Origin of the sequence: Polyangium spumosum (assembly GCF_009649845.1) — a bacterium.
Classification (GTDB): Bacteria; Myxococcota_A; Polyangia; order Polyangiales; family Polyangiaceae; genus Polyangium; species Polyangium spumosum.
On the sequence record NZ_WJIE01000008.1, the window covers coordinates 115,344 to 346,029 of the forward strand.

Below are 230,686 nucleotides of genomic sequence, written 5' to 3' on the forward strand. Positions count from 1 at the left end.
CGACGCGGCGCAGGAGAAGCCGCGGAGGAGAGGGAACATGTTCGGATTTTTGATCGGGACCGCTTGCCTCATCGGCCTCATCAAGGTGCTGCGCCACGGCGGTTGTCACCGCGGCTACGGCTACCGGAGCTTCGGGTACGCGGGCGGTTGTGGCTCGTACGGCGGCGACGGTTGCGGGCACGGGTATGGCCATGGCGGATGGGAGGGCGGCGGCCACGGGCGCGAGCAGGGAGGGCCCTTCCGGACGCACGGCCGCGCGGGCTTCCGGCCTCGCGGGTACGGCATGCCGCACTTCGTGCTCCGCAGGCTCTTCGAGGCGCTCGACACCACGCCGGGCCAGGAGAAGGCGATCGCGGCGGCGATGGAGGAGATGCGCGAGGTGATGGCCAAGCACCGCGGCGAGCTGCGCAAGAGCCGCGAGGATCTGGCCCGCGTGATGCGCAGCCCGAGCTTCGACGAGACCGTGATGGGCGAGCTCTTCGCGCGGCACGACGCGGCGCTCGAGGTGATGCGCAAGGCGACGGTGGGCTCGATGGCGAAGGTGCACGAGGTGCTCGACGAGCGCCAGCGGGCGCGCCTCGCGGACTTGATCGAGCAGGGGCCGGGGTTCTGGGGCGGCTTCGGCGGCTGAGGCCTTCAAGAAAACAACGGACGAGGTGAGACCATGAAGCGGAGACTGTTGATCGTGCTCTTGAGCCTGGGGACTCTCGGCGGATATGCCGCCGGCTTCGCGAGCCTGCGTTGCCACGGCGGGCAGAAGCGGCAGCACTTCGAGCAACACGTCGCGAAGATTTGCGTGGACGCCGCGAGGAACGCCGAGGCGCCCCCGCCCCCGCCGCCGCGTTAACGCGTCTCGGGCTGCGGTTCGGTCGGGGCAGGGCGCGCCTGCTCCGGCCCGGGCCAGAGCTCGGGCGGATAACTCAGCTCCACGAGCAGCTTCTCGAAATCCGCGATGGGCATCGTGCAGCGGCCGTACCGGTCGACGATACGCGTGCGGATCCCCTCGAACCACGACTGCTGCGGATCCATCGGGTCGTCGTACGTGACGATCCCGTTCGGACGATCGATCTCGAGGATCCGCACCTTGTGGGCCGCGTGCTCGGCGCTGCCCGCGGCCCTGCGGACGGGGCTGCGCACCTTGGGCAGCTCCAGCGTCGCGAAGACGGTCTCGCCCGCGCTCGTCACGCGTTCGATGATCGAGAGCGCGTCGCGGTGCAGATCCGCCACCTTGCTCGTGTCCACGCCGAACCGCGCGAAGAGCGCGGCGAAACGCGCGTGCGCGTCGGAGAGCGTCTCCCAGTGTTTGCCCGTGATCCCGTCGAGCAGCCGATCGAAGGCGCCGAGGGAGAGGCCCGTGCCGGTGTTCTTCACGCCCTCGAACTGGCCGTCCTCCGCGTTGCGGTAATCGAGCTCGGGGTAGGCGTACTCCATGCACGCGACCTGAAAGAGCCGGCTCACCGGGCTCCTGCGGAACTCGTATTCGTCGGGCTCGAGCACGTCCTCGTCGCGCGCGAGCTCGCGGCCGCTCCGGAGTTTTACCTTTCCCTCCGGGCTCACGAGCCCGGCGACGATTCGCGCGTATTCGGCGGGATCTCGCTCGGCGACGTAGATCTCGATACACGTCGCGGCGCACGTGCCCTTCAGGCCCTGCGTGATGCGGCCCGGCTGGACGATGTTGCGGATGAGCTCTCCGAGCAGGATGGTTCGCCCCGGCGCCTCCTCGAACGTGGAGGCCATGGGCCCGTCGGCCACGGCGAACAGGCTCTCGTGCAGCGGCCGACCGAGCGCGTCCTTGCGCTCGAAGAAGCCTCCTTTCCAGAGCCCCTGGAGCGCCTCGACGCTCCGCTTGCGCCAGATGCCCACGATCTCCTTGTCCCGCAGCGGGTACGTCGGATGGACCGGGAGGTCGAGCCGCTCCTCGAGCCGATCGACGATCTCCTGAGGGTCCTGCAAATCCAGCATGGTTTGTCTCCCGAGTTTCCCCACCCCGGGCCTCTTGCCCCCGACGTCAGGGCCCGATCCTGACGTGTTTCCTCGCCCGGAGCAAGGTTCCGCGCCTTGCCTCCCGCCTCGATCCTGCTATCGCGCGCCGCCGCCACGCCGAGGCGTTTTCGAGTAGCATCCGCGCCGTGCTCCGTGCCCGCGTGTCGCTGCTCGCCCCCGCCTTCGTGGCGCTCGCGCCGGCCCTCGCAGAGGCCCACACCACCCCGGGCGGACTCACGTTGCACCAGATGGCGAGCGCCGCCGACGTCATCGCGGCCGCGCGGATCGAGCGTATCGGCCCCGAGCCCCGCGGCACCGGGCCCCTCCCGCCCGTCGAGGCGCGGATCCTCGAGCTGCTCCGCGAAGGCGACGCGAAGATCGGCCCCATCCGTTTTGTCCCGCACCGCCACGCCGACGAAGCCTACGTGGTCGGCGAGGAGGTGCTCCTCTTCCTCGAACGCAGGCGCGAAGGCGCGAAGGACGCCGACGTGGCGCCCTACGAGTCCGTGGAGGCCATCGCGGATCGTATCGTCCTCGTGCCCGCCTCCCGGGCGACGTGGATCGACGCGACGCGCGCTTATGCCGCGCTCGGAAAGGGCAAGCGGGCGAGCGACGATCCCGCCGCGCTGGGGCGCGTCACCGTCACGATGCTCGCGTCGAGCGAGCCTCGGATCACGAACTTCGCGCTGCGGGATCTCACCCTCGCCGGCGCTGTGCCCCTCGTCGGCGAGGCCGACCGCCCCGCGCTCCTTGCGCTGCTCGGCGACGCCTCGCGGTCCGCCACCTCGCGGGTCGGCCTGCTCATGGAGCTCGAGCGCCGCAAGCTCGTCGAGGTGGGCCCGCTCTGGATCCCGCTGCTCCGCAGCGCGCGTCCGATCGAGCGCGCGCAGGTCATCCGCGCGGCGGGGGCGCGCGCCTTCGTCCCCGCCGTGACGGCCGAGCTCGTCTCGATCCTGGAGAAGGGCGAGCGGGACGCGGCCGTCGCGGCGGCGCGCGCGCTCGGCATCGAGGGCAACGAGGCGGCCGTCGAGCCGCTCGGGCGCGCCGTGGATCACGAGCCCGCCGAGCTCCGCTTCGCCGCGCTCGGCAGCTTGCGGCGCGTCGGCTCGCCGAGGGCGCGTGATGTCCTCGCCCGCGTGGCGAGCTCGCACCCGGATCCCGAGACGAAGCGCGTGGCCGCCACCGAGCAGAACCTCCTCGCGGCTCGCCCGGCCGCGCCTCCGGCGGCCCCGCCTGCGGGGGACGACGCCGGTGTTCGTGGCATGAAGGGTCTCCTCGCGGCGGTGGTCGTCGTGGTCCTCGGGGCGATTGCCTTCTTTCTGTACGGAAAAAGGAAAGGAAAGGCGGAATGAGTTTGCAGGGACGAACCGCGCTCCTCGCGGGCGCCACGGGCCTCGTCGGTCGGAGCTGCCTCGAGCGCTTGCTCGCGCACCCGGCGTATACACGTGTCGTCGCGCTCGTGCGCAGGCCGACGGGAATGAACCATGACAAACTGCAGGAGCTCCGCGCCGACTTCGACGCGCTGGCGGAGCTCTCGTCGTTGCCGGCGGTCGACGACGTCTTCATCGCGCTCGGCACGACCATCAAGGCGGCGGGATCCAGGCCGGCGTTTTACAAGGTCGACCACGATTACGTGGTCGCGGTCGCCGAGCTTGGAAGACGTGCGGGGGCTCGCAAGCTCGCGCTCGTGTCGAGCATCGGGGCGGACGCTGCGTCGAGGAACTTCTACCTGCGGGTCAAAGGTGAGGCCGAGCGGGACGTCAGCGGGCTCGGATACGAATACGTCGAGATCCTGCGCCCGAGCTTGCTCGTGGGCGAGCGCAGCGAGGCCAGGACGGGCGAGGCGGTGGGTATCGCCGTGATGAGCGTGGTGAGCGGGCTCATGGTGGGGCCCATGCGAGTGTATCGCCCCGTTGATGCGCGCGACGTCGCCGCGGCGATGATTGCTTCCTTGGTGTCCGATGGCACGACTGGCGTGCATGTCCGCACCTTCGACGACATTCGTCGTCTCGCGTCGTAGCGGCAAAAGCCAGCCTGGTTGTCTGGACCGACGTTTGCAGCACCAAGGAATTTCGTAGATCGTTTGACCGCATACGAACGATCGCTACGGATCCCATCTGGGCATAAGGGCATACCCGACACCCGAACCGGTGAGCGCCGGATTTCGCAAAGAGAGTCGCCGCGTAGGATGCAATCTGTTGCGGGCGGCGCGTCGTCGTCCCAGGGGGTACCATGCCCAAACGTGCGCTGGATGAAGCGCCTCGCGGTATGCGGGCGTCTTCCGCTCGTGAGAAGAGGGTGAACGGCGGAAAACCGGTCGGGGCCACGAAGGTCTCCGCCGAGGCGAAGAAGACGCGTGGTTCGACGGTTTCCGAGCGCCAGACGCGCGAGACCTCCGCGCGCGCCGGGGGCTACCTCGATCGCAGACTCTTGCTCGAGGCGCTCACCGCGCTCAAAAAGGGCAATTTTTCGGTCCGCCTGCCCATCGATTGGGAGGGCCTCGACGGCAAGATCGCCGATACCTTCAACGACGTCGTCGAGCTGAACAGCCGGGTGGCGACGGAGCTCGAGCGCGTGAGCCGCGTCGTCGGCAAGGAGGGCCGCATCGGGGATCGCGCCGCGATCGCGGGGCTCACCGGCGCCTGGGCGCACGAGGTCGGCAGCGTGAATGCGCTGATCAGCGACCTCGTGCACCCGACGAGCGAGATGGCGCGCGTCATCGGCGCCGTCGCCAAGGGGGATCTCTCGCAGGCGATGGCCCTCGAGGTCGACGGCCGCCCCCTCGAAGGCGAGTTCCTCCGCACCGCGAAGACGGTGAACACGATGGTCGACCAGCTCGGCTCGTTCGCGTCCGAGGTGACGCGCGTGGCCCGCGAGGTCGGCACGGAGGGCAAGCTCGGCGGTCAGGCCGAGGTGCAAGGCGTCGCCGGCACGTGGAAGGACCTGACCGACTCCGTGAACTTCATGGCCGGCAATCTGACGGCCCAGGTCCGCAACATCGCGGCCGTGACGACGGCGGTCGCGAATGGCGACCTCTCGAAGAAGATCACCGTCGACGTGCGGGGCGAGATCCTCGAGCTGAAGAACACGATCAACACGATGGTTGATCAGCTCCGCTCGTTCGCGTCGGAAGTGACGCGCGTGGCCCGCGAGGTCGGCACGGAGGGCAAGCTCGGCGGTCAGGCCGACGTGAAGGGTGTCGCCGGGACGTGGAAGGATCTGACGGACTCGGTCAATTCGATGGCCGGCAACCTGACGAGCCAGGTGCGTAACATCGCGGCGGTGACGACGGCCGTCGCGAATGGTGATCTTTCGAAGAAGATCACCGTCGACGTGCGGGGCGAGATCCTCGAGCTGAAGAACACCATCAATACGATGGTCGATCAGCTCAACTCGTTCGCGTCCGAGGTGACACGCGTGGCGCGTGAGGTCGGCACGGAGGGCAAGCTCGGCGGGCAGGCCGAGGTGAAGGGCGTCGCCGGCACGTGGAAGGATCTGACGGACTCGGTCAATTCGATGGCCGGCAACCTGACGAGCCAGGTGCGTAACATCGCGGCGGTGACGACGGCCGTCGCGAATGGTGATCTTTCGAAGAAGATCACCGTCGACGTGAAGGGCGAGATCCTCGAGCTGAAGAACACCATCAATACGATGGTCGATCAGCTCAACTCGTTCGCGTCCGAGGTGACGCGCGTGGCGCGCGAGGTCGGCACGGAGGGCAAGCTCGGCGGTCAGGCCGAGGTGAAGGGCGTCGCCGGCACGTGGAAGGACCTCACCGACAACGTCAACTCGATGGCCGGCAACCTGACGGTCCAGCTCCGCGACGTTTCGAAGGTCGCGACGGCCATCGCGAACGGCGATCTGACGCAGAAGATCACCGTCGATGCGCGCGGCGAGATCCTCCAGATCAAGAACGTCATCAACACGATGGTCGATCAGCTCAGCTCGTTCGCGGCCGAGGTGACGCGCGTGGCGCGCGAGGTCGGCACGGAGGGCAAGCTCGGCGGGCAGGCGGACGTGAAGGGCGTCGCCGGGACGTGGAAGGATCTGACGGACTCGGTCAATTCGATGGCCGGGAACCTGACGGTCCAGCTCCGCGACGTTTCGAAGGTCGCGACGGCCATCGCGAACGGCGATCTGACGCAGAAGATCACCGTCGATGCGCGCGGCGAGATCCTCCAGATCAAGAACGTCACGAATACGATGGTCGATCAGTTGAGCTCGTTCGCGGCCGAGGTGACGCGCGTGGCGCGCGAGGTCGGCACGGAGGGCAAGCTCGGCGGTCAGGCGGACGTGAAGGGCGTCGCCGGGACGTGGAAGGATCTGACGGACAGCGTGAATTCGATGGCCGGCAATCTGACGGCCCAGGTCCGCAACATCGCGGCGGTGACGACGGCCGTCGCGAATGGTGATCTCTCGAAGAAGATCACCGTCGACGTGAAGGGCGAGATCCTCGAACTGAAGAACACCATCAACACGATGGTTGATCAGCTCAACTCGTTCGCGTCCGAGGTGACGCGCGTGGCGCGCGAGGTCGGCACGGAGGGCAAGCTCGGCGGTCAGGCGGACGTGAAGGGCGTCGCCGGCACGTGGAAGGATCTGACGGACAGCGTGAATTCGATGGCCGGCAATCTGACGGCCCAGGTCCGCAACATCGCGGCGGTGACGACGGCCGTCGCGAATGGTGACCTCTCGAAGAAGATCACCGTCGACGTGAAGGGCGAGATCCTCGAGCTGAAGAACACGATCAACACGATGGTCGATCAGCTCTCCGGGTTCGCCTCGGAAGTGACGCGCGTGGCGCGCGAGGTCGGCACCGAAGGCAAGCTCGGCGGCCAGGCCGAGGTGAAGGGCGTCGCCGGCACGTGGAAGGACCTGACGGACAGCGTGAATTCGATGGCCGGCAATCTGACGGCCCAGGTCCGCAACATCGCGGCGGTGACGACGGCCGTCGCGAATGGTGATCTTTCGAAGAAGATCACCGTCGACGTGCGGGGCGAGATCCTCGAGCTGAAGAACACCATCAACACGATGGTCGATCAGCTCCGCTCGTTCGCGTCGGAAGTGACGCGCGTGGCGCGCGAGGTCGGCACCGAAGGCAAGCTCGGCGGTCAGGCGGACGTGAAGGGCGTCGCCGGCACGTGGAAGGACCTGACGGACAGCGTGAATTCGATGGCCGGCAATCTGACGGCCCAGGTCCGCAACATCGCGGCGGTGACGACGGCCGTCGCGAATGGTGATCTCTCGAAGAAGATCACCGTCGACGTGAAGGGCGAGATCCTCGAGCTGAAGAACACGATCAACACGATGGTCGATCAGCTCAACTCGTTCGCGTCCGAGGTGACGCGCGTGGCGCGCGAGGTCGGCACGGAGGGCAAGCTCGGCGGTCAGGCCGAGGTGAAGGGCGTCGCCGGCACGTGGAAGGACCTCACCGACAACGTCAACTCGATGGCCGGCAACCTGACGAACCAGGTCCGCGGCATCGCGAAGGTCGTGACCGCGGTCGCGAACGGCGACCTCAAGCGCAAGCTCTCCGTCGACGCGAAGGGCGAGATCGCGGAGCTCGCGGACACGATCAACGGCATGATCGACACGCTCGCGACCTTCGCCGATCAGGTGACGACCGTCGCGCGCGAGGTCGGCGTCGAGGGCAAGCTCGGCGGCCAGGCGAGCGTCCCGGGCGCCGCGGGCACGTGGCGCGATCTGACGGTCAACGTCAACCAGCTCGCCGCGAACCTGACGACGCAGGTCCGCGCGATCGCCGAGGTCGCGACGGCCGTCACGAAGGGTGACCTCACGCGGAGCATCAAGGTCGAGGCCCAGGGCGAGCTCGCCGCCCTGAAGGACACGATCAACGAGATGATCCGCAACCTGCGCGACACGACGCTGAAGAACAGCGAGCAGGACTGGCTGAAGACGAACCTCGCCAAGTTCTCGCGCATGCTCCAGGGCCAGAAGGATCTGCTCACCGTCGGCAGGCTGATCCTCTCGGAGCTCGCGCCCGTCGTCTCCGCGCAGCAGGGCGTCTTCTACACGATGGACGTCTCGAAGGAGGAGCCGATCCTGAAGCTGCTCGCGAGCTACGCGTACAAGCAGCGGAAGCACTCGGACAACCAGTTCCGCCTCGGCGAGGGGCTCGTCGGCCAGTGCGCGCTCGAGAAGGAGCGCATCCTGCTCGTCAACGCGCCGCCCGACTACATCACGATCACGAGCGGCCTCGGGGAGGCGGCGCCCGTGAACATCGTCGTCCTGCCCGTGCTCTTCGAGGGCCAGGTCAAGGCGATCCTGGAGCTCGCCTCGTTCGAGCGGTACAGCCCGACGCACCTCGCGTTCCTCGATCAGCTCACGGAGTCGATCGGCATCGTGCTCAACACGATCGAGGCGAACATGCGCACCGAGGATCTGCTCAAGCAGTCGCAGTCCCTCGCGCGCGAGCTGCAGAGCCAGCAGGAGGAGCTGCGCCAGACGAACGCGGAGCTCGGCGAGAAGGCGCGCCTGCTCGCCCAGCAGAACGTCGAGGTCGAGCGCAAGAACCGCGAGGTCGAGCAGGCCCGCCAGGCCCTCGAGGAGAAGGCCAAGCAGCTCGCGCTCACCTCGAAGTACAAGTCCGAGTTCCTCGCGAACATGTCGCACGAGCTCAGGACGCCGCTGAACAGCCTCCTGATCCTCTCCGAGCAGCTCTCGAAGAACACGGAAGGCAACCTCTTCCCGAAGCAGGTCGATTTCGCGAAGACGATCCACTCCTCGGGCAACGAGTTGCTCGGCCTGATCAACGACATCCTCGACCTGTCGAAGATCGAGTCGGGCACCGTCGTCGTCGACGTCGGGGAGGTCTGGTTCCGCGACCTCGCCGACTACGTGGAGCGCACATTCCGGCACGTCGCGGAGGCGAAGAAGCTCGAGTTCGAGCTCGACTTCTCGCCCACGCTGCCGCGCTCGATCCACACCGACGCCAAGCGCCTGCAGCAGGTGCTCAAGAACCTGCTCTCGAACGCCTTCAAGTTCACCGAGCGCGGCAAGGTGCGCCTCGAGGTCCGCACGGTCTCGGACGGCTACAGCCCCGAGAACGAGCACATCGGCCGCGCGGGATGGGCGATCGCGTTCAGCGTGCACGACACCGGCATCGGCATCTCGCCCGACAAGCAGCAGATCATCTTCGAGGCCTTCCAGCAGGCGGACGGCTCGACGAGCCGCAAGTACGGCGGCACGGGCCTCGGCCTCGCCATCAGCCGCGGCATCGCGAACCTGCTCGGCGGCGAGCTGCGCCTGTCGAGCCAACCAGGTCGCGGCAGCACGTTCACGCTCTTCGTGCCGCACGTGTACGCGGCGCCGCAGCGCGTGTCCCGGGCGCGCCCGGCCGTGATCCACGACCCGAGCCAGGTGATCGCGGCCTTCGAGGTGCCCGAGCCGCTCCTCATCGACGCGCCGCCGCTCATGCCGGTCAGCATCGACGACGATCGCACGTCCATCCGGCCCGGCGAGCGCTCGTTGCTCGTCGTCGAGAACGACCTCGCCTTCGCGCGGCTCATCGTGGAGGTCGCGCGCGAGCGCGGGATCAAGGCCGTGGTCGCGCATCGCGGGGCCGACGCGCTCTCCATGGCGCGCGAGCTCAAGCCCGCCGCGGTCTCGCTCGATCTGCACCTGCCCGACATCGACGGCCTGCGTGTCCTCGATCGGCTGAAGCACGACCTCGGCATGCGGCACGTGCCCGTGCAGGTGATCACGACGGACGTCGACGAGCGCGAGCGAGCCTTGCGGATGGGCGCGCGGGACGTGCTGCCGAAGCCGGTGCGCACGCGCGAAGCGCTCTCGGAGGCGATCGAGCGTATCGTCCAGTTCCTCGACGCGCCGCGGCGCACGCTGCTCGTCGTCGAGCCGGACGGGCCGGACCGCGCGGCCAAGATGAACCTGCTCGAGCACGGCCTCGTCGACGTCCTCGTCGCGAGCTCGATCGACGAGGCCATCGAGGTGCTCTCCGTGGAGCGGCCGGACGCCGTCGTCACGGCGGTCGATCTGCCCGACGGACACGGGCTCGATCTCGTGCGGCGCGCCTCGGGGATCGAGGCGATCGAGAACGTCCCCTTCATCGTGCACGTGCCCGGCGCGATGTCCTCGGCCGACGAGGAGCGGATCGAGCGCCTCGGCCACATCGGGGTCCTCAAGCACAGCCGCTCGGAGGAGCGCCTGATCGACGAGGTCGCGCTCTTCCTGCACCTTCCGGTCGAGAGGTTGTCGCCTGCGCAACGGCAGGCGCTCGAGCGGCTTCACAGCTCGCAGGAGGTGCTCGCTGGCAAGCGCGTGCTCATCGTCGACGACGACATCCGCAACATCTTCGCCATGACGACCATCCTCGAAGAGCAGGGGATGGTGACGCAGGCGGCGGAGACGGGGCGGGACGCGATCAAGGTGCTCGAGGAGCGCACGGATTTCGACGTCGTCCTCATGGACATCATGATGCCGGAGATGGATGGATACGATACGATCCGAGCGATTCGCGGGCGCGAGGAGTGGCGCGCGCTCCCGATCGTCGCGGTGACCGCCAAGGCCATGAAGGGCGATCGCGAGAAATGCTTCGAGGCGGGGGCGACCGACTACATCGCGAAGCCCGTGGACCCCGAGCAGCTCTTCGCGAGGCTCCGGTTCTGGCTGCACCGATGAGCGGAATGCCCCCCAGCAGAGGAGCCTTCGCATGAAGCACGCTCGCGACAAGGTCGGCATTCTCGTCGTGGACGACCGCAGGGACAGGCTCCTGGCCGTGGAGACCATGCTGGCCGAGCTCGGCGAGCGGGTCGTCCTCGCGCAGAGCGGGCGGGACGCGCTGCGTTACCTCCTGCAGGAGGACTTCGCGGTCATCCTGCTCGACGTCGACATGCCGATCATGGACGGCTTCGAGACGGCGCGGCTCATCCGGCAACGCAAGCGTTCGAAGCAGACGCCGATCATCTTCCTGACGGCGTTCGGGGACGCGATCCAGGCGGAGCAGGGCTACGCGCTCGGCGCCGTCGACTACATGCTCGTCCCCGTCGATCCGGACATCCTGCGCGCGAAGGTCTCGGTCTTCGTGGAGCTCTACCGCAAGACCGAGGAGGCGAACCTCGCGGCGCAGGCGATCGCCAGGAAGGCCGGCCAGCTCGCGGCGCTCGCGCGTGCGTCGCTCACGATCAACGCCGCGCGCTCGATCGAGGCGACGCTCGACGCCATCGCCGCGGGCACGCGCGCGGCGCTCGGGGCGCGGGCGTCGTTCGTGGCGCTCGTCAGCGGATCGAAGCACGGGACGGCCTCGTCCACGGCCGACGGGACCTCTGTGGCGCGGGTGATCCCTCAGGATCCCACGACGGACTGGATCTACACGCGTGTCGTCACCGCGGGGGGCGTGGTCACGCTCTCCGCGTCGGAGCGCGCGCAGAGGGATCCCGGGCCCGCGGACGAGGTCGGCCCGCTCATGGCTGCGCCGCTCTTCGGATCGGACGGCGCGTGTGTCGGCTGGATCGAGGTGACGAACGGCGAGGCCGACGGCTTCGGCGAGGACGACGAGTCGCTGCTGCTCCTCTCCTCGCAGCTCGCCTCGGTCGCGCTGCAGAACCTCCTCCACGCGGAGGAGCGCGAGGTGAGCCGCCTCAAGGACGAGTTCCTCGCGACGCTCTCGCACGAGCTGCGCACCCCGCTGACGGCGATCATCGGCTGGACGCGGATCCTGCGCGAGACGCAGCCCGACGCGGCCAAGCTCGCGCGCGGGCTCGAGGTGATCGATCGCAACGCGGGGGCGCAGAACAAGCTCATCGAGGACCTGCTCGACGTCTCGCGCATCGTCACGGGCAAGATGAGCATGGAGCAGCGGCAGGTGCGGATCGCGCCGCTCGTCGAGGCCTCCGTCGACGCGGTGCGCCCCGCTGCGCAGGCGAAGGACATCACGCTCGTCGTGAGCTCGACCGCGGGCAAGGACGCGGCCCTGGGTGATCCGGAGCGGCTGCGGCAGGTCGCGACGAACCTGCTCTCGAACGCCATCAAGTTCACCCCACGCGGCGGTCGCATCGAGGTCCGGCTCAGACGGGTCGGCGACGAGCTCGAGCTCGTCGTCGCGGACAACGGTGAGGGTATCCGCCCCGACTTCCTCCCTTACGTCTTCGATCGTTTCCGTCAGGGCGACAGCTCGAGCCGCCGCATGCACGGCGGGCTCGGCATCGGCCTCGCGGTCGTGCGGCACATCGTGGTCTCGCACGGCGGGACGGTGACGGCGCACAGCGACGGGCCGCGCCAGGGCTCGACGTTCACCGTGCGCCTCCCCTCGGCGTTCGTGCTTCGCGAGGGCGACGGTCCCACGCCTCCGCCCTACGGCAAGTCGCGCCTCCCGCTGCCCGATCTGAGCGGGCTCCGCGTGCTCGTGGTCGACGATGACCAGGACACGCGCGAGATCCTTCGCCAGGTCCTCGCCGCGCATCGCGCCGACGTGCGGATCGCGGGCACGGTGCGTGAGGCCATCGCGGAGCTCGACGCCGCGCGGCCGCACGTGCTCGTGAGTGACATCGCGATGCCGGGCGAGGACGGATACGATTTCATCGATTTCGTGCGGCGTCGCGCGCCGGAGCGTGGGGGTGCCGTCCCTGCGCTCGCTCTCACGGCGCACGCGCGCGCGGAGGATCAGGCCCGAGCGCTCGCGGCTGGCTTCCAGCGCCACGCCGCCAAACCCATCGACCCTGCCGAGCTCGTGCGCGCCGTCGCCGGGCTCGTCGGAGCTCCCTGCTCGCGCGTGGAGACCGTGGAGGCCGTGGCGGCCCTCCGCGAGGTCCCCTGACGCGCCGACCCTGACGAGGTGCAATGGGTGGTGACCAGCACGATCGTGGCTCGAAACCGGATGGGGGGATCAAAGGATTCTCGGGGCCCATTCCGACGGAGCTCGCGCGCTTCATCACGGAGCACGTCTCCTCGCTCGAGCAGCTCGAGGTGATGTGCCTCCTGCGCGACACCGCGCCGCGGGAGTGGCGCGCCGACGAGGTGAGCCGCGAGCTCGGATCGAGCTTGATGTCGATCGGGAATCGCCTCGCCCACCTCGCGAGCAAGCATTTCATCAAGGTTCGCCACGCCGAGCGCGGGCCCGTGTATCAGCACGGCCCTGCATCCGAGGAAATTGCGGTGCTCATCGACGCCGCGGCGCGGCTCTACAAGGAGAGACGGCTCGCCGTGATCGATCTCGTGTATGGGCGCCCCGAGAGTGACATCCGCGCGTTCGCGGATGCCTTCATGCTCAAGAAGAAGTGAGAGGGAACATGATACCGGCCATCGTGTACGTCCTCTGCTCGCTCACCAGCCTCGTCGCGATGACGTTGCTCCTGCGTGCTTATGCCGCGCGCCGGGTCCGCCTCCTGCTCTGGAGCGGCCTCTGCTTCGCCGGGCTCGCGCTGAACAACGTCCTCCTGTTCGTGGATCTGAGCGTCATCCCTCGTTACGACCTCTCCACGCTCCGGCAGGTCCCAGCGCTGATGGGCGTCTCGTTTCTCATCTATGGCCTGGTTTATGACTTGCGCGACTGAGGCGCGCCGACGCGGGTGAGGCGGAGGAGATGAACGAATTGATCAGCGGAGCGCTCGTCCTGGGATTCGCGGTGATCGCCCTGTTTTTCCTGCGCTTCTGGCGCAGCACGCGGGATCGGATCTTCGCCATCTTCGCACTCTCGTTTTCGCTCATGGCCGTGAACCGGCTCGTCCTGGCGGCCGCGAATCTGCCCGAGGACAACTACCCTTACGTGTACCTCATGCGCCTCCTCGCGAACGCGCTCATCATCTACGCGGTCGTCGACAAGAACCGCGCCCACAAGAGCGCCGCGTCGACGCCGCTGCCGCGCCCCTGACGGCGATCTAGCGCGCGCGGCGCCGCTCGAGGCGCGCGCGTTCGCCCCAGGGGCACGCGAAATCGCCCGGCTTCGTGAGGATCCAGAGCGTCGGCACGGGCGGCGGCTCCTCGGGGAACGGGCCCTCGCCGTCCGTGAAATACACGATTCCGTCGGGCACGTGCGCCCGCCAGAAGCTCTCGGCGAACACCTTCCGCAGATCCGTACCGCCGCGCCCCTGCACGTCCGCGAGCTTGCCCGCGAACGGGTAGACGCGCTGGATCTCGCAGTCGCATTCGACCACCGTGATCCGCGCCTCCTCCGCGAGCTCTGCGAGCTGCTTCGAGATCTCCGCGAGCTCGGCGTCCGTCATGCTCATCGACGTATCGATCGTCACGAGCACCCGCGGCTTCGTCATGGCCCGCGGCGACCACGCGCGCCCCGGCACCTCGCCGATTCGCGAGGGGAAACGCCGGCTCGGGCGCGCGAACGTGCCCACGGGCGTGCGCCTCCGCGACGTGAACATCCGCAGCGCCGTCTTCCAGTCGACGAAACATTCGGGCGGGCCGAGCACGCCGTCGAGCTCCGCGAGCAGCCGGCCCGGCTCCTTTCCTGCGAGCAGCCTGCGCTCGGGTGGCCCCTCCGGCCCGACGTCTCCGGCGGCGTCCACGGCGCGCGCCACGAGCATCCGGGCTTGCTCCACCGCGCCGGGCGCCCCCGCCGCGCGCCGCAGCAGCCTGTGCTCGTCGACGCTCTCGCCGCCCGGCGCGTGTTTGGCCGTGAATCGCCCGGCCCGCGCCGCTTCGAGCAGCTTCTCGTAGCGCTCCAGGCTGCTTTGCCCTGCGCGGATCCCGAACGCCGTGTATTTCTGCCACGTGATCGGGTCGGGCAAGGGCTCCTCGATGAACTCGTTTGCGCTCATCTCGAGGGCGAGCTCGAGCAGCTCCGGCTCGGTCGGCTCCGCGAATTTGGGGTGCGAGAGGTGGCCGAGCACCACGTGGTGCACCTCGTGCAGGAGCACGCCGCGCAGCCATTGCGGCTCGCGCAGGAACGAGTCCACGTTCACGTGCAGGAAGAACCGCCCCTCGTGCAGCGAGACGGCCATCCGCTTCACCGATGGATCGGCGACGGGCGTCATCTTCGCGAGCACGGCCGCGTAATACGGGTACCGCCGCGCGAAATCGCTCGTCTGCACGAAATCGTCGAGGAAGGCGCGGACGGGATCGACCACCGTTCTCCTCGTCGCCTCAACCGGGGCGGATGGGGGTGATGCCGAGGCGCTTGCACGTCGCCACGAGATCGAGCGCCCAGCGCTCGGGCAGCTCGGCGAGGAGCACGCCGAGGCTCGCGCGCACCACGTTGCTGCGCTTCACCTCCGCGAGCTTCGTTTGCCGTTCGAGGTGCGACGAGAGCGCCGTCACCGCGAGCCCCACGCGGTGCTGCTTGAAGGGATCGGCGGCCCACGTCTTCAGTTTCCGCTGCGCGGGGCTGTTCGCGTATCGCTCGCAGAGCTCCTCGGGGCGCACGTCGACGAGCGAGGTCGTCGTGGGGTTGCGCCCGAGCGCCTCCACGAGTTTGTCGCGTTGATCCCCGGGCAGATCCGCGAGCAAGGCCTCGAACGAGGCGAGCGTGATTTGCCGCTCGGCCGCGAGCACGCCGGCCTCGGGCCCTTCGAGCAGGCGCACGAGGCGCGTCGTGATCTCGTCGATACGATCGGTCTGCCCCGACTCGGTGAAACCTCGCACCGTGCGCGAGAGCTCCGAGCGGTGATCGTAGTCGGCGAGCAGCGCGCGCACGTCGAAGGGCAGGCGGCTCGACCATACGCCGCGGCTCGAGACGACGAGCTCGATCCACGACGAGGGCAAATACCCCGAGAGCGCGTCGCGCAAGAGGCCCACGTTCTCGATTTCGTCGGGCCTGAGCGTCTTCAGCAGGTGCGAGACGTACGTCCACGTCCGCGGGGGCACGTCGTCGAGCACGCGCTCGTGCGCCTGGGCGATCGTGATGATCCCCGGGTGCACGTCGTTCACCTGCGCCCACGCGAGCCAGCTCGGCCGGTCGGCGCGCACGGGCAGGCTCAAAAAGCGGGCCCTTAGCGCCTTGTCGAGGGGCGTGACGTGATACCCCTCGCTCTCGGGGTTGACGGCGGCGAAGCAGGCCCAGCCCGCCGGCAGCTCGTATCCGTGCAGCCGGCGCGCGCCGAGGAGCTGCAGGGCCGGCTGCTGGATGTATCGCTCGGCGCGGTTCAGCTCCTCGAGCATGAGGATGCCTGCGCCGTCCTGCGGCAGGATGTCGGGCACGGCGTACCGCGTGCGGCCGTCTTGAATGACGGGCAGGCCCACGAGGTCCGGCGGCTCGAGCAGCGACAGGTCGAGCACCACGTGGGCGATACCGAGCCGATGGGCGAGCTTCTTGACGATCTCGCTCTTGCCGATCCCGGTCGGACCTTCGAGCAACACGGGGCGGCGCGCTCGATAGGCGAGCTCGAGCACGGCCTCGAGGCGAGGGCCGACGGGGATGTGCGCGGTGCGGCTTTCCAGGACGGGAGTGGGGGGAGACTTGGCCACGGGAAACATTCGGCTAGCACGTACGCGGGCCGCTGCCACGGGCCTTCTCGGGCCTTGCGCCCCGATACCACGTTCCTTATCCTCTCGGGCTCGCGTACGTGGGGGCGCGCGAGCCGCCCCGTCCGCGCCGGAGACCGCCATGACGATGTCTTTGACTTCGAGCGCAGAGAGCCCCGCGACGCCGCCGTATCTTTCCGGCAACTACGCGCCGGTCGATCACGAGATCACGGCGCATGATCTCCCCGTCGTCGGTGAGGTCCCGCGTGACCTCGCGGGCGTGTTCGTGCGCAACGGCTCGAACCCGCGGTTCCGGCAGAAGGGCCGTTATCACTGGTTCGACGGTGACGGCATGATCCACGCGCTCCGGTTCGAGGACGGCCGCGCGAGTTATGCGAATCGGTGGGTGCGCACGTGGGCGTTCCAGGAGGAGGAGAAGGCCGGCGCGTCCCTCTGGACGGGCGTGACGGAGCGGCCGGATTTCACGAATCCGCGTGGCGCCTTCAAGGACACCTCGAATACCGATCTCTGCTTCCACGGGGGCCGGCTCTATTCGCTCTGGTGGCTCGGCGGCGCGGCGTACGTCGTCAATCCGATCTCGCTCGAGACCTCGGGCACCGAGACGTTCGGCGGCAAGATGCCCACGATCTCGGCGCACCCCAAGGTCGACATGGTCACGGGCGAGCTCATGCTCTTCGATTACAAGCCCTTCCCGCCGTACCTCACGTACGCCGTCGTCTCGCCCGGGGGCGAGCTCGTGCACAAGACCGAGATCGACCTGCCCGGCCCGCGGCTCCAGCACGACCTCGCGATCACCGAGCGCTTCACGCTCTTCTTCGACATGTCGATGCAATGGGATCCGAAGCTGCTCGAGGTGGGCAAGACGCGCGTCACGTACCTCCGGGACCGGCCCGCGCGTATCGGCGTCCTGCCGCGCCACGCGCCGGGCTCGGCCATTCGCTGGTTCGAGACCGAGCCGTTTTACATGTACCACACCATCAATGCGTGGGAGGAGGGGGACCGCATCGTGCTCGTCGGCTGCAAGATCGACGCGCCCGTCGCCTTTGACCCGCAGAACCCCGCGCGCGAGGTGCCCACGATCGGGTTCTTGCGGCTCGAGCCGAACCTCTATCGCTGGGAGCTCGACACGAAGACGGGGAGCGTGAAGGAGACGCGCCTCGACGACGTGCTCACCGAGTTCCCCCGCATGGACAACCGCGCCCTCGGCCGCAAGACGCGGTACAGCTACAACCCGCGTATCCCGGCGTCGGCGCCGACGCTGCTCTTCGACGGCGTGGTCAAGTACGATTACGAGGCGGGGACGAGCGCGGCCCATTCGTATCCCGCGGGCCGCTTCGGAAGCGAGGTCGTGTTCGCGCCGCGCGTGGGCGCGTCGGGCGAGGACGACGGGTATCTCGTGTCGTTCGTCGTCTGCGAGGCGACCGGCGAGAGCGAGGTCTACGTGCTCGACGCGAAGGACGTCACGCGGGCGCCCCTCGCCCGGGTGAAGCTCCCGCAACGCGTGCCCACCGGATACCACGCGTGGTGGATACCGGCGGAGCAGATCCCCGCCACGGCGTAGCGCCCACCTTCGCGTGTCGGGTTGCCTCCGGGGCCACGAGCGCCATAGAGTCGCGAACCATGACCGCATCCCCCCGCGTCGCGCCGCGTGAACGCTCGCTCCCCCCGGTCTTCGTCCTCGGCGGCGACCAGACGGATTTCGCCAGAAATGTCACCCGCGAGGGCAAAGGGCTCTTCGACCTCCTCGGCGAGGCTGCGGTCTGCGCCCTCGAATACACGGGCGTCCCGGCGCGCGATATCGACGTGGGGCACGTGGGCAGCTTCCTCCCCGAGCTCTATACGGGCCAGAGCCACCTCGGCGGCCTGCTCGCCGAGGTGCACCCGGACCTCGCCGGTATCCCCGTCACGCGGCACGAGGCCGCCTGCGCCTCGGGCGGCGTCGCCGTGCTCGCGGCGATGGCCGATCTCCAGGCGGGGCGATACGACGTCGCCCTCGTCGCGGGCGTGGAGCTCATGCGCGTGTTGCCCGGCTTCGAGTCGCAGCAGAAGCTCGGCGCCGCCGCGTGGGTGCCGCGCGAGACGGAGGGCATCGCTTATCCATGGCCGGAGCTCTTCAGCCACGTGGCCGAGGAATACGAGCGGCGTCACGGCCTCCGGCGCGAGCACCTCGCCGCGCTCGCGCGGAACAACTATGACAATGCGCGGAGGAACCCGCGCGCGCAGACCCGCAAATGGACGTTGCCCGAGGGCGCGCTCGGCGAGGACGACAAGGAAAACCCGGTGATCGCAGGCCGCACGCGCCGCTACGACGCGAGCCCCGTGACCGACGGATCCGCCTGCGTGGTCCTCGCCTCGGCGGACTACGCGGCCGGCTGGGCGCAGCGGCGCGGCGTGCCCGTCGCGGGCCTCGCGCGGATCGAGGGGTACGGCCATCGGACGGCGCGAATGGGCATGAAGGACAAACTCACGGCGAGCCGGGGCGAGCCGTACGTGTTCCCGCACGTCCGCGGCGCGGTGCTCGACGCCTTCTCGCGGGCGAGGATCGAGGGGCCGAGCGCGCTCTCCGCCGTCGAGCTCCACGATTGTTTCACGATCTCCCATTACATGGGCATCGACCACCTCGGCCTGGCCCCGCCGGGCGAGCCGTTCCGGGTCATCGAGGACGGCACGGTCCTCCGCGGCGGGAAGCTGCCCGTGAACCCCGGCGGCGGGCTCATGGGAATCGGCCACCCGGTGGGCGCGACGGGGGTGCGGATGCTGCTCGACGCGCAAAAACAAGTGACGGGCGAGGCGGGAGAGAACCAGGTGCCAGGGGCGAGGCGGGTCGCGACGCTGAACATCGGCGGGAGCGCGACGACGGCGGTGGTGCTCGTCGTGGGCCGAGCCGATTCCTGAGCTCCGAGCAGCCCGAGCCGCTTCCGTCCCCGCTCCCGTTCCCGATAGCGTGTATTCGTGTCGACCGTTTTTCCCGCTTGAATGGGCGTGGCCCAGACGACTGGACATCGAACCGGGTGGCCCGAAGGAATGGGCACCTGGTGGGACTCCGGAGCGGCCGAGCATGGTGACTCGGCCGCCCGGGAGACATCCAGGGGGCAAAGAGAAAAACGGGAGGTCACCCGCTATGCATTCCATGTCGAAGCTCGGGACGCTGCTCGCGCTGTCTGCATCGATGGTCATGCTCTGTACGGGGTGTGTTACGGAGGCTTCCGCGGCCGACACCGAGGACGATCTCGTGAACGCCGAGGCGGAGGCCGTCGCGGACGAGAGCGACGTGTCCCTGGACGATAGCCTCGCCGTGGCGGACGAGGACGCCGACGTCGAGGACGCAGATGAAGAAGCCACGGCGGAAGACGCCGCGGCCCTGTCGAGTTACGGGTGGGGCCCCGGCCGATTCGGCGGCCCCGGCCGGTTCCTCGGCCCCGGCCGATTCTTCGGCGGCGGTGCTTGCGGCGTGGGTTGTGGCGGCGCGATCGGCGGCTGGGGCGGTTATGCCGGCTTCGGCGGCTGCCTGGGCGCCGGCATCGGCGGCATCGGCGGCTGCGGCGTCGGCGTCGGCTGCGGCGTCGGGTGGGGCGGCATCGCGGCCGCCCCCTGCGTCCCGCCTGTCGGAATCGGCGGCTGCGGCCCTTGCGACGGGCTGTACTGGTGATGCGCTAGCGATCTCCGACGCGCGCTCCGTCCCCCCCGCGCGCGCGGCCCCGTCATTCGGTCGAGCCCGATTTCTTCGGCTTGCTCGGCCGGTCGGGGATCACCGTGTGAATCTCGGCCTCGGTGAATCCCTCGACCTTGTAAAGCCGCTTCAGATTGGCGAGGTCCGCGTGGACGACCTTGGCGAGCGAGGTGCGCACGCGGCCGAGGATCTTCACCTGCGCGGCGGGCTTGCGGGCGGCCTCGACGGCGGTGCGCAGGGCCTCCCCCTCCAATTTGATCTCGTTCGCGGCGGCCTGGGCCGTCTGCGGCGAGAGCTTGGGGTGGATGCCCGCGTCCAGGAGCTCCACGAGGATATCCATCCGGTCGGGTTGTCCATCCGTGTCGCCTTCCGCGTAATAGGCGATTCCGTCGGGGAAGAGGACCGAGAGGGCGGCGTCGTGCGCGGGGCGGCCGACCTCGTTCCAGATGATATCGTGGTTCTTGCCGAGGACGGCGTCGGCGCTCCGGTTTCGGGCGTCGATCTTCGCGGCGAGCGGCCCGAGCGCCTCCTTCGCGAATTTGAGCTTCGTCTCGACGTTGTGCACGAGCGCGAGCGAGGGGCCGAGGCGCTGCTCGGCGAGCTCTTGCCAGCGCCCACCGCGGGCCTTCGCATTCGTGAGCGTATCCCCCGCGTCCCCGAGAATGATGTCGCTGGCCGCGTCCCTCCGGACGATCTCTCCCATGACTCCTCCATTGCTGCGCTGGAGACGTGTCCCCAGCACCGGAGCGGGCACACTACAACGTGGGCGGGAGGGGTGAGAAGGGCGAAAACGCCGGAAGTGTGCGCCGGGAGGGGTTCACGGCGGCGTGAGATCGGAGCGGCGCCCTCGGGGGGGCACGTCGGGGCGCCGTGAAGCGGGGAAGGGAGGGTGGAGACGCGGATCCACGGCGGTGTGGATCGAGGTCGGCCGGGTGGGATCGGCGATCCACGGCGGTGTGGATCGAGGTCGGCCGGGTGGGATCGGCGATCCACGGCACCGTGGGACGCGGGAAGGAGGCCGCGGAGGCTGGTTCGCGGGGAGGGGGAGCGGGAGGCGGCGGCGGGGAGGCAGGTTCGGGGCGGGGTGGGAGGAGGGGGGCCGAGGGGGGAGGTGGTTTCGGGGCGCTTGGAGGTGGGGGAAGCGCGGATCCGGGGCGGAGCGCATGCGGTGGCGGGCGTGGCGGTCGGCGTGGCACCCCGGATGTCCCAGGAAAAGGCCGCTCCCCGCCGGCTCCCGCGGCGGCGCGCGGCGATCCGGGCGCTGTGGCGCTGTGGCGCCGCGTGTTCGGCGGCTCTTCGCTGCAGGCGGCGGGCGCTCGATCCATGACGCCGCGCTTCGACGAGCTCGCGCGCGGCGCGGCGCGCGTCGATCGCCGCGCGCGCCGCGTGGCATGTCCATTGCTGATGGCCCCCGCGTGATCGCGCGGCACGGGGGACGCTTGCTTCACGCGTCCGAGCACGCCGTACCGGCGACGTGAAACCACTTCTTCCATTTCGGAGCGATGCAATGAAGAGCCTCACCTACCGGAGCGCCCTCGGGGGCGCGCTTGCTCTCGTGTTCTCGTGCGCGGTCGGCTGTGCCGTGGATGCGGAGACCGCCGCCGAAGACCCCGCGCCGCGCGGGATCGAGGAGGTCGACGATCCCGCGGAGGACGTGGCGGAGGCGCAGCAAGAGATCACCGCTTGTTATCAGGAGTATCCCCACGGCGGCAGCTTGGTGCCGCAATATTTCGAGGAGACGTTGGGCTGCTACTGCGGGGCGGGATATATCCGTGACTCCGCGCAGGTGTGGAACGTCGGAAACGGGGACTGCTTCTCCCTCGGCTGGGCGTCCGCCGACCCGAAGGATTGCCGTGTTCGTGTGGGCGTCCAGAACTCCGGCGGCTTCGCGAATGGTACCTGCTACGTGAACGTCCAGCAGAAGGACAGCCGGTGTCCCCACGACAAGTGCACGGTCGGAGAGGCGCTCGCCAGCGTGTGCAGCCCGGAGGTCGCGAGCATCTGCGCCGCGGATCCCTTCTGCTGCACGAATAGCTGGGACAGCCAGTGTGTCGCGCAGTCGCGTACGGTCGCCAATAGCCTGGTCTGCCCCGAGGCCGCGGGGTCCTGCGCGCATACGCTCTGCGCCACGGGCGCGAAGCTCACGTCGGGCTGCGACGTGGCCCAGGCCAACTGCGTCGCGAGCATCTGCGCGGCCGATCCATTCTGCTGCAACAACCAATGGGACAGCATCTGCGTCGGCCAGGTCGCCAGCGTCTGCGGCAAGAGCTGCAACTGAGCAGGGTCATCGCCGGAAGCGCTCGGCGTCGATGCCGTGACGCTTCAGCCAGCGCTGGATCTGCGTCCGCGCCTTGCCCATCTCGTTCGCCACGGCGGTGATGTTCCCCTTGTGCTTGCGGAGCAGCCTCTCGAGCTCCTCTCGCAGCGCGGCGTCCGGCCCTTCGAGCGCGCGTTGCACCGCCGGGGGGAGGTGATCGAGCTCCACGTGCCCTTGTTCTCCGGCGAGCACGACCGCCGTCCCGAGGCATTTCTCCAGCTCCCGCACGTTGCCCGGCCAATCATGGCGGAGCATCGCCCGCGCCGCGCGGGGGTGGATCTGGATCCGCGCGGCCTGCTCCGGGGGGAGGCGGGCGAGGAGCGCGCCGATGAGCAGGCCGAGATCCTCGCGGCGCGCGCGGAGCGGAGGGAGCTCGACCTTGTGGCCGGCCAGGCGGTTCCAGAGGTCCGCGCGGAACACGCCCGTGGCGACCATCTGCTCCAGGGGCCGATGCGTCGCCGCGATCACCCGGAGATCGACGGCGACCGAGCGCGCGCCGCCGATGGGGCGGACCTCGCGCTCCTGCAGGGTCCGCAGCAAGGCCGCCTGCGCCGGGGGCGGAAGGTCGCCGATTTCATCGAGGAACAACGTGCCACGATCGGCGCTGCGGACGAGGCCGAGGCGGTCCTCCGTCGCGCCCGAAAAAGCGCCCTTCTTGTGGCCGAAGAGCTCGGCCTCGACGAGATCCTTGGGGAGCGCGCCGCAATTGACAGCGACGAAATCGCCGGTCCGCCCGGAGAGCCCGTGGAAGGCGCGCGCCATCACCTCCTTGCCGGTGCCGGTCTCCCCCTGGAGGATCACCGAGACGGTCGAGCGCGCAATGGGAACGAGCCTCTCGAAGGCGCGATGGAGCTCGGGGAGCACGGTGGCGAGGCCCGGGGCCGGCGGGCGCAGGGCGGTCCGGTCGAGGACGGGAGGATCGTCCGGGTCGCAGGGGAGGGCCTCCCGGTAGAGGAAAAAGGTCTGTCCGAGCTCGATCAGGTCGCCGTCTTCGAGCTCGGCGCGTGTCGTTCGAACGTTGTCGACCAGCGTGCCGTTCTTGGATCCGAGGTCGTCGAGGACCCAGCGCTGGAGCAGCTTGCCGAGGCGCGCGTGGGTCGAGGACATGCGGCGATCATCGACACGAATCGCGAGGCGGCGGGCGCCCGGGGCGGTCGTCGATTCGATCTGTCGGGCGGATCCGCGGCCGATGTCGAGCTCGTCGATCTTCGCGAGCGAGAAACGCGCCGGGCATGCGAGCGGGTGGTGAGCTTCGAGGACGAGGAAGAGGTGGGGGCGATGGTGGGTGTCGCCGATCTCCTTGGGCTCCTCGGTGGAGGAGAGCGTGCTCTCCGGAGCGTCGTTCATCGCGTTTGCTGCATACACCATCCCGAGGCGCGCGGGCACGGGTCTTGTAAAGGCGCGGGGCATGAGCTTTCGATACCTCCTCGCCACGTTCGCCCTCGTTCCCGTCGCCGTCGTCATGGGGTGCGGGTCCGGAGAGATGATGGAAGAAGTCGCCACGGCCTCGACGCGGCAGGCCCTGGGCGACCCGAACTTCGAGATGCCGCAGAATGGACTCGACCCGGACACGGTCCTGGTGAACCTCGAACTCCTGGCGGCATGGAAGGACCACCCGCTCAGCAGCGCGGGGTTCAGCGCCATGCTCGCGCAAGACCCGTCGTTCGCCGATCGCTTCGACACGGGGACGAGCACGAGCGCCGAGGAGATCATGGCGGACATCGTCTCCTGCGCGCTCGATTCGACGCGGGTGGTCACGGCCTCCACGCCTTCGGAGATTCATAGCTGGAGGGGCCAGTTCGGCCTTTGCGGCAGCACGGCGTCGGCGGGGAGCTGGTGGGACGCCCCGCCCACGAAGGCGTGTCTCGAGCTCGTCTCGGGTTGTGTCCTCGCGCGGATGAACAAGCTCGGCAGGCAGGTGCCCATTTCGATCCACGTACCGAGCGCCGACGACCAGCGCCTGCACAGGGTCCGAGCCCAGCGGACGCGCCGTGACAGAACGAGCATCGGGAGCTTCCAAGCATGCCCATTCGGCGTGTTCGGCCCGACGGATACGTGCGGCTGGCGAGCGGAATTCGTGGGGATCTGCCAGCGGGGCGCCCAGGTGACCCTGCAGCGCAATGGAGCGAGCCAGGTGCGTGTGTGCAAAGGCATTCACGGCTGCGAAAAGGGCGAGCAGGCCTCCGGTTACCCTGGTTTCCTGCCTCATGCGGGCTTCGTGGCGCAGTTCCACGGGAGCGAGCCCATCACGTTCACGTGCCCCACGGACGTGGGCGTCGGACCGAGCGGCCGGCCCGACCACACGTACTTCAGCATCATGGCCGCGCGTGTCCCTTTGTCGTCGCCCCTGGAATCGGATCCCGTCACGGGCTCGGGCAGCACCTTCACCTATCCCGCGAAGGAGCGGGAGGTGTTCACCTATCCCGAGGGCGCGTTTTACGGGGATGTCTTCTCCGGATCGAAGGAGAATTACGGGTACGTCTGCCACAGCGAGCTCTGGCGTTCGGGCAAGGCGCACCTCGCCGATCGGCTCTGCGCCGATCCGGACGATGACGATTGCGACGCGCTCCTCGGACACGCCGCCTGCCTCGACGTCTGTGAAAAGGGGCTCGTGTCCCCGGAGGAGGCCTACGCCGCGTGCGAGGGCGGCGCTCGTGACTGGGACGGGGCCACCGTGTTCCTCAACGATCCCCACGACCTCTCCAGCGACCCGGCGGCCTCCGCGACCCAGTGCACCCCGCATGACGAGTGCACCACCGGCGCGCCGCTCCCCCATGGATGCAGCCCCGTCGTGAAGAGCGTCTGCGCCGTCGATCCCTATTGCTGCACCACGGCCTGGGACGCCATCTGCGTCAGCGAGGCCCAGAGCGTGTCCGGGAAGGTTTGCGACTGAATCCTTCGTCGATTCTTGCTCACCGCGCCTGCGCCTCGACGAGCCGGCGCATCTCCGCCACCACGGGCACGGTCTCGTCCGCGACCGACCACGCGTCGAGGACCTGCTGCGCGAGCTGCCGCGCCCGGTCGTTTTCCCCTCGCCGGGCCGCGCGGCGCGCGGCGCGCACCCGCGCGAGGCTCGCGCCGTTGAGCTCCGACGAACGATCGGCGATCGCCGCCTCCAGGCGGGCGACGAGCTCATTCTCGCCCATTCGCTCGAACGTCTCCACCATCGGCTCCGCGAGCACCTCGACGAACGGGCCCGGCGTCCGGAGCAAGGGCCGGAAGGCGCGGGCGGCGCCGGCGAAGTCGCCGTTCGCGTGACGCTCCGCCCCGTCGGTGAAGGCGTCCGCGTCCGGGAGGGCGCTGTACGAGAGGCGCGGCCGGAGCTCACGGATCCGGGCAAAGCAGCGGCGAGACACGGCAGGCGAGGCGTGCGCGCAAATGGCCGGGAGCCGGAGCGGGACATCGAGGTACGCGCCGTCGAGCGGCGGAGGTTCGGGATCGAGGAAATGTCCCACGAGGAAATCGGCCATCTCCCGCGCGCGGCCGAGGACGAGCGCGATCTGGAGGGCGCGCCAGCCGATGTCGAAGCGCTGCACGCGTAGCCATCCAGCGTCGTCCGGGGAGACGAGCATGGCTCGCCTCGCGCGCGCGAGGGCCGCGCCGAAGCGCGCCTCGCTCGCCTCGATACGCACGAGGAGCAAATCGCTGCCCACGCGGTGGACGGGATGACCCCCGGTCGCGAGCGCGAGCGCAATGCCGCGCGCCTCCTCCCGCGCGCCCGAGGCGAGCAATTTGTCCGCGAGCGTGCCCGCCACGGACGTGTCGAGGGGGGAAAGGGTATAGGCGCGTCGCGCATACCCGAGCGTGGTGGCCTCATCGCCCGGCCTCTTCGCCTGGAACAACCAGCCGTAGCTGTTCCAGGGCACCCACGCCTGCATCGCCCGCAACGTCGCGTCCGCGCTCGCGGTTCCATAGACCACCGAGAGGAGCTGGAGCCAGGGCGCGCACCCCTCGCCGATCGGGTTTCTCGGCTCCGCCTGGACCGCGAGCAGCGCCATGTCGGCGGCGCGCTTCGGGTCGGACGATTGAAGCAGGCAGGAGAGCGTCGCCGCGAGCGTCGAGCGCCCGAGCGGCGCGAGCTCGCGCGCGAAATGCCGCTCGAGCTCGGCGATCGTGGCCGGATCGTCGACGCGAAGCGCGACGTGCTCGACGCGCGCGCGCGCGGCGAGCTCGCCCGGCGAGGCGAGGGGGCCGCGCGGAGGCAGCGCCACGCGCGGGAGCGGGAGGCCGAGCGTGTAGGCGCAATGGCGAGCCTCGGCGGGACCCATCTCCGCGAGGTCGGCGCTTTTCGCCGCGACGCGGGCGCATTCGTCCGGGAGCCCGCCCGCATTGTTGCTCATGGCCGCGGAGAGGTCGAAGAGCGCGAGGGCCCCGTCGACGTCACGAGCGCGCGAGTAGTCCGCGAATGCGGGATCGAGGGCGGACGAGACCGGGAGCGCGCCCCGCTCGGCGAGAGGATTCATCACGCGCCGCACGGCTTCGTGGAGCGCACGGCCGGCGCCCGCGGAGCGGTCCATTTCGGTCCCGTCGGGCCGACGGAGGGTGACGGTGATCCGGAAGCCCGCGCCCTCGCGGACGACCTCTCCGTCGACGTAGGCGGATGCCCGCCGGCGGGCCTCCTCGACCGCCCTCGCGCGCGCGTCGGCGGCGGCGTAGGGATCCTCGGGGAACCGGTCCACGGGCTGCGCCGGGAGGGCGAGGAGCTCGGCGGGGAGGAGCGTCTGGCCAGAAGAACCGCCGCGCAGGATACGCGCTCGTTCGCAGAAGAGAGACGCCGCCGCGGCGCCGAGCCATCCTGCCGGCGCGTCGACGCCCGCTACGTCGAAGGGCGGGCACGCCAGCACGGAGGTCGGAGGTGCCGCGGGCGCGACAGCAGGGGGGCCGGCCTGCGCGGGCGCGCGCCGATCGATGACGGACGCGCCGCCGATCGCGACGAGAATGCCGCCGGCGATCACGAGCAGCGCGATACCCTGCTTTCGTGATCGGACGGGCGCAGGTGATGCCCTCTGCGGGGGCGATTCCCCGGGGGACGCCGGCCCGCCCTCGGCCATGGACGTGGACGCGCCGAGATCGAACGTCGAATGCGTGGCCGTCGCGTCCTCGGGCGGCAAGGATTCGGTTCGTCCGGGGATCGATGGCGAGCCCTCGTCCTCGGCCGCGCAGGCTTTCGGCGCGGCCGCAGCGCTCTCCGCCGGCGGCGGCGCCGCGTCGTCGAATGCAGGGCGGGGCAGGGGGAGGTGATCCATCTCGACGATGCCGAGCACGTCGCCGAGCGCGCGCACCGCCGCGGTCGCCGTGGGGAACCGCCGGTCCGGATCGACGGCGGTCGCCTTGGCGAACCAGGCATCGAAGCCCGCGGGCAAAAGGACGCCGTTCCTGTTCCTGGCCGCGCGCGCGCTCGCCGGCTCGACCGGACCGTACGCCGCGCTGAGCGCGAAGGCGACGAGGTTGTCGTCCTCTTTCCTCTCATCGGCCCAGTACGCTTCGCCGACGAGGAACGTATAGGCCATCATCCCGAGCGCGTGGATGTCCGTCGCCGCCGAGACGCGCTGGCCACGGAATTGCTCGGGCGCCATGTAGAGCGGCGTCCCGACGGTCTGGGTCGCGCCTCCACCGGCGGTGCTCTCGGCGATGATCTTTGCCACGCCGAAATCGAGGATCTTGATGCGCCGCTCGCCATCCTCGCGCACGCTGAGGAAGAGATTCGCGGGCTTGAGGTCGCGATGAACGATGCCCGCCCGGTGCGTCGCGTCGAGCGCGAGCGCCGTCTGCTGGAGGCACGAAAGGGCCTCCTCGGGCGAGAATCGCCCCACGCGCTGGAGACATCGTCCGAGCTCCTCGCCGCGGAGCAGCTCCATGACGAGGAACGGCGCGCCGGTCGCGTCGTCGACCCCCGCGTCGAAGACCTCCACGAGGTACGGGCTCTCGACGCGCGCCGTCACCCGCGCCTCGAGCTCGAACCGCCGCCGCAGCTCGGGGCGCTCGATGATGTGGGAGAGCATCACCTTGAGCGCGCACCGGCGATCCGTGCCGAGGTGGCGAGCCTCGTACACCGCGCCCATGGCGCCCGCAGCGAGGCGGCAGAGCAGCCGGTAACGACCGGCGAAGGTTGCTCCTTCCACCACCTCGAAGGACATCGCGACCTCGACGGGAGGATGACTCGGCGCTCTTGGGGGCGCCTACGCTTTCCGCTTCACTCCGCGTACATCTTCACGAACTCTTGCGTGATGATCGGCCCCGCCTGGTACCCCGACGAGTTCTCCTCGCCATACTGATCATCATCGGCCACGTAATCATACGGCGGCACCTGATCCCACTGCGGCAAGGGGATGACGTACCCGATCGCGTCATTCGCGTTGTTCACCATCACCTTGATCGAGCCCTCCGGCAGCACCGATTGCACCGGCACCTCGGCGAGCGCGTCGGGGTAATCGGCGCCGTCGGGGCTCTCGATGTACGAGCTCCCGCCCGGCGTGAGCAGCCATAGCTCCGTGTAGAGCTCGCCCGGCGCCGTCGCGATCGCCACCGGCCCGATGTGGATCCCGTTCACCTCGGAGGCGATGACCACGTCGCCACTCAACAAGAGCCCCGCTCCGAGCCCCGGCCGCTCCGCCTCGGTCACCCGCTTCCCGTCCCACCAGTACACCTCCCGCGGCATGAGGCCCGAGAGCACCGCGATGCCGAGGGATATATTCGTGGCCGGCAGCAGGAACGAGCGCCGCCGGAACGCGAGCGACGGCGCGTCGTCCTTCACCGTGCTGCCACCTTCGAGCGCCGCGATCGCCGCCTCCGCCGCGCCCTTGCCGACGTACTCCGCCCGCTCCCACGTCCCCTGCTCGCACGTCTCCATGCCCGCGAAATCGGGGCAACCGACGATACCGATCGTCGTCGTGAGGCCCCCGAGCAGGCCGCTGAAGAAGACCGTGGGCGCCCCGGGCCACTTCGCCTCCATCGTCTCGCGCAGGTAATGCGGGTAGTCCGAGGTCAAGAGGGTGTTCTTCGATCCGAGCGCCTCGGGGTGGTTGCCCCAGAAGACCATGTTCGTCATCACCGCGCCGCTCTCGTCCTGGAATTGCAGCGTCGTGATGTTCTGATCGATCACGAACGGCCTGCGCGTGTCGTTCACGAGCTCCGGCGCCTGCGCCTGCGCGACCACGAGTTTGGCCTTCTTCTGCGCCGCCTTCGCCTCCTTCAGCGCGAGGACCGTCTGCTTGACGATATGGTCCATGTAGGCCGGATCGATGCCCGAGGTGCTCGGGTCACGGCCCCACATGCCCATCGTGTCGCGCGCCTCGTGCACGTGCGTCGAGGCCACGAGGACGTGATCGAAATCGAGGCCCTCGGCCGCCGCGGCCTGCCGGATGTCGAGCACGTACTCCTGGAAATACCCCACGAGGTCGAGCGAGACCATACCCACCGAGACGTCGCCCTGCTCCAGCACGACCACCCGCGCCCAGACGTCGTCGTGCACCCCCGTCGCCGCCCGGCCATTGCCGAAACCAGCGAGCCAGACGCCGTCCCACCGCCCATTGCCGTTTTTATCCTCGTACGCCTCGCCCTCGTCCCACTCGCCATTCTGGTTCGTGTCCGTCCAGGTCTCGATCGTGGGCGTGATTTTTTGCGCCGAGGCGCCGACGCGTAGATCCCCCTCGGCCTTTTCGCAGCCGACGGCCCCCGGGCAGTTGAGGTTCGTCGCCCGGCCCTGCGCGTCGACGATCGGCGTGGGCGTGGCGGCCGGGGGCTCTTTCGTTTCTCCGCCTCCACAACCCGCGAGCGCGGGGGCGAGGATAGACGCGACGAGGAGCGAGAAGGGGGAGCGGAGCGAGCGCATGCCAATGTTGGTACAGCGAATCCGCCGCGCTTGGCAAGCGGCGCGCGCCGCTCCGCGAGGGAGCTTCAATCGTGCGGCAAATTGCTCGACCAGCGGTGCAGGTGCGCGGTCGGATCCATGAGGTCCGCGCGGCGCTGGTAGGACGCGCCGCTCTCCGTCTTCGCCCCGCCCGAGCGTTGCGTGAGGGGGCCGGAGACGTCGCCCTTGTACATCTCGAGGTGGAGCATGTCGCTCGGGACCTTGATGCCCACGAGGTGGCCGACCTTGGCGATGCGTTGCCCCGCCTTGACCTTGTCACCTTGCTTCACGGTCGTGAACTTCTGGATCTCGCCGTACCGGATGACGAACGAGCCGTGGTGCACCTCGAGCGCGTACGTCTCGCAGTAGAACGGATACGGCCCGAGGATCACCTCGCCGTCGGCGATGGCGTGCACCCACGTGCCGAGCGAGGCGTAGAGGTCACAGCCGGCGTGCGCGCGCGCGCCGCCGCTCCTGCGTGAGCCGAACGATCGCGGCGGGCTCGTCCAGTTCGACGTGGGCAGCTTGCTCAAGGGAAAACACTCGCTGCCCGTGATGATGGGCGTGTCGCGCACCGACGTGCCGACGGGCGTGCTCTTTTTCTGCATCAGCGCCGCCCACGTCTTCGGTCCGACGATGCCGTCGTCGGGGACGAGCCCCTGGCGCCGCTGAAAGCTCCGCACGGCCCTCTCCGTGCCGGGGCCGAACTGGCCGTCGGGCTTCACGTCGAACCCCCAGCCCACGAGCGCGCGCTGGAGGACCTTCACCTCGTCCCGCAGGTGCGGGGACTTGTCGGCGTAACCTGCCGAGAGCCGGAGCGTCGGGTACATGGGCGCATTCTAAACGAATCACCCCTCGGTGCGGCAAGACGTCGTGTTGCCGTCCTGTCGGCGCAAGCTGTGCCAGGCGCGGCGTCAGGGCCAGACGCGGCGCGGCGCGGGTGCGTCGCGAATCGATTTTTCCGCTGGCATGGCGCGTGCTGCAGCGTAGGGGCATGATGCGGAAACAGATTCGTTCGCTTGTTATGGTTCTTTCGCTCGCCGTGACCGCCGCGTTCCTCCAGGGCTGCGAGAACGAGGACGAGTGCAACTGCGGCGCGCCGCCGCCGGACAACACCGGCGGCTTCGGCGGGGAAGGCGGCGCCGGAGGAGAAGGCGGCGCAGGTGGCCCAGGCGGCGCGGGTGGGCAAGGCGGCGTCGGAGGAGAAGGCGGCGCAGGAGGTCAGGGCGGCGAGGGCGGAGGTGGCAGCGCGCTCTGCGAGGATCGGACGGGCGGCGCGCTCGTGACGTTCGACGTCGTGGGGTACTCGTTCACGGTCTGGATCACGAACCAGGTGTTCATCGACGAGGCGATCCAGTTGAAGGAGTCGGGCATGACGCGCGTGCCGAACTTCGAGGTGGTCGTCGACGGGCGGGACTGCGATCCGCAGTGGACCTTCCACGTGGACCCGGAGAAGGTGGGCTTCGCGGACTTCACGATCGAGCTCTGCGACGGCACGCCGCAGTACGTCGAGGAGAACACGGCGGAGTGGCTCGAGCAGGTCGGCAACTACTGTCCGTGGAGCGCGAAGGTCACGAACGTGGAGGTGCGTCCGGCGACGCCGTGACCTCGCGCGCGGCCCCGGACCCCGCGGGGGGCTGTCCGCCCCCTCGACCCCCGACCAGGCACGGCCTGGACCGAAGGTCGAAGAACTGCGCGATGCGCAGTTCTTCGAACAGCCGGTGGCAAGACCTCCCACGACCTTGCCTACCGAGACCGCCGCGCTGCCGGTTCCGCAGGCAACGCGGCCTCTTCGTCGGCCTGCTGGGAAAACTGCGCGGAGCGCAGTTTTCCCACCTGAGGTCCAGGGCTTGCCCTGGTCCGGGGGTGCAGGGGGGCGGACAGCCCTCCTGCTGGGGCCTGGGGCAACGCCCCAGCGAGTGGGCGCGCGGGAGATGCAGAAAAACGGGGAGGCGTGCTCGGCCGCATTGACGCGAGGTGCGGCGCGCTCGACGAACATGGCAGCGCGCTCGTGCGGCAGACGGCCGGAGCGCGGGAGGGGGGCACATGAGGAAATCGAGGATCGGGGCCGCGTGGGCGCTCGGGCTCATCGCCACGTCGTTTGTCGCGGAGGGCGCGTCGGCCGAGGAGCTCGCGTTGCGGCGGGTGATGCTCTCGACGGGCGGCGTCGGGTACTTCGAGCACGAGGCGCGGGTGACGGGCAACGCCGAGCTCACGCTCGACGTCCGGCTCGATCAGGTGAGCGACGTGCTGAAGAGCCTCCTCGCGGTCGACGAGCAAGGCAGGCTGGGACAAGCGAGCCTTCCGGGGCGGGCGCCGCTGTCCGAGTTCTTCCGGGATCTGCCGTTCTCCCAGGAGGACCTCTCGTCCACGGCGTCGCTCTTGCGCGCGCTGCGCGGGCAGATGCTGCGGGTCTCGGCGCACGGCGCGACGATGGAGGGGCGGCTCGTCGCGGTGACGGAGGAGAAGGTCTCGCTCGGCGAGGGGCAAGGCACGATCGTGCGGCACCGGCTGTCGCTCTTGACGGCGACGGGCATGCGGCAGGTCGTGCTCGAGCAGGCGGACCAGATCGAGATCGTGGACGCGCGGCTGCGCGCGCAGGTGGAGGGAGCGCTGGCCGCGATCGCGGAGCATGCGGCGCAGGATCGGCGGACGATCTCGATCGACGTCGCGGGGCAAGGGGAGCGGGTCGTGCGCGTCGGCTACGTGGTCGCGGCGCCGCTGTGGAAGGCGACGTATCGGCTGGTGGTGCCGGAGGCGGAGGAAGGCGAGGCGCGGATCGAAGGCTGGGCCTTGCTGGAGAACATGAGCGGGCAGGACTGGAACGACGTCGAGCTGTCGGTGGCGTCGGGCAACCCCGTGACCCTGCGGCAGGCGATCTACGAAGCATATTTCGTGAATCGACCGGAGGTGCCGGTGGAGGTGCTCGGGCGCAGGTTGCCGCCGGTCGACGTGGGGGTCGTGCCGGACGCCGAGGAGAAGTCGGAGGAGGACGCGCGCCGCGTGATGCGTGGTTACATGGCCGCGCCCTCGGCGGCCGACAGCGTGATGCTCGAGGCGCAGCCGGTCGGGGGGGCGATGGCCGAGGTGCCGTCGATCGCCACGCCGGCGGAGGGCGCGACGCAGGTCGTGTTCCGCTTCCCGGAGCCGGTGGATCTGGCGCGTGGTCAATCGCTGCTCGTGCCGATCGTGAGCGATACGATCCCGGTCGAGCGGGTCTCGTGGTACCGGCACGACGTGGACGCGCGGAACCCGCTCGCGTCGGTGCGGCTCGTGAACGAGAGCGGGACGGGCCTGCCGCCGGGCGTGCTCGCGATCTACGAGGACGCGGAGGAGGCGGGTGAGCCGCTCTCGTTCGTCGGCGACGCGCGGCTCGGCGCGCTGCCGGAGGGGGAGGACCGGCTCGTGAGTTACGCGGTGGACCTCGACGTGCGCGTGGACCGCGAGGAGAAGTTCGCGCAGTTCGTCGCGGGCGCGCGGATCGCGAGAGGCGTGCTCGAGGTGCGTCGCGTGGAGAGGCGCACGACGACGTACGAGATCAAGGGCGCGACGGACGAGCCGCGGGTCCTCGTCGTGGAGCACCCGCGTATCCCTGGCTTCACGCTGACGTCGCCCACGGAGGGCGTGCTCGGGACGACGGAGACACACGTGCGGATCCGTCGAGAGGTCCCGGCAGGACAAACGGTGGCGATGGACGTGGTGCTCGAGCGGCCGATCGAGCAAAGCATCGTGATCGGGTCGATCACGCCGCAGGAGCTCGGGGTGGTGCTCTCGTCCACGGAGCTGTCGGCGAACATGCGGAGCGCGCTCGAGCAGGTGGCGGAGCTGCAGAAGACGCTCGCGTCGAGGGAGCAGGCGCTCGCGCTCCTGCGGAGCGAGCGGCAGAGGCTGGTGAGTGATCAGGATCGGCTGCGGCGCAACCTCGCGGCCTCGCCGCAGGGGAGCGAGCTGCACACGCGTTACCTGACGGCGCTCGCGGCGACGGAGGATCGGATCGGCGAGATCGATCGGTCGATCGACGCGGCAGAGGCAGCCGTGCGTGTCGCGAAGGAGGAGCTCGCCGACTACATCGGGAGCTTGACGATCCTCTGAGGCCTCACCCACCCAACCCCCCTCTCCACTGCGTGGCGAGGGGGGTGAGGCTGGGCTTGAAAGTGGCGCGGATCCTGGCGAACATGGCGTCCATGTTCGATGCGCAGAGGATCCTGGGCGCGCTGGTCTCGGATGGAGTCGACGGCGGGGGTTTCCGCGATTCCCGCCGTCGTCGGCGTCATCGCGAGGACGACGGAATCGGCGCGGGGACGTTGCTCGCGGGAGCGGCCGGGGTCGCGGCGGCGGGCGGGCTCGCGTACATGGCGTATCAGCATTTCAAGCAGCCGGCGGCGCCGCAGATGCCGGGCGCGCCGGGGATGCACGGGATGCACGGCGCGCCGGGGATGCACGGGATGCACGGCGCGCCGGGGATGCAGGCCATGCCCGGAGCGCCGGCGCAACAAGGGTTCTTCGGGCAATTGATGGGATCGTCGTCCGGGCCGATCGCGCCGGGGGCGCCTCCGGGGGGCGGGACGAATTTCGGCGTGCCGGTCTACCACAACGACCCGTCCACGTGGGGGACGAGCGCGCCCGCGGCGCCCGCGCAGGGACACGCGCCCTGGGGCGGCCCGCCGGCCGGCGCGCCGCAGCCGGCACCTCAATGGGGGGCTCCGCCAAACCCGGGCCCGCAGCCGGGCTGGGGTGGGCCTCCGCCGGGGCCACCTGCGGCGCCGCCCGCGCCGCCAGCACAATGGGGAGCTCCGCCGAACGTGGCGCCGCCCGCGCCGCCCGCGCAATGGGGAGCTCCGCCAAACCCGGTCGCCGCCGCGCCCGCGCCCGCGCCCGCACCCGCGCCCGCCGCGCCCGCGCCCGCTGCCGATATGCAGGCCGACGCCATGCTCCTCATCCGCGCCATGATCACCGCCGCCTTCATCGACGGCCAGATCGACCCGGACGAGCGGGCACGTATCCTCGACCGCGTCGCGCGCGCCGGCCTCGGCCCCGAGGATCAAGCCGCGCTCGCCCGCGAGCTCGAAGCCCCGCAGCCGCCGTTCGCGCTCGTCGGGCAGATTCGTTCTCCCCAGATGGCCGAGCAATTCTACGTCGTCTCCCTCCTCTCCGCGGGCACCGAATCCGAGGCCGAGCGCTCGTACCTCAAAGGGCTGCCCTCCATGCTCGGGCTCCGGCCCGACGACGTCGCCCGCTTGCACAGCGGCCTCGGCATTCCGCCCCTCCCGTGACGATGGTCCCTCCGGGACGATATTCCCCTGCGTCATGACGCCCGGCCCGAATGGCCCACGCCACTCTTTCGAGGACCACACGGCCGAGGTCCGGCTCGTCCTCTGCGCGCCCACGCTCCCCGAGCTCTTCGCCGAGGCCGGCCGCGCCCTCGCCGAGCTCGCCGTCGGGGAGGGGACGCCGCTGCCCGAGCCCACCGGCGAGCCCGTTTCCATCTCGCTCACCTCGGTCGACCGCGACGCGTTGCTCGTCGATTGGCTGAACGAGCTCGTCTATCACACCGAGGTTGATGCCCGGGCGTACGTGACCTTCCGCTTCGACGAGCTCGACCAGGATCACCTCGTGGCCCAGGTTCGTGGCGCCGAGGTCCCGGGGCTCCGGCCCCTCGTCAAAGCCGCCACCCTGCACGACGTCCACATCACGGAGGATTCGAATGGCTACTCGGTCCGCGTCGTCCTCGATATCTGAATCCGAACGGGCGGCGCCGCCTCCTCCCTTCGTCGAGGTCGCCCCCTCCGTGTACGAGATTCCGACTTCGTATCGCAGCGACATGCGCGTGCCGGCCCGTATCTTCGCGAGCCCGGAGACGCTGCCCGGCTTGCTCTCCGACCATTCGGTCGAGCAGCTCGTGAACGTCACGACGCTGCCCGGCATCGTGGGCGCCGCCTGCGGAATGCCCGACATGCACGAGGGGTACGGTTTTCCCGTGGGAGGCGTGGCCGCGACGGAGCTGCCGGACGGCGTGATCTCGCCCGGCGGGATCGGGTTCGACATCAACTGCGGCGTGCGGCTGCTCGTGTCGAATCTCGACCGCGCGAGGATCTCCGGTCGCGTGGAGGGCCTCGTGCACGAGCTCTCGCGCAGCGTGCCCTCGGGCGCCGGGCGCGGGGGGCGGTGGTCGTTTTCGGGCAAGAAGCTCGAGCACATCCTCGAAGGTGGCGCCGCCGCGCTCGTCCGCGAGCACGAGGTCGGGACGGAGACCGACCTCGCGGCCATCGAGTCCGGCGGCGTGCTCGAAGGCGCCGACGCGTCGGCCGTCTCGGAGCGCGCCCGGGAGCGCGGGGCCGATCAGCTCGGCACGCTGGGGAGCGGGAACCATTTCCTCGAGGTGCAGGTCGTCGACGAGGTGTTCGACGAGGCCGCGGCCGGGCGCCTCGGGCTCTCGGTCGGGCGGGTGACGGTGCTCGTGCATTCGGGATCCCGCGGGCTCGGGCATCAGGTGTGCACGGACCACGTGCGCCTCATGGACGCAGTGATGCAGAGGTACGGCATTCACGTGCCGGACAGGCAGCTCGCCTGCGCGCCGCTCTCCTCGCCCGAGGGGCAGAGGTATTTCGCGGCCATGTGCGCCGCCGCCAATTTCGGGTTCGCCAATCGCCACCTCATCGCGCACATCGTCCGCGAGGTGTTCCGGCGGATGTTCGGCGAGCGGGACGGTTTTTTGCGCTTGATCTACGACGTCGGGCACAACACGGCGAAGATCGAGAAATACCAGGGGAAGAAGGTCTGCGTGCACCGCAAGGGCGCGACGCGCGCGTTCGGGCCCGGGAGCCGGGACGTGCCGCTGGCCTATCGCGACCTCGGTCAGCCCGTGTTCATCCCGGGCAGCATGGGGACCTCGTCCTTCGTCTGCGTGGGGACCGCGCACGCGAGCGAGGTTTCATTCGGGAGCACCTGCCACGGCGCCGGGCGGCAAATGAGCCGCGCCGCCGCGAAAAAGAAGGTGACGGGCCACGTGCTGCGCAAGGAGCTCGAGGCCCGCGGGATCGTCATTCGTTGCGCGTCGAACGCCGAACTCGCCGAGGAGGCGCCCGCGGCGTACAAGGACGTCGATCGGGTGGTCGACGTCGTGGCCGCCGCAGGGATCGCCAGGAAGGTCGCGCGGCTGCGGCCGATCGGCGTGGTCAAAGGTTAGTCCGCGCGGAGCTTGCCGGCCGAGAGCCGGACCCGCGTCGCGCCGATCGCCTCGGCGAACGCGGGATCGTGTGTCGCGACGAGGATCGTCGTGCCCGCCTCGCGGCGCTCTTTCATCAGCGCGGTGAGCTCGCGGACGCCCGCTGCGTCGAGGCCGTTCGTCGGCTCGTCCAGCAAAAGCAGCCGCACGTCGCCGAGGAGCGCCGCGCACAAGCAGCTCCGGCGCCGCTGGCCGAGGGAGAGCCCGCCGAAGGGCCGGTCCCAGTACGCGTGGAGCCCGAGCCGCTCGAGCCGCGCCTCGTCCGGGGCCGGGACACGCTTCAATGCAGCGACGAGCGCGGCGAGCTCGCGCGGCGAGAGGTGGGCGGGGGCGTCCGCGGCCTCGGGCACGTAACCGACGTGCCCGCGCGCGGCGGCGGCCGAGCCGAGGATCGAGGCGCCGCCCAGCGTCGCGCGGCCCCGATCGGCGTCGAGCACGCCGGCGAGGATGCGGAGCAGCGTGGACTTGCCGGCGCCATTGTCGCCGAAGAGGGCCACGGCCTCGCCAGGATCGGCCACGAGGTCCACGCCGTCGAGGACGAGCCGCCCGCCGAGCCGCTTTTTCAATTCCACGATCGAGAGCGTCAAGCCGCACCTCGGAGCCTGCGTAGCACTTCGGCGCGCCGCGCGGATCGGTGAAGCAGGAGGAGCGCGACAGCGGAGGAGAGGGCGAGCGAGCCTTCACCCGCGAGCGACGCCGCGGTCGCGCCAAACGCGGCCCAGACGAGCGCCTGGACCATGCCGCGATCGCCGCGCCGGGGAGAGGCCTCGGCCTCCCGCGCGCCCCCGACGAGGACCGCGCCCGTGGCGAGCCCAAACACGACGGAGAGCGCGACGAGGCGCGCCGTGAGCAGGAGCGGCGCGTGAAGGCCAAATGCGGCCACGAGGGCGAGCACGAGCCCGCTCGCCGCCCCGAGGAGGCCGCCGGCGAGGGCGGCGGCGAGCGCGCGGGCCGCGGGGGCCGTGCCCGTGGCGTCGCAGAGCCACGACGCAGCGCGCTCGGACCGCACCACGGCCGCGGCCGCCCCCGAGAGGCCCGGGGAGAGCGCGACAGCCGCGAGGCCGAGGGCGAGCGCGCCGATCGACGCGTCCGCCTCGAGATCGTGCCCGCGGGCCGCGAGCGGGAGCACGAGCCCGGCGAGCGCCGCGAGCGAGAGCGCGCGCCCGAGCACCGCAGGTTCGCCGCGCAGGACGCCGAGGAGGAACGTCGAGGCGAGCGCGCCGAGCGGAGAGCGACCAAAGAAGCCACGGTTCGCGCGGGCCGAAGCCTCGGGCGCGCGGCGGAAGGCCTCCGGAATGGAGAGGCACGCCGCGACGAGGGCGAGCGCGAGCGCGAGCGGCGAGGCCGAGGCGAACACGGCGCCGCCCACGAAGGCCGCGGCGAGGGCCGAAAGCGCGCCCCACGGCCGCGTGGCGCAGAGCGCGTGCCCAGCGAGGGCCGCGAGCCCGGCCGTGGCGGCCGAGACGAGCCCTTCGCCGCAGCCGAAGAGCAGCATCCACGGCGCCTCCACGACGAGCGCACACGCCGCACCAGCGAGGTGAAACACGAGGCGCGGGGCGGGCAACCAGCGGAGGTAGGTGCCCGAAGGAGGAACGAGCGCGGCGCGGGCGGCGGGCAGGCCGAGGACGAGCCATCCGGCCCAGAGGACGGCCAGGAGGGTGGGGGAGGCGCGCATCACGGCGAGCGCCTCGGGGGGGCTCATCCCGTTCGGGCCGAAGAGGACCGACGCGACGATGAAGATGCCGAGGAGGAGCGGCGCCGCGAGCGGATAAGCCGCGCGGGCGCCGAGGACGACGAGGATCTTCGCGAGAGCGAGGTTTCGCATCGCACGCCCCTCCCGTGTGCGCGCGGAGGGCAGGATAGCGGGGAGCGTCGGGCAGGAAAAGGCGGGGAAGGAGGCCGGCCGCGTGGAGGGCGGCCGGCCCGGGAGGGGAGCCGGATCAGGGCGTGGTGCAGAAGATGGCGGCCCAGTTGTTCAGGGTGCCCGTATCCGAGCCGGTGTCGTCCGCGACGCGGAGCCTCCAGCGGCCCTGGGCGAGGGTGCCGTTGTACGACGTGAACGCCGTCTCGGGCTTGAAGCAGCCCGAGAAGGGCCCGGAGCCGGCGGTGACCGCCGTGGCGCAGGTCGTGTCGAGGATCGTGGCCGTGTAGTTGTCGAACGAGCCGCCGTTGTCCGACGAGACGTCGATCTCGGCGCCGATCGGCGGCATCAGCCATATCCGGAGGTCCGAGTCCCAGGTGTGGGTGATGTTCAGGAGCAGGGCCACGCGGTTGATCGTCCCCACGCTCGCCACGCCGGCGAAGCTGTTGATGCCCGTCAGGTTGTTGTCCGGGATCGGGATCGGCGTGTCGTACGACCGGACGACGACGAGCCGCTGGCCCGCCGCGCAGGCCGGGAAGTAGGCCGGGAGCGTGCAGTCCGAGTCGGCGGCGTCGATGATCGCGTCGCCGTCGTTGTCGATGCCGTCGTTGCAGTACTGCTCGACCGGCGTGCACACGCTCGGGGCCCCGAGGCACTTGAAGTTCGGCTCGTTCAAGCACGTGGCCGAGCAGCCGTCGCCGCTCGTCAGGTTGCCGTCGTCGCAGGCGTCGTTGCCGTCGAGGACGCCGTTGCCGCAGCTCAAGGTGCAGACGCTGGGCTCGCCCGTGCAGATGAAGCCCTGCTCGATGTTGCAGATCGAGGAGCAGCCGTCGCCGTTCGTCAGGTTGCCGTCGTCGCAGACGTCGTCGCCGTTGATCACGCCGTCGCCGCAGCTCAGGGCGCAGACGCTCGGCGAGCCCGTGCACTGGTAGTCGGGCTCGACGGTGCAGGTCGAGGTGCAGCCGTCGCCGTTCGTCAGGTTGCCGTCGTCGCAGACCTCGGTGCCCGTGACCGCGCCGTCACCGCAGAGCGCGTTGAACGTCACCTGGAGCTGATAGCCGGCGATCACCGCGTTGTTGCCGAGCTCCTCCACGCGCACGTAATACGTGCCCGGGGCGAGCTTGCGCGCCGCCGTGTCGGCCGAGGCCGTCGAGTCGATCAACGAGCAGGTGTTGATGCCGTCGTCGTCGTCCGACATGATGATCGTGTTGCAGTCCGGGCCGCGGAGCTCGATCTTCGTGTCGTTGCCCGTGGTGCAGGAGCCGACCGACGGGACGAAGGTCTCGATCTTCACGTCCGCCTGGGCGGGCACGGTGAACGAGTAGAAGTCCAGATCGCCGGCGGGCGTGATCTTCGCGGTGATCGCGAAGGGCGGCAGGAGCGGGCCGCTCGCGGTCGCGCACGTGCCGTTCGGCTCGGCCTCGATCAGGACGCAGGTGCTGGGCGCGCCATAACACGCATGAAGAGGCTCGGCCTGGCAGTTCGGCGCGCAGCCGTCGCCGGCCGTCGCGTTGGCGTCGTCGCAGGTCTCGACGCCCAGGTTGACGTAGCCGTCGCCGCAGGTCGCGACGACGCAGCCGGCGACGCAGCCGTCGTCGTCGCTCATGTTGCCGTCGTCGCACGCCTCGGCGCCGGCCTGGATGCCGTCGCCGCAGACGGTGCCGCAGACGCTCGGCTCGCCGTTACAAGCATAACCGAGCTCGGCCTGGCAGTTCGGCGCGCAGCCGTCGCCGGACATCATGTTCGTGTCGTCGCAGGTCTCGGTGCCCTTCACGAGGCCATCGCCGCAGATCGCGCTGCAGACGCTCGGCGTGCCGGTGCAGAGCCAGCCCGGCTCGACCCCGCACGCGGCGTCGCAGCCGTCGCCGGCCGTCGCATTGCCGTCGTCGCAGGCCTCGGCGCCCGTCATGACGCCGTCGCCGCAGAGCGAGATGGCGCAGACGTTGCCCGAGCAGATGTCGCTCGCGCAGTCGGCGTTCACGAGGCAAGCCTTGTCGAGGTCGCAGGGCGGGCAGGCGCCGCCGCCGCAATCCGCGTCCGTCTCGGCGCCGTTCTTCGTGGCGTCCGTGCACGTCGGCATCTGGCAAACGTTGCCCGTGCAGACGCCGCTCTGGCAGTCGGTCGGCGCATTGCAGGTGATGCCGTCGGCGCAGGGCGCGCAGTCCGGGCCGCCGCAATCGACGCCCGACTCGCCGCCGTTCTGGATCGTGTCCATGCACGTCGCGGCCTCGCAGGTGCCGCCCGCGCAGATCTTGCTCGCGCAATCCGAGTCGACCGAGCAAATCAGGCCGGCGTCGCAGGGCGCGCAGTTCGGTCCGCCGCAGTCGACGTCCGTCTCGTTGCGGTTCTTGACCTGGTCGGTGCAGGTCGGCAGGCAGATCGAGCCGGAGCAGGAGCCGCCCACGCAATCGGAGTCCACGACGCAGCCGAGGCCGGGGTCGCAGGGGTCGCAGGTGGTGCCGCCGCAATCGACGTCCGTCTCCTCGCCATTCTCGATCGTATCCGTGCAGGTGGGCGCCAGGCAGATGCCGGCGTCACACACGCCGCTCTCGCAATCGGACGCCACCCCGCAGACGAGGCCGTCGGCGCAGGGGGCGCAGGCGCCGCCGCCGCAGTCCACGTCGGTCTCGGCGCCGTTCTTCACGGTATCGCCGCACCCGGCGGGGACGCAGACGTTGCCCGCGCATACGTTCTCGGGGCAGTCCGAGGGCGCGAGGCACTCGACGCACTGGCCCGCGCCGTCGCAGAGCTTGCCGTCGTTCGTGGCGCACGCTTCGCCGGCCGCGAGCGGGTTGTTCTCCGGCGTCCCCGCATTGCAGACGTCCTCGGTGCAATCGTTCTGGTCGTCGAGGATGTCGGTGTCGTCGTTCTCGAGCGTGAGCTCGCCCTGGCCGTCGCAGATCTCGCGGGCGCAGTCACCGGGCATCTGCGTGTCGCTCGGCGTGCCCATGGGCGCGAGCACTTCGCCGCAGACGCCCGCCGTGCAGGTGCGCGTCCGGCAGACGGTGTCGGCCCCGGGGCAATCGTCGGCCGTCATGCACCCGGTCATGCCGCCGGCCCCGCCCATGCCGCCCGCGCCGCCCATCCCGCCGGCGCCGCCGGTCGGCTCGATTTGCGACCGATCCGGCTTCGAGACGACCTCGCAGCCCGTCGTCGCGCTCATGCTCACCGCGAGGAGCGCGAAGGTCGCCGTGGCGTACCTCGTGATTCCCAAGCTTCTCCATCGACTCATGGGCGACATGCCCTTTCTCCCCATCGGCGCCATGAAAGCGCGAGGGACCACACGGTCCGCCGGCCCAGGGGACGCCGGCCTTTCCGGTTTGCCAAAGCGAGACCTCATCACAGCCGAAAAACCCGGTCAAGGGGTAGATCGGCCCGGAAGCACCCCCGTCCCCGCGATTTCGGGGCTATGGGGCAGCTCCTTCCGCCGCATGCTCCCGCTTCCCCGCGGCTCTGCGGTCTGCCCCACGCAACCGCTCGGCATGCCGGAGGGGCAGGGTTTGGGATTCAGCCGGGCGCGTCAGGGGGCGCCGGCGCTGCGGCTCGCTTCTGCTTGAGGTAGAAAAAATCCCGGGGGGCGGGCTTCGTGACGTAGCCGCTCTTCGTGTATTCGACTTTCTCGATCAGCGTCGAGACGACCGCGGGCGGGGTCGAACGGTCGTACAGGAGGAACCGCGTATACGACCAGTTGATGTCGAGCTCCGCGGCGGACACGGCGCCCGCCGATTTCATCGCCGCTGCGAGGTCACGCGCCCATACCCACTCGCCGATCGCGAAGAGGAGCGTCGTCCCGTCCGCGTGGAGCCCGAGCGCCGTGCGGCGAATCTCGCGATTTCCGCCCTCGGCCGCGCCCCAGAGCCGCGCGGTGTCCTCGTTCGGCAGCCGCGGGTGGAGCGCGCCGTCCTCGATGAGGCAGGGCGGCGTCTGCCGGTAGGCGCGGATCTCCGCCGCGAGGGGCGCGAGCGCCGGGAAGCTCGCGATACGCACCGACCCGTCGCCGAGGATCGCCGCCGTGCAGCCCTCCTCCCGCGGCGGCAGGAAGACGTCGCCGTCGACCATCATCCCCCATTTGCCGTGCCTCGCCATGAACCCGCCATTGAACACCGCAATCAGCGAGGGCAGATCGGCCGCAGGGACGAGGCCGGGGCGTCGATCTTTTGACACCCCGCTCGACGTGGGCTCCTCCGTGCCGGCGACGAGGTGCAGCTCGACCTTGCGCAGATCGACGGCCACGACGACGACGTACGGGTGGGGTTTGACCGGGTGCGGGTGGACGACCGCGCGCGCGAGCGCCCCCGTGCCTTGCGCCGCGCCCTCCTCGAGGAGCGTGAAGGCGCCGTCGCCGGGTTTGGCGGTGCGGGTGTGGGGCGGCGTGAACGCGGGGGGCGGAAAGGGAGGACCTGAATTCGTGGGAGCAGGAACCTTTGGTGCAGCAGCGATCGCCGGGGCGCTCGTTTCCGCAGGCTCCGGCGGAGGTGTCGTGACGGCGGGCGCCGCGGGGCTCGCCGCGGCGCGGGGCGGCGGCGGCGCCGAATGGTCGAGGGGCGGAGGCGCCGCGGAGCACGCCGAGGCGAGGATCGAAAGGAAGCACGGGAAGAACCGGCGGACCATGCTGCGTCGCCATTAGCACAAGTCGCGCGCCGAGCACCTGGATTGCGAAAGAAAAGCAGCGCGGCAGGAATTTCCAGGCTGCGGACGGCGGAATCTTGCATCATCGTGCGAATGCGTGCGTTGGCGCGCGCCGCGACGCGGAGAGACCATAACGTTTCCGCCGGAATCCGCTTCCCTCGCGCGCTACAAACGAGTACGCCTGTCTCTTGATCGTCTCCCCGCCCGCTTCACATTGAAGGGTCGGGAGCGTCTCCTTTGTTGGAGGATTTCGATGAAGCGCTCCGTTCGTTGTCTCACCATGCTCACGGCGCTGGTCGGGGCTTCCTTTGCGCATGCGAAGGAGCTGCCGAACTTTGATGCTTCGTATCGCGCGCAGCCCATTCCCGCCGGGGCCTCGCGCGTCGTGTCTCCCGTCGGCATCCACGTCACGTCGGTGCAGCCGCGCACCGGCGCTCCGGCTTTTTTCTGGGCGTCGCGTGATCAGGGCGGGACGAAGGCGCTCGTCGCCTCGACCAAGCCCGACATCGCCGCGCGCAAGGCGCTCGTGAACGTGGCTCCGATGCTGCGGCTCCCCGAGGCCGCCATCCAGGCCACGGTCGTGCGCGAAATTCATCATCGCGACGAGGGAGGTGTCGTCGTCCGCCTCGCGCAGGAGATCGACGGCATCGAGGTCCATCGCGGCGGGGCGAACGTGCTGCTCGATCGCAGCCACCGCCTCGTGGCGGCCTCGAACCACCTCCACCCGTCCGGGTTTGCCGGGAACAAGCGGGTCTCGCGCACCTTCGTCGTGACGCCCCAGGGCGCGCTCGCCAGCGCGTTCCGGGATTTCCACGGCGCGGACCTCCCCGTCGCGAACCTCGTCCCCCGCGGCGAAAAAGGTCGATACCAGACCTTCGATCTCCTGCCCACCGAGGGCCACGAGCTCGGCGGCCCCGCGCGCGTGAAGAAGGTGTATTTCCCGCTGCCGGATCGCCTCGTCCCCGCTTACTACCTCGAAATCCGTCCGCGCGAGGTGGGCCAGAAAGAATCGGGGCTCTATGGCTACGTGATCGCGGCCGACGACGGGCGCGTCCTCTATCGACAGAATCTGTCACACGACGCGGCGTTCAATTACAGGGTCTGGGCCGATTCCACCGGCGACAAACGCCCCCTCGACGGCCCGCAGGCCGATTTCACCCCGCACCCGACGGGCGTGCCCGACGGCACCGCGCCTCCGTTCATCGCGCCGTCGCTCGTCTCGATGGACGGGTTCAACAAGAACCCCCAGGGCACGTTCGATCCGTGGCTGCCCTCCGGGGCGACCTCGACGTCGGGCAACAACGTCGACGCCTACGCCGATCACAACACGCCGGACGGCTTCGGCAGTGGCGACGTGCGCCCGCTCGTGACCTCGCCCGGGGTGTTCGATCGGACGTACGACGTCAACGCGGCGCCGACGTCGAGCCAGAACCAGATCATGGCGGCCGCCACGCAGCTCTTTTACGTGAACAACTGGCTGCACGATTACTGGTACGACTCGGGCTTCAACGAGGCCGCCGGCAACGCGCAGAAGAGCAACTTCGGCCGCGGCGGCGAGGAGGGCGACCCGCTGCTCGCGGAGGCGCAGGACAGCGCGTTCAACAGCCAGGCCCGCAACAACGCGAACATGCAGACGCCCGCTGACGGCGACTCGCCGATCATGCAGATGTACCTCTGGTCGGGCGCGGCCACGCGGAGCCTCACGACGAACCCCGGCGGCAAGGCCTACGGCACGGAGGTCGCGGAGTTCGGGCCGCAGACCTTCAACCAGATGGGCGCCCTCTCGCTCGTCGACGACCAGTCCACGGCCACGACGAACGAGACGCCCGGCACCTTCGGCGACGGCTGCCAGGCCATCCAGAACAACGTGAGCGGCAAGATCGTCGTCATCGATCGCGGCTCGTGCACGTTCAAGCAGAAGGCCGTCAACGCGCAGGCCGCGGGCGCCATCGGCATGATCCTCGCCAACAACCAGAACGAGGCGAGCCCGCCGTACATGCCGAACGGCCAGCCGAACGGGAACGTGTCGATCCCGGTCATGTCCGTCACGCTCGCCTCGGGCACCGCGATCAAGCAGGCCATGGTGGGCGGTGATCTGACGGCCACGATGGTCCGCTCGGCCGCGGGCGTCGAGCGCGACGGCACCATCGACAACCACATCGTCGCGCACGAGTGGGGCCACTACCTGCACAACCGGCTCGCGTACTGCGGCGCCCAGCAATGCGCCGGCATGGGCGAGGGCTGGGGTGATTTCGTCGCGCTCCACATGAGCCTGCGCGAGGGCGACGATCTCGACGGCGTCTTTGGCATGAGCGTCTACGCCACCGCGACGCTCGGCGACAGCGGCTACTACGGCATTCGGCGCGTCCCGTACTCGACCGACATGACGAAAAACGGCCTGTCGTTCCGCCACATCATGGACGGCGTGGCGCTGCCGGATCACCCGATGGCCACGATCCCGGCGCCGAACTCCGAGGTGCACAACGCGGGCGAGATCTGGGCGACGATGATGTTCGAGGCCACGATCGCGCTCCTCAAGCGGAGCCAGGAGGCGGGATCGCCCTACGACTTCGAAGGGGGCCGCAGGCGCATGGCCGACTATGTGGTCACGGCGCTGAAGATGGTCCCGCCGGACGCGACGTTCCTCGAGCAGCGCGACGCGCTCCTCGCGGCCGCCGCCGCGGTCGACGTGAAGGACATGGAGGCCATCGCTCAGGCCTTCGCCAAGCGCGGCGCGGGCTCGTGCGCGGTCTCGCCGCCGCGCGACTCGCAGGACAACGCGGGCGTGGTCGAGAGCTTCGAGGTCAAAGCGACGGTCTCGGACCTCGCGGGCGACCTCGACGACGCCATCCAGTCCTGCGACTCCGACGGTCGCCTCGACGCCCAGGAGCAGGGCCGCGTCACGATCGAGGTCAAGAACACGGGCGTCGCTCCGCTCACCGACGCGGTCGCGACCGTCGCGGCGCAACAAGCGGGCATCTCGTTCCCGAACGGCGCTTCGGTGCAGCTCCCGACGATCCCGCCCTTCGGCTCGGCCAAGGCGACGATCGACGTCGCCCTCGACGGCTCGATCGCGGGCATCGGCTCCGTGTCGCTCGACATCGGCGTGACGAGCGCCCAGACGTGCAACGCGAAGACCACGCTCGTCCAGGTGCCGTACATCAACTACGACAACGTGCCGACCTCGGCGACGATCGAGACCGCCGAGAGCGACATCGAGACGTGGACGAAGTCGGGCGACGGCGCGGACAAGGTCTGGAGCCGCATCCAGAACGGGCCGCCGAACCACGTCTTCCACGGCGTGGACTCCGGCTCCATCAGCGACACCTCGCTCGAGTCGCCGCCCATCGTCGCGGGCCCGGGGCCGCTCACGATCACCGTGAAGCACCGCCACGAGTTCGAGGTCGGTCCGGCGCCGCAGGGCGGCGGGCAGGTCAACTACGACGGCGCGGTGATCGAGATCTCGACGGACGGCGGTCAGAGCTGGCAGGACGCGAGCCAGTTCGGGAACGTGCCTTATAACGGCACGATCACGGACATCTCCGACAACCCGCTCGGCAACCGCCAGGGCATCGTCAACCGCAACGGCGCCTGGCCGGGCTTCAGCACGATGAACCTGAACTTCGGCTCCGCGCTCGTGGGCCAGACGTTCAAGCTGCGCTTCCGGATCGGCACCGATCCGGCGGCCGGCGCGTACGGCTGGGAGATCGACGACGTCGACGTGCAGGGCGCGGTGAACAAGCCGTTCGCGTCGATCGTCGAGGACAGCACGAACTGCGTGGGCCTGCCCGTGGCGAACGCCGGCGAGGACCTCGTGGTGTCGAGCGGGGATCAGGTCGAGCTCGACGGCTCGGGCAGCAGCGATCCGGACGGCGACGCGCTCACGTACAAGTGGACGCAGACGGCCGGGCTCGAGGTCGCGCTCATGACCGGCGACGGCCCGAAGCCCACGTTCGTCGCGCCCACCGTGGACGTCGACGCGACCCTCACGTTCCAGCTCACCGTCTCCGACGGCAAGGGCATGGCGAGCGACCTCGTGAACGTGGTCGTGAAGCCGGGCGCGGGGAACGGCGGCGCGGGCGTCGGCGGCAACGGCGGCGGCGGCCCGGTCCTGAACGACGATGCCGGCTGCAGCTGCTCGGTCGTCGGTGACGAGCAGAAGAGCCCCGTCCTGCCCGCGGCGGCCGCCCTCGGCCTGCTCGGCGCCGTGGCCGCCCGGCTGCGTCGTCGGACCCGCAAGTAACCGTCAAGGACTCGAGGCGGCGGCCCTCTGCGCCGCTGCCTCGAGCGCCTTCTGCCAATCCTGCCGCATCGCTCCCGTCACCGTGTGCCCCACCCCGGGGTAGGTGCGGAGCTCCGCCGAAAACCCCACCGCCACGAGCGCACGCACGGTCTGCTCGGCGCCCTCGAGCGGCACGATCGTGTCCGCGTCGCCGTGGAACGCGAGGACCTTCGGGGCCACCTTGCCCATCGGCCACGAGGTCGGGTAGAGCGGCGGCGCGAGCAGGCCGGCGATGGGCAGCGCCTCGCCGACGCGCTCGGGGTGCCGCGCCGCGAGCGTGAAGCTCAGCATCCCTCCCTGGGAAAACCCCGTCACGATGGGCCTGCCGCGCGTGGGCCGCGTCCGTTCGAGCTCCTCGAGCAGCGCCGCGAGCCCGTCGGCCGCGCGCCCGGTGCCCTCCGCGAGCTTCGTGGGTTCGAAGCGCGCGAGCGGGAACCAGGAGAAGCCTTGCCCCTGCGGGGTCGTGCCGTACGGGATCACGACCCGCATGCGCGCTTGGAAGCCGTCGAAGAGCCGAACGAACGACTCCGGACGATCGCCGAGCCCGTGGATCGCCACGATGAGCGGCAACCGCTCGTTTGCGTCGGCGCCGCCCGTCACGCGCTCGATGTAGCGGATCTTCTGCGCCGGCTCCGCGCCGGCCTTCGCGGGCCCGCTGCCGGGGGAAGGCTCCGGGGGCGTGTCCCTCCCGCACGCAGGGGCGAGGAGCACGAAGGTGAGGAGGAGGGCGCGATGTGTGAGGTTCATGCGGACGCTCGGCGCGCGGCGCGCTCTCGTTCGAGCCGCGGGGGCGGGAGGATCGACGCGCCGAAGAGCACACGCCGCGGCGCCTCGCCCGCGGTCTCTTCGCGCCAGGACAGGGCCCACTCGGCCCACGGGATGTGTTGATCGCGGAAGAGGATCTTCCGAAGGTCGAGCGGCTTGGGCTCGATCTGCGGCCGCTCGCCGCGCACGATCGGCGGCACGAGGGGGCCGCTGAAGCCGGCGTCGAGCGTGTAGACGAGCTCGGTCCGGTATCCCTCGCCCGGCCAGAGCACGAGGCCCTCGTCGGCGACGTCGTAGGGCACGTCCTCGCCGAGCGCCGCGCGGATCTGCTCGCGCACGAGATCTACCCCGGCGATGCGGTAAAACCCGGCGATCGCGTTCTCGAACAGGATCCGATCCGAGGCGTCGAGCGCGTCCACGAACCCTGGCTCGGCCACGCTCGCGACGACGAGCCCGCTCTGCTCCTCGATCGCGATCACCGCCTTCGCCTTGGAGATCGCGTCGCAGCCGAGCTCGAGCAGCAGTCGGTTCGATCCGAGCTCCACGTTCTGCACGGTGATCACGCCCGCGCGGAAGCGAGGGCAGGCCGCGAGCAGGCCGCTCACCTCGCGCTCGGCGGTGCGCCGCACGGTCTCGCGTAGATCGTCGAGCTCCTCCTGCAGGCCCCGCAGCGCGCCGTGTCCACGCTCGATCCCGCGCGACGCGTCGAGATCGGCGCGACGCGCGGCGCGCCGCAGCTTCCCGTGGAGCTTGGGCACGGTGCCCGAGTGGAACCCCGGCCGCATGAGCGTGCCCACGGTCTCGCCGTGATGGCCGATCGGCACGGGCGCGAGGTTCTTCGCGCGGTTCTCGCGGTAGAGGCGGAAGTTCTCCTTGAACTCCCAGACGAGGAAGCCGAACACGCTCGGGAAGAGGAAGACCGTCGTGCCCGCGATCGTCCCGCCGATCACGGGGCCGAGCGGGGCGAGCGCGTGGTTCATGACCGTCAGCATCTCCGCGAGCTGCTGCAGCAACATCTTCTGCGCGACCGTGACCACCGGGAAGTGCTTCACCGGGTTGATCTCGGGCTCGATCAGCAGCGTGACGTAGAGGCGGATCACGTACGCCACGAAGAACCACACGAGCCCGAGCGCGGCCTTGAGCGGGATCGTGGCGCGTTTGTCGCCCTCGCGGAACCGCAAGAACTCGTCGACGCGGTAGAGCGTGCGCTCCGAGAGCTCCAGCATCGCGCGGAAGACGCCCATCACCAGCCGGAAGAGCCCCGGCAGCGCGCGGCCCTTCACGGCCTCCCAGCCGAGCGCGATCTGATCGAACACGATCTCCTGCGCGACGAGGCCCGCGCGCGTGTTCAAAAGGACGCTCGCCGCCACGAACACGCCGGCCGCGCCGAGGGGACCGAGCACGCCGGGCACGTCGCGCAAGGGCGTGGCGAAGTAGAGGATCGTCGCGACGACGAGCGGCAGGATCACGTACCGCGCGAGCGCGCGGGCGAGGCCACTCTCCAGCACGGCGCGGATCGGCGCGAGGGAGAAGACCCAGCGCGGCAGGCGCACGAAGACGGCGGCGAGCGCGTGGCCGAGCACCGAGAGGAGCCGCATCGCGCCCGAGCGCAGGGCCTCGCTGTGGATGAGCCCGAAGAGCATGGCGCTCATCACGAGCAAGGACGCCTCGTTCACGAGCTTCGGCGCCGCCAGGCCGAGCTTCTGCGCGGCCGGCCCGACCATGTGCTGCAGGCCCTCCAGCACCACGAACGCGCCGCCCGCCGGCAGGATCACGAAGAGCGTGACGAACCTGCCGACCTTCGTCCCGAAGAACACGCTGGAGGCCTTCTGCAGGCCCCGCAGGTACACCTCGCCGCGGCGGTAGACGCCGTCGAGCGAGACGTCGAGCGCCTTGTCGGCGAGCAGCAGCGGATCCCCGCGGAAGAGCTCACCCGGGCCTGCGACGTCGCCCATCTTGAGCTGGCTGCGCGACATCGCGTCGCGGAGCTGGCCGATGCTCAAGAACCCACGCGCCACCACCTGATCGCAGAGCTCCTCGACGAGCTTCTTCCGCGCCACGCGCTCGGGCACGCTCGCGGGCCTTAGCCCCACGCCGTCGAGCGTCCCCTCGAGGACCGGCCGCAGCGTCTTGCGCACGTTCTCCTCGGCGCGCCGAACCGCCATCCTGAGGAGGCGCGCCACGAGGCGCCGATCCGCCGAGGGCATCTCCACGTGCCGGAGCTTCGCGAGCGCGCTCCGCAGGTGCCGCGCGACCTTGAGCGGCCGCGTCGCCGGGAGCTTGCGCACGATCGGGCGATCGCCGAGCGAGAGCGCCCACGTCACGAGGTCGACCGCCGACGCCCCGCGCTCGTGCGCCACGCAGGCCCGCTGCAGGTCGTAGAGCAGCCGCGCCTCGACCGGGTACCGCAGCGCCTGCCGCTCGCTCGCCGTCACCACGAGCGGCATGAGCGACGAGCTCCACGGCACCCGCGGCGCGCTCTCGGCGCTCTCGCCGGGGCCCACGAGCGCCGCGTCGAGCCGCGCGCCGAGCGCCTCGAGATCCCGCTGCACCTGCGCGCGTAACTTGACCTGCTGGTCCTCGCCCGCCGCGGGCATCGCCGCGAGCAGCGAGAGCGCGGCGCGCACGTGGTTGCCCTCGGCGCGCGCCTCCTCGGCCTGGACCACGAGCTTCTGCGCCGCCGCCACCGTCGTCGCCCGCCGCGACAGGAACGCCGGCAGGACGTCGAGCACGGGCAGGGCCGAGTACGTGGGCGTCGTCGACTCCTTGCCGGACGGCGAATCGACCGGCTCCTTCGCTCCCTCGGGCCGGCACGCGGCGAGCAGCGCGCGCGCGTCGACGTCGCCGCCGATCACGGCGAGCGCCCGCGACGTGTCCCGCAGCGTGGGGAACGTCCTCGCCACGAGGCGCGGCGCGAAGTGGTGGAGCTCCAGGAGCAGCGCCGCGAACTCCGTGTAGACCTCGGCGTCGTCGGCCGGCGGCAAGAGCAGGTCGTCGGCGCGCAACACCCTGCGGATCTCGTCGAACTCGGTCTGCCCGATCCGATCGATCCGCGCCCGGATGCCCGCCTCGTCGAGCGCGCCGCGGCGCCGCGTGGCCTCCAGCGCGAGGTGCACGCGCCCGTGGAACGCCCCGCGCCAGAGCCTCGTCAGCACCTCGGCCGGCGTCGCCTCGAGGACCTCCGAGCCCTTCGGCCTGGGCAGGAGCACCACGTGCTCGGGCAGGTTTTTTCCGGCGTCCCCGAGCTCCGCGGCGGGCACGAGCGCGAAGAGCTCGTCGCGGCCGAGCGCGTAACACGACGCGTGCGGCACCTGCAGCCCGATGCCCACGATCCGCCGGTGGCGCTTGATCACGCGGGCGACGAGGCGGCCGTCCACCACGAGCGTCCCGGTCTCCGCGCTTCGCAGGCTTCGCTCGAGGGGGGTCGTGTCCATGCGGAGGAGCGTGGCAGCGGGGACGCCTCCGCCGCGCGCTGCACCCACGCCCATTACACCACGGAGCGCGGAGGCACAACGACCCGGGCGGAAGGCATCCTGCCCTGCGGGGCTGCCCGACCTCGGGAGACGGCATGCCCGAATCTCGCGGCGCGCCGCGGAGCCGCATGGGCATGGGGGCGCTGGCGCGTGGCTCTCGGCTATGTCCGAAGCGGGCGTGCGGCGCCGTGGAGAGGAGACGACGCATGCCGCACGGAATCCATCGGTCCCTGGGCCGCGCCTTCGCGCTTTTTGTGCTCGCGTTCGCGGGCGCCGCTGGTTGCGGCACGGACGCGGGGGAGCGCCCCGGTCAGGCCGCCGAGGAGCCCTCGGAGCCGCTCACGCACGGGCAGATCCTCGCCGTCGTGTCGACCCTCGACCAGGGCGAGATCGCGGCCGCCGACAACGCGCGGATCCGGGCGAGCGACAACGCCGTCCGCACCTACGCGCAGCGCATCCTCGCCGATCACAAGGAAGCGGAGACCCGCATCCAGGTGCTCCAGGCGATGCTCCGCGTGCAGCAAGAGGGGAGCGAGCTCCAGGCCGACGTCCGGCGGCAGAGCGAGCAGGCGGCCGAGCTTCTGCGGCAGACGCCGGACGCCCAGTTCAACGCCACCTACCTGGACACGCAGATCGGCATGCACCAGCGGACGATCACCCTCTTCGACGCGCAGCTCATCCCGCAAGCCGAGTCGCTGGAGCTCCAGACCTTCCTGCGCGACCTGCGGGAGGAGCTCACCAAGCACCTCGCCCTGGCGCGTTACCTTCGCAAGCGGTACCCGACGCCTCCGGGCGGCGGGATCTGACGCGAGCGCCCCGGACATCACGAAGGGCCTCCCGAGCGCCAAGATCGGACAGGGAACGTCCGATCTTGGTGTCGATTTCGGGAGGCCCCCTCCCATTGCATGATAATCTCGCGACCACGGCTTCCGTCATGGCCGGCGAGCCTCGCATTTTCGGGCTCGCCGCGGCCTGCGGGCCATTCTTTTCTTTATCGACCGGCCTCCCGCGGGAAGGATACGGATCCCATGCTTGTCTTGAAAAACTCTAGCCCCGGCCTCCCGGCCGCGCCGTGGACGCGCCATGCCGCCGCTCGGTGATCGCCGGATGTACCTGCCGCGTATCGCGGCCCCGCGCTGGGTGGTCTTCGCCGATTTCGACGAGACGTACCTCGCGCACGACGGCTCGCCCGAGCGCCGCCGCGATCGGCGCTCGCTCGAGCAGCTCCTCCTCGAGGAGGCCGCCTCGCTCGGCCTCGTCTTCGGCTGGGTCGCCGACGGGCCCATCGACCTCGTCGCCGCCACCGTCGGCACCCACGGCCTGCGCGTCGTGCCCCATTTCATCGCGAGCTCCTGGGGCGCCGAGCTCGATTTTTTCTCCCGCGAGGAGGGCCGCCGCCCCGTCGCCGAGTGGGACGCGCGCGTCGCGCAGAGCGGCTTCTCCCGCGCCCGCGTCGAAGGCGCGATCGACGACCTCCTCCGCCGCGGCATTCCCCTCGTCCGCCGCGAGCAGGCGGGCCGGCGCATCGATAGTTACATGTTCCAGCCGAACGGGCGCGGCCCGCGGCCGGAGATCACCTCGACCGTGCACAAGGTCGCCGAGCGCCACGGGATCGGCGTCCACGTCTACCCTTGCCACCCCGCGCTCGGCGAGCCCAGCGGCGCGCATGACGTGGATTTCGTGCCGCGTGGCGTCGGAAAACGCCAGGTCGTCGATTTCATCCTCGATCGCCTCGGCGTCCCGCGCTCACGGGCCTTCGGCTTCGGCGACGACGTGGGCGACGTCGACATGCTCTCCGCCGTCGAGCACGGCTACCTCGTCGACAACGCCACCGACGACGCCAGGCGCCGCTTCTCCCGCACCGCCGGCGCCAGTTATGCCCGCGGGATCCTCGACGTGATCGAGCGCCGCGTTGCTCCCGAGGGGGACGCCTCGCGTCCCCCTCTTGGCCAGGCAAAGCCTGGCCAATTCACCCCCTAGAGGCGAGCTCGCTACGCGACCTCGTAGAGCGCATCCGCGTTTGAACAGGGCCCCCGCGACACCGCTGTCAGGCCCGCGCCCGGGGTCTCCGAGCACGATCCCTTCTCGAATCCATGGAATACGCGGATGGCACATGCCTTGCTGGCCGTGCCGAGCCTTCCTCATTTCCGCATGAAGGAGACGAAATGCCGATGGAACGACCTTTCGCGGCGCGTCGCGCGCTGCTGCACCCCCTTTGGCTTGGATCTTTGGCCCTGCTCGCCCTGAACGACCACGTCCTCAAGGGCGCGGGCATTCTCCCCGGCGCGATCACGGGCAAATTGAGCGATTTCGCCGGGCTCGTCGTCGCGCCGGCCCTGCTCGCGGCGCTGCTCCGCCTCTCGAGCCGCCGCGGCCTCTTCCTCGCGCACCTCGCGACGGGCGCCGTCTTCGCCGCCATCAACCTCTCGCCCGCCGTGGCGCGCGCCTTCGAGGCCCTCGCGGCGCTCACACCCTTCCCCTGGCAGATCACCGTCGATCCCACGGATCTCGTGGCGCTGCCCGCGCTCGCCCTCGCGTGGCAGGTCCTGCTCCCGGCCATGCAGCGACCGCTGCCCGAGCGCCCCGTCGCCCAGCGCGCCGCCGTCGTCCTCGGCTCGCTCGCCTGCGCGGCGACCAGCGAGCCCGTCGACCCTCCGCCGCCCTGCGGCCCCGATTTCTGCGGCGGCGTCGTCCCCACCGAGCCCGGCGCGCTCGCCCTGCTCAACACCACGACCGGCGAGCGCCTCGTGCGCGTGCGCCCGCTCAAGGACACGGTCGAGGTCGATTGCCCGACCTTACTCGCGGACCCCGAATCCGCCCTCTCGCGCGAGCTCTTCGCCCCCGCCGACGCCTGGCTCCTCCAGGCGGGTCGGGGTTTGCCTCTCCAGAACAATGAAACCGCCGGGTGTGTCGCTTACCTCATCGACGCCGACGGCCTCTCGCCCACGCTGCTCGCCTGGTCCTCCTCCACGTTCCCCACCCAGCAGATCGCCACGGCGACGAATGGGGAGGATGGCCGCGGGATCCCGCTCACCCTCGATTCCAACGGGAAACTCTCGGTGGGCCCTCACGCCGCGGTCTTCAAGGCCCCCGCGCTCGAAGATCCTCCGGTCGCCCCCGGCTGCGCCTCGCCCGACGAGACCGTCGGCATCGAGTGGTCCACGCCGCTGCCCGTCGGCGGGCCCTGGCTCGTCGAAGGCGTCACCTCGTCGCCCGACGATTGCCACGCCATCGAGCTCCAGAACAAGGCGACGATGTACATCTGCGTCCCCGGATCGGCCATGCCCTTCCAGGCCGGCGACAGCATCGAGGTGAACGAGCTCGAGATCGCCGGCGGCTCCTACACCGAGGCGGTCGGCGAGGCGCCTTCCGGCAAGGGCCTCCTGATTCGCAGCGCCACGCATACGCTCCTCGCCGTGCGCGGCAACGTGCTCGCGCGGTACGAGCTCACGGGTTCGTCCGAGCCGCTCAGCGAGCCCACCATCGAATCCGAGCTCGCCAAGGGCTGCGCCGGCACGCACGACGCATGCGGCAGCCTGCTCGTCCCGCTCGAGGTCGGCTACCTCGGCGATCACGTCCCCTCGATCACCTTCCTGCGCGCGGGCAAGAGCCTCACGCTCGCGGACGGTTATGGCACGGTGCACCTCGTGCGCGCCGAGGCCATGCCCATCCGCGACACCGACTGCCCGCCCTTCGCGCGCGCCAGCCGCCATTACGAATCCGTCCTCGTGATCAACGCGGGGCCTTGATTTCAGGAGGAAACCACCATGGACCATCGACTCGGTACAGCGCTCCTCTCGACCCTCCTCGCTTCGCTCGTGCTCACCGGCTGCGCGGACGCGGGCTCGGATCAATCCTTCGGCTCCGGCGGCAACCCCACGGAGCCCGGCGGCGGCGCGACGGGCGTCTCGCAGGGCGGCGCCCAGGATTTTGGCCTCTTCCGGAAGATCCTCGAGGCGGGCGAGATTCCCGGCCCCGGCACGCTCGACGACCTCGGCTTCTTCGCCGAGCACAAGCTCGATTACGCCCCGCCGAGCTGCGGCAACGACGTCTGCATGCACGGCCTGCTCGGCGTGATGGGGAACATGATCACCGGCTCGAATTGCACCCTCGTCCAGATCGGCATGAACTCGCCGATCGACGTGGGCAATTTGCAGCGCCCGCCCCTGCACCTCGTCATCGCCGTCGACGTGAGCGGCTCCATGTCCGGCGAGCCCATGGATTACGTGAAGGCGGGCCTCGTCGAGATGATCCCGTCCCTGAAGTCCACGGATCGCGTCTCCCTCGTCACGTACTCGACGAGCGCGAACCTCGTCCTCGATCACGTGAGCGCCTCCGATACCCAGGCGCTCCAGAGCGCGTTCCAGGGCCTCTTCGCGGCTGGCTCGACGAACCTCTACGACGGCCTGTTCACCGCGTTCTCCGTCGCGGATCAGCATTTTGATCCGACGTTCCAGAACCGCGTCCTCTACCTCTCGGACGGCGTGGCCACCGCGGGCCTGCAGAACCCGAGCAAGCTCACCTCGCTCGCCGAGGCGTACGCGAAGAAGGGCATCGGCGTCACGACGATCGGCGTCGGCGCGGATTTCGACGTGGAGGTCATGCGTGATCTCAGCGAGGTCGGCGCGGGCAATTTTTACTTCCTCGAAGATCCGAAGGCCGTCGTCGAGGTCTTCACCGACGAGGTCAATACCTTCCTCGTGCCCGTCGCGCTCGACGTGAACATCGACGTGAGCGTCGGCGGCGGTTATGTCGTCCGGGGTGTGTACGGGACGAACGGCTGGCAGACGGCCGAGGGCGGCGGGAACATCAACATCCCGAGCCTCTTCCTCGCTGGCCGCACGAGCTCGGACGAGCCCATCTCCGAGGGCCGGCGCGGCGGCGGCGGCGCCATGATCCTCGAGCTCGTCCCGCGCTCGGGCGCGATCAGCGTGCCCGATCCCTACGAGGTCGGCTCGCTCGGTTTGTCGTACAAGGACCCGCTCACGGGCCAGACGAAGACCCAGTTCACGAACATCAAGGCGCCGCACCTCTACGACGAGCCCGAGACGCATTTCAGTGACGACACCGTCGAGAAGGGGTTCGTCATGCTGAACATCTATGCTGGCTTCAAGCTCGCCGCCGAGCTCACGGCCGACAGCGATCCGCGCACCGCGCGCCGCACGCTCGAGGCGCTCCGCCCGAATGTCGACGGGTGGCTCGCGGAGAACCCCGATCCGGACATCCAGGACGACCTCAAGTACATCGACATGTTCATCAACAACCTGAAGGTCGTCGAGGCAACCACCACGCCCTACGAGCCCGCCGATCCGCCGCCGCCCTGGCCCGCGGATTGACGTCGCCCGCCGTCGTCCGGGGCGCGTGCAAGGCGCCCCGGAATCCCTTATCCTCGCCTTCATGAAGCACAGGCACATGTTCGTCGCGCTCGCGGCCGCCTTGCTCTTCGCCCTGCCCGGGTGCAAGAAGCCCGGCGACGCCGCGGGCGAGCACGGCGCCGAGGCCGAGGCGTTTGGTCGGCTCTCGATCGACGAGGTCGAGGCCAAGATGAAGGAGGCGAAGGAGGGCAAGCTCGCCTTCCACGTCATCGACAACAACGCGAAGTCGACCTACGACAAGGGCCACCTGCCCGGCGCGAAATGGGTCGATCACGAGAACGTGCGGGCCGAGGACCTCCCCGCGGACAAGGAGGCCACGCTCGTCTTCTATTGCTCGAACGAACGGTGAACGGCTTGCCATGAGGGCGCGGTCGGCGCCCTGAAGCTCGGTTACAAGAAGGTCTTCATCATGCCCGCCGGGATCGCCGGCTGGAGGAGGGCCGGCAAGCCCGTCGAGAGACTTTAGCTCCGAAGAGGGCGGCGGCGGCAGGCGACATCGAAGCGATGGTGATTCACCCAACCGCGCCCCCTGTCGCATCGGTCACATCGGGGGGGATCGTCGCATCGTTTGTCCAAGGGGTTTGTCTTGATGCTGGGGCTGTGGTAGGGACCTCTCGACGCACTCGTGCGCGAGTAGGAGGAACCTGTGCCCCGACGAACCGTAGCAAAACCATTCTGCCTGAAGGTTGGCGCTCGTATCCGCGAGCTACGAAAGGAGCACGGCAAGTCCTTGCAGGACCTCGCCGATGCCTCCGCGATCTCGAAAGGTCACCTGTCGAGCATCGAGCAGGGCCTCGCGGCGATCACCATCGAGACGGTCGAGCGCATCGCACGCGCGCTCGACATACCCCCTTATTGCGTCATGACGTTCCCGGCGGACGACGAGGTGAACCGTATCGCGGATCTCGCCCGCAAGGTGCCGAAGGGCGAGCGCCGAAAGCTCCGGAAAGACCTCGAGGCGCGCACGGCGCGCGAGCCCTCGAAGTAAATTTCCGGCTGCTCATGCCGCGCGCTTGCGCGCGAACACTTCCACGGTGATGTTGAACGCGGCGCGGTGCAGTGCATCCGCCGCGCGTGTGGCTTCTTCCGCGGTCGCGGCATGGCCACGGAACACGTCCCGGCCTTCCGCGTCGATCACCCCCGCCTCCACGTAGACGCGGCCATCACTCCCAAGCGCGAGTTTGTGGAGCAGCGCCCACACGAGCAAGTCCGCCGCGGTCAACTTCATGGCTTCCTCGGCATGTAATGCGTAGCCGACGAACACCGGGCGATCCGGAGGCGGCGGTTCGTCCTCCAGCTGGAAATAAAGCGTGCCGTCGCTGGCGAGCGCGAACTCCGTGGCCACCTCCAGAGGTTCGGGCCGCTCGGGAGCGGGGGGAACCCTTCTCTCGCTGGGCTTCCTGGGCATGGTTCTGTCTCCTTTGCATGAACTCGTGAGGGAGCGAGATGCTCGCCCCCTCGAGGACAAACAATGCGCCAGCGAGCACGAGGTAACGCGACCGCCGACGATTGGCAGGAGAGTGTCCGAACCCGAGGCGGGGATCAGTCGATGAGGTAAAACGGGTGGAGGCAGCAGAAGGTGACGGCTCTGGTCACGTCCTTCTTGGCCTCGCCCTTCGGCGCTCCCCCTGTCGCACTGCACGTACCCGGCACGTAGTCAAGGTCGGTGATCGCCTTGCCAGCGATGGCATGCCCCGGCGGGAGGATCGGCACACACTGGTCGTGGGGGGACAACAAGCCGAGCTGCTCCGACTGGGAGGAGCAGGAGGGCCCCTCATACAGGCGAACCGATGCCGCGCATGCGCTCCCTTCGGGCGGCCCGCATGCGCACGCCTCGCAGTCGCGATCGTCGAACACCGCGTCCTCGGGGTACATCTCGTACCGGTCCCAGTTGTAGTTGTCCGGGCAGGGCGCGTCCGCCCCTTCACGAACGACACACTGGAGCCACCCAGGCCCGGGATCACTGGCGCAATACCGCGTGCCAGCGTCGTTCGGCGCGCAGGCGTCGTCGTCCGTGTTGTTCATGCACGCGAGGCCCGCGAGCTTCCACTCGGTCTTCTTGGTGAAAGCGGGCTTCTCGCTCTTGGGGCTGCACCCCTCCTCGTTGGTCGGTCCGGGGAGCGGTGAGGCCCACACGGACTGGGCGCACGGCTCCCCGCCGCACTGGGCACCGGCCGGAAGGGCGTTTTCGCTCGTGCAGGAGCCATCCCAACCGGCCGGACCATCAAAAGGGAGGCTTACGGCCCCACTTTCCCCGCACGCCCCCGCGCGGATCTCGAACGTCTCCGGCAGTCCTGTGCACGCGCCTGTCGAGGGGCCGCATTCGCAAGGCTCGCACGCGGCAGGGGCATCGAGGTCCGCGAAGAGGCGGAATTTCTCGCTCGTGGCGCCTTCGGGGCACTTGGCCGGAAGCGTGCCGGGCGCCCCGACGAACAACGAGACCGCGACCTCCGACCAGTACCCGGCGTTTCCGCTGGGTACCGGGACGCACCGGCCTGGGCACGCGGATTGCCCAGCGTCGGGCTCGCCGGGGCCTGCCTCCGTGTTGGTCCCGGCGTCCCCCGCGTCGCTTCCGGCGTCCGGAAGACACTCGGGGTCGGGGAACAGGGCGTCGGGATCACACTCCCCCACCGCGAAGGAGGGTGGCGTCGTGCACGACGCAAGGAGGAGCCCCAAGCTGAAAACGAGCAAAAAAACAAGAGGTGTTCGCATGTTCAAAACTCCCATCCCGCGCCCAGTTGCGCGCCGAGCATGACCGGCGGGTGATCCGACAGGACCGTTGTACCAACCACCACCTTCACCCCGCTCGACAAGCCGAGGACATCGGCCGCCGCCTGGAGCGTGAAGGACTGCGTGACTCGAACCTTGGCGCCGACACGTCCACCCACGCCGGGCTTGACAAACGAAAAACTCGCGGGTTTGTAGCTCTGCCCGGAGTACTCGACGTTGAGCACGCCGAGGTGCGCGAGCGCGCAGCCGTAGAACCACCTGTAGTGTCCGCACACGCTGGCGAGCCCGCCAGCCGTCATGGCCGTGATTTGCCGACTCGCGACGCCCGACGTCAGCCACGCGGCGCGGGCTTCGAGCCCGATCGACACGTTTTCGTTCGGCTGCAAGCTGCCACCGATCATCGCGCCCACGGCAGGCGACCACGACGCCACGCCAAACACCACCACCGGCCCCGCCCCGATGAAGCCACGTAGCCCCTTTTTTTCGCCCGTCGCCTTCGATGGATCGTCGTAGCCGAACGGGTCTTCCTGCTTCGTGAACTCCGGCCCGGCCACCACCGCCGGCAACGTCGCAGTCGGGTCCTTCTCCGGCACGTGGACCGCCGGCTCCTGCTCCACCGTGCGCGCCGTCAGGGGAACGGGAACCTTCATGTTCTTCCCCTTCACGCCCGTGAACTTCACGACGGCCTCTTCGAAGCCGTCGAGGGTCGCGCGGATCTCGTGTTCTCCTCCGGCGACGAACGTCCAGAAGGCCGAACGCCCAAGCGCATTCCGATCGACGCCGTCCACCATCACACGCGCGCCAGCGTGCGAGACGATCACCTCGACCCACGTGCCGTGCGCGCGCGCCACCTCGTGCGCCTCGAAAAAACGCCTGCGCTCTGCACGCTCCGCGGGTGTCGCGGCGGGAGCCTGATGGAGCGCGTGGAGCAGGAGCTCGGCCGCGTCCTCGGGCCTGCCGCCCTCGACCAGCACGAGCCCGAGGCGCCCCGAGACGAGCGGATCGGACCGCACGTTGAGCGCCTGCCGGTACGCCCTTCCGGCTTCACGCAGCCGCCCCGCGGCGCGCTCGTGGTCTCCGAGCTGCGCGAACGCCTGGAACCGCAGCTCCGTGTCCGCCTCGGGGCTCTCGTCGGTGGCGCTGGGGAGGCTCTGCGCCCACGCCGCGGGTGACGCGAAAAGCAAGATCGAACCGAACACGATCGCGCGCATGAACCGGATCCTTAACACAATCGACGGCTCGGCTCCTAGAAGGACGAGTCCGCGGACGAACCCGTCTGGTCTGCGGACAAACCCACCGCCGGGGCGCCTTGCTTGTCGCTGTCGACCAGGGGACGCCGCGGTTTCGTCTGCTTTTGCTTCTTCGGCGTGGGCGGCGCGATGACGGGCACCGATGCACCAGCGTGCTCGAACGAGGGCACCGGCTTGGCAGCGTGCGCGACCTCCGCGGCGGACGCTGCCACGACGCGCGCCGCACCCGTGGCCACGGCGTGAAGCTCGCCGTCAGGCTCGCGCGGCGAGGAGAGCGCGAGCGACGCGAACACCATGGCCATGAGGAACGCCCAGACATGCCCGAGCCGGTGAACCCAGACGAAGAACAGCACGAGTACGGGATGCGGGACGGAAAACAGGTCATTGCCCAGCCGAGCCCGAAGGAACCTTCGGGCCCGAGAGAGCGCCACCTTCGACGCGTCCGCGGAGATCCCGAGCTTCGCCCCAGCCTCCGCGTGTGACCGCTCCTCGACGACGACCATCCACAGCACGGCGGCCTGCGCGGGAGGCATCTCTTGCACAGCGACGATCAATCGATCCATTGCCTGCTTGAGCTGCGCCGCGCGCTCCGGCGAGGGATCCGGCGACGCTGCCCTCTCGGCGTGTCCATCGTCGGGTTCGAAGACCTCCTGATGACGCCTGGTCGCGCGGCGCGACTCACCCATCACGTTCCGCGTGATCGTCACGAGCCACGGCTTCATCCCGTCCGGGTGCGGCGTGTAGTCCGGGAGCTTGCGGACGGCGTTCGTGTACACCCGCTGCACCTTGTCGTCCGCGGACTCACGCGTGTACGTCTCGTCGCTCTCGACGATGCGCTTGATCTCGAGCCGCAGGCCAAGGAGTTCGGCGAGCCAGCGGAGGGGCGGCGGCTTGGAAGAGGGGCCCATGACCAGATCAATGTGGGGCGGGGCAGGAGGTAACAGGAAATCGACACGCCGACATCGTTGCTTCCCCCGGCGCGGCCGGGCCGGTATAAACGCGCCTGCCGTTTCGTAGGGGCAAACCGAGAGGAGCACGTCCGTGGGCGACGAACGGAACGAGGAGGCAGGGATCCGCGGCGAAGATGCGCTGCCCGACCTCGATCCCGAGCCGCACTCGGTCGCGCCGCAGAGCAGCATCCCGCTCTCGTGTGGCACCGTCGTCGCGGACAAGTTCGCCCTCCAGCGCGTGATCGCCTCGGGTGGCATGGGCACGGTCTTCGAGGCGTGGGACACGCTCATCGAGCGCAAGGTCGCGCTCAAGCTCATGCACCCGCACTACGCGACCGACCCCTCCATGGTCGCGCGCTTCCGCCGCGAGGCGCAGGCCGCGGCGCGCGTGCAGCACCCGAACATCGTCAACGTGCTCGAGGTCGGCCGCCGCCGCGACGGGGCGTTTTACCTCGTCCAGGAGCTGCTCGTCGGGCAGACGCTGCGCGAGCACCTCGACGCGCGTGGGCCCCTCGAGCCGGACGAGGCGCTCGCGATCCTCGTGCCCGTCATGAGCGGCATCGCCGCCGCGCACGCCTCCGGCATCATCCACCGCGATCTCAAGCCCGAGAACGTGATCCTCGCGCGCTCACCCTCGGGCGAGATCATCCCCAAGATCATCGACTTCGGCCTCGCCAAGCTCCACGACCCCGGCAAGCAGAGCCTCACGCGCCTCGGCATGTTGCTCGGCACGCCGCAGTACATGGCGCCCGAGCAGGTCCTCGCCGAGAAGGTCGACATGCGCGCGGACGTGTGGGCGATGGGCGTGGTCACGTTCGAGATGCTCTCGGGCGTGCAGCCCTTCGGGGCCGAGGGCCTCGCCAGGTTGCTCGCGAAGATCGTCTCGAACGAGCCTCCTCCCACGCTCGACTTCTGCGCGCCCAAGGCCGCGTGGCCCTTCGCGTCCGCCGTCGCGCGCGCGCTCGAGCGGGACCTCACACGGCGGTACGCCTCGATCCTCGATTTTCGCGACGCGCTCTGCGAGGCCCACGGCGGCACGCGTGTGCTCGGGGCGAACGCCGCCGGGCGGGCGGGGCCGCTCGGCGGATCGGCGTTCGTGGACGTCGTCCCCATCGAGGATCCGGTGCTCGACGCGCCCGCGGCCGAGCTCGCCGAGGGCTTCGCGCAGTGGCACGACGACGGCGGAGGTGGCGGGTACGTCCGGGTGAACCGTCCTCCGTCGCCCGTCGCGCCGCGGCCTGCGCCGGCGCCTGGGCGGCCCCGCGTGCCCGTCTTGACCCCGCTCCCGGCGTCGCGCACCGAGTGGGGCGGCCCCGACTCCCGGAGCCAGCCGGAGGAGGACCCCGTCAAGCTCGCCGAGGAGGCGCTCGACGTGAACGCGCTCGCCGACGCCATTCGCTGGGCCGAGATCGCGCTGGAGGTCCCCGGCGAGAGCGAGGACGTGCGCGGCAAGGCCTGGCTCGTGCTCACGATCGCGCGCCGCTGGCTCGGCCATTACAGCGAGGCGGCGCGCGCGGCGCAGGAGGCGATGGCGCGGATGGCGCGTGGTTCGAATGGCTGGCACGCGGCGTTCGGGCACCTCGTCATTGCGTACGGCTACCTCGGCCGCAAGGATCGGCTGCTCGCGCGGGTGGACGAGCTCGTGCAGCTCGAAGAGGAGGAGGGCGTCACGACGGAGGCGCACCTCGTCAGCGCGAGCCGCCTGGCGATCTTCGTCGTGCGGGCGGGGGTGCCGCAGCTCGGCCGCAAGCTCGCGCGGGACGCGCACGGCCGCGTGGCGCGGGCGGGGGCCGTGGGGCCATTCTTGCGGGCGTGGCTCGCGGCGGCGCGGGCCGAGATCGCGATCTTCGAGGGGGATCCGGCGGCGTATTTGCGCCGCGTCGAGGCCGCGGTGGACGGCTTCACGGAGGCGACCGACGTGCGTAATGCGTGTTTGCAGCGCACGAACGTGGGGCTCGCGTACATGCACCTCGGCGCCTTTGATCGGGCCTGCTTCGGCTTGCGTCGTGCGGTGGCGGTGGCCGAGCCGATGCAGCTCGATTTCGTGCCATTCGCGCAGGGGGCGCTCGGGTATTGCCTCGCGCACCTCGGCCGCGACGCCGAGGGGCTCCCGATCATCGAGGCGGCGCTCGCGACGTCCCGCGCGCGCGGCGATCGGCGCCGCGAGGCGGGGCTGCTCGTGCATGCGGCGCGCGTGCAGGCAATGCGTGGGGATCACGGGGCGGCGGTGACGCTGGCGCGGACGGCGGCGGAGGAGGCCGAGGATCTCCCGGGTAAGCGGGCGTATGCGCTCGCGGTGCTGGCGGACGCGCTCCTCGCGGAGGGCCACGCGCTCGCGGCCCTGGCGCCCGCGAGCGAGGCGGCGCTGCTGCTCGACCGGATGGGCGGGATGGAGGAGGGCGACGCGCTCACGCGGCTCGTGCAGGCGCTCGCCTTGCGGGCGACGGGGCAGGAGGCCGAGGGCAAGAAGCGCCTCGGCGAGGCGCGGCGGCGGCTGCTGGAGAAGGCGGACAAGATCGGGGATCGACGCTTCCGGCGGAGTTTTCTGGAGCAGGTGCCGGATCATCGGCGGCTGCTGGAGGCGGCGACGTTGTGGATTGGGGCGGGGTGAGGGGCGCCCTTCGGGTCGTGTGCGCGTGACCTTCGAGGTTCGTGCGCTCACCTTCGAGACGTGCGCGCGAGACTTTGAGACGCGTGGGCGAGACTTGGAGACGCGTGCGCGAGACCTTCGAGGTTCGTGCGCTGGTAGTGGCCGGATATCCGTGAAAGTGGCTGGATGACGATCCGGCGAGCGCGTCTCGATCTACGCTTGTGCAAGACGCCGCCCCGATGGCGCAGACACACCACCGGGGCGACTTGACGCAACTTCGCAGACACGAGGTCACGCCCATGCACGATCTGTCATGGCCCGGTAGCTACGGCCAAGAGAACGATCCGCCCTGCCCGCCCGATCCCCCCGAGACGCCGCGACGCCGCAAGTCGGGCGCGCTCATGCTCTCCGAGGACGAGGCGCGCCACGTGCGCGTCGCGATCCGCAAGCTGCGCCGCGCCTTCGGGAGCTTCCGCGCGCTCTCCGCCATGACCGGGATCCCGGCGAGCACGTTGCGCCGCGCGGCGAACCCGAAAAGCTCGCCCACGGGCACGCTCGCGATCCGCATCGCCGCCGCCGCGGGCGTCGCGGTCGAGGTCCTTCTCGGCGGCAAGCTCGTCGTGACCACGCCGGTCATCGGGAGGGCAGCATGAAGCGCTCGCGTGTCAGGGAACGCGAGCGCATCCGCGCCGCCGTGCAGACCACCGATCCGGCCGCGCTGGCCGTCTACGCGGGCGAGCTACGTCCCGTCGTGGCGAGCCTTCGGGCCCTCGCCGAAGATGCGACCGCAGAGCCCAGTAAGCGCGTCCACGCTCGCTCGTTCCTGCGTCGGGAGCTACTTCGCGGCATCCGCGAGTTGGAAGCGCGCATCGACGCTGCATCGCCCGTCCTGTAGCCTCTGCCTGCCAATCCACTAATCCCTTGCTCGCGTCAGTTATTGCGGCGTCGTTTGCGCGCCTGCGCGGCTTCTACCTCCGCTGCCTCTACCTCCAATTCAGCTTGCGCCTCATCCGCCTCTGCACTTGTTCGCGTCGTCGCAGCGGCACGAACCCCAGATGGCGTGGACAATGCGCTTGCAGGCGGCGCTGTCGTCGCTTCAGGCTTCGCGGAAGTAGAGCCATTTTCGTCTGCGGATCCGTCGTTGCCATACTTGTCGATCCACGTACCTATACGGAAAACGGAAAAAGCCGCAGCGGCACTGAGTGTCATTGAATACGTGAAGATCAAAAAGCCAATACCCCACAGCGCAATCGCCACTTGTCCAAGCGCAGCATCGGAAACGTGAAGAATAGATGAGATAACAGCGAGCAACGAGTGCTTAGGTGTTCCGTGGCATGCCTTGGCCAGGGAAGCGGAGAGCAGGGCGAGCATCTGCACGATAATATAATGAACAAATGCCGAATTTACTTTAATAAACGGTGACTCCTCCGTCGTGCCGTCCGGCAACGTCTTTGGCCCTGAAATGGCGCTTCTAAAACCCTCGCTAAGGAATCCGACGAGCAACGCGTACCCGCCGAGTGTGAATCCAAGCAAGCTCGGGACAACCGAAATCACGAGATCCCACCACTCGGGCACAGTCCAGAATCCGTACGATAATGCACAGATAACGAACGCGACATGGAAGTAGACCGAAGCGAATACATCGCCCCAGCCGCCATATGCGTGCCAATATCTCGCAATGATGCTGCCCACATTGCTGTAGGATTTTGCGAGCTTGGTCTTAACGAACCAAGTTCGCAACTTGCTGAACACGGTGCTCATTTTCTGACTTTCGTAAACACCGAGGTGAGAACCTCTTTCGCCGCTTGCACAAAGGCCACGTCCTTTAATGTCGTCACGGCATTGTAGAGTGTAGTTCCGATGAGCGGGTGATTCTCGGTTGATATTTTCTGCGGGCCTTTAGGCCCGACCCCTTCGGCAAACACGCGTCCGTTTGACATGGCCAAGCGTGCAAGCTTCCTTGTCTCATCGTCAGGCGTTAGCCCTTGCCCTTTCTCACTGTCAAGAGTGAGCGTTAGTTTGCGCGCCCTTTGGCGCTCCAACCTCCTCTCGATTTCTTCGTCTTCGTCGCCGAAGTCATCCGGATTTGGTCGTGTGACCATGATTCGCAGATGTTTGAGAGTCTGCATTTCGAAGATGCGCTCCAGCGTTTCTCGCTCTTGTTCAATCGTAACGGTAACCTCCGGCAATTCGCCACGAACCTTCTTATTGTTGAGAATCAATCGCATAGCTCGGCACACACTGTGCGCGCCAAGTCCGCTATCCAGCTCGAACACGAATCGGTGCGATTGTGGCGCAAATGCAAAAAAAGCCTGCTTCATGGACGGCTTGAGGTCTTCGGGCAGTTGGACCGACGCCACCTCATTCGGTGCCGCAGCTTCGCCTCGTTCGACGTTTAGCCAAGGCGCTTTGGGATCGAAATCGACAAAGCTGTTGAGGTGTCCTGTCCAAAGCTCAATATCATTGCTGGTAGACTTGCTGAACGAAGAGACGATCGCATGTCGATCGCCATGTGCGAGGCCCACAACGCGCTCTTGTTTCGCACGAAGGAATAACTCGATGTACTGCGCGGGAGTGTGTGGGTGGGTCGTGATATTGAGCACAGCTACCTGCATTCGCTTCGGGCGCATGCGCGCGACTCTACCACCGCCGCCATCTCGCGCATACTTTTTTGTATCTTCACGGCTTCGGGTGAGAACCGGCTCCTTGTCTAACCTCGCGTGAACACCGTCTTTCGGTCGCTATCGCACCCTCTTGGATAGGACATTACGTGTCCGATCTGTACGCCGATTCCCTGCGTTTTCGGCGCGTTTCGTGGTACCTTCTACCCATCGAACGGCGACGCGGTGAGGGCGCAGATGGGCGCCCGGTAGACCGTCGCCGTGGCGAGGAAGCCATGGGAGCGTCCTTGGATGGATCGAAGCGCCTGCGTGTCCTCTCCGCGCTCGTGGACGGCAACTCTGAGCGCGCCACGGCCCGGATCGCGGGCGTCGACCGGGAGACGGTCGGGCGCCTGTCCTTGCAGTTCGGCACCGGCGCGGTGCACCTCCACAACGGCCTCGCGCGTCACCTCGCGGCGTCGCTGATTCAGGTCGACGAGATTTGGAGCTACGTCGGGAAGAAGCAGAAGCGCGTCACGCCCGAAGACCCGCCCTACGTAGGCGAGGCGTACACGTTCGTCGCCATGTCGGCCACGAGCCGTTTCGTCATCGGCTGGCACGTCGGGAAGCGAAACGAGGAGAGCGCGCGGGCCTTCATGGAGGATGTTCGCGCGCGGCTCTGCGTCATGCCCTCGATCGTGTCCGACGGGTTCGCCCCCTACATCGCCGCCGTGGGCGCGTCCTTCGGGCCCGGCGTGGACTACGCGCAGACGGTCAAGAACTACAGCCGCAAGGGGCGCCGCGACGATGACCACCGGTACGAGCCCGCGCGCGAGGCGCACTTCATCACGAAGCGGGCGATCTTCGGCGCGCCCGATCTCGAAACGGCGAGCACCGCCTACATGGAGCGCCAGAACGGCACGATGCGCCACCATATCGGACGCATGCGGCGCCTCTCGTACGCCTTCAGCAAGCGCCCCGAGAATCACCGCGCCGCCGTCTCGTTGGCCTACGTGCATTACAACATGTGCCATATCGTGAGCACGCTCCGCACGACGCCGGGAATGGCCGCACACGTGACCGATCATCTGTGGGAGATGGAGGAGCTTCTGGACGCGCTCATGACGGCCAAGCCGTGCGACCCGCCGGCCAAGGAAGCGCTGCGCCATCGGGAGCCGGAAAGTCCGGCGCGCGAGCTGCCCGGCGGGCGTGGGTTCCTGCGCCTGGTCGGCGGGGGCAAGGGGGCGGAGCCGCGTCCTCATGTCGAGCCGCCTCCGGTCGCGCCCGTGCCGGTCGCCGCCCCCGTCGAGCCCGTCGCCGATCCGACCGGGCAGCTTGACCTCTTCGCGTGGCGCCCGAAGCCTCCCCCGAAGGGCCAGCTCTCCCTCTTCCCAAACGACGAGCCCCGGTGAAAGTGGCCGGGCGGATGTCCCGCCACTTTCACCTCGTGGCCGGATCCAGCCACTACCCGTGCGCTCACCTTCGAGACGTGTGCGCGAGACTTTGAGACGCGTGGGCGAGACTTGAAGACGCGTGCGCGAGACCTTCGAGGTTCGTGCGCTCACCTTCGAGACGTGTGCGCGAGACCTGGAGACGCGTGGGCGGGACCTCGAGACGTGTGCGCGGGACTTCGAGACGTGTGCGCGAGACCCTCGAGACGCGTGCGGGTGGATGGCATGACACATCCGACCCGTGAACGGGTACAGAGAACCGATGCATCACGGCACGTCTCCCTCCGGCAGCGGCGAAGGCGCTGCGGCAGCGGACTGGGCTCGCCTCTCGGAGGCTCTCTCCGCCTTCAAGCAGCGCCTCGCAGACATCGAATTCGGCGCTTTGCGCGCGGGGAGAGAGGTTGATGAGGCGACCGTTCGAGCTGTCGTCGTTCTGTTCCTGGAGCTGATCCGGTTGCTCAATGAATCGACGGGGGACGGGTCGAGCCATCCGAGAGCCGTCCGGAAGGATCTCGGCCGGCGCGTACAGGTCGAGCTCTTGCCCTACATCCTGCTCGGCAAGTTGTTCGAGCGTATGCATACGAAGCCGCGGGGTTACGCCGGCGATTACCTCACCATCCATCAAATGTACGAGAACCGTCCCCAGGGTGTCGGCCGCCTCGGTCCCCTCATGGATCGCTGTATCCTCGAGGTTCCGACCATCGTGGCGGTGCGGAACCGCCGGGGGCTTCTTGCGCGCGAGGTCCGCCGGGAGCTGCAAGCCCATCCCGATCGACCCGTTCGAGTGACGAGCCTCGCCTGCGGCCCGGCCCAGGAGTTATTCGACATTTACGAGGAGCTCGAGGATCCGTCGCGTCTGCGCAGCACGGGGATCGACATCGATTTCCAGGCGCTCGCGTTCGTCGCGGAGCGGCGCGACGACGCCGGCCTGCGAAAGTACATGGGGCTCGAACAGAGCAACCTCGTCTATCTCGCGCAGGGGCGGTCGACGCTCACGCTGCCCCCGCAGGATCTGATCTACAGCATTGGATTGATCGACTACTTCGACGACGAGCTCGTGGTGCAATTGATGAATTATGCCTATCAGCTCCTCGCGCCCGGAGGACGTCTCATCCTCGGCAACTTCCATCCACGAAACATCGGCAAGGCCCTCGCCGATCACGTGCTCGACTGGGAGCTCGTCCACCGCACCGAGGCGGACATGGATAGGCTGTATGGCGCCTCGGCGTTCGGCAGGCCGTGTTCGAGGGTCGTGTTCGAAGAGCTCGGGATCAACCTGTTCGCCGAGTGCATCAAGGAAAGAACGGGAGGGGGATGAGATCGTCGCGTCCACCTCCACGCGGCGTGGTCACCTCCGGTCACCTCCAGGGGCCGTGGAGCCAGTTGCCGGGGGCCTCGGGGTCCTGGCTGGTGAAGAACTCCACCACGCCTTCCTTCAGGTCGGCCTTCGACATCACCCCGGCGCCCCTGCGATCGAGGCGGCGGAACGATTCGACCGCGTTTGGCCGATCGACGCCGTGGCCGCACAGCCAATTGGCGAACTCCTCCGCCGAGATATTCCCGTCCCCGTCGGTGTCGACGCAATCGAACAGGATCGAGGTGGCCTGGCCGATCGTGAGGGCGAAGCTGTCGCCGCTCGACATCTGCCTGAAGCCTTGATCCCACTCCGCCCGGGTGATCCGCCCGTCCTTGTCCGCGTCCACGGGGATCAGGTGGGACCACATCTTCTCATAGGCGCCCTGGAGCTGGAGATGCATCTCCGACCGGATGGGGTGCCCGAGCCGGCCGGCGATCCAGGCGGCAGGACGGAAGAAATCCGCCTCGTCGATGTACCCGTTGCGGTTGGTGTCGAAGTTATCGAACATGCGCGTCATTTTTTGCGCAACGACGTCGATGGCCATGTCGTGGGCTCCTTTGTTGTCGTCCGGATTCGTTACAGGTCGAGAAGGATTCGCGTGGTGGGTCGGACCGTGCTCGTCATCGGCGGGAGCGGGGTGCCATCGTCCCCCCTCGTTGGTGGATGTGCGATGGTAACGAGAGAAACCTGACTTCTGTCAATAACGAAATTCGTGCCGCGGTCGGGAGCTTGGTACCCGAGGTCGGATCGGGAAGGCGAGGAGCTGGATCAGGAGGTCGGGATGGTGGCATCCCGCCTGCGCCGGGAAAGCGGTTGACCGCGCGCTCGCCGTCGCCGTAGGCTTCGCCACCTGCGTCACGGGTCGCGCACCGGGACGGGGAGGGGCGGGGCATGAGGAAGCGGCGACGGGCGGGGGTGACCTTGGCCGCGATGTGCATGGCGGCGTCGATGGTGCCGCTGGGATGCGGGGCGACGGACGAATACGTCGCCGTGCCCGACCGCCGGGCGAATGGTTCGCTCCCTTCGAGCACGGTGCGCGCGCTGCAAGCGTGCGTCGAGGCGGGGGGCCAGCGGCTTCGGCGCAACGGTTACGAGGTCGAATTCGCGGTCGAGGTCCGGGGCGATCGCGTCACGGAGGTGAAGCCGAAGGGCGCACGGCTCGACGATACCGGCCTCGAACGGTGCATGATCGACGCGCTGCGAGGGATGGCGGACGCGGGGTTCTCGCCGGATCCGGACGAGCTGACCTCGCGCGGCGGCCTCTTGCCTGCACGAGGCGTGCTGGCGAACACGTCGGTGTTGCCCCAGGTGTACCGGTTGATTCCGGTGGTCGTTGGGTCGTCCGGGACCATGATCGTCGTCGCGGTCGTGCTCCTCGTGGTGGTCGCGGTCGTGGCGTCGAGGGATGATACCGATGAGGAGGCCGAGAAGGAGCGGTGCAGGAAGGCGACCTATACCCCACTCGAGGCATGTTACAATGCGTGCGAAGCTATCTGGAACATGGACAACGCGCGCTGCCGCAAGTTGTCAAATGCGAGGGACAGGGCCATTTGCTGGGCGCAATCGAACGAAGACCGGGCGAACTGTCGGCGGGCCTGCGAACGAGAGGCGATGAAGGACAAATGCGCACGATGAAACGGATCGTCGCCGAGAGGATACTCGAGTTTCGTCACTCCCCGGAGTCCGAGCCTAAACGTGTCAGGGTGCGAATCGGCTCACCTCGAAGAGAAGGAAACGATTGGTCCGTCGTGTACGAGATACGCGGGCCCGGTAGGCGGCGAGAGAAGCGGAAGGTTTGGGGGGTCGATTCCTTGCAAGCGCTTCACATGGCCATGGGAAGCGTGCCCGTCGACGTGCGAGGAATCGAGATGTCGACGGGCGGCAAGGTGACATTCCTCGGAGGCGAGGACCTCATGTTTCCAGGCTTCAAATGACACGGCCGCTCGGGCCCCGTGGCGGGCCCGCGCCCTCCTCCCCCTTCTGTCATACCGTCCGCCTCGAAGTCCCCCACCTTGCCAGCTTGTCAGCGCCCCCGTTGACCCCGCCGACATTTTGGCCGGGAATAAAGCATCTACCCCTGCAAATCGCGGGGATTTTGTGATCCTCCAGGCTGGCCCGCGGCTTGCGATGGACGCCTGGCATGAGCCGAGAAGCCCTTGCCAGAGAGGTCGAGAAGGATTCGCGTGGTGGTCGGACCGTGCTCGTCATCGGCGGGAGCGGGGGGATGTCGGATCGGTATCGCGACGTCGCCGAGAAACACGGCTTGACGCTCAAGCACTACGAGACCCGCGTGCCGAAAGGCGTGCGTCGCGACGTGGGGAAGGTGGCCCTCGTCATCATCATGGTGACCATGGTCTCGCACGCGCTGCGCGATCAGGTGCACAACCTCGGGATCAACGACGCGCCCGTGGTGTATCTGCGGAGCGCGTCCGTCTCGGCGCTTCGTGGCGCGCTCGAGCAGTGGGAGGCGTGATAGGCTCGCGCGCCAGCATGACAACGAGACGGAACCCGGTTGACGCTCGGGGCTTCGGGTCGCCTTCGGCGCCCTTCGCCCCGAACCCCTACGAAGAGCTGCCCCGCACGCAGGCGAACTACGCCCCGCTCACGCCGATCACGTTCCTCGAGCGCGCGGCGGCCGTCTTCCCGGATCGAATCGCCGTCGTGCACGGGCGACAGCGGTTCACGTGGGCGAACGCTTTCGAAAGGGCGCGGCGGCTCGGTTCGGCGCTCACGCGGCGTGGGATCGGCGTGGGGGACACGGTGGCGGTGCTCTTGCCGAACATCCCGGCCATGCTCGACGCCCATTTCGGCGTGCCCATGACGGGCGCGGTGCTGAACACGCTGAACACGCGCCTCGACGCGGCCACGATCGCCTTCATGCTCGATCACGCGGAGGCGAAGGTCTTGCTCGTCGATCGCGAGCTCGCGGGGACGGCGCGGCAGGCGCTCGCCCTCGCAGCGGCAAAGCCGCTCGTCGTCGACGTCGACGATCCGATGTACGAGGGGCCGGGCGAGCGGATCGGCGCGCTCGATTACGAGGATCTGCTCGCCGAGGGGGATCCCGCCTTTTTGCCGCGCGTGCCCGGGGACGAGTGGGAGGCGATCTCGCTCAACTACACCTCGGGGACGACCGGCGATCCCAAAGGCGTCGTGTATCACCACCGCGGCGCGTACCTCAATGCGATCGGCAACATCGTCACCTGGAGCATGCCGAAGCACGCCACGTACCTGTGGACGTTGCCCATGTTCCACTGCAATGGCTGGTGCTTCACCTGGACGATGGCCGCGAACGCCGGGACGAACGTCTGTCTACGCAAGGTCGACGCGAAGAGCGTGTTCGAGGCGATGCGCGAGCACCGGGTGACGCATTATTGTGGCGCGCCGATCGTACACGCGATGCTGGTGAACGCCGATCCCGCGCTCCGGGAGGGCATTTCCCATCGCGTGCACGCCATGGTGGCCGCGGCGGCCCCGCCGGCGGCGATGATCGAGGGGATGGAGCGGATGGGCTTCGAGCTCACGCACGTCTATGGTCTGACCGAGACCTACGGGCCCGCGGCCGTCTGCGAGAGGCACGAGGACTGGGCGGCGCTCGACATCTCGCGCCGGACGGAGCGCATGGGCCGTCAGGGCGTGCGATACCTCGTCGAGGAGGGGCTCACCGTGATGGATCCCGAGTCCATGCAGACCGTGCCCGCCAATGCCGAGGTGATGGGCGAGGTGGTGTTCCGCGGGAACATCGTCATGAAAGGGTACCTGAAGAACCCGCGCGCCACCGAGGAGGCCTTCCGGGGCGGCTGGTTCCACTCCGGGGATCTCGCGGTCCTCCAGCCGGACGGGTACGTGAAGATCAAGGATCGCTCGAAGGACGTCATCATTTCAGGCGGTGAAAACATCTCCTCGCTGGAGGTGGAGGACACGCTCTATCGCCACCCCGCCGTCCTCGCCGCGGCCGTCGTGGCGGCCCCGGATCCGAAATGGGGCGAGACCCCGCTCGCGTTCGTCGAGGTGAAGGAGGGCTCTCCGGTCACCGAGGTCGAGCTCATCACGTTTTGCAGGACGCACCTCGCCCATTTCAAGGCCCCGCGCAAGGTCGTCTTCGGCCCGCTGCCCAAGACGTCCACGGGCAAGATCCAGAAGTTTTTGCTGCGCGAGCGCGCGCGGTCGAGAGACGCGATCGAGTGACGCCGTCAGCCGGCTTCTTCGGGGGAGGAGAGAATCCCGCGGAGCGTGGCCTCCGCGACGTTGCGGCCCGTGACGACGTTGACCACCTTCGGCCGCGCGACGCCGGTGCGTGAGAGGTCGATCTTCCCCGCCAGCAGCGCGGCCGCGCCCACGGCGGCCGAGCCCTCCACGACGAGCCGCTCTTCCCGTAGGAAATGGCGCATGGCCTCGGCGATCTCGGCCTCCGTGACGAGGACCATGTCGTCGAGGAAGCGGCGGCAGAGGTCGAACGTGATCGAGCCGGCCTCGATATTCCCTGCCAATCCGTCCGCGAGGCTCGCGAGCTCCGGGGCGTCGGTGATTTTCCCCGCGGCGAGGCTCGAATGCATGGCGGGCGAGGCCTCGCTTTGCACGCCGACGACGCGGGTGCGGGGCGCGACCGATTTCACATAGAGCGCGATGCCCGCCGCGAGCCCGCCGCCGCCGACGGGGACGACGACGAGATCCACGTCGGGCAGGTCCGCGAGGATCTCGACCGCGACCGTACCCGCGCCGGCCACGACGTCGGCGTCGTTGTAAGGCGAGACGAACGTGAGCCCGCGCTCTCGCTCGATGCGCCGGCCGTCGGCCTCGGCGACGTCGTAATTGCCCACGGAGACGATGAGCTCGACGGGGTATCGCCAGAGGGATTCGAGCTTGGCCGGTGAAACCGTGCGGGGCACGACGAGCGTGGAGCGCGCCCCGAGCGCGGCCGTGGCGTGGGCGAGCCCGAGGCCGTGGTTGCCGGCCGAGGCGGCGACGAAGCCGCGCCGGAAGACGTCCTGCTCCTCGTCGCGCAATCGGAGCAGCTTGTTCGCCGCGCCCCGCACCTTGAACGAGCCCGTGGGCTGGAAGAGCTCGAGCTTGTGAAAGACGTCGGCCGGGATCGTGGCCGAGAGCGGCAGGCTCCGATCGAGCGGCGTCTGCCTCACGAGGCCGCCACTCGCGGCGAGCCGCTTTTGCGCCGCGAGCACGTGCCGCGGCGAGATCGAGGGGAGGGAGTCGTTCATGTTCGAATCGTTTTCATCAAGGCGTGGTGACGCCGAAGGAGCCGGGGGAGGGGCCCATCTCGAAGCGGAGCGCGCCGCCCTGCGCGAGATCCCCGTGGAGGATCTCGCTTTTGTCGAGGGTTTTGCCGTTCCAGGTGACCGATTGCACGTAGATGTTCTCGTCCGAGACCGCGGGGGCCTCGACGACGAGCGTCGCGCCACGGATGAGGATCTCCATGCGGGGGAAGAAGGGCGCGCCGAGGATGTACCGATCGGTGCCGGGGATCGGATAAAAGCCGGCGGCGGTGAACAGGTACCAGGAGGAGAGGGTGCCGCCGTCGTCGTTGCCGGCGAGGCCGCCGGGGCCGTCGTTGTAATGGGCCTTCGCCACCCAGCGGATGTATTTCTGCGTCAGATCCGCCCGGCCGACCTGCGCGAAACCATACGCCGCGTGGATGTCCGGCTCGTTGCCGTGCCAGTAGGCGTTTCGCGGCGCCCCGGAGGCGAAGGTGTCCTCGATCGGGCGCTCTTCGAGGTCCGCGACGGATTCGTCGAAGAAGCGCTGGAGCTTCTCGACGAACGGCTCCTGTCCGCCGAGGAGCTCGGCGATCCCGGGGATGTCGTGCTGCGCCCACAGGCTGTGCCAGCCGTTCGCCTCGGCGTAATGGTCGGAGATGGAGTACGGGTTGTACGGGTCCTCGACGAAGGCCCCGCTCTCGTCCCTGGCGCGGATGAAGCCCGTGGCCGGGTCGAAGAGGTTCCTGTGGCTCTTCGCGCGTTCGGTGAACATGGCCGCGTCGTCCGCCTTGCCGAGCGCCTTGGCGAGGAGGCCGAGCGCGAGGTCGTTGTGCGCGTATTCGAGCGTATGCGAGGCGGATCGGCCGATATTCGCGGGCACGTAGCCATGTTGCATGTACGGCACGGCGTGGTTCCGGCCGCCGCGCCCGCCGGGCGGATCGGCCGTGTCGGCGGCCGCGCGCCGGGCGATCTCGTACGCGCCCTCCGCGTCGAAATCGGTGACGCCCTTGATGTAGCTGTCCGCGAGCACCACGTCGGCGCTCGCCCCGATCATCGTGCCCGCCTCGCCCGTGGCGATGGGCCATTTCGGATAGAAGCCCGAGATATCGGCCATCGCGTGGAGCGATCGTACGGTGTCGAGCGCGGCCTCGGGCGCGACGAGCGAATAGAGGGGGGTCACCGTGCGGTAGGTGTCCCAGAGGGATTGATCGGTCAGGAAGGAAAAACCTTCCGCGATGCGCTCCTCCCCGCCGTAGAGGTACCGGCCGTCGACGTCGCTCGACGCGGTGGGCATGAGGAACGCGCGGTAGAGCGACGAATAAAACATGCGCCGCTCGGCCTCCGTGCCGCCCCAGATCGTCATGCGGCCGAGGAGATCGCCCCACGCCGCCGCCGTTTTCGCCCGCGTGCCGTCGAAATCCCAGCCCGGGAGCTCGGCCTCGAGGTTCTCCGTGGCGTTCTCCAGCGAGACGAACGAGAGCCCGATCGCGAGCTCGACCGCCGCGTCCGCGCCGAGATCAAACGAGAGCGCGAAGCCGACCTTCGTGCCGCTGCCGGAGACGCCCTCGGCGGGGGCGTCGCCGTTCGACCAGACCCGCGCGGCCTTCCACGGCGCGCGTGTTCGAGCATCAAAAAAGACGTCGTAGCCCCCGAAGCCCTTCGACATGCCGCCGACGTGGTGGAGCTTGCCGCGGATCCGCTGCGCCTCGGGCTCGAGCGTGAACTCGGCCTGCGTGACCTCGCCCCCGCTCAGGTGATGGTCGAGATCAAAGACGACGTGCCCCTCCTTCGTGCCCGCCGGATACCCGTGCCGGTGCTGCGCCGCGTGGCGCGTCGCCGTGAGCTCGCTGCGGATCGAGCCCCGATCGAGGGTGACCGCGTAATACCCCGGCGAGGCCGTCTCGGTCGCCTTGTCGAAGGGCGACTCGTAGCCGGGGGCGGAGAAGCGCGAATCCTCGAAGGCGTCGACCGCCATCACGCCGAGGACGCCATAATCGGTCGCGCCCGTGCCGTGCAGGTGCAGGTGCGAAAACATCCGGACCTGATCGTCGCCGGCCCAGTAGCCCGAGTAATGCAAAAAATTGATGGTGTCGTAGGGGCCGCGGGTATCGGGCCCGACCTTCGCCAGGCCGAACGGCGCGGCCGCGCCGGGGAACGCGCTGCCATTCGCGAAGCCGAACCCGCCGCTGCCGATCCGCGGATCAGCGTACGCGAGCGGATCCTCGACGCGCGTGGGCTTCGCCGTGGGCACCTCCTGGGGTTCGAGCGTGCACCCCGTTCCGCCGAGGACGTTCGTCAGAGCGAGCGCGAGGAGGGGCGCGAAGGATCGGTCGAGGCGAGGGCGCATACAAGGTGATGCGAGCACGAAGGAGCCCGAGCCGTCAACCCGAGCCTTGCGACGACGCGCGAGATCCCTTAGCGTGGATTTGGCGCTCGGTATGAATGACCTCATCGGCGGCCGATACCGGATCGAACGCAGGCTCGGCGCAGGCGGAATGGGTGCCGTCTACGAGGCCACCGATACGCAGGGCGGCGCGCGGGTCGCGGTGAAGGTCGTGACCGCGGAGGTCGCGAAGAACGAGGTGCTGCTCGGGCGCTTCGAACGCGAGGTGCGCGCGGCGCGTGGGCTCGACACGCCACACGTGGTGCGCGCGATCGACGCGGGGCGCGACGGCTACTCGGGCCTGCCGTTCCTCGTGATGGAGGTGCTCGAGGGCGAGGACGTGCGGGCGCTCCTGAAGCGCCTCGGCCCGGTGCGCCCGGATCTCGCGGTGCGGATCGTGGCGCAGGCGTGCCGCGGGCTCGAGGTCGCGCACGCGCAGCGCATCGTGCACCGCGACGTGAAGCCGGCGAACCTGTTCCTCGCGAGGAGCCAGGTGCCCGGCGAGCGCGTGGTCAAGATCCTCGACTTCGGCATCGCGAAGCTCGCGCCGGATCCGGAGAGCATGGCCGAGGCGGGTGAGCTGACGAGCCTGACGCAGACCGGCAGCATGCTCGGCTCGCCGCTCTACATGGCGCCGGAGCAGGCGCGCGGGCACAAGCACATCGACGGGCGCGCCGATCTCTGGTCGCTCGGCGTGGTGCTCTACCAGGCCCTCACGGGCGTGACGCCGCACCAGGACAGCGGCGCGCTCGGGGACCTGATCATCGCGATATGCACCGAGCCCGCCGAGCGCGTGGACAAACTCGCGCCGTGGGTCCCGCCCGAGGTGGCGGCGGTGGTGCACCGCGCGCTCGACCTCGATCCGACGGCGCGTTTCCAGAGCGCCTCGGAGATGCTCGCGGCGCTCGTCCCGCTCCTGCCCGCCGGCGAGGCGAACGCCGCGATCCACGAGGGGATGCTGATCCCGCTGCCGGGGCCGGAGCGCGCGCGGCTCTCAGTCCCGCCGCGCCCGCCGAGCGGAGCACCGACGCTCTCGGAACCGCCGCCTGCCCATCCGCGAGCTCCGGCCGCGGAGGCGGGTTCGCACACGCTCGCGGATCCCCCGACGACGCGCTGGTCGAGCGCAGGGCTCGGGATCTCGGCCGAGACGCCCGCGGCCATGCAGATCGGCGGGCCCGCGTCCGTGCCCGTCGCCATCACGCAGGCGACGCCGCCGAAGCGCCGCGCGGGCGCGCTGGCCGTCGTGGCCATGGCGGCGCTCGCCCTCGTCGTGGGAGGCAGCGTCGCCTTCGTGGGCCTGCGGGCGCCGGCGGCGGGGTCCGGGCAGGCCGCGGCAGGACAAACCAATCCAGGACAAACGCCGACCGGGATCACGAACACGACGTCGCCCGTCGAACCGACGGCCGCGGAGCCCGCGGCGACGGCGCCGGTCGAGGCGACAGCCGCGCCCAGCGCGGCGCCCGTGGCCCCGAGCGGCAGCGCATCCGGGCGCCTCGCGCCCTGGCCCAAGGCGACTTCGCGCGGAACCGCCGCGCCGAAGCCCACGGGCAAGAGCGACATTTACCTGGGTCGGTGACGCGTGTCCCTCGCACGTTGCTTTCGCGCCGCCCTCGGACCCGTCCTCGCCGCCTTGCTCGTGCTCTCGGGCGCGGGCCGCGCCTCGGCCGATGGGCTCGCGGACGAGGCCGAGCTCCATTTCCAGCTCGGCGCCGCCGATTACCAGAGGGGCGAGTACACGAGCGCGCTCGAGCATTTCCTGCTGTCGAACCGCCTCGTCCCGAACCGGCGCGTCGTCTTCAACATCGCGCGCTCGTTCGAGCAATTGAACAAATGGCCCGACGCGCACCGCTACTACGTCGACGCCCTCGCCGGGGAGACGGATCCCAACGCGATCGAGGCCTCGAAGGCGGCCATCACTCGCCTCGCGCCGTACGTGGCGATCCTCGACGTCGTGACGGATCCGCCGGGCGCGACCATTTACATCGACCGCAAGGATCTCGGCTCGCGCGGCCACGCGCCGCGCCCGCTCGCCGTGGCCGAGGGCAAATACCGCGTGATCGCCGAGCTCGCCGGGTACGAGCCCGCCACGAGCGAGGAGCTCGTGGCGAAGCGGGGGAGCGCGACGCGTGTCTCGCTTTCGCTCGCGCGGATCGTCGGCAAGGTGAAGGTCACGGTGACGGGAGCGCCGCGGGCGGCGGTGCGGGTCGACGCGGAGACGGGACCGCCCGCGTGTTTCGCGCCGTGCGAGCTCGCGCTGCCCCCGGGCAAACACGATCTGTACGCGACGGCCGAGGGCGCGACCGCGCCGGCGCGGCCGGTGAACGTCGTGGCCCGCGAGACGACCGCGGTGAGCCTGACGGTGCGGCCGCCGGTGGGCACGGTCGTCGTGGGGACGACGGAGCCGGGCGCGCTCGTGACCGTCGACGGGCGCGCGGCCGGTTTTTCACCCGCGGTCCTCCGCGAGGTGCCCGCGGGGCCACGCAAGGTGCGCGTGAGCATGCCCGGACACGCGCCCGTGGAGCGCGAGGTCGTGGTGCGGCAGGGCGAGCAGGTGGATCTCGGCACGCTCGACCTCGTCCCGCTGCGCGAGGTGACGGCGGCGTCGCGCTTCGCCGAGCGGATCGAGGACGCGCCGAGCTCGGTGACCGTGATCGACAGGCGCGAGCTCGCGGCGTTCGGATACCCGACGATCGCGGAGGCGCTGCGAGGCGTGCGGGGGATCGCGATCTCGAACGACCGGGCGTATGCGTCGGCCTCGATCCGGGCGATTGGCCAGCCAAACGATTATGGCAGCCGCGTGCTCGTGCTCTCGGACGGGCAGGCGCTCAACGACAACCTCCTGAACAGCTCGTACATCGGCTCCGACGCGCGGGGCGATCTGCACGATATCGATCGGATCGAGATCGTGCGTGGCCCGGGCTCGCTCCTGTATGGCGCGGGCGCATTCTCGGGCATCGTGAACCTCGTGACGCGCTCGCGGGAGGAGCCGACGGGCGTGCACGTGGGGGTCGGGAGCTACGACGGCGGGGTCTTGCGCGGTCGCGGCGGGTTTCACCTGCGGAAGGGGCAGGACAAGGGGATCTGGGCGAGCGGGTGGGGGGCCCATTCGGACGGGTTCGAGCTGGAGGTGCCGGTCACGGGCGCGCCCCAGCCGTTCCGAGCGCGCGGGGTCGAGGCCTTTCGAGCGGGCGGCACGGCCGGTCGCGCCTACTGGGGCCCGGCCACGTTGCAATGGTTCGTGCACCACCGGACGCAGGCGAGCCCGGTGGGCGGTTATGCCACCGAGCTAGGTAACCCGCGGACCTCGTTCGGCGATACGCGCATGATGGTGGAGGCGCGCTTCGAGCCGCGCCTCACGCAATCCTTGCAATTGCTCGTGCGGGCGCACGCGAACCGCTACACGTACGACGGGCTTTATGCCTTCGAGGGGGAGGTCGACAACATCGAGACCTTCGCCGGGACGTGGATGGGCGGCGAGGCGCGGCTCGTGTATTCGCCGAGCCCGCGGCTCCGGGTCACGGTGGGCGGCGAGGGGCAATGGCACCCGGAGGCGACGCTGCTCGGGCGCGAGGACGTGAATCGCGCGACCACGGAGCAATACCTCGAAGAGCGGCGCCCGTACAGGTTTGGCGCGGCGTACGCGCTCGCGGAGGGCGCGCCGCTCTCGTGGCTCCGGCTCTCGGGCGGCCTGCGCATCGACGTCTACAGCACGTTCGGCGCGGTCTTCGTGCCGCGTATGGCCATCATCACCCGGCCCGCGAAGGGCGGGACGTTGAAGCTCATGGGCGGCCGCGCGTTCCGGGCCCCGAGTATCTACGAGCAGCTCTACAACGACAATGGCCAGTCCCACCTGAAGCCCAGGCAAGACCTCGACGCCGAGAAGATCTGGTCGGGCGAGCTCGAATACACGCAGCGGTTCTTCGAGGATTGGGCGGCGCTCGCGGCCGTGCACGGCAGCCATATCGACGGGCTGATTTTCACGCGGCCCATCGACGGGGGACCGACGGTGGAATACGCGAACAGCAGCACGGGGATGCTCGTGCTCGGCGCGGACGCCGAGATCCGGCGGGAATGGCGCAAGGGGTGGATGCTCGCGGCGACGTACGGGTATCAGCGCGCGACGTACCTCGATCCCGCGCTCTCGGATCCGCGGGTGCCGAACGTGCCCGAGCACCTGGCGGGCTTTCGCGGGGTGGTGCCGATCGTGCCCTCGATCGCGTCGCTCGGGCTCCGCGCGACGCTGGAAGCCCCGCGCCTCGTCGCTGGCGGCGGCGCGACGCCGACCCAGGTCGTCGCGGATATCACGGTGTCGGGCGAGGTGAAATCGTACGGCCTGCGGTACGTCATCGGGGTCTACAACCTCGCCGATCGCCGCGTGCTCGTGCCCGTGACGGACACGTTCCGGAGCCGGACGATGCCGCAGAATGGTCGGACGTTCCTCGTCGACCTGATGGGGACGTATTAGCCTCCGATATCAGGTTCGCGCGTCGAGCAGGACCTTGCCGAACGACACGTTCGACGCGACGTACCGATGCGCCTCCGCCGCCTCCGCGAGCGGAAACACGCGATCGACCACGGGCTTGACGATCCCCCGCGCGAGCCACGGCCCCACCGTACGCTCGAGCAGCCGCGCCGCCTCGATCTTCTCCTCGATCGGCCGCGAGCGCAGCACCGTGCCGATGACCTCCAGCCGTTTTCGCAAGAGCACGCCGAGCGGGACCTCCGCGCTCGCACCCGCCGTCAGCCCCACGACCACGACGCGGGCCCGCGGCGCGGCCGCGGCGATCGTCTCCGGCAGGTACGCGCCGCCCACGAGGTCGAGCACGACGTCCACGCCAACCCCGCCGGTGCGCGCGAGGACCTCGGCGGCGAAGACGTGGCCCGAGGGAACGATGCCCTCGTCGAGGCCGAGCTCGCGGCACCGGTCGAGTTTGTCCGCGGTGCGGCTCGTGCCGATCACGAAGCAGCCGAGCGCGCGGGCGATCTGCACGCCCGCCGTGCCCACGCCGCTGCCCGCCGCATGCACGAGGACACGCTCGCCCGGGACGAGGCGGCCCCGGACGGCGAGGGCGTCGAGCGCGGTGACGAAGGCCTCGGGCACGGCCGCGGCGGCCTCGTCGGTGAGGTCCGCGGGCGCGAGGACGACCTCACGCTCGTGCGCGACGATCCGCTCGGCATACGCGCCGCCCGCGACGATGCCGTAGACACGCTCGCCGCCCGAGAAGCGGGTGACGCCGGGGCCCACGGCGTCAACCGTGCCGACGTACTCGAGGCCGGGGATGTCGGCCGGTACGCCGGGCGGGGCGGGGTAGTGGCCGGCGCGCTGGAGGAGGTCGGCGCGGTTGACGCCGGCGAGCTGGACGCGGACGCGGACGTGGCCGAAGGCCGGCTCGGGATCGGGCAGGTCGCGGAGCTCGAGGACCTCGGGTCCGCCGGGAGAACGGATGACGACGGCGCGCATGGGCCGCGTGTAAGCGGCGCGCGGCGCGGACGCAAGCCGCGCGGCGGGATCAGGGGGGATTGATGACGGTGCTCGTCACGAAGGTGTCGTTCTGCACGGCCCAGATCTCGATGCGGCCCGGGGCCTCGCCGGTCGCGGGGTCGAAGGTGAGCGGGCCGGACGTGCCCTCGATGTTGATGGAACCGCCCCCGGCGAGCGCGTTTTTCCCCTTGGGCCACTCGGTGGCGGTGATCTTGACGAGGTCACCCGTGGACAGGCGCCCCATGCCCTCGGCCACCTGCCGGCCGTCGTAGTTCGTCCCGTCGCGTGAGGCCCAGATGACGCCGAACGCGCCGACGTACGTGGCGTCGTACGCCTGCGCGGTGAACGAGAAATCGGCCGCGTCCGTCTGGAACTGCGAGTCCATGTTGGCGCGGAAGAGCTCGTACGTCTCGCCCGTGGGGCTCGCGGGCGCCGTGCCCTTCGCGCCCGCGATCATCTGCTTCACCTCGGCGGGCAGGTTCGGGTTGAGCAGGCTCGACGCGTCCTTCGCCCCGTCCGTGAAGAAGAAGCTACGCGCCGCGACCGGCTTGCCCACCATCGCCTTGAGGATCTCGATCGTCGGGTCGGCGCGGACCGTGATCACGAGGACGCCGGCGGGGTTGTACATGTCGATGTCGGAGGCGAGCTTGGCGAGCGCGCCGGGGTCGGTGAGCTTCGACTCGTCGATGGGGAAGAGCTCGGAGCGCCCGAGCCCGTACACCTGACGGAACACGGTCGCGAGGCCCTGGCCGTAAGCGTCGCTCACGTACGCCACGGCGATGTTCCCGCCCGCCACGACGGGGTCCACGTCGATCACGTCGTTCGCCATCACGGCGCCCTGGCCCGTGTCGCTCGGGCAGGTGCGCCAGAAGAGCCCCGGCTCGCCCATCGCGAGGCGATCGTCGGTGTCGGTGAGCGCCGGGCTCGTCGACGAGGGCGAGATGATCACGGTGGGGTAGTTTTTCTCCTTGACGCGCGCGACGAGCCGGAGCGAGTCCGCGGAGGAGAGGGGGCCGACGATGTACGGGACGCCGAGCGTGCCCGCGAGGTAGTCGAGCGCGGCGTGGTTCAGCGCGTCACGCGCGGGGCCGGTCGCCGCGTTTTTTTCGCCGCCGTTGTCGCAGACGACCACGGCCATCCGCTGCCCGCGGTTGAGTTTGTCGCTGCCGTTGATCTCGCGCACGGCGACGCGGACCGACTGCGTGAGGATCTCGTCCTTCGTCTCGGCGAGCGAGAAGATGCTGCCGATGACGAGCGGAGCGTCGGGGCCGGCGAGGGGCAGCTCCGCGAGCTCCGCCGGTTCGAAGATCGTGCTGCATTGCGGGTGCTTCGGGAACGTGGAGACGCAGACCCCGTCGACGCAGGCGCCCCCGCCGCCGATCTTGCGGCAATCGTGGCCCGTGGAGCACGCGGGAGGATCGGTGCAGTACCCCTCGACGCACATGCTGTTCGGGCCAATCGTGACGACACACTCGTCGTTGCTCTTGCAGTCGTCACGCTCGACGTTGCCGAACGAGCACGCGCCCGAGCCGACGAGGGTCCCGCCGGCCACGAGCAAACCAAGGAGGATTCCGGTTCCCCGGAGGAGTCGCGCAAGCATGGGAGGGCCGGATCGTACCCCAGAAGCCGGCCGAGCGGGGCGGTCCTAATGCAGGACGGCGTCCTCGCCCTCGTGCATCTCGATGGCGGCGGCGCCCGGCAGGCGGCGCAGGGCGATGATCTCGCCGGGGGCGCAGCCGAGGGCCACGTCGGGGGAGCTCGACGTGAGGATCCACTGCACACGCGGCAAGGCGCGGCGCAGGCGCGGGACGAGGGTGCGCAGGCGATGGGCGGGCTGCTCGATCTCGACGTCGTCGATGAGCACGACGCCCTCGGCCTCGCGGGGGTCGCGGTCGGGGAACGCGGCGGCCAGCGACCGGACGGCGTGCGCGCCGAAGGCGACGAGGTGGCGCAAGCTCCGGGGCAGGTCGTCGAACTCGACGAGGCGATCGTCCACGTCGCGGAAGACAGGCTCGAGCCGCACGGGATCCACGCCGACGAAGGTCACGCCGTCCTCATCGAGGAGCGCGCCGAGTACGCCGACGAGGGCCGTCTCCAGCCGGCAAGCCGACGCCGGCGCGTCGTCCGACCTGCGGGAGAGGGCGGCCGTGATGCAAGCGAAGGAGAGGACCTGCTTGGTCTCGCGGGCGATGTCGGTGCGGCTCGCGTCGTCGAAGCTCGCGGAGGCGCGGACGTCGTACCGGAGCAAAGTGCGCTCGGGCGTCGTGAGCAGGACGGGCGTGCGCGAGAACCAGCGGGCGCCCGAGAGGGAGACCAGGACGAACCCACGCTCGCCGGCGCGGCGATCGAAGAGGGCCTGCTCGCGGCGGCGGAGAAGGGCCTCGTCGTCACGCTCGTCGAGGCGCGCGTTGGGGCTCGCGACGCAGAGCGGGTGCGGGCGGGCAGGGTCGTCGTCGCCGAGCAGCCACTCGGCCACGACGAAAGGAGGCGCCTCGAGGCGCGGGTCGGGGCGGAGGGCGCCGGAGAGCGACGCCGGCGCGCCGGGGGCCCGCGCGCTCACGAGCTGCGCGACGGCGTGGCCCGGGCGGGTCGTCGCGATGGCGGAGAGCACCGCCGTCTTGCCCACGCCCTCGCCGCCGAAGATCACGCAGAGGCGCCGGGGCGAGCCGTCCGCTTCGCAGAGGGGCAGCGTGATGTCGCCGAAGGGGCCGAGGCCGACGAGGCGGATACGAGCAAGCAGCACGGTGGCGTCGGTTCTACCACAACGACGCGGCCGAGGCGCGGCGCGCGCGGCCTTTCATGCAGGACGCATCCACGCGTGCGCGACGGATGAAGGCTTGCTCGCCGCGCGGATCAGAAATGGCCAAACGCCGAAGCGCCGACGCCGGAGGGGCCGATCCACGGGACGAACCCGGCCTTCGGCGCGGCCTCGCCCTTCTTCGGCGCCGTCACGATCCCGTAGATGGCCGCGCCGATCCCCGCGGCGCCGACGACGCTGCCGGCCACGGTGAGCCCGAGCGTGCGGTTCCACCTCGCCTGCAGGGCTTGCGCTTCTTGTTGCGTGTAGCTCTCGTTGCAGGCGTTGTTCGGGCAGTCGCGGCTCACGGTCTCCTGCGCGTCGGCGAAGCTGAGCCCGAAGCCCACGGCCACGCCGGCCCCGACGAGCCCGACGCCGCCCGCGATCCAGGCCCACACCGGGATCTGCCGGCCGCCGCCTTCGGTGCCTGCCGTCGAGGAGAGATCGTCCGGCTCGCCGAACGGATCCACGACGTCCGCGCCGTCCCCCGTCGCCGGGCGCAACGTGACGTCGACGGCGCGGGTTTGTCCTGCCGTGACGCTCACCTTTTGTTGCGCCTGACCGAAGCCCGGGGTCGAGACCATGACCGTGTGTTCGCCCGGGTTGACCTTGTAGGGCAACGAGATGGCCGCTTGTGGGATGGTCTCGGCGTCGACCTTGACGGTGATCTTGGCGCCCTCGGGCGGGCCGCTCACGTTGATCACGAGCGAGGGGATCTTCGGCTCGAGGGCCTTCGCGAGGGCCTCGGCCTCGGTCATGGCCGTGGCGAAGGCGTCGTTGCCGGCGGCGTTGTCGAAGCGCGTCACCTCGAGGGCGATCTCGCGCGCCTCGACGAGGCGGCCCATGGCCTCGTGCACCCGCGCGAGATCGAGCCCCGTCGAGGGCACGCCCATGATCGCGTGCGCGCCCTGGCAATCCTTGAGCGCCTCCGGGAGCTTGTTCGCGGCGAGCTTGGCCCGACAGTCGACGAGCAGCTGCCGCGCCGTCTGCTTGGCGGCGGCCGAGGGTTGTTTTCCCTGGGCGTTCGCCGCCCCGGAGAGGGAGAGGCCGAGCGCGACGATCGTCGCTGCGGCACCGAGTCGAGAGGGCGTTTGGCGCATGGAACCGTTGCTCAGAAGCCGATCGTGTCCTTGCCGCCCTTGCTGGGCGGCTTGATCGCCGCCTTCGGGGTCGTCGCGGGCGGAGGGGGAGAGGGCGGTGGGGGAGAGGCCTGGGCCTGTGCAGGCTTGTGGATCGGGGGTTTGTCCGCGGTCGCCGCCGTCGCTGTTGTCGCGGCGGTGGCGCTGACGCTCGGCGTGGGCGCCGGGGCGACGACGGGCGTGGGCGCGGGGGTCGGGGACGGCGCGGGCGCGGGCGTGGCCTCGGCGGGCGCGGCGGTGACGGTCGCGGTTTCGTCGCCCCCCGGGCCGACGGCGAGGACGATGCCGATCGCGCCCACGATCAGCACGACCACGCCGGCCGCGATGAGGGTGGATTTTTTGCTCCCGCCCGCGCGCGCGGCGGTCGTCGAGGTGCCGATCAGCGTCTGCGGCGCGCTCATGGGGCCTTGCGGCGCGCTCATCGGGGGCGCGAACGGCGAGGAGACGTAGCCGTGCGGGGAGCTCGGGGCGGGCGTGGGCCCGCCCATCGGCCCGCCGGAGAGCGGCGCGGGCGTCGGCTCGGGGTGCGAGTGCAGGAGCGGGCGGGGCAGGCTCGTGCCCGTCGTGGCATAGGACGAGGGCGCGCCGAGGATGGCCACCTCGAGCGCCTCGGCCATCTCCCTGGCTGCGCCGAACCGCTCGTTTGGATCACGCCGGAGCATCCGGTGGAACCACGCGTCGACGGCGGGCGGGACGCCGGGCCGGAGCGCGCTCGGGGGCTGGAAGGCGCCCATGTGGACGGCGACCGAGAGCGAGCCGACGGTCTCGCCGTGGAAGGGGACGCGGCCGGTGATCGCGTGGTAGGCGACGACGGCGATCGACCAGAGATCCGCGCGGTGATCGACGCGGCGGGCGCTGAGGAGCTGCTCGGGGCTCATGTAGAGCGGCGTGCCCATCATCGAGCCCGTGGTCGTCGCGCCGAGCGCGCTGTCCGGGCCCATCTTGGCGATGCCGAAGTCGAGCAGCTTGACGAAGGTCTCGCCGTCGATGTTGCAGAGGAAGATGTTGTCCGGCTTGATGTCGCGGTGGACGATGCCGAGCGCGTGGGCGCGCGAGAGCGCCTTCGACGCCTGCGTGACGACGAGCGCCACGTCCCGGAGCGGCAGCGGCCCTTCGCGGCGGATGCGGCGCTTCAGGTCCTCGCCTTCGAGCAGCTCCATCACGATGTACGGCGTGCCGTCGGCGGTGAAGCCGTGATCGAAGACCTGCGCGACGTGGGGGCTCTTGATCTGCGCCGCGGCCATCGCCTCGGTGCGGAACCTCTGCACGAGCGCCTCGTTCTCGACGTAGGCCGGCGACATGAACTTCACGGCGACCTGCGTGCCGAGCGCGAGGTGGTCGGCGACCCACACGCTGCCCATGCCTCCCTTGCCGAGGAGGCGCTGGAGCCGAAGCGTCGGCGTGATTTGCTGACCTTCCCGCATCCACCCGAGCCTTTCCGCGCGGCCGCCCCGGCCCCGGGAGGCGAGGGCGGCTCGGTCGGAACGTACACGATTTCGGGATGGGATCGTAGCTTCCTGCCAGAACCCGACGGCGCGGAGAGGCTGCTGCGTCAGCGCCCCTTTTCGCTGACCGGCCGCAGCGGCCCGGGTTCGCCCTCGGCGAGGGTCTCGCGCTCGCGCTCCTGCGTGAGGCCGCGGCTCGACGAAAGTTTCGTGTCCTCGTGAGGGTTCTCCGCGCGGACGACCGACTCCGCGTGAGCTCGTTCGGGCGCGGCCTCGCTGACCGGCTTCTGGCTGCCGGGGCGGCCCGTGGCGAGCGTGTGGCCCTCGCCGAGCGCGGGCTCGGGGGGCTTTCGCAGGTGCGCGGGAGGCGCGGGCAGCGGCGCGCGGGGCGCGAGCAGGGCGGCGAGCTCGGGCCCGAGGTGGCGGCGCAGGCGGACGCGGGTGGTCTCGGGCAAGCGGTCGCCGAGGACGCCGAGGACGAGGCGGCTGTGCTCGATGGCGAAGCCGATGAGCGTGCCCTCGCGGTCGGCGACGCGGCGGTAGAGCGCGTCCTCGGCGAGGTTCCCGGCGTGTGGCCCCGCGAGGACCCAGGCGGCGAGCGGCGCGGGCAGCGCGTGCGCGAGGGCGCGGGCCTCGTCCAGCACGAGCGCCTCGGCGAACGCCGCGAGGACCACCTCCACGATCCTCCGCGCGCTCGCAGCATCCCCGAGGCCTCCGCGCCACGCGACCTCGTCCAGGAACGTCGCTTCATCCATGCCCGCGCCTCCGCGCGTGGCGCATGCGAGGCCCGCGCCACGCGCGTGTGGCGCTAGCCCATCAGGATCTGCCGCGCGAACTCGACCATCGACACCGCCGCGCTGAAGAACAGGCTCGCGCGCGCGGCGCGGGGGACCACGCCGGGCCGCGCCCAGAAGGGCAGCGGCGCGGGGAGGGCCTCGAAGTGCTCGCCCCAGAGCACACGCGCCACGGGCGGCGCGCTCCGGTAGTTCACCTCGGACGCCTGCGGCGAAGCCTCACGTGTCGCGCGCACCGTCACGAGCACCGCGGGCGAACCGGCCGCGCGCGTGGCCTCTTCGAGGGAAGCGCGGCCTGGGCCCGTCAGCGTGAGCTCGGCGTGGAGCGCCTCCTCCGTGTCCTCCTGGATCCTCACGCCCCCCTCCGTCACCCCGACGATCCGCGCGCGGACGACCCCTGCGTCGCGCGCGCCCGACGTGATCGCGACGAGCGGCGCCGTGGCAGGCGCCTCCGCGAGCGCGGGTGGCGCCTTGGGCTTCACGCGGAGCGCGGCGGCGATCTGCAGCCCGCACATGAGCAGCGCGACGACCGCGCTCTCTCCGACGTTGACGTACGCGAACGCCTGCGCGCCGATCCCGTTCACCCCGGCGAACGTGAACAGCCCGAGCCCGTTGATCGCCGCGAGCGCGGCCGTGCCGATCACGTTCAACCCGAGCCCGAGCAGGATGCCCACGGCGTTGATGCCGATCGCGATGGGCCCGATGGCCACGCTCATGCCGATGGCCACGACGCCGACCGCGACGTTCCCGATCGCGATGAACCCGACCGCGACGTTGCCAAAAGCGACCAGCCGAGGGCGCGCGCCGTGCAAGGCGCCCAGCCGCGGATCGGGGACCATCGCGAGAGGCTAGGCGAGCGAGCGCCGGACCGTCAACGTATCCCCTCGACGCGGCGAAAAAGGAATCTCCAGAGCCCGAGATCCTCCTCGAACGCAGCCGTCCGCCCGCGGCCCCCTGCGCAATTGCCGCGCACCCCCCTGCGGATCCCGTGCCGCATGTGGAGCACGTGTCGCACGCCTGCGTACCGTCCGACGCACCTCTTGGCCGTGTCGCCCCCGCTCCGGGCCGCCGCGATGCGCGCGCGAGCCCCCCGTTTGGCCATCTTCTCGATCGAGTCCAGGTTCCCCCGTGTCGGGGCACCGCGAAAAACCATTTGCGCGCGCCGCGTCATTTTGCGGCGAAATCGCGTCGAGGGTGTTTGTCCCCGCGCTCGGTACGAGGTTTGCCCTTGGCGCCGAGCATGCCCGCCCGTGTGATCCTCCGCCGACTCCTCACGTTACCGGTTCTCGCGACGCTCGCCCTCGGGACGTCCGGTTGTGCCCTCTTCGACCTGCTCGAGCCTGACACGACCCTCGCCGACCTCGCCCCGGCTCGCGCGCGTGTCGAGGTGGAGCTCGGCGACGAACCTCGTGTCTCGCTGGCGCTCGTGGCCAAGGAGGGCACGTGTGAGGCGATCACCGACGACGTCGAGGCCAGGGTCGACGATCGGCCGATGGATCTCTTCATCCGCGGGGGCGAGACGCCCACGAAGGACGGCTGGGTCTGCGGCGCGCCGACCTTCCGCAAGGCCCTCGCCGAGAAGGACCTCGGCGGCGCCTCCACGCGCTTCGAGGTCTCGGACGACACGGCCCGGATCACGCTCGCCTTCGACGGACTGCTCGCGGCGCGGACGATCACCCCGGACCACCCGCAGAGCAAGGTCGATCCCGGCGCCGAGCTCTCGCTCGCCTGGTCCGCGCCGGCCGACGAGCTCGAAGAGGAGAAGCTCCAGGTGACGTTCACCTACGACGACGAATCCCTCGAGCTCCCGGCCCCGCCGCAGGTGCGCCTCACCGACGGCGAGATCGTCGTGAAGATCCCCCAGGGATCACCGCCCGGCCCGGGGACGTTACGCGTGGAGGCCGAGGTCTCCGTGCCCGCCACGTCCTGCGAGGGCACGCCGAAGTGCGACGCCATCGTGAAAGCCTCGCCCGAGCTGGCGCTCGAGGTGACGGACACGACGGCGCCCTGAGAAGGGGGTTCTCGGACCCCCCTCAACCAGACGACGCCATCAAGGCCCGCAGGCGCGGGAACGCCGCCTGGATGTCGTCCATCGACACCGCGCCCACGCTCAGCCGGAACCAGCCGTTCTCCTCCCGCAGGCCAAACGCCTGGAACGGCACGATGGCCAGGCCTGCCTCCTCCAGCAGCACCTTGCGGATCTCGTCGTTCGTCTGGATCGAACGGCCCCGGATGGTCTTGCCGATCCAGTCGAAGCGCGCCGACAGGTAGATCGCTCCTTGTGGCGCGATGGCGTCGACGGGCAGCCCCTCGGCTTTCATCGCCGAGAAGCCGGCGAAGAGGGCGTCGAGCCGCTCCTTGACCTTCGCTTTTACGCCCGAGAGGAACGTGTGCATCACGTCGGGGGCGTCGAGCAGCGCGGCCGTCGCGACTTGCTCGGCCTTCGGCGCCCACGCGCCCACGTGCCCGAGGATGTCGGCCATGCGCCGCCGCACCGCGGGCGGCATGAAGCCCCAGCCGACGCGCATGCCCGTCGCGCAGAACGATTTTGACAACGCGTCGAGCAGCAGCGTGTACGGCGCGACCTCGGGCACGAGCGAGACGGGCGTCTCGTGCCGCGCCTCGCCGTGCGTGAGCATCCAGTAGACCTGGTCGTACACGAGGAACACGGGCCGCTGCCCCGCGGCGCGGCGCTTGTGGTTCTCCTCGAGCACGAGCTCGGCGATACGCCGCAGCTCGTTTCTGTCGATGACGGTGCCGGTCGGGTTCAGCGGGGAGTTGATGAGGAGGAGCCGGGCCGCGCCGATGTGAGGGCGGAAGTCGTCGGCGGTCGGGAAGAAGTTCGACGCGGCCGAGACGGGGATCTCGACGGCCTTCGCGCCTGACAGGTAGGCGTAGTGGTTGTTGTTCCAGGACGGCACGGGGTAGACGGCGACGTCGCCGGGATCGATGAGCGTGCGATAGGCGCCGTAGAGCAGCGGGCGGGCGCCGCCGGCGACGAGCACGGACTCGATGGGGTAGCGCAGGCCGAGCTCGCGCTCGTAGAAGCGGACGAGGGCCTCGCGCAGCACGAGCACGCCGTCGGACGGCGGGTAGTTCGTGTGGCCCTCGGCGAGCGCGGCGCGTGTGCCCTCGTTGAGCTCGGCGGGGATGGGGAAGTAGGCGGGGTCGAAGTCGCCGACCGTGAGGTTGCAGATCTGGGCGCCCTTGGCCTTCATCGCCCGGATCTCGCCGGCGATCTTCAGGATCTCGGAGCCGATGACGCCACGCGCGAGCGCGGAGAGGCCGGCGTCACCGACCTCGAGCGGAGGAAATTCGAGGGCCGTTACCATGGGGGACGCGGAGCATACCCCCGGAGCCGAGGGCAGGGAATGGACGTTCGTGGCCGTCGCGCTCGGCCTCTTCCAGGCCAAGCGCGTGCTCACGCCGGGGCCGGCCGTGTCGGCCGGAAGGAGACGAGGCGAGCCGCGCCTCTTCCATTCGGGAAACGGGGTCTCCAGATCCCAAGAACCACGCTCGCGCGGCGCATCGGCGCTCCGCCGCGAGACCGGAAGGCCGTTTGCGCGGCGAGCAAGTGCCTTTCCACGGGTCGGGAGAGGCGCTTGCTCGTGAGGGCGCGCACGTGCCGCGAGACCGGAAGGCTGTTTGCGCGGCGAGCAAGTGCCTCTCCACGGGTCGGGAGAGGCGATTTCCTGGCGCGCGCGTGACGCGCCGAGGAGGTGGAGAGGCCATTTCCCGTCGTGCAGACGGGATGCGTGTCGGATCGATCGGCTGATCCACGTCGATCGATCGATCGATCCACCGCTCCGACACGCGAAGAGAGGGGAAAGGCCGCGTTTTTCGAGCGAGATACGCGGTTCGGTCCGTGGCACGGGGATTGATGTGGCTCCTCGGCGAACCCCTGCAATGAAAAAGGCGGTCGCCATGAAGAGCATGCACCTCGTACGTCTCGCCCTCGCCTCTTGCCTCGTCGTCCTCCCCGTCGCCTGCGCCATGCCGGAGGCTGAAGAGATGGCCATGTACGAGGGCGAATTCGAGGCCCCGACCGCGGAGGCGGCGCAGGCCATCGCGAATCCGTGCTTCCCGACCCACCAATCTTTCGAGACCCAGGGCTTCACGACCGGATATACCCTCGACACGACGGCCCCCATCGCGCCCGGCACATTCAACCTCGTGTCCGACGCGAAGGACTGTAATGCCGGGTTCCGTGGCAAGGCGTCGGGCGGCGGCAAGTTCGGGTGTTTCGATGGCGCCACGGTCCCGAACGTGAACGCGGTCTGCGTGAACGTGCCCGTCTCGGCCGGCACCACGTACCGGGCGTTCGTCCGGGCGCGGAGCCTCGTCAAGGATCTGCCCGCGTCGCTCCAGTTCTTCGTCGACGGCGCGGCCTGCGGCAGCCCGAAGTCGCTCACGTGGAACACGAACGAATATGCCTGGGAGTCGCTCACCTGCGATTTCACGGGCGCGACGACCGGCTCCGTCTCGCTTTGCGTCCGGGACCTCGTGACGTATGCCTGGGGCAACGATTTCGGCCTCGACGAGCTGCGCGTCCTGACGCACACAGGCGAGGAGCCGATCGGCTGCCAGTCCGAGAGCTGCGTCGATCGCTCCTGCGACGGCATCGGGCACTGCATGGAGTACGACAACGTCCAATGCGACGAGAAGTGACGTGAGCGCGGCGCCGCCCGCGCGAGGGCCGCCCTGTGGTTTCCACCCACAGCGCGATCGGGTAGAATCGCCCGATCCATGACGAGCCCCGCGAGCAACCCGACGGCGGACGAAGCCCCGGAGGTCATCCCGGTGCCCGCGAAGGAGACGCTCCCCATCGGCCGGGTCCTCGCGGGGCGTTACGAGATCCGCGCGCGGCTCGGCGCGGGCGGGATGGGGGCCGTGTATCGCGCCCACGATCACGAGCTCGACGAGGACGTCGCCCTCAAGGTCGTGTTGCCCGAGCGGCTCGATGAGCCGAAGACGCTCGAGCGGCTACGCGCCGAGGTGAAGATCGCCCGCAAGATCACGCACCCGAACGTCTGCCGCGTCTTCGATCTCGCCGAGGACGCTGGGCTCTTTTTCCTCACGATGGAGCTCATCGAAGGCTCGACCCTGCGCGAGCTCATCGCCGCGGGCGCCATCGCGCCGGCGCGCGCGCTCGACCTCTTGCAGCAAGTGACGGACGGCGTGGCCGCCGCGCACGAAGCGGGGATCGTGCACCACGATCTCAAGCCCGAGAACGTGCTGCTGCGGCGCGACGATCGTTGCGTCGTGGCCGATTTTGGCCTCGCGCGGGGGCCCGAGAACAGCCAGTCGGTGGCCGGATCCGGATTCGCGGGCACGCCCGCGTACATGTCGCCCGAGCAGGTCCGCGCCGAGCCGATCGACGTGCGCTCGGACGTCTTTACCCTCGGGATCCTCGGCTTCGAGCTCTTGACGGGCAAATCACCGTTCGCGGCGCCGTCGATGAGCGCCGTGACCACGGCGATCGTCGGCACGAGCCCGCCGCCGCTCGTGGTGCCCGGGCTGCCGGAGGGGACACGAAAGCCGATCGAGGCCGTGCTCCGGAAGGCGCTCGAAAAGCAGCGGGAGGACCGGTTCGCGCACGCGGGCGAGCTCGCCGCGGCGCTCTCGCGGGCGCGGGCGTCCGGATCGCGGTGGTGGAGGCTCGCGCGCGTCGTGCTGGGCCTCGTCGGGCTTCTTTTCGTGCTGACGCTGCTCCCGCGGGGCGATATCCGCGAATGGAGACCTTTCTCGAGCGACGAGCCGGAGGCCGATGCGAAGGACTCCGCGCCCGAGGACGCGCGGCCTGCCATTGCGGTCCTGCCTTTCGAGAACCTCACGGGAGATCCTGCGTGGGACGGGCTCGCGAAGAGCGCGCCCGAGGCGCTCCGGGGCGGGATGCGGGCCATGCGGGGCGCGCGGCTCGTCGACGAGGCCGACCTGGATCGTGAAGAGGCGCGGGACGCGGGGGTCACGTTCTGGGTGCGGGGCAGCGTGCAGCGGGTCGGGGCGCGGATCCGGCTCTCGGCGCAGCTCGAGCCGCTCGACGCGGACGCAGGCGCGGCGCCGGGGCAGCCCATCGAGATCGACGGCGTCGAGGCCGATACGACGGGCGCCCTCGAAGCGCTGCGCGTGCGCGCGCTCGACGAGGCGAGGTTTTTCGTGCGCGCGCTCGAGCGGAGGCGTCGCGCTCTGCGCGGGACGAGCGTCGCCGCGGCGCGGGAGAAGCTCCTCGTGTACGAAGCGATGAGCGGGCCGGCGCCGAGGCCAGGGACGTTCGATACAGGCCTCGCGCTGCTCGACGAGGCGCTCGCCGCCGATCCGGCGTACGTGCCGGCGATCGTGGCCCGCGCGCACCTTCAATGGCAAGGCGCAGGGAAGGGGACGGACGCGGAGCGAATGGCGCGGGCGCTCGATGCGCTCGATCGGGCCGTCCAGCTCGCGCCCTCGGACGGCCTCGCCCACGAGACCCGATGCCGCGTGGCGCGTGGCGCGGTAGAGCTCGTGGATCGGCCGACGGATCACGAGTTCGACAGGGCCGTCGAGGCCTGCAACCTCGCGCTGCGCGCCGACCCGGCGAGCGCGGAGGCGCGGATCGCGCTCGCCAAGCTCGAAGATCGGCGCTGCCGGGACGAGGAGGCGATGCGATGGCTCGAGGAGAGCGTCGAGCTCGATCGGACGGTGTCCGGCAAGGCGCTCGAGCACCTCGTATCGCTGGCCTTGCAAAACGACAGGCTCGCGATCGCCGATCGCACGAGCGCGCAGCTCGTGGCGTTCCAGGAGGAGGAGCGGAGGCTCGGCCCCGCCGCGCTCGGTCGGCGCGCCGGCCAGCCTGCGGTGCGAGGCGCGTATTTCTTCCGCGGGGTCACGCTGCTGCGGCTCGGAGAGGCGAGCGAGGCGGCGGAGGCATTTCGGCGGGAAATGGCCGACGTGACCGCCAGCCGGAGCGATACGTGGGCCGAGGCCGCGTCGATCCGCGGGCTCTTGCGGATCGCCGAGCAAAAACACGAGGCCCCGGCCGCGGAGCTCGTGCGGCGGCTCGATCGAATCGAGGCGGGCTTTCGAGGCAAGGGCGACGGGGCCGCGCGGATCCTGGTGAGCGCGTATTCGTTCGTGGATCCCGCGGCGGCATTGCCCTGGATCGAGTCGTCGATCGTGGGGGAGGGGTGCGAGGCGGCGGTGGATCGGGCGACGGCGTATCAAGCCGCGAAGAAGCTCGACGAAGCCCGGCGGAGCCTCTCGGCTTGCAAGGACGGCTTCGCCTGGGAGCGATCCTGCGTGGAGGCCTTGCGCCCCATGCTCGGGCCTTGAAGCGCCGCCCGATCAATCCTCGTCCTTGCCCGCGCCGCCCATCAGCCGATCCACGCGCCGCTTCATCATGATACGCGTGATCCCGAGCAGCCGCGCCGCCTCGCTCACGTTGCCCTTCGCCCGGCTCATGGCCTCCTCCACGAGGTTTTTCTCCGTCGGCTCGAGCTCGGCGAATGACTCGGCCAGGCTCTTGCCACGCGGCTGACCGGGCCTCGGCCGCGCCGCGCCGAGCCGCGGGGAGAGGTCGTGCGCGTCCACGAGCGGCCCGTCCGCGTGGATCACCGCGCGCTCCACCTCGTTGCGGAGCTCGCGCACGTTGCCCGGCCAATCGTGCCCGAGCAGCGCCGCCTGCGCCGCCTCGGTGAAACCCTCGATTCGTTTGCCCATGGTCGACGCCGATCTGCGCGAGAGCGCCATGGCGATCAGCAAGACGTCCTTCTCGCGCTCCCGGAGCGGCGGGACCTCGATCTCGACGACCGCGAGCCGATAGTAGAGATCCTCGCGGAAGCGCTTCTCCGCGATCTCGTGCCGCAGATCCTTGTGCGTCGCGCAGAGGACGCGCACGTCGACCTTCTGCGTCCGCTCCGCGCCGAGCGGCTGGATCTCGCCCTCCTGGAGGGCGCGCAGGAGCTTCGCCTGCGCCGGCAGCGCGAGATCGCCGATCTCGTCGAGGAACAACGTCCCTCCGTCCGCGAGCGCGAATTTGCCGCGCTTTTTGGCGACCGCGCCCGTGAAGGCGCCCTTCTCGTGGCCGAAGAGCTCGCTCTCCAGCATCGTCTCGGGGATCGCCGCGCAGTTCAGGGGCACGAAGGGCCGCGCCGCCCGCGGGCTCGCCTCGTGCAGCGCCCGCGCCACGAGCTCCTTGCCCGAGCCGCTCTCGCCCCGCACGAGCACGCTCACGTGCCCCGCCGCCGCGTATTTCGTGATCTGCGCCCGGAGTCGCGTCATCACCTCGCTCTTGCCGAGGATCTCGTCCGTCACGCCCGCGAGCGCCTCCGCGCGGGCCTCCGCCGCCTGATAGCGCTCGGCGCTCTCCAGGGCCGCGCTGACGAGGTGCCCGAGCGCCGTGAGGTAGGCGAGATCGTCGGGCCCGAAGCGCTCCGCCGCTTGCCGATCGTCGACGTAGAGCAGGCCCACCGGGCGCGCGGAGAGGCCCAGCGGCACGGCCATGGCCGAGAGGATGCGCTCGCGGTGCATCGTCTCGAGCCGCGCGTCGCGCTGGGCGTCGCGCACGATGACGGCCTCGCGCCGGCCGAGCGTCGCCTCGAGCACGGCGCGGGAGAGGACCACGTCCGGCGAGGACCCGCGCCGCGCCCGGCAGAAGCGCCGCACGAGCCCGCGCGACGCGTCGCCGAGCCCCACGAGCGCGCGCTCGCCGCCGAGCACGTCCACGATCGCAGAGAGCATCTCGCCGAGCATCACCTCGGTGTCGCCCATCGCCCCGATCGCGCGGCTCACGTCGAAGAGGAGCGAGAGGCGCCGATCCGCCCCGGCCTCGCGGGGCGGCGGGCCCGCGGCCGTGACCTGGTGGTGGACGATCGTCCGCTCGTCCTCCTCGTGCAGCTCGAGCAGCACGTTGCCGATCTGGATCCGGTCGCCGGCCTCGACCACGCGCGTGGTGACGGGCTCGCCATTCACCCGCGTGCCGTGCCGCGAGCCGAGGTCGCGCACCTCGAAGCCCCTTTCGAAGCGCGTGATCGTGGCGTGCTGGCGCGAGACCTGGTTGTCGTCGAGGATGAGCTCGTTTTGCTCGTGCCGCCCGATCCGCAGGACGTCCGGGAGCGGCATGGAGTAGGCCATCTGGCCCGGCTTGCGCACGACGAGGTGGGGCATGGCGTCTCGCGTGCATGGTAGAACATCGTCCTATTTCGCAGAACGACGTTCTCCAGGTGTGCCGTGGCGGAAGCTCAGGCGTGCTCGGGCGGGCTCGGCACGGGATACGGCGCGGGTGGCTCGGGGACGGGGTAGGCGGCCGGCGGCTCGGGCGTGGCGTAGGCGGCCGGCGGGTCCGGCACGGGGTAGGTGTCGGGGGGAAGGGGCGCTTCGTACGGCGCGGCGGCGGGCGGCGAAGCGGCGGCGGCGACCTGGCGCGGCGCGAGCGGGGAGGCCGGGATCACGGGCGCGGGCGGGAGCACGGGCGGCGGGGGGACGGCCGGCGCCTCCGGGATGGCCGGGCCCTCTCCGGCGCCGGCGGGCGGATCGAGCTTCGGCACCGTCACCTCGGGGAGGGCCGGCATGGGCGGCACCGTCACCTCGGGGATCGCGGGGAGGGGGGCCTCTTTCGTCGAAGTCTCCGGCGTGCGGGTCTCGCTCATGGCCCTTTTCACTTTGTCACGAGGCCTGCCCGGGGGCGAGCGGGGCCTTGGGGCTCCCGCGCCTTTTTATCGGTCGGCGTCCGCGCGCCCCGCGCCTGGGCGAGGGGCCGCGCTGCTCGCACGAGCGCGCCTCGTAGCCACCGCGCCCCGGGATCCTCGTGTGTCCTCTCGTGCCACATCATGGTCATCCCGATTGGCTCGAGGTCGAGCTCGGGGGGAAGCTCGAAGGTCGTGAGCGGCAGGAGCGCGGTGAACGTCGCGGCCACGTGCGCGAGCATCGTGGTCACGTGGTCCGAGCTCGCCACGACGTGCGGCACGACCAGGAAATGCGGCACGGTGAGGGCCACGCGCCGCGCGAGCCCCATCTGCGCGAGCGCGCCGTCCACGATCCCGCCCGGCGTCCCGCGCGGGGAGACGAGCACGTGCGAGAGCTCGGCGTACGTCGACAGATCGAGCCTGCCGCGCGCCGTCGGGTGGCCCGCGCGCGCCACGCCGACGAACGTGTCCCGGAACAGCGCCACGCGGCGCACGTCGAGCGCCGGCGCCTCGTGATCGAAGCGCCCGATCGCCACGTCCGCCTCCCCGTCGCGTAACCTCTCGGCGGCGAGCTGGTCCGTGATCGGCAGTACATGCAGGGTGATCCCCGGCGCCTCGCGGGAGACGATCTCCTCGAGCGTGGGCAAGAGGACGAGCTGCACGTAATCCGTGGCCGAGAGCTTGAGCGTGCGCCGGCTCGTCTTCGGGTCGAACGAGGGCAGCGGCGCGAGCAGCGCCTCGAGCTCCTCCACGACGGCCTGGGCGCGCGGCGCGAGGGCCTCGGCGCGGGGCGTGAGCGTCATCGCGCGGCCGACGCGGACGAGCAGCGGATCGCCGAGCGTCTCGCGCAGCCGAGCGAGCGCGTGGCTCATCGCCGGCTGGCTGATGCCGACGCGCTTGGCGGCCTCCGTGACGCTGCGCTCCTGGAGCAGGGCGGCGAGGGCGACGACGAGGTTCACGTCGATGCCTGCAAGGTTCATCGCCCGAGAGAGCGCTACACCAACCTCAGGCGGGCGAAAAGCCCTGACACTTATGGAAGTGCATCTGTAAAATCAAGCGCTCCACCTGCCCTCGCGGCGGAGGCCGTAACGTGTGTTACGTCGGGTTCGGCCTGTAAAACTTCAGCGTGGCCTCGGCGCTCTTGCGCGCCTGGTCGGCGGGCGCGCCCGAGGCCTCGTGGGCGACGCGCCACGCCTCGCTGCACCCGGCCATGAACTGGCCGCCCTCCGGCGTCTGTCCAAACGCGTCCTTTTCGTGGTCCTCCAGGTACGTGCCGCCGAGGCCCAGGCCGAGGCCGAGGAGCGCGAGATCCCAGCCGAGGCCGACGGCGCCCGGCCCGTATTCGTCCCACATGCCCGGGGGGACGATCGCGGTGTGGTCGAGCTCGAGGACCGTCTCTTCTTTTTCGCCCGCCGAGAGCTGCACGTGGACCTTGCTGGACTCGTCGTCCTTGTTCGGGCCCATCGTCCACGTCACTTCGAGCAAGCGCGGCGGCTCGCAGCGCAAGATCTTGCCGCCGGCGTTGCCTTTGAGCTGGTAAAAACCGCCGAGGCGCAGGTCGCCCTCGAGGGGGAGAAACCAGCGCCGGACGCGCTCGGGATTCGTGATCGCGTCCCAGACGTCCTCGATGGCCGCGTCGTAGCTCCGCTTCAGCCGGACGGTGTGGCCTTCCCCGCCGGGCAGGTTCGCTGGGCGGGTCATCCGGTGGACGGCGTTGATCTCCTTCACGATATCGATCATGGTTTGTCCTTCTCCTCCTTCAGGCGGCGTTCGCGTTTGCCACGCGCGAGCTCGGTGGCCAGCGCGTCGAGGCGCTGCTCCCAGAATCGACGGAAGCGATCGAGCCACAGGTCGACCTCCTTCAAAGGCGTCGGGTCGACGGCATACAACCGGCGCGTGCCTTCGGCCCGGACCGTGGCAAACCCGCTGTCCCGGAGCACCTTGAGGTGCAACGAGACCGCCGGCTGCGAAATCCCGAACTCCCTCTGAATGACCTCGCTGATCGAGCCAGCGGTCTGCTCACCTTCGGCGAGCAGCTCGAGGATCCGGCGGCGAACCGGGTCCCCGAGCACGTCGAACGCTTCCACGACGGATGGGTATCACCGTCCGCTTATATCAGTCAAGGCTAAAGTTCGGGGAGGCGGCGCAGAGGTCCGTCATGTCGAACCGCTGCCCGCGCGGCAGGCCCGCCGCGTCGGCGTGGGCCGCGTCGAGGGCCACGAGCACGGTGGAGAGCGTCGCTTGATCGAGCACGCTCGTGGGCTCGAGCGCCTCGAGATCCCGCCCGACGAAGTTCTTCGGGCAGGCGTCGACGACCGGCAACGAGCGCCCCGCCTTTTGCTCCGCGAAACGGATGGGCAGGCCGTGCGTGCGGCAGATCGTGGGGCGCGCCTCGTACACGGCGCAGCGCCCGTCCTCGCCCAGCGCCGGACAAACCGTCCCCTCGGGATCGGCCGCCCGCGCCGCGACGCGCCGCCGCTCCTCGGCGGGCAGGCGATCGAGCGCCTCCTCGATCGCCGCCGCTTCGATCGTCGTCACCGAAAATCGACGCCGGCAGCAGTCGTCGCAGCCCGCGCGGCAGGTGATCGCCTCGCCATATTTGCCCTGCGCGCGCGCGAAAAACGTATCCACCTTCAGGAAGAGCTCGTTCAACCGCTCGCGGGGCGTGGTCATCGCGGGCCTTCTAGCACGCCAAACGCCCGAACGACCCCCGTTTGCCTCACACGAGCCCGCTCGGGTATGTTCGCCCCATGTCCATGACGCCGCCGCCCGGGCCCAACGAGCCGATCGACATCACCGTGATCCTGCACGATCGCTCGCGCGCCGAGCTCCAGGACTTCGTGATCGAGTCGTCCGATCCCGAGAGCCCCCGGTTCGGCCGCCACCTCTCGCGCGACGCGCTCGCGGGCCTCGTGGCCCTGCACGACGTCCAGATCGACGCCGTACACACCTGGCTCCGGCGCGCCGGCCTCGAACCTCTGCCTTCCGGGCCCGTCGGCCGGCAGCTCATCGTCGTGCGCGCGCCCGAGGAGCCCATCCGCCGCGCCTTCGGCCGCCACCTCGCCGATTGGCTGCGCGAGCCCGCCGGGCACCGCTCGCCGCGCGTCGACACCGCCGTGCCCCGCGATCTCGCCGGCTACATCCAGGCCGTCCACGGCCTGCGCAACGCCCCCGAGGCCCGCAGCTCCATGGTCTCCCGCGCCCGGCAGGAGGAGGTCCCCGAAGGGCTCCGCGAGGGGTTTCCCTTTTCGGTCCGCAGCGAGCCCGGAAAACCGCCGCCGCACCTCGCCGGCGTATCACCCGCCGACATCCGTCGCATTTATTCGTTCCCGGACGACCTCACGGGCGAGGGCGAGACCATCGCGCTCCTCATGCTCGGCGGCTCGATCGACATCGGCGATCTGCACCTCTTCTGGCGCGCCCACGGCATCACGCCGCCCGCGGTGGAGATGATCGATCTCGGGCCCACGCGGGGCGGCAGGCTCGTCGATCCGCTCCACCGGCTGGAGGCCACGATGACCGTCGCCTGGGCCGGCGCGATGGCGCCCGGGGCCCGGATCGTCGTGTATTTCGTGGACCCGGAGGTCGTCGCCGACCCGTGGTCGATGTTCCTGCTCGCGGTCATCGGCGACGAGGACCGCGACGTCACGGTGGCCTCGACGAGCTGGATCACCCCGGAGCGGCGTTATTATCGGATCTTCGGCTCGAGCGTGGTCACGGGCCTGCTCGATCAAGCCGCGGCGCTCGGGATCACGGTGATCAGCGCGGCGGGGGATTGGGGCGCGCTCGACGGTATCCCGCGCCGCATGGTCGACGGGTATGCCGTGAGCGACGCGCCCTGGCCGCACGGCGTCTTTCCCGCCGTGGAGGAGCGCGTGCTCGGCGTCGGCGGGACGATGATCACGTGCATGGATCCGCTCACCGAGCTCGCCTGGAGCGGCCCGCCGCCCGTCGCCGTCGCCAGGATGGTGCAATTCACGCAGATCGCGTCGAGCGGCGGTTTCTCCGAGGACGTGCCCATTCCCGCCTGGCAACGCGAGAGCCTCCGGAAATGGTATGCGCGCGGCGCGAACTTGCCGGCCGTCGTGCCGTATGGCCGGGGTTTCCCCGACGTGGCCCTGATGGCCTCGGGCCCCTCGGTGCAGCGGGGCGAGGTGCTCACGGCGCTCGGGTATCAGGCGGTGATCGGGCGGAACTGGATCGATTACGCGGGGGGCACGAGCATGGCCGCGCCGATCTGGGCCTCCATCATCGCGCTCGCGAACGAGGCGCGGCGCAGGGCGGGCAAGGGCCGGGTCGGCTTCGTGAACCCGGCGCTGTATTCGCTGCGCAAGGCCGAGCCGCCGGCGTTCCGCGACATCACGATCGGACAAACCGACGTCTGCGTCCGCGTGGTGAACAGCGTGGGCAAGGCCGTCGTGCAGCGCGTCGACGGCTACAGCGCGTGCTCCGATTGGGATCCGGTGACGGGCCTCGGCGTGCCGCACGTGACGAACCTGATCGGGCACCTCGTCCGGCTGGGCCAGCCGAGCGAAGCGGCGGAGACCTGACGCGTCGATCCCCGCCCGGGCTACCTGTCCCGGCTGGCACGTGTCATGATCCCCGCATGAGCAAGTCCCGGCAGGATGTCCTCGATGAGTCGAAGAAAAAAGCCGTCAAGGCCGGCGTCGTGACGGCCGGAACGGTGGTGCTGGCCGCGGCGGGCCTGCCCGTCCTCGCGACGGTCGCCGCGGTCCCGGCGGCCGTGCTCGGCTGGAAGTGGTGGAAGCACCGCGCCGAGAACGGAATCCGCTTCTGAAATCGGTCGGGCGCCTCTTCGCGCCCGGTCCATGGGGGAGCTGTGCCGCGCTCGATCGAACACCTGTCTTCCCTGGGATCCGCGCTGGCGCCCATCGCGGATGGGGTGCTGGTGGTCGACGCCGAGGGGCGCCTCGTGTTCGCGAGCGAGTCCATGCGAGCGATCGCGCGGTGCCCTCTCCCGCCAGGCCTGGATGTTCGGCAAGCGGTGACGACGGCGGTCGTGCGCCACCGGGACGGTCGGACCATGCCCTGGGGCGAGATGCCCCTCGCGCGGGCCCTCGGCGGCGCGACCGTCGTTGACGAGGTCCTCTGGTTCGATGCGCTGGGAGCCCCCGATCGTATGGTCGCGGTGACGGCGAGCCCCGTCCTCGACGACGCGGGCGTGGTCTCCGGCGCGTACGTCCTCCTGCGCGACATCAGCAGCCAGCTACGCGCCGAGGAGGCGCTGCGGCGAAGCGAAGCCCGGTTCCGCCACCTCGTGGAGACGATGCCGGACGTCATCTTCTGTCAGGACCTCGACCTCCGTTATACCGAAATTCGCCTCCCGTACCCCGCGCTCAGCCCGGAGGCGGTGGTCGGTCGGACCGATATCGATATTTTTCCGCCGGAGTCCGCCGCGGAGCTCACGGCCATCAAGAAGGCCGTCCTCGCGACGGGGAAGGGCGTGCGCACCGAGACGTGGCTGCCGATCGGCGAAGAGCGCCGGTGCTTCGACGCCTTCTACGAGCCGCAGCGCGACGCGAGCGGGCGGCTCGTCGGGGTCGCGGCCTTCGCGCGGGACATCACGGAGCGCAAGAAGGTCGAGGAGGCGCTCGCGCAGAAGACGCGGGAGCTCGAGGCGGTCCTCTCGGCGCTGCCCGATCTCTATTTCCGGCTGGACGCCGAGGGCACGTACCTCGATTGCAGGGCCGGGCGCATGGCCGACCTCTATCGCCCCGCGGAGGAGATGCTCGGCAAACGAATCCGCGACGTGTTGCCGCCGGAGCTCGCCCACCGCATCGAATCGGCCCTCGCGGAGGTGCTCACCACCCAGCGCCTCGTCACGCTGGAGTACGACCTCGTATGGGCCGAGCGCACGCAGACCTTCGAGGCGCGCCTATTGCCGCTCGTCGAGGACCAGGTCGTCGCGGTCGTCCGCAACATCACGCCCGAACGGCGGGCCGCGGCGGAGCGCGAGCGGCTCCTCGCGCGAATCCAGACCGAACGCGGGCTGCTCGAGGCCGTGCTGCGCCAGATGCCCTCCGGCGTGAACATCGTCGACGCGCAGGGGACGTTCCTCTTCATGAACAACCAGAGCAGGGGCATCTTCGGGCCGCAGCCGGCGAGGGCGACCATCGCCGATTTCGCGAAGATCGTCCTGTTTCGCGAGGGCGAACGGTGCGCCGTCGACGATTTCCCGCTCTCGCGCGCGCTCCGCGGCGAGACCGTGCGGGACGAAGAGTACGTGTACGAGCGCCAGGACGGCGTCGTCATCGAGATCAGCATCAGCGCGGCGCCGGTCGTGGATCGCGAGGGGCGCATCGTCGCCGCCGTGACCGTATTCTCCGACATCACCGAGCGAAAACGAATGGAGCACGCGCTCGCCTCCGCGCGCGCCGAGGCGGAGCACAAGGCGGCCGAGCTCCACGCGCTCCTCCGGAGCATGGCCGAGGCGGTGACGGTCATCGACGGCCAGGGCAACGTGGTCCTGCAAAACCAGGCGAGCCGCGTGCTCGAAGGTGATTCGATCTCCCACGTCCGCGAGGTCAATGGACGGACGCGCTTGTTCTCGACGAGCGGCGCCCGCGTGCCCTGGGAGGAATATCCTTCCCAGCGGCTCTTGCGCGGCGAATCCATCACGGAGGCCGAATACGTGGTCGAGTCCCCCGATGGAACACGCCGCAACGTGCTCGTGAGCGCGAGCGCCGTCCAGGACGGGGTCGTCCCGATATCGCTCGGCGTGATCGTCTCGCGGGACATCACCGAGATCCGGCGGCTCGAGGCGGCGAGGGAGGACGTCCTGCACGCCATTTCGCACGACCTGCGCCAGCCCATCACCGTCATGATGTCCGCCGCGCAGATGCTCCGGCGCGCGCTCGCGCGGGCCCAGATGGAGCGCGAGGTGTTCATCGTCGACCGCGTCGTCACCGGCGCCCGGCGGATGGCCTCGATGATCGACGACCTCGTCGACTCGGCGCGGCTCGACTCTGGCCAGCTCCCGCTCCACGTCGAGCGTTGTGAGCTCCTGCCCGTGGTCATGGACATCGTCTCTCGCGCGTGGACGGCGCAGGACCAGGCGCGCCTGCGGATCGAGCACCCGCCCGAGGGCCTGCCCCCGGTGACGCTCGATCCGGCGCGCTTCGAGCGGATCTTCGTGAACCTCGTCGGCAATGCGCTCAAATACTCCCCGCCCGACGAGCTCGTGACGATCGGTATCGAAAAATGCGACGCGGAGATCGTGATCGTGGTGCGAGATCGCGGCTGCGGCGTGCCGGCCGAGGAGATCCCCCACCTCTTCGAGCGGTATTACCGCGCGAGGACGGGCAAGAAGATCGAGGGGATCGGGCTCGGTTTGTTCATCGCCCGCCAGCTCGTCGAGGCGCACGGCGGGCGAATCTGGGCGGAGAGCGAGGTCGGCAAGGGCAGCACGTTCGTCTTCACGCTGCCGCTCTCGCGCGACCCTCGAGGCTGACCGGGCTTCGGTTCACTTCGCCGCCGTCTTCTCCGCCTGCTTCCGCCAGACCTCCTCCAGCCCCACGTCCAGAAAAACATCGTAATCGAGCCCCGGGTACGCATTCATCATGCGCTCCTTGACCCGATCGATCGCCCCTGCGGGCGGCGGCATCGTGGGTTTTTCCTTCGCCACCTCCTCGATCAGCCGGCGCAGATACCCGGCGCGTCCGGATCTCGTGCACCTCCGGGATCTTCGCGAGCACCTCGGCCGACGTGACCACCCGGATGCCCCGCGCCTGGGCCGGCTCGACGTGGCCTCGTTCGGCGCCTGGGCCCCCCCCGCAGGCGGGCAGGGCCGCGCTCAGGAGCAGCAGGCAAAACAAGCGCGAGATGGTGCGGTAGAGGCGCATGGCCCGGAGGGTAATCGATTTGGGGGGCCGACGTGCAAGACGGAAGCGGGATCTGCAATCGTATTTCGTGAAGGTAACGTTTACGTTTCCGTTGACCTCGGGCCGGCTCCGGCATTTCATGGCCACCGGGGCGAACGGGGGGAGGTGGCTCATGGATGGGGCCGAGATCGCTGCGCGATCGGACGTTTCACGGCTCGAATCACGCGTCGCGGAGCTCGAGCGCGCGCTCGCGGCGTCGAGGGAGAGCGAGCGGCGCTGGCGCTTCATGGTGGATGGAAGCGACGACGGCGGCTGGGACTGGGATCTGCGGACGAACGAGGCCTTCATGAGCCCGAGCTGGTTCGAGATGCTCGGCCTCGCGCCCGGGGAGATGCCCTCGAGCGCCGAGACATGGACCTCGCTCATGCACCCGGACGACGCCGCCGAGGTGTGGAAGACGCTGCAGAGCTTCCTCGAAGGCCGCATCCCGACCTACCACCTCGAGTATCGCATGCGCCACAAGACGAACGGGTGGGTGTGGGTGATGAGCCGCGCGAAGGTGTTCGAGCGCGACGAGAGCGGCCGGCCCATCCGCATGACGGGCACGCTCCGCGACATCACCGAGCGCAAGCAAATGGAGGAGGAGCGCGCGAGCTTCGCGCAGAGCCTCATCGAGGCCCAGAAGCAGGCCTTGCTCGAGCTCGGGACGCCGCTCATCCCCATCGCGGAGCACGTGGTGCTCGTGCCGCTCATCGGCGTCGTCGACCCCGCGCGCGCCGAGCACCTCTTGCAGACGTTGCTCGCCGGCGTGGGAAACCACAACGCCCACACGGTGATCCTCGACATGACCGGCGTCCGCATCGTCGACGCCGTCGTGGCCGACGCGCTCGCCCGCGCCGCCCGCGCGGTCGCGCTGCTCGGCGCGAAGGTGGTCATCACCGGCATGCGGCCCGAGGTCGCGCGGACGCTCGTGGAGATCGGCGCAGACCTCGGCTCGATCGTGCTGCTCGGCAACCTGTGGAGCGGCGTCGAGTACGCGCTCCGCCCGAGCGCCAGACGAGAGCGGCCGCCGGCCCCGCGGGTGAGCGCCGCGTCCGGTTTTCACCGGCGGGCGAAGGTCATGCCTTGAAGTCGGCGCCGGAGAGGCCGTGCTTGCGCAAGAGGTCGTGGAAATCCGTGCGGTTGCGTCCGGCGAGTTTCGCCGCGGCGCTGACGTTGCCGCCCGCGCGCCGGAGCGCCTCCACGAGGTAGGCGCGCTCGAACGAGTCCCGCGCGGCGCGCAGCGGCGGCAGCGGGGCGCTCGGCTCGGCGAGGCTCGGGAGCACGATCGGCGGCTCCACCTCGGAGAGCTCCGCCGCCTCTTCGCCCGGCGTCGACGCGGCCTGCGCGCGCGCGGGTGTCGCCAGCGTCGCCAGGATGTGCTGCGGGCGAATACGCTCGTCCTGGCAGAGCAGGATCGCGCCCTCCATGACGTTCGCGAGCTCGCGGACGTTGCCCGGCCAGGCGTGGGCGAGCAGCACGCGCAGCGCCTCGGGGGAGATGTGCGGCTCGGGCAGGTTGTACCGCGCGGCCGAGCGGCGCAGGAAGAGCTCGGCGAGCAGCGGGATGTCGTCCTTCCGCTCGCGGAGCGGCGGCATGACGATCGGCACCACGTGCAGCCGGTAGAAGAGGTCCTCCCGGAAGCGGCCGGCCGAGACCTCGGCGCGGAGATCACGGTTCGTCGCGGCCACGATCCGCACGTCGGCGTCCTCCTCGGCCGGCGATCCGACCTTCGAGAAGCGCTTCTCTTGCAGCACGCGCAGGAGCTTGACCTGCACGGGGGGCGGGGCCTCGCCGATCTCGTCGAGCAGGAGCGTGCCTCCACGCGCCGCCGCGAAGAGGCCGTCCTTGTCGCGGCTCGCGCCCGTGAAGGCGCCGCGGACGTGACCGAAGAGCTCGCTCTCGAGGAGCTCCGCCGGCAGCGCCCCGCAGTTGACCGCGATGAACGGCCGCGCCTTCCGCGCCGAGAGCGCGTGGATCGATCGCGCCGCGAGCTCCTTGCCCGTGCCCGACTCGCCGAGCAGGAGCACCGTCGCGTCCGCGGGCGCCACGCGCGTGATCCGCTCGCGCACGGCTGCGATGCTGTCGCTCGTCCCGAGCAGCCGGATGTCGCCGCTCGTATCACCCACGATGCGCCGCAGGCCCGCGACCTCGCGCTTGAGCCTCCCGCTCTCGATGGCGTGCGCGAGCTTCTGGAGGAGCTCGTAGTCCTGGAAAGGTTTGGTCAAAAAGCCGTAGGCGCCGCGCTGGATCGCGAGCACCGCGGTCTCGATCGTCCCGTGCGCCGTCAGGATGATGACCGGCAGATCGGGCGTGCGCTTCTGCAGCTCGGCGAGCACCTCGATGCCGTCGGCGTCTTCGAGCCGCAGGTCGAGGATGATCGCGTCGACGCTCCCTTGCTCGATCGCCTCGAGCCCTCCACGCGCGGAGAACTCCGTGCTGACGCGGTAGCCGTGGTGCTCCAGGCGGTACGAGAGCAGCTCGCAGAGGTGGGGCTCGTCGTCGATGACGAGGATGTGCGGGCGCGGGGCGTCGAGCTCGTCCTTCCTCATGGGCTGCCTGGACAATTTATCACACGCGCGCGGGGAGGGCCTGCGTCGTGGGCGCCTCGGCGTCGATGGGCAACCAAATGCGGAAAACCGCGCCTCCTGTGGGGGCGTCCGAGGCTTCGATGTCGCCGCCGTGCGCCCGGGCGATCTCCCGGGCGAGGGCCAGGCCGAGGCCGATGCCCACGCGCTTCGGGGAGGTCTCCACGCTGTGGGTCACGAATGCGTCGAAGAGGACCGCGCGGATCTCGGGCGGGATGCCCGGCCCCTCGTCGGCGACGCTGATGCGCGCCCAGGCTCCGGCCGTCCCGCCGGGGCCTTCGGGCACGCTGTCCCGGCGGACCATCACGCGCTGGCCGTTCTTGGAGACGGAGACGGCGTTGCGCAGGACGTTCGCGATGGCGCGCTCGACGAGCACCGGGTCGAGGCAAGCCTTGGCGATCTCGCCGGGCGTCTCGACCTCGACGCGTACGCCTCGCTCGTGGGCGTCGAGGTCCTCGTCGCGGACCGCGCTCCAGAGGACCTCGTCCACGGAGGCGCCGGGCTTGCGCTGGATGGGCACGCCGGCGCGCAGCCGCGACAGATCGAGAAGCGTGGTCACGGTGCGGATCTCGCGCTCGCAGGCCACCTGCGCGATCTGCACGATGCGCCCTTGCCGCTCGTTCAGCTTGCCGCCTGCGCCGTCGGACAGGAGCGCGAGCGCCTCGCGGATCTTCGTGAGCGGCGTGCGCATCTCGTGCGAGACCGAGGCGAGGAAGCCTTGCTTGAGCGACTCGAGCTCCGCCAGGCGGCGGCGCATGGCCTCCATCTCCTGGCCGAGCTCGACCACCTCGCGTGGCCCCTTCGCCGCGATGGTGACGGTGAAGTCGCCCCGGCCCACGCTGCGGACGCTCGAGGACAACGAGGCGAGGGGCTGCGTCACCGTGCGGGCGATCCGCTGCGCGAGCAGCACCGACACGATACACGCCACGAGCGCGAGCACGATGCCGCCTTGCAGCGCCGAGGCCGCGGCGCGGCCGGACTCCTCGTCCTTGCGGAGGAGCGCGGAGTGCAGCTCGAACATGCGGGAGATCCAGGCGTCCGTGAGCTTCTCGTCGAGCCGCTCGCGCTCGAGCCGCGTGGAGTTGGTGGTGAGGTCGGCGCAGGTGTCGACCGCGGAGACGCGGGCGGCGAGCTGCTGGTAGCCGCGGACCGCCTCCAGCATCGAGTCGCGCACGGGTTTGTCGGCGCTCGCGAGCACGGTGTTCAGGTCCCGCAGGCGCTCCTGGATGGTGGCCGCGACCTCCGCGGAGACGTGCTCTTTCTCGCATCTCATGGCGCCGCGGCGGATGGCGACCTCGACGGACCACGCGGCGCGGTGGACGGCCTCCTCGGTGTTCAGCGAGCCCAGCTCGGCGTCGCGCACCTCCTTCAGCGACGAGCTGATCCGCGCGAGGGATGCGAGCATGACGAGCAGCGCGCAGAGCATGACGCCGACGGGGAGCGCGTGCGAGAGGACGAGCCGCGAGACGAGCCGCATCGAGGACTCCGTGAGGACCTGGAAAACGCCGCCTGGACGGCGAGCTTACTTCGTGGACGTTAGCTGACACGGCGCCTGGGCGGGCGCCATTGTCTCTGATTGCCGACACTGTCGGAAAGCGCCGTCGAATTCGCGTCGGAGGTCGCCGACGGGATCGGGGCCTCGCCCAGGCGCGTCGTGTGTTCCCCGGGGATCTGCGGGCGGCGCGGCTGGCACGATACGTGAACATACGACACCGGGTCGAATGAGGGACCACACGCTCGAGGTGTCGATTCCGCCGGCGTGTCCCGTTCCTCGTTTTCCCTCCTACGGGGAACGAGCAGCCGGGCGCGGCTCGGCCATGCGGTTTCACGCGAAGGGATGTTGATGTCTGTCGCTCTCCACACGCCGCCCACGATCTTTTCGATGCGCCACGTGCCGAGCTGGCTCTTGCTCGCGCTCGCGGGCGGGGCCGTCAACGCGGGCGCATTCATGGCTTGCCAGCGCTTCGTCACGCACGTCACGGGCTTGACCACGCAGCTCGGTATGGATATCGGGCTGTGGAGCCTCATGGCGGAGTATGGCGTGGTGGTGCTCTGCTTCATCGCGGGCGCCGGGGCCTCCGTGCTCGCGCTGGAGGGCCGCCACCAGCGCGGCAAGGAGCCATTACACGCGGTTCCGCTGGTGCTCGTGTCGTTCGTGCTCGCGGGGGTCGCGGTGGCCGGTCATGTGGGGACCTTCGGGCCGTTCGGCGCCTCGGTCGAGCAGCCCACGGACTTCCTGCTGCTGTCGCTCCTGAGCTTCGCCATGGGGCTGCAGAACGCGACGGTCGCGACGAGCACGGGGATGGCCATCCGGACGACCCACATGACGGGGCCGGCGACGGATCTCGGCGTGCACCTCGCCACCTCGTTCTTCACGGAAGGGGAGGCCCGGCGCAACGCGCTGCGGGGCGCCGCGTTGCGCGGCGGAAAGATCATCGCATTCGCGACGGGCGGGGCCTTGATGGTGCCGGTCGTGCATGCCGGCGGCTACCTGGCGTTCCTGTTCCCCGGGATGACCATCGTGGCCGCGACCGCCCTGAGCTTCATCCCCGGCTTCAGCGTCGAGGCGAGGCCCTCGCCGCCTGCGCTGAGCCGAAACCATCGCATCGCATAAGTGAACTCTCACGCGTCAGCCGAATGAGGAAGCCATGACGACCCTGCCGAATTACCCGACACCGGACGAGCTTTCTTTCGGGCGCGCGGAGAGCACGCGCGCGCGCGGCGGCAAAGAGGAGCCGACGCTCGCGAACCCCGAGGTCGTCCTGGCGCGCGCCGAGGGCGTGTTTACCCACTCGATCCACCAATCGCGCCTCGTCTCGGCCGTTTGTTTCTTCGTCGCCGCGGCGCTGGCCGTCTTCGGGCTCTCGACGAGCTTCATGATGGTCTTCCTCGCGTTCGCCGTGCTCGTGGCCTTGGCGAGCCCGCCGCTCGCCCTGCGCGAGTTCCGCCTGGAGATCGAACGAGCGGCGCGATCGCAGGGCCTGCCCGTGGCCGCCGCGCGCCACGTGGCGGCCGAGAAGACCGCTGCCTTCCGCGCCAAGCGAGCGCGCGGCGAGCTCCTCGAGGGCGAGGCCGATCTCGGCTGACCGCCACGCTCACGTTCTCCTGCCCCCGCCCCCGCCTTCCGTTTCTGCCTGCCCGCGCGCCTCTCCTGGCGCGGATGTCCTGACAGCCCGCGTCGTATCGACCTAGATGACGCATGGGGGTTCATGACAGACCACGGACGAGCGGGCCCGAGGAGGGACTGGGAAGGCGAGATGTTCCGGCTCCTGGTCGAGAACGTCGTCGATTACGCCATTTTCATCCTCGATCCGCAGGGCATCGTCCTGAGCTGGAGCAAGGGGGCCGAGCGGCTCCTCGGCTATCGCGAGGACGAGATCGTGGGGCGACCCATCGACGTCACCTTCACCCCCGAAGACCTGCAAAACGGCATGCCCCGGCGCGAGCTCGACGAGGCCCTGGCGACCGGCCGAGGTGACGACGATCGATGGCACGTCCGCAAAGACGGGACGAGGTTCTGGTCGAGCGGCGTCGCGACGCCGCTGCTCGACGAACGCGGCCACCTCCGCGGTTTCGCCAAGATCATGCGGGACCGGACCGACTACAAGCGGACGGAGGAGGCCGAGCGCGAGCGGCAGCGGCAATTGCAGCTTTTGACCAACCACGTCCCGGTCCTGATCGCCCATTGCGACATCGAAGGACGCTTCAAATACGTCAACAAACCCTACGCCGCCCGCCACGGCCTCGAGCCCGCCGACGTCGTGGGCAAACACGTCCGCGACGTGCTCGGCCCGGCCGGATACGCGACGATCGCGCCGCACGTGGACGCGGTCCTCCGGGGGGAGCGGGTCGAGTTCGAGACCGAGATCCTCATCGAGGGGATCGGCCCGCAGGTCATACGGTGCGCGTACGATCCGGAGTTCGACGAGGAGGGGCGGCTCCAGGGGTTCGTCGCCGCCCTCGTCAACGTGACCGAATCCAGGCAGGCGAGGAACGCCCTGCGCGAGACCGAGGAGCGGCTGCGGACCCTCAGCGACAACCTGCCGCGCGGCGCTGTCTATCAAATGGTGGCCGACAGCTCGGGGGGCAGGCGATTTCTTTATATCAGCGCCGGCATCGAGGCGGTCCTCGGGGTCACGCCTGCCGAGGTCCTGGCGGACGCCTCCACGATATATCGCCTCATTCACGAGGACGACGTCCCTCACATGCGCGAGCAGGAGCTGGTCGCCATTCGTGAGCTCGTCCCTTTTGATGGCGAGTTCCGGATGTGGACCCGCTCGGGCGGCGTCGTGTGGGTTCATTGCCGCTCGGCCCGCCGTCGTTTGTCGACCGGACAGACCATGTGGGAAGGCATCTTCATGGACGTGACGGACCGCAAGCAGGCCGAGCAGGCCCTGCGCGAGGCCGCCCGCCGCAAGGACGAGTTTCTGGCCATGCTGGCGCACGAGCTCAGAAACCCGCTGGCGCCGATCCGGACGGCCGCGCAGGTCCTCCGGATGCTCGGCGTCGCCGACCCGAGGGCCGAGCGATCCACGAAGATCATCGAGCGCCAGGTGGAGCACATGAGCCGGCTCGTCGACGATCTCCTGGACGTCAGTCGAATCACGAGCGGCAAGATCAAGCTCCAGAAGGGGCGGGTGGACCTCGCGACGGTCGTGGCGCCGGCCGTCGAGACGGCGCGGCCGCTCATCGACGCCCGCAAGCACGAGCTCTCGATCGAGCTGCCGCCCGAGGGTGTCTGCGTGTACGCCGACCCGACGCGGCTGACCCAGATGGTCGAGAACCTCCTGACGAACGCCGCCAAGTACACGGAGGAGCGCGGGCGGATCACGCTCGCCGCCACGCGCGAGGGGGACACGGCGGTCCTCCGCGTGCGGGACACGGGCATGGGCATCCCCCAGGAGATGCTGACGAAGGTCTTTGATCTCTTCACGCAGGTGGACCGCTCGCTGGCCCGATCGGAGGGCGGGCTCGGGATCGGGCTGACGCTGGTGAAGAACATCGCCGAAATGCACGGGGGCACGGTCGCGGCCTTCAGCGAAGGCAGAGGCAAGGGCAGCGAATTCGTGGTTCGTTTGCCGATTTCAGGAGAGGCAAAGGCCTAGGCGGGACGGAAACTTCGCGCTACCTTGGTTCGTCCCACGATGCACCTCGACCTCGACGCGATGAGCTTGACGGAGATCATCCGGCTCCAGACCGAGCTCTCGCAGGTCCTCACGCGGCGTTTCGAGCGGCCGCTCGCGCTCGGGTTCACGGACATCGTGGGTTCGACCGCGTATTTCGCCCGCTTCGGCGACAAGGCGGGCCGCGCTTTGCAGCAGCTCCACCACGACCTCCTCTGCGAGTCGATCCGCCCCTTCGAGGGCCGCATCGTCGACGTCGCGGGCGACGGCGCGTTCACCTGCTTCGCGAGCGTCGAAAAGGCCGTCCGTGGGCTCGTCGTGTTCCTCGAGCGCGCCGCGCGGGTGAACGAGACCCGCAGCCACGAGCACCGCCTCGTGGTCCGCCTCGGCGTGCACTTCGGCCCCGTGCTCACGGACGGCGTGATCGTCTCGGGCGACGCGGTGAACCTCTGCGCCCGCATCACCTCCACGGCCGACCCCGGCGAGCTCCGCCTCTCGGCCTCTGCCTTGCGCGAATCGCCGCCCGACATCCGCGTGCGCGCCTTCCCCGTCCCGCCCGTGGTCGTCCGGGGCCACCCCGAGCCGCTCGTGCTCTTTCGCTTCGATTGGCGCGACGAACACCGCCTCCCCGGCTCCGTGCTCGTGCGCGAGACGGGCGACACCTTCGTATTGCCGCGGCAGGACCTCATCAGCTTCGGTCGATTGCGGGGGGACGAGGGGACGCGGGGGAACGACGTGGTCCTCTCGCTGCGTGATACGAAGCTCGAGCAGCGCGTGAGCCGCTGGCATTTCGAGCTCAGGCGAAAGCCCGAGGGATACGTGCTGCGGCCGCTGTCGCGGCAGCCGACGGAGGTGGACGGGCGGAGGGTCGAGGCGCATGGGGAAGCGCTCATCCAACCCGGGTCGATCGTGCGGCTCTCGAAGGCGGTGACGCTGGAGTTCCTGGCGAGGCAGGAGGCGGCCCCGGGCAATGCCTCGCCGACGCTGGAGCCGCGTTCGGGCTGAATACACGAGGCCGGGTGATGGCGGCCGGCCGCTCGCTGGTCTATATCGGCGGCCTGGCCATGCCTCCGCACGAAACCATCCTGCTCTCGCGCTCCGATGTCCGTTCCCTCCTGTCGATGGATGCCGCCATCGCCGCGGTCGAGGCCGCGTTCGAGGCCCACGGGCACGGACGCGCGCTCATGCCGCCGAAGGTCTACCTCGAGCTCGACGCCTACCACGGCGATCTGCGCGCCATGCCCGCCTACGTCGACGGCGCCGCCGGCGTGAAGTGGGTCAACTCCCACCCGGAGAACCCTGCGCGCTTCGACCTGCCCGCCGTCATGGGCATGTACATCCTCTCCGACCCTGCGACCGCGCTGCCCCTCGCCGTCATGGATGCCACGCTCCTCACGGCCGTGCGCACCGGCGCCGCCGCCGCGATCGCCTCGAAGCACCTCGCGCCGCGACCGCCGAAGACCGTTGGCTTCGTCGGGTGCGGCGTGCAGGCGCGCACGCTGCTCGAGGCGCATCGCGCCGTCTACGGCGACACGTTCGAGGTCCTCTGCGCCGACGTCTCCGAGCACGCCGCGCGCGCCTTCGCCGACGAGGCGCGCGGCCGTGTCGTCTCCCTCGAGGAGGCCTCCGGCGCCGACGTCGTGAATGCCTCCACGCCCGCGCGCGCGCCCGTCGTCAAGCGCGCCTGGGTGAAGGAGAACGCGCACGTAAATGCCATCGGCGCCGACGCGCACGGCAAGCAGGAGCTCGAGCCCGCGATCCTGCTCGCGGGCCGCGTCGTCATCGACGACTGGGAGCAAGCCACGCACAGCGGCGAGGTGAACGTCCCGCTGCAAACGGGCGAGCTCCGCCGCGAGCAGATCCACGCGACGCTCGGCGAGATCCTCGCGGGAAAGCGCCCTGGACGAGGAGATGCGCCCCTCACGGTGTTCGACTCGACGGGGCTCGCCGTACAAGACGTCGCGCTCGCCCGGGTCGTGCACGCCGCCGCGCGCGAGCGTGGCGTCGGCACGGGCTTCGACTTCTTCCGCTGATACCATGGGTGTGGCGCCCCCGGGGGGGTCGCCTTCTTTCTTGAAGGAGCGCCACATCCATGAAGGTGTTCATCGTTCATGCGCATCCCGAGCCGAAGAGCTTCAACGCGTCGATGACGCGCCTCGCCGTCGAGGTCTTCGAGGGCGGAGGGCACGACGTCGTCGTCTCGGATCTCTACGCGATGGGATGGAACCCCGTCACGGGGCCGCACAACTTCACGTCCCGCAAGGACCCCGCCGTCTTCAAGCAGCAGATCGAGGAGGCCCACGCCGTCGAGACGAACGGCTTCTCGCCCGACGTGCAGGCCGAAATCGAAAAACTCTTCTGGTGCGACGCGCTGATCTTCCAGTTCCCCCTGTGGTGGTTCGCGATGCCCGCGATCCTCAAGGGCTGGGTCGATCGCGTCTACGCCTTCCAGCGCGTCTATGGCGGCGGCAAGTGGTACGACCACGGCACCATGCGCGGCAAACGCGCCATGGCCTCCGTCACGACCGGCGGGCCCGCCTCGATGTACGAGGAGACCGGCCTCGCCGGCGACATGAACATGCTGCTCGCCCCCGTCAACCAGGGCGTCTTCCGCTACGTCGGCTTTGACGTCCTGCCGCCCTTCGTCGCCTGGTCGCCGGCCCGCAGCGCTGAAGCGGATCGCGCCCGCATGCTCGCCGCCTACCGCGAGCGCCTGCTCGCCTGGGAGAACACGCAGCCCATCACCTACCCGCCGCTCTCTGCCTACGATCCGTCGTTCCGCCTCAAGCGCGCCTGACGGGCGCCGGCAAGAACACTCGTGCTTTCTGCCGGGGGGCAAGAGATACTCGCGCCCCGAGGGCGGTCCGAGCGTGACGACGGACAAGGGCGAGGACGAGCGAAGGCTTCCGGACAGCGACAGCGGCGCGGCGGCGAGCCCCCCGCCGAGCCGCCCCGCGGCCACGTCGACGCTTCGTGGCAGGCACATCGCGCCTCGCCCCGCCTCGTCGCCCTTCTTCCGCAACGAGGCCCTGCCGGGCGCCCACCTCTACGACGGCCCTCCGCCCTCCGTCACCGCGACCCCGGCCGCCGCGGCGCCGCTGCTCTTCGTCTGCGACGAGTGCTGGCGGACCTTCACCGACGGCTCGCAGCTCTCCTGCGCTTGCGAGCGACCTCGCCCGGACGAGGGCTGGGCTGCGATGCCCTACGTCCTGCGGGGCCGCTTCCTCTTCGTCGAGCTGCTCGGCCGCGGCGGCATGGGCGCGGTCTTCCGGGCCTACGATCAGGCCTCGAAGGACAGGCCCTGGGTCGCGGTGAAGGTCATCCAGAAGGGCGCCCCGGAGCTCGAGGTTTCGCTCAAGGAGATGTTCCGCCGCGAGGTCGCCGCGGCGCAGATGCTCGCGCAGCACAAGCAGTTCTTCGTCGACGTCCTCGGCTTCGACGACGTCGCGCCGGCGCACCTCGCGCTCGAGTACGTCCCCTGGCAGACCCTCGCCGACCTCGTGGCCTCCTTGCCCGCGATCGAGCGGCGCCTGCCGCCGGCCCAGGTCGCGCGTATCGGCATCGCCGTCCTGCGTGGCGTGGCCAAGATGCATTTCCACCGCATCGTCCACCGCGACCTCACGCCGGCGAACATCTTCGTCCGCTACGTGCCCGAGCGGGAGGGCTACGACGTCAAGATCACCGACCTCGGCCTCTGGGCCTTCGATCAGGTGCAGGGCGAGAGTGACTCGCTCTCCCTCGTGGCCATGCCCGGCACCGCGGGCACGGCGGCGTACATGAGCCCCGAGCAATCGACGGGCGAGAAGGTCGGCGCCGCGTCGGATCTACACGCGATCGGCTCGGTCCTCTGGGAGCTCGCGACGGGCTCGGTCCCGTACCCCGCGACCCCCGACGGGCGCGTGCACGAGATCATCGAGCGGCGCGCCAAGACCCTGCGCGAGCGGCCGTCGCGGCCCTCGTACATGCCGGAGGGGCTGTATCACGTGCTCGTCAAGGCGCTCTCGTTCGAGGCCGAGTCGCGCTTCTCCGCGGCGAACGACATGCGCAAGGCGCTCGAGGCCTTCGTCGCGTCGTACCAGCAGGAGCGGCTGCGCGACCTCGAGGATGCGCTCGGCCGCATCGACGGCCTCGCCCGCAAGGTGACGAGCCTGCGCGACAAGATGACGCCGATGCGCGAGGTGCTCGAGCGGCTCTCGTTGCTCGGCGCGATCTTGCGCGAGGCGCAGGAGCAACGTGGCGAGGCCGAGCCGGCCGTGCTCCGGACGATCGCGGACAACACCGAGACGCAGCTCGACCAGATCACGCGTGAGCTCGGCGCGCTCGCCGAGTGGCTGCGGGTGCTCGGCGAGAAGAAGGATCTGCCGTCGGGGGAGAAGTCGGGGCGGCGCGAGATCGAGGTGCTCGCGCCGCGCGAGGGCCGGGCCACGCGCGCCTCGGGCAAGCAGGGAGGGGAGAGCCGCGAGCGCCTGCTCTGGGGCATCGCGGTGGGGCTCCTGATGATCGTGCTCGGCCTGTTCTTGTGGCGGGCGCGGGGCTGACGTCAGGGCGCGCAGTAGTCGTCTTGCGCCGTCACCGACTCCACCTGGACCGTCGTCCCCTTGTGGATGACGAACTCGCTCTCGCCGACCTCATTCATCCCCGGGGCCCAGTCGTACGTGTAGCCGAGCCGTGTCCAGGGGTAGCCGGGGTCGCCGTACGAACTCGCCTTCAGGTCGTTGATCCAGTCCATGTGGTCCTGCGGCGTGCCGGCGGGGAAGTCGAGCTCGGCCACGTTGTCGTCGATCTCGCCGTCGGGGGAGGGCCGGAACATGTCGGCCAGCGGGACCCACAGCTCCACGACGCGATCCTTGCCGTTGTTCGGCGGCAGGCCGAGGCGCTGCTCCAGCCGGAGCGAGAGATCGGCGCCCGTCAGCCCCGTCGCCTTGCAGAACTCCGCGAGCTTCGGCGCGGCCGAGACCCAGACCTCCACGGCGAGGGTCGTCTCCATGCCGACGAGGCTGTCGTACCCGGGGAACGACGTCCACGTGACCATCTTCACGCGCCCGTTCGCGTCGAAGACGAGCTCGCCGTTGTCCGCGCGGAGGGCCGTCAGCATGTCGGAGATCTCGCTCGCCTCGGCGACCTCGGCGTCGGCGACGGCGGCCTTGTAGAGCGCCATCAGGTCTTCGCCGCCCCCCGCGCCACCCGCGCCACCCGCGCCACCTGCGCCGCCTGCGCCACCTGCGCCGCCTGCGCCGCCTGCGCCGCCCTGACCACCTGCGCCGCCGTCTCCGCCCGTGCCGCCCGCGCCGCCCGTGTTGCCGTCGCCGCCGTCGCCGCAGCCGGCCAGGAAAGCAACGAGCCCCAGAGCGACCAGGATATGCCTCAAGTTCTTCATGTCTTCTCCTCAAGCGAGCGCTGCGCCGGATGTCAGCGAGCGCGGCGCGTCGAGCAACCGATATGCCAGCGTGCTGACGCTGTGAATCCGAAAGCGGGCTGAGGGGCCGACGCCTCGATCGAGGACAGGAGGCCGATGCGGAGAGGCCTCGCAGTGGCCGAGCCAACGAGCCTTCCTTCGGCGGGGGCATTTCTGGTATCGGACACCATGGCCCCGACTCATGCCCCGACGCGGCGCTCGATCCGGCGTACGTCCCTCGTCTTCGTCTCCGCGACGGCGCTCGCCGCGTTGACCTCCTTCGTCGCCTGCGGCGAGACCGCGGCCCCTTCGCTCGCGCCGCCGCGCGTGGGCGCCGCCGTACGTGCCTCCGTGATGCGCGTGCCGGGGGACGTGGCCGGGTCCTCGGCGTACTCCGCCATGCTCGATCCGCTCGTCTCGGCCGAGCTCGACGTCGACGTCCCCGTCGTCGGCTACGGCTCGAGCGGGCGCCGTCGGCCGGCGGTCGCGTGGAACGGCGCGTCCTACCTCGTCGCGTGGGACCGGAGCGGCATCTGGGGGGCGCGTATCTCCAAGACGGGCGCCGTCCTCGACACGCACGCCTTGAAGCTCGCCGTCCCCTCGAACGCCATCAAGCCTGCGCTCGCGAGTGACGGGGACGGGTTCGTCCTGACCTACCAGACGGGCATCGCGTCCATGATCAACAACCTCGCCGTCTTCGCGCAGCGCCTCGACGCGAACGCGGCGCCCGTGGGCCCGCCGATCGAGCTCTCCACGAGCACCACGATCCAGCGCCGCACGCGTGTCGCGTTCGACGGCCAGAACTACATCGTCGCCTGGGTCGACGGCAGCTCCTGCCGCCACGCGCGCCTCACGCCCGCGGGCGACATCCTCGATCCCGGCGGCGTGCTGACGCCCTCCTGCAACGACATGGACGTCGCGTCGAGCGGCGCTGGCTCGCTCCTGACCTGGGACGCGCCTTCGGGCGCCGTGTACGCGCGCCTCGACGCGCAGGGCGCGTACCTCGATCCGCCCGCGGGTGTGCCCCTCATGGCGCCCGCGCCGGAGGTCAGCGCCTTCACGCCCGTCCCGGCGTGGACGGGGCAGCATTACCTGATCGCGTACTCGCGCCGCGACGAGGCCTCGTTCTCGATGCGGATCGTGGCGAGCCGCCTCGACGCGCAGACGGGCGTGCTCCTCGATCCCGGCGGGATCGTCCTCTCGGCCCCGGGCGGCGAGCTCTACGAGACCGACGTGTCGAGCGACGGCCAGAACGCCGTCGTGTCGTGGAGCGACGTGTACCCCGACGGCTTCGGGTACGACGTGCGCCGCGCGCGTGTCTCGCCCCAGGGCGAGGCGCTCGATCCAAACGGCGTCCTCGTCACCCCGCACGGCGCCATGTCGGCCTCCGCGTCGAGCGGCGATCAGGTCTTCCTCGCGTGGGAGCGCACGGTCGGGGACGACTTCTTCCCCGATGGACTCATCATCCACGCGCAGCGCTTCGACGCGACCGGCGCCGCGCTCGACCCGGCGCCGATCCTGCCCGCGCCGGGCGTGAACGCCGAGACCGCTCCTTCGGCTGCGTTCGACGGCCAGAACTTCGTGGTCGGCTGGTCGGACGACCGCGACTTCCTCTCCGTCCAGCTCACGAACCTGTATGCCGCGCGGATCTCGCCGGCCGGCGTGGTGCTCGATCCTGCGGCCCTGCCGGTCGACAAGGGCCGGCGCGAGGTCGTCGACCCGTCGGTCGTCTTCGACGGCACGAACGCGCTCTTCGTGTGGACGAACTACTCGTACATCATCGACGGCCCGAGCAGCGACATGCGCTTCGCCCGCATGAGCCCCGCGGGTGTCGTGCTCGACCAGCCCGCGAAGCCGGCGCCGATCGTCCAGGATTACGACGCCGCGTACGCGCTCTCGCCCTTCGACGGCGGGGCGCTGCTCGCCGTGACCGGGTATGACGACGACCTCGGCGATTATGCCGTCCTCTCGACGGTCCTCGGCGCGGGGGGGCAGGCCTCGCCGTCCCAGGTGATCTCGTTCGACTCGTTCCCGGCGCGCGCGGTCGCGTCGTTCGACGGCACGAACCACCTGTACGTTTATCACGTGGAGAACTCCGGCCTCTTCGCGCAGCGGCTCGACGCGCAGGGCGCGCCGGTGGAAACGACGCCGATCCTCCTGCACGCGGCCGAGGAGACGCGTGGTTTGTCGTCGGTCTTCGACGGGACGAACCACGTGGTCGTGTGGGTCGACGGGGCGACGGAGGCGCTCGTGGGCCTCCGCGTGAGCCCTGCGGGGGCTGTGCTCGACGCGGCGCCCGTGCCGCTCGTGAGCTTGCCGGGTTGTCCGTCGCTCGTGATCTCGGCGCGCGCGGCGGTGATGGAGGGGGGCCGGATCGTGGTCGGGTACGTGACGTGTGGCGGGGTCGCGAACGAGCTCGCGGCGGTCGTGCTCGACGGCGCGCTCTCGGTGATCACGACGTTCCCGATCACGGCGGACGGCCTCCCGAAGCAGGCGGCGTCGCTCGCGTCGACGAACACGGGCAAGGTGATCGCCGCGTACGCGACCTATCACGCGGAGGCGCCGCTCGTCGCGTCGCGGGTCCACGCGAGGATCATCGATTTCGACGAGCCGATGGGCGCGGGTGGCGCCGGTGGCGCCGGTGGCATGGGCGGGGCCGTTGGCTCCGGTGGCGTGGGCGGCGGCATGGGTGGCGCCGGTGGCGCCGGTGGCGTGGGCGGCGGCATGGGCGGCGCCGGTGGTGCCGGTGGCGTGGGTGGCGCCGGTGGCATGGGTGGCGCCGCCAGCAGCAGCAGCAGCAGCAGCAGCGTCACCGGGACCGGCGGCGCCGGGGGTGGCGCGGGCGGGCTCGGCCCGCTCGAGGCCACGGGCGGCGCTTGTGGTTGCCGCGTCGCCGGACGCGAGGAGGCGCCCCACGGGTTCGCGATGGGCTTGCTCGCGTCGCTCATGCTGCTCGTTCGCGCGCGGCGGGTGAGAGCACGACGCACGCGAAACGCGCCCTCCGCGTTGCGCCGCGTGTCTTGAACGCGCGCAAGTCGCTCCCTGGCTTCTCGCGGAAGGTGCTCGCACGCACGCAAGCGGGTCCATGCAGTCTGTGGGGGGTGCCTCGAACGCGTTCGAGGCACTCCCCACACATCGCCCGAGGTGCCTTGCACGCACGCGAGCGGGGGCAACATGTGTGCACGAACGCCCTTCCACGCACGCAAGCGGGTCCATGCAGTCTGTGGAGGGTGCCTCGAACGCGTGCGAGGCACTCCCCACACATCGTCGGAGGTGCCTCGAACGCGTTCGAGGCACGCCCCACACATCGGGCCTCACCCCCCAACCCCTCTCCACTCCGTGGAGAGGGGGAGAAAAGCGCCTCTTGCTCCCCTCTCCACGGAGTGGAGAGGGGTTGGGGGTGAGGCTACCGCTCCAGCACCCGCCAGATCCCCTCCAGCGCCTCCACCGCCCCCATCGGCAGCCGCAGCCCGACCGCGTGTGACACCACCGTCGGCTCCGGGTTCACCTCGATCGTCGGCACCCCACGCGCCGCCGCCTGGAGCACGGGCTCGGCGATGTACGGGAACAGGCTCGACGTGCCGACCGAGACGACGACATCAAAACCTCGCTCGAGCTCGCGGTGGAGCCGCTCGAGCTTCGCCCGCGGCAACATCTCGCCGAAGAGCACCACGTCCGGCCGGAGCACCCCGCCGCACGAGGGGCAGGACGGGCAAGGCGCGAGGTGCGCGTAATCCTTCACGGTCTCGGTGAAGCTGCAGCCCACGCAGAGCAGCCGGTGGATGTCGCCGTGGATGTCGATCACATTGCGCGAGCCCGCGGCCCGGTGGAAGCCGTCGACGTTCTGCGTGAGCACCCAGCTCCGCCCGAGCCGCGCCTCCATCCGCGCGAGCGTGGCGTGCGCCGCGTTCGGCGAGGCGCCGCGGCAGGCCTGCTCGATCTGGTGGATGTACTTCCACGTGATCTCGGGCGAGCGCCTGAACATGGGCCCGGAGAGCGCCTCCTCGATGCGCATGCCCTCCTCGGTCACCCGATCCCCGTAGAGCCCGCCCACGCCGCGATAGGTCGGGATCCCCGACGCCGCCGAGATGCCCGCGCCCGTGATGAAGAGGGCCGACCGCGCGTCCGCGAGGAGCTTCCCGGCCTGCTCGATGCTCATGGCGAGCAGCGTAACACGACCCTTCCCGCCCGCATGCCCGCCGTGTTATCGAGCCGCCCATGACGATCGAGCGCGAATACGACGTGGTCCTCTTCGGCGCGAGTGGCTTCACCGGCCGCCTCGTGGCCCAGTACCTCGCCGAGACGTCGAGGAAGACACCCCTGCGCTGGGCCATCGCCGGCCGCAACGCGGAGAAGCTCGACGAGGTGCGCCGCGAGGTCGCCTCCCTCCTGCCCGAGGGCACGAGCCTGCCCGTGATCGAGGCGAGCTCCGACGACGCCGCCGCGCTCGGGCGCATGGCCCGCGCCACCAAGGTCGTGATCACCACCGTCGGCCCGTATGCCCGGTACGGCGAGCCCCTCGTCGAGGCCTGCATCCGCGAGGGCGCCGATTACGTCGACCTCACGGGCGAGCCGAGCTTCGTGAACCGGCTGATCGAGCGGCACGACGCCGCGGCCCGCGCGGCGGGCGTGCGTATCGTGAATTGCTGCGGCTTCGACAGCATCCCGCACGACCTCGGCGTGCTTTACACCGTGGAGAAGCTCCCCCGGGGCGAGGCCATCACCATGGAGGGCTTCGTGCGCACGACGGGCTCGTTCTCGGGCGGCACGTGGCAATCGCTGCTGAACGAAATGGGCGGCGCGGGCTTCGCCGCGGCCGGCAAGGCGCCGCCGTGGGCGAAGGATCCCCTGCCGGGGGGGCGTGTCGTCGAGGAGCTGCGCCCGCGCGTGCGCAAGGAGCCCGAGATGGGCGGCTGGGCTTGCCCGATGCCGTCGATCGACCCGCAGATCGTCGTGCGCAGCGCCCGCGCGCTCGACCTGTATGGCCCCGATTTCCGGTATGGCCACAACCTCGTCTTCAAGTCGCCCTTGGCCCTCGCGGGTGTCGCGGTCGGGATGGGCGCCATCGTTGGCCTCGCGCAGATAGGCCCGGCGCGCAAGTTGCTCTCGCGGCTGCGCCCCTCGGGCGAGGGCCCGAGCGCCGAGCAACGCGCGAAGAGCCGCTTCCAGGTGACGTTCCGCGGGCAGACCTCGAGCCGCCGCGTGCTCACGCGCGTGAGCGGCGGGGATCCCGGTTATGGCGAGACTTCGAAGATGATCGCGGAGAGCGCGCTTTGCCTGGCGTTCGACAAGGAGAAGCTCCCGCCGCACGTCGGCGTCGTGACCCCGGCGATGGCGATGGGGGACGCGCTGATCGAGCGCCTGCACGCGGCGGGGATCCGGTTCGAGGTGCTGGAAGCCTGAATCACTTCGGGTTCAGCACGCAGTTTCCGTCCCATTGAATCGGGTCGCCCATGTCGACGACCTCGAAGTCCGTGGGCTGGATGTCCGCGAGCGCGTACGCGTCCACGCCGACCTCGTCCCATTTGTGGGTCGTGAACCTGTCGCTCTGCGCCGTGAGCGCGATGTTGCCCGCGTCGGCCAGGAACATGCCGTATTTCTGCAGGCCCCGCGCGATCACGCGGGCGCCCTCGGTGGGCAGCGACGCGAGCGGGTAATCCGCGCGGAGCCGGAAGCGTACGCCGTAGGGCGGCGCGTCCGGGCCGCCGGACGTCGGGCCGGTGCTGTGCGTGCCCGGGTGCACGTACACGTTGTCGCGGATACGCGCGTTCGGCAGGATGAAGCGGATCGCGTGGTTGATCTCGCCGGACGCCACCTCGTCGGCCGAGAACAACATCGCCGAGATGGGGAAGCCACCGGCGTCCGCGGAGGTGCAACCCTCGCCGCGCAGGTTCGGCGGATACGATTTCGTCAGGTCCCACGTCACCGCGCAGCCGCCGTAAAAGGTGCCGCCCACGATGTTCGCCCGCCACATCTCGTAGAGGGTCTTCGTCGGCTGGTGCACGACGAGCAGGTGGCAATCGCCGTCGGTCGTGCACTCGTAGCCCTGCTCGCCCTCGAGCGCGCCGCCCGCGGGGACGGGGAAGGGGACGTGTTCGCAATCGGGGCTGAAGAAATCGCCCGTGGTCTCGAACGTGCGCAGCTCGGCGCTCGCGTCGGCCTGGAGCAGCTCGATGCTGAAATCGATCCGGAACGCGCCCGCGCCCCAGCCACCATTGGCCTCGAGCCAGCCCGTGATCGTGTCCGATTGCGTGTTCTTCGGCAGGGCCGAGACGTCCTTGTTCCAGGGGTTCGGCGCCTCGAAGAGGCCCGCCGGCGTCCCCGATCCGCCCGATCCACCCCCGCCCCCGGCGCCGCCGCTCCCGCCCGCGCCGCCTCCGCCGCCGCCCGTGCCCCCGCTGCCGCCTGCGCCGCCGGTGCCGCCGGTGCCGCCGCTGCCTCCGCTGCCGGGTGTTCCATTGCCCGACCCGCACGCCGCGAGCAAAACGAGGGCGCCGATCACGCCCAGGACACGCCCCATTCGACCCATCGAGCCAAGTTCGTTTCGAAGCATGTCTCCTTGTACACGAGGGGACGACGGCGCGGGAAGGTCCGTGCGGGTCGGAGCACACGTCCGTCCTCGTCCCTCGAAGCGCTGTTCGTGCATTCCATTTGGTGACCCCCGCTACCTGCTTCGAAGCATCGTAGAGGGCCGGGTGGCTTGGCGCGGGCGGCCGATCTTGGCTTTCCGCCCGCGCCGGTGGGGGAGGTTCTCGTGATGGGCGAGTGGTGGTTCCGGGGATGGGCGGCGACGATTGCGACGACGGTTCTCGCGGGGGCCGCGGGATGCGCGCAAGGAACGACCCCTCCGGTCGGATTCGAACAAGCAAGCGGCGGCGGCGGCGGAGCCGGAGGCGGCGGCGGCAGCGGCGGCGAAGGCGGCGGCGGCGAAGGCGGCGGCATGAGCCCTGCGTGTGGCATCCCCGAGGTCTGCAATGGCGTCGACGACGATTGCGACGGCCTCGTCGACGAGGACATCGCGAGCCTCGGCGGTCCGTGTGACACGAAGCTCTTCGGCGTCTGCGGCGTGGGCGTGTCGGGCTGCGACGGCGGGCAGGTCTTCTGCGTCCCCACGAATCAGCCCACGCCCGAGGTCTGCGACGGCCTCGACAACAACTGCGACGGCGTGATCGACGAGGACGACCCGGGCGGCGGCGCCGCGTGTGACTCCGGCCTGTTCGGCCCGTGCGCAGCCGGCACCGCCGTGTGTATGTCGGGCGCGCTGACGTGTTCGCCCGCCGTCTTGCCGGTGGGCGAGCTCTGCGACGATGGCGTCGACAACAACTGCGACGGCGACGTGGACGAGGGCTGCAGCGCGGCTCCGCCTGTCTGCGCGCACGACCCGTGCGTGGCCGGCGGGCCACTCGATCCACTCTGCGACCCTTGCGTGAACGCGGTCTGCGTGATCGACAAGACGTGCTGCAAGGCGTCGTGGGACGTCTTCTGCGTCGGCACGGCGCAGGTGCATTGCGCTTGCCCTTGAGGCGCCTCGCTGGGGCGTTGCCCCAGGCCCCACCAGGGGCTGTCCGCCCCTGGACCCGGACCAGCGCAGGCGCTGGACCTTTTGTCGATGAACTGCGCGGAGCGCAGTTCATCGAACAGCCGCAGTCAAGACCAACGACGACCTTGCCAACCAAGACAGCCGCGCTGCTGGTTCTGCTGGCGACACGGCTTCTTCGTCGGCCCGTTTGAAAAACTGCGCGGAGCGCAGTTTTTCAACCTGAGGTCCAGGGCTTGCCCTGGTCCGGGGTCGAGGGGGCGGACAGCCCCCCGCGGGGTCCGGGGCGGCGCCCCGGCGGCCACGGTTCAGCCTTCGCATCCTGGGTGCACGTCGCTGCGCGTCCGGCTACGATGGCCGCCGCCTTGGACAAGCGCGCTTCGTCTCGCACCGACGTCCTCCTGAAGATCGCCGCCTTCGTGGTCGTCGTCGCGGCCTTGCGCGCGGCGGGGGGCGTGCTCGTGCCGTTCATGATGGCGCTCCTGCTCGCCGTCGTCAGCGCGCCGCCGCTCGCGTGGCTCGAGCGCAGGCGCGTGCCCGAGCCCGTCGCGGCCACCCTCGTGCTGCTCGCGAACATCGCCGTCCTCACGCTCGGCGCGACGGTCGTCGCGGGATCGGCGACCGATTTTGGCGAGGCCGTGCCGCGTTACCAGGCGCGGATCGACGTGCTCGCCGCCGACCTCACGTCCTGGCTCGCCACGCACAGGATCCACGTCCGCACGAGCGCGATCGGCCAGATGATCTCGCCCGGGACGATGCTCTCGTTTGGCGCCGGCATGGTCCGCGACCTCGCGGGCCTCGTCTCGAACGTCTTCATCGTCCTCATCATCCTCGGCTTCATGCTCTTCGAGTCGCGCGCGTTCTCGCGCAAGCTCCGCGCCCTCGCGGGCGCGCGCGGCGGCTACGTGGGGCTCTTCCCGGGGATCGTCGACGATGTGCAGAACTACCTGTTCATCAAGACGATCATCAGCATCGCGGTTGGCCTGCTCGCGGGGCTCATCGTCTACGTGCTCGGCGTGGATTTCGCGCTGCTCTGGGGCCTCGTCGCGTTCCTCCTGAATTACATCCCCAACGTGGGCGCGATCATCGCCTCGGTGCCGCCGGTCTTCTTCGCGTTGCTCTCGCACGGCCCCGGGCGGGCTTTGGCCGTGTCGGCCGGTTTCCTCGTCGTGCACATGGTGCTCGGCAACATCCTCGAGCCGGCGTGGATGGGCCGGCGGCTCGGTTTGTCGGCGACCGTGGTGTTTCTCTCCCTCCTGTTCTGGGGGTATGTCTGGGGGCCCGCGGGCATGTTCCTGTCCGTGCCCCTCACGATGGTGGCGCGTATCCTGCTCGAGGGGAGCGAGAAGACGCGCTGGATGGCCATGATGCTCGATTCGAGCGCGCCGCCCGATCCCCAGCCCGAGCCGAAGGCCGCGGGCGGCGACGTCGTCGTGGAGGAGCCGAAGGACACATGAGCGATCGCGAGCGGAGCTTCTGGGCGTGGGGATGGGCGGACGCTTTTCCGGATGAATCGGCGCGCCAGGCGCTCGCGATGCAGGTCGGCGCGCTGCTCGGCCGGTCGTTCTCCCCGAGGCCCTTGCCGAGCCTGGAATCCGTGCGCCTCGCGGCCCCGCGCGTCTTACCGCCCGAAGCGCTCGCGCCTTTCTCCTCGGCCGAGGCCGAGGACAGGATCCTGCACACGTACGGCAAGAGTTATCGCGACGTCGTGCGGGCCTACCGAGGGGATTTCTCCGTCGCCCCCGATTGGGTGTGTTATCCCCGGTCCGAGGAGGACATCGAGCGCCTGCTCGCCCATTGCGCGGCCGAGGGCGTCGCGGTGATCCCGTTCGGCGGCGGCACGAGCGTGGTCGGCGGCGTCGAGGCGGCGGTGGGGGACGGGCCGCGTGGGGTCGTCTCGCTCGACCTGCGGCGGCTCGATCGGGTGCTCGAGGTCGAGCCCGTCTCTCGATCCGCCCGGATCCAGGCCGGCGCGACGGGCCCCGTCCTCGAGGAGCAGCTCGCGCCGCACGGGCTCACGTTGCGCCATTTCCCGCAGAGCTTCGAGTTCTCGACCCTCGGCGGCTGGATCGCGACGCGCGCGGGGGGCCATTTCGCGACGCTTTATACCCACATCGACGATCTCGTCTCCTCGGTCCGGATGATCACGCCCGCCGGGGTATGGGCGAGCCGCAGGCTGCCTGCGTCGGGCGCGGGGCCGAGCCCGGACAGGCTGGCGCTCGGCTCCGAGGGCATCCTCGGCGTCATCACGGAGGCCTGGGTGCGGCTGCAAGCCCGGCCGCGGTACCGGGCCTCGGCGAGCGTGACGTTCGCGCATTTCAAGGACGGCGTCCGGGCCTGCCGCATGCTCGCGCAGTCGGGCCTGTACCCCTCGAACTGTCGATTGCTCGACAAGACCGACGCGCTGCTCGGCGGCGTGTTCGTCGACGGAGAGGCGGTGCTCCTCCTGGCGTTCGAATCGGCGGATCACCCGCTCGGCCCCTCGATGGACCGGGCCCTCGCCCTCACGGCCGAGGCGGGCGGGGTTTGCCCGGAGGGTCCGGTGCTCCGCGAGGATCGCGGGGACGGGGCCGGGGCGCAGGCGACGTACAAGAAATCGTTTTTTCGGGCGCCGTACCTGCAGAGCGCGCTCGTCTCCCTCGGCGTCCTCGCGGACACGTTCGAGACGGCGTGCACCTGGGACAGGTTCGAGGAGCTCGACGGCGCCGTGCACGACGCCGTGCTCTCGGCCATGCAGCGCGCTCTGGGCGGCGGCGTGCTCGCGCGGCGCTTCACCCACGTGTACCCGGACGGACCCGCGCCGTATTACACGTTCCTCGCGCCCGCGCGGGAGGGCCACGAGCTCGAGGCATGGGCGGCCATCAAGGACGCGGCGAGCCGCGCGATCCTCGCGTCGGGCGGCACGATCACGCACCACCACGCCGTCGGCCGCGTGCACCGCCCCTATTGGCAAAGCGAGCGGCCCGAGCCATTCGCGGCCGCGCTGCGCGCCGCCAAGCGCGCCGTCGACCCCGCCGGGATCATGAACCCCGGCGCCCTGTTCGAGCCCGACGAACGCTGAGACGCGCCGTCACCCTTCGACATTCGAATGGCGCGCGCGGGACATAGACCGCCCGAGCGCGCCGCGCGGGAGCAATTTCTCGTCGTTGCTCCCCGCGGGTGCTAGAGATTGGCACTTCAGGGGGGGAACGATGCATTCTCGTGAGAACGCAGGATCGTCGCGCGTGGTCGTGCGGGGCATTCTATCGATCCTGGTGCTGTCGGGCGGCCTCTTCCATTCGGCGGACGGCCTCTGCCGTGAGCCCTGGGAGGTCACGGTGCCGCCGCCCATCACGCCCGAGAGGAGAAGCGCGGACGAGGTGATCGAGGGCGGCGTCGCGGCGACCGTGCTCTTCGCCTCGTTCGGCATCGGCCTCGGCGCCGCGGCGGCGACGCTCGACGCGGAGAGCGAGAGGCTCCGGGCCGAGCCCTGCCGGAGCTGCCCCGGCGGCTTCAATGAAATGCAGCGCGACATGGCGTTCCTCGCGAACGCGTCGATCCTGGCGTTCATCGGCGCGGGCGTCGCGGGCTTCGGGACGGCCCTGTATGCCATCAACGTCGCGGAGGACGAGGAGGAGACGTCGGGCAAGAAGAAGGCGCCGAGCCCGCAGGCGGTGGTGCGCTTCCAGGGCGGGCTCCTCGGCGTCCAGGTTCTCTTCTGACCCAGGCGGACATCCGTTTCGGATTTTTGGGGGGTATGGTCGTCATGGCGCGTAAACACGTAGGGCGGGATTTCTTGTGGATCGTGGCTTGCGCACTCACCGGCTACGGCTGCATCGTCGAGGGGGAGTACCTCGAGGACCTCGTGTCGACCGGGCCCAACCTCGGGATCAGCGCGATCGCGGCGAGCTGCGGGGACGGCCTGCGCCACGCCGAGGAGGGGTGCGACGACGGGAACACGGCGCCGGGCGACGGCTGCGACACGAGCTGCCAGGTCGAGCTCTGCTGGAAATGCGAGGAGGTGATCCCGGGCGCGAGGAGCGCGTGCGGCGCGCAATGCGACGCGGCCGCCGGCGAGTCCTGCGTCATGGGCACGTGCGTGAGCTGCGCCGACGGCACGCAAAACGGCGACGAGACCGGCGTCGATTGCGGCGGCTCCTGTAGCAACACCTGCGCGCAAGGTGATACCTGCGGCGCGGACGGGGATTGCGCGACCGGGTTCTGCTCGGGCGGCGTCTGCTGCAACGAGGCGTGCGGCGCGGCGTGTGTCCGCTGCGATCTACAAGGGTCCGTGGGCGTATGCGCCTACGTCCCGGAGAACGAGACCCACGAGGATCACGCGTGCGGCGGCGGCACCTCCGTTTGTGACGGCAAGGGCGCCTGCAAGAAGGTCACGGGGCAGGCGTGCGCGATGGGCATCGAATGCCTCGGCGGCAAGTGCCTGGGTGGCCTCTGTCAGTGACCCGCCTCATCCCCGCACGGGGAACGCATTGCGATATTCTTCCATCGCCCGGACCTCGTCCACCTGGTGGACGAACCCCGTGGCCGCGCGGAACGCCTCGCTGTCGACCACGACGGGATATTTTATGTGCGCGAGCGCTCCGGGGGGGAGCCGGGGTAAACCAAAGCGGCCGAGCGCGGCGCGGAAGGCGATCTCGGGCAGCGGGATCGGCGACCTCGCGGTCCCGCGGACCACGACGGAGAGCGGCACCGGCTGCGGCCCCGCGACGTTGTACACGCCCTGGACCCGCTTCTCGAGCGCGAGGCAGATCGCCGTCGTGACGTCGTCCTCGTGCATGAAATGGAAGAGCGGATCGAAGCCGAGGACCATCGGCACGTGCCGCCCGCGCAGGAACGTCGCGAGCGTGCCGTGCCCCGTGGGCCCGAGGGTGTACACCATCCGCAGGACCGTCGTGACCAGGTTGGGGACGCGCCAGAGCGCCGTGCACGCATAAAGATCCGCCGCGACGAGGTCGGCGAGCTCGGGGAAGGTGGTGACCGCCATCGGCGGATCCTCTTCCTTGTGATAGAGCGGTGAATCGGCGGCCGCGCCGTAATAGGTGTGTCGACCGACGAAGATCGCGTGCTCGACGCCCCAGTCGCGGCAATGCTCGAACACGGCGCGCGTGCCGCCGAGGTTGATGCGGTAGCGCTCGGCGGTCTTCTCGACGAGGTGGGTCACGGTGGCCATGTGAATGACCGCCTGGGGCCGCCGCTTGCGGAAGACGTCCTCGGCCGCGCGCTTGCGGATGTCGACGTTGTAGAGCTCGATCCCGGGCGGCGCGTCGAGCCACGGCCGGCGATCGATACCGATGACCTCGTGCCCCTGCTCGAGCAGGCGGCGCGCGACGCGCTGACCGAGCACGCCCCCGATCCCGGGAATGAGAACCCTCATCGCTGCTCCTCCTTTTTCGTCCCCACGTCCTCTCCCTCGCGCAGAGCTTCGTCCTCCGCGCCGCGCGACCACGCGAGCGCCTTGCGCCGCCTCTCCCGGCCGTGCTCGATGAGCCCGGCGATCCGCTGCTTCACCCGCTCCACGTTCGCCTCGATGACCTCGTCCTCCTCGGTGCCCGTCCCTTCGAACCTCATGGGCTCGGAGTAGGTGAGCTCGAGCCGCACCGGCGCGGGGAGCGCGACGCCCCAGGGCGTGATCGGGACGTAGGGCGCGCCGAGGAGCTTGCCCAGGGCATACGAATTCGCGATCGTGGGGATGGCCTCCCCGCCGCCGACGAACCCGAACGGGACGATGGGCGTCCGTGTCTTCATGGCGAGGCGCATGAAGCCCGATCCGAAATGGACGAGCGTGTTGCGCTCGGGATAAAGCTTCGCCGTGCCGCGGGCGCCCTCGGGGAAAATCATGAGGAGGCGCTCGTCGTGCAGCAGGTGCTCGGCCGTCTCGACGAGGCCGGTGAGCTGCCCGCTGCGCGTGGCGAAGAGCCCCATGAAGGGTGTCTTCGCCATGAACTTCTCGGCCATGCCCTGGGCGAGCCGCGGGGGCTCGAGCTCGAAGAAGCAGGACGTGATGACCATGGCGCCGTCGAGCGCGATGCCGCCCGAGTGGTTGCCGACGAGCATGGCGCGGCCGCGCGCGGGGACGTGCTGCATGCCCTCGACGCCGACGGTGAAGTAATGGCGGTAGAAGAACCGGAAGGCCGTGAACAGGCGGGCGAGGTGCTCCTTCGAGGCGCCGTACGGATCGACGCCGTAGCGGTTGAAGGGGATCTCGAGGCGGTCGACGCGGGCAGCGATCTCCGGATCGATGAGCAGGGACACAGGGTTTCTCCAGCCGGAGGGGGCGGGCGAGAATAGGCGGAAGGGCAGGCGCGAGGCAAGGGAAGATCACGCGCGCTCGCCCGGGGGCCGGGCCACCCGCGCGCCGTCCCTCGCGCTGCACTTCGAGGCTCGTGATACACTCGCCGGTTCGGAGTCCTTACCGTAGGAGGTTTACAATGAAGGAGTACATGAAGCTCAAGGCGGAGCGGTGGGAGCGCATCCTCTCGCACCCGTTCTTCGATTGGCTGCATTCCGACGCGGTGCCGCTCGAAGAGAAGGTCCTGATCGCGCCCATCATGACCGTGTTCGTGATGAACTTCCGCGACGCGAGCCGATACTTCATTCGTTTCCCGAAGCCGCGCAATCGCTTCGAGGAGGCGCTGAACGGCGGCACGCGCGAGGACGAGACCCACTCCCGGCTCTTCCTCGAGGACTGGACCAAGATGGGCCTCGACGAGCGCCTCGGCTTCCGCGCGAGCGACACGCTCTTCTGGCTCTTCCTCTCGAAGGAGAACGAGCGATTCCGTTACTTCGTCCTGGAGTTCGGCCGGCTCGACGTCGAGGACGAGGGTGATCCGCTCGTCCGCTTCGCGCACTCGGAGGCCGGCGAGGCCGCCGGGAACGCGTTCTTCTTTCACATGGCGAAGATCGCGACCGCGATCGAAGAAAAGACGGGGGTGCGGTACATCTACTTCGGCAATCACCACCTCGACCGGGAGCCGGGCTTCGTCTGGGGATCCAAGGGCGTCTTCGACGACGAGGTGCTCGACGACGAGCAGCGGCCGCTCTCGTTCCGGCTGGCGAACCGGATGTTCGACCTGTTCGAAGAGGTCCACGATTGCTTCCTCGAATACGGCCGCACGTACATGGAGCGAGGCGTGCTGCCCACGAGGCCCCGGGCCGAGCCGTCCGCGCGCCTCGCGCGCCCGGAGCCGACGGCGCGCCCCTCGTACGGGGTGGAGCTCGAGCGGCCCATGGCGCTTTATCACGACGACGTCCAGCGCGTCATCGAGGAGCGGAAGGCGCAGGCGGCCCGGCACCCCTTTTATGCATGGCTGCGCGACGAGGCGAGCGTCTCCCCCGAGGAGAAGCTCATGCGGTTCCTCCCGTACTGGGTGCCCGACATCATGGGATACCGAGACCTCAATCGATACGCGGTCCGTTACCCCGCGCCGCGCACGCCGGAGGAGCGGCGCATCAACGAATGGTGCGACGACCTCTCGACCCACAGCGCGCTCTTCCTCGCCGACTGGGAGGCCCTCGGGATGGACGAGGCGCTCGGCTGGAAGGCGAAGGATACATTGAAGTTCCTCTTCCTCGATCCGCAGGTCGAGATCCACCGGAAAAACCTGGCGACGTTCGCCAAGCTCGCCATGCGCCACCGCGATCCCGCGATGATGTTCTGGTTCGTCGCGGCCCTGGAGGCGAGCGGGCACGCGTTCTTCGAGAACGTGCAGAGGCTCGCGGAGGTGGTCGAGAAGGAGCAAAAGATCCGGCTCGATTACCTCTGCCATCGGCACGAGCTGGCGCACGCGGCGCGCGGCGAGCCGCTCGAGCGGAGCGCCTTCATCACGAGCAAGCGCCTCACCATTGCAGCGCGTGACGTGGCGATCGGGATGGTGGAGACCATCTTCGACGCGCTGGAGGAGCAGCTCACGAGCTCGCTCGAGGTCGCGCGTTCGAACAGGCTGAACATCCCGAGCAGGCGCGCCGCTCGCTGAGCCCTCGCTCGTTCAGCCCTTCGCCGCCTTTGCTTTCATGTCCTTGACGTCGGCGAGGATCACGAGCGCCTCTTCCTCGCTGAGGAACTTCGCCTTGCGCGCCACCCAGAGGATGCCCTCCTCCGGCGTCGCCGCGATGATCCACGGAAAGATCACGCGGGTGAGCGAGTGCAGCGTCTTCACGGTCGCCCGGATCGCCCCCGCCTTGAGCCCTTGCCCCTCGATGATGAACGCGTGCGCCAGGATGTGCTTCTCGAGCGCGCGCGCCTGTTGCCCCAGCGCGTTCGCCGCCGCGCGCTCGGGCGCGCCGTGATCGGCGCTCGTGAGCACGATGAAGATCGTGCCGCCCGGGTGCCCCTGCATGATCTTGGCGCCGCGCTCGTTCACCTGGAGGACCACCGGCAGCGTCGGTGACTGCTTCCACCACACGACGAGGACCGGGGGACGCCACCCCATGACGACGGCGGGTTGGTCGTAGACGATCTCCACGTTCCGCACGCTAGCAGGAGACGCGTCGCGGGAGAAGGGTCACGTAAACGCGCGTGGCCCGAGCTACCACCGGCCCCAATTCACAAAACCTCGACGGGCGGCGCAGGCGGAGGGCCAAGCGCCACGTCGCCCCAGCGGACGATGGCCGAACCCGAGCTCGACGAGCTGCCCACGGTGTGGACGAGGACGAGATCGCCGCGGCGGATCGGCAGCTCGGCGGCGGCCGTGTACAGGTTCACGGGCATCAGCGCGGGGCCGCAGTTCGCATAACGCGAGAACGTGTCGATGGTGCGCGCCGGATCGAAGCCGAGGACGCGTGCGCAGAACGGCGCATACCACGCGGTCGGGGTATTCACGACGAGCCAGTTGATGTCCGATATCCCGAGCCCCGCCTTCCGGAGGGCGAGGTCGGCGGTTTTTCGGAGATATGGCTCGGAGACCTGGCGCAGGATCTTGCTCGCGCTCTTCTCCGCGCGGAACCGGACCACCTGCTTGCCGCGCGCCCGATCGTCCGTCACGTCGATCACGAAGGCGTTACACGTCTCGGCGCTGTGCAGCATCGCCGAGGCGACGAGCCCTTCCCCCGCCGGCACATCCGAGACGACGAATGCGCCGGCCCCGTCGCCGGAGAACCACGACATCGTGTCGTGCTCCTCGATGGTCCGCGAATAGGTGCACGACACGACGCCGAGCACGTTCCGGTATTGCCCCGCGCGCACCAGGGCGCAGGCCGTCTCGAAGACGGCGAAGGCGCCCGAGCACGCGGTCTCCAGGTTCCACGCGGCGGAATGGGTGAGCCCGAGCTCGCCGGCGAGGAACGTGGCGTGGCCGATCCCCATCACGTCGGGGAAGAGCGAGCAGGAGAGGATGAGGTCCACCTCCGCGCGCGCGACCTTCGCGGCCTCGAGGGCCATGGTCGCGACGCGCGTCTCGAGCAAGAGCGCATTCTCTTTCGGCAAGAGCACCCGCCGCTCCCGGGCCCCGCGGAAGGGGTCGTCGAGGAACTTCGCCATTTCGGCGCCGAACGCGTCCGGCTCGTCGCGCGGCGCCTCGGGGGCGGCCCACACGTTCCGCTTCTCCACCGCCCCGCCGAACATCTGCGGGTGATGGCGGCGCCAGTAATCGTTGGTCTTCAGGCCACCGGGGAACGTGATGGCGAGGGATCGCATCCCTGCGGAGGTACTCATGAGGAAACACTCTCCTTGGCGGCTTGCGCCTCCAGGCTTTGAACGCGGCTCGTGATGGGCGGTCGTTCCTCCGGATCCACCCGGACATCCAGCACGAAGGGCCCTCCCGCGGCGAGCGCCGCGCGGAGCGCCGCCTCGAGCTCCTCCTCCCGCTCGACCTTCTCGCCGAGCGCCCCGAGCCCCTGCGCGATACGCACGAAATCGGTGTCGGGCAGCGTGGTCTCCACCGGATCGTAGCCGGACGCGCGCATTCCATGCTCGACGATCCCGTATCGACGATCGTTCAACACCACCCAGACCGCCGGGATGCCATACCGCACCGCCGTGCTCACCTCGCCGAGCATGAGCATCGAGCCGTCGCCCACGACCGCCACCGCGGCCTTTCCGCGCGCGCGCGCCGCACCGACGACGCCCGTCGTCGCGTGACCCATCGATCCGAAATGCAACCCCGATCGATATCGCCCCGGCTCCTGGAACCGGAGCACGTTGTTCCCCCACACGAATGCGCTGCCGGCCTCCGTGAGCACGGCCGCGTCGGACGACTCGACCACGACGCGCTGGATCGCCTCGAAGAGGAACCGCGGCCGGACCGCGCCCTCCCCGAGGGGCTCGAGCGGCGCCGGCCTCGGCAGCGGAGGCAGGGCCGGCCTTTTGCCGTGCCATACCGGCAGCCGCGGGAGCAGGGCCGAGAGGAACGCGCCAATCTCGGCCTGCACGCCGACCGTCCGCGCCCCGGGATACGCCGCGCCGAAGACCGCGGGATTGACGTCCACGTGGACGAACCCGCCCGGAGGCACGAGATCCGGCCTCCAGAACGACGTGCATTCCCAGAGCCGCGAGCCGAGGACGAGCGTGCGCTCGATCCGCGCCGCCTTCAGGCTCGACGCGGCGCGCGCGTGCCCTCCGACGCCCGTGGTCCCCGCGAAGAGCGGGTGATCCTCGGGGAAAATGCCCTTCGCGCGCGGCGAGCACATCACGAGCATCGACCGCCGCTCGGCGAGCGCGCGGACCAGCGGGACGGCCGTCCTCGCGCCGAACCCCACCCAGATCGCGCACGTCTCCCCGGTGAGGATGTTCGCCACGGCCTCGATCGCCTCGGCCGACGGCGCCGGGCCCGGCAGCGTCACGCCCTCGGCGAACGCCTGCGCTTCGAACGTCGCCGACTGCACGCTGAGCGGCAAATGTATGTGCGCGACGAACCCCTCCGCCGCGCGCGCCCCGACGGTCAGGCGCCGCAGCACGACGGGGAGCTGCGAGGGGTGCTCCACCGTCGTCGCATAGTGGAAGAGCGGGCCATCCGAGAGGAGGCCCGCGGGGATCGTCTTCGCGGTCGTCTCCTGGGAGGCCCCGCGCTCTCGCTGGGAGGGAGAGGTGCCGCCGGAGACGAGGATCACCCTGGCGCCCTCGACGCGGGCCGCGGCGAGCCCCGTGATCGCATTCGTGATCCCCGGGCCGGCCGTCGTGAAGACGACCGTCGTCCGATCCTTGGCCAGGCTCTCCTCGAGCGCCGCGAACGCCGCGCCCGACTCGTGGCGGCAATGCAGGACGCGCACCCGGCTCCGCGCGAGGGCGTGGCAGAACGGGACGATGGAGCCGCCGCCGAGCCCGTACGCGACCTCCACGCCGAGGCTCGCGAGGAACGCGGCCAGGGCCTCGGACACGGACGCGCGGGGCGATCCAGGTGCTCCCGGAGGGAGCGGCGGAGGTGCGTGGTTCATGAGGGGATGCTCGAAGGGCAATCATACGCCGCGGCCCGGGGGCGCTCAAACTTGCTCGACGATCCCCGCCACTTCGCGGGCGAGCGTGAGCGGGGATGCCCACCCGGGCGACCCCCGATCCGCCCGCGCCTCGGGGCGACGGCGCACCACCTTCGTTCTCCGGCGGGAGAATTCAGGATCGCTCCAAAAATTTTTCCTCGTGACCGATGAGTCTGTCGGGGCCGCGTGGTCCAAGCCTGTGTCGACGGCGCGGGGGACCGGGTCGCCGCCACGCACCCGCAGCCACGAGAAGGCCGAAGCCCGAGGAGAAACGAAGATGGTCACGACAGCCCTTTCCCACGAGCGCCCGATGGAGCCCGCGTCGACGAAGAAGCCCTGGGCCGGACGTATCCTCGGCGGCCTCGCCGTCGCGTTTTTGCTCTTCGACGCCGCGATCAAGCTGATGGCGCCGCCGGAGGTGCTCTCGGCGCACGAGACGCTCGGATACTCGCCGGGTTTGGCCCGTCCCCTCGGGACCTTGCTGCTCGTGTGCGTCGTGACCCACATCATCCCGCGCACCTCGTTCCTCGGCGCGGTCTTGTTGACGGGCTATCTCGGCGGCGCCGTGGCGACCCACGTGCGTGTCGACAATCCGCTGTTCAGCCACGTCCTCTTCCCGGTCTACGTCGCGGCATTCATCTGGGGAGGGCTCTACCTCCGGGACGCGCGCCTACGCGAGCTCCTCTCGCCGCGCAGGTAAGCGGAGCGGCTGCAAACGACCATACGTCATCGATCGCCACAACCACTCCATCGGTCCGAAGCGGAAACGCGACAGCCAGGCGTGCGCGAACAGGATCTGCAGCCCGAAGACGCAAAGCGTGATCGGCCATAACCACCACGCGTGCACGCGTCCCGCGAGACCGAGCCCCCAGCCATAAAAAAGGAAAGTGCACACGAGGCTCTGGCCGAGGTACGTCGAGAGGGCCATCCGGCCGACCGGCGCGAGGATCAGGAAGGCGCGGCGCCACGCGGGCCGCCGCATCAAGAGGACCACGGCCGCCGCGTATCCGGCCGTGAGCGACATGGTGCCGACCTCGGCAGGGGCGAGCAGCACGACATAAAGCCATTCCGGCAACTTGACGCCCTGGCGCATGAGGATCTGCCGAACGGGGTGGATCGCGGAGCCGACGAGACCCACGGCGAGGCCCCACGCGAGGAGCTTGCGGAAGAAAGGCAGGCGCGCCTCGGCCTCGTGAACGATCCTCGTCGTGCCGGCCCAGGCGCCGAACAGATACCGCCCGAGGAGCCACGGGAAATACCACGGCGCAAGATTGCCCACGAAGTACAGGGCGTGCTTCGCGTGCATCACGGCGAGCGCGAGGCGGTCGTCTCCGGTGATCGCCGCGTAGACCGCCGCGCGGAACGCAGCGTGATCGGGCGGCGCGGGCGTGAGCGGCCGAAGGGCCGCGGAGACGACGGGAATCGCCGTGACGCACATCGGCACGAGCGCGAGAAAGAGGCCCCAGGCGACGAGCCTCCACCCACGCACACGGCGGAAGAACAGGAGGCCGAGGCCCGCGATCGCATATCCCCAGAGTATGTCGCCCCACCAGAGCAAGAGCACGTGACAGACGCCGATCAGCGCGAGCGAGGCGAGCCTGCGAACGTGCATGGGCACGACGCTGCGCCCCGTCGCCTCGGCGCGCTGGAGCTGCAGGGAGAAGCCCAGGCCGAACAGGAAGGTCAGGAGCGCCATGGCCTTTCCGTTGACGAAGAGGCCGACCAGGAAAAGGAAGATCTTGTCGGCCGTATCGGTCTGCGCGAGGAGGACGTCGCGCGGCATGAACGCGCGGGCGCTGTACCACGGCACGCTGTTGGCGAGGAGCACGCCGTAGAGCGCGAAGCCACGTAACACGTCGAGCGAAACGACGCGCTCCGATGCGCCCGTGGGCGAGAACTCCGTCGTATCCGCGTTCGTCGGGTCGGGGGCGGCCTCGGCGCTCTCCGTCATCGGTGCAGGATACATGTTCGTCTCCGCGACGCACAAGCCGCCCGGCACCATTCAAGCGGAGGGCGCATTAGGTAGCCCTCATGCCCCTCCACCACCTCCTCGGCGCGGCCCTCGCAATCGCCCCGAACGTCGTCTCCTGGCCCATCTCCCCGGTCCTCTCCGAGCTCCTCACCTTTCATCCGGGGTGGATCACGAGGAGCGTGACCACGCACGATCCAGCGGGTGGAAATGCGGATGGATTCCGCCCGGGGGTCGGGACCCTCGGGCAACATCGTGTCCTTTTTCATGCGCGCGGGGAGGGGAGGATCACGCGGATCTGGATGACGGCGCCGAGGCAGGAGCTCGAAAAGGCGGGCCAGGAGCTCTGGATCGTGCTCGACGGTCAGACGGCGTATCGCGGAGAGCCCCGCGATTTCTTCGAGGGACGGGGGCCCTGGAAATCGCCCCTCGTCCTCGGGGTCGACGCGAGCTCCGGCGCATTCACGAGTCATGTGCCGTTCGCGTATTCCCACGAGGCCAGGGTGCTCTACCGGGGCGTCCCTCTTTATCATCAGATCACCTACCGCGAGGGGCCCGGATCCGCCGCCGGCCCGAGCGCCGCGGCGCTCTCCCGGTTCATGAGCGAAGACTGGACCCAGAACCCGCCTGCATGGAGCGCCGGGATTGCGGCGGGCAAAGGGCCCTCCCTGACCGTCGCCACCGGCCCGTCCACGGTCTCCCGGCTCTTCGTGGAGCTGCCGGCCGCGCGGCTCGGGGATCTCCGGGTGCGAATCGGGGATCAGCCCCCCGTCCCGGCGTCCTTCTTTTTTGGGCTCGCCAGCGATGGTGACGCGGTCGACGGCGGGTGGACCTCGTTCCGGAGCGCGCTCCACGCCGCGTGGGAGAACGGCGCCGCTTCCCGGCTCGCGACGCGGCTGCCCATTCCGCTCGCGGAGGGCGAGGCGCTCCGTATCGAAGCTCCGTCCGCGCGCGTGATCCGGGAAATCCGGGCCGCCGTGGATCTCGCGGAGGCCCGAGCCGGGGTGCGGCTCGCCGCGCAATACCGCGATCAAAAGGGCCCCGGGCGCCACACCACGATGCCGATGTTCGAAAGCGACGCCCCCCTGAAATTCGTGGCGCTTTTTTCGCACCTCGAAGACGGACCTCTCGGCGCCCGGCAATACCTCGAGGGCGACGAGATGATCCGGACCGACGGGATGTGCTCCCCGGTGCAACATGGCACGGGCACCGAGGACTACTTCAATGGCGGCTGGTACTTCCACGGGGCCCACGCGAACGCGCTGAGCGGCCAGCACCGCTTCCTCCGCACCGATCCCGAGGAGCGGCGCTCGCGCTTCGAGCATTCCCTCTATCGCCTGCACGTGCCCGATCCCATCGTGAGCCGCTCGGGGATGCGGTTCGGCTTCGAGGCGGGGCCCACGGGCGCGTTCACGCCGCTGCGTGTTCGTTCGCTCGGCCTCGCGTACGAGTTCTCCGGCGTCCGCGTGATCGACGAGCAGAGGGTCCTCGTCCCCACCTTCCGTATCCAGTTCTCGGCCGTCGACGCCGAGCGAGAATCACGCAAGCGCGTCTTCCCGGTCCGGGAGCGCCGCGGCGTCACCCGGATCGACGTGCGTTGCCCGTCCGCGGACGCCCGCGCGGTCTTGCTCGTGCGCACGTATTCCCGGGCGCGCGCGCCGCAGGAGGCGCGGGTGCGGCTCGACGGCCGTGAGGTCGGGCGATTCTTCGAATCGGAGCACAATACGCTCCGCGCGCTCGCCGAGGACGCGCTCTGGATCGATCTCCCGCCCGGGACCTGCGCGCCCGGCGCGCGGCCCGCGCTCGAGATCGACGCGACCGCATCTCCCGCGCCCTTCAGCGAGAGCGGCTACCTCTTGCGGTATTTCACGGGCCCCGGCGCGCCCGAGCTCGCGCAGCGACCCCGCGTGAAGATCCTGGATACGAGCGCCTTGCCCGAAGGCCCGCATTACGTCAACGATCACTCCTTGATCGAGCTCGGAGGTGGCCGATGGCTCCTCACGGGCATCTTCCACAGCGAACCCCAGGGCCCCGACGAGCGCGCGTTCGTCCACGCCCTCGCGCTCGGCCCTGGGCCCGCGCGCTGGCACGAGGCCTCCTCGCCGAGCTTCACGATTTCACCCCAGCGCCTGGCCCTGCACGCGGAGGACGACGAGCCCCGGATCTGGGCCCCCCACGTCGTCCGCGATCACGACGGCAGCCTCGTCATGATGTACCACGTGAGCGCGCGCGGCAGCCAGCGTGGCGGCTTCCGCATCGCGCGCTCCACGGACGGGACGACCTTCATTCGCGCCGGGGGCATTCTCTTCGAGGACGTCTGCCTCGCCCGTGATCCCATGCTCGTGCGATTCGCGGATACCTGGGTCGTTTATTACACGCGTTGCCTCTCGGACGACCACCGCGTGAGCGGCGTCGGATATCGCACGTCGCTCGATCTCGTATCCTGGACCGAGCCGTCGATGGCCTTGACGCTCGGCCGGGACACGATCCGGCACGACAGCGGGTTTACCGAGTCCCCGTTCGTGTTCGAGCGGGGCGGGTGGTTTTACCTGACGGTGACGAGTTATCCCACGTCCTGGGACGCGACGAACGTGTATCGATCACGCTCGCCGTTCTCGTTCCCGAGCGAGCCCGTCGCGCGGCTCTCCGCGCACGCGGCCGAGTGGATCGCCGAGGGGGGTGATTTCAACACGGGGCGGCTCTTCTTCACCCACGTCGGGGGAGGGCAGGGGGGCGTCTGGCTGCAAGAGCTCCTCGGGCTTTGACGGCCCTCACTCCGGCAGCGGGATGAACTCCACCTCGTCGCCCGGCACCTTCGCGAAGCGCCCCTCCCGCCAGTCCGCCTTCGCTCGTTCGATCCGCTCCTTCGAGCTCGAAATGAAGTTCCAGAAGATGTGCCGCTCTCCCTCGAGCCGCGCGCCGCCGACGAGCATCACGTTCGCCCGCTCGGTCGCGCGGATCTCCACGGGCGCGCCCGGACGCAGCACGATCATCGAGCCCTCCGCGAACGCTTTGCCGCTGCATTCGATGCGCCCGTCGATCACGTACACGGCCCGCTCCTCGTGCTCCTCGTCCACGGGCAAACACGCGCCCGCCTCGAGCCGCGCGTGCGCGTAGAGCGTCGGGGAGAGGATACCCGTCGGGGCCTTCGCGCCGTACGCCGTCCCTGCGATGACGTGGATCTCGGCGCCGGGGCGCGTCACGACCGGGATCGTGCTCCGCGGGTGGTGCTCGAAGCGCGGCTCGATCTCCTCGTCCTCCTGCGGCAGCGCGACCCACGTCTGGATCCCGTGCATCCGCCCGCCTCGGGCGCGCACCTCGGGCGACGTGCGCTCCGAGTGCACCACGCCGCGACCCGCGACCATCCAGTTCACGTCCCCCGGCCGGATCGGCTGCTCCGAGCCGAGGCTGTCGCGATGCACGAACTCGCCCTCGAGCAGGTACGTGATCGTCGCGAGCGCGATGTGCGGGTGCGGCCGCACCCCGAGCCCCTCACCCGACGAGAAATCGACCGGGCCCATGTGGTCGAAGAAGATGAACGGCCCCACGAGCCGCCGCATCGGCGACGGCAAGAGGCGCCGCACCGTGAACCCCCCGAGATCCCGCGGGCGCGCTTCGATCACGAGATCGAGCCCGCCGTCTCCACCCTTGCACTCCGGATCCTTGTCGAGATAGCGGCTCATCCGTTTCTCCTCGGCGCCTGCTCCATCGCGGCAGCATACCGCGACGGACCCTCGCCGCGATAGTCGCTCGTCTTCCCGTCGCCGTCGCAGCAGCCGCTCCGCGCATCGGCGGGCAGGGGCAAGGTGACCGTGAACGTCGAGCCGTGATCGGCCCCCGCGCTCTCCGCCTTCACGGTGCCGCCGTGCATCTCCACGAGGTGACGCACGATCGCGAGGCCCAGGCCGAGCCCGCCTTGCGACCTCGAAGCAGAGCTGTCCGCCTGCCGGAATCGATCGAACACGTAAGGCATGAACGTGGGGCTGATCCCTCGGCCCGTGTCCCGCACGATCATGTGGACGACCCCTTCTTCGCGCGTGATCTCCACCCCGACCCGGCCGCCGCGTGGCGTGAATTTGATGGCGTTGGCGACCAGGTTCCACAGGATCTGCCGCAGCCTGTCGGGATCACCGCAGACCCGCACGGACGGGCGCTCGGGCGTGACGTCGAGCTCGATGCCCTTCGCCTCCGCCGCGGGGCGGACCACGTCGAGCACCGACCTCAAGACGTCGCCGAGATCCGTCAGCCGCCGCGCGAGCCCGAGCTTGCCCGTGATGATCCGAGAGACGTCGAGCAGATCGTCGATGATCCGGATCTGCGCCCGGACGTTCCGATGGATGGCGGCGAGCGCCCGGGCGCGCGTCTCCGCGTCACACTCGCGCGTCGAGAGGACCTGGGTCCAGCCCAGGATCGCCGTGAGGGGCGTGCGCAGCTCGTGCGAGACCAGGCTCAGGAACTCGTCCTTCAATCGGTTCGCCGCCTCGGCCTGCCGGTGCGCCTCTTCGGCTTGCCGGCGCGCGGCCTCGGACGCCTTGTAGAGCCTGGCGTTGTCGATCGCGACGGCGGCGAAGCTCGCGACGCCGCCGACGACCCGCTCGTCACGCTCGGTGAATACGCCCGGCTCGGCGTGCCCGAAGAACAGGGCCCCGAGGACCTTCCCGCAGCGCGACACCACGGGGACCGCGAGGTAACTCCGGACCGGCAGATGTCCCTCGGGCATCCCGTGGTACGGCGGGTTTTTTCCGTAGCGGGGATCCTCGAGCACGTCGTCGATACGCAACACCTGCTCGCCCCGCATCGTGGGGCTGAACAGCGGCGTGAGCCGGGGGTGCGGCAAGCGCTCGGTGAGCTCGCGCGGAACGCCGGAGAGGGTGTAACGCGACAGGGGCTCGCCCGACCCGCCCTCGACCGTGAAAAAGAAGGCCCCGAACTGCGCTCGGGTCAGCGCGGTCGCCTCGTCCGTCAGCCGTTGCACGAGCCGGTCGAGGTCGAGCTCGGCCGCGAGCACGGCGCCGATACGCAGGAGCGTCTCGTTGATACGAATCTCCTCGCGTAGCTCGTCCTCGACGTGCCCCATGGACGTCAAACTCCCCCCCGGTTCCCCGGCCGCTCGGTCATTCCCCCTCGGGATCGTCGATCGAACGTAAAGCCGGTCCCGGCGAACGCACACCGCGGCCCGCCCCGCGTCCGGCGAACACGGACGGGGGAAGCGAGCTGGATTCACGGCGGGCTCTCGCCGCGAGCACCCTCCGCCGCCGCGGCGAGCGAGACGAGCAGGCGATCTCCCGTGGTCGTGATGGCCGCGGCGAGGTGCTGCGCGCGGACCTCGGCGCGCTCGAGGTGCCGCTCGAGGACCTCGCGCCGCTCGGGGTGCTTCGTGGCTTGATCGAGCAGCAGCTCGCCGATCGCCTCGTCCGCGAGCAGGCGCGTGAGCCGCTCGGCGTGCAGCATCGCGTAGGAGAAGTCGCGCTTCGGATCCCAGCTCCCGAAGAGGTTCGTCCGCCACGTGCGGGCGGGCGAGCGGATCGCGCCGCCGAGCTTGTCCCCCGCCGTCCGCACGACGAGGTGCCGCTGCGCCGCGTGCGAGAGCACCTGGATACGCGCGAGCTTTCGCTCCAGCGGATCCCGCGCGGAGGCGCTCCGCAGCCGCGCCTCCGCGCCCCGGCGCAGGAAGGCGGCCGGGCGCTTCAGGATGCCGGCGAGCGCGTCCTTCATGGCCATGAGCGACTGGATCTGGCTCGTGCCCTCGTAAATGGGCATCACCGTCGCGTCGCGCAGGATCTTCTCCGCGCCGTAGTCCTTCGTGTAGCCGGCGCCGCCGTGGATCTGGATCGCGCGCCGCGCCATCTCGACCGCCTTCTCCGCGCCGAGGTATTTTACCAGGGGCGTCACGCGCCGCGCCTCGCGCTTGTGCCGCGCGATTTCCCGTTCCATCCGGGCGCGGTCGTCGTCGGCGACGCGCCCGAACTGCAGGCGCATCGATTTCTTCTGCGACAGCTCCTCGTGGACGGCGCCGTGCATCGCGAGCGCGCGGATGCCCTGGATGTCCGTCTGCATCTCGTCGAGGTAGTCGGCGATCATCTCGTGCCGATCGATGCTCTTGCCCATGGAGCGCCGCTCGGCTGCGTAGCCGCGCGCGAGCGCGAGCGCCGCCTCGCAGAGCCCCAGGGTCTCGAAGCCCACGCCGATGCGGGCGTTGTTCATCATCGTGAGCATGTACGGAAACCCCTCGCCGCGTTTTCCCACAAGGTGCGCCGGGGCGCGGTCGAACGAGAGGGCGGCGGTCACGGACGCGTGATGGCCGAGTTTTTCCTCGACACGATCGATCGTCACGATCCGCCTCCGCGTGCCGTCCGGCAGATCCTCGTACGTCGGGACGAGGAACATCGAGAGGCCGCCGAGGCCGGCGAACGGGTCGGATTCGTCCTTCGGCTCCTCCGTCCGCGCGATCACGAAATGGTACTTTCCGTGCCCCGACGTGATGAAGATCTTCTGCCCCGTGACGAACCAGTTTCCTTCGGCGTCCTGCTCGGCGCGTGTCCGGAGCCGCGCCATGTCGCTGCCGGCGTCGGGCTCGGTGATATCCATGCAGCCCCAGGCCGCGCCGCGGGTGATCTCGTCGATGTAGGCGCGGAAGCGTGTCCTCGTGACGCGGCCCGTCTCCGGATCGACCTCGGTCGTGCCCTCGCGCATCGAGAACATCAACATCGCGAGCGCGGTGCCGCCGTGAAAGCCGTGGTGCGCCATCACGGAGACGTCGGCGCGCCCGAACAGCTCGGTGCCGATGAAATACAGGAGCGCCGGCGCGTTCGTCCCGCCGAGCTCGCGCGGCAAGCAGAGGCCGTGGAGCTCCATGCTCTGGATCTTCTCGAAGATCGACACGAGCCGCGGCGGGAACGAGGCCTCGCCGTCCCGGAAGATCACGCCCTCCCGATCGATCTGCGCGGCGTGTGGCGCGATCTCCTCGGCGGCGAAGGTGCCGAGCATGTCGAGGATCTCGCGGTAGAGGTCGCGGGCCTCGTCGAGGCTCTTCGGCCCGCCCTCGCTCCGGAAGTCGTGCTCCGTGATCCGCGCGATGGGCTCCCAGTCGATGAAGCGCTCGACGTAGAAGCGGAGGTCCTCGTTGTCGCTGAAGAAGTTCGCCATCACCCTCGCACCTCGCGCCGGGCGCCTCGCCCGCGGCGGCGGATGATACACCCGGCGCATGCCTCGCGCGTGGCTCTTTACGTTCGGGCCTCCTCCGGTGTCTCATGGGGCTCGAGAACGGAGCACCTCATGATGAACACACGATTGCGAGCGGGCGTGGTCCTCATTCCGATCCTGCTGTGGGCCTGCGGCGGGGGCGGCGCCGCGACGTCCGGCGGCGGCGGCGACGGCGCGGGCGGGGGCGGCGCGAGCGGCGGCATGGGCGGCGGGGCGGACTTGCCTTGCGACGTGGCCGAGATCGTCGCCGAGAATTGCCAGCTCTGCCATTCCTCGCCGCCCAAGTACGGGGCGCCGATGGCCCTCGTGACGGCGGCCGATTTCCAGGCGGGGGCGCAGAGTGATCCTTCGAAGAAGGTCTACGAGCTCGTCGGCGCGCGTATCCACGACGCGGAGAGGCCGATGCCGCCGAAGGGCCTGATCGACGCGTCCTCGCAGGGCGTGCTCGACGGGTGGATCGCGGCCGGCGCGCCCGGAGCGTCGGGGGATTCGTGCTCGGGCACGGGCGGGGGCGGCGGGATGGGCGGCGGGACGCCCCTCTCGTGCACGCCCGACGTCCTGCTCCGGCCGACGACGGCGTGGGCAATGCCGAAGCTCACGGAGGACGCGTACGTGTGCTTCGGCGCCGAGGTCGAGGTGGGATCGAAGCGGCACATCACGGCGATCGCGCCGGCCGTCGATAACGACATCATCGTGCATCACATGCTGCTCTATGAACTCCCGGCGGCGTATGGCTCGACGACGCCCAAGGCGTGCGGCGCGGGCGCCTCGGGCGGCGGGCGGCTCGTGAGCGTGTGGACGCCGGGCCAGGGCCCGCTCGTGCTCCCGGAGGCGGCCGGCCTGCCGATCGAGGGCACGGGCCATTACATGATCCAGATGCACTACTCGAACCTGACGCAGCTCGACGGCCAGAAGGATCAGAGCGGGTTCGACCTGTGCACGACGACGAATTTGCGCGCGAACGACGCGGACATCATGGCGTTTGGCACGACGAAGATCAACATCCCGGCGCACGGCGCGCTCGACGTCACGTGTGATCTCACGGTCCCGGCGTCGTTCCCGAAGGTGAACACGTTCTCCATCGGGCCGCACATGCACAAGCTCGGGACGATCATCTCGGCCGAGCACAAGCCGGTGAGCGGCGCGCCCGTCCCGCTGACGAACCGTGATCCGTGGAGCTTCGACGATCAATACTGGGACGACGTGGTGACCACGATCGGCCCGGGCGACACGATCACGACGCGTTGCGCCTGGCAAAACCCGAGCAATTCGAACGTGACGTTCGGCGAGGACACGTCGAGCGAGATGTGCTTCGTCTTCGCCGCGTATTACCCGCGGGTCGAGCTCGCGAACTGGCACTGGGGGATGCCGGCGCTCGGCTCGGAATGCCAGCCGACGCCGTGATCAGCGCGACTCGTACACCTGCCCCGACGGCAGCTCCACGCACGTCAGATAACCGCCCTTCCCGCAGCGCGTATCGATCCCGATGACGCAGGGGCCGACCCACGCGTCCTCCTTGTCCTCGGGCGTGTACTCCGAGAGCTCGGGCGGGAGGTATTTCGTGGCCGTGTGCCCGAAGATGACGAGCTTGCCCCGGTAGTCGCGGACGAAGTCGTGATCGCGGCACCAGAGCATCGCGAGCCGCCTCTGCGTGGTGGAGGGGTGCTCGTAGCCCTCGGGGCCCTTCGGGAGGGCCGCGTGCACGTAAATCGCGTAATCGTCCTCGTACCAGAACGGGAGCTCGCGCATCCAGGCGACGACGTCCGGCGGGAAAAACGTGCCTTTGAAGAGGGGCTCGACCTCGTCGTCGGCCATGCCCTCGCCCTCGACCGGCGGGGGCCTGCCGAGGAAGGAGCGGAGCGTGGCGAGGCAACCATTCGGCGCGGGGATGACGAATTCGGGCCAGCCGCGATCGACGACGCGCAACCAGCCATCCTCGTGGTTGCCGCGGAGGAGGACGACCTTCGCCGGCGTCCGCGAGGGGAGGGCGCGGAGGAAGGCGACGACGTCGGCGGAGCGAGGGCCCCGATCGAGGTAATCACCGACGAAGACGAGGGTGTCGCCGGCATCGAGCGGAGGGAGGGCGGCGAGGAGGCGGTGGAGGGCGTCGAGGTCGCCGTGGATGTCGCCGATGGCGAAGGTGCGGGAGGGCATGGGAGGGGAGAGCAGCAGGGTTCGGGGCGGGAAGCAAGGGGGGAGGTCACGAAGCTTCAGCGGGGCGCCGCGCCGGCCTTTGGCTGTGCGTCGAGCTTGTCGCGGAGCTCGCGGAGGGATTCGAGCCAAGTTCGGTAGAAGCTCGGGGGCGGCTCCTCCTCGTGCATGGGTGGTCTCCGTTTCGCGCGAACTTTGAGCCATCGCTTTCGCGTGAGCTCCTTCGCCTTGAGCCCTTGCTCGAGGTCCACGAGCAGAGGCTCGAGCACGGCGAGCCCCTCCTCGGGCTTCTGGTTGAAGCCGCAGGACTCCGCATACATGCGTGTCATCCTGCACTGCGCCTCGAAGTCCGAGAAGCCCCGTCGGACGGCCTCGTTCCAGGCGTCGCGGCAGACCTCGAAGGGTTGTTCGGAGCCACAGGCCGCACGGAGGCCATCTTGGACGATATATCGGCGCACTTTGGGCACCAGAGGCTTGTAGCCATCACATGCGCGTGCCCGCGCCACGACGTCCGCCTCGACCTGCCGGTAATCGTCTGCGATCTCGGCGAAGCACCGACCCCGCGATCGTGCAAAGGCCCTGTAAACGGCGCGGCGTGTTTCCCAGATCGCCTCGGAGACCTGGTTGATTTCTTCCCCCTCAGGGCCAAAATCGTACCCTTCGACCATGGCTCGGGTGACTCGTTTCGGGCTCCTCTCGCCCCTTCGCCGGGCTTCGAGCTCGTCCTGGAGACGCCTCGAAGTCTCGAGCTGGTCTTCGTAAAACATGGTGGGCCGTTGCGCCGCCCTGGATCGTTCGATCCATCCCTCGAGCTCCGCGCGTAGCGGCTCGAGCACGGCGAGCCCTTCCTCGGGCTGCTCGTCGAACGCGCAGAAGTCCGCATACATCAAGGAATACATGCACTTCGTGAGGGAACCCGTGAAGCCGATGCGAACGAGATCGTTCCAGGCCTCTCGGCAGACCTCGAAGGTGGGTCCGCTGCGACGCGCCAGCGAAAAAATCGACTCGGCGACGTGTCGCCTCGTTTCGAGCGCGCCCGGCTCGTCGTCCCCCATGCGCGCCACGAACTCAGCTTCGATCGCGCGGTATTCGTCAACGATCTCGACATAGGTCTTGTTGCGATCGAATGAGCGCAACAGGACGGCATTGCTCGCCTTCACGAACTCCGAGAAGAGCCGCCGGGCTCTTTTTTCTTCCGCAGTCATTGACGCTCCGCCGCTGTCGCTAGTTGGGCCAATACTTGCGGGACACGAATACGCCCTTGTCGATTTCGATCTCATCGGGCCACTTTTTCCGGGCTCGACACGCGTTGTGGCACATGTTGCATCTCTTCGACTTCCAATGGTCCCCCCATTCGCTTTGCAACGGCGAACCGAGGCAGGCCGTCCGTCGCGCATCGCATTCATTTTCCCACCTTGCCCTCTTTCGCGCCTCCGCGATCTCCCCCGTGACCTCCACCGCCGCAGCAATCGCGACGGCGACGGGGGCCGCATCGATGACGAGCTCGGCGAGGGCGACAACCACGAGCACGAACGCCGCGGCGTTCCCGACGAGCGCACGCTCGGCCACCGTTTGCCCGTTCGCAGCCGCGGGCGACGCGGAGACGCGCAGCTTGCACAGCCGACGAGCCCGAAGGAGAGGAGAGCTCGCACCCGCGGAGGGAGAGCGCGCATGCCCGAGCGGACCACGCTGCTCGGCTGCATGTCAACGTGGCCTCACGGAAGACCCAGCTGGGTCTTCAGCGTCCGCACGGCCGCATTTCTGGCCTTGGCCATCGAGGGGTACGACAGAAGATCGACCCCGAGGCCGTCATCCACGACCCAGGAGCGGTAGTCAGCCTCTTCCCATTTCCTGCCGCGTCCCCCGCTTTTGCTGCTGGGGACTCGGAACCTGAAGCTCTCGAGCCGGTAGAGCCGGCAGCGGTAGCGGCGAGCTTTTCCGGTCCCGTGCGCCAATACCTCCAATCTGAACAGCAACTCTTCCCCGTCGGCAGCAGGCACCAAAAACTCGAGAACTTCGACGACCTTCGAGGGTTGCATCCTTGGCTCCGTCATCTCTTGATACAACGACACTGACAGTGCCGCGGGTAACAGCCAGCCGGGGTCGACTGCGTAGCACGGCGCTTCGCTTCGGCACACGCGGCAGGCTCGTTGGGTCCGTATGCCGTTCCTGTCACTCGGTCAGGACAAGAGACACTCGAGTTGACCTGCTGCACGTTGCAAGATGCTGTGCATGACCACTTTCCCTTGACTGTCTCCGCAATCTCCCCCGTGACCTCCACCGCCGCAGCAATCGCGACGGCGACGGGGGCCGCATCGATGACGAGCTCGGCGAGGGCGACAACCACGAGCACGAGCGCCGCGGCGTTCCCGACGAGCCCCCGCTCGGCCGCCGTTTGCCCGTTCGCAGCCGCGGGCGACGTGGAGACGCGCAGCTTGCCGAGCAGATCCTCCGGCACCGTCATGCCTCGCAGCGCGATCCGCATGCATATCGCGAGCTCGGGATGCGGCACGCCTGTGCTCTTGACATCCACGACGCGGCCCTCCTCGTCGACCTTCACCGTCGCCTCGAACGTGTAGTAGCCGCCTGCGAGCTCGCCACCGAGCTCGCCGACACATGCGCGCAGGCGCTCCGCGGTGGCGGCGGGGAGGCGCGGGCGATCGTCCGGGAGGTGGCGGATCGTCGCCGAGGAGCAGCCAAGCGGGACGAGCGCCAACGCCGCGCAGCCGAGGAGCCCGGAGGAGAGGAGAGCTCGCACCCGCGGCGAGAGCGCGCGCATACCCGAACGGACCACGCTGCTCGGCTGCATGTCAACGTGGCCGGCGCGTGGCGGGGCGCCGATCGAGCGACATCACCCGCCGACGACCCGCGATCGTACGTACGAACCACCCCGCTCACCGGCCCCCGCCTTCGCTCCGTCCACCCGATCGAGCCTCGTCGGCAGCCGGCGCACGCCACCCGCGCGCACGAACGAACCCCCTCGGCCGCCGATGCCCCTCGTCCGCGCCTACGTGACACCCCGCTCGGCCGCCGCCGACACCTGTTGGCGTGTCGCCTCTCCCTGCGACGGCCGCCGACGCCACCTGTCCACACGCCCGATCCACCCCCGTCGGCCGCCGCCGCCCCCCGATCCCGCTCGCGACCTCTCCACGCCCGGGACGATTCCCCTTGATCGTGGTCCCGATCGCCGAGTACCGTCACCCTCGACCCTTGTTTCGGACATCCCCGACGGAAAGGAAGGCCCGCAGACGATGCCCGCACCCCGCACATACACCTCGCGCACGGCACTTGCCCTGATCGGGAGCGATCTGAGTTACACGGCGAGCCGCTTCCTCGCGCATGAGGAGTGCACGGAGCTCGCCCCCACGTTCGTCGCGCTTCGTGAAAAATGTCGAATGATCCAGGCGCACGAGCAACAGCTCCGTGATGCCATCGTCGACGCCCAGGCCCTCGTCGATCATGCGAACGATGGGCTCGATGATTTCGTCAAGGATTTCGCCTCGACCCTCGACAAGCTGGTCGGCGACGATCGCAATCACCCGCTCTTCAAGCATTACTTCGGCGGAAAGACGCCCTCGGACTTCGCGAAGCCCGTGCTCGGCAAGCAGCTCGAGGCCATGGCCGCGTGGGTCTCGTCGCTGCAAAAGAGCGAACACGCGGCGCTGAACACGCTCGCGCCCGAGCTCGCGGCCCTGATCGAGAAGGGCGAGACGGCGAAGAAGGCGAAGGAGAACGCCGAGCTCGCGCGGGACCAGTTCCGCGACGTGGGAGAGCGTCACGCATTCGTCGAGGAAGTGAATGCCCGACGAAAAGAGTCGTTCGGCGTGCTCGCGAAGATGCCACACGAGAAGCCGGGATTGCCGGCGAACTTCGCGGATCGATTCTTCCGGCGCGAGGCGCGGCCCGTGAAGGACGAGGACGACGCGCCGGCCACGATCGAGGCCGTGGACGAGGCCATCACGGCGCTCGAAGCGGAGATCGAGGCGCTGCGCGAGAAACGCGCGGAGCTCGTGGCCGCAGCCGAGAAGGCGGCGAAGCTGCAGGTGAAGGCCGCGGAGGAGGAGCTCGCCGCGCTGGCGAAGAAGAAGGCGGCCGTGGAGGCCGAAGAGGCGGCCGTCAGGGCGAAGATCGATGCGCTGAAGGGATGAACGGCCTACTCGAGCCGAAGTACGAACGGATCCCCTGGCCCCGTGCTCGCGATGGTCGACCCACCCGCGTGGAGCGTGCCCTCGAATTGGCCAATGACCATCCGTCTCCCGCTTCCATCGTAGGCGATGCCGGTTGCGTGCTGGGCCTCCTCATCGCCGAAGCTTCCCACGCTCACGGCTCTCCCGGAGGCATCGAGCTCGAGCACGAGCAAGTCCGCCTTGCCCTTGCTATTCAAGGTCTGGTCCCCGACCGCGACGCGTCCCGTGAAATCGCCGACCACCGCGACGCTTCCACCGGTACCAACGGCGATCCCTCGAGCCACCGTCCTCTGCGTTTCGCCGAACGCGCGTGCCCAAACGACGTTTCCGGTCGAATCGAGCTTCAGGACGAACAAGCTCGCTTCGGCCTCCGTCGTGAGCGTCACGTCGCCCAGCATCAGGCTGCCCGAGAAGCTACCCGCCACGAGGCTGTTTCCCTCGTCGTCGATGGCCACGCCCGCGGCCTCCGTGCGCCCGGTGCCGCTATACACGAAGGCCCAGGGCACGTTCCCCTCGGCCTCGAAGCGCGCGACGAACACGCTGCGCAGTCCATCGCCGACGAGTTGCGTGTACCCCGATACGTTCAGCGGGCCTTCGAAATCGCCCACCACGCAGGAGCTTCCATCCGCAGCAGCGGCCATCGCCGCGGTCTGCTGCTCCGAGCTCCCACCAAACACGGCGGACCAGCGAGCCTTCCCTGTCGAATCGAGGGCCGCGAGAAACACGTCGTAACCGCCCGCGCTCTCGTGCAGCTCCTTGTCGAGCGCGATTTCACCCGAGTAAATCCCGGCAACGAGGAGCTCTCCGGGCTTTCCGGGGCTGATGCTCGTGACGGCCTGATAACCGATGCCTCCGAATCGTCGCGCGTCGATCGTCTCGCCGCTCGCTGAGCTTTTCACCAGGAAGGCATCACGCCCGTTTTCGCTCGTCAGGATGTGCTCCTCGACGGGGAGCACGCCGGACATCTCTCCCGCGATGAGCATCGTCCCGTCCTCCGCGACGGCCACGGCCAGCGCCGCCTGCGGATCTGGCGCCCCCACGTGCCATGCGAGCGTGAGCGCACCCTCGTCGGGGTCGAGCCGCAGCACGAAGGGATCGTGCGCGCCCATCGATGGGATGGTCGTCTCTCCGAGCGTGATCGAGCCATCGAAGTACCCCGCCAGAAGAGCTCCACCCTCTGGATCCGGAGCGATCGACGTGAACGACCGAGAGCCCGTGCCCGCCACCGTCGCAAGCACCCCCTCCGTGGTCGAGGCGACGCGACCATCCAATGCCTGAATGATGGGCGGATCGAAGAGCTCGGGAGCGCAGGCGGCCATCGATAGGGACAGCACGAGCGACAGGACCGAATGGGCGCTTCGTTTCGTCGACTTCAACGGAATCTCCTCGTTCAGAACGATCCGTGGACGAGCATCCCCCCCTCACCGGGGCCAGCCCAGGGGGCGACGCGGATGGCCGTGGCGGCACGGGGGGCATCCTGTCGTGTACCCATGATTCCGGCGAGGAACACACCGATTCCGACGACACCGACGCTTCCGAAGCCGGCCATCAGGGCGACGTTCCGGTTCCATCGGTTTGTGTAGTCGCTCGCGAGACCAGGCCGCGCGCAGCTTTGGTCCGGGCAATCGGCGGCTGCCGCTTCACGTGTATCCGCGTACTGGTAGGCGAACGCAGCACCTACCACCAGCGCCCCCGCGCCCAGGCCACCTGCGACCCACGCCCAGGTCGGCGTACCGTGGCTCGGCGTTGCCATCTCGGGTCTCTGCGGTCGAGAGGGTGCGTGGGGGGGCGACGTCACGGGAGATGGTTTCGTCTCCACGGGCGGCGTCGCCTTCTCCGGGGCTGGAATCACCGGGGGCGCCTCCACCGCGGGTTTCTTCGGAACGAGCTCGATCGCGACCGAATGCGCGCCGCGGGCCTGCACCTCGACCTCGCGGGCGTCCGTCACGAATCCCGTCGCCGACCCCTCGATCCTGTGTTTTCCAGGCAGGATCCATCGGGGCTTGCCGATCTGCTCTCGCGGCACGGGCGCGCCATCGAGGCGCAGAACAAAAGCGGGCAACACGAGCTGCGACGAGGGCACCTCGAGCGTCAGCCTTCCGACCTTCAACTCCAGCGCCGACAGGTTCTTCTGCGCCATCTGGGCGCGGTCCTTCACGTTGTCTTTGTCTTTGGGCGTCGTGGCCTTTGCTTCGAGCTCGGGCGCGTCGGCGACGATTGCCTCGTACACCTCGATCGCCTGTACGACGTCTCCCCGATCGCGGTAACAATGCCCCAGCGCGACGCGCGCGCCGAGCCCCGGCTTGATCCGGACGACTTGCTCGAACTTGGGGCATGCGGTCGCGTAATTCCCTGCGTCGTAGGCCTCGAGGGCCTCCATGAACAAAACGTCGACCGAAACAGCCTGGGCATGCGTGTTGCTCGACTGCGCCGCGTACGCGAAGAACAGAGCCACGGAAGCGAGTGATGAAGCGTGAAGGCGGATGGATGACATCGAAGTACCCTCAATCAATCGAGCGAGGCACGTCACTCTTCTTGCTCAATGGGGCCGTCGGCGATGGCGCAGCCGCAGGCGCGGCAGGGACGCCTCGGGACGGCGCCTTCATGCTGGCAGGTCGAGCCTCCTTTGCCGGGCCGGAGGGCGGCGCGGTTGTCTTGGGCGTCGGGGATGACGGTGCGGAGGCTTGTTTCACGATCGTGGGCGCCGGAGCCGGCGGGGCCGCCGTGGGTTGCGCAGTGCTGGACACGGCCTCCGCGGGCGGATCGTGGGCCTCTTGGGGCTGCATTGGAACCGGAGGCGCCGCTTCTTCCACAGCCGCCGCGGCCGAGGTCGACGGGTGCGCCTGCGGTGGTGGTTTGTCCGCTCGCAACAGCCACGACCCCGCCGCCCCGGCGAGGGTGAGCAGCGTAATGCCACCGATAGCGAACACGCGTCTAGAGGAACCCTGGAGCTTGTGAGACGTGACCGAAAAGGAAATACTCCCGGGTAGCACGGTGGAAGGCTCGGCCGGCGGCTCCGGGGCGTTCACCACCATGGCCGCCGCGACAGCCTTGGACGTCGTGGCGGACATGGGCAATGTCCTTGTCATGTCGCTGTCGGGGCCCGTCGACGCGGGCTCGGCAGCCATAGGTCTTGCGACAACCGTCGCCTCCACGCTGGGCTTTGGCTTTCCGGGGGCCAGCGCCGTGCCAAGCGCAGCAACGGCCGCAGTTGCCCGCTCGAAGCGCTCCGATGGCGCGTTGGCCGTCGCCTGCCGGAACCAATCGTCGAATGCTGGCGGGAGCTCCACGGCATTGCGACGTGCAGCGCGCTTGCTCGGGATCTCCTCGATCCCTTCGATCACGCGCTGCATGAAGGGAAAGATCTCGAGCACGCGAGATTCCTCGGCCCAGTAAGGCTCGCCGACGAGCAGCGCATAGGCGATGTGGCCAAGCGCGTAAATATCGGTCGCCGGCCCGACCGATGCTTTGCCGAGGATCTGCTCGGGGGCCATGTACATCGGCGTGCCCATGGGCTTGGTCACCTGGGACTGCGTCGTCCCGGCGACGACCTTGGCGATACCGAAGTCGAGGATCTTCACACACGGCGAACCGTCGTCGCGCTGCGCGACAAACAGGTTTCCGGGCTTGAGGTCGCGATGGACGATGCCCGCTGCGTGCGTCTTGTCGAGGGCGAGCGCCGTCTGCCGGAGGTAGAGGATTGCCTCTTCGGCTGGGAGCGTGCGTCGTTGCTTCAGGAGTCGCCCGAGCTCTTCGCCGTGGAGAAGTTCCATGACGAGGAAGGGCATTCCCGTGGGGGGGTCGAAGCCAGCGTCGAGGACCCGCACGAGGTGATCACTCACGATATCGCCGGTGATACGCGCTTCCTGGGCGAACCGGGCTCGCAGGTCGTCGTTCTCGACGACGCCGGGAAGCATGACCTTGAGCGCACAACGGCTGTTCGTTTTTACGTCGCGAACCTCGTGCACGGCGCCCATCGCGCCCGCCCCCAGCCCGCGGAGCACGAGGTAACGCCCGTGGAAGAGGGTGTCGATGGGGAGGAGTGCGAGGTTATGCAGTTGCATCGACGCTACCTCCGCGGGCGGAGTCGGCGGCGCGCGCCATACAAGGCGAGCCCGAGGGCGAGCCAGAAGGCGGAGTGGTCGAGGGGGCGAGCCGTGCCCGCCGTGCGACAGGCGCAAGCCTCGACTTCACCGGCAGGGTTGGGGCAGGACGAACGGGCATCGAGGGGGCACGGATCGATGTCGTTGGGAAGGCCGTCGCCGTCTTGATCGGCGTCACAGGTATCCCCGATCCCGTCCTCGTCGAGGTCTTCTTGATCGGGATTCACCGCGTACGGGCAGTTGTCGTCGAGGATGCCGTCCTCGCCGGCGTCGTTCGTCGGCGGGTCGACGTTCGTATCGGGGTCACATGCGTCCCCGAACCTGTCACCGTCAACGTCCTTCTGGTCGGAGTTGGCTTGGGCCGGGCAATTGTCGAAAGGATTCGCAACGCCGTCACCGTCGCTGTCCACGTCCGGGTCGCAGGCGTCCCCGATCTCGTCCCCGTCTCCGTCCTCCTGCTCGGGGTTGGACTGGAAGACGCAGTTGTCGTCGGTATTAGGCACGTCGTCGCCGTCCGCGTCCTCGTCGCACACGTCGCCCGTGCCGTCGCCGTCGATGTCCTTCTGGTCGGAGTTCCCGATCAGGGGGCAGTTGTCGGCGCCGTCGAGCTTGCCGTCGTCGTCGGAGTCCGGGTCGCTCGGGTTGGTGCCAAGTTCGATCTCGACGTCGTCCGGAAGGCCGTCGCCGTCGGAGTCCTGGCAGCCCATGTCGGTCGTGCCGTCGCAGTTGTTGTCGATGCCGTCGCCGCAGACCTCGACGCCGGGCGTGCCGGGGGTCGCGTCGCACGCGGTGTTGCCCATCGCGTCGCACGCGAGGACACCCGTCGCCATGCAGGCGCCGACGCCCACGGAGCAGGCCGTGCCGACGTCGAAGCCCTCGTCGGTCTCGCCGTCGCAGTCGTCGTCGACGTTGTTGCAGGTCTCTGTTCCCGGCATCCCCGGGAATGCGTCGCAGGCCGACGTGCTGCCGTCGATGCAGACGAACGTGCCCACGCTCATGCAAGCGCCGACGCCCGCGGAGCACGCCATGCCGACGTTGAAGCCGTCGTCGATCGTGCCGTTGCAGTCGTTGTCGATGCCGTCGCAGACCTCCATGCCGAAGGGCACGCAGGTGCACGTGTTCGTCGCCACGTTGCACTTCGGTGTAGCGCCGCCGCAGGTCGCGTCCGTCACGCACTCGACGCAGGTGTTCGGCGTACCGGCCACGTTGCAGACCGGCGTGGGCGCCATGCAGTTCGCGTTCGACGCACACTGATCGATGACGATCGGCGTCGGCGGCTCGCCGTTCCCCGACCCGTTGCCGTCGGTCGGCGTCTCATCGGCCGGCGCGCCTTGCTGGCCCGCGGCCGTGATCGTCGCCTGGTTGTTGATCGTGCCCGAGGCGTCCTGGTTCACGGTGACGCGGAACCTGACGGTCGTCGTCTCGCCATAGAGCATCGTGCCGCCGACCGCGCCGGTCGCGCCGATGCCGAGCCGGATGCGCACCGTGTTCGTGCCGGCGTCGTACTCGCCCTGGTCGTCGGACTTTGCGTCGGTCTTCATGCCGGCGTTTGGCCCCGAGACGATCGCGATGGAGCCCGGCACGTACGACACGCCCATCGGGATCGGGTCGGTCAGCACGGTGTTGATCGCCGTGTCGTTGCCCGTGTTCGTCACGACGATCGTGTACTCGACCTGATCACCCGGCAGGAGCGCCCCGCCGTTCACGTCGACTGCCGTTTTCGTCGACGTGGAGAAGGCGGGCTTGAACGTGGGGATCGAGGTCACGAAGCCGGCGAGCCAGTACTGGTCACCCACGCTGGTCGCCGAGATCGGCGCGGACGTCTGGCCTGCCGTGAGCTGGGCCGTGATGTCCACGATGTCCATGTCCATGCCCGCGTAGCTGCCGGCGGTGCCGTCGAGCTGGGGCAGGTCACCCACCACGGTCACGGCGCTCCCGAGGTTCGACCGCGTGCGGTTGAAGAAGTTGTCCGCGGGGTTCAGCACGTTCGTGAGCTGCATGCCGTCGAAGGAGAACGAGTCTCCCGAGACCGTCGTGTCGCCCTCGAACGCGACGACGCCGAGCCTCGCGTCCGCGAACGCCGGCGGGACGAGGAAGCCCGAGAGCGTCACGTTTTGCGGGTTGGCGCTCGCGACGATGTCGAACCCGTCGAAGATCGTGAGGTTGCGCGGCGGATCGGAGGCGCGCTCGTAGAGCACGACCATCCACCAGCCTGCGAACGTCGTCTCGTCGTTCACCCCCTGGCCGACCGGGTTCTCGACGTCCACGCCCGACACGCGGTACGCGCCGGACCCTTGCGCCTGCACGATCGCCGTGATGTCGGCGACGCTCTGGTAAGAGTTTTGCGTCGACGTGTAGCTCTGGGTCGCCGTCAGGTCCTGCGTGAAGCCGCCCGGCCTGTCGAGCGTGGCCGTCGTATCGGCGCCCGCGGAGCTGCGCGTCGCGCTCCAGTAGAGGTAGGCGTGCGTGACCGTCGCGCCCGCGGGGATGTTGAGGATCGCCGTGCTGCGCGCGTTGGCGACCGTGATCCCGGTGCTCGCCTCGGCCTGCCCGGCCATCGGCGAATCGGAGCGCCACAGGATGTCGATGCCGCTGTCGGCCGCGTTGTTGCCGCAAGCCCCGACCGTGCCGACCACGGGCGCGGGCGGCGGGTTGCCCCCGATGAGCTGGCAGTCGTACCCGAGCGTGTTCCCGATGAGGAGGAAGTCGCCCTTCTGATCGACCTGCACGCGCACGTTCTGCGCGGCCTCCCCCCGGAGCGCGCCAAACCACAGGGCCATGCCCACGAGGCTCGCGAAACCACGACGGCTCCAGTGCTTGCCGCTCACCATACACCCTCGACCGGTAGCCGATGAGGCCACGCACACAGCGACAGCCACGGGACTCGTACCAACGCACCCCTGCACGCCGGGCGTAGACCCAATGGGAGACTACGCTCGCCCGTTCGCCAGGGTCAAGAACACTGCGGCTTTTTGCTATGGACGCTTCGGCAGCCGCGGCGTCGGCACCTCATCCAATCCATCGGACGCTTCCCACACGCCGGGCGTCATGAACATCGTCGGCAACTCGGATACGTCGGGCGGCGGCGCGCCGATCCCAGCGGGGGAGAGCGCACCTCCCGGAGGCGCTCCACCTTCCGGCATCGAGCCGCGCTGCACGAGCGTCGTCATCTCGAGTGTCACGGCATGGCTGTCGTCCGTTTGCACAGCGAGCGTCCCTGGGCCGCCCTGGGCGAACATGCTCACGGAACTGGCAAGCTCTGCGACTGTCCCGAACCTTCGTTCACGGTCCTTCTCCAGGCATTTGCAGATCACCTCGTCGAAGGGCGGAGGCAGCGAGCGGTTGTGCGTCGAGGGCTTCCGGACCGGTTCCGGCGAGAGGATCTTGATGGCCAGCTGGTTGACGTTCGGCGCATCGAAGGGCAAGACCCCGGTCGTCAATTTGTAAAGAATGACGCCAAGCGACCAGATGTCGACGCGCGCGTCGGATTGCCTCGATGAACGTATCTGCTCCGGCGCCATGAAAGCGGGGGTGCCGAGCGCCATCTTGGTCTGCGTGAGCTCGTGCCGGCCGGTGCTGTCGTCGGGGGCCAGCTTCGCGATCCCGAAGTCGAGGACCTTGATCCGCGGTTCGCCGCGGAGCCCTTGCGTGACGAACAGGTTGGCCGTCTTGAGATCGCGGTGCACGATCCCCGCGCCATGCGCCTCCGCGATGGCTTCGCACGCCTGAAGCACGTAGGAGCAAGCCTCTTGCAAACGCAGGGCGCCCCGGGCCTTCGCGACGGCGCGGAGGTCTCGCCCTTCCAGGTGCTCCATGACCATGTACATTTCGCCCGTCGCGAGGCGATCGATATCGTACACGCGCACCACGTGCTCGCTCTTCAGGCGGGACGCGGCTTGCGCCTCGCGCCGAAATCGCTCCGCGGCGGTGGCATCGGCAGAGGCGGCAGGCAGCATGAACTTGATCGCGCGCAGCTCGTTCAGCCCGAGATGGCGTGCCGCGACCACCATTCCCATGCCACCCTGGCCGAGGACCTTCTCGACCACGTACTTATCGGCGATGACGCTACCAACGCGGATACGGGGCTCCAGAGGTACAGTCATGATGGCATGCCTTGATCGGACCAAGGGTCGAGCAACCGCCTCCTGAACGTGTACCTCATCACGGGATGCACGCCAAGACCAACAAACCAACGGGCTTTCGCCCTCATGGCCTCGAGGCTCCGTACAACCGGCCGTACCCCCACGCCCCCTCGAATGATTCCCCATCATGCGAGGGCGCGAGCCCATACGACCATGGCATAAACGAATCAGGACGGGTGGTCGTAGGGAAGGCGATCGCCCCCTCTCGCCGCTACTTCGCCACGTGCCCGAACGCAAACGCCAGCATATCGGCGCCTTGCTCCACCCGGCTCTTCACCATATCGGCGCCCCCGTGCCCCGCGTGTTTCTCCACCCGCATCAGGATCGGCCGATCCCCCGCCTGCGCCGCCTGCAAGGCCGCCGTCGTCTTCCACGCGTGCAGCGGGTGCACCCGGTCGTCCGCGTCCGCCGAGAGCATCAAGAGCGCCGGGTACTTCGTCCCCGCCTTCACGTTGTGATACGGCGAATACGAGAACAGCGCCTTGAACAGCGCCTCCTCCTTGGGTGATCCATACTCGGCCACCCACGTCTTGCCGTCCCCGAACAGCGGATACCGGATCATGTCCAGCACCGGCACCGCGCAGAGCACCGCGCTCCAGAGGTCCGGCCGCTGGTTCACCGCCGCGCCCACCAGCAATCCGCCATTCGATCCGCCATACGCGACCAGCCGATCCGGCGTCGTGTGTTTCTCCTTCACCAGCCACTCGGCCGCGGCGATGAAATCGTCGAAGACATTCTGCTTCTTCGTCAACATCCCCGCGCGGTGCCACTCCTCGCCGTACTCCGCGCCGCCCCGCAGGTTCGGCATCGCGAAGCCGCCGCCATTCTCCAGCCACGTGTAGATCATCGCCGAGAACGCGGGCGTCTTGCTGATGTTGAAGCCGCCATACCCCGTGAGCAGGTAGGGCACCGAGCCGTCCTTCGGGGCGTCCTTCCGGCGGACGACGAACATCGAGACCTGCGTGCCGTCCTTCGACGGGTAAAACACCTGCTCCACCGAATACGGAGCGGGGTCGACCGGGGCCTGCAGCGAATACCAGAGCTTGCTCTCGCCGCTCTCGACGCTCGCCTCGAAGATCGAGCCGGGATACGTGAACGAGGTGAAGTAGTAATAAGCCCGATCCTCGTCCGGCTCGCCGAAGAGGCCACCCGTCGTGCCGAGGCCGGGCAGCTCGATCGCGTGGACCTTCTTGCCCGCCGTCGTCCACACCTCGATCGCGCTCGTCGCCTTGCGCAGGTACGTGAGCGCGAGCCGGCCGCCGACGATCGACACGTCCTCGAGCACCGCGTCCTTCGACTCGGGCACGATCTCCTTCCACTGATCACGCCCGGGTCTGGCAGGGTCCACGGCGAAGACCCGGCCGCGCGGCGAGCCCTCCGTGGTGCGGAGGTAAATCACGCCCTTGTACGCGAAGGCGCTCTGCGAGCCCTCGTAACCCTTCACGAGATCCACCCACGCCGCGCCCTTCTTGCGCAGGTCGAGGAACTTGATGCCATTCACGTTGCCGCCGTGAAGGACGTTCACCACCAAAAAATGGCCGTCACGCGAGAGGCGCGCGTCGAGCTCGGTCTCGGGATCACCGTTCTTCGCCAGCACGAGCTCGTCCGTGTCGGCCTTCTTGCCGAGCTTGTGGAAGCGCACCTCGGAGTGGCCGGGCAGCTCCGAGGCGGGGATCTTCGGGTCGACCGGGACACGGACATAATAAAAACCGTCACTCTTCGGGGTCCAGAGCGGGATGGCGTACTCCGCGCCCGGGATCGTGTCGATCGTGCTGTCCTTGCCCGTCGCGACCTCGCGCAAGCGCAGCTCGCCCGCGTCCGCGTTGTTCGGGTGCACGATGTACGCGACCCACTTGCCGTCGTACGACGGGATCCACGCGCCGAGCGAGGTCGATCCATCGGCGCTGAGCGAGGCGATGTCGATGAGGACCTTCTTCTCGCCCTTCTCTCCTTCGCGCCAGTACGTCGTGCGTTTCTCCTTGTCCGCGGGCTTCTCCGACCAGAACGAGCGCTTCCCGCGGCGCAGCGGCGGGCTCATGGACTCGAGGTACGAGAGCGCGGCGAGCTTCTTGGCGAACTCCTCGCGCTTCGGCAGCTTCGCGAGCTCGTTTCGCGCGAGCTCGTCCTGGGCCTTCACCCACGCTTGCACCTCGGGGGAACGTTCGTCCTCGAGCCAGCGGTAAGGATCGGCGACCTTCGTCCCGAAGAACGTCTCCATCACGTCGACGGTCTTCGTCGCGGGGTAGGGGAGCGCGGCCTTCTTCGCGGGCTCCGCTGGTTTTGTCTGCGTGGGCGCGCCGTTCACGGCGCCTTCGCCGCCTTCGGGCGGAGGTGTAGGGGCCGAGGCGCAAGCGGCGAGGAGCACGGGCAGGACGGCCAGGGTCGAGGTGCGCGAGGGCTTCATCGACGCGCATCATGCCCACGCGTCACGAGGGTTTTCAAGGGGCCGGTCTCGTGCCACAATCGCTGGCCGATGGTTCTTCGGTGAGGGAGGTGCTCGTGCGAACGTGGCTGCTTTCGCTCTTCGCGCTCGTCGTTCCGCTGGGGTGTGCGGTTCCGCCGAACTTCCCTTCGCAGGCGGAGCTCTACGACGAACCCCGGGACTACAACCGCTTCGCGGTCTTCAGTCATGGCCGCGAGGTGATCGGCGGTCGGGTCGACGCGGGCGGCGTGCTCGGGCTCGACGTGAACCTCGGCCGCTACACCGATCCGGACGATCACGCGTTGCGCGGGCACGTCTACGGGCGGCTCGTCGACGCGCGTGTCGAGGGCAACCGCGTCCACGGGCTCGCCTCGTCGTTGCCGTTCGACCTCGCGATCGCCCGCGAAGATCACGCCGTCACGGCGCGTGGGCTCGTCTACGGCAGGGACGTCGAGGTCGCGTTGAGCGACGACCGCGCGCGCGTGGTGCTCGGCCGCTGCGAGCTCCACCTCGGCCGCCGCGGCGAGGTCTACGTGGGGAGGAGGCGTTGTTTCGGGCGCTGGTACCCCGAGCAGGTCGAACTGCAGGTCGGCCGCGGCTTCGCCTCGTGGAGCGACGCAGAGCGGCTCTCCGCGCTCTCCTTGATGCTGTTCCTCGACTGAACCCGTTCTCTGACGTCCGCCCTTGACGAACGGCGCCTTCCGGGACTCTACTCAGCCCCGACCATGAAAGGCACCGCCCTCGTCTACAGCTCGCACGACCGATCCGAACTGATCCACGATCACTACATCGTGCAGCGCGCGCTGCGCGGTGAGAGCAACAAGCGGATCCTGTTCCTCCCGATGTCCGAGACCCCGCAGAACGGGAGCGAGTACGAACGTCAGGAGTTCGCCTGGGGCAACTTCCGTTATTTCTTCGGCTTCTACGATCGGTTTGGCCTCGAGTACCTGCCGTTCTACTGGAACAGCGGGCTGCGCGGCGAGGACGTGGAGACGTTCTGGCATTCCCTGTGGTCGTCGGAGGTGGTGATCCTCGGCGGCGGTCACAGCGTGACGGGCCTGCACCGATACAAGGAGCTCGGCGCGCGCTTCAACGGGGAGCCCGGCAAGTTCGGGCGGATCCTGCACGAGCGCAAGGAGCGTGGCCTGCTCACGGTGGGCTTCTCGGCGGGCGCCGATCAGCTCTGCGAGCACATCTTCCGGCGCACGTACGACGACTACACGGACACGAAGGGCTTTGGCCTGGTGCGCAAGTCGATGATCACGCTGCACCACGACGCGAGCCGCAACGTGGATCTCTGGGGCGCGGCGCAGCGCTTCGGCGACTACCGGGTCTTCGGCGTGCCGAACGACGCAGGCCTGAACGTGGACTGGGGCGTCTTGCCCTCGGGCAACATCTGGCAGATCTACGAGTTCGTCGTGGACCGGACGTGGGCCATCCCGTCGGACCAGTTCCACATCCGCACGCGCCAGGGCGCGCGTATCGAGCACTTCGACCCGCAAGGCCGGCACTGGGCCTTCGACAACGGCGATCACCTCGTGCGCATCCAGTCGCCCGACGGCCGCTTCGACGAGTCGTGGATGACCGCCGGCGGCGCGCTGCTGCACTACGGCAGCCGGCAGCCGAGCCGGTATTCGAGCCTCACGGAGATCCTCGCCTCGCATTGAGGGAGGGCGTCGGGGGGGTTACTGGCAGCCGTTGTCGAGCCCGCACGAGGCGTCGCCGTTCAGCACGGCGGGCTTGATGCTGCCCTCGCACGTCGCCGCGCAGGCGTTTGCTCCACAGGTGAAATCGACGTTCGTGCAGGCGCCGTTCGTGTTTCCGCACGTGAGCGCGCAAGGGCCATCCCCGCTGCACGTGATGTTCGCGTCGCTGCAGCTATTTTGCCCGCTGCAGATCACGCTGCAATCGTGCCCCGCGGGGCACTGGATGTTCGTGCCGTCGCGGCAGGCGTTCAACCCGCTGCACTGCACGACGCAATGAAAGCCCTCCGGGCAAACGAGGGTCATGTTCTTGCACTCGTTGCCGTCACACGTGCGGACACACGTGCCGGGGTTGGCCCCGGGCTGCCACGGATCCGGGCAGGTGTCTCCGGTCGGCAGCTTGGCGACGCCACACGCGCACGAGCCTTCGGCATTGCAGAGCTCTCCGGGCGTCGCGCATTCATCCCGGCCGGCCGCGCGCGGCTCGCACGATCCGAGGTCGCCCGGCTGATCGCACGAATGGCACGGCTGATCGCAGGCCTCGGCGCAGCAGACGCCGTCGGTGCAGTGACCACTCGTGCATTCGGTGCCCATCATGCACGGCGCGCCGTTGGTCTTTCCTAGCATTCCGCCCGTCGACGAAGAACTCGCGCTGCTCCCGTGGCCCGCGCCTCCCGCGCCCGCGCCGCCGACCCCACCCGCGCCTCCGGCGCCGCCCGCGCCGCCCGCGCCACCACTCGCGCCTGCGCCGCCCATGCCCGCCGCGCCGCCGGACCCGCTCGCGCCTGCGCCACCCATGCCCGCCGCGCCGCCCGGACCGCCGGGGCCCGAGGGCGTGAGGCTGCCTGTCTGATCGAACGAGCACGCCGAGATCAGCGCGCCGGACGAGGCGAGGGAGACGACGAATGCGGAGAGGACGGAGAATCGAGGGCGAAGCATGCGGCGATGCTAAGCCGTTTCGAGGCTCGATGGCAATGGGTCAGGGCTCGTACGCGCCGAGCGCGCACTGCGCCTGGTTCCGCGGCTCTCCCCGTTGATCGGTGGCCGGGCAATCCGCGCCCGCCCCGATCGCGGGGCTTCCGGCCTGGGGCGCGATCGTGCGGGTCGGCCCGCCATGGTCCGCGAGGTCGCCGAGGAGCGGGTCCGCGCGCGTGATGCCGGGCGTGCAATCCATGTCGTCCTTCTTGCCGTTCGGCCACTGGAGGTTGTTTTGCCCCGCGCCCGGCGGCTGGGCGTAGGAGCTGCCCGTGCAATTGAGGGGCGTGTACTCGTTGTCCGCGTCGTTGCTGATGATGGAGTTGCGGACCTCGATGTTCGAGACCCGCGCGATGCCCGAGGCGAACTGCGCCGCATTGCCGGCGATCGTGCAGTTGACGACCGTGCCCGTCGTGTTGTCGCCGACGATGAGGCCGCCGCCGATACCACGCGTGGTGAAATCGGCGCGGGGATAGGTGGCATTGCCCGTGATGGTGACGTTCGTGAGCTCGGCGATGGCGGGCGTCGCGCCGTGGCCGAGGATCCAGAGGCCAGCGAAGGCCTCGGATCGGTTGTTCGAGACGGTCGACGCGGTCATGGTGACATGCGTGCCCTGGATGTAGAGGCCGCCGGCGCTGCTCGGCTCGTCGGCGTCGCCGTGATCCTCGATGGAGTTGCCGTCGAAGGTCGAACGATCGATACGCGTGGGCTCCGTCTCGTACCCCGTGCGGAAGAGCCCGCCGCCGAAGGCGCGGCCCTGGTTGTTCCGGACGACCGTGCCGCAGATCGAGAGCGTCCGGCCCTGGCCATCCATGCTGATCGCGCCGCCATTGCCGCCGCGGCCGGCCTGCTGGCCATTCTCGTCGATGTAATTGGCGCCGTAGCCGGTGGCATGGTTGTCTTCGATCGTGCTGTTGGCGAGGACGATCCCCGCGCCGAGCGCGCCGATGGCGCCGCCGTTGGCGGCGCGGTTGCCCGAGAAGTGGCTGCCGCTCACGGTGAGCGTGCCCAGGCCGATGCTGTAAATGGCGCCGCCCGCGACGTCCGGGCCCTCGAGCGCGGCCTCGTTGTCCAGAAAGACGCAATCGACGACGCTGACGTTGCCGCCGCGGTGATAGATGGCGCCGCCGCCGCCGTCGATGTCGGTGCCGAGCGGAATGGCCGTGCCCGAGGCCTTGCCGTCGCGGAGCGTGAGGCGCTGGACGGTGAGGGTCGGGCTCGTGGCCTCGAAGTTTTTCGTATCCATCTCGAAGATGCGGGTCTTCTTGTCGCCGCTCAAGGTGACGAGGCCGCCGCCGTCGACGACGGTGTCGGCCGTGATCTCCTTGGCCGTGCTCAGGAGGATGGTGACGGGCGCAGGGCCACAATCGAAGACGATGACGCCACCACCCGCGATCGCCGCGTCGAGCGCCGCCTCGGTGCAGCTCTCGGGCGTGCCGGCGCCGACGGTCGTGGTGGGATTGGTGGTGTCGACGAGCTCGTTCGGCGGGTCGCAGGTGAACGAGGCGCCGCCGCCGCCGCCGCCGCTTCCGCCGCCGCCACCGCTGCCACCGCTGCCGCCGCTGCCGCTTCCGGCGCCGCTGCCGCCGCTTCCGCCGCTTCCGCTTCCGGCGCCGCTTCCGCTTCCGTTTTCACCACCATTGCCTCCGCAGGCGGCGAGGAGCGTGGTGCAGGTCAGCGTGACGAGGGCGAGGGACGAAAAGAAAGATCGCATGGAGGACCTCCGCAGTTGCTGTCCATCCTTACGCGAGTCGCGCGGGGATATGAAGACGATCGCACGATCCTGCGAAGACGGCCGAGCGCACATGGTATGTAGCCGCCCGTGAACGAAAACGTCGCCGCGCGCCGGCTCCTCGTCCGCGCCACCTTCGTCGTCTCCACGATCCTCGTGGCCTCCTGCGGCGAGCCCCCGAAGCCCCCGGTGGCGCCGGCGGCCTCGTCCGTCGCGGCGGCGGCGCCCGCGCTCTCACGCGTGCCCGCGCAGTGGCGCTTCGATCTGCGCGCCGAGCCCGCGTCGGGGCGGGACGGCATGGTCACGAGCGACGCGGCGGACGCGACACGCGTGGGCGTCGAGATCCTCCGCAAGGGCGGCGGCGCCGTGGACGCGGCGATCGGCGTGGCGTTCGCGCTCGCCGTGGTGTTCCCGCAGGCCGGGAACATCGGCGGCGGAGGGTTCATGGTCGTCCGCGCGGAGAAAGGCGAGGTGCGCGCGCTCGATTTCCGCGAGACCGCGCCGGCGAAGGCGACGCGGGAGATGTTCTTCGGGAAAAACGACGCCTCCCTCGTGGGACACCTCGCCGCGGGCGTGCCGGGCGCGGTGGCCGGGCTCTGGGAGGCGCACCGCGTGTACGGGAAGCTGCCGTGGAAGGAGCTCGTGGCGCCCGCGATCCGGCTCGCGGAGGAGGGGTTCTCCGTGGACGAGGGGCTCGCCGAGATCCTCCGGCATCGCGCGGCCGATCTTGCTCGTTTTCCATCCTCGGCCGCGATGTTTTTGCCCGGAGGCGAGCCGCTCGCCGTCGGGGCGGTCCTGAAAAACCCTGAGCTCGCGCGGGCGCTCGAGCGCATCGCGGAGCGCGGGGCGCCGGGGTTTTACGAGGGGGAGACGGCGAGGCTCATTGCCTCGGAAATGAAGGCGGGCGGGGGGATCGTCACGGCCGAGGATCTCGCGGCGTACAGGCCGGTCTGGCGGACGCCGGTCGAGATGAAATACCGCGGGCACGAGGTCTTCGCGATGCCGCCGCCCTCCTCGGGCGGGCTCGTGCTCGCTTTCATGCTCGGCGTGCTCGAGGGCCATGACCTCGGGAAGATGGGGTTCCTCTCGCCCGAGGCCCTGCACGTCACGGTGGAGACGTCGCGCCGCGCGTTCGCCCTGCGAAACCATTACCTCGGCGATCCGGCCTTCGTGCCGATCCCGACGAACGGGTTCGTCTCGGCCGAGGCCCTTCGAGAGGCGCGCGCCTCGATCGATCCAGCCCGCGCCACGCCCTCGTCCGAGGTCGGGCCCGGGCGCGGGGGCGCGAACGAGAAAAAACACACGACCCATTTCTCGATCGTGGACCGCGAAGGCGCGGCCGTGGCGCTCACCACGACGATCAACACGTCCCTCGGCTCGGCCGTGGTCGTGCGGGGCGGCGGGTTTCTCCTGAACAACGAGATGGACGACTTCGCCACGGAGCCCGGGAGACCCAACGTCTTCGGGCTCGTGCAAGGGGAGGCCAATGCGGTGGCGCCCGGAAAGCGGATGCTCTCGTCGATGACGCCGACGATCGTGGTCGGGCCGGACGGGGCCGTGCGAATCGTGACGGGCGCGGCGGGAGGGCCGACGATCATCTCGGCGACGCTCGCGGTGATCACGAACGTGCTCGATCACGGGATGGACGCGACGGCGGCGGTGGGCGCGCCGCGGGTGCATCACCAGCACCTGCCGGATCAGATTTTCCACGAGGAAGGCGGGCTGCCGGAGGACGTGAAGAAGGCGCTCGGCGCGCTCGGGCATCGATTCGAGGCGTGGGACGCGATCGCGGACGCGCCGTCGATTGTGCGAGGACCGGGCGGCGTGTGGATGGGGGCGGCCGAGCCGCGCAACAAGAGCGGGCTCGCGCTCGGGCTTTGAAGGTTCCTTCGACGAGCTCCTCGTTCGTGAGCTCCACGCGCGGCGGATGGAAAGGCCATCTGGAAGCGGATACATGGACGTGGTACGCGGCGAGGTCCAGAGTGAGGAGTCGAGCTGTGGACCAAATTCGAACCATGACGAGCTGTAAAGCGCTGGCCACGTTGCTGAGCGGGGCGCTCCTCGCGGGCGTGCTCGGAGCATCGGGGGGCGGCTGCGCGCGGGCCGCCGGGGCGATTGGCGAGGGGGGCTCCGGAGGGGAGGGCGACCAGGAATGTGGCGACAGGATCGTCGGCGGCGGAGAGGACTGCGACGACGGCAATACGGCGGACGGTGACGGTTGCTCGGCCACATGCTCCACGGAGCAGGGCTTCACGTGCAGCGGCGAGCCCACGAAATGCGAGGACATCGACGAGTGCGCGGAGGGCCCGTGTAGCGCCAACGCCACCTGCACGAACACGGAAGGCTCTTTCGTATGCGTTTGCGCCCCCGGATATACGGGTCCGACCTGCGAAAAGGGGCCTTGCCTCGTCGACGTGGCCGGCGGTCGCGGACATAGCTTGGCCGTGCGGGGCGAAGGCACGGTCATGTCCTGGGGGAGCAACGCCTCGGGCCAGCTCGGCGAAGGGAGCACGGACAATCAACCCACGCCGGTGCCGGTCAAGGGGCTCACGGGAGCCTTGCGTATCGCCGCGGGTCGTGTCCACGTGGTGTCGGCGAGGAGCGACGGCACCGTCCGGGCCTGGGGCTCGAACCTTTATGGCCAGCTCGGCGACGGCTCCACCACGCAACGGAATACGCCGGTGCTGGTGCAGAACCTCGCCGACATCATCTCCGTCGCCGCGGGCTCTTACCATTCGCTGGCGCTCACCAAGGCCGGCGCGGTGTGGGCCTGGGGGCAGAACACGAACGGTCAGCTCGGCGATGGGAGCGTCAACAATCGCACGGCGCCCATCCAGGTGCAGAACCTCTCCAACGTGGCCATCGTCGCGTCGGGACAGCTCCACAACCTGGCGCTCAGGGCGGATGGCTCGGCTTGGGCCTGGGGCTCGAACCTCTATGGCCAGCTCGGCGACGGCACCACCATGCAGCGAAATACGCCCGTCGAGGTGCAGGGCATCACGGGGGGCGTGGCCGTGGCAGCCGGGCAGGGGCATAGCCTGGTGCTGAGGTCCGACAAGACCGTGTGGGCCTGGGGCCAGAATACGAGCGGTCAGCTCGGCGACGGCACCACCACGCAGCGAAATACGCCCGTAGAGGTGCAGGGGCTGTCCGACGTGGTGGCCATCGCTGCAGGCGATCTGCACAGCATGGCGCTCCGGAGCGACGGGACCTTGTGGACCTGGGGCGATAACCAGAACGGGCAGCTCGGCGATGGCAGCACCTCGCCACGAGCGACGCCGGCGCAGGTCGCCGGCCTGCCCGCGATCAAGATCATCGCGGCGGGCCCCGACGCGCAGCACAGCTTCGCGCTCACGGCCGACGGCCTGATCTACGCCTGGGGGCGCAACGACGCCGGGCAGATCGGCGACGGCACGGCTGTCCTCTTGAAAGCGACGCCGGTGCAGCCGCAGCTCACCTGCAATTGACGGGATCCGCGAGGGTCTCAGGGGGAGCGCGGCCAGGACGGAAACCGTCCCGGCCGCGGAGGGGTGGGTCTTTGCGGGTCAGGGCTGGAGCGCGAAGTTGACGGTCGCGGTTTGTCCTGTCGTGACCGTGACCGTCTTGACGGCGTCCTGATATCCCGCCCTGCTCACGCGCACCTCGTATTGCTGGGCGAAGACCGTGTTCGCGAAGGCGAAGCCGCCGCTCGCGTTGGTCGTCCCGTCGTGCATGCCGCGGTTCAGGGTGACCGACGCGCCCGAGATGAACTGCCCCGTCATCCCGTCCGTGACCGTGCCCGACACGCTGCCCTTGCCCGGATCGGTGCCGATCTGGACGCGGTAGTGCGTGGCGTTTTTCGTCAGGTTCCCCATCGTGTCTTCGGCGATCAGGTGGAAGAACCAGATGCCGTTGGTCTTGCCGGGCAGGAGGATCTGCTTCGAGTTCTGCGGGCTCGTCAGATCCATGGGGATCGTGTTCGAGTCGTGATCCGGCATGGTCGTCGCGTAGGGATCGAACTCCCAGTAGAAGTTCTTCGTGTTCTCGTCCGCCTTCGGCAGCGTCCACGAGAAGTACGGCGAGTTGTTCGTGTACCAGGTCGACTGGTTCGCGTGGCTCGACGAGGACACCGAGGGCGTGGCCGCGTTGATGTTGACCACGAAGCGTTCCTCGACGGTGCCGAAGTTGGCGAACGGCCCGAGGGTGCTGATGTGGAAGTAGTTCGTCCCGACGCCGAGATCCGTCGGCGTGTAGAGGACGGACTCCTCCGGCTTGTAGCTCGCGTTCGACGAGTTCGGCACGAAGCCGTAGGTCGTGTTGAGCTTGTAGTAGTAGCCGGCCGACGCGGTGAACGGCTTGCTCCACGCGAGCTCGAAGGACGGGAAGCCATCGTTGTACCAGAGCTTCGAGTTCGGGTGCGTCGACGACGACACGTCGAACGGCGCCATGTACGACTCGAACTTCGCGGCCACGACCGAGCCGGTGATCGTCTTCGAGTTGCCGTAGAGCAGCTTGACCGCGCCGTTGCCGCCGTTGCCGCCGCCGCTCGCGCCGCCGTTGCCGCCTGCGGTCGAGATGGAGCCGCTGAACTTGAGGTCGTTCGTCGCGCGCAGCACGACGCCGCCGCCGGAGCCGCCACCCGCGCAGCCGGAGGCGCTCTGGCCGTTGGCCGTGATCTGACCGGCGATCGTGATGTTCTCGGCGTAGATCACGAGCATGCCGCCGCCCAGACCCGCGGTGCCGCTCGAGCAGGTGCCGCCGCTCGAGCCCATCGCCGGCTCTTGATCGGCGATCGCGTAGGCGGGACCGCCCGCGGACGACACGCTGCAGTAACGCGTGCCGCTGTAGTAGCAGCTGAACGTCGCGCTGCCGCTGCTGCCCGCGACGCCGTAGCCGCCGCCGCTGCCGGGCTTCGTCCCGGAGGCGGTGCAATACCCCTGCGCGTTGCAGGAGCTCGCGCCGCCGTTCGCCCCCTTGCCGCGCGGATCGTTGCCCGTCGGGGTCACGACGATCTGCGAGCTCGCGTCGAGCACGAAGTTCTTCGCGCGGATCACGAGTTTGCCCGAGGGCACCGTGAGCACGCTGGAGTTGATGATGGTCACGTCGCCCGCGAAGACCTGCTCGCCGTCGAGCGTGGCGTTGGCGTTGGCGTCGATGACCAGGCTCGGTTGCGCGCAGTCGCCGTTGAAGCAATACGTCCCGCAGGTTTGCCCCTGCGTCCAGGCCGTGCCCGTGGCGTTGCAGGTCTCGGGCGTGTTCCCGTTGCAGCGCTTCTCGCCCGACTCGCACGCGCCGGCGCAGAGGCCGTTCGAGCCGTCGCAGGCGATGGCGCACGTCTCGACCGTGAGCCACGCGGTGCCGGTGGAGTTGCAGACCTGCGTCTGCAGGCCGTTGCAGCGCCGCGAGCCGGCCACGCAGGTGGTCGTGCCGGTGCAGGCCTGCATCGCCGGGTCGCACGCCTGCGCGCAGACCTGCTGCGTTTGCCACTGGTTGCTGCCGTTGCAGACCTCGAGCAGGTTGCCGTTGCAGCGCAGCTCGTTCTGCACGCACGTCGACGACGCGCACGCGTTGCCCTGGCAGATCTGCGGCGAGGGGCAGGCCGTCGCCGCGCCCCAGTCGTAGCAGCCGGTCGCTTGCAGCACGCAGGACTGCACCTGCGTGCCAGAGCACTGCGTTTGTCCCTGCGTGCACGTGTCCTCGCACTGCGAGGCGCACGCGCCGGCCTCGCAAGCTTGGCCCGCGGGGCAGCTCGCGCCGGGGTTCCAGTCATAACAGCCGTTCGCCTGGAGCCCGCACGTCTGGACCTGCGGACCCGAGCATTGCGTCGCGCCGCCCATGCATTGATCGGTGCACGAGCTGACGCACTGGCCACCATTGCAGGTCTGGAACGTCGGGCAGTTCTGCGCGGCGTTCCAATCATAGCAGCCATTGGCCTGCAGGCCGCAGGTCTGGATCTGCCCGTTCGCGCACTGCGTGGCGCCATTCGTGCACGTGTCCGTGCACGCGAGCACGCACTGCCCGCCAGAGCAGGTCTGGAACGTGGGACACCCCTGCGCCGGGTTCCAGTCGTAGCAGCCGTTCGCCTGGAGCGCGCAGGACTGAACATTCGCCCCAGAACACTGCGTCTCACCCGCGGCGCACTGATCGGTGCACGAGCTGACGCACTGCCCGCCGGAGCACGTCTGGAAGGTGGGGCAGCTCTGCGGTGTGGCCCAATCGTAGCAGCCATTGGCCTGGAGCGCGCACGTCTGAAGCTGCGTGTTCGAGCACTGCGTCTGCCCCTCGCTACATTGATCCGCGCACCCGCCGCCACCCCCGCCGCCCTGTCCCATTCCGCCGGTCCCGGCAGGGTTGTTTCCGCCGTCACCGCCACTCCCGGCGTCGCCGCCCTCGCCGCTCCCGGCGCCGCTGCCGTCGCCGCCTTGCGGGCCGCATCCCACGACGCCGATGAGCGTGGCGCAGACGAGCGTCCATCCGAATTTCAACAAAAGAGGTCTATGCACGAAATTCCTCCGCGCCTGATCTCATCGGGAACTTCCCGAATGTCAAGAGATGATGTGGAGCGCGTGGGATCACGCCAACACTCCCATCGTGCAGGCGCTTCGCTGGGGCTTTGCCCCAGGCCCCACGGGGGCTGTCCGCCCCTCGACCCGGACCAGCGCAAGCGCTGGACCTTTTGTCGATGAACTGCGCGGAGCGCAGCTCATCGAACAGGCCGAGTCAAGACCGGCAACGCCTCTGCCCATCCAGCCGGCCGTCGACAGCTCGAGAAGACCTCCACGGCCTTGCCACCGGCCTGCTGGAAGAACTGCGCATCGCGCAGTTCTTCCACCACGAGTCCAGCGCTTGCGCTGGTCCGGGGTGAAGGGGGCGGACAGCCCCCTTCTGGGGTGCGGGGCAACGCCCCGCGCGCGCACGCCCGTGCCCGTTTCAGTCGACGAGCCCCTCGCTCGCGATCTTGAACCACGATCGCGTGGGCTTCTTCTGCTCGCGCGAAACGAAATCGGCCATGCCGGCGAGCACGGTGGCCGTGCGGTGGCCCTCCATCTGCTTCGGGTGCTTCTGGCCCTGGTCGAGGTAACACCGCAAAAGCCGCGCGTCGTCCGTCTTCGGCAGGGCGGCGACGTTGCGGATCCATTTCGACCACACCTTCGGGTCGAGCAGGTATTGCTCGACGTTCGACACGTAAAACGTGCTCACGCGGAGGTCGTTTTTCTGGAGGAACGCGGCGATGGCGGGCAGGGCGCCGTCGCCCGCGAAGTCGCCGACGACGGGGACGACGCGGCCCTCGCGCTCCATGCGCTGGACGAAGCGGAAGGACGCGTCGGTCGCGAGGAAGCCGCGCCTCTTGCCCGCGGGATCGGCGGCGACGAGCAGCTCGCGCAGCGAGGGGTATTTGCGGCCCGAGCTCTCCTTGAGCTCGAACCGGAGGTCGATCTGTTTGTCGAAAAATACCTGCGTCATCCGCGCGAGCGCGCGCTTGTCCTTGTCCCCGAGCGTGACGCCGTAGGCCTCCTGCATGCGCTTCATGGCGCGATCGACGGTCGTCGCGAAGAGCTCCGGGTCGGGCGCCTTCGCCTCGGCGTGTTTCAGGACGGCGTAGATGTCGGCGTCCTCGGGCGGGGCCGTGGCCGCGTCGTAGGGCCTGCCGACGAGCAGGGCGAGGAAATGGGAGCGGCTCTCGGCCTCCTCGAAGAGGAACCGGTAATAGAGGTGCTGGAGGAGGTTGTCGCGCCGGATGTCGACGATGAAGGCGAGCCGCGGGCGGGTGAGGGCGAGGTACGTGAAATTCTGCTCGGGCCCGACCCCGATGTAGACGCCCCCCTCGGGCCGCGCCGCGAGCGCGTCGGCCGTCTGGAGGTACGAGGTCTCGTTCGAGATGAGGTTGTCCGAGATGAAATCGCCCCCCGGCTCGGACAAGGTGCGGACCAGCTCACCAAAGGGGCCGTACGCCGGGGCTACGGGGGCAGAGGCGGGGACGACCGCGGAGGCGGAGGCGGGAGCGGCGGCGGCTGTGGAAGCTGCGGAGGCGGCTGCGGAGGGCGCGGGCTCCTTCCTGGGCGGGTCGCACGCGGTGGCGACGAGCAGGGCGAGGGCCGGGGCGAGGCAGGGGAGCAGGCGCGGGGTCTTGGGGGCCATGGCGGACCGGGAACGTCTCGGCGGGCGAGCGTCGTCCAGGGCGTCGAGGGTCCGATGGAACCACGCGGGATGTCAAGGCGTGGCGAGGGGCGCGCGTGGGGGGATCTTGGCCGCGTGCCCACGTTGTGCCATGAAAGCCAGCGCTGCCATGAAGAAGCCTCGCCGCCGCCGCTTCTCGATGATCCGTGACTTCCAGGTCGCGGATTTCTTGACACTTGGTAATGGGTTCGCGGGGACCGGGTCGATGCTGGCGACGATGAAGTACGTGGCTTCGGGCGACGTGACCTTCCTCCGCCTCGCGTTCGCGCTTTTCCCGGTCGCGCTGCTCTGCGATTTCCTCGACGGCCGCGTGGCGCGGGCCCGGCGCGAGGTCTCGATGCTCGGTCAGGAGCTCGACTCGCTCGCGGATCTCGTCTCGTTCGGCGTGGCCCCGGCCGCGCTCGCGTTCGGGCTCGGGATGCGCGGGGGCTGGGACGCGATCGCGCTCGTGTATTTCGTGGCCTGCGGGATCTCGCGGCTCGCGCGGTACAACGCGACGGCGGCCTCGCTCGCGGACGAAGGCGGGAAGGTCAAGTATTACGAAGGGACGCCGATCCCGACGAGCCTCGCGCTCGTGGCGCTGTTCGGCGCGCTCGCGTCGGCCGATCGTATCGGCGCGGCGCTGCCGGGCGGGGCCGTCATGCTCGGGCCGTGGGAGCTGCACCCGCTCGTCCTGCTCTTCGTGTTGAGCGGCAGCGCGATGATATCGAAGACGCTGCGCATCCCGAAGCCCTGAGCCGCTGATCCCCTGATCCCCGTCCTTTTGTTCAGGGACAAGTTTTCAGTGACGAAAACAGGGACAAGTTTTCAGCGGTAGAATCTGTCCCGAACTTCTTCGATCGAAAGTTTTGCCGGGCGCGATCCCCCATTGTAGTTGCTGGGGTATCCACATGCTCGAGCGCGCGATTCGACCGCTCCACACCCCGTCCGCAGTTCCCCTCCCGTCCGTCCGCCCCGGGCCCCTCAAGGCCCGTGGAAAGCCGCGTCCGGACATTCGCGAGATCGAGCCGGGGACGGCGAAACCCTTCATCAAGTGGGTCGGCGGCAAGAGGCAGCTCCTCCACGAGCTCGATCCGCGTATTCCGTCGCGCTTCAATACGTATCACGAGCCCTTCGTCGGGGGCGGCGCGCTGTTCTTCCACCTCCTGCCCGAGCGCGCCGAGCTCAGCGATACGAACGAGCGGCTCGTCCGCACGTACATCGGCGTGCGCGACGCCGTCGAGGACGTCATCGGCCTGCTCGCGTCCTACCCGCACGACCGCGATTTCTTCATGAAATTGCGCGCGAGCGACATCGACACGAAGACGGACGTGGAGGTGGCCGCCTGGTTCATTTACCTGAACCGCACCGGGTTCAACGGGCTCTACCGGGTGAACCGGCAAAACCAGTACAACGTGCCGTTCGGCGATTACCAGAACCCCACGATCTGCGACGCGGAGAACCTCCGCGCCTGCGCGCGGGCCCTGAAGCACGCCACGATCCGGCACGCGTCCTTCGAGGACGTCGCGTCGCGGGCGCGGGCAGGGGATTTCGTGTATTTCGATCCGCCGTACGTGCCGCTCTCGGCCTCGTCGAGCTTCACGTCGTACACGAGCGGCGGGTTCGGGATGCGCGAGCAGCAGAGGCTCCGGGACGTGGCGCGCGAGCTGAAGGAGCGCGGCGTGCGGGTGCTCCTGTCGAACTCGTCGGCGCCCGAGGTGTATTCGCTCTACGGGGACGGCTTCGAGCTCGCCGCCGTGGGCGCGTCGCGGGCCATCAACTGCAAGGCCGCCGGGCGCGGACGGATTCAAGAGCTCATCATCCGGTAAATTCGGAAAAGCTGCCCCGTGCGTCCCGACCCAGGGCTCCCGGTCCCGGACTCCGAGCCCGATGAGAGGCGTATGCGCGCCGTTCTCCCGCACCACCGTCCAGGCACCCTCGTGCTCTCCGCGTCCGCGTGGGAGACGATCGAGGCGCTCGTCGCCGGCGAAGGCGTGACCGACGAGGCGTTCGACGCGCTTTATCCCGACGACGTCCGGGAGCACTCGTCACGCTTCTGGACGCCCGTCTCCGTCGCGGCGCGGGCGGCCAAGCTCTGCGCGCCGGAGGGGCGGGTGCGCGTGCTCGACGTGGGCGCGGGGGTGGGGAAGTTTTGCCTCGTCGGCGCGCTCGTCACGGAGAGCATCTTCGTGGGCGTCGAGCACAGGCAAAAGCTCGTCGACGTGGGCCGCGAGGTGATCGCCGCCGTGGGGGCGAGGGGCGCGAGGCTCGTGCACGGGACGTTCGAAGACATCGATTTTTCGTACTTCGACGCGCTTTATTTCTACAACCCGTTCGAGGAGAACCTGGTCGCGCCGTCGTTCCAGATGGACCGCGAGGTCGCGCTCTCGCTGGAGCGGTTCCAGGAGGACGTGACGCGGATCGAGGCGGCGCTCTCCGCGGCGCCGCCCGGGATGCGGGTGGTGACGTACCAGGGGTTCGGCGGGAAGATGCCGCCCGATTACGAGATCGTGGAGGAGGACGTCGAAGGGACGGCGCTCCTCCAGCTCTGGGTGAAGCAGGAGCACCGGCCGCACCGGATCCCGCCGTCGCGGCGCTAGCGGGATTTGCTCCAGAACGCGACGACGTCGTCGGGCGTCTCGTGTTCTTTCAGCACGGAGAGCTCGTCGCCGTCATGACCGAGCACGAGCGGCAGGCCGCGGCTGCAATGGCGCGACCACATGCCGAGCGTGTAGGCGCCGACGTCGTGGAGGAGGACGAAATCACCCGGATCGATCCGCGGCAGGACCGTGTTGTGAGCGATGACGTCGCCCGAGAAGCAGAGCGGGCCGACGAGGGTGACGCGCTCGGTCGGCCCGCCCTTGGGGCGGCCCTCGGCGTCGAGGACCGCGATCTCGTGGTGCCATTCGTCCGGTCGATAGGCGCGGCGGACGAGGAGATCGGCGCCGAGGTGGATGACGGCGAGCCGCTCGTCCCCGGCCTGCTTGACGTATTCGACGCGGCTCGCCGCCCACCCGGCCGTCGCGTGGATGGCCCTGCCAAACTCGGTCACGAGCCCGAGATCCCCCGCGAAGAGCCCGGGGATCCGGCCCTTCAGCGCGTCGACGTAGGCCGAGAGCGGGATCGCCTCGTCCTCGGGCCGGTAAGCGACGGGCAAGCCGCCGCCGAGATCGAAGGCGCGGACGCGGCCTCTGCCGGCGCGGCGCTCGATGTCGTCGCGCAAGGAAAAGACGCGGGCGACGCCCTCGACGAGGCGATCGAGCGGCATGCCTTGCGAGCCCACGTGGACGTGTAATGCGCGCAGGAAGGGGTGCGCCTCGAACGCGGCGAGGATCTCGGCCCGCCGCTCGATCGGGACGCCGAACTTCGAGGAGCGGGTCGCGACGCTCGTGAGCGCGATGGAGCCGCCGCCGACCTGCGGATTGACGCGGAGGCCGACGAGCGGCGGCTCGGACGCGCCGATCGAGGACGCGATTCGATCGAGCTCGTCCATGTTGTCGATGTTGATCCGGACGCCGAGCGCGAGGGCCTGGGCGAGCTCGTCCCGGGTCTTCGCGGGCGAGTCGAAGACGATACGCGAGGCCGGGCAGCCGGCCGCGAGCGCGAGGCGGACCTCCTCGAACGAGGCGGCCTCGAGGCCCGCGCCCGCCTGCACGAGCGCGCGGAGGAGCTCGACGACGGGGTTCGCCTTGATCGCGACGGCGTGCAGCGTGCCCTCGGGGAACCGCTCGGCGAGCTCGGCGAGCCGCGCGCGGACGCGGCCGAGGTCGTGGAAGAGGGCGGCAGTCGTGTCCTTCGAGAAGAGGCCCTCGGCGATGGCGCGGCGGAGCACGGCGGAGGCGTCTTCGACGCGGGTACGCTCGATCCAGCGGCTCATCGGGCTCGTGGTAGCCGGGCGTCGGTGCACGTCAAGCGGCGCTTGCCGGTTGCAGGGAGGACGAGGGCACGATATCGAGCCGACCATGACCGCTCTGCCCGAGGCGCTCCTCGCCGCCGTCGCCCGCGATTTCCCGGCCGATTTCCTCTCGGTGGATCCTTCCGACCTGGCCACGTTCGGCCGCGACTGGACGAAGGTGCACGAGCCGCGCCCGACCGCCGTGGCCTTGCCGCGCACGACGGACGAGGTGTCGCGCCTCCTGCGGCTCTGCACGGCGTTTCAGGTGCCCGTCGTGCCCTCGGGGGGGCGGACGGGGCTCGCGGCGGGCGCGGTGGCGGCGCAGGGCGAGGTCGTGGTGTCGCTGTCGCGGATGCGGCGGATGAACCCGGTGGACGTGCTCGGCGGGACGGTGCGCGTGCAGGCCGGCGCGGTGACGGAGGAGGTGCACCGGCACGTGGCCGAGCACGGCTTGACCTGGCCCGTGGATTTCGCCTCGAAGGGATCGAGCCAGGTGGGCGGGAACATCGCCACGAATGCGGGCGGCGTGAAGGTGATCCGCTACGGGCTGACGCGGCAGTGGGTGCTCGGGCTCGAGGTGGTGCTCGCGAGCGGAGAGGTGCTCGAGCTCGGCGGCGCGCTCGAGAAAAACAACACGGGGATCGATCTGCGGCAGCTCTTCATCGGGAGCGAGGGGACGCTCGGGATCATCACGGAGGCGACGCTGAAGCTGACGCGGCTGCCGGGCAAGCTCGACGTGCTCCTGTTCGCCGTGCCAAACCTCGCGGGCGTGCTATCGCTCTTCAGGGAGGCGCGCACGGGGCCGTTCGTGATCACGGCGTACGAGTTCTTCACGGAGAAATGCATGGCCCGCGTGCGGCGGCACCGGAGCGTGCGGGAGCCGCTCTCCTCGCCGAGCGAGTATTACGTGCTGCTCGAGGTGGAGCGGGCCGAGCCGGAGGCGCTCGAAGGGTGGATCACTTCGCTCTTCGAGCGGGGCGTGGTGACGGACGGGACGCTCGCGCAACACGCGGGCGAGGCGGCGGCGATCTGGGCCTTGCGCGAGGGGATCAGCGAGAGCCTGAGCGCGACGGGGATGCCCCACAAGAACGACATCGCGCTGCCGATCCAGGAGCTCGAAGGCTTCTGCGCGGAGCTCGAGAGCGTCTTCGAAGCACGTTATCCGGGCTGGGAGATCGCGCTCTTCGGGCACATCGGCGACGGCAACCTGCACGTGAACGTGATGAAGCCCGACGCGATGGAGAAAGCGGCGTTCCTCGCGCGCACGCACGAGGCCGATCACACGATGTTCGATCTCGTCCGCAAATACCGCGGCTCCATCTCGGCGGAGCACGGGATCGGGCTCCTCAAGAAGGATTACCTCGCGTATTCGCGATCGGGGACGGAGATCGAGATCATGCGCGCGATCAAGCGGGCGCTCGATCCGCTCGGGATCATGAACCCGGGGAAGGTGTTCTGATTCAGTAGACGACGCGCGTGCGAATGTTCGAGGGCAAGGCCTGGATCCGGCGGCTCACCTCGGCGGAGACGTCCTGCTCGAGGTCCATGATGAGGTAACCAATCGCGCCCTCGGTCGCGAGGAACTGCGTGTCGATGTTGGCGTTGAGGTCGGCGACGACGCGGTTCACGTCGCGGAGCACGCCGGGCTCGTTGCGGTGCACGTTCAGGATGCGGTGCGTTCCCTTCACCGGCGGGAGCTCGACCTGCGGGAAATTCACCGAGCCCGTCGTCGCGCCCATCGCCGCGAACTTGCTGAGCACGGCCGCGACCTCGCGCCCGATCGCCTCCTGCGCCTCCTCCGTCGAGCCGCCGATGTGCGGCGTGAGCAGGACGTTCGGCAGGTTCTGGAGCTCGGTCTTGAACTTGTCCGTGTTCGACTCGGGCTCCTCGGGGTAGACGTCGATCGCCGCCCCCGCGAGATGACCGTCCTTCAGCGCCGCGACGAGCGCCGGGATGTCGACGACCGTGCCGCGGCTCGCGTTGAGCAGGTAGGCGCCCTTGCGCATCTTCGCGAGCTCGGCCGCGCCGATCATCTTGCGCGTCTCCGGCGTTTCGGGCACGTGCAGCGAGACGAAGTCGCTCTCGGCGAGCAGGGTCGCGAGCGAGGGGACAGAGCGGTTGTTGCCCATCGGCAGTCGCGCGGCGATGTCGTGGTAGAACACGCGCATGCCGACGGCCTCCGCGAGCACGCCGAGCTGACGGCCGATGTGCCCGTAACCGACGATGCCGAGGACCTTGCCCCGGACCTCGTAACATTGCGCCGCGACCTTCTTCCACACGCCGTCGTGCACCTCGCGCGACCGATCGCCGAGCTGGCGGGCGAGCGCGATGATCTCCGAGATCATGAGCTCGGCGACGCTGCGCGTGTTGCTGAACGGCGCGTTGAAGACCGGTACGCCTCGGGCGTTCGCCGCCACGAGGTCGACCTGGTTCGTGCCGATGCAGAAGCAGCCGACGGAGAGCAGGTCGTGAGCGTTTTCGAGCACACGGGCCGTGACCCGGGTCTTGCTGCGGATGCCGAGGAGCTGGACGCCCGGGAGGGCCGCGATGAGCTCGTCCTCCTTGAGCGCGCCGCTCTTCCGCGTGATGGCGTAGGTGCGGCCCTCGCCGAAGGCGTTGAACGTCTCGGTGGCGCTCGGGTGGATGTTCTCGAGCAGCAGGATCTGGATGGTGTCGCGGGTCTGGGCCGCCGGGGCAGGCATGGTCATGGCGCGTCCTCGTTCGGGGGCGCATGTCTACCGCATGGGCGGGCGCAGGCCAGCCTGAAAACCACCCACCCCCGGCTCGCTTCCTTTCGTTCGATTCCTTCGACGCGACGTTTGCACGAGGTACCCCTGAACTGGTAAGAAAATGGCCATGCAACGTGTCGTTCTCTTGTCGGCCGCGACGGCCGCGCTTTTCATCGCCTGCGCAGCGCCGCCTCGCTTTCAGGACATGCGCACGCCGTCCGGCGAGTTCTGCACGGATATGCCCATCTTCGCGGGCAAGACCCAGCCCGATCGCGAGTTCCATCGCCTCGAGCCGGTCCAGAGCGAGCCTTCGGCCAAGACCGAGCCGGAGCGCCTGCGATCGCTCCGCAAGGCCGCCTGCTTCGCGGGCGGCGACGCGGTGATCGAGGCGGTCGAGGACGAGATTCGCCTGCCCGACGCCTCCTACGGCAAGGTCGCCGCGGGGACGGCGATCGTGTGGACGCGACGGGAAGGCGCCGCGGCCAAGCCGCTCGATCTCGGCGCCAAGACCGAGGAGGACAAGCCCGCGGGTGAGCCGACGCCGCCGCCCGAGGCCACGGCGCCGAAGGAGCCGAAGCCGGTGGACACGTCGGTCGAGGTGAAGTCGCCCCCGCCGACGCCGACGCCGACGCCGACGGCGACCGCGGCGCCCGCGCCCACGACGACGTCGACGGGCACGACGACGAAGACGAAGACCACGACGAAGACCACGACGAAGAAGTAGCCGCCCGCCCAGGCGTCACGGACGAGGTCGCGCGCGAGTCCTCCGCGAGGGAGGGCCGCACGTGGCCTCGTTTCATTTGAGGACCAAGGTTCCTCCCCACGCCTGCGTCGAGGCGTGGGGAGGAGCGCGGCTCAGCGTGGAGCCGTGGGCTGGCGCGGGGTGCCGGGCTTCGGCGACGAGGGCGCGGCCTCCGGCGCCTTCGCGCCGGGTTTGTCCTTCCCATCAACCGGTTTGTCCGTCCCCTCGGCGGGTTTGTCCGTCCCGTCGGGCGCCTCGGGCGTGGGTTGCGCGCCGGAGCGATCGAGCGTGCTGCCCGGCAGCGTCCCCTTGCGCGGCTCGAGCACGCCGCTCGACTTCGGCAAGGTGCCGGCGCTCGGGAGCGTGCTCGCGCCGTTCAGCACGCCGTTGTTGTCGAGCACGCTGCCGTTGTCCAGCGCGGAGTCGCGCGGGGAGAGCACCGTGTCGCCGCCGCCGACGGCCCTGCCGGGCGCGCTGCCATGGCCCTTGATGCGGAAGACGACGCGGCGGTTCGTCGCGGTCATGAACTTGCAGTCTTCCGAGAGCTCCTCGTCCTTCCCGAGGCAACCGGAGTCGTCGTAGACGGGTTTGGAGTGACCGTACCCCTTCGCCGTGATCCGCGAGGGATCGATACCCTTCTGGATCAAGTACGCCCGGACGCTGTCCACGCGGCGCTGGGACAGGTTGATGTTGTACACGTCGCTCGCGCGCACGTCCGTGTGGCCCTCGATCTCGACCGAGCGGATCTCGGGGTTGTTGATGAGGACCGTGACGACCGCGTCGAGCACGGACTTCGAGTCGTCGAGGATGATGTCCTTGTCGGTCGCGAAGTGGACCGGATCGAGGATCTTGATCTCGTCTCCCTTGATGAACGCGCCCGGGCAGCCGCCGCGGCCGCCCGCGGTCATCGGGCACTTGTCTTCACGATCCGGCACGCCGTCGGCGTCGGAGTCGGAGTCGGGGCAGCCCATGTTCTGCGGCACGCCGGGCAGCTCGGGGCAACGATCGGCCTCGCCGATGAGGCCGTCATGATCGGGATCTTCGCTGTCGATCTGCTTCAGGCGATCGATCTCCTGCTGCTCGCGCGACTTCGACGGCTGCCACGTGAGGCCCGCGAACGCGCGGAAGACGGGCGCGCCGAACCCGCAGTTCGCGCCGAACGTGCCGCCGACCGTGAGCGAGAAGCCGCTCGCCCACTGCCAGCGCATCGCCATGAGCGCCTCGGCCGGGACCTGCGACGGGCTGTCGGGGAACTTCACGAGCGAGACGGAGCCGTACACGCCGCCGAGCACGGACCAACCCCAGCGCTGCACGACGTACATCTCCGCGCCGATGCCGAAGTTCGCCATGTCGCCGACCTTCGTCCCGGCAAACTGCCGATCGGGCCGGAACCAGATGCCGCCGTTCGCCGTGACGAGCAGGCCGAAGTTGAAGCGGTAATCCGCGACGAGGCCCATGCCGCCGGAGACGGCGCCGTCGCCGGCGAAGGCGTTCTGGTCGCCCGTGGGCAGGTTCAAGTTGCCCGTGAGCGCCATGCCGAAGCCCTCTTTGATCTGGGCCTTCCGGTTCAGGTACGGGATCGCGATCTTGGTGTTGAAACGAAGATCGCCGAGCGCGTTCGGCGCGATCTCGCCTTCGGTGCCGAGCGGCCTCAGGTTGTCGGACATCTGCCAGGCGACGAACGGCATCGCCATCGTGACGTCGAAGATGTCGAAGAAGCCGATACCCGCGAGGCCCGTGACCTGCAGGCGCGCGCCGACGGCGCGGATCTCCTGGCCCGTCGTGATCGCCGCGACCGCGAGCGGATCGAGGCCGATGTCCGTGTAGATGCCGAAGGTCGGCGAGAGGTGGCCGATGACCTCGGACTTCTGGATCATCACGAGATCACGCGGCGCCGCGGAGGGACGGAAGGTCTGCGCGTCGAAGCGCCCTTCCTCGGCGGCCTCCGCGGCCAGAGGCGCCGCGGCGAGCGTCGCGAGCGAGAGCAGGACAGAGATGGATCGCTTCACGGCTCACCTCGAAGGCGGCGCCCCAGCAGGGCAAGAATGGCGAGAGCGAGGAACGCGGCCCCGGGCGCGCCGCCACCATGTCGGCCGGGCCTCGCAGAGCATATCGTGGCGAGCGTTCCACCGCAATCGACGCCGTCGGGCATGGGGCCGAGGGCGCACTCCTTCGCCGTCTCGCTTTCATTCCAGCGGCAGTGCTCGTTGCCGAGGCAGTCGACGTTGGCCTTGCAGGAGGGCGTGCAGGTGTTGGTGGAGAGGTTGCACGTGCCGCCGCAGGGGCAGTGCGAGTCGGCATAACAAGCGACACATTCGTCGCCGTCGCAGTGCGGCTTGTCGGGCGCGCAGCTCAAGAGGCAGCCCGCGCTCATCGTGCAGGTGTGGGTCACGGGGTCGCAGGTGGTGCCGTCGCCACATTGCGAGTCGTCGGTGCAGCGCACGCACGCGGCGACGGACGCGTTCTGGCCGAAGCAGAAGGGCGTGTCGCCGCCGCAGCTATCGCAGCGCAGGCCGCAACGTTTGTCGCGGGTGCAGGGCGTGCAGGTGCCGCTCAGGCAGAAGGCGCCCTCGGCGCAATCCATGTCGTGGCGGCACTCGGCGCACGCGGTGCCGATGGGCCCGGGCAGGCAGAAGGGGTACCGAGGCTGGGTCGTGCCGTTGATGACGATGGTCTCGAGCGCGGTGCAGTTGACGCAGCCGTCGCCGCAGCACGTCGGCGTGTTGTTCTCGGGCAGCGTGCCCTGGCAGCGGCCGACGGAGAGGTTGCAGATGCCGCCGCCGCACTCGGCGTCCGTGGTGCACTCGACGCAGCTCGGATCGCCGTTCGTGTCGAGCGGGGCGCACTTCATCTGCTGGCCGTTCGCGCCGTTCGGGCAGCAGTTGCAGGAGGCGCCGGCGCACTCGGCGCTCGTCGAGCAAGGCTCACACTTGTTCTCGACGCACGCCTCGCCCTTGGGGCAGTCGGTGTTGTCGTTGCACTCGTCGCAGGTCTTCGTGTCGGGGTTGCAGGTGAAGCCGCCCGCGCAGTCCGCGTCGGTGCGGCAGCCGGCGCACTGGAGGTTGCCGTTCAGGTTCACGCAGAACGGCGTGGCCTCGTCGCAGGGCGAGCAGGTCGGGCCGCAGAGCGTGTTGGTGTCACAGGGGGCGCAGAGCGCGGCCGAGTTGCAGTAGTACCCGTTGTCGCAGCCGCTGTTCCCCCCCTGATCGGCGAACTCGCGCCTGCACTGCTTGCAGACGCCGAGATCATCGTACGAGGGGTTGCCGCTCAGGGTCTGGAAAAACGCGGTCGAGGGGAAGGCCGTGAAGCTCAGATCGTTCAGCTTGGTGATCGGCGGCACGTTCGCTTCTCGCTCGAAGTCCACGAAGTCCCCGATGAAGTAGGACATCTCGAGCGCTGCGTGCTCGGTGAGCTGGACGTAGAGGATCTCGATCGGGTAGAGGCCGGCATTCTGGAAGGTGACCTGGTTCGTCAAGCGCCACGTGGCCGCGCCGAGTACGGGCGCGCGCGTGACGACGTTGTAGATCCCCTTTTGCTTGTCGTAGATGGTGAGGCTGACGGCGTCGTCCGAGTAAAACCCGAAGTGAATGGGCTGGTTGACCCAATTCGCGGGGACGTTGAGGTAGCCACGCAGGCGGCTGCCGAACCTCGTCGACGTGTCGTTCACGAAGAAATCGCAGCCGCCCGTCTTGCAGCCCTGATCGAGAGCTACGTCGATGAAGTCGCCGTAGCTCACCTTGTCGATGCTGGCGTTGTTGTTGGACAGATCGAGCAACGTGCGGATGACGTGCTCGGTGCGATCGACGGCGTGGGCCTCGATGAAGGCATTGACCGCGCCCGTGTAGTTGTCGACCACGTCGCCGAACTCGTTCACGCTCGCCGCGATCGCCGACGCCGCGCAGAGGCCCGTTCCCAGGCCGTCCAGCGGGTCCGACACGCCTTCGGGGATCGTGACCGGCGCAGCGCTCGCGACGCGAGGAGCCATCGCGGCGAGGGCGACTGAAGCAAGCAGGATTCGTCTGAGGTCCATGGCACCGTCGGCCTTCGCGCCGCACTGCGCGGCACAGCCGCGACCCTACCATGAACCCTGTGATCCAGACAAGATCCGGGCCTCACCCGCGCGCCGGGGAGAAGACCGCGCGCGGGCAGGAAATCTCACATCGTGATCGCCACGTGTGTTCGCGTCAGAACCACTCGGGTCGTACGCGATCGTAAGAGTCTTCCCCGCTGCGGCAGAGCTGCGCGAGGTAGCCGACGCGCGCGAGCTCGGTGCGAATCCAGTACTGCGCGGCGGACGCGATGCCCTCGTAGAAATCGTGATCCGCCGGGCGATCCTGCCGGCTTCGTTGCGCGGCGGCGGCGAGGCGCAGCCACGTCCAGCCGATCACCGTGGTCCCCGCGAGGTCGAGGTAATCGGCGCTGTGCAGGAGCATGCCTCGGACGTCACCCTGCGCGCCGAGGGCGCCGAGGTGCAGCGTGACCTGCCGCATGGCCATCGCCGCGCCCTCGACGCGCCCGACGAGATCGGCGCTCACGCCGGCGTCCCGCGCGCCGTCGCAGGTGGCCGCGATCTCCTCGAGCAGCGCCGCGAACGCGGCCCCGCCCGCCGTCGGGACCTTGCGGCCGAGCAGGTCGAGCGCCTGGATGCCCGTCGTGCCCTCGTGGATGCTGTTGAGCTTCTGATCCCGCAGCCAGGCCTCGGGCAGGTACTCGCTCGTGTAGCCGTAGCCGCCGAGGATCTGCACGGCGAGCGTGTTCGATTCGAAGCCTCGCTCGGCCGGAAAGCTCTTGGCGATGGGCGTGAGCAGGTCGAGCAGCATCGCGGCGCGCCCACGCGCCTGCTCGTCGATTCCGTGCTCGGCGAGATCCGAGAGGCGCGCGGTGAGCCCGAGCAGGGCGAGGCTGCCCCACGTGATGGCCTTCTGGCGCAGGAGCATGCGGCGGACGTCGGCGTGCTCGATGATGGGGATCTGCGGGGCGCGCGGGTCCTTGTCGCCGAGCTTGCGGCCCTGGGGCCGCGTCTTCGCGTATTCGAGCGACTCGTGGAAGGCGACCGAGGCCGTGGCGGCGCCATTCATGCCGACCATGAGCCGGGCCTCGTTCATCATCTGAAACATGTACGAAATGCCGCGGTGAGGCTCGCCGACGAGATAACCATGGCAATCACCCGCCTCGCCGAAATTCAGGGCGAGGCTCGGCAGGCCGCGCCAGCCGATCTTGTGGATCACGCCGGCGACCTCGACGTCGTTCGGGACGAGTTTCCCCGCCTCGGGACGTAATCTCGGGACGGCGAAGAGGCTGACGCCCTTGATGCCGGGCGGCGCGCCGTCGATGCGGGCGAGCGTGAGGTGGACGATGTTCTCCGTGAGGTCGTGATCGCCGGCCGAAATGAAGATCTTCGAGCCCTTGACGAGGTAGTGCCCGTTCTCGGTGGGGGTGGCGCGGGTCTCGACGTCGCTCAGGCTGCTGCCGGCCTGGGGCTCGGTGAGGGCCATGGTGCCGGTCCACTCGCCGCGATAAAGCGGGCCCATGAAGCGCTGCTTCAGGTCGTCCGAGCCGAACGACTCGAGCAGGCGCGCGGCGCCCGTGGTGAGGCCGAGATACGCGTACGCCGAGAGGTTCGCCGCCATGAGGTAACTCGTGGCGAAGGAGGCGACGGTGAGGGGCAAGGTCTGGCCATACGCCTCGGGCGGGCGCGTCGCCGACAGGACGCCGAGCTCGACGAGGCGAGGATAGATGTCGTGCATGGCGCGGTGGACACGCACGCGGCCGTCTTCGAGGCGCGGTGGGGCCTCATCCATCGGCTTGTAGGCGGGGAACAGGACCTCGCGCGCGAGCCTGCGCGCGGCGCCGAGGTAGATGCCCACGGTCTCGCGCGTGTGCTCCGAGAAATCCGGCAGCGCGAGCAGGGCGTCGAGGTCGAGCACCTCGAAGAGGAGGAAGTCGACGAATCGATCGCTGACGAGGGGGTTCGTGGAGACGGAGGGCATCGCGCGGCGCACGTGACCCGAGCCGCGAGGTGGCGTCAAGGGTGGGGCGCGAAGGCCGAGGCGACGGGCGCGGCGGCGCGCGGCGCGAGCGACGTGGGCACGATGAACGAGGGATCGATCGGCGTGCCATTGACGAGCATCTTGAAGGCCGCGTAACGCGGGGCGCGCGACTCCCAGAGCGTGAAGCCGAGCGAGGCGTGGCGCAGGTCCTGCACCCAGGCCGCGAGGGGGCCGTCCCAGGCCGCGCCGAAGCTCGGGAGCGAGCGGGCGAGGCGGTCGTACTCGGCGATCGCCTCGTCGTGCTCGTGGATGATGCGGCGCACGGCTTCCATCATGGAGAGCCCGTGCTCTTCGCGGAGCGCGAGGATCACGTTGACGTAACCCGAGGCCCAGTCCTTGCCGAGGCTCCAGATGTCATTGCCGAGGCCGACGATCTTGCCGGAGAGCTCTTTCAAGGCATGCACCACCTCGTGCGCGTGAACGTCGCGCGGGAGCTCGACGCCGCGGGCGTATTCGAGCAGGTGACCCGTGGCGGCCATTCCAATCGTGTCGACCCGCGAGCGGAGCGCCTCTTCGTAGGTGACGCGGGCGAGGCCGGCGCGGCGCTGCTTCGAGGTGCGCGCTTCCTTCAGCGCGGCGTCGCTCCAGGCGTCCATGGCCTCGCAGAGGGTCTCCATCCAGGCGGGGCTCATGGTCGCGGCGAGCTCGCGCAGCAGGGCCGACCAGGTGGCGCCGAAGAGGGTGGTGACGCCCGATGCGCTCGGCTCGAGCACGGAAGGGCCACGAAAGGGGAACGTCCGCTCGCGGCCCTCGACGTCGACGTCGTCCCAGAGCAACCAGAGCGAGAGGTACTTCGCGAGCAGCAAGAGCTCGCGCGGCCCGGCGTGCGGGAACGGCATGCCCGCGTAATCGGCCGGCGCGAACGTGCGGACGATCCAGATCGAGCGCTCGCCGAAGCCGAGCTCCCGGAACCACGCGAGCGTCTCCTCCTCGATCCGCGCCGCGTGCACGTTCACCAATGGATCCGGCCACCAGTGGCGCGGGATCCCGAGCGCGAGGTCCGGCGCGCGTGGCGCCGTGATCTCCCTGGCAGGACAAACGGTGATGGCCTCGTCGAGCCTTTCGCTTGCTGCATGCATGTGCCGCCCCCCAAAATCGCTCAAGCGCTGCGCTGCATCGAATCTCGTCGCTCGACCTCGGCGAGCCAGGCGCGCGCCTCGGCTTCGCCCTCGAAAAACTTGATCTGCCCACGCAGATCGACGTGGAGCAATCGAATGGCTTTCGTTATCATGGAGACGACCACGCGGAGGTGAAAATCGGCGCCGAACACGGCGGTGGCGCGCGGGTTCAGGACCAGCATGCCGCCAACCGCGTGACGCCGCACGAGCTCCGATACCTGTCCCGTGCGAGACAGATCCACGAGCAAGTCGATGTGCCTTTGGCTCCGCGCGGTCGCCTCGAGCACCGCGTTCATCCCCGCGACGACGCGGGCGTCGAGATCCCCCACATACGTCACGAAGCAGGTGCCCGGCGGCTCGAAGCGCATCCAGCTCCGGCCAAAGTCGTATTGTATTTCTTGATCTTGAAGCACGTGAGAGCCTTTCGAGTTCCAGGCGATCGTCTGGGTCGCCCACGCTCGCAAGGTGCACGCGTCGTGCCGGGGCCGCTCGGCGGATCAGGACACCCGGGAATCGGTCGACGGACGGGAAATTCGAGTACGACAATCGAAGGCGTGCATGCGTTGCATGCGCGCAGCTTTTTGTCGTCGCCCGTGGGTACGGCCTGCACACCAGGTCCGGCCGCGACGTCCCGCGATCCGAAGGGATTTCGAGGGTTTCGGGGCGAGGCCCAAAGAGGCGTTCAGAACGTCATTCCACCACGACGCGCCACGCTCGCCACAGATCGAGGATCCGCGTGTGCATCGGGACGGCCTCGACGAAGCTCCGGGCATAGGCGGGATCCGCGATACGAGCGGCGCGCGCGAGCAGGTCTCTGCGGGCCTCGTCGATCGCGGCGCGGGCCTCCTCGGCCCTCCCGGCCGCCCGGAGCGCCTCGGCGCGCGTGAGCACGATACGCGCGTGCGCGCTCGTGTGCCGCATGCCGACCTCGGCCGTCTGCGCGAGCGCGAGGTTCGAGAGCGAAACCGCGCTCTCCGGGCGGCCCTCCGCGAGCTCGAGGACCGCGCGCCCCGCGAGCGCCCAGATGCGCCCGAGGGGCAGGAGCTCGACGAGGGGCGCGACCGCGGCGAGCAGGCGAGCTGCCGCGTCGAGATCCCCACGACGCAGGTGCGCTTCGAGCACGAAGTACTGCACGCTCACGCTGATCACGCCATCGCTGTCCGCCGCGGCTTGCTCGGCGATCGACGTGCCGAGCGTGATGGCCTCCTCGAGCGCGCCTCGCTCGACGAGCAGCGCGGCGCGGAAGCACCCCGCGAGCAACGCGGCGACGCTGCCCTCCGTCGCGACCGCGAGGGCGAGATCGAACTCGCGTTCGGCCTCCTCGTACGCGCCGAGCAGCACGAGGTCGAGGCCCACGTGGGCGCGGAGCAGCGGCAAGAAGCGTCGATCCCCCGAGACCGTGAAGTTCGCGATGGCCTCGCGCTCGACGCCGAGGGCCGCGAACGGGTCCCCCTCGGCGTAGCGGTGCCAGTAGCCGCGGGCGTAACCGAAGCGGCCGGCGACGGACGGATCGCGGGCGAGGAAGGGGCCGACGACCTGCTCCATGCGGGCGAGGAAGCGCTCGGCCATGGCGCGCTCGCCCATGACGAGCTGCGAGATCACGGCCGAGCTGTAGGCGAAGGAGAGCGCGGGGATGGCGTCCTCGACGGGCTCGATGCGGTAGAGCTCGGCCATGAGCGAGGCGAGGGCCTCACGCTTGCGCAGCAGGAGCGCGCTGCCGACGGCGGCGCCGAGCGCGCGGCCGTGCTCCTTGCTGCCGGGGCGCGCGCACGCGAGCGCCTCCATCGCCGCCTCGTAGGCGCGCGCCGACGAGCTCGTCCAGTTCCACGCTTCGGCCCGGATCGCGCGGAGCTGGGCCACGACGTCCTCGCGCCCGCTCGCGTCGATGCCGCGATCGGTGAAGCTCACGGCGGCCGAGAAATCACCGGCCGAGAGCGCGAGCTCGGCCGCGGCCGCGAAGAACTCGGCCGAGCGCTCCTTGTCGCCGGAGCTCTCGAAATGGTCGGCCAGGATCGTCGGATCCGTCTCGCCCGAGGCGAGCAACCACTCGGCCGCGAGCGTGTGCCCGCGGCGGCGATCACGCTCGGTGAGCATCGCGTACGAGCCCTCGCGCACGAGCGCGTGACGGAACGCGTACTCCTCCTCGCCGAGGAAGCGGCTCTCGCGGCGCCGCACGATGAACTCGCGCTCGCAGAGGCGATCGAGCAGGCCGACGCGGCCGTTCGGCAGGGACGCCTCGCCGATGAGCGCGGCCACGCCGCCCCACCAGAACGACTGCCCGAAGACGCTCGCCGCGCGTAACACGCGCCGCGCCTCGGGCTCGAGCGAGAGCAGGCGCGCCTCGACCATGCCGAGCACGGTCTCCGGCAGATCGCTCCCGCGCCCCTCGGCCACCGCGCGGATGAGCTCCTCGAGGTAAAACGCGTTGCCGGCGGCGCGATCGACGAGCCGCTGGATCTCCTCCTCGCTCGTGATCTCGCCCAGGAAATGCCGCACGAGCCGCTCGGCCGCGCGGCGCCCGAGCTCGCCGAGGCGCACCTCGAGCATCTCCCGCTCGGCCCAGATCTTCGGGAAGAGATCGTGCAGCTCGGGACGCGCGAGCGCGAGCACGGCGAAGCGACGATCCCCCTGCAGCGCGAGCGCCGCGTCGACGAGCTTGATCGAGGCGCGATCACCCCAGTGCAGATCCTCGAGCGCGACGACGAGGGGCCGCACGACGACGAGCGCCTCCACGAAGTCGAGCCACGCCTCGCGGATCCGATCGGCCATCAGCGCGGCGTTCTGGCGCGCGGCGCGTAGATCGGGCCGCTCGCCCTCCGCGGGCGCGCCGATCATCTCGCCGAGGAACGTGGTGACGCGCGCGTGATCGTCGCCCGTGACGTACGTCGCGACGAGGGCCTCGAGCTTGTGACGGCGCGAGGCCAGGGGCTCGCCGATGCCGATCTGGGCCATCGTGCGCAGGGCGGAGCCGAGGATCGAGAAGGCCGAGCCTGCGCCGATCGGATCGCCGCGTCCGATGGCGACCGCGGGCTCCACGGCGCCGCGGCGGAGCTGCTCGACGAGCTCGTGCCGCAGGCGCGACTTGCCCATGCCGGGCATGCCGAGCACGACGGCGACACGTGGCTTGCCCTCGTCGAGGCCCTCTTCGAGGAAGTCGCGCACGCTGCGCAGCTCGCGCTCGCGGCCGAGGTAGGGGCTCGGCTTGCCGAGCAGCGTGCGCGTCCCGGAGCCGATCTCGCGCTCGCCGCGCAGGAAGATCCCGTCCGCGCCCGCGCTCACGTCGAAGCGCACGTCGAGCAGCGCCTGCGTCGAGGCGTCGATCCGCACGGCGCCTGCCTCCTCGCCGAGGTCGAGCAGGGCGGCGGCGCGTTTCGAGATCGAGCCGAGCGCGAAGCCTTGGGACGTCTCCTCGCGCCCCGTGACGAGCACGATACGCGCCTCGGGGGCGAGGGCGCGTAGCCGGAGCGCAGCGCGCGCCGCGCGTGCAGCCTGATCGGTCGGGTTGCCGCGGCCGACGAGGCCGATGAGCAACGCGCCGCCCTCGATCTCCTCGACGCGCGCGCCGAGCGGCGCGATCTCCTGCTCGATCGCGGCGATACGCTCGCGCGAGAGGAACCTCGTGGGCAACTCTTCGCCGTCGGGCCGCGAGGGCGGGAGCGCGGCGACGATCGAGAGGAGCTGCCGTTCGCTGTCGGTGATGACCTCCGCGGACGTCGGTTGTGCTTCCGTCGCGTTGCCCTCGACGGGGCCGAGCGCGGCGAGAGCGCGCGCCACGGCGCCTGCGTCGGCGGGCCGGCCGCCGACGTCCTTCGAGAGCATACGCGCCACGAGATCGTCGAGGGCCTCGGGCACGTCGGGGCGCAGATCACGCACGCGCGGGGCCTCGGCGAGCAGGAGGCTCGCGAGGATCGCGAACGTGTGTTCACCCTCGAAGGCGGGCTGCCCGGTGAGGCACTCGAAGAGCACGGCGCCGAGCGAGAACACGTCCGCGCGCGCGTCGACGCCGGCCTTGTCGGCGCGCGCCTGCTCGGGCGCCATGTACCCCGGCGTGCCCACGATGGTGCCCGTCAGCGTCATGCGTCCGCGTCGGCGGTCCCGCGCGACGCCGAAATCGAGCACTTTTACGCGCTCGATCTCACCGCGCTCGAGGAAGAGGTTGCTCGGCTTGATGTCGCGGTGGACGACGCCGCGCGCGTGGGCGGTGGCGAGGGCGTCGGCGACACGCGCGGCGAGGTGGATGCACTCCTCGAGGCGCAGGCCTTTGCGGCCGAGGCGCGCGGCGAGGCTCTCGCCTTCGAGCCACTCCATGGCGAGCCAGGGCGCGCCGGAGGGGGCGGTGCCGTGGCCTTCGTACCGCACGATGTGCGGGTGCGTGAGGGTCTCGAGGACGCGGGCCTCCTGCGCGAGGCGCTCTTCGCTGGCGCGCTCGGACTCCCGGAGGAGCTTGACCGCCACGGGGTCACCGGTCTTCAGATCGGCGGCGCGGTACACCTCGCCCATGCCGCCCACGCCGGCCAGGCGCTCGAGACGGAAGCGCTCACCGATGATGTCTCCAGGGCGCATGCGCGAAGCCGGATTCTGACCCGGGAGGCACCGGGAGCCAAGCGGCGGCGCGTGACGGGGAGGGGTTCAGGTTGTCGGGGGCTTCCTGCGCGGGCCGATGGCCATGAAGTCCACGACCGACTGGAGCTCGGCGGCGAGGTCGGGCATGCGTTCACCCATGGACGAGAGGACGCCGTAGTACGCGAGGAACGCCTCCCACGCCTCCGAGCCGGCCTGCAGCCCGGTGTCCTCGGCGATCTGCAATGCGACGCGCAGCTCCTCCTCGATGGGCTGGAATTGCTTGGTGAGGGAGAGGTCGTTCTCGAGGCTGGCGAGGGAGATGGTCTTCAGGGAGACGTTGTGCTTCTTCGCCAGGTCGATCACGCGCTGGATGTGTTGCTCCGCGCCCCTGCGCTGCCGGAGAGAGCGCTTGCGCTCCTCGACGGTGAGCGTGATCCCGTGCGCCTGGAGCTTCGCCACGATCTCCTTCACTTGCGAGAGCAAGAGGGCGTGCTCCTCGGGCGTCAGGAGCGTATCGCCGACTTTGTTGTCCATGTTCGAAGGGTCCTCACTTTCAGGGGCAGGTTACCCCTCCTGGATGGGCGTTGCGAGCCTCTTGTACAGGCGATGGTTCGCCGATGATCGGCGGATGATCGGCGAGCGATCGGGGGATGGTTCGCCGATCACCGGGGAAGGATCGGCCATCGAGGGGCGAAGGATCGGTGACCGATCGGCGGATGATTCGCCGCCGATCGGCGGATGATTGGCTGATGATCGGCGGATGCTTGGCTGATGATCGGGGGATGCTTGGCTGATGATCGGGGGATGGTTGTCCGGTGGGGGGTGGAAGCTCGATTGTCGGGTGGCGAAGCTCCGTGGGAGCTTGCGTACGACTCAATCGGGGATCTCGGGCGAGCCGGGCCAGGTGATGCCGACCTTTTGAAGCCTGCGCTGGACGGCGTGCACGCGCTTCGGGTCGGGCGTGGGGTGAAGGAGCGTCTCGAGCTCGGCGGGGGTGAACTCCGTGGGGCCTTTCAGCCTTCGATCGACCACTGCGTCGATGATGGCGTGGGCGGGGGCGTCTTCTTTGCGGTTGTGGTTCGTCACGATCCACCCGGGGCGTGGATTGTACGATTCACACGACAGCGGTAAGAGGCGCCCGTCGTGGAGCAAGCCCCACGCGGCCAGGCGGGCGGCGCCGCAGGGCGACGGATCGTCGAAGAGCGTGCCGCCGACGCGATTGCCGTGAAGCCAGAAGCCCACGCCGGCCAGCTTCTCCCCATACACCACATCATCGTCTCTCGCCTCTCCCCTGGCGAGTTTGCCGACGGCCATCACGAACGCGGGCTCGAGCTCGGCGGGCAGCCCCGGCACGGCCCCGCGCACGTCGTCCGGGCCGCGGGTCACCGCGTCGAGCGAGAGGCCGAGCTGCTCGATCGGACCTTGCCCGGCCTGGTACGCGAGGCCGACGACGCCTGCCTCGTTCCACGCCACGACCTCGTAGTCTCCTTCCAGGTTGACGTTGTAGATGGCGCCTCGTTGGAGGTCGCCCTCCCACATCGCGCCCTCGGAGGCTGGATACCAAAAGCGCGAGATCCCCTCGAGCAGGTACTCCACGTACGCGCGCAGCGCGGCGCGCACGATGGCGTCTCGGTCGAAGACGAGGCGTCCGAAGTCACAGGTGACCCGTTCGATCATCGGTTTCGCCTAGACCTCGTGGGTCGCGGCGTCAACGCGGCTCGCCGCATGCGTCCGCCTACCGCGTCAAGGCGAGTAGGGCGGCACCTTGTTGATCTGATCCACCTCTTTGATCGGCGGGACCTTGTTCGTGAGATGTTGGTTGAGCCTCGTCGAGATGACGGCCGCGTTTTTGTACGCGTTCGTGCCCCACCGGCAACCGCGCGGGTCCTTCCTGGGCACCACGTGGTGCACCTGCGCGCGATCCGGATCATTTTCGGGCGTGTTTTTATCAGCCGGATCCAGGAGGACGAGCTTCTCCGTGCACGTCGTCGGCTTGCAGTTCTCATCGTCGCAAGGCCACGTGAAGCCCGCGAGATCGGAGTGGATCTTGCCGCCGTGCGCCTTGCGGTTGACCTCGAGGATCCACTTCCTCTGGCTCATGGTCTTGCCGTCGGCGCCGACCTGGCCGCTGGTACAGTTGAAGTCTTTCTCCGGCTTGACGGTCGTGACCTCGACCAGGTTCCGATACGGACCGTTCACCTCCGTCGGGACGGTCTTGATCTCGATGAGCGACGTCGCGAGCGGCGCGTCCTCGTAGGTGATCGGAATCTTGATCGCGGGATCCGGACCGACTTGCAGCGTGTAGTCACCGTTGCCGACGGGCTGACACTCGTAGCCTTCGTCGTACTCCGCATTCCCCGACACCTTGCCGATCTTCACGGCATCGGCGCACGCGGACTGCCAGGTCTTGTAGAAGCAGTTGAACGTGGGGATGGGGCCCGCGGACATGTAACAAGCGCTGCCGAACGCGGCGATGTACTCGCCCCGCAGCGCGCCGTTCTCCGTCGGGTTTCCCAGGAGCGGGATGCGGTACAGCATGCACGGCTTCTGCATCGGCTCCGCGCATTCGGTCGGCTCGTCGAGCGGGGCTTCGGGGAGAGCCGCGCACGCATCGAGAGGCCCCGGATCGAGCGGGCCTCCGCACGCTCCCGTCATCCATGCCCCACCAAAGCCCAGCACCAGCACGCCCAGCACGGCCGAGCGGCGTCTCGTCATGGCTTGCATGGAATGCAGAATCGCGAGTTGCTCGGTCGGGCGACAAGGGAAAACGAACCCGGATGGCTCACGATCGTGATACCTTTCCCCGCGCTGCTGCATTCATGGTCTTGCCCGCGCCAAACATCACATAAAGCGCCGGCAAAACCAGCAACGTGAGCAGCGTCGAGGAGAGGACCCCGCCGATGACGACAGTCGCGAGCGGGCGCTGCACCTCCGCGCCCACGCCGGTATTGATGGCCATCGGCAAGAACCCGAGGCTCGCGACGAGGGCCGTCATGAGGACCGGACGGAGCCTGCGCTCCGCGGCCTGCTCGACGGCGTCGCGTACCGGCATCCCGGCGCCGAGGAGCTGCCGCACGGTCGAGACGAGCACCATGTCCGCGAGGACCGAGACGCCCGACAGCGCGACGAAACCCACGCCCGCGGAGATGCTGAACGGCAGCCCGCGTAACCACAAGGCGAGGATCCCGCCGATCGCGGCGAAGGGAACACCCGTGAACACCCGCGCCGCGTCGAGGACGCGCCCGTAGGTGAAATAAAGCAACACGAAGATGAGCACGAGCGCGGCGGGGACGACGATGAGGAGGCGCTGCTCCGCGCGCTCGAGGTGCTCGAACTGGCCGCCATAACGCACGTAATGACCGGACGGCAATACGACCTTCTCGTCGATGCGCCGGCTCACCTCCTCCACGAAGGAGCCGACGTCGCGGCCTCGCACGTTGGCCTGCACCACGATCCGCCGCTTGGCCCACTCGCGGTGGATGGACGAAGGCCCCTCGACGAGGCGCAGGTGCGCCACGCTCGAGAGGGGGATCTGCGTGCCATTGGCAGCCGTGATCAGGATACGCCCGACGGCTTCGGCGTCCGTGCGATATCGATCGTCGAGCCGCAGCGTGATCGGGAAGCGTTTTTCCCCCTCCTGCATCTGGCCGACCTCGCGTGTCCCGAGCGACGCGACGACATCCAGCACCTCGCGCGCCGGGATCCCGTGGCGGGCGATCGCCGCGCGATCGACCTCGACCTGGAGGAGCGGCTGTCCCGTGACCTGCTCCGTCACCACGTCGGCGGCGCCCGGGATCACCTTCAGGACGGCCTCGATCTCGCGCGCCTTCTCCTTCAGGACCTCGAAGTCTTCCCCGAAGAGCTTCACGCCGACGTCCGAGCGGACCCCGGCGATCATCTCGTTCACCCGCATCTCGATGGGCTGCGTGAACACCATCCGCATGCCGGGCAGGTTCTCGAGCTCGCCCTGCATGGCGCGCACGAGCTCGTCCTGCGTCGCGCCGCGTTTCCATCGCTCCCGCGGCGTGAGCGTGACGAACACGTCCGAGAGCTCGATCCCCATCGGATCCGTGGCCAGCTCCGCCGTGCCGGTGCGCGTCCAGATACGCGCGATCTCGTCGGGGAACTTCTCCCGCAGGGTCTTCTCGATCTGGAGGCCATACCGTGTCGACTCGTCCACGGACACGCCCGCGAGGCGGATCGTATTGACCACGATGGCGCCTTCATTGAGCCGCGGGACGAACTCCGCGCCGAGCCGCGTGGAGAGCGCAATGGCCCCGCCGAGCATCACCACGGCCGCGGCCACGACGAGCCGCCTCCGGCGCAGGGCGAGCTGGAGCGCCGGGCGATACACGCGCAAGAGCGCCCGGACCACGATGTTCTCCCGCTCCACGATCCGGCGCGGCAGGAGGAAACTCGCGAGCACCGGCATGAGCGTGAGCGAGAGCAACATCGAGCCCGCGAGCGCGAAGATCACCGTCAGCGCCATCGGCCGGAAGAGCTTCCCCTCGACCCCTTCGAGGAAAAGAATCGGCAGATACACGATCATGATGATGAGCTCGCCGAACATCGTCGGTTTGCGCACCTCGAGCGCCGCGTCACGCACGACCTCGATCGTCGATCGTTCGCCCTCGTCCTCCGCGAGCCGCCGCGTCGCGTTCTCGACCATGATCACGGAGCTGTCGACGACGAGGCCGAAGTCGATCGCGCCGAGGCTCATCAGGCTGCCCGCGATCCCGAAGCGCAACATCAGGTTCGACGCGAAGAGCATCGAGAGCGGGATCGCCAGAGCGACCACGAGCCCCGCGCGCAGGTTGCCGAGGAACACGAAGAGGACCGCGACGACGAGGAGCGCGCCTTCGAGGAGGTTCGTCCGGACCGTCCCGAGCACGTGTTCCACGAGCTCGGTGCGGTCGTAGACCGTCTCGACCTCGATCCCGGGCGGCAGGCTCTTCTTGATCTCGTCGAGCCGCACCTTGAGCCGGGTCGTCACGTCATGGCTGTTCTCGCCCATGAGCATGAAGCCGAGGCCGAGGACGACCTCACCCTTGCCATCCGCGGTCACCGCGCCGCGCCGGATCTCGCGCCCCTCGACGACCTTCGCCACGTCGCGGACCCGGACGGGCACGCCCTCGTGCGCCGTGATGACCATGTCCTCGATGTCGCTCGGGCGCGTGGCAATGGCGATCCCCTGGACGAGCGTGGCCTCGCCGGCTCGATCGAGGCTGCCGCCGCCGACGTTCGTGTTGTTGCGCTCGATGGCCTCGGCGAGATCCGAGAGCGTGAGGCCACGACGCTGCAGATCCCTGGGATCAACGACCACGTGGATCTGCCGCTCGTCGCCGCCCCAGGCGTTCACCTCGGCGACGCCGCGGACCGAGCGGAGCTGCGGCTTGACGATCCAGTCGTGCGTGGTGCGCAGCTCGCTCAGGCTCTTGCCCTCGCCGGACACGATGTAATGGAAGACCTCGCCGAGCCCCGTCGCGACCGGCCCGAGGGTCGGCCGCTCGATCTGCGGCGGGAGCGAGACGCTCTGCAGGCGCTCCATCACGACCTGCCGCGCGAGATAGATGTCGGTCCCGTCCTCGAAGACGACCGTCACCTGCGACAGACCAAACCGCGAGATCGAGCGCACCTCGTCGAGGCCCGGCAGGCCCGCGATGGATTGCTCGATCGGCGCCGTGATCTGCCGCTCGATCTCGAGCGGCGAGAGCGCGGGCGCCACGGTGTTGATCTGCACCTGCACCGGCGTCGTGTCGGGGAAGGCGTCGATCGGCAGGCGATGGAAGGAGATCGCCCCGAGGATCACGACGGCGAGCGTGGCGAGGAGGACGATGAGGCGGTGGCCGAGCGACCACGTGATGATGCGGCTCAGCATCGATCTCAGTCGGCGTCGCAGCAGCCGGCGCCGATGCTCTCCTTCAACGTCTCGGTCTTGAGCAGGAAGCTGCCCGTGGTGACGACGTCCTCGCCGGGACGAACGCCCTTGCGGATCTCGACGAGGTTGCCCACGCGTATGCCGAGCTCGACGCGCCGGGCTTCGTATTCGTCCTCCGCGAGCTTCACGAAGACGAGGTGCACGTCCTTCGCGCGCTGCACGGCCGCGTCGGGCAGGGTGACGCTCGCGCGCTCGGCGCCGACGTCCACACGCGCGCGGCCGAACATGTTGCCCCGCAAGGCCCCGTCCGCGTTCTCCAGCGGGACACGGGCACGCACGGTGCGCGTCGCGAGATCGATCTGCGGGCTCAGGTACGTGATCTTCCCGCGGAACGTGCGCCCCGCGAGCCCGTCGACGTCGAGCGTCACGGATTGCCCCGCCGCGACGGCCGCGAGCTCGGCCTCGGGGACGTCGAGCTCCGCCCACATCGCGGACGTGTCGACGACCTCGAAGAGCATCTCTTCGAGCCCGACGAGCTTGCCCACGGTGGCGCTGCGCTGGGTCACGACGCCGTCGATCGGCGAGGTGAGCGTGTACGAGCCGCCCGCCCCGCCGCCCGCGCCGATGATGGAGAGCGCCGTGGCGAGCCCCGCTCGCTCGGCCCTGGCGGCTGCGAGCTCCTGCTCCGCCGCGAGCACGTCCTTCTCGGAGCTGAAGCCCGATTTCTGGAGCATGGTGAGGCGATCCAGGTTCTTCTGCGCGATGCCCACGCGCACCCGCGCGGCCTCGAGCTTGGAGCGATCCGCCCCGACCTCCGCGCTCTCGATGACGGCGAGCGGGTCCTTCTTTTTGACCTGCGAGCCGATGTCGACCTTCATCGCCCGCACGACGCCCGCCGCCCGCGCATTGAGGTGCGCGAGCCGCGTGGCGTCGTACGCGATCCGGGCCATGACGACGACGCCGCCCGCGTTGTTTCGCTCTTCGGCCTTCACCGTCCGGATGCCCGCGAGCCGCGTGGTCTCCTTCGTCTTGAAGCGGACCTTGGTCCCGTCGGCAGGCGCGTCCGCCTCGGGGGCGCTCTTGCCGCTCACGTCGGCGGCGGGGCGTCCGCCACGTGTCGGGTGGCAGATGGGGCAAAACGACTCCGGAAAGCCGTGCTCGGCGCACCAGTCGCCCTTCGCCTGGAACACGGCCGCGAGCTTCGGGTGGCATTTGGGACAAACCACCTCGAGCACGCCGTGCGCGCAGAGCTTCCCTTCGCCGTCCGCCTTCGCCGACGTGGGCTGCGCGGAGCTCGCCGGAGGCGCGGAGGACGCGCTCGGATCTCGACCACACCCGGCGATCCCCAGGAGGAGCGCCAGGACGGTCACGAGGAGGGGACGCACCTCAGCTCCCCTTGGGAGGTCGAACGATCTTCAGGTCCGGGTTGCACTTCAAGCACTGCGACTCGGGCAGGCCGTGCTCGGCGCACCAGTCGCCCGTGGCCTTGAAGGCGGGGACGAGCTCGGGGTTGCACCGGGTGCATTGGGATTCGGGGACCGCATGCTCGCCGCACCAGTCCTCGTGCGAGCCGGGTTTGACGTTGCTCGGCGCGTGGGCGCCGTCCTGCTTCGCCGCGGTCGGCTCGGGCTTGGCCGTGGAGCCGGCGTCCTTGGAGCACGCGGCGAGGGAGAGGGCGGCGAGGAGCAACACGCACACACGACGAGGTCCAGGGGTCTGCGTGGAGATCGCGGGAGCTCGGCGGGTCGTCACGGAGCGCGAGCCTAGCCGCAGGGGCGGAGCGCGTCCAGCGGGCCGCCGGGGGGGGCCGGAGCATCGACCGGATCCTCCCGGCCCCACGTCGTGATACCTTCGCCGGCGCCGTGCGTCGTATCTTGCTCTCGACCCAGGGGCGCGCCTTCTCGATTGCGTTTTCTTCGTTCGGGCTCGCGATGCTCGCGCCGCCGGCATTCCGCGGCGGGTTCGTCCCATTTCTGCTCTCGCCGCCCGGCCTCGTCGTCGTGGCCATCGGGCTCGTCATGCTGGGGCTCTCCGTCGAGGAGAGCGGCACCGTGCGGCGGATCCGGATCGGCGTGGCGCTCCGGCTCTTCGCGTTCGTGCTCGTCGCCGCGGCCGGGGCGTGGGCGTTCGCCTCGGGCGCGCTCGAATCGCCGCTCGCCATTTCAGGTTTTTTGCTTCACGGCGTCGGCCTGGCCGGCGCGGCGGTGGCTTTCGTGTTCGACAGGCGCGTGTTCGCCGATGTGCGCCACGGGCAAGCCGTCCGGCTGGAGAACATCTCCGTCGATTTCCTCTCGCTCCGCGCGCGCGGCCGTGACGTCACCATTCCCACGTCGTCGTTGCGGGGCGTCGCCCTCGCGCGGGACCTCGACGGGCGCGGCGTGCTCGTGCTCGTGCGGAGCCGCGACGACGTCGTGGGCGGCGGGGAGCTCTTGCCCTGGATCGCGACGACGCGTGAAGGCGAGACGTTCCTCCTCACCGAACACGAGGCCGGCCTCGACGCCGAGGTGCTCGCGACGCGCCTCTCCGAGGCCGCCGCGGCCGCGCAGGAGCGTGGTTATCGCTAGCGGCGGAGGCGACGACCCCGGAGCACGCGCGTCAGATCCACCTGGCTGCCGTTCAAGCCGGCCATCGGATCGTTGTCGTCGCGGCCCGCGCGGCCGAGGTACCAGGACTTGTTTTCGCCACGCAGCCGCGCTTTTTGCTCCTCCACGGAGGCCTCCGAGCCCCCCTCGGGAGGTTCGTTGCGAACGGGGCGAATATGGGTGCTCATCGGGGCCTCGGGCTCGTAGGGCGCGGCGAGGACAGCATCGGCTGGTTTCCGAGCGGCGTCAAGAAAAGCCCGCGCTTGACAGCGCGGACGTCCTCGGCTCCCCTTCGCCGGGGAGGGCTCCCGCATGGCCGTACAGTTGACCGGTTCGGAGGAATTCGCTTTCGCGCGTCGCTCCGTGGGGCCTTCGCGGCCTCCCGAGCGGCTCGCCAAGGTCTCGCGGGCGGGCACGCTCCGTTTCCGGGTCGACCGGTACGAGATCACGTTCGCCGACGGCTCCGAGCTCTCGGTGTACAACGAGAGCCTCGAATCCATGCTCGGGCTCGATGAGGACGAGGATCGCGGGATTTACGAGGCCGACAGCGTGGACACGGAGCCCGATGCGCTGCTCGAGCGGCTCTACGGGAGCGAGCAGAAGCTCCACGTGGGCCTCTTGTGTTCCCATTTCGAGTCGCGCTCGCCCGTGTCGATCGAGGTCCACGTGTACGTCGAATATCGGCTCACGCAGGACGACTGGGACGACATGCTCTCGTTCCTGAACGAGCGCCTGCCCGAGGAGGCTCCGCTCACCGTGGAGGAGATCGAGGGCTTCGACGTCGAGGCGATGATCTCCTTCGATCCCGAGGAGGACGAGCCCTCGCGCGAGGACGGGACGGGGTTCGTCATGTATTTCAAGGAGCAGGACGAAGAGGACGACGGATTGCCGCTGCTCGGGCTCTGCATCCTCGCGCACGCCGTCGTGCACGACATCGAATGCATGGACGTCGAGGAGGAGCCCCTCTACAGCCGCGTCCTCTGGCGCGCCGACTGATCCAGGGCGTGGCCGCGGTTTGGCCCTGCCAAGCCGTGGGTATTTTGAACGGGACGGCGCAAACGCAGTATTCTCCCCGGCGCCGATGTTGTCCGAAGACATCCAGATCGCGCTGTCGACCCTGTCGCGGCTCCACGCAGCAGAACCCGAGCTCGAACAGGCCGTGCGCGCGCACTTCCGGGCAGGCGGCGAGAGCGAAGCCGACAGGCGCGTGCTCCCCCAGGACGCGCGCGCCGCCGCAGAGCTCCTGCGCCGCGCGCTTCCGGAGCTGTCGCGCTCGGCCGAGGAGCTCGCCGCGCTCGCCGCGCTCTACGGCGAGCCGGCGGGCGAGGTGCTGCTCTCGTTCTGCGCGGCGAGCGCGTTCCGGCGCGACGTGCGGATGGCGCCGATCCTCGTGGCGCTCGCCGAGTCGCTGGGCGTCGATCGGATCGTCGAGGCGGCGCGCGCGCGTGTCGTCGAGGGGCCGCTCGTCGACGCGCTCTCGTGCGTGCCGCTGCTCGGCGACGGGGCGGCGCTCGCGACGCCGGCGAACGCCGAGGCGCGCGCGCGGCTCGAGATCCTCGTCTGGGAGGCCGGGGCGAGCGCGCTCGAGGTCCCCGAGCTCGGACCATGGCTCTGGGGATCGGCCGAGACGTTCGAGCTGATGGTGCGTGGACCTGCGCACGGCGCGCTGCGCGGGCGTGTGCTCGCCGCGCGGTGCCTGGAGGTGAGCGTGCGCGGGATGCCGCGGACGACCGAGCCGGAGCTCGTCGGGCGCACGCTGCAGGTGCTCCAGCCGCTGCTCCTGCACCCCGAGCCGCTCGTCTGGGTGCACGCGGCGCGCGCGCTCGGCCGCCTCACGGGCGTGCTCGAGGAGCTGCAGGGCACGCTGCTCGACTGGGTGTTCGGCGCGTCGGTGGTCCTCAGGCAACGCGCGACGACGGCGTTCGCCTCGCTGCCGGCCGAGCGGCTCGCGTTCCTCGCCAGCCAGCTCGTGGCCATCCTCGACTCGCGCGAGGAGGAGGCCTGGGTGCTGGCGGCGGTCGCCGCGGCGACGCCGTACCTCTTCTTCGAGCGCAAGACGCTCTGGGATCGCCTCGCGCGGCGGGTGCTCGAGGGCGACGGCGGCGCGATCGCGGCGCGCGCGCTCGCGCGAGGGCTCGCGACGCTCTTCCGCCGCGGCGTGGAGGATCCCGAGATCGAGGCCACGCTGCGGGCGCTGCGCGAGAAGGCGCGGTACGTGCGCGCCGCGTCGATCGACGAGACGCGCCGGTGGATCGAGGTCATCGCGGTGACGGACGTGATCGACCGGGCGGAGCGGGATCCGCTCGATCTCGAGCTCGGCCTGGAGAACCTGGTGCGCCTCGCCGCGCAGTACGACGACGAGGAGGCGGACGCTCGCGCCGCGCGTTTCGCCTCCTCGATCGCGTCATCGTTTCACGAGGCGCGCCGCATCGCGCTCGGATGGGGCAGGCTCCGGCAGCGGGCGGCCGCGCTGAACGCGCTCGAGTCGACGGCGCGCGCGTTCGCGGTTCGCCTCTGGCGCCCGCTGCTCGCGACGCGGCCCACGGGCGTGCCCGTGGACGAGCCGGAGCTCGAGGAGACGTGGAAGACCCTCGCGCGCACGCCCGCGGAGATCATCGACCTCGTCGCGGAGCGGCGGCGCGGCGAGAAGACGGACGCGCAAGCGGATCTCGCGCTGGAGGTCGTGGCCGTGAGGCTCGGCGGGTATGCGCTCGACGCTTGCGGCGAGGACGACGAGCTCGGGCCGAAGCTCGGGGCGGCGGGCGTCGTCCGGCGACACGGAGGGCCGCACCACGGCCAGCGCGGGCCCACGGCGCACGACACCTGCCTCTGGCTGCGCAAGCTCGAGGGGCTCGGCACGGGCTCGCGGGAGCTGCCTCCGGCGCTGAAGAACGCGCTCTCCGCGCTGCTCTGGCGGCTCGTGGACACGACACGTGGCACGGCGCTCGGCGAGGTCGACGACGTGCGCTGGCTCGGCCCGTTCGCGGCGTGGTGGGCGCTCGTCATCGATCGGCCGGCGATGTTGCGGCAGCTCGCGACCGCGCTGCCGATGATGTCCGCGAGCGCGCTCGCGCTCTGCTGCGAGCAAGCCGAGGCGCTACGCACGGCCGTCTCGTCGGCCCAGAGCGACGCGGGCTGGGCGTACCAGACCGAGGAGGCGCTCGTCGCGCTGCACGCGACGGACACCGAGCTCTCGCGGGCGCTCATGAAGCTCGCGATGGCGCTCGAGGACTTCGAGGAGGCGGCGGGGCCGAAGCCCGACCTCGAGCTCCGATGCATCCGGCTCGTCCTCGCCGGTGATCGATTGCAGGCCTCCCTCGCCGATCCCGTGAAGGCGCTGCACCCGGCGAGCGAGGACGACGACGACTCGCTCCCGCCGCGCACGACGCAGAACGCGCCCCGCGTGGCGGCGCTCGTGGCCCGCGCCATTCGCGCGCGGGAGCTCGGCATGCTCGACGTGTGGTTCGCGTCGCTCGGCCCCGTCGCGTCGGCGCTGCTCGAGGGCGCGGTGCGCGGCGCGATCCGGAGGACGCCGCCGCCGCCGCCCGCCCCGAAGAAAAAGGAGCCAAAATTCATCGAGGGTTACGAGCTCGTCAAGGCGCTCGGCGAGGGCGGCATCGGGTCGGTGTGGCTCGTGCGCAAGCCCGGGGCCGATCGCCTCTTCGTGCTCAAGATCCCCAAGGCCGACGCGCTCGCCAGCGCCAACGAGTTCGAGCGCGCCGGGATCCTCGCGTCGTTCGTCGAGGAGGCCAACGCGCTCGCAGGGCTGTACCACCCGAACGTCGCCAACATCATCGATCGTGGCGTCTCGGAGGGCGCGCCGTTCCTGGTGCTCGAATACCTCATCGGCGCGGATCTCAAGCAATACGCCGCGGCGCGCCCGATGACGCTCTTCGAGCTCCGGCAGGTCGTGCTCGACGCGTGCGCGGGGCTCGCGGCGCTGCACGGCGCGGGGCTCGTGCATCGGGACATCAAGCCGGCGAACCTGTGGTTGCGGTTGCCGCTCGCGGGAGGGGAGCGGTTCGAGCCGGACAAGCACCGCGATCCCGGGCGTGTGCCGCCGCTGTCGACCGTGGTCATCGATTTCGGGATGGTGCGGGCGATCCGGGTCCCGCCCGAGGTCGGCGGGCGCTTCGTGGCGGGCACGCCCGGGTACATCGCGCCGGAGCAGGTGCTGGATCCGGTGGAGCTCGACCCGCGCGCGGACGTCTATTCGCTCGCCGGCACGATATACAACGTGACCACGGGCCGCTCGTTTTTCGACGAGCTCACCGGGCGCGACCGCATCCTCGCGCACATGCGCCTCGATCCATTCGACGATCCGGGGCGCCTGCGCGGGTTCCCGGCGGGGATCGCCAAGCTGCTCCGGGCCGCGACCACGCGGGATCCGGCCGAGCGCCCCTCGCCCCTGGAGTTCGGCCGCGAGTTCGCCGCCGCGCTGTAGGTCACTCCGGAAGGACCGATATCGCGGCGAAGATCACCTGCCCGTTCGTCTGCGCGTCGACGCGCACCTGATGCACGTTTCCGGCCCGGAAGGCCTCCAGCATTTCGTCGGGACCGAGCTGGAAGGAGCCGACCGGGTCGTCATCGATGGGGTCGTCGTCCAGGAGCTCGACGGCGAGGCGCGTGGTCCCGTCGAAGGGGACGGCGCGGAAGGTGGGTGGACCCTGGAATTGCGGGGTGAAGGTATCTTCCTGGCCCGCGAGCACGACGGGCGCGGCCTCGATGGGCCCGAGGAGCGTCGCGCGCCCTTTCACGTCGGGTTTGTCGAGCGCGTCGTTCGCGGGCGCGGCGAGGGCCTTGGCGATCTCGACATAGGGCACGCGTCCGCGCAGCAGATTGCCGAAGAGGTCGATCTGGCTCGAATCGATCTGCCCGACGCCGTCCCACTTCTCGCCGCCGAATTTGCTGGGGGCGATCGTCACGCCGTGGAGCATGACGCGGCCCGAGGCGGGCAGTTCAGCGCTGGAGGCTGCGGGGGAGGGCCCGCAGCCGACGAGGAAAAGCGCGAGGAGGAGGAGCGAGCGCATGCGGGGCGAGGGTAGGGGGCTCGGCGAGGAGCGTCAACCTGCCCATTCTCCCTCGGCGGTCACTTCTTCCGTCGATAGGTCTGGCTCATGACCTCGGACCACTTCCCGTCCTGGCCCAGCATCTCCGAGCGCAGGACGCGCTCGTCGTCGCTCTTCAGCTCGATGATGTCCTTGAACTTCGTCATCTTGTCCGGCGCAGAGAAATCCGGGCCCTCGGTGTGGAGCGTCAGCACCTTCTCCTCCGCGTCGAGCGTGCCGTTGTCATAGATCCACATGTATTCCATGAACGAGCCGATGAACGTCCCCACGAACGCCTTCTTCTGCGGGTCGTAGCCGAACGTCCACAGCATGTGCCCCGTGTCTCCGCCGGGCATCTCGCCGCGCGCCTCGCAGAGGACCCAGATGTCGCCCATCGGGCGCACGACCTCCGTGCCGGTGATCTTCACGATCTTGCCGGGCTCCATCTCCATCTCGTGCTCGTACGTCCACTCGCCCACGAGCTTTTGCAGCCAACGATGTTCTTTCTTCGGTTCGGGCTTCATCAAAGCCTCCTTCGTTCCCGGTCAAACCACGAGGCACGTTCGTCGTCAACCGAAGAATCGACGCCGGTCCGGCCAAACCGTGCTCTGCTCCGAGGGCGACGTGGTTCGCGCTGGCGCAAATCGTTCGCTCGACAGCGCGCCGACCCCATGGGATGGGTGCGAACCCATGCAAAAGCAGAAACCCCGCCTCTATGGCATCCCGTTCTCCCCCTGGTCCGAGAAGGCCCGCTGGGCGCTCGATCATCACCGCATCGCCTACGAGAAGGTCGACCATCAGCTCTTGGTGGGCGACATCCGGCTCCGGATCCTCCTCCGCAAGCCGACGGGGCGCGTCACCGTGCCCGTCCTCGACGACCGCGGCGTCCTCTTCACCGATTCGTTCGACATCGCCCGCCACGCCGACTCCATCGGCGCGGGGCCGAAGCTCTTCCCTGCGGGCCGGGAGGCCGAGATCGAGGCCTGGAATCGGCGCAGCGAGGCCGGGCTCGCGGCGCTGCGGGCCGCGATGATCCTCCGGGTCCTCGACGAGCCCGCGGCCGCGAAGGCCATGTTGCCGAAGGGGATCCCGGACGTGGTCGAGCCGCTGCTCCTGCTCGTCGGTCGCCGCGTGATGGAGCTCTTCGCCGCGAAATACGAGATGCGCAAGGGCGCAGCGTCGCACCGGGCCGTGGTCGAGGAGAACCTCGATGCGCTCGAAGAGGCGCTCGCGGGCGGGCGGAAGTATCTGATCGGCGACACATTTTCGTATGCGGACATCACCATGGCCCTCTTGCTCCAGATGGTGCGGCCGGTCGACAAGCGCTTCATGTCGGTCGGACCCGGGGGTCGCGAGGGCTGGAGCAACCCGGACCTCGCGGAGCGGTATGCAGCGCTCCTCGCGTGGCGTGACGAGCTCTACGAGAAGCACCGCAAGAGCGCGTGAACGTGCCCCTCGGGTGAAAGGGCCCCTGATCGGGCGACGGCCGCGTGCGGCGCCTCGGATCGGGTTGCGAGCGCGGCCGGGTTCCCGTAAGCTCCGGCACGCAGATACAGGAGGCGTACATATGGAACAGGTCATCGATTGCGGGAGCCTCGAGGAGGCGCGGAACAAGGCCGTGAAGAAGCTCGAGGAGCTGCTCGGCAGCTCGCTCGGGCCTTACGTGAAGGTCGTCGTCGGCAAGGACATGGGCGGCAGCTCCCCGCTCGCCGGCACCGAGGTCGGCGTCGAGTATCGTTCGAGCAAGGCATGGGGCCGGATCCGGCTCGACTTCGACCCGAACAAGGGACCCCATTACAACGTCGAGACGCGCTCGGAGGCCTGGGCGTTTTGCTTCCCCGCGAGCAGCCACGAGGGCGCCGGCGGCGCGTGGGCGTCCCTCGGCGAGGAGGAAAAGGCTGCCGTGCAGCAGTGGATGCGCGGCATCGGCCAGCGGCGCGGCACCCGCTGAGCGCGCGGAGCCGGTCACGCCGCCTGCGACGCGGCGACCGTCCGCACGTCCCACCACGCCCCGATCGCGGGGGCCTTGGCTTCGACGGCCTCCTTCGCCGCATCCTCGAGGCTCCTCCGCTCCTCGGGCGTCAAATACCAGCTCAGGGCGGCTTCCTTGGTGAACTCGAACGTCACCTGCTGGAAGAAGTCCTCCCCGAACCTCTTTTCGAGGCGGAATCGCCTGGCGATGGCCTCGACCTGCTCGTCGTTGCGGAACCGCATCACGCTCTCCCGCGCCGAGAGCACGGCGGAGATGGGGGAGGTCACGCCTTCGAGGGCGCGCGTGATCCGATCGCTGAAGGCATTGCCCTCGGGCGCCGGTCTCTCGACGCCGTCGCGGATCTGCACGAGGAGGATGCCGCTCACGTTTTGCTCGATCCAGCTCGTCCGGAGGAGCTCGTCGAGCCAGCCGCAGGTGATGTTCACCCCGTAGTTGTCCCAGTATCCGGCATCCACGACCCGGCTGCGCGGCACGGTCGGCAGGGTGGCGGCGGGGGATACGAACGGAAAGGAAGCGCTCATGCGCGCCGCGGTCGCGAGGCGGAGGGTCGTCTTGAACGGCTCCGGGAAGAGCCGCCCGAGCTCGTACCCCGATCGCGAGTAAACGACCGTCGTCCCCTCCTCTCCGATCGCCGGCCCGTGCTGGACGAGTAACGGGTCCAGGCCGAGGTTCGAGACGAGCAGGCGTTTTCCTTTCTCGACGAGCATCGGGCTCCACACGAGCGAGGGGCACCAGCCGTCTTTTTCGTTGCGATCGAGGTCGGAGAGCTTCGTGCCGAGCGACGGCATGTTCTCCACGAAGGCATTCTCGAGCGCCGTCCCTCGATCGTGGAGCTCCTCGCGCGCGGAACCCTCCAGCCATGAAAGGACACGCGACGGCACGTCGCTGAACACGAGCGACGCCGCCACGCGTGAGAGGCACTCCTTGGCCACGTTCGCGACGAGCCAGTCCGCCCCGCCCTCCGTCGTGGACTCCTCCGGCGTGTTACCTTTGTGATACTCGGACGAACCTACCGTCTTCGCCGGGGCCTCGAGGGTCGAGGCCCAGTACGCCGCGCCCACCATCCCGCCGGACGCGCCGCTGATCATGCGGACGTGATAGGGGAACGCTCGGCGCTGATCCTCGTCGAGCTGCTTTTCGAGCGCGCGGAGGACGGCCGCGGTCCATACCGACGCGCGGATCCCGCCCCCGCTCGTGCAGACCAGCACGAGGGGCCGCTTGTGGCCGCTTTCGTCCGTCCAGCGGAACTCGCTCATCGTTCTGGGCAAGAGCCCCGCGCCGCTCGGGGCCGAGGCCTCGTAGTCCTCGAGGTGGCTATGCCGGCCGTCCGTGCACCCGCGTTTGCATGGTCTCTGGGGGAGGTGCCGATAGGCGGTGAGCAGGTCCGTGAATCTGGCCCGGTATCGGTCGCGGCCCAGGGCGAAGAGCCCGAGCAGGGCCGCGCCGACGAGGAGCAACGAATGCCACTTCTCGAGCCAGTATACGAAGAAACCGTCGATCGCCCCGAGCAACGCGAGCACGACGCAGAGCCCGGCCGCCGCGGGGATCTTCTGCGCGCGAAAGCAGCTCGCCACGAGGTAAGCCACGCCCAGGATCACGAAGAAGGTCGCGGCATACACGTGCTCGTGAATCGCCAACCCTCGCCCGTCGAACGCGCTCCGGACGCGCGAGAGGAGGGCCTCGTTCGTGCCCCCGAAGATGAACCCCAGCGTGATGACGAGGCCCACCTCGGCGCCGAGCAGCGTGTACACGGACGTCCCGAGATCACGCAGGCGCCACTTTCCACGCAGGCCCCGCGAAAACAAGGAGACGGCGGCGACCGCCGCGACCACGCCCCAGAGCGCGCCGACGTAATTCAGGACGTCGAGCGGGATCCCTCGGCCTCGGGAGCGGTGAAGCTCGTCGGGCGAGACGAGATAACTCACGTAAAAGAGCTCGCTCGCGAGCAACGAGAGGGAAATCCCGATGGCGAGCTGCGCCCTGCGGCTCTGCCCCCGGAACAGGTACGGCAGCCCGAGGCCACGCCCGAGCTCGAAGAAGAGCATCCCGAGGACCAGCAAAAGGGCCCCGAGCAGGAGGAGGTGCCGCGAGAAGTCGAAGAGGACGACGAGCACCCACGGGGGCGAGGTGATGAAATCGCGCAATGCCCCCATCATCCGGGCGTCCTCGGCCACCCGAGCCGGTGGAGCAGCGCCTCCAGGTGTTTCCACGCAGGCGCCGCCTTCACCGACGGATCACGATCGATCTCGTCCAGGAAATGCTGCAATTTCTCGGCGAGGCCACGCTCGGACGTGCTCAAGGCGCCCTCGAAGCGCGGGTGCAAGAGGTACGCGGTCGTCCCCGTCCGCGCGAGCAAGCTGTCGAGGAAGAGCTCCAGCCGCCGCGCGGCCTCGGCCCAGGCTCTATCGCTCTCCTCGCCCCCGCCCGTCGGGGGAGACGTCGATTGCATGTTCACCCAGTCGAGATCCTTGCCCCAGAGGCTCTGCTCGAGCGGCGACGAGAAGAGCGACAGGGCCGTGCCGAACCGGTCCACGGGCGAGCTCGCCTCGGCCTTCGCGGGGACCCGCGCGCGCCGGACGGCGTCCGCGATCCGGTGGAAATTGTCGTCCCGAAGCGAGAAGCCGATGAAGAGCATGTGGCGCATCAAGAGCAGCGCTTGCACGATCCCCGCGAGGGCCTGCCGGCGCAGGTCGTACCGCATGTAATCCTCGCGGGTGAGGACGATGTTATCGGGATCCGTCACGCAGCCGTGCATCTTGAGCAGCCAGCGCGAGGCGCCCGATCGTGGCTCGTGGGGCAGCACCGAGACCGTCCTGCCGGCGGCCTGCGACGCGCGCTCGAAGAGGGTATCGTAATTCGTCGTGATGACCTCCCTCGCGGGCAGCGCCGCGAGCAGCGCGTGCGACAGCGCATACCCGTGCACCCGGGAGAACGCCTCCGCGATCCGCTGCCCGAGGACCCGCTTCGTGGCTTGCGCAGGCTGGCTCGTCTCCATCCGCAGCTCGATGGCGCGGGCTTGATCGAGCGCCCCGAGCTCGCGCAGCGCCCCGAGCTCGGCCTCGTTCATCCCTGCCTCCCGCGCGAGATCCCGGAGCAGCCCTCCCCAGTCCGGCAAGCCGGCATTTTTGCTGACGCCCGCGCCGACGAAGAGCACGAGGTCCCCATTCCCGGCGGTGAGCGCGAGCTGCTCTCCCATGCGCCAGAGGTGCTCGTCGAGGCCGGGCCAGGCGGCGGGATCGGCCCCGCGTAATGCCTGCGCGGACGCATACGTGAGCTCGTCATTGGTCACGAGCGCGATGTCCACGTCCTTCGCGGCCGCCAGCCTTTGCAGGGCCGGGACGAGCGCGCGCACGACGTCTCCGGTCCAGTGGCGCTTGCCGCCATACCTCGTGCCGATGACCGGCAGGGCGAGCAGGTGCTTGGCGCGCCCATTACGCGGAGGTGAGCCATTGTCGCGCAGATCGTCCGTCACCCGCTCGATGAACTGCTCGGCGCCGGCGACGAACCAGGAGACGTCCGTGCTCGGCACGGCCCCGACATTGCCGACCCACGGGCGGGGGAGCCGCTCGTCCCAATCCACGACCTTCAAGACGCGCTGCTTCCCCCGCCGCCATTCCTCGGTGGGATCGGCCCAGCGCAGCTTCGCGCGATCGAGGTGGCCGAACGAGCGCGTCCAGCTCCGCGAGGGGACCGCGTCGATGTCACAAGGCACGAGCCAGGCGTCACAGCAGAGCTGCGTGAGGTCGCCATGTACGATGAAGAGGTGGCCGCTCATCGAGCTCTCCCGATCCTGCCGGATTGTACCGGAAACCACGCGCTCGAGGAAGCTCGTTCCTCCACGTCTGTCCTTCCTCGTCCTCGCCTGTCAGGAAAAACTTGACGCCGCGGCCCGACTCCTCCGAGCCTATGGGGTCGCTTTCGGCGACCCCGCTCCTTTCTTTTTGAAGAGGTGGCCGTGAGAAGAAGTACAAGGTTCGATTCATCGTTGAGGTTTCTGGCATCTCTCGCGACAGCGGCGATGCTCACCGCGGGCTCGGGGGCGCTCTCCGGCTGCTCGGACGACGCTCCGGGAGGTACGGGAGGTACGGGAGGTCAAGCAGGCGGCGGCGGCAACAACCAGGGCGGCAGCGGCAACCAGGGCGGCCAGGGCGGCCAGGGCGGCAGCATGGCCGAGTGCGCTGCGGCCGACGAATGCCCGGGGGCCGACACCGACTGCGCGACCCGCACCTGCGACGGCGGCGTCTGCGGCTTCACGTACGCGCCCCAGGGCACGGCGACGACCGATCAGTCGTCCGGCGATTGCAAGCAGAGCGTCTGCGACGGCCAGGGCGAGGTCACGAGCGTCGAGGACCCGACCGACGTGCTCGATGACGCAAACCCCTGCACCGAGGACACCTGCAACGGCGACACGCCCACGAACGAGAACCTCGCGATCGGCACGGCCTGCGACGTCGACGGCGGGAAGGTCTGCGACGGCGAGGGCAAGTGCGTCGAGTGCACCGATCCGGGCGAGTGCACGAGCGGCGTCTGCACGGAGAACACGTGCGTGCCGCCCACGTGTACGGACACCGTGAAGAACGGCAGCGAGACCGACGTCGACTGCGGCGGCCCGGACTGCTTGCCCTGCGACGACACGCTCGTCTGCGTCGAGGCGACGGACTGCAAGAGCGGGGTCTGCACGGACGGCACCTGCGCCGCGCCGATCTGCGACGATACGGTCGAGAACGGCGAGGAGACCGACGTGGACTGCGGCGGCCCTTCCTGCTCGCCCTGCGGCCCCGACAAGGGCTGCGTCGTCGACGGTGATTGCGTGGGCGGCACCTGCTCGGGCTCGATCTGCGTGCCGACCTGCACGGACGGCGAGAAAAACGCGAACGAGACCGACGCCGACTGCGGCGGCCCGCTCTGCCAGAAGTGCGAGGCGACGCAGACGTGCTCGATCGACGCGGACTGCGTGAGCGACGTCTGCGCGGCCGGCGTCTGCGCCGCGCCGAGCTGCGACGACGGCAAGCAAAACGGCGACGAGACCGGCATGGACTGCGGCGGCCCGACGTGTGGCCCCTGCGGCGACGGCCTCGGCTGCGCCGGCAACACCGACTGCGTGAGCGGCGTCTGCACCGGCAACGTCTGCCAGGCGGCCGTGTGCGGCGACGGCGTGAAGAACGGCGTCGAGGAGTGCGACGACGGCAACCAGGACGACACCGACGCGTGCCCGTCGACCTGCAAGCTCGCGGCGTGCGGCGACACGTTCGTGCAGGCCGGCGTCGAGGAGTGCGACGACGGCAACCAGAGCAACACCGACGCGTGTCCGTCGACCTGCAAGGTCGCGACGTGTGGCGATACGTTCGTGCAGATCGGCGTCGAGGACTGCGACGACGGCAACCAGAGCAACACCGACGCGTGCGTCGAAGGCTGTAAGTTTGCGGCGTGTGGCGACGCGTTCGTGGAGGCCGGCGTCGAGGCGTGCGACGACGGCAACCAGGACAACACCGACGCGTGCCTGTCGAGCTGCACGGCGGCGACGTGTGGTGACGCGTTCGTGCAGGTCGGCGTCGAGCAATGCGACGACGGCAACCAGGACAACACCGACGGCTGCGTCACGGGCTGCTTGCTGCCGACGTGCGGCGACGGCTTCAAGCAGGCGGGCGTCGAGCAATGCGACGACGGCAACACGGCCGCCGGCGATTGTTGCGCCCCGGGCTGCACGGTCGAGGCCGGCTGCGAGCTCGAGCCGAACAGCACCTGCGCCACGGCGCAGGCGCCCGTCGCGGCGCCGGTGACGATCAACGGCGCGATCACGCCGATCGGCGATCAGGACTTCTTCGCCTTCACCGTGCCCGCGACGGCGGATCTCAAGATCGAGACCTTCGAGGGCGCGCTGGGCGCCTGCCCGAGCGCCGACACGGTCATCCAGTTCCGCGGCGCGGACTGCACGACGGTGATCACCTCCGATGATCAGGACGGCATCAATAGCTGCTCGATGCTCGACTCGACCATCGACGCCGCGATGCGGCGCGTCGCCCCGGGCACGTATTACGTGCGCGTCGAGGACTGGCTGAACGACGGCACGATCCCGGGCTACCTGCTCGACATCTCGTTCAACGCGCTCTGCGGCGACGGCGTGAAGCAGGGCTCGGAGATGTGCGACGACGGGAACGTGGCGAACGGCGACGGCTGCGCCTCGAACTGCACGATCGAGGCGACGCCCGAGGTGGAGCCGAACGACACCTGCGCCGCGGCGACGGGCCCGTTCGTGGTGCCGCAGGACGCGAACGGCCTGCTCCTCACGGGCGCGATCACGCCGGTGGGCGACGACGACTGGTTCGCCTTCACGCTGCCCGGCACGGCGGACGTGCACATCGAGACGTACGACATGAACGGCCCCGGCACGTGCGCCTCGGTCGACACGGTGATCCAGCTCTACTCCGACTGCGCGACGCCGCTCGGACCGGAGCAGGACCAGGGGGCGATCGGCAACTGCTCGAGGATCGACCCGAACATCAACACCTACGCGCGCAAGCTGCCTGCGGGGACGTACCGCGTGAAGGTGATCGACTACCTCGAGGACACCGTCATCGCCGGCTACAAGCTGCAGGTGAAGCTCACGGCGCTCTGCGGCAACGGCGTCGTCGAGGGCACCGAGGAGTGCGACGGCAGCCCGGGCTGCACCGCGACCTGCGAGACGATCAAGGAGACGGTCTGCAACGACGGCATCGACGACGACGGCGACGGCAACGTCGACTGCGCCGACGCGGAATGCGCGTTCGCCTGCAGCGTGCCGTGCGGCGCGGGCGAGACGCTCGTGGCCTTCGGCTCGACGGACACGCCCATGGCCATCCCCGACGAGGACTTCACGACGAGCACGATCAACGTGCCCGTCCCGGGGACCGTGACGCGCGCGGTGGTGCGGCTCAACATCGCCCACACGTGGGCCGCGGACGTCGACGTGTCGCTCTCGTCGCCGGCAGGCACGCTCATCGACCTGACGAGCGACAACGGCTCGTCCGACGACAACTACACGAACACGATCCTCGACGACACCTGCGCGAACCCCATCGCGTCGGGGACGGCGCCGTTCACCGGTTGTTATTCGCCCGAGACGCCGCTCACCACGTTCAACGGGCAAGCGTCCGCAGGCGCGTGGCAGCTCGCCGTGGCCGACGACGAGGCGGCCATCGTAGGCACGCTGAACAACTGGTCACTCGCGCTCTGCGTGGCGCCCTGAAGCGCTGACCCACCCGATAACCCGGCGCTGCGATACGTGGCGCCGGGTCATCTCTCGCCCTGCTCCGAGCAAACCTCCTCATTTGTCACGCACGCGGCTCGTTCGCGTGTCCGCAAATCTTGTCCCCCGAATGACCCCTCCGTGTATCCTCCCCTCGTGCGCGACCGAACCGATGAACACTTCGTGAACCGCATCGAGGGAACGTCGATCGCGTCGGACATGCGCCCCGGTGTCTCGTACCGGGTCGAGCGGGTCATTGGTGACGGCGGCATGTCGCTCGCGTTTTTCGCGCTTCGTATTGCCCCCGATGGTCAAACACCGGTCGTCCTCAAGATCCTCCGCCCGCAGATGATCCACAGCACGGATCGGGCTGCCTTGCTCGCCGTCCAGAAAGAGGCCGTCGCGCTGGGCCGCCTGAACGAGCGATTGCCACCTGCGCCGTTCGTCGTCCGCCTGGTGGATACCGGCACGCTGCGCCTCCCCTACGGGCTCGAGACGCTCGCCGTCCCGTGGCTCGCGATCGAATACGTGCACGGCGGCGCCGAAGGGACCACGCTGGAGGAGCGTATGGCCCGCGCTGTCGATCGGACGGGCCATGCGTTCGATCCCGACCGGGCAGCCCACGCGATCGAGTGCCTCGCGCAGGGCCTCCACGCCATCCACGAGGTCGGCGTGATCCACCGGGACATCAAGCCCGGCAACGTGCTCTGTTGCGGCTTCGGCGCCGAGGAGATCTTCAAGATCGCCGATTTCGGCATCGCTCGCCCCGCCGGAATGACGGCCACCTTCGGCGCCATGCTCGTCGGCACGCCGGGGTACGCCGCTCCCGAGCAGCTCCTCGTGCGCACGGTGGGGCCGTACAGCGACGTGTTCGCCCTGGCCGCGGTCGTCTATTACATCCTCACGGGCGAGGAGTACTTCCATTTCGAGTTTCCCTCCGAGTACCCGACGGTCGTCCAGAGGGCCCCGCGGAGGCGGCTCGAGGACGCTGGGTGGCTTCATCCGGACCTCCGCGCGCGCCCCGACGCTTGCGCCGCCATCGACGCGGCCCTCGCCCGCGCCACGGCGTTCCGGGAGCAGGAGCGGCCCGCGAATCCGCGTCTGCTCGCGCAGATGATCGCCCCGTCGCTCCGGCATGGCGGCGGGCCGATTTCGCGCTCGGCGCCCCGCAGGCACAGGAGCCTGCTCCAGGACCTCTCGCCTCAGGAGATCCGTGTCTTCTCGACGAGGCGCGCCCCCGACGACGAACGCATCGTCCGCGCGGTCGCCTGGGACGGCGACGGGCGCTGCCTGGCCGTCACCTCGGAGGGGCTCGCCTTCTGGGATGGCTTCGATTTCCGCGCGGTGGCCGCGCCCGAGCCCCTCTCGCCCCAGGGCATCCATTTCGTGCTCCGCCTGGACGCGGGGCGGTGGCTCGTCGGCGGTGACGGCGCCACGGCCGCGCTCTGCACGAGCGCGGGCACCTCGAAGATCCTCGTCGGGCCGGATCCCGAGGTGCGCTTCGTGCTCGCGAGTGGCGACGTCGACGACCTCGCGGTGCTCGTGGGTGTACGCAAGGACGAACCGCCGACGCTGCATTGCCTCGTCGGTGGCCGATGGCTGAAGCCCGCCTCTCTGAGCCGCGCTGCCTCGGTCACGTCGCTCTCGAGGCTCGACGACCGGCGCTGGCTCGTGACGGGCCGGACCTTCGACGCGGACGGGTTCGCCGCCATTTACGACCCGCTCGGCTGGGAGGTGCGTCGCGTCAAGGCGCCCTCCTGCCGCGCCTACCTGGCCTCCGCGACGCGCAGCGACGCCGCGCTCGGCATCATCGTCGGGGCGGCCGGCAATGCCGTGCGTTTCGAGGGCCGGCGGAGCACGGCCAGCGTGATCGGGGGCGCGCCGGACCTCTCCGCGGCCGCGATCGACGAGGCCGGGCGCGTGTGGGTCGGGAGCGCCGGCGCGTTATGGGTGCAGCCCCCGGGGGCGGCGCGATGGGACGACGCGCACCGCGTGGGGTGGGAGACGCCATTCATCAGCATCTTCGCCCACTCCGGCCGGGTCATGGCCATGAGCGCCGACGGCGGCATCCTCGAGGGACGCCCCACCTTCGGTTGAGCTCTGCCGATCCGGCCAAGACGCACGTTTGCGAGTCTCCACACGCACGCGGGCCAGAAACCTGGCCTACTCGCTGGCCAGGAGAGTAGTCTATCGATCCGAGCTCACGAACGAGGAGACGAGCACCGTGGCGACGAAGCGACGTCCGCATGCACCCGCCTCGCAAGATCCGATGGGCAACCCGGATGTGGCGGCGTTCCGGGACGGGTCGTTCCCCGAGCCGGAGGTGTCCTCGGAGCGCACGGCGCACCTCGTGACATTCTCGCCTGGCATCGTGATCGCCGGCAAGTTCGCCTTGCAGCGCATGATCGCGGCAGGGTCGATGGGGACCGTGTTCGAGGCCCGGGACACGTTCGTCGAGCGCAACGTCGCGCTGAAGCTCATGCACCCGCACCTGGCGAGTGATCCGGAGCTCGTCGCCAGGTTCCGCCGCGAGGCGCAGGCCGCCGCGCGGATCCAGCATCCGAACGTGGTGACCGTCCTCGAGGTCGGCAAGCGGCGGGACGGCACGTTTTACATCGTCCACGAGCTGCTCGCGGGGCGCACGTTGCGCCACGTCCTCGAGACGAACCCCCGCCGCGCCGTCGGCGAGATCCTCTCGATTGCGCTGCCGATCATGGGCGGGCTCGCCGCCGCGCATGCTTGCGGCATCGTTCACCGGGACATCAAGCCGGAGAACATCATCCTCTCCGTGACGCCTTCGGGCGAGCTCGTCCCGAAGATCGTCGATTTCGGCATCGCGAAGATGTCATCCCAGGAGGGCGGCAAGAAGGGGCTGACGCATTTCGGTATGATCATGGGCACGCCCCATTACATGGCGCCCGAGCAGGCGCTGGGCGGCTCGGTGGACATGCGCACGGACATCTGGGCCATGGGGGCCATGCTCTTCGAGATGTTCACGGGCGCGCCTCCCTTCGACGGGGACACGCCGGAGGAGGTCTTGCGGAAGGTCGTCGCCGAGGAGCCTCCGCGTCTCTCCTCCCTCGCGCCGGAGGCGGCGCCCTTCGCCGAGGTCATCCATCGGGCGCTGAAGAAGAACCCTGCGGACCGCCCGCCGACGATGGAGATCTTCACCGAAGCGCTGCTCGGCGCGAGCCAGGGCGGGCACCGCCCGCTGTTCGTGACGTCGATCGAGGCGACGGACCAGATCACGCTGAAGATCACGATGAACCCCATGCCGCCGCTGTCGGCGCTGGAGAGCGAGGATCGGGCGTCGTTGCCGCCGGTCGAGGAGGAGCCGGAGCCCCCCACGTTGCGCGTCTCGATGACCTCGCTCGAGCCCCCGCACGCGCAGGGGCGCGCGCGGCTCGGGCAATCGGAGATGGAGTGGCGCGCGGCCGACACGATCACCGTGCCCTACGAGGCCGATCGGGCCGCCGAGGCGGAGCGGCTCCTCAGCGTCAACGCGCTCCGGGACGCGATCGAGCGCGCGCGCGTGGCGATGTCCACCCGTGACGTGAGCCCGGACGTCGGCGCGCGGATGTCGCTCGTGGAGGCGATCGCGCGGTGCTGGCTCGGGGAGTACGAGAGCGCCGCGAACGCCGCGCATCAGGCGCTTGTCCACTTCGAACGTGGCACCACCGGCTGGCACGCGGCGCTCGGCCACCACCTCATCGCCAATGGTCACCTCGGGCGCAAGACGGTGATCAGCGTATCGGCGAAGGAGCTCACGGCGCTCGAGGACCAGGGCGAGGCGACGAATCCAGCGCACGTCGTCTCGTGCTGCCGGCTGGTCCTGTTCGCGGTGCGCCTCGGGCAGGTGCGGCTCGCGGAGCGCTCGCTCGAGCAGGCGCTGCGGCACGCGGGGCGCCCGGGGGACGCGGGGCCTTTCGTCGCCGCGTGGCTGAACGTCGCGCGGGGGGAGCTGTCGCTGCACCGGGGCGATCTGACGGCATACCTCCAGCGCGTGCAATCGGCGGCGGAGCTGTTCACGAGCGCGAGCGACCTTCGCAACTCGTGCTTGCAGCGCGCGAACGTGGGCAATGCATTGCTCCTGCTCGGCGCGTACGAGCAGGCCGTGACGGTGTTGCGGGAGAGCATCGGCGTGGCGGAGCCGATGCAGCTCGCGCTCGTGGCGGGCGCGAAGGCGAACCTCGGGCTCGCGCTCGCGTACATCGGTGGTCTCGACGAGGGGATCGTGATGACGAACGAGGCGCTCGGGCAGTTCCGAAAGCAGCGTAACGCGCGGGCCGAGGCGACCGCGCTCGTGTATCTGTCGCGCATGCACGTGATGAAGAAGCGGCTCGGGGAGGCGGCGGTCATGGCGGAGGAGGCGGCGCGGCTCGCGGAGGGGATCCCGGCCGTGCGAGCGCATGCGCTCGCGATGCAAGCGAGCATCGAGCTCGCGAATCAGCGCGCGTCGGTGGCGCTGGATCGGGCGAGCCAGGCGATGGACATCCTGAAGGGCCTCTCGGGGGTGGAGGAGGGGGAGTCGCTGATCCGGCTGGCGCACGCGGCCGCATTGCAGGCGACGGGGCGGACATCGGACGCAAAGCGCCGCGTCGAGGAGGCGCGCGCGGGGCTGATGACGAAGGCGAAGCGGATCGGCGACGAGCGCTGGCGGCAGGTGTTTCTGCAGAACGATCCGGACAACGCGCAGCTCATGCGCCTGGCGAAGAAGTTGCTCGGCCATTGACGGAGTCCTTCGCCGTCACCCCGAATGCCCGCCGCATGCCTCCCATAACGCCACAGGCCGAGGGTGCCGCTCAGGTTGAGGCCACGCGGGGTCGTGCAAGAAAGGAGCACCAAGCCCTTCCGCATCACTTCGATGCACCACGTCCGCGCCTCCTCGGACGCCTTGTTTCCCATCGTCACCCTCTGCCCAACCACCCCACCGTACCCGGAGAACGGATCGGCAGGCGCTTGCGGCTCAACCGCCTGCGAGCGCCACCGCGTCGGGACCGGCTGGGAAACGGAGCTTCCCTGTCGAATCGTTCGCGGCACGCCACACCACCTCGGCCACGTCGGACGCGCTCGTCACGGCTGCCGGCTGCGCAAAAGAAGCGAAGATGCGCTCTGCGAAGGGCGCGTACGCCTCGGGGATCAGCCCTTCCATGCGGGCTCCCCCATTGCTCGTGAAGCTCGTGCTCGGACAATAGCCCGGCTCGACCAGCTTCACCCGCACGTTGAATGCCTCGAGTTCGAACGCGAGCGACGCGGTGAACCCTTCGATGGCCATCTTGCTCGCCGTGTACGCAGCCACGAGCGGCATCGGCGCCAGCGTCGCGCTCGAGGTCACGTTCACGATCACCCCCGATTTTTGCGCGCGGAACTGAGGCAGCACGGCCTGCGTCATTGCCATCACGCCGAAGGTGTTGGTCTCGAATACGTCGCGCACCGTGGTCATCGGCGTGACCTCGAAGGCCCCCAGGAGCCCGATGCCCGCGTTGTTGACGAGCACGTCGATGGGCCCACTCGTTTCGAGCGCAGCCGCGATACGCTCGGGCTTCGTCACATCGAGCGAAACCACCCGCAGCCGGTCCGAGCGGGGCAGAACGTCCTCGCGTGGCGTTCGCATGGTGGCGACCACGTTCCAGCCCTGCGCGTGGAAGTGGCGCGCGGTCTCGAGGCCATAACCAGAAGAGCAACCCGTGATGAGCACCGTCTTCATGTCGGCTCCTTTGCCGCGATGAGCGCGGCGTTCATGGGTGGGAATGTACTTCCGGCGAGCCGGACGATCTACCATGGAGGGTCCATAATTTATTTGCTAGAGTCCGGTGATGAACGACCCTCTCTCGGAGGTCATCGCGCTGCTTCAGCCCCGCACCGTGTTTTCGAAGCGCATCAGCGGCGCCGGTCGCTGGGGGGTTCGTTATTCGGACTTCGGCCAGCCGAGCTTCTGTGCCGTGCTGGAGGGCCGCTGCCGTCTCGCTGTCGACGGCCAGCGTGTCCTGACGCTCGAAGCAGGCGACTTCGTACTCTTGCCGGCGACGCCGGGCTTCATCATGTCGGGCTTCGAACCGGTGACGCCCGAGCGCATCGACCCCAAGGTCACGCCCGCGCCAGCGGGTGAAGTCCGCCATGGCACGCGTGGTGGACCCCCCGACGTGCGGCTGCTCGGGGGCTTTTTCGTCTTCGACTCGTCTGACGCGGCTCTCTTTGTGTCGCTGCTGCCGGCGCTGGTTCACGTGCGTGGTGTCGAGCGGCTTTCGGTCCTGGTGCGGCTCGTCGGCGATGAATCGAACGAGCAGAGATCAGGCCGCGATCTCGTGCTTACGCGGCTCGTGGAGATCCTGCTCATCGAAGCGTTGCGATCGACGTCGGGCGACGATGCGCCTCCGGGGCTCCTGCGCGGGCTCTCCGATGCGCGTCTCGCGCCAGCGATACGGCAAATGCACGGTCAGCTCGCGCGCCCGTGGACGGTGGCAAAGCTCGCGAAGACGGCCGCGCTCTCGCGCTCGGCATTCTTCGAGCGTTTTACCCGCACCGTGGGCCTGCCGCCGATGGAATATCTGCTCGCCTGGCGGATGGCCGTCGCGAGGGATCTGCTACGCCGCCACGGCCTCGGAATCGCCGAGGTCGCCGAGCGCGTCGGTTACGGCTCGTCGAGCACCTTCAGCACTGCGTTCAGCCGCCACGTGGGCCAGCCTCCGGGCCGTTATGCGCGCACGGGCGGCGCTGGACCCTGTCGTGCGAGCGCGTCGACGACTTGCTGATCGTCCCGTATACAGCACCTCGCCCGCGGCGACGAGGAACTGCCCCGTGAGCACGTTGTCCTCGATGACGACGTAGAAGAAGCCGATATCGAGCGTCTGGAAGTGGACCTGGTTGTCGCCGGGCAGCTCCGTCGTCGAGGCCCCTGCGCCGGAGAGCACGAGGCTCGTCGAGCCCCCGCACTTCGGTACCGTCAACGCCATCCGATGGATTCAGCCTGGATTTCGCGTGACCAACGCGCTTGAAGGAGGCGCTCGGCGCGGGTACACCAGGGTTTGGATGACAACTCGCGCACCCGCGCCGAGCACCCGTAAGGTGCGACGAGACGTGGCCGGAATACGCACCAGGGGGCGCAAAGGGGGCGCGTGAAGTCCCCACGCCCCCCGGAAAGCCCGCGTGATGCCGCGAGAGGTCCAGGCATGGCGTCACGCGAGTCCAAGCGCTGGTATATCGACTTCACGCGACCGCGACCCAGGACCAGGCGCCTGCCTCGAGAAACCCAGGCATCCCTTCAAACGCCACAGACGCCCCCGCCCGAACCACGCGCGCACCGTCGCTGAAGTCCAACCGTGCGGCCGTCATCTCCGGCCGACCCGCTCGTGAACCTCACGCGACCCCACCCCAGGTCCACGCGCCCCCTCGTGAACCGCACGCGCCACCGCGTGATCTCCATCACGTCCCGGCCCCAACCGCACGCGCTACCGAGTCAACTACACGCGCCCTTGGCCCAGGTCCACACGCCGCCCCGTCAGGTCCGCGCGCCTCCACCCTGGACACACGTACGCCACCTCATGTAGCGTGCCTACCTCACGGGAGGACGTTCCACATGACGCTTGATCTGAACACCTTTCCCCCCGAAGCTCGCGCGGCCTTCATCAAGGACGGTGAGCGGTTCGGCTCCGAGGACACGCTGGAGCAGGCGAATCAGACGCTCAATGCGTATCTGGCGCACGGCTCGAAGCTCGTTGCATTCGGCTTCGCGCCGGAAGACGCCGCCGAGCTGAAGGACGCGCGGGACGCGCTGATCGAGGCGGGCGTCGGGCGCGAGGCAAAGCGGACGAGCAAGAAGATCGATACGGTCGCGCACGCGACGGCGATGCGGGACGGACAGGGGGTGCGATTGCGCGCGCGATCGGTGCTCGCCGGAACGAAGCGTGTGCTCTTGCTTTCGGGGAACACCGAGGCCGTGAAGAAAATCGAGGTCCTGCTCGATAGCGAGTCGGCGGCGGCCGAGGACGCCGAAGGGCTGGCCAAGCAGCTCGATGCCCTGCGCGCCGTTCTGAAGGAGCCTGCCGTCGCAGACGCCGCGAAGAACCGAGGTGGTCCGCAAGCGCTCCTCGATCTCGAAGCGAAGGCGGCGGCGCTGCGTGACGCAGCGAAGGCGAAGGCAGAGCCACGGGGAACGCCGGTCGAGACCGAGACGCTGGACCTCATCGACGGGATCATCGTGAGCCTGACGCGAACGGCGCGCGAAGCGGCGGATGCGGCGGCGAGGGAACTCGCGGAGCCGGCGATTGCGACGGCGTTCGAGCTGTCGGCGCTGTACAAGCGGCGGGGGAAGAAAAAGCCGGAAGAGCAGGGCGGGTGATCGGTCAATCCTTCGAGGCGAGGGCCACTTTCACGAGCAGGATGGCCCAGCCTGTATCGATGTAACGCGTCGAGCCCTTCGACGTGCCTTCCAGGTACCGCAAGCGGTGAACGAGTTCCTCCTGGAGCCGGCGCGGATCTTCGTTCACCTCGGAGAGCGCGGTGAGGACCCAACCGATATCCGTGAGCGACACCGTCCGTTCCTCGAATCCACCCGGCCCGCCGTCGATACGCAGTCCACCTCGCTTCGCAGGTCCCACGAGCCGAAATTTCCTTTCGTCGCGCTCGATGATCGAGCCCACCCCCTTCTTGCGAAGCAGATCCTCGACGAGACGACGAGCCCGATCTTCGACGGATCGAGGCAATGTGCGCGATGCCTCCCGGCCCCCTCCCAGCGTACGGAAGGTCGGTAGATCGATTCCCGCGCACGCCCACAGGCCATCCTCCTCGATGAAGCGGGCGACGCCGGCGTAACGCCATGTCGCCCCCTCTGGCGCCCGCGTCAGCACGAACGCCGTCTCACCCGGTCGCGGTTCGATGCCCGGGAAACGGATCCGATCCGGCGCCACGAGCCTTCCCTTCTCCTCGATGAACAGAAACAGGTGACCATCCACCCGTCCGCTCCGTGGAGGCTCCGAGAGGCCGAAGGCTTCCGCAAGCCCTTCATCCTCGATGGTCGCGCCGACCGGTGGCCCGAGCGATTCGGGCTTCACCATTTCCACAAGGGCGGCGATGAGCACGGTATCAGCCGTGGCGTCGATGGCGGGGAAAGCATGGTTCTCTGATCGCAAGATCCACCGCCCGTCATCCTGAACGACGCGCTTGACCAGATGACTCGCGCCGAGCTGTGAATCCGGCACCTCGACCAGCGCGATCTTGCCATGGATCGCTTCCCGGGATTGCCCCCGCGCAAAGCGCAACACGAGCCAGTCGCCATCACGAATGGGCTCCTTGCCGCCATTCATGGATTCGCCCGTGGCCCGGACAGCGAACAAGCCTTCGCCACGCGCCTTCGTTGGTAACCGGACCTCCTCGCCTTCGGGTGCCAGCGCGATCGGATCCCGAGCGGCTCCCGCGGCTGCGCGCAGCGTGGGGAAGGCAAGGAGAACACCACGCTCGGAAGCCTCGATTCTCGGCTCATCCGGTTCTACCCACAGGTCACCTCTGGGAGAACGGGAGAAACGGACCCGGAAATTCGTCCCGGGCTTTCCCGCGGCCAAGCCGAACCAGCGCCGCATGAGATCCGGCAACTCGTTTCGCTGCGAGCCAAGGGGACGCGCAACATTGCAGAACTGCTGCTGGAACGAGAACTGCCACGTAACACCGTCCGACAATCGAACGTCCTGAAAACCAAAGGGAAGGTCCGGCCGCTTTTCGCGGGAGGGAAGCTTCAGGATGGGATCACGCTTGTTCCAGGTGACCTTCGCCGTGAACGAGACGCGGGAAACGTACTCCGTTCGACGCGCGCGGTACATCGCGAGCCGGTAGTCGACGAGTTCACGCACCATGGACGTGAGCGCTTCTTCGGCGCCTGGCGGGCAGGGGATCCGTGAGACGAACCGATCGCCTTCCAGCGCGAAGAATCGTTTGCCCGGCCCGCTCGTCCAGGCGGCGATCGGGTTCATCCGCCAGTACGCGGTGAACCGGCGCATGTCGGGAGCATGTACATCGGGGAAATCGGTCACGCCTTCCATATCGCGCAGCAGCTCGGGGGACCGTGCCATGGTGGCGAAACTTCTATGCGCGAGGTCGAGGAGGGGGAGTCCGTCTCGAAGCGCGTCGGCCTCGAGCAACGCCTCCAGGGTCACCATCTTGTAGCACTTGCTCATGGGGGTGACTTCGAGTTCGCGGAGGAAGTCGCCCGCCACGGCAAGGACGCGCTTCTCCGCGTCGTCGAGGTCGCCCATGGCGGCCACGAAGTCGAAGAAGCTCCCGTGGGCATCACGGAGACTCTTGAGGCCGTATCCCATGCGATATAGCTCGCCTGCGAGGGGCCTTCGCCCCCAGGCCTCACGATGATCGCGGTACGCTTGCTCCGCCGGGCTTCCGCCCTGCGGCGGAAGTAGCTTGACCAGAAGATCCTTGGCTTCGAGTTCCAGATCGATGGTGCAACCGGGCGCCATTCTCGCGACCTGCTTGCCCTCCAGGAAGTCGCGCAGGCTCGTGGGCTCCGGGCCGAGTGAGATCAGCGTGCGCACGCGC

Annotated in this window: 171 protein-coding genes (1 of these 171 running past the window's edge); 83 read left to right on the top strand and 88 right to left on the bottom strand. The window is 69.5% G+C overall.

The features are described 5' to 3' along the window. The first annotated feature begins 37 nt into the window (after window positions 1–37). Window positions 38–631, top strand: a complete 594-nt coding sequence (locus GF068_RS45435) for a Spy/CpxP family protein refolding chaperone (protein WP_240807468.1) — start codon at window positions 38–40, stop codon at window positions 629–631. Between the two features lie 33 nt (window positions 632–664). Continuing rightward, on the top strand, window positions 665–847 hold the full coding sequence (locus tag GF068_RS27060) for a hypothetical protein (protein ID WP_153822365.1): 183 nt from the start codon (window positions 665–667) through the stop codon (window positions 845–847). On the opposite strand, the gene GF068_RS27065 is transcribed toward GF068_RS27060, so the two are convergent. Continuing rightward, a complete protein-coding gene (locus GF068_RS27065) occupies window positions 844–1,962 on the bottom strand; it encodes a hypothetical protein (RefSeq protein WP_153822366.1) in 1,119 nt (372 codons plus the stop codon). The two genes, GF068_RS27060 and GF068_RS27065, sit on opposite strands and share 4 nt — an antisense overlap. 167 nt (window positions 1,963–2,129) lie before the next feature. Here GF068_RS27065 and GF068_RS47165 point away from each other — a divergent pair, with 167 nt between their 5' ends. The 7 genes from GF068_RS47165 to GF068_RS27100 all read left to right on the top strand — a co-directional run bounded on the left by GF068_RS47165 (window position 2,130) and on the right by GF068_RS27100 (window position 13,828). Then, complete coding sequence (locus GF068_RS47165; RefSeq protein ID WP_153822367.1) at window positions 2,130–3,335, top strand: HEAT repeat domain-containing protein; 1,206 nt, start codon at window positions 2,130–2,132, stop codon at window positions 3,333–3,335. Beyond that, window positions 3,332–4,003, top strand: coding sequence for an NAD(P)H-binding protein (locus GF068_RS27075; RefSeq protein WP_153822368.1), 672 nt, complete (start codon window positions 3,332–3,334; stop codon window positions 4,001–4,003). Before GF068_RS47165 ends, GF068_RS27075 begins: the two co-directional genes overlap by 4 nt. Window positions 4,004–4,281: 278 nt before the next feature. Continuing rightward, window positions 4,282–10,641, top strand: a complete 6,360-nt coding sequence (locus GF068_RS27080) for a HAMP domain-containing protein (protein ID WP_338046587.1) — start codon at window positions 4,282–4,284, stop codon at window positions 10,639–10,641. A 31-nt stretch (window positions 10,642–10,672) separates the two neighbouring features. Next, window positions 10,673–12,775: a hybrid sensor histidine kinase/response regulator gene (locus GF068_RS27085; protein ID WP_153822370.1), complete on the top strand. Its 2,103-nt coding sequence runs from the start codon at window positions 10,673–10,675 to the stop codon at window positions 12,773–12,775. Window positions 12,776–12,798: 23 nt separating this feature from the next. Continuing rightward, a complete protein-coding gene (locus GF068_RS27090) occupies window positions 12,799–13,239 on the top strand; it encodes a hypothetical protein (RefSeq protein ID WP_153822371.1) in 441 nt (146 codons plus the stop codon). 8 nt (window positions 13,240–13,247) lie between these two features. After that, the gene (locus tag GF068_RS27095; protein WP_153822372.1) at window positions 13,248–13,511 is read left to right on the top strand and encodes a DUF5985 family protein; all 264 of its coding nucleotides are present in this window, start codon (window positions 13,248–13,250) and stop codon (window positions 13,509–13,511) included. A gap of 29 nt (window positions 13,512–13,540) precedes the next feature. Continuing rightward, window positions 13,541–13,828, top strand: a complete 288-nt coding sequence (locus GF068_RS27100) for a DUF5985 family protein (RefSeq protein ID WP_153822373.1) — start codon at window positions 13,541–13,543, stop codon at window positions 13,826–13,828. Between the two features lie 7 nt (window positions 13,829–13,835). Here the strand turns inward: GF068_RS27100 and GF068_RS47170 are convergent, their stop codons facing one another. Next, window positions 13,836–15,038 (bottom strand): vWA domain-containing protein, encoded by a 1,203-nt coding sequence (locus tag GF068_RS47170; RefSeq protein ID WP_338046588.1) that lies wholly within the window; start codon window positions 15,036–15,038, stop codon window positions 13,836–13,838. Window positions 15,039–15,054: 16 nt separating this feature from the next. Beyond that, window positions 15,055–16,383: an AAA family ATPase gene (locus GF068_RS27110; protein ID WP_153822374.1), complete on the bottom strand. Its 1,329-nt coding sequence runs from the start codon at window positions 16,381–16,383 to the stop codon at window positions 15,055–15,057. 130 nt (window positions 16,384–16,513) lie between these two features. Between GF068_RS27110 and GF068_RS27115 the strand changes: the two genes are divergently transcribed. The 3 genes from GF068_RS27115 to GF068_RS27125 all read left to right on the top strand — a co-directional run bounded on the left by GF068_RS27115 (window position 16,514) and on the right by GF068_RS27125 (window position 20,041). Further along, window positions 16,514–17,953, top strand: a complete 1,440-nt coding sequence (locus GF068_RS27115; protein ID WP_153822375.1) for a carotenoid oxygenase family protein — start codon at window positions 16,514–16,516, stop codon at window positions 17,951–17,953. A gap of 59 nt (window positions 17,954–18,012) precedes the next feature. After that, window positions 18,013–19,287: an acetyl-CoA acetyltransferase gene (locus GF068_RS27120; protein ID WP_153822376.1), complete on the top strand. Its 1,275-nt coding sequence runs from the start codon at window positions 18,013–18,015 to the stop codon at window positions 19,285–19,287. 235 nt (window positions 19,288–19,522) lie between these two features. Beyond that, on the top strand, window positions 19,523–20,041 hold the full coding sequence (locus GF068_RS27125) for a hypothetical protein (RefSeq protein ID WP_153822377.1): 519 nt from the start codon (window positions 19,523–19,525) through the stop codon (window positions 20,039–20,041). Between the two features lie 52 nt (window positions 20,042–20,093). Here the strand turns inward: GF068_RS27125 and GF068_RS27130 are convergent, their stop codons facing one another. Beyond that, window positions 20,094–20,765, bottom strand: coding sequence for a hypothetical protein (locus tag GF068_RS27130; RefSeq protein ID WP_153822378.1), 672 nt, complete (start codon window positions 20,763–20,765; stop codon window positions 20,094–20,096). A gap of 560 nt (window positions 20,766–21,325) precedes the next feature. On the opposite strand from GF068_RS27130, the gene GF068_RS27135 reads away from it, so the two are divergent. Together GF068_RS27135 and GF068_RS27140 are read left to right on the top strand one after the other, a co-directional pair. Beyond that, window positions 21,326–21,481: a hypothetical protein gene (locus GF068_RS27135; protein WP_153822379.1), complete on the top strand. Its 156-nt coding sequence runs from the start codon at window positions 21,326–21,328 to the stop codon at window positions 21,479–21,481. Window positions 21,482–21,569: 88 nt separating this feature from the next. Next, on the top strand, window positions 21,570–22,340 hold the full coding sequence (locus tag GF068_RS27140) for a hypothetical protein (RefSeq protein WP_153822380.1): 771 nt from the start codon (window positions 21,570–21,572) through the stop codon (window positions 22,338–22,340). A gap of 6 nt (window positions 22,341–22,346) precedes the next feature. On the opposite strand, the gene GF068_RS27145 is transcribed toward GF068_RS27140, so the two are convergent. Continuing rightward, on the bottom strand, window positions 22,347–23,789 hold the full coding sequence (locus tag GF068_RS27145; RefSeq protein ID WP_240807470.1) for a sigma 54-interacting transcriptional regulator: 1,443 nt from the start codon (window positions 23,787–23,789) through the stop codon (window positions 22,347–22,349). On the opposite strand from GF068_RS27145, the gene GF068_RS27150 reads away from it, so the two are divergent. Beyond that, window positions 23,788–25,272: a hypothetical protein gene (locus GF068_RS27150; protein WP_153822381.1), complete on the top strand. Its 1,485-nt coding sequence runs from the start codon at window positions 23,788–23,790 to the stop codon at window positions 25,270–25,272. The genes GF068_RS27145 and GF068_RS27150 overlap by 2 nt on opposite strands. A 19-nt stretch (window positions 25,273–25,291) precedes the next feature. On the opposite strand, the gene GF068_RS44420 is transcribed toward GF068_RS27150, so the two are convergent. From GF068_RS44420 to GF068_RS27165, 3 genes are all read right to left on the bottom strand, one after another. Further along, the gene (locus GF068_RS44420) at window positions 25,292–28,516 is read right to left on the bottom strand and encodes a serine/threonine-protein kinase (RefSeq protein WP_206079565.1); all 3,225 of its coding nucleotides are present in this window, start codon (window positions 28,514–28,516) and stop codon (window positions 25,292–25,294) included. 56 nt (window positions 28,517–28,572) lie between these two features. Beyond that, window positions 28,573–30,210, bottom strand: coding sequence for a hypothetical protein (locus tag GF068_RS27160; protein WP_153822382.1), 1,638 nt, complete (start codon window positions 30,208–30,210; stop codon window positions 28,573–28,575). A gap of 65 nt (window positions 30,211–30,275) precedes the next feature. Beyond that, on the bottom strand, window positions 30,276–31,058 hold the full coding sequence (locus tag GF068_RS27165; RefSeq protein ID WP_153822383.1) for a peptidoglycan-binding protein: 783 nt from the start codon (window positions 31,056–31,058) through the stop codon (window positions 30,276–30,278). Between the two features lie 212 nt (window positions 31,059–31,270). Here GF068_RS27165 and GF068_RS44425 point away from each other — a divergent pair, with 212 nt between their 5' ends. The 5 genes from GF068_RS44425 (at window position 31,271) to GF068_RS27190 (ending at window position 37,414) form a co-directional block, all read left to right on the top strand. Beyond that, window positions 31,271–31,834, top strand: a complete 564-nt coding sequence (locus GF068_RS44425; RefSeq protein WP_206079573.1) for a BP74-related protein — start codon at window positions 31,271–31,273, stop codon at window positions 31,832–31,834. Between the two features lie 440 nt (window positions 31,835–32,274). Further along, window positions 32,275–34,320 carry a DUF4139 domain-containing protein gene (locus tag GF068_RS27175; RefSeq protein ID WP_153822384.1) on the top strand — a complete coding sequence of 682 codons (2,046 nt, stop codon included), beginning with the start codon at window positions 32,275–32,277 and terminating at the stop codon, window positions 34,318–34,320. 83 nt (window positions 34,321–34,403) lie between these two features. Beyond that, window positions 34,404–35,501, top strand: a complete 1,098-nt coding sequence (locus GF068_RS27180) for a DUF533 domain-containing protein (protein WP_153822385.1) — start codon at window positions 34,404–34,406, stop codon at window positions 35,499–35,501. Between the two features lie 34 nt (window positions 35,502–35,535). Next, window positions 35,536–35,967, top strand: a complete 432-nt coding sequence (locus GF068_RS27185; protein ID WP_153822386.1) for an archease — start codon at window positions 35,536–35,538, stop codon at window positions 35,965–35,967. 82 nt (window positions 35,968–36,049) lie between these two features. Continuing rightward, entirely contained in the window at window positions 36,050–37,414 is a 1,365-nt protein-coding gene (locus GF068_RS27190; RefSeq protein WP_206079566.1) for an RtcB family protein, read from the top strand. Here the strand turns inward: GF068_RS27190 and GF068_RS27195 are convergent. The 4 genes from GF068_RS27195 to GF068_RS27210 all read right to left on the bottom strand — a co-directional run bounded on the left by GF068_RS27195 (window position 37,411) and on the right by GF068_RS27210 (window position 43,925). Next, window positions 37,411–38,025 carry an ATP-binding cassette domain-containing protein gene (locus GF068_RS27195; protein ID WP_338046590.1) on the bottom strand — a complete coding sequence of 205 codons (615 nt, stop codon included), beginning with the start codon at window positions 38,023–38,025 and terminating at the stop codon, window positions 37,411–37,413. The genes GF068_RS27190 and GF068_RS27195 overlap by 4 nt on opposite strands. 11 nt (window positions 38,026–38,036) lie before the next feature. Beyond that, window positions 38,037–39,278, bottom strand: coding sequence for a hypothetical protein (locus tag GF068_RS27200; protein WP_153822389.1), 1,242 nt, complete (start codon window positions 39,276–39,278; stop codon window positions 38,037–38,039). 115 nt (window positions 39,279–39,393) lie between these two features. Then, window positions 39,394–42,528, bottom strand: coding sequence for a DUF4215 domain-containing protein (locus tag GF068_RS27205; RefSeq protein ID WP_153822390.1), 3,135 nt, complete (start codon window positions 42,526–42,528; stop codon window positions 39,394–39,396). Between the two features lie 293 nt (window positions 42,529–42,821). Continuing rightward, window positions 42,822–43,925: a phosphodiester glycosidase family protein gene (locus GF068_RS27210; RefSeq protein WP_153822391.1), complete on the bottom strand. Its 1,104-nt coding sequence runs from the start codon at window positions 43,923–43,925 to the stop codon at window positions 42,822–42,824. 271 nt (window positions 43,926–44,196) lie between these two features. On the opposite strand from GF068_RS27210, the gene GF068_RS27215 reads away from it, so the two are divergent. Beyond that, window positions 44,197–48,186, top strand: a complete 3,990-nt coding sequence (locus GF068_RS27215) for a M36 family metallopeptidase (protein WP_153822392.1) — start codon at window positions 44,197–44,199, stop codon at window positions 48,184–48,186. Between the two features lie 3 nt (window positions 48,187–48,189). On the opposite strand, the gene GF068_RS27220 is transcribed toward GF068_RS27215, so the two are convergent. Both GF068_RS27220 and GF068_RS27225 read right to left on the bottom strand, forming a co-directional pair. Next, a complete protein-coding gene (locus GF068_RS27220) occupies window positions 48,190–48,972 on the bottom strand; it encodes an alpha/beta hydrolase (RefSeq protein WP_153822393.1) in 783 nt (260 codons plus the stop codon). Beyond that, complete coding sequence (locus GF068_RS27225; protein WP_153822394.1) at window positions 48,969–52,424, bottom strand: hypothetical protein; 3,456 nt, start codon at window positions 52,422–52,424, stop codon at window positions 48,969–48,971. Before GF068_RS27225 ends, GF068_RS27220 begins: the two co-directional genes overlap by 4 nt. A gap of 245 nt (window positions 52,425–52,669) precedes the next feature. Between GF068_RS27225 and GF068_RS27230 the strand changes: the two genes are divergently transcribed. From GF068_RS27230 to GF068_RS27255, 6 genes are all read left to right on the top strand, one after another. Continuing rightward, on the top strand, window positions 52,670–53,269 hold the full coding sequence (locus GF068_RS27230; RefSeq protein ID WP_170319703.1) for a DUF4142 domain-containing protein: 600 nt from the start codon (window positions 52,670–52,672) through the stop codon (window positions 53,267–53,269). A 277-nt stretch (window positions 53,270–53,546) separates the two neighbouring features. After that, on the top strand, window positions 53,547–54,443 hold the full coding sequence (locus GF068_RS27235; protein ID WP_153822396.1) for an HAD hydrolase family protein: 897 nt from the start codon (window positions 53,547–53,549) through the stop codon (window positions 54,441–54,443). Between the two features lie 191 nt (window positions 54,444–54,634). Beyond that, window positions 54,635–56,212, top strand: a complete 1,578-nt coding sequence (locus GF068_RS44430; protein WP_206079567.1) for a hypothetical protein — start codon at window positions 54,635–54,637, stop codon at window positions 56,210–56,212. A gap of 18 nt (window positions 56,213–56,230) precedes the next feature. Further along, a complete protein-coding gene (locus GF068_RS27245; RefSeq protein WP_153822397.1) occupies window positions 56,231–57,799 on the top strand; it encodes a vWA domain-containing protein in 1,569 nt (522 codons plus the stop codon). A 61-nt stretch (window positions 57,800–57,860) separates the two neighbouring features. Further along, window positions 57,861–58,187 (top strand): rhodanese-like domain-containing protein, encoded by a 327-nt coding sequence (locus tag GF068_RS27250; RefSeq protein ID WP_153822398.1) that lies wholly within the window; start codon window positions 57,861–57,863, stop codon window positions 58,185–58,187. 297 nt (window positions 58,188–58,484) lie between these two features. After that, window positions 58,485–58,826 carry a helix-turn-helix domain-containing protein gene (locus GF068_RS27255; protein ID WP_153822399.1) on the top strand — a complete coding sequence of 114 codons (342 nt, stop codon included), beginning with the start codon at window positions 58,485–58,487 and terminating at the stop codon, window positions 58,824–58,826. 12 nt (window positions 58,827–58,838) lie between these two features. On the opposite strand, the gene GF068_RS27260 is transcribed toward GF068_RS27255, so the two are convergent. From GF068_RS27260 to GF068_RS27275, 4 genes are all read right to left on the bottom strand, one after another. After that, window positions 58,839–59,183, bottom strand: coding sequence for a hypothetical protein (locus tag GF068_RS27260; RefSeq protein WP_153822400.1), 345 nt, complete (start codon window positions 59,181–59,183; stop codon window positions 58,839–58,841). A 197-nt stretch (window positions 59,184–59,380) separates the two neighbouring features. Further along, window positions 59,381–59,974: a hypothetical protein gene (locus GF068_RS27265; protein ID WP_153822401.1), complete on the bottom strand. Its 594-nt coding sequence runs from the start codon at window positions 59,972–59,974 to the stop codon at window positions 59,381–59,383. 578 nt (window positions 59,975–60,552) lie between these two features. Beyond that, a complete protein-coding gene (locus GF068_RS27270) occupies window positions 60,553–61,779 on the bottom strand; it encodes a hypothetical protein (protein ID WP_153822402.1) in 1,227 nt (408 codons plus the stop codon). A gap of 35 nt (window positions 61,780–61,814) precedes the next feature. After that, window positions 61,815–62,726 carry an RNA polymerase sigma factor gene (locus GF068_RS27275; protein ID WP_170319704.1) on the bottom strand — a complete coding sequence of 304 codons (912 nt, stop codon included), beginning with the start codon at window positions 62,724–62,726 and terminating at the stop codon, window positions 61,815–61,817. Window positions 62,727–62,859: 133 nt separating this feature from the next. Between GF068_RS27275 and GF068_RS27280 the strand changes: the two genes are divergently transcribed. The 3 genes from GF068_RS27280 to GF068_RS27290 all read left to right on the top strand — a co-directional run bounded on the left by GF068_RS27280 (window position 62,860) and on the right by GF068_RS27290 (window position 66,253). Then, on the top strand, window positions 62,860–65,379 hold the full coding sequence (locus GF068_RS27280) for a protein kinase domain-containing protein (RefSeq protein WP_170319705.1): 2,520 nt from the start codon (window positions 62,860–62,862) through the stop codon (window positions 65,377–65,379). 278 nt (window positions 65,380–65,657) lie between these two features. Continuing rightward, window positions 65,658–66,011 carry a hypothetical protein gene (locus GF068_RS27285; RefSeq protein ID WP_153822405.1) on the top strand — a complete coding sequence of 118 codons (354 nt, stop codon included), beginning with the start codon at window positions 65,658–65,660 and terminating at the stop codon, window positions 66,009–66,011. After that, on the top strand, window positions 66,008–66,253 hold the full coding sequence (locus tag GF068_RS27290; RefSeq protein ID WP_153822406.1) for a hypothetical protein: 246 nt from the start codon (window positions 66,008–66,010) through the stop codon (window positions 66,251–66,253). Before GF068_RS27285 ends, GF068_RS27290 begins: the two co-directional genes overlap by 4 nt. A 35-nt stretch (window positions 66,254–66,288) precedes the next feature. Here the strand turns inward: GF068_RS27290 and GF068_RS27295 are convergent, their stop codons facing one another. Together GF068_RS27295 and GF068_RS27300 are read right to left on the bottom strand one after the other, a co-directional pair. After that, the gene (locus GF068_RS27295) at window positions 66,289–67,119 is read right to left on the bottom strand and encodes a hypothetical protein (protein WP_153822407.1); all 831 of its coding nucleotides are present in this window, start codon (window positions 67,117–67,119) and stop codon (window positions 66,289–66,291) included. Then, on the bottom strand, window positions 67,116–67,988 hold the full coding sequence (locus GF068_RS27300; protein ID WP_153822408.1) for a DUF4747 family protein: 873 nt from the start codon (window positions 67,986–67,988) through the stop codon (window positions 67,116–67,118). Before GF068_RS27300 ends, GF068_RS27295 begins: the two co-directional genes overlap by 4 nt. A 266-nt stretch (window positions 67,989–68,254) precedes the next feature. Between GF068_RS27300 and GF068_RS27305 the strand changes: the two genes are divergently transcribed. Both GF068_RS27305 and GF068_RS27310 read left to right on the top strand, forming a co-directional pair. Next, window positions 68,255–69,370, top strand: a complete 1,116-nt coding sequence (locus GF068_RS27305; RefSeq protein ID WP_153822409.1) for a transposase — start codon at window positions 68,255–68,257, stop codon at window positions 69,368–69,370. A gap of 301 nt (window positions 69,371–69,671) precedes the next feature. Next, a complete protein-coding gene (locus GF068_RS27310; protein ID WP_153822410.1) occupies window positions 69,672–70,727 on the top strand; it encodes a class I SAM-dependent methyltransferase family protein in 1,056 nt (351 codons plus the stop codon). 40 nt (window positions 70,728–70,767) lie between these two features. Here GF068_RS27310 and GF068_RS27315 read toward each other — a convergent pair whose 3' ends face one another. After that, the gene (locus GF068_RS27315; RefSeq protein ID WP_153822411.1) at window positions 70,768–71,310 is read right to left on the bottom strand and encodes an EF-hand domain-containing protein; all 543 of its coding nucleotides are present in this window, start codon (window positions 71,308–71,310) and stop codon (window positions 70,768–70,770) included. 347 nt (window positions 71,311–71,657) lie between these two features. On the opposite strand from GF068_RS27315, the gene GF068_RS27320 reads away from it, so the two are divergent. The 4 genes from GF068_RS27320 to GF068_RS27335 all read left to right on the top strand — a co-directional run bounded on the left by GF068_RS27320 (window position 71,658) and on the right by GF068_RS27335 (window position 74,951). Then, a complete protein-coding gene (locus GF068_RS27320) occupies window positions 71,658–72,401 on the top strand; it encodes a hypothetical protein (RefSeq protein ID WP_153822412.1) in 744 nt (247 codons plus the stop codon). Then, window positions 72,398–72,700, top strand: a complete 303-nt coding sequence (locus GF068_RS47420; RefSeq protein ID WP_153822413.1) for a DUF6968 family protein — start codon at window positions 72,398–72,400, stop codon at window positions 72,698–72,700. Before GF068_RS27320 ends, GF068_RS47420 begins: the two co-directional genes overlap by 4 nt. Before the next feature lie 206 nt (window positions 72,701–72,906). Next, a complete protein-coding gene (locus tag GF068_RS27330) occupies window positions 72,907–73,239 on the top strand; it encodes a DUF2325 domain-containing protein (RefSeq protein WP_153822414.1) in 333 nt (110 codons plus the stop codon). Window positions 73,240–73,256: 17 nt separating this feature from the next. Then, on the top strand, window positions 73,257–74,951 hold the full coding sequence (locus GF068_RS27335; RefSeq protein WP_153822415.1) for an acyl-CoA synthetase: 1,695 nt from the start codon (window positions 73,257–73,259) through the stop codon (window positions 74,949–74,951). A 5-nt stretch (window positions 74,952–74,956) separates the two neighbouring features. On the opposite strand, the gene GF068_RS27340 is transcribed toward GF068_RS27335, so the two are convergent. Next, the gene (locus GF068_RS27340) at window positions 74,957–75,979 is read right to left on the bottom strand and encodes a threonine ammonia-lyase (protein WP_153822416.1); all 1,023 of its coding nucleotides are present in this window, start codon (window positions 75,977–75,979) and stop codon (window positions 74,957–74,959) included. 16 nt (window positions 75,980–75,995) lie between these two features. Next, window positions 75,996–78,323 (bottom strand): GH92 family glycosyl hydrolase, encoded by a 2,328-nt coding sequence (locus GF068_RS27345; RefSeq protein ID WP_170319706.1) that lies wholly within the window; start codon window positions 78,321–78,323, stop codon window positions 75,996–75,998. Window positions 78,324–78,414: 91 nt separating this feature from the next. On the opposite strand from GF068_RS27345, the gene GF068_RS27350 reads away from it, so the two are divergent. Continuing rightward, window positions 78,415–79,935 (top strand): serine/threonine-protein kinase, encoded by a 1,521-nt coding sequence (locus GF068_RS27350; RefSeq protein WP_153822418.1) that lies wholly within the window; start codon window positions 78,415–78,417, stop codon window positions 79,933–79,935. A gap of 3 nt (window positions 79,936–79,938) precedes the next feature. Further along, entirely contained in the window at window positions 79,939–82,824 is a 2,886-nt protein-coding gene (locus GF068_RS27355; protein WP_338046591.1) for a TonB-dependent receptor domain-containing protein, read from the top strand. 9 nt (window positions 82,825–82,833) lie between these two features. Here the strand turns inward: GF068_RS27355 and GF068_RS27360 are convergent, their stop codons facing one another. The 7 genes from GF068_RS27360 to GF068_RS27390 form a co-directional block, all read right to left on the bottom strand. Then, a complete protein-coding gene (locus GF068_RS27360) occupies window positions 82,834–83,820 on the bottom strand; it encodes an NAD(P)H-quinone oxidoreductase (protein WP_153822419.1) in 987 nt (328 codons plus the stop codon). A 49-nt stretch (window positions 83,821–83,869) separates the two neighbouring features. Further along, the gene (locus tag GF068_RS27365; protein WP_153822420.1) at window positions 83,870–85,441 is read right to left on the bottom strand and encodes a type 1 periplasmic-binding domain-containing protein; all 1,572 of its coding nucleotides are present in this window, start codon (window positions 85,439–85,441) and stop codon (window positions 83,870–83,872) included. Between the two features lie 45 nt (window positions 85,442–85,486). Beyond that, entirely contained in the window at window positions 85,487–86,584 is a 1,098-nt protein-coding gene (locus GF068_RS27370; RefSeq protein WP_338046592.1) for a hypothetical protein, read from the bottom strand. 110 nt (window positions 86,585–86,694) lie between these two features. Beyond that, the gene (locus tag GF068_RS27375; protein WP_153822421.1) at window positions 86,695–87,738 is read right to left on the bottom strand and encodes a PEGA domain-containing protein; all 1,044 of its coding nucleotides are present in this window, start codon (window positions 87,736–87,738) and stop codon (window positions 86,695–86,697) included. Window positions 87,739–87,749: 11 nt separating this feature from the next. Continuing rightward, window positions 87,750–89,201: a serine/threonine-protein kinase gene (locus tag GF068_RS27380; RefSeq protein WP_153822422.1), complete on the bottom strand. Its 1,452-nt coding sequence runs from the start codon at window positions 89,199–89,201 to the stop codon at window positions 87,750–87,752. A gap of 128 nt (window positions 89,202–89,329) precedes the next feature. Then, the gene (locus GF068_RS27385; protein WP_153822423.1) at window positions 89,330–89,977 is read right to left on the bottom strand and encodes a DUF2267 domain-containing protein; all 648 of its coding nucleotides are present in this window, start codon (window positions 89,975–89,977) and stop codon (window positions 89,330–89,332) included. Window positions 89,978–90,030: 53 nt separating this feature from the next. Beyond that, entirely contained in the window at window positions 90,031–90,855 is an 825-nt protein-coding gene (locus GF068_RS27390) for a hypothetical protein (protein ID WP_153822424.1), read from the bottom strand. A 413-nt stretch (window positions 90,856–91,268) separates the two neighbouring features. On the opposite strand from GF068_RS27390, the gene GF068_RS27395 reads away from it, so the two are divergent. Then, window positions 91,269–92,027 carry a hypothetical protein gene (locus GF068_RS27395; RefSeq protein ID WP_153822425.1) on the top strand — a complete coding sequence of 253 codons (759 nt, stop codon included), beginning with the start codon at window positions 91,269–91,271 and terminating at the stop codon, window positions 92,025–92,027. A 22-nt stretch (window positions 92,028–92,049) separates the two neighbouring features. Here GF068_RS27395 and GF068_RS27400 read toward each other — a convergent pair whose 3' ends face one another. Next, the gene (locus GF068_RS27400; protein ID WP_153822426.1) at window positions 92,050–93,348 is read right to left on the bottom strand and encodes a pyridoxal phosphate-dependent aminotransferase; all 1,299 of its coding nucleotides are present in this window, start codon (window positions 93,346–93,348) and stop codon (window positions 92,050–92,052) included. Window positions 93,349–93,940: 592 nt separating this feature from the next. Here GF068_RS27400 and GF068_RS27405 point away from each other — a divergent pair. Continuing rightward, window positions 93,941–94,684 carry a hypothetical protein gene (locus GF068_RS27405; protein ID WP_153822427.1) on the top strand — a complete coding sequence of 248 codons (744 nt, stop codon included), beginning with the start codon at window positions 93,941–93,943 and terminating at the stop codon, window positions 94,682–94,684. A 78-nt stretch (window positions 94,685–94,762) separates the two neighbouring features. Next, window positions 94,763–97,321, top strand: coding sequence for a serine/threonine-protein kinase (locus GF068_RS27410; protein WP_153822428.1), 2,559 nt, complete (start codon window positions 94,763–94,765; stop codon window positions 97,319–97,321). A gap of 12 nt (window positions 97,322–97,333) precedes the next feature. On the opposite strand, the gene GF068_RS27415 is transcribed toward GF068_RS27410, so the two are convergent. The 6 genes from GF068_RS27415 to GF068_RS27440 all read right to left on the bottom strand — a co-directional run bounded on the left by GF068_RS27415 (window position 97,334) and on the right by GF068_RS27440 (window position 102,345). Then, a complete protein-coding gene (locus GF068_RS27415; protein WP_153822429.1) occupies window positions 97,334–99,154 on the bottom strand; it encodes a sigma 54-interacting transcriptional regulator in 1,821 nt (606 codons plus the stop codon). A 74-nt stretch (window positions 99,155–99,228) separates the two neighbouring features. After that, window positions 99,229–99,636, bottom strand: a complete 408-nt coding sequence (locus GF068_RS27420) for a hypothetical protein (RefSeq protein WP_153822430.1) — start codon at window positions 99,634–99,636, stop codon at window positions 99,229–99,231. An 8-nt stretch (window positions 99,637–99,644) separates the two neighbouring features. After that, window positions 99,645–100,652, bottom strand: a complete 1,008-nt coding sequence (locus GF068_RS27425; RefSeq protein WP_153822431.1) for a LysR family transcriptional regulator — start codon at window positions 100,650–100,652, stop codon at window positions 99,645–99,647. Between the two features lie 115 nt (window positions 100,653–100,767). Beyond that, entirely contained in the window at window positions 100,768–101,412 is a 645-nt protein-coding gene (locus GF068_RS27430) for an SRPBCC family protein (RefSeq protein WP_153822432.1), read from the bottom strand. Further along, entirely contained in the window at window positions 101,409–101,759 is a 351-nt protein-coding gene (locus tag GF068_RS27435; RefSeq protein ID WP_338046593.1) for an ArsR/SmtB family transcription factor, read from the bottom strand. Before GF068_RS27435 ends, GF068_RS27430 begins: the two co-directional genes overlap by 4 nt. Before the next feature lie 28 nt (window positions 101,760–101,787). Then, window positions 101,788–102,345 carry a YkgJ family cysteine cluster protein gene (locus tag GF068_RS27440; protein WP_153822433.1) on the bottom strand — a complete coding sequence of 186 codons (558 nt, stop codon included), beginning with the start codon at window positions 102,343–102,345 and terminating at the stop codon, window positions 101,788–101,790. 77 nt (window positions 102,346–102,422) lie between these two features. Between GF068_RS27440 and GF068_RS27445 the strand changes: the two genes are divergently transcribed. From GF068_RS27445 to GF068_RS27455, 3 genes are all read left to right on the top strand, one after another. Then, a complete protein-coding gene (locus tag GF068_RS27445; protein ID WP_153822434.1) occupies window positions 102,423–104,222 on the top strand; it encodes a S53 family peptidase in 1,800 nt (599 codons plus the stop codon). 56 nt (window positions 104,223–104,278) lie between these two features. After that, a complete protein-coding gene (locus GF068_RS27450) occupies window positions 104,279–104,470 on the top strand; it encodes a hypothetical protein (RefSeq protein ID WP_153822435.1) in 192 nt (63 codons plus the stop codon). Between the two features lie 105 nt (window positions 104,471–104,575). Beyond that, window positions 104,576–107,143, top strand: a complete 2,568-nt coding sequence (locus GF068_RS27455; protein ID WP_170319707.1) for a PAS domain-containing protein — start codon at window positions 104,576–104,578, stop codon at window positions 107,141–107,143. A gap of 12 nt (window positions 107,144–107,155) precedes the next feature. Here the strand turns inward: GF068_RS27455 and GF068_RS27460 are convergent, their stop codons facing one another. Beyond that, on the bottom strand, window positions 107,156–107,317 hold the full coding sequence (locus tag GF068_RS27460; RefSeq protein ID WP_153822437.1) for a hypothetical protein: 162 nt from the start codon (window positions 107,315–107,317) through the stop codon (window positions 107,156–107,158). Between the two features lie 368 nt (window positions 107,318–107,685). On the opposite strand from GF068_RS27460, the gene GF068_RS27465 reads away from it, so the two are divergent. Continuing rightward, the gene (locus tag GF068_RS27465; protein ID WP_170319708.1) at window positions 107,686–108,642 is read left to right on the top strand and encodes a PAS domain-containing protein; all 957 of its coding nucleotides are present in this window, start codon (window positions 107,686–107,688) and stop codon (window positions 108,640–108,642) included. On the opposite strand, the gene GF068_RS27470 is transcribed toward GF068_RS27465, so the two are convergent. Together GF068_RS27470 and GF068_RS27475 are read right to left on the bottom strand one after the other, a co-directional pair. Beyond that, window positions 108,632–110,104 carry a sigma-54-dependent transcriptional regulator gene (locus GF068_RS27470; protein ID WP_153822439.1) on the bottom strand — a complete coding sequence of 491 codons (1,473 nt, stop codon included), beginning with the start codon at window positions 110,102–110,104 and terminating at the stop codon, window positions 108,632–108,634. The genes GF068_RS27465 and GF068_RS27470 overlap by 11 nt on opposite strands. A 19-nt stretch (window positions 110,105–110,123) precedes the next feature. After that, window positions 110,124–111,617 (bottom strand): HAMP domain-containing sensor histidine kinase, encoded by a 1,494-nt coding sequence (locus GF068_RS27475; RefSeq protein ID WP_153822440.1) that lies wholly within the window; start codon window positions 111,615–111,617, stop codon window positions 110,124–110,126. A 366-nt stretch (window positions 111,618–111,983) separates the two neighbouring features. On the opposite strand from GF068_RS27475, the gene GF068_RS27480 reads away from it, so the two are divergent. The 7 genes from GF068_RS27480 to GF068_RS27510 all read left to right on the top strand — a co-directional run bounded on the left by GF068_RS27480 (window position 111,984) and on the right by GF068_RS27510 (window position 119,801). Then, on the top strand, window positions 111,984–112,754 hold the full coding sequence (locus GF068_RS27480; RefSeq protein WP_170319709.1) for a YoaK family protein: 771 nt from the start codon (window positions 111,984–111,986) through the stop codon (window positions 112,752–112,754). A 34-nt stretch (window positions 112,755–112,788) separates the two neighbouring features. Next, window positions 112,789–113,226 (top strand): hypothetical protein, encoded by a 438-nt coding sequence (locus GF068_RS27485; protein ID WP_153822442.1) that lies wholly within the window; start codon window positions 112,789–112,791, stop codon window positions 113,224–113,226. Window positions 113,227–113,397: 171 nt separating this feature from the next. Then, on the top strand, window positions 113,398–115,245 hold the full coding sequence (locus tag GF068_RS27490; RefSeq protein ID WP_170319710.1) for a sensor histidine kinase: 1,848 nt from the start codon (window positions 113,398–113,400) through the stop codon (window positions 115,243–115,245). A 39-nt stretch (window positions 115,246–115,284) separates the two neighbouring features. Beyond that, window positions 115,285–116,268 (top strand): adenylate/guanylate cyclase domain-containing protein, encoded by a 984-nt coding sequence (locus GF068_RS27495; protein ID WP_153822444.1) that lies wholly within the window; start codon window positions 115,285–115,287, stop codon window positions 116,266–116,268. 59 nt (window positions 116,269–116,327) lie between these two features. Then, the gene (locus GF068_RS27500) at window positions 116,328–117,296 is read left to right on the top strand and encodes a Rossmann-fold NAD(P)-binding domain-containing protein (protein WP_153822445.1); all 969 of its coding nucleotides are present in this window, start codon (window positions 116,328–116,330) and stop codon (window positions 117,294–117,296) included. A 59-nt stretch (window positions 117,297–117,355) separates the two neighbouring features. Beyond that, window positions 117,356–118,060, top strand: a complete 705-nt coding sequence (locus GF068_RS27505) for an NAD(P)H-dependent oxidoreductase (protein ID WP_153822446.1) — start codon at window positions 117,356–117,358, stop codon at window positions 118,058–118,060. Window positions 118,061–118,133: 73 nt separating this feature from the next. Next, on the top strand, window positions 118,134–119,801 hold the full coding sequence (locus GF068_RS27510) for a protein kinase domain-containing protein (protein WP_153822447.1): 1,668 nt from the start codon (window positions 118,134–118,136) through the stop codon (window positions 119,799–119,801). A 2-nt stretch (window positions 119,802–119,803) separates the two neighbouring features. Here the strand turns inward: GF068_RS27510 and GF068_RS46480 are convergent, their stop codons facing one another. Beyond that, complete coding sequence (locus tag GF068_RS46480; RefSeq protein WP_275939242.1) at window positions 119,804–120,640, bottom strand: hypothetical protein; 837 nt, start codon at window positions 120,638–120,640, stop codon at window positions 119,804–119,806. Window positions 120,641–120,847: 207 nt separating this feature from the next. Here GF068_RS46480 and GF068_RS44440 point away from each other — a divergent pair, with 207 nt between their 5' ends. Beyond that, window positions 120,848–123,682, top strand: a complete 2,835-nt coding sequence (locus GF068_RS44440) for a hypothetical protein (RefSeq protein ID WP_153822448.1) — start codon at window positions 120,848–120,850, stop codon at window positions 123,680–123,682. 382 nt (window positions 123,683–124,064) lie between these two features. On the opposite strand, the gene GF068_RS27525 is transcribed toward GF068_RS44440, so the two are convergent. Further along, window positions 124,065–124,817 (bottom strand): NAD-dependent deacylase, encoded by a 753-nt coding sequence (locus GF068_RS27525; RefSeq protein WP_153822449.1) that lies wholly within the window; start codon window positions 124,815–124,817, stop codon window positions 124,065–124,067. A 59-nt stretch (window positions 124,818–124,876) separates the two neighbouring features. Here GF068_RS27525 and GF068_RS27530 point away from each other — a divergent pair, with 59 nt between their 5' ends. Further along, window positions 124,877–126,061 (top strand): saccharopine dehydrogenase family protein, encoded by a 1,185-nt coding sequence (locus GF068_RS27530; protein ID WP_153822450.1) that lies wholly within the window; start codon window positions 124,877–124,879, stop codon window positions 126,059–126,061. A gap of 1 nt (window position 126,062) precedes the next feature. Here the strand turns inward: GF068_RS27530 and GF068_RS44445 are convergent, their stop codons facing one another. Then, window positions 126,063–127,211: a hypothetical protein gene (locus GF068_RS44445; protein WP_206079568.1), complete on the bottom strand. Its 1,149-nt coding sequence runs from the start codon at window positions 127,209–127,211 to the stop codon at window positions 126,063–126,065. Window positions 127,212–127,415: 204 nt separating this feature from the next. Between GF068_RS44445 and GF068_RS27540 the strand changes: the two genes are divergently transcribed. The 5 genes from GF068_RS27540 to GF068_RS45450 all read left to right on the top strand — a co-directional run bounded on the left by GF068_RS27540 (window position 127,416) and on the right by GF068_RS45450 (window position 132,636). Beyond that, the gene (locus GF068_RS27540) at window positions 127,416–128,180 is read left to right on the top strand and encodes a MopE-related protein (protein ID WP_153822451.1); all 765 of its coding nucleotides are present in this window, start codon (window positions 127,416–127,418) and stop codon (window positions 128,178–128,180) included. A gap of 380 nt (window positions 128,181–128,560) precedes the next feature. After that, window positions 128,561–129,652: an AI-2E family transporter gene (locus tag GF068_RS27545; protein ID WP_170319711.1), complete on the top strand. Its 1,092-nt coding sequence runs from the start codon at window positions 128,561–128,563 to the stop codon at window positions 129,650–129,652. Further along, on the top strand, window positions 129,649–131,256 hold the full coding sequence (locus GF068_RS27550) for an FAD-binding oxidoreductase (RefSeq protein WP_153822453.1): 1,608 nt from the start codon (window positions 129,649–129,651) through the stop codon (window positions 131,254–131,256). Before GF068_RS27545 ends, GF068_RS27550 begins: the two co-directional genes overlap by 4 nt. Before the next feature lie 130 nt (window positions 131,257–131,386). Then, entirely contained in the window at window positions 131,387–131,896 is a 510-nt protein-coding gene (locus GF068_RS27555; RefSeq protein ID WP_153822454.1) for a hypothetical protein, read from the top strand. A 44-nt stretch (window positions 131,897–131,940) separates the two neighbouring features. Then, on the top strand, window positions 131,941–132,636 hold the full coding sequence (locus tag GF068_RS45450; RefSeq protein ID WP_240807471.1) for a hypothetical protein: 696 nt from the start codon (window positions 131,941–131,943) through the stop codon (window positions 132,634–132,636). A 6-nt stretch (window positions 132,637–132,642) separates the two neighbouring features. Here GF068_RS45450 and GF068_RS27565 read toward each other — a convergent pair whose 3' ends face one another. Together GF068_RS27565 and GF068_RS27570 are read right to left on the bottom strand one after the other, a co-directional pair. Next, window positions 132,643–133,569 carry an SDR family oxidoreductase gene (locus GF068_RS27565; RefSeq protein ID WP_153822455.1) on the bottom strand — a complete coding sequence of 309 codons (927 nt, stop codon included), beginning with the start codon at window positions 133,567–133,569 and terminating at the stop codon, window positions 132,643–132,645. Further along, window positions 133,566–134,447, bottom strand: a complete 882-nt coding sequence (locus GF068_RS27570; RefSeq protein ID WP_338046594.1) for a lysophospholipid acyltransferase family protein — start codon at window positions 134,445–134,447, stop codon at window positions 133,566–133,568. The genes GF068_RS27565 and GF068_RS27570 overlap by 4 nt, the downstream gene beginning before the upstream one ends. A 176-nt stretch (window positions 134,448–134,623) precedes the next feature. Here GF068_RS27570 and GF068_RS27575 point away from each other — a divergent pair, with 176 nt between their 5' ends. Beyond that, entirely contained in the window at window positions 134,624–136,168 is a 1,545-nt protein-coding gene (locus GF068_RS27575) for a hypothetical protein (RefSeq protein ID WP_153822456.1), read from the top strand. A 12-nt stretch (window positions 136,169–136,180) separates the two neighbouring features. On the opposite strand, the gene GF068_RS27580 is transcribed toward GF068_RS27575, so the two are convergent. The 3 genes from GF068_RS27580 to GF068_RS27590 all read right to left on the bottom strand — a co-directional run bounded on the left by GF068_RS27580 (window position 136,181) and on the right by GF068_RS27590 (window position 139,505). Beyond that, complete coding sequence (locus GF068_RS27580) at window positions 136,181–136,657, bottom strand: hypothetical protein (protein ID WP_153822457.1); 477 nt, start codon at window positions 136,655–136,657, stop codon at window positions 136,181–136,183. Window positions 136,658–136,737: 80 nt separating this feature from the next. Then, window positions 136,738–137,844, bottom strand: a complete 1,107-nt coding sequence (locus tag GF068_RS27585) for a 3-oxoacyl-ACP synthase III family protein (protein WP_153822458.1) — start codon at window positions 137,842–137,844, stop codon at window positions 136,738–136,740. Beyond that, on the bottom strand, window positions 137,841–139,505 hold the full coding sequence (locus GF068_RS27590; RefSeq protein WP_170319712.1) for a thiamine pyrophosphate-dependent enzyme: 1,665 nt from the start codon (window positions 139,503–139,505) through the stop codon (window positions 137,841–137,843). Before GF068_RS27590 ends, GF068_RS27585 begins: the two co-directional genes overlap by 4 nt. Window positions 139,506–139,878: 373 nt before the next feature. On the opposite strand from GF068_RS27590, the gene GF068_RS27595 reads away from it, so the two are divergent. Beyond that, complete coding sequence (locus GF068_RS27595; protein ID WP_153822460.1) at window positions 139,879–140,301, top strand: DoxX family protein; 423 nt, start codon at window positions 139,879–139,881, stop codon at window positions 140,299–140,301. Here the strand turns inward: GF068_RS27595 and GF068_RS27600 are convergent. Further along, window positions 140,272–141,552 (bottom strand): DUF418 domain-containing protein, encoded by a 1,281-nt coding sequence (locus GF068_RS27600; protein ID WP_170319713.1) that lies wholly within the window; start codon window positions 141,550–141,552, stop codon window positions 140,272–140,274. The two genes, GF068_RS27595 and GF068_RS27600, sit on opposite strands and share 30 nt — an antisense overlap. A gap of 80 nt (window positions 141,553–141,632) precedes the next feature. Here GF068_RS27600 and GF068_RS27605 point away from each other — a divergent pair, with 80 nt between their 5' ends. After that, window positions 141,633–144,335, top strand: a complete 2,703-nt coding sequence (locus tag GF068_RS27605) for a DUF2961 domain-containing protein (RefSeq protein ID WP_153822462.1) — start codon at window positions 141,633–141,635, stop codon at window positions 144,333–144,335. A gap of 6 nt (window positions 144,336–144,341) precedes the next feature. On the opposite strand, the gene GF068_RS27610 is transcribed toward GF068_RS27605, so the two are convergent. The 3 genes from GF068_RS27610 to GF068_RS27620 all read right to left on the bottom strand — a co-directional run bounded on the left by GF068_RS27610 (window position 144,342) and on the right by GF068_RS27620 (window position 148,716). Continuing rightward, window positions 144,342–145,253: a pirin family protein gene (locus GF068_RS27610; protein WP_153822463.1), complete on the bottom strand. Its 912-nt coding sequence runs from the start codon at window positions 145,251–145,253 to the stop codon at window positions 144,342–144,344. After that, entirely contained in the window at window positions 145,250–146,647 is a 1,398-nt protein-coding gene (locus tag GF068_RS27615; RefSeq protein ID WP_153822464.1) for a GAF domain-containing sensor histidine kinase, read from the bottom strand. The genes GF068_RS27610 and GF068_RS27615 overlap by 4 nt, the downstream gene beginning before the upstream one ends. A 143-nt stretch (window positions 146,648–146,790) precedes the next feature. After that, complete coding sequence (locus tag GF068_RS27620; protein WP_170319714.1) at window positions 146,791–148,716, bottom strand: acyl-CoA dehydrogenase family protein; 1,926 nt, start codon at window positions 148,714–148,716, stop codon at window positions 146,791–146,793. 129 nt (window positions 148,717–148,845) lie between these two features. On the opposite strand from GF068_RS27620, the gene GF068_RS27625 reads away from it, so the two are divergent. Continuing rightward, window positions 148,846–150,177: a monooxygenase gene (locus tag GF068_RS27625; RefSeq protein ID WP_153822466.1), complete on the top strand. Its 1,332-nt coding sequence runs from the start codon at window positions 148,846–148,848 to the stop codon at window positions 150,175–150,177. Here the strand turns inward: GF068_RS27625 and GF068_RS27630 are convergent, their stop codons facing one another. The 5 genes from GF068_RS27630 to GF068_RS27645 form a co-directional block, all read right to left on the bottom strand. Next, window positions 150,178–150,927: a metallophosphoesterase family protein gene (locus GF068_RS27630; RefSeq protein WP_170319715.1), complete on the bottom strand. Its 750-nt coding sequence runs from the start codon at window positions 150,925–150,927 to the stop codon at window positions 150,178–150,180. It abuts the gene before it with no gap. A gap of 56 nt (window positions 150,928–150,983) precedes the next feature. Next, the gene (locus GF068_RS43745; RefSeq protein WP_170319716.1) at window positions 150,984–152,204 is read right to left on the bottom strand and encodes a hypothetical protein; all 1,221 of its coding nucleotides are present in this window, start codon (window positions 152,202–152,204) and stop codon (window positions 150,984–150,986) included. Beyond that, the gene (locus GF068_RS27635; RefSeq protein ID WP_153822468.1) at window positions 152,149–152,493 is read right to left on the bottom strand and encodes a hypothetical protein; all 345 of its coding nucleotides are present in this window, start codon (window positions 152,491–152,493) and stop codon (window positions 152,149–152,151) included. The genes GF068_RS43745 and GF068_RS27635 overlap by 56 nt, the downstream gene beginning before the upstream one ends. Window positions 152,494–152,639: 146 nt before the next feature. Beyond that, window positions 152,640–152,963, bottom strand: coding sequence for a hypothetical protein (locus GF068_RS27640; protein ID WP_153822469.1), 324 nt, complete (start codon window positions 152,961–152,963; stop codon window positions 152,640–152,642). Between the two features lie 11 nt (window positions 152,964–152,974). Further along, window positions 152,975–153,733 carry a hypothetical protein gene (locus tag GF068_RS27645; RefSeq protein ID WP_153822470.1) on the bottom strand — a complete coding sequence of 253 codons (759 nt, stop codon included), beginning with the start codon at window positions 153,731–153,733 and terminating at the stop codon, window positions 152,975–152,977. A 442-nt stretch (window positions 153,734–154,175) separates the two neighbouring features. Here GF068_RS27645 and GF068_RS27650 point away from each other — a divergent pair, with 442 nt between their 5' ends. Further along, window positions 154,176–155,072: a hypothetical protein gene (locus tag GF068_RS27650; protein WP_153822471.1), complete on the top strand. Its 897-nt coding sequence runs from the start codon at window positions 154,176–154,178 to the stop codon at window positions 155,070–155,072. Between the two features lie 5 nt (window positions 155,073–155,077). Here the strand turns inward: GF068_RS27650 and GF068_RS27655 are convergent, their stop codons facing one another. The 6 genes from GF068_RS27655 to GF068_RS27680 all read right to left on the bottom strand — a co-directional run bounded on the left by GF068_RS27655 (window position 155,078) and on the right by GF068_RS27680 (window position 165,760). Beyond that, complete coding sequence (locus GF068_RS27655) at window positions 155,078–156,487, bottom strand: NHL repeat-containing protein (RefSeq protein WP_153822472.1); 1,410 nt, start codon at window positions 156,485–156,487, stop codon at window positions 155,078–155,080. 14 nt (window positions 156,488–156,501) lie between these two features. Further along, entirely contained in the window at window positions 156,502–157,566 is a 1,065-nt protein-coding gene (locus GF068_RS27660) for a hypothetical protein (protein ID WP_153822473.1), read from the bottom strand. Window positions 157,567–157,615: 49 nt separating this feature from the next. Next, window positions 157,616–159,175 carry a serine/threonine-protein kinase gene (locus GF068_RS27665; protein WP_275939254.1) on the bottom strand — a complete coding sequence of 520 codons (1,560 nt, stop codon included), beginning with the start codon at window positions 159,173–159,175 and terminating at the stop codon, window positions 157,616–157,618. A gap of 5 nt (window positions 159,176–159,180) precedes the next feature. After that, a complete protein-coding gene (locus tag GF068_RS27670) occupies window positions 159,181–161,994 on the bottom strand; it encodes a thrombospondin type 3 repeat-containing protein (RefSeq protein WP_170319718.1) in 2,814 nt (937 codons plus the stop codon). A 195-nt stretch (window positions 161,995–162,189) separates the two neighbouring features. After that, the gene (locus tag GF068_RS27675) at window positions 162,190–163,407 is read right to left on the bottom strand and encodes a serine/threonine-protein kinase (RefSeq protein WP_170319719.1); all 1,218 of its coding nucleotides are present in this window, start codon (window positions 163,405–163,407) and stop codon (window positions 162,190–162,192) included. Window positions 163,408–163,567: 160 nt separating this feature from the next. Next, window positions 163,568–165,760: a prolyl oligopeptidase family serine peptidase gene (locus GF068_RS27680; protein ID WP_153822477.1), complete on the bottom strand. Its 2,193-nt coding sequence runs from the start codon at window positions 165,758–165,760 to the stop codon at window positions 163,568–163,570. A gap of 95 nt (window positions 165,761–165,855) precedes the next feature. On the opposite strand from GF068_RS27680, the gene GF068_RS27685 reads away from it, so the two are divergent. Together GF068_RS27685 and GF068_RS27690 are read left to right on the top strand one after the other, a co-directional pair. Continuing rightward, window positions 165,856–166,440, top strand: a complete 585-nt coding sequence (locus tag GF068_RS27685; RefSeq protein ID WP_153822478.1) for a hypothetical protein — start codon at window positions 165,856–165,858, stop codon at window positions 166,438–166,440. 63 nt (window positions 166,441–166,503) lie between these two features. Further along, on the top strand, window positions 166,504–167,445 hold the full coding sequence (locus GF068_RS27690; RefSeq protein WP_153822479.1) for a type 1 glutamine amidotransferase family protein: 942 nt from the start codon (window positions 166,504–166,506) through the stop codon (window positions 167,443–167,445). An 18-nt stretch (window positions 167,446–167,463) separates the two neighbouring features. Here the strand turns inward: GF068_RS27690 and GF068_RS27695 are convergent, their stop codons facing one another. Further along, window positions 167,464–168,420, bottom strand: coding sequence for a hypothetical protein (locus GF068_RS27695; protein WP_153822480.1), 957 nt, complete (start codon window positions 168,418–168,420; stop codon window positions 167,464–167,466). 40 nt (window positions 168,421–168,460) lie between these two features. Further along, window positions 168,461–170,170 carry a choice-of-anchor Q domain-containing protein gene (locus tag GF068_RS27700; protein ID WP_153822481.1) on the bottom strand — a complete coding sequence of 570 codons (1,710 nt, stop codon included), beginning with the start codon at window positions 170,168–170,170 and terminating at the stop codon, window positions 168,461–168,463. A gap of 108 nt (window positions 170,171–170,278) precedes the next feature. Between GF068_RS27700 and ggt the strand changes: the two genes are divergently transcribed. Both ggt and GF068_RS27710 read left to right on the top strand, forming a co-directional pair. Further along, entirely contained in the window at window positions 170,279–172,069 is a 1,791-nt protein-coding gene (gene ggt / locus GF068_RS27705; RefSeq protein WP_153822482.1) for a gamma-glutamyltransferase, read from the top strand. 134 nt (window positions 172,070–172,203) lie between these two features. Further along, window positions 172,204–173,655, top strand: a complete 1,452-nt coding sequence (locus tag GF068_RS27710; RefSeq protein ID WP_153822483.1) for an RCC1 domain-containing protein — start codon at window positions 172,204–172,206, stop codon at window positions 173,653–173,655. Window positions 173,656–173,733: 78 nt separating this feature from the next. Here GF068_RS27710 and GF068_RS27715 read toward each other — a convergent pair whose 3' ends face one another. Both GF068_RS27715 and GF068_RS27720 read right to left on the bottom strand, forming a co-directional pair. After that, window positions 173,734–176,652 (bottom strand): carboxypeptidase-like regulatory domain-containing protein, encoded by a 2,919-nt coding sequence (locus GF068_RS27715; RefSeq protein WP_153822484.1) that lies wholly within the window; start codon window positions 176,650–176,652, stop codon window positions 173,734–173,736. A 445-nt stretch (window positions 176,653–177,097) separates the two neighbouring features. Beyond that, on the bottom strand, window positions 177,098–178,306 hold the full coding sequence (locus GF068_RS27720; RefSeq protein WP_153822485.1) for an LIC_10091 family protein: 1,209 nt from the start codon (window positions 178,304–178,306) through the stop codon (window positions 177,098–177,100). A gap of 148 nt (window positions 178,307–178,454) precedes the next feature. Here GF068_RS27720 and GF068_RS27725 point away from each other — a divergent pair, with 148 nt between their 5' ends. From GF068_RS27725 to GF068_RS27735, 3 genes are all read left to right on the top strand, one after another. Then, window positions 178,455–179,081, top strand: coding sequence for a CDP-alcohol phosphatidyltransferase family protein (locus GF068_RS27725; protein ID WP_153822486.1), 627 nt, complete (start codon window positions 178,455–178,457; stop codon window positions 179,079–179,081). Window positions 179,082–179,235: 154 nt separating this feature from the next. Further along, window positions 179,236–180,153: a DNA adenine methylase gene (locus GF068_RS27730; protein ID WP_153822487.1), complete on the top strand. Its 918-nt coding sequence runs from the start codon at window positions 179,236–179,238 to the stop codon at window positions 180,151–180,153. Between the two features lie 72 nt (window positions 180,154–180,225). Continuing rightward, window positions 180,226–180,924, top strand: coding sequence for a class I SAM-dependent methyltransferase (locus GF068_RS27735; RefSeq protein WP_153822488.1), 699 nt, complete (start codon window positions 180,226–180,228; stop codon window positions 180,922–180,924). Here GF068_RS27735 and GF068_RS27740 read toward each other — a convergent pair. Beyond that, window positions 180,921–182,201, bottom strand: a complete 1,281-nt coding sequence (locus GF068_RS27740) for a type III PLP-dependent enzyme domain-containing protein (RefSeq protein ID WP_153822489.1) — start codon at window positions 182,199–182,201, stop codon at window positions 180,921–180,923. The genes GF068_RS27735 and GF068_RS27740 overlap by 4 nt on opposite strands. 85 nt (window positions 182,202–182,286) lie before the next feature. Here GF068_RS27740 and GF068_RS27745 point away from each other — a divergent pair, with 85 nt between their 5' ends. Then, window positions 182,287–183,678, top strand: coding sequence for an FAD-binding oxidoreductase (locus GF068_RS27745; protein WP_153822490.1), 1,392 nt, complete (start codon window positions 182,287–182,289; stop codon window positions 183,676–183,678). Between the two features lies 1 nt (window position 183,679). Here GF068_RS27745 and serA read toward each other — a convergent pair whose 3' ends face one another. Beyond that, window positions 183,680–184,927 carry a phosphoglycerate dehydrogenase gene (gene serA / locus GF068_RS27750; RefSeq protein ID WP_153822491.1) on the bottom strand — a complete coding sequence of 416 codons (1,248 nt, stop codon included), beginning with the start codon at window positions 184,925–184,927 and terminating at the stop codon, window positions 183,680–183,682. Window positions 184,928–185,075: 148 nt separating this feature from the next. On the opposite strand from serA, the gene GF068_RS27755 reads away from it, so the two are divergent. Next, window positions 185,076–185,672, top strand: a complete 597-nt coding sequence (locus GF068_RS27755; protein WP_153822492.1) for a hypothetical protein — start codon at window positions 185,076–185,078, stop codon at window positions 185,670–185,672. A 131-nt stretch (window positions 185,673–185,803) separates the two neighbouring features. On the opposite strand, the gene GF068_RS27760 is transcribed toward GF068_RS27755, so the two are convergent. The 12 genes from GF068_RS27760 to GF068_RS44450 form a co-directional block, all read right to left on the bottom strand. After that, window positions 185,804–187,699, bottom strand: a complete 1,896-nt coding sequence (locus GF068_RS27760) for an OmpA family protein (protein WP_338046595.1) — start codon at window positions 187,697–187,699, stop codon at window positions 185,804–185,806. Beyond that, window positions 187,696–189,675: an outer membrane exchange protein TraA family protein gene (traA, locus tag GF068_RS27765; RefSeq protein ID WP_153822493.1), complete on the bottom strand. Its 1,980-nt coding sequence runs from the start codon at window positions 189,673–189,675 to the stop codon at window positions 187,696–187,698. Before traA ends, GF068_RS27760 begins: the two co-directional genes overlap by 4 nt. Window positions 189,676–189,874: 199 nt before the next feature. Beyond that, entirely contained in the window at window positions 189,875–191,680 is a 1,806-nt protein-coding gene (locus GF068_RS27770; protein WP_153822494.1) for an acyl-CoA dehydrogenase family protein, read from the bottom strand. A gap of 35 nt (window positions 191,681–191,715) precedes the next feature. After that, complete coding sequence (locus GF068_RS27775) at window positions 191,716–192,819, bottom strand: terpene synthase family protein (RefSeq protein ID WP_153822495.1); 1,104 nt, start codon at window positions 192,817–192,819, stop codon at window positions 191,716–191,718. A 20-nt stretch (window positions 192,820–192,839) separates the two neighbouring features. Then, a complete protein-coding gene (locus GF068_RS27780) occupies window positions 192,840–193,271 on the bottom strand; it encodes an STAS/SEC14 domain-containing protein (RefSeq protein ID WP_153822496.1) in 432 nt (143 codons plus the stop codon). Between the two features lie 277 nt (window positions 193,272–193,548). Next, a complete protein-coding gene (locus GF068_RS27785) occupies window positions 193,549–197,421 on the bottom strand; it encodes a serine/threonine-protein kinase (RefSeq protein WP_153822497.1) in 3,873 nt (1,290 codons plus the stop codon). Window positions 197,422–197,487: 66 nt separating this feature from the next. Continuing rightward, window positions 197,488–197,955 carry a hypothetical protein gene (locus GF068_RS27790; RefSeq protein ID WP_153822498.1) on the bottom strand — a complete coding sequence of 156 codons (468 nt, stop codon included), beginning with the start codon at window positions 197,953–197,955 and terminating at the stop codon, window positions 197,488–197,490. Window positions 197,956–198,294: 339 nt separating this feature from the next. Then, window positions 198,295–199,098, bottom strand: coding sequence for a hypothetical protein (locus GF068_RS27800; protein WP_153822500.1), 804 nt, complete (start codon window positions 199,096–199,098; stop codon window positions 198,295–198,297). Window positions 199,099–199,164: 66 nt separating this feature from the next. Beyond that, window positions 199,165–200,136 (bottom strand): hypothetical protein, encoded by a 972-nt coding sequence (locus tag GF068_RS27805; RefSeq protein ID WP_153822501.1) that lies wholly within the window; start codon window positions 200,134–200,136, stop codon window positions 199,165–199,167. Between the two features lie 67 nt (window positions 200,137–200,203). Further along, on the bottom strand, window positions 200,204–203,299 hold the full coding sequence (locus GF068_RS27810) for an efflux RND transporter permease subunit (RefSeq protein WP_153822502.1): 3,096 nt from the start codon (window positions 203,297–203,299) through the stop codon (window positions 200,204–200,206). A 5-nt stretch (window positions 203,300–203,304) separates the two neighbouring features. Then, the gene (locus GF068_RS27815) at window positions 203,305–204,684 is read right to left on the bottom strand and encodes an efflux RND transporter periplasmic adaptor subunit (protein ID WP_338046596.1); all 1,380 of its coding nucleotides are present in this window, start codon (window positions 204,682–204,684) and stop codon (window positions 203,305–203,307) included. A 1-nt stretch (window position 204,685) separates the two neighbouring features. Next, the gene (locus tag GF068_RS44450; protein WP_206079569.1) at window positions 204,686–205,051 is read right to left on the bottom strand and encodes a hypothetical protein; all 366 of its coding nucleotides are present in this window, start codon (window positions 205,049–205,051) and stop codon (window positions 204,686–204,688) included. A gap of 110 nt (window positions 205,052–205,161) precedes the next feature. Here GF068_RS44450 and GF068_RS27825 point away from each other — a divergent pair, with 110 nt between their 5' ends. After that, complete coding sequence (locus GF068_RS27825) at window positions 205,162–205,863, top strand: hypothetical protein (RefSeq protein WP_153822503.1); 702 nt, start codon at window positions 205,162–205,164, stop codon at window positions 205,861–205,863. Here GF068_RS27825 and GF068_RS27830 read toward each other — a convergent pair. Continuing rightward, the gene (locus tag GF068_RS27830) at window positions 205,860–206,069 is read right to left on the bottom strand and encodes a hypothetical protein (RefSeq protein WP_153822504.1); all 210 of its coding nucleotides are present in this window, start codon (window positions 206,067–206,069) and stop codon (window positions 205,860–205,862) included. The genes GF068_RS27825 and GF068_RS27830 overlap by 4 nt on opposite strands. 124 nt (window positions 206,070–206,193) lie before the next feature. Between GF068_RS27830 and GF068_RS27835 the strand changes: the two genes are divergently transcribed. Further along, complete coding sequence (locus GF068_RS27835; protein ID WP_153822505.1) at window positions 206,194–206,877, top strand: hypothetical protein; 684 nt, start codon at window positions 206,194–206,196, stop codon at window positions 206,875–206,877. Between the two features lie 85 nt (window positions 206,878–206,962). Beyond that, window positions 206,963–210,325 (top strand): serine/threonine-protein kinase, encoded by a 3,363-nt coding sequence (locus GF068_RS27840; RefSeq protein WP_153822506.1) that lies wholly within the window; start codon window positions 206,963–206,965, stop codon window positions 210,323–210,325. A gap of 1 nt (window position 210,326) precedes the next feature. Here GF068_RS27840 and GF068_RS27845 read toward each other — a convergent pair whose 3' ends face one another. Both GF068_RS27845 and GF068_RS27850 read right to left on the bottom strand, forming a co-directional pair. Next, window positions 210,327–210,911: a hypothetical protein gene (locus GF068_RS27845; protein WP_153822507.1), complete on the bottom strand. Its 585-nt coding sequence runs from the start codon at window positions 210,909–210,911 to the stop codon at window positions 210,327–210,329. Between the two features lie 59 nt (window positions 210,912–210,970). Beyond that, window positions 210,971–211,453, bottom strand: a complete 483-nt coding sequence (locus GF068_RS27850; protein ID WP_153822508.1) for a DUF1579 domain-containing protein — start codon at window positions 211,451–211,453, stop codon at window positions 210,971–210,973. 166 nt (window positions 211,454–211,619) lie between these two features. Between GF068_RS27850 and GF068_RS27855 the strand changes: the two genes are divergently transcribed. Beyond that, window positions 211,620–212,375, top strand: a complete 756-nt coding sequence (locus GF068_RS27855) for a glutathione S-transferase family protein (RefSeq protein ID WP_153822509.1) — start codon at window positions 211,620–211,622, stop codon at window positions 212,373–212,375. Between the two features lie 121 nt (window positions 212,376–212,496). Further along, entirely contained in the window at window positions 212,497–212,880 is a 384-nt protein-coding gene (locus GF068_RS27860) for a hypothetical protein (RefSeq protein ID WP_153822510.1), read from the top strand. Window positions 212,881–212,894: 14 nt separating this feature from the next. On the opposite strand, the gene GF068_RS27865 is transcribed toward GF068_RS27860, so the two are convergent. After that, window positions 212,895–215,078, bottom strand: a complete 2,184-nt coding sequence (locus GF068_RS27865; RefSeq protein ID WP_153822511.1) for a patatin-like phospholipase domain-containing protein — start codon at window positions 215,076–215,078, stop codon at window positions 212,895–212,897. Next, window positions 215,075–216,697: an SIR2 family protein gene (locus GF068_RS27870; RefSeq protein WP_153822512.1), complete on the bottom strand. Its 1,623-nt coding sequence runs from the start codon at window positions 216,695–216,697 to the stop codon at window positions 215,075–215,077. The genes GF068_RS27865 and GF068_RS27870 overlap by 4 nt, the downstream gene beginning before the upstream one ends. A 210-nt stretch (window positions 216,698–216,907) precedes the next feature. On the opposite strand from GF068_RS27870, the gene GF068_RS27875 reads away from it, so the two are divergent. The 3 genes from GF068_RS27875 (at window position 216,908) to GF068_RS27885 (ending at window position 224,879) form a co-directional block, all read left to right on the top strand. Then, window positions 216,908–220,147, top strand: coding sequence for a DUF4215 domain-containing protein (locus tag GF068_RS27875; RefSeq protein WP_153822513.1), 3,240 nt, complete (start codon window positions 216,908–216,910; stop codon window positions 220,145–220,147). A 156-nt stretch (window positions 220,148–220,303) separates the two neighbouring features. Next, complete coding sequence (locus GF068_RS27880) at window positions 220,304–222,244, top strand: protein kinase domain-containing protein (RefSeq protein ID WP_153822514.1); 1,941 nt, start codon at window positions 220,304–220,306, stop codon at window positions 222,242–222,244. Between the two features lie 127 nt (window positions 222,245–222,371). Further along, window positions 222,372–224,879: a protein kinase domain-containing protein gene (locus tag GF068_RS27885; protein ID WP_153822515.1), complete on the top strand. Its 2,508-nt coding sequence runs from the start codon at window positions 222,372–222,374 to the stop codon at window positions 224,877–224,879. Window positions 224,880–225,113: 234 nt separating this feature from the next. On the opposite strand, the gene GF068_RS27890 is transcribed toward GF068_RS27885, so the two are convergent. Next, on the bottom strand, window positions 225,114–225,854 hold the full coding sequence (locus tag GF068_RS27890) for an SDR family oxidoreductase (RefSeq protein ID WP_153822516.1): 741 nt from the start codon (window positions 225,852–225,854) through the stop codon (window positions 225,114–225,116). Window positions 225,855–225,963: 109 nt separating this feature from the next. Between GF068_RS27890 and GF068_RS27895 the strand changes: the two genes are divergently transcribed. After that, the gene (locus GF068_RS27895) at window positions 225,964–226,899 is read left to right on the top strand and encodes a cupin domain-containing protein (RefSeq protein ID WP_153822517.1); all 936 of its coding nucleotides are present in this window, start codon (window positions 225,964–225,966) and stop codon (window positions 226,897–226,899) included. A gap of 824 nt (window positions 226,900–227,723) precedes the next feature. Beyond that, window positions 227,724–228,485, top strand: a complete 762-nt coding sequence (locus GF068_RS27900) for a hypothetical protein (protein WP_153822518.1) — start codon at window positions 227,724–227,726, stop codon at window positions 228,483–228,485. Between the two features lie 4 nt (window positions 228,486–228,489). Here GF068_RS27900 and GF068_RS27905 read toward each other — a convergent pair whose 3' ends face one another. Next, window positions 228,490–230,686, bottom strand: the 3' portion of a protein-coding gene (locus GF068_RS27905; protein ID WP_338046597.1) for a DEAD/DEAH box helicase family protein. It continues 2,060 nt past the right edge of the window; only the last 2,197 of its 4,257 coding nucleotides appear in the window; its start codon lies beyond the right edge, outside the window; it ends in the stop codon at window positions 228,490–228,492.

Excerpts from the sequence above, each read along its gene's own strand:
- GF068_RS45435 (WP_240807468.1), top strand. The coding sequence starts at position 38 with ATGTTCGGATTTTTGATCGGGACCGCTTGCCTCATCGGCCTCATCAAG.
- GF068_RS27060 (WP_153822365.1), top strand. The coding sequence starts at position 665 with ATGAAGCGGAGACTGTTGATCGTGCTCTTGAGCCTGGGGACTCTCGGC.
- GF068_RS27065 (WP_153822366.1), bottom strand. The coding sequence starts at position 1,962 with ATGCTGGATTTGCAGGACCCTCAGGAGATCGTCGATCGGCTCGAGGAG.
- GF068_RS27075 (WP_153822368.1), top strand. The coding sequence starts at position 3,332 with ATGAGTTTGCAGGGACGAACCGCGCTCCTCGCGGGCGCCACGGGCCTC.
- GF068_RS27085 (WP_153822370.1), top strand. The coding sequence starts at position 10,673 with ATGAAGCACGCTCGCGACAAGGTCGGCATTCTCGTCGTGGACGACCGC.
- GF068_RS27090 (WP_153822371.1), top strand. The coding sequence starts at position 12,799 with ATGGGTGGTGACCAGCACGATCGTGGCTCGAAACCGGATGGGGGGATC.
- GF068_RS27095 (WP_153822372.1), top strand. The coding sequence starts at position 13,248 with ATGATACCGGCCATCGTGTACGTCCTCTGCTCGCTCACCAGCCTCGTC.
- GF068_RS27100 (WP_153822373.1), top strand. The coding sequence starts at position 13,541 with ATGAACGAATTGATCAGCGGAGCGCTCGTCCTGGGATTCGCGGTGATC.
- GF068_RS27110 (WP_153822374.1), bottom strand. The coding sequence starts at position 16,383 with ATGTTTCCCGTGGCCAAGTCTCCCCCCACTCCCGTCCTGGAAAGCCGC.
- GF068_RS27115 (WP_153822375.1), top strand. The coding sequence starts at position 16,514 with ATGACGATGTCTTTGACTTCGAGCGCAGAGAGCCCCGCGACGCCGCCG.
- GF068_RS27120 (WP_153822376.1), top strand. The coding sequence starts at position 18,013 with ATGACCGCATCCCCCCGCGTCGCGCCGCGTGAACGCTCGCTCCCCCCG.
- GF068_RS27125 (WP_153822377.1), top strand. The coding sequence starts at position 19,523 with ATGTCGAAGCTCGGGACGCTGCTCGCGCTGTCTGCATCGATGGTCATG.
- GF068_RS27130 (WP_153822378.1), bottom strand. The coding sequence starts at position 20,765 with ATGGGAGAGATCGTCCGGAGGGACGCGGCCAGCGACATCATTCTCGGG.
- GF068_RS27140 (WP_153822380.1), top strand. The coding sequence starts at position 21,570 with ATGAAGAGCCTCACCTACCGGAGCGCCCTCGGGGGCGCGCTTGCTCTC.
- GF068_RS27150 (WP_153822381.1), top strand. The coding sequence starts at position 23,788 with ATGAGCTTTCGATACCTCCTCGCCACGTTCGCCCTCGTTCCCGTCGCC.
- GF068_RS27145 (WP_240807470.1), bottom strand. The coding sequence starts at position 23,789 with ATGCCCCGCGCCTTTACAAGACCCGTGCCCGCGCGCCTCGGGATGGTG.
- GF068_RS44420 (WP_206079565.1), bottom strand. The coding sequence starts at position 28,516 with ATGTCCTTCGAGGTGGTGGAAGGAGCAACCTTCGCCGGTCGTTACCGG.
- GF068_RS27160 (WP_153822382.1), bottom strand. The coding sequence starts at position 30,210 with ATGCGCTCGCTCCGCTCCCCCTTCTCGCTCCTCGTCGCGTCTATCCTC.
- GF068_RS27165 (WP_153822383.1), bottom strand. The coding sequence starts at position 31,058 with ATGTACCCGACGCTCCGGCTCTCGGCAGGTTACGCCGACAAGTCCCCG.
- GF068_RS27175 (WP_153822384.1), top strand. The coding sequence starts at position 32,275 with ATGAGGAAATCGAGGATCGGGGCCGCGTGGGCGCTCGGGCTCATCGCC.
- GF068_RS27180 (WP_153822385.1), top strand. The coding sequence starts at position 34,404 with ATGGCGTCCATGTTCGATGCGCAGAGGATCCTGGGCGCGCTGGTCTCG.
- GF068_RS27185 (WP_153822386.1), top strand. The coding sequence starts at position 35,536 with ATGACGCCCGGCCCGAATGGCCCACGCCACTCTTTCGAGGACCACACG.
- GF068_RS27190 (WP_206079566.1), top strand. The coding sequence starts at position 36,050 with ATGCGCGTGCCGGCCCGTATCTTCGCGAGCCCGGAGACGCTGCCCGGC.
- GF068_RS27200 (WP_153822389.1), bottom strand. The coding sequence starts at position 39,278 with ATGCGAAACCTCGCTCTCGCGAAGATCCTCGTCGTCCTCGGCGCCCGC.
- GF068_RS27210 (WP_153822391.1), bottom strand. The coding sequence starts at position 43,925 with ATGGTCCGCCGGTTCTTCCCGTGCTTCCTTTCGATCCTCGCCTCGGCG.
- GF068_RS27215 (WP_153822392.1), top strand. The coding sequence starts at position 44,197 with ATGAAGCGCTCCGTTCGTTGTCTCACCATGCTCACGGCGCTGGTCGGG.
- GF068_RS27220 (WP_153822393.1), bottom strand. The coding sequence starts at position 48,972 with ATGAACCTCACACATCGCGCCCTCCTCCTCACCTTCGTGCTCCTCGCC.
- GF068_RS27225 (WP_153822394.1), bottom strand. The coding sequence starts at position 52,424 with ATGGACACGACCCCCCTCGAGCGAAGCCTGCGAAGCGCGGAGACCGGG.
- GF068_RS27230 (WP_170319703.1), top strand. The coding sequence starts at position 52,670 with ATGCCGCACGGAATCCATCGGTCCCTGGGCCGCGCCTTCGCGCTTTTT.
- GF068_RS27235 (WP_153822396.1), top strand. The coding sequence starts at position 53,547 with ATGCCGCCGCTCGGTGATCGCCGGATGTACCTGCCGCGTATCGCGGCC.
- GF068_RS44430 (WP_206079567.1), top strand. The coding sequence starts at position 54,635 with ATGGAACGACCTTTCGCGGCGCGTCGCGCGCTGCTGCACCCCCTTTGG.
- GF068_RS27245 (WP_153822397.1), top strand. The coding sequence starts at position 56,231 with ATGGACCATCGACTCGGTACAGCGCTCCTCTCGACCCTCCTCGCTTCG.
- GF068_RS27250 (WP_153822398.1), top strand. The coding sequence starts at position 57,861 with ATGAAGCACAGGCACATGTTCGTCGCGCTCGCGGCCGCCTTGCTCTTC.
- GF068_RS27270 (WP_153822402.1), bottom strand. The coding sequence starts at position 61,779 with ATGCGCGCGATCGTGTTCGGTTCGATCTTGCTTTTCGCGTCACCCGCG.
- GF068_RS27275 (WP_170319704.1), bottom strand. The coding sequence starts at position 62,726 with ATGGGCCCCTCTTCCAAGCCGCCGCCCCTCCGCTGGCTCGCCGAACTC.
- GF068_RS27285 (WP_153822405.1), top strand. The coding sequence starts at position 65,658 with ATGCACGATCTGTCATGGCCCGGTAGCTACGGCCAAGAGAACGATCCG.
- GF068_RS27290 (WP_153822406.1), top strand. The coding sequence starts at position 66,008 with ATGAAGCGCTCGCGTGTCAGGGAACGCGAGCGCATCCGCGCCGCCGTG.
- GF068_RS27295 (WP_153822407.1), bottom strand. The coding sequence starts at position 67,119 with ATGAGCACCGTGTTCAGCAAGTTGCGAACTTGGTTCGTTAAGACCAAG.
- GF068_RS27300 (WP_153822408.1), bottom strand. The coding sequence starts at position 67,988 with ATGCGCCCGAAGCGAATGCAGGTAGCTGTGCTCAATATCACGACCCAC.
- GF068_RS27305 (WP_153822409.1), top strand. The coding sequence starts at position 68,255 with ATGGGAGCGTCCTTGGATGGATCGAAGCGCCTGCGTGTCCTCTCCGCG.
- GF068_RS27310 (WP_153822410.1), top strand. The coding sequence starts at position 69,672 with ATGCATCACGGCACGTCTCCCTCCGGCAGCGGCGAAGGCGCTGCGGCA.
- GF068_RS27315 (WP_153822411.1), bottom strand. The coding sequence starts at position 71,310 with ATGGCCATCGACGTCGTTGCGCAAAAAATGACGCGCATGTTCGATAAC.
- GF068_RS27320 (WP_153822412.1), top strand. The coding sequence starts at position 71,658 with ATGAGGAAGCGGCGACGGGCGGGGGTGACCTTGGCCGCGATGTGCATG.
- GF068_RS47420 (WP_153822413.1), top strand. The coding sequence starts at position 72,398 with ATGAAACGGATCGTCGCCGAGAGGATACTCGAGTTTCGTCACTCCCCG.
- GF068_RS27330 (WP_153822414.1), top strand. The coding sequence starts at position 72,907 with ATGAGCCGAGAAGCCCTTGCCAGAGAGGTCGAGAAGGATTCGCGTGGT.
- GF068_RS27335 (WP_153822415.1), top strand. The coding sequence starts at position 73,257 with ATGACAACGAGACGGAACCCGGTTGACGCTCGGGGCTTCGGGTCGCCT.
- GF068_RS27340 (WP_153822416.1), bottom strand. The coding sequence starts at position 75,979 with ATGAACGACTCCCTCCCCTCGATCTCGCCGCGGCACGTGCTCGCGGCG.
- GF068_RS27345 (WP_170319706.1), bottom strand. The coding sequence starts at position 78,323 with ATGCGCCCTCGCCTCGACCGATCCTTCGCGCCCCTCCTCGCGCTCGCT.
- GF068_RS27350 (WP_153822418.1), top strand. The coding sequence starts at position 78,415 with ATGAATGACCTCATCGGCGGCCGATACCGGATCGAACGCAGGCTCGGC.
- GF068_RS27360 (WP_153822419.1), bottom strand. The coding sequence starts at position 83,820 with ATGCGCGCCGTCGTCATCCGTTCTCCCGGCGGACCCGAGGTCCTCGAG.
- GF068_RS27365 (WP_153822420.1), bottom strand. The coding sequence starts at position 85,441 with ATGCTTGCGCGACTCCTCCGGGGAACCGGAATCCTCCTTGGTTTGCTC.
- GF068_RS27375 (WP_153822421.1), bottom strand. The coding sequence starts at position 87,738 with ATGCGCCAAACGCCCTCTCGACTCGGTGCCGCAGCGACGATCGTCGCG.
- GF068_RS27380 (WP_153822422.1), bottom strand. The coding sequence starts at position 89,201 with ATGCGGGAAGGTCAGCAAATCACGCCGACGCTTCGGCTCCAGCGCCTC.
- GF068_RS27385 (WP_153822423.1), bottom strand. The coding sequence starts at position 89,977 with ATGGATGAAGCGACGTTCCTGGACGAGGTCGCGTGGCGCGGAGGCCTC.
- GF068_RS27390 (WP_153822424.1), bottom strand. The coding sequence starts at position 90,855 with ATGGTCCCCGATCCGCGGCTGGGCGCCTTGCACGGCGCGCGCCCTCGG.
- GF068_RS27400 (WP_153822426.1), bottom strand. The coding sequence starts at position 93,348 with ATGGTAACGGCCCTCGAATTTCCTCCGCTCGAGGTCGGTGACGCCGGC.
- GF068_RS27405 (WP_153822427.1), top strand. The coding sequence starts at position 93,941 with ATGAAGAGCATGCACCTCGTACGTCTCGCCCTCGCCTCTTGCCTCGTC.
- GF068_RS27410 (WP_153822428.1), top strand. The coding sequence starts at position 94,763 with ATGACGAGCCCCGCGAGCAACCCGACGGCGGACGAAGCCCCGGAGGTC.
- GF068_RS27415 (WP_153822429.1), bottom strand. The coding sequence starts at position 99,154 with ATGCCCCACCTCGTCGTGCGCAAGCCGGGCCAGATGGCCTACTCCATG.
- GF068_RS27420 (WP_153822430.1), bottom strand. The coding sequence starts at position 99,636 with ATGAGCGAGACCCGCACGCCGGAGACTTCGACGAAAGAGGCCCCCCTC.
- GF068_RS27425 (WP_153822431.1), bottom strand. The coding sequence starts at position 100,652 with ATGAACCTTGCAGGCATCGACGTGAACCTCGTCGTCGCCCTCGCCGCC.
- GF068_RS27430 (WP_153822432.1), bottom strand. The coding sequence starts at position 101,412 with ATGATCGATATCGTGAAGGAGATCAACGCCGTCCACCGGATGACCCGC.
- GF068_RS27440 (WP_153822433.1), bottom strand. The coding sequence starts at position 102,345 with ATGACCACGCCCCGCGAGCGGTTGAACGAGCTCTTCCTGAAGGTGGAT.
- GF068_RS27445 (WP_153822434.1), top strand. The coding sequence starts at position 102,423 with ATGTCCATGACGCCGCCGCCCGGGCCCAACGAGCCGATCGACATCACC.
- GF068_RS27450 (WP_153822435.1), top strand. The coding sequence starts at position 104,279 with ATGAGCAAGTCCCGGCAGGATGTCCTCGATGAGTCGAAGAAAAAAGCC.
- GF068_RS27465 (WP_170319708.1), top strand. The coding sequence starts at position 107,686 with ATGGATGGGGCCGAGATCGCTGCGCGATCGGACGTTTCACGGCTCGAA.
- GF068_RS27470 (WP_153822439.1), bottom strand. The coding sequence starts at position 110,104 with ATGAGGAAGGACGAGCTCGACGCCCCGCGCCCGCACATCCTCGTCATC.
- GF068_RS27475 (WP_153822440.1), bottom strand. The coding sequence starts at position 111,617 with ATGCGGCTCGTCTCGCGGCTCGTCCTCTCGCACGCGCTCCCCGTCGGC.
- GF068_RS27480 (WP_170319709.1), top strand. The coding sequence starts at position 111,984 with ATGTCTGTCGCTCTCCACACGCCGCCCACGATCTTTTCGATGCGCCAC.
- GF068_RS27485 (WP_153822442.1), top strand. The coding sequence starts at position 112,789 with ATGACGACCCTGCCGAATTACCCGACACCGGACGAGCTTTCTTTCGGG.
- GF068_RS27490 (WP_170319710.1), top strand. The coding sequence starts at position 113,398 with ATGTTCCGGCTCCTGGTCGAGAACGTCGTCGATTACGCCATTTTCATC.
- GF068_RS27495 (WP_153822444.1), top strand. The coding sequence starts at position 115,285 with ATGCACCTCGACCTCGACGCGATGAGCTTGACGGAGATCATCCGGCTC.
- GF068_RS27500 (WP_153822445.1), top strand. The coding sequence starts at position 116,328 with ATGCCTCCGCACGAAACCATCCTGCTCTCGCGCTCCGATGTCCGTTCC.
- GF068_RS27505 (WP_153822446.1), top strand. The coding sequence starts at position 117,356 with ATGAAGGTGTTCATCGTTCATGCGCATCCCGAGCCGAAGAGCTTCAAC.
- GF068_RS46480 (WP_275939242.1), bottom strand. The coding sequence starts at position 120,640 with ATGAAGAACTTGAGGCATATCCTGGTCGCTCTGGGGCTCGTTGCTTTC.
- GF068_RS44440 (WP_153822448.1), top strand. The coding sequence starts at position 120,848 with ATGGCCCCGACTCATGCCCCGACGCGGCGCTCGATCCGGCGTACGTCC.
- GF068_RS27525 (WP_153822449.1), bottom strand. The coding sequence starts at position 124,817 with ATGAGCATCGAGCAGGCCGGGAAGCTCCTCGCGGACGCGCGGTCGGCC.
- GF068_RS27530 (WP_153822450.1), top strand. The coding sequence starts at position 124,877 with ATGACGATCGAGCGCGAATACGACGTGGTCCTCTTCGGCGCGAGTGGC.
- GF068_RS44445 (WP_206079568.1), bottom strand. The coding sequence starts at position 127,211 with ATGCTTCGAAACGAACTTGGCTCGATGGGTCGAATGGGGCGTGTCCTG.
- GF068_RS27540 (WP_153822451.1), top strand. The coding sequence starts at position 127,416 with ATGGGCGAGTGGTGGTTCCGGGGATGGGCGGCGACGATTGCGACGACG.
- GF068_RS27550 (WP_153822453.1), top strand. The coding sequence starts at position 129,649 with ATGAGCGATCGCGAGCGGAGCTTCTGGGCGTGGGGATGGGCGGACGCT.
- GF068_RS27555 (WP_153822454.1), top strand. The coding sequence starts at position 131,387 with ATGCATTCTCGTGAGAACGCAGGATCGTCGCGCGTGGTCGTGCGGGGC.
- GF068_RS45450 (WP_240807471.1), top strand. The coding sequence starts at position 131,941 with ATGGCGCGTAAACACGTAGGGCGGGATTTCTTGTGGATCGTGGCTTGC.
- GF068_RS27565 (WP_153822455.1), bottom strand. The coding sequence starts at position 133,569 with ATGAGGGTTCTCATTCCCGGGATCGGGGGCGTGCTCGGTCAGCGCGTC.
- GF068_RS27575 (WP_153822456.1), top strand. The coding sequence starts at position 134,624 with ATGAAGGAGTACATGAAGCTCAAGGCGGAGCGGTGGGAGCGCATCCTC.
- GF068_RS27585 (WP_153822458.1), bottom strand. The coding sequence starts at position 137,844 with ATGAGTACCTCCGCAGGGATGCGATCCCTCGCCATCACGTTCCCCGGT.
- GF068_RS27595 (WP_153822460.1), top strand. The coding sequence starts at position 139,879 with ATGGTCACGACAGCCCTTTCCCACGAGCGCCCGATGGAGCCCGCGTCG.
- GF068_RS27600 (WP_170319713.1), bottom strand. The coding sequence starts at position 141,552 with ATGACGGAGAGCGCCGAGGCCGCCCCCGACCCGACGAACGCGGATACG.
- GF068_RS27605 (WP_153822462.1), top strand. The coding sequence starts at position 141,633 with ATGCCCCTCCACCACCTCCTCGGCGCGGCCCTCGCAATCGCCCCGAAC.
- GF068_RS27610 (WP_153822463.1), bottom strand. The coding sequence starts at position 145,253 with ATGAGCCGCTATCTCGACAAGGATCCGGAGTGCAAGGGTGGAGACGGC.
- GF068_RS27615 (WP_153822464.1), bottom strand. The coding sequence starts at position 146,647 with ATGGGGCACGTCGAGGACGAGCTACGCGAGGAGATTCGTATCAACGAG.
- GF068_RS27620 (WP_170319714.1), bottom strand. The coding sequence starts at position 148,716 with ATGGCGAACTTCTTCAGCGACAACGAGGACCTCCGCTTCTACGTCGAG.
- GF068_RS27625 (WP_153822466.1), top strand. The coding sequence starts at position 148,846 with ATGATGAACACACGATTGCGAGCGGGCGTGGTCCTCATTCCGATCCTG.
- GF068_RS27630 (WP_170319715.1), bottom strand. The coding sequence starts at position 150,927 with ATGCCCTCCCGCACCTTCGCCATCGGCGACATCCACGGCGACCTCGAC.
- GF068_RS43745 (WP_170319716.1), bottom strand. The coding sequence starts at position 152,204 with ATGAGATCGAAATCGACAAGGGCGTATTCGTGTCCCGCAAGTATTGGC.
- GF068_RS27640 (WP_153822469.1), bottom strand. The coding sequence starts at position 152,963 with ATGCAACCCTCGAAGGTCGTCGAAGTTCTCGAGTTTTTGGTGCCTGCT.
- GF068_RS27645 (WP_153822470.1), bottom strand. The coding sequence starts at position 153,733 with ATGCAGCCGAGCAGCGTGGTCCGTTCGGGTATGCGCGCGCTCTCGCCG.
- GF068_RS27650 (WP_153822471.1), top strand. The coding sequence starts at position 154,176 with ATGCCCGCACCCCGCACATACACCTCGCGCACGGCACTTGCCCTGATC.
- GF068_RS27665 (WP_275939254.1), bottom strand. The coding sequence starts at position 159,175 with ATGCAACTGCATAACCTCGCACTCCTCCCCATCGACACCCTCTTCCAC.
- GF068_RS27670 (WP_170319718.1), bottom strand. The coding sequence starts at position 161,994 with ATGGCCCTGTGGTTTGGCGCGCTCCGGGGGGAGGCCGCGCAGAACGTG.
- GF068_RS27680 (WP_153822477.1), bottom strand. The coding sequence starts at position 165,760 with ATGAAGCCCTCGCGCACCTCGACCCTGGCCGTCCTGCCCGTGCTCCTC.
- GF068_RS27690 (WP_153822479.1), top strand. The coding sequence starts at position 166,504 with ATGAAAGGCACCGCCCTCGTCTACAGCTCGCACGACCGATCCGAACTG.
- GF068_RS27695 (WP_153822480.1), bottom strand. The coding sequence starts at position 168,420 with ATGCTTCGCCCTCGATTCTCCGTCCTCTCCGCATTCGTCGTCTCCCTC.
- GF068_RS27700 (WP_153822481.1), bottom strand. The coding sequence starts at position 170,170 with ATGCGATCTTTCTTTTCGTCCCTCGCCCTCGTCACGCTGACCTGCACC.
- GF068_RS27710 (WP_153822483.1), top strand. The coding sequence starts at position 172,204 with ATGACGAGCTGTAAAGCGCTGGCCACGTTGCTGAGCGGGGCGCTCCTC.
- GF068_RS27720 (WP_153822485.1), bottom strand. The coding sequence starts at position 178,306 with ATGGCCCCCAAGACCCCGCGCCTGCTCCCCTGCCTCGCCCCGGCCCTC.
- GF068_RS27725 (WP_153822486.1), top strand. The coding sequence starts at position 178,455 with ATGAAGAAGCCTCGCCGCCGCCGCTTCTCGATGATCCGTGACTTCCAG.
- GF068_RS27730 (WP_153822487.1), top strand. The coding sequence starts at position 179,236 with ATGCTCGAGCGCGCGATTCGACCGCTCCACACCCCGTCCGCAGTTCCC.
- GF068_RS27735 (WP_153822488.1), top strand. The coding sequence starts at position 180,226 with ATGCGCGCCGTTCTCCCGCACCACCGTCCAGGCACCCTCGTGCTCTCC.
- GF068_RS27740 (WP_153822489.1), bottom strand. The coding sequence starts at position 182,201 with ATGAGCCGCTGGATCGAGCGTACCCGCGTCGAAGACGCCTCCGCCGTG.
- GF068_RS27745 (WP_153822490.1), top strand. The coding sequence starts at position 182,287 with ATGACCGCTCTGCCCGAGGCGCTCCTCGCCGCCGTCGCCCGCGATTTC.
- serA (WP_153822491.1), bottom strand. The coding sequence starts at position 184,927 with ATGACCATGCCTGCCCCGGCGGCCCAGACCCGCGACACCATCCAGATC.
- GF068_RS27755 (WP_153822492.1), top strand. The coding sequence starts at position 185,076 with ATGCAACGTGTCGTTCTCTTGTCGGCCGCGACGGCCGCGCTTTTCATC.
- traA (WP_153822493.1), bottom strand. The coding sequence starts at position 189,675 with ATGGCTCCTCGCGTCGCGAGCGCTGCGCCGGTCACGATCCCCGAAGGC.
- GF068_RS27770 (WP_153822494.1), bottom strand. The coding sequence starts at position 191,680 with ATGCCCTCCGTCTCCACGAACCCCCTCGTCAGCGATCGATTCGTCGAC.
- GF068_RS27775 (WP_153822495.1), bottom strand. The coding sequence starts at position 192,819 with ATGCATGCAGCAAGCGAAAGGCTCGACGAGGCCATCACCGTTTGTCCT.
- GF068_RS27785 (WP_153822497.1), bottom strand. The coding sequence starts at position 197,421 with ATGCGCCCTGGAGACATCATCGGTGAGCGCTTCCGTCTCGAGCGCCTG.
- GF068_RS27790 (WP_153822498.1), bottom strand. The coding sequence starts at position 197,955 with ATGGACAACAAAGTCGGCGATACGCTCCTGACGCCCGAGGAGCACGCC.
- GF068_RS27800 (WP_153822500.1), bottom strand. The coding sequence starts at position 199,098 with ATGATCGAACGGGTCACCTGTGACTTCGGACGCCTCGTCTTCGACCGA.
- GF068_RS27805 (WP_153822501.1), bottom strand. The coding sequence starts at position 200,136 with ATGACGAGACGCCGCTCGGCCGTGCTGGGCGTGCTGGTGCTGGGCTTT.
- GF068_RS27810 (WP_153822502.1), bottom strand. The coding sequence starts at position 203,299 with ATGCTGAGCCGCATCATCACGTGGTCGCTCGGCCACCGCCTCATCGTC.
- GF068_RS27830 (WP_153822504.1), bottom strand. The coding sequence starts at position 206,069 with ATGAGCACCCATATTCGCCCCGTTCGCAACGAACCTCCCGAGGGGGGC.
- GF068_RS27835 (WP_153822505.1), top strand. The coding sequence starts at position 206,194 with ATGGCCGTACAGTTGACCGGTTCGGAGGAATTCGCTTTCGCGCGTCGC.
- GF068_RS27840 (WP_153822506.1), top strand. The coding sequence starts at position 206,963 with ATGTTGTCCGAAGACATCCAGATCGCGCTGTCGACCCTGTCGCGGCTC.
- GF068_RS27845 (WP_153822507.1), bottom strand. The coding sequence starts at position 210,911 with ATGCGCTCGCTCCTCCTCCTCGCGCTTTTCCTCGTCGGCTGCGGGCCC.
- GF068_RS27850 (WP_153822508.1), bottom strand. The coding sequence starts at position 211,453 with ATGAAGCCCGAACCGAAGAAAGAACATCGTTGGCTGCAAAAGCTCGTG.
- GF068_RS27855 (WP_153822509.1), top strand. The coding sequence starts at position 211,620 with ATGCAAAAGCAGAAACCCCGCCTCTATGGCATCCCGTTCTCCCCCTGG.
- GF068_RS27860 (WP_153822510.1), top strand. The coding sequence starts at position 212,497 with ATGGAACAGGTCATCGATTGCGGGAGCCTCGAGGAGGCGCGGAACAAG.
- GF068_RS27865 (WP_153822511.1), bottom strand. The coding sequence starts at position 215,078 with ATGATGGGGGCATTGCGCGATTTCATCACCTCGCCCCCGTGGGTGCTC.
- GF068_RS27870 (WP_153822512.1), bottom strand. The coding sequence starts at position 216,697 with ATGAGCGGCCACCTCTTCATCGTACATGGCGACCTCACGCAGCTCTGC.
- GF068_RS27890 (WP_153822516.1), bottom strand. The coding sequence starts at position 225,854 with ATGAAGACGGTGCTCATCACGGGTTGCTCTTCTGGTTATGGCCTCGAG.
- GF068_RS27895 (WP_153822517.1), top strand. The coding sequence starts at position 225,964 with ATGAACGACCCTCTCTCGGAGGTCATCGCGCTGCTTCAGCCCCGCACC.
- GF068_RS27900 (WP_153822518.1), top strand. The coding sequence starts at position 227,724 with ATGACGCTTGATCTGAACACCTTTCCCCCCGAAGCTCGCGCGGCCTTC.